The sequence below is a fragment of the Caldisphaera lagunensis DSM 15908 genome, assembly GCF_000317795.1.
GTDB classification, from domain to species: domain Archaea; phylum Thermoproteota; class Thermoprotei_A; order Sulfolobales; family Acidilobaceae; genus Caldisphaera; species Caldisphaera lagunensis.
The window spans coordinates 576,715-807,400 of record NC_019791.1 but is presented as its reverse complement, the minus strand read 5'-3'; the positions used below and the strand labels follow the sequence as shown (position 1 = coordinate 807,400).

The 230,686-nt window shown below is 30.8% G+C and carries 210 protein-coding genes, 7 tRNA genes, 2 rRNA genes and 1 pseudogene (2 of these 220 running past the window's edge); 103 read left to right on the top strand and 117 right to left on the bottom strand.

What is annotated here, in order from left to right:
- A protein-coding gene (locus CALAG_RS03995) for a purine-nucleoside phosphorylase (protein ID WP_015232460.1) crosses the window boundary here: on the bottom strand, window positions 1-47 show its beginning. The gene continues 649 nt to the left of window position 1, outside the view; only the first 47 of its 696 coding nucleotides appear in the window; the start codon lies at window positions 45-47; the stop codon falls past the left edge of the window.
- Window positions 48-67: 20 nt separating this feature from the next.
- Window positions 68-343, bottom strand: coding sequence for a PolB1-binding protein PBP2 family protein (locus CALAG_RS03990; protein ID WP_015232459.1), 276 nt, complete (start codon window positions 341-343; stop codon window positions 68-70).
- A gap of 45 nt (window positions 344-388) precedes the next feature.
- On the opposite strand from CALAG_RS03990, the gene CALAG_RS03985 reads away from it, so the two are divergent.
- From CALAG_RS03985 to CALAG_RS03970, 4 genes are read left to right on the top strand one after another with little or no spacing between them, the layout of a single operon-like run.
- Window positions 389-1,420, top strand: coding sequence for a hypothetical protein (locus tag CALAG_RS03985; protein ID WP_048816730.1), 1,032 nt, complete (start codon window positions 389-391; stop codon window positions 1,418-1,420).
- Between the two features lie 9 nt (window positions 1,421-1,429).
- Window positions 1,430-2,632 (top strand): aconitase X catalytic domain-containing protein, encoded by a 1,203-nt coding sequence (locus CALAG_RS03980; protein ID WP_015232457.1) that lies wholly within the window; start codon window positions 1,430-1,432, stop codon window positions 2,630-2,632.
- Window positions 2,629-3,009, top strand: a complete 381-nt coding sequence (locus tag CALAG_RS03975; protein WP_015232456.1) for an aconitase X swivel domain-containing protein — start codon at window positions 2,629-2,631, stop codon at window positions 3,007-3,009. Before CALAG_RS03980 ends, CALAG_RS03975 begins: the two co-directional genes overlap by 4 nt.
- A 36-nt stretch (window positions 3,010-3,045) precedes the next feature.
- On the top strand, window positions 3,046-5,778 hold the full coding sequence (locus CALAG_RS03970; RefSeq protein ID WP_015232455.1) for an ABC transporter substrate-binding protein: 2,733 nt from the start codon (window positions 3,046-3,048) through the stop codon (window positions 5,776-5,778).
- On the opposite strand, the gene CALAG_RS03965 is transcribed toward CALAG_RS03970, so the two are convergent.
- From CALAG_RS03965 to CALAG_RS03955, 3 genes are all read right to left on the bottom strand, one after another.
- Complete coding sequence (locus CALAG_RS03965) at window positions 5,779-6,507, bottom strand: nucleotidyltransferase family protein (protein ID WP_015232454.1); 729 nt, start codon at window positions 6,505-6,507, stop codon at window positions 5,779-5,781.
- 107 nt (window positions 6,508-6,614) lie between these two features.
- Window positions 6,615-7,514: a DUF2797 domain-containing protein gene (locus CALAG_RS03960; RefSeq protein ID WP_015232453.1), complete on the bottom strand. Its 900-nt coding sequence runs from the start codon at window positions 7,512-7,514 to the stop codon at window positions 6,615-6,617.
- A 46-nt stretch (window positions 7,515-7,560) separates the two neighbouring features.
- Window positions 7,561-10,275, bottom strand: a complete 2,715-nt coding sequence (locus tag CALAG_RS03955) for an ABC transporter substrate-binding protein (RefSeq protein ID WP_015232452.1) — start codon at window positions 10,273-10,275, stop codon at window positions 7,561-7,563.
- Window positions 10,276-10,558: 283 nt separating this feature from the next.
- Between CALAG_RS03955 and CALAG_RS07930 the strand changes: the two genes are divergently transcribed.
- Window positions 10,559-10,729 carry a hypothetical protein gene (locus tag CALAG_RS07930; RefSeq protein ID WP_015232451.1) on the top strand — a complete coding sequence of 57 codons (171 nt, stop codon included), beginning with the start codon at window positions 10,559-10,561 and terminating at the stop codon, window positions 10,727-10,729.
- 12 nt (window positions 10,730-10,741) lie between these two features.
- Here CALAG_RS07930 and CALAG_RS03950 read toward each other — a convergent pair whose 3' ends face one another.
- The gene (locus CALAG_RS03950; RefSeq protein WP_015232450.1) at window positions 10,742-11,605 is read right to left on the bottom strand and encodes a hypothetical protein; all 864 of its coding nucleotides are present in this window, start codon (window positions 11,603-11,605) and stop codon (window positions 10,742-10,744) included.
- Entirely contained in the window at window positions 11,550-11,885 is a 336-nt protein-coding gene (locus tag CALAG_RS03945; RefSeq protein WP_015232449.1) for a hypothetical protein, read from the bottom strand. The genes CALAG_RS03950 and CALAG_RS03945 overlap by 56 nt, the downstream gene beginning before the upstream one ends.
- A 198-nt stretch (window positions 11,886-12,083) precedes the next feature.
- Here CALAG_RS03945 and CALAG_RS03940 point away from each other — a divergent pair, with 198 nt between their 5' ends.
- The 6 genes from CALAG_RS03940 (at window position 12,084) to CALAG_RS03915 (ending at window position 18,236) form a co-directional block, all read left to right on the top strand.
- The gene (locus CALAG_RS03940) at window positions 12,084-13,064 is read left to right on the top strand and encodes an amidohydrolase family protein (protein WP_157463187.1); all 981 of its coding nucleotides are present in this window, start codon (window positions 12,084-12,086) and stop codon (window positions 13,062-13,064) included.
- 262 nt (window positions 13,065-13,326) lie between these two features.
- A complete protein-coding gene (gene acs / locus CALAG_RS03935; RefSeq protein WP_048816728.1) occupies window positions 13,327-15,300 on the top strand; it encodes an acetate--CoA ligase in 1,974 nt (657 codons plus the stop codon).
- Between the two features lie 51 nt (window positions 15,301-15,351).
- On the top strand, window positions 15,352-15,897 hold the full coding sequence (locus tag CALAG_RS03930) for an acetate uptake transporter (protein WP_015232446.1): 546 nt from the start codon (window positions 15,352-15,354) through the stop codon (window positions 15,895-15,897).
- A 109-nt stretch (window positions 15,898-16,006) separates the two neighbouring features.
- Complete coding sequence (locus CALAG_RS03925) at window positions 16,007-17,359, top strand: NAD(P)-dependent malic enzyme (protein ID WP_015232445.1); 1,353 nt, start codon at window positions 16,007-16,009, stop codon at window positions 17,357-17,359.
- Between the two features lie 42 nt (window positions 17,360-17,401).
- Entirely contained in the window at window positions 17,402-17,806 is a 405-nt protein-coding gene (locus CALAG_RS03920) for a metal-dependent transcriptional regulator (RefSeq protein ID WP_015232444.1), read from the top strand.
- A gap of 34 nt (window positions 17,807-17,840) precedes the next feature.
- Window positions 17,841-18,236, top strand: a complete 396-nt coding sequence (locus CALAG_RS03915) for a CopG family ribbon-helix-helix protein (RefSeq protein ID WP_048816726.1) — start codon at window positions 17,841-17,843, stop codon at window positions 18,234-18,236.
- Window positions 18,237-18,480: 244 nt separating this feature from the next.
- Here CALAG_RS03915 and CALAG_RS03910 read toward each other — a convergent pair whose 3' ends face one another.
- Window positions 18,481-19,611, bottom strand: a complete 1,131-nt coding sequence (locus CALAG_RS03910) for a tryptophan--tRNA ligase (RefSeq protein ID WP_015232442.1) — start codon at window positions 19,609-19,611, stop codon at window positions 18,481-18,483.
- Between the two features lie 98 nt (window positions 19,612-19,709).
- Here CALAG_RS03910 and CALAG_RS03905 point away from each other — a divergent pair, with 98 nt between their 5' ends.
- The gene (locus CALAG_RS03905) at window positions 19,710-20,660 is read left to right on the top strand and encodes a winged helix-turn-helix transcriptional regulator (protein ID WP_015232441.1); all 951 of its coding nucleotides are present in this window, start codon (window positions 19,710-19,712) and stop codon (window positions 20,658-20,660) included.
- On the opposite strand, the gene CALAG_RS03900 is transcribed toward CALAG_RS03905, so the two are convergent.
- Together CALAG_RS03900 and CALAG_RS03895 are read right to left on the bottom strand one after the other, a co-directional pair.
- On the bottom strand, window positions 20,646-22,004 hold the full coding sequence (locus tag CALAG_RS03900) for a BUD32 family EKC/KEOPS complex subunit (RefSeq protein ID WP_015232440.1): 1,359 nt from the start codon (window positions 22,002-22,004) through the stop codon (window positions 20,646-20,648). The genes CALAG_RS03905 and CALAG_RS03900 overlap by 15 nt on opposite strands.
- The gene (locus tag CALAG_RS03895) at window positions 22,004-22,264 is read right to left on the bottom strand and encodes a DUF504 domain-containing protein (RefSeq protein ID WP_015232439.1); all 261 of its coding nucleotides are present in this window, start codon (window positions 22,262-22,264) and stop codon (window positions 22,004-22,006) included. The genes CALAG_RS03900 and CALAG_RS03895 overlap by 1 nt, the downstream gene beginning before the upstream one ends.
- 69 nt (window positions 22,265-22,333) lie before the next feature.
- Between CALAG_RS03895 and CALAG_RS03890 the strand changes: the two genes are divergently transcribed.
- Window positions 22,334-22,768, top strand: a complete 435-nt coding sequence (locus CALAG_RS03890) for an HIT family protein (RefSeq protein ID WP_015232438.1) — start codon at window positions 22,334-22,336, stop codon at window positions 22,766-22,768.
- On the opposite strand, the gene CALAG_RS03885 is transcribed toward CALAG_RS03890, so the two are convergent.
- The 4 genes from CALAG_RS03885 to CALAG_RS03870 form a co-directional block, all read right to left on the bottom strand.
- Window positions 22,763-23,008, bottom strand: coding sequence for a sulfurtransferase TusA family protein (locus CALAG_RS03885; RefSeq protein WP_015232437.1), 246 nt, complete (start codon window positions 23,006-23,008; stop codon window positions 22,763-22,765). The genes CALAG_RS03890 and CALAG_RS03885 overlap by 6 nt on opposite strands.
- 10 nt (window positions 23,009-23,018) lie before the next feature.
- Complete coding sequence (locus CALAG_RS03880) at window positions 23,019-23,282, bottom strand: acylphosphatase (RefSeq protein WP_015232436.1); 264 nt, start codon at window positions 23,280-23,282, stop codon at window positions 23,019-23,021.
- Window positions 23,283-23,291: 9 nt separating this feature from the next.
- The gene (locus CALAG_RS03875; RefSeq protein ID WP_015232435.1) at window positions 23,292-24,719 is read right to left on the bottom strand and encodes a SelD-related putative sulfur metabolism protein; all 1,428 of its coding nucleotides are present in this window, start codon (window positions 24,717-24,719) and stop codon (window positions 23,292-23,294) included.
- Window positions 24,720-24,852: 133 nt separating this feature from the next.
- On the bottom strand, window positions 24,853-26,022 hold the full coding sequence (locus CALAG_RS03870) for a PLP-dependent cysteine synthase family protein (protein WP_015232434.1): 1,170 nt from the start codon (window positions 26,020-26,022) through the stop codon (window positions 24,853-24,855).
- 160 nt (window positions 26,023-26,182) lie between these two features.
- Between CALAG_RS03870 and CALAG_RS03865 the strand changes: the two genes are divergently transcribed.
- Window positions 26,183-27,082, top strand: a complete 900-nt coding sequence (locus CALAG_RS03865; RefSeq protein ID WP_015232433.1) for a metallophosphoesterase — start codon at window positions 26,183-26,185, stop codon at window positions 27,080-27,082.
- Here the strand turns inward: CALAG_RS03865 and CALAG_RS03860 are convergent.
- Window positions 27,077-28,201: a glycosyltransferase family 2 protein gene (locus tag CALAG_RS03860; protein ID WP_015232432.1), complete on the bottom strand. Its 1,125-nt coding sequence runs from the start codon at window positions 28,199-28,201 to the stop codon at window positions 27,077-27,079. The genes CALAG_RS03865 and CALAG_RS03860 overlap by 6 nt on opposite strands.
- 473 nt (window positions 28,202-28,674) lie before the next feature.
- Between CALAG_RS03860 and CALAG_RS03855 the strand changes: the two genes are divergently transcribed.
- Window positions 28,675-29,361, top strand: coding sequence for a PHP-associated domain-containing protein (locus CALAG_RS03855; protein WP_172633882.1), 687 nt, complete (start codon window positions 28,675-28,677; stop codon window positions 29,359-29,361).
- 34 nt (window positions 29,362-29,395) lie between these two features.
- Here the strand turns inward: CALAG_RS03855 and CALAG_RS03850 are convergent.
- Window positions 29,396-30,811: pseudogene (locus CALAG_RS03850) on the bottom strand (aldehyde dehydrogenase family protein); the annotation flags it as partial.
- Window positions 30,812-30,914: 103 nt separating this feature from the next.
- On the opposite strand from CALAG_RS03850, the gene CALAG_RS03845 reads away from it, so the two are divergent.
- Window positions 30,915-31,268 (top strand): hypothetical protein, encoded by a 354-nt coding sequence (locus tag CALAG_RS03845; protein ID WP_015232430.1) that lies wholly within the window; start codon window positions 30,915-30,917, stop codon window positions 31,266-31,268.
- A gap of 254 nt (window positions 31,269-31,522) precedes the next feature.
- Here CALAG_RS03845 and CALAG_RS03840 read toward each other — a convergent pair whose 3' ends face one another.
- Entirely contained in the window at window positions 31,523-32,116 is a 594-nt protein-coding gene (locus CALAG_RS03840) for a hypothetical protein (protein ID WP_015232428.1), read from the bottom strand.
- Window positions 32,117-32,456: 340 nt separating this feature from the next.
- On the opposite strand from CALAG_RS03840, the gene CALAG_RS03835 reads away from it, so the two are divergent.
- Complete coding sequence (locus tag CALAG_RS03835) at window positions 32,457-33,671, top strand: pyridoxal phosphate-dependent aminotransferase (RefSeq protein ID WP_048816724.1); 1,215 nt, start codon at window positions 32,457-32,459, stop codon at window positions 33,669-33,671.
- 83 nt (window positions 33,672-33,754) lie between these two features.
- On the top strand, window positions 33,755-34,558 hold the full coding sequence (locus CALAG_RS03830; RefSeq protein WP_015232426.1) for an SAM hydrolase/SAM-dependent halogenase family protein: 804 nt from the start codon (window positions 33,755-33,757) through the stop codon (window positions 34,556-34,558).
- Here the strand turns inward: CALAG_RS03830 and CALAG_RS03825 are convergent.
- The 4 genes from CALAG_RS03825 to CALAG_RS03810 form a co-directional block, all read right to left on the bottom strand.
- Entirely contained in the window at window positions 34,545-35,567 is a 1,023-nt protein-coding gene (locus CALAG_RS03825; protein WP_015232425.1) for an NAD(P)/FAD-dependent oxidoreductase, read from the bottom strand. The genes CALAG_RS03830 and CALAG_RS03825 overlap by 14 nt on opposite strands.
- Window positions 35,568-35,625: 58 nt before the next feature.
- Window positions 35,626-36,069, bottom strand: coding sequence for a hypothetical protein (locus tag CALAG_RS03820; protein ID WP_015232424.1), 444 nt, complete (start codon window positions 36,067-36,069; stop codon window positions 35,626-35,628).
- Window positions 36,070-36,086: 17 nt separating this feature from the next.
- Window positions 36,087-36,683, bottom strand: coding sequence for a DUF981 family protein (locus CALAG_RS03815; protein ID WP_015232423.1), 597 nt, complete (start codon window positions 36,681-36,683; stop codon window positions 36,087-36,089).
- Between the two features lie 101 nt (window positions 36,684-36,784).
- A complete protein-coding gene (locus tag CALAG_RS03810) occupies window positions 36,785-37,657 on the bottom strand; it encodes a P-loop ATPase/GTPase (protein WP_015232422.1) in 873 nt (290 codons plus the stop codon).
- A 501-nt stretch (window positions 37,658-38,158) separates the two neighbouring features.
- Here CALAG_RS03810 and CALAG_RS03805 point away from each other — a divergent pair.
- Together CALAG_RS03805 and CALAG_RS03800 are read left to right on the top strand one after the other, a co-directional pair.
- Window positions 38,159-38,644 carry a GIY-YIG nuclease family protein gene (locus CALAG_RS03805; RefSeq protein WP_015232421.1) on the top strand — a complete coding sequence of 162 codons (486 nt, stop codon included), beginning with the start codon at window positions 38,159-38,161 and terminating at the stop codon, window positions 38,642-38,644.
- 128 nt (window positions 38,645-38,772) lie between these two features.
- Window positions 38,773-39,429 (top strand): HAD-IB family phosphatase, encoded by a 657-nt coding sequence (locus tag CALAG_RS03800; RefSeq protein WP_015232420.1) that lies wholly within the window; start codon window positions 38,773-38,775, stop codon window positions 39,427-39,429.
- A gap of 1 nt (window position 39,430) precedes the next feature.
- On the opposite strand, the gene CALAG_RS03795 is transcribed toward CALAG_RS03800, so the two are convergent.
- Complete coding sequence (locus tag CALAG_RS03795) at window positions 39,431-40,696, bottom strand: NADP-dependent isocitrate dehydrogenase (protein ID WP_015232419.1); 1,266 nt, start codon at window positions 40,694-40,696, stop codon at window positions 39,431-39,433.
- A gap of 156 nt (window positions 40,697-40,852) precedes the next feature.
- On the bottom strand, window positions 40,853-41,950 hold the full coding sequence (mtnA, locus tag CALAG_RS03790; protein WP_015232418.1) for an S-methyl-5-thioribose-1-phosphate isomerase: 1,098 nt from the start codon (window positions 41,948-41,950) through the stop codon (window positions 40,853-40,855).
- Window positions 41,951-42,097: 147 nt separating this feature from the next.
- Between mtnA and CALAG_RS03785 the strand changes: the two genes are divergently transcribed.
- On the top strand, window positions 42,098-42,595 hold the full coding sequence (locus CALAG_RS03785) for a DUF2299 domain-containing protein (RefSeq protein WP_015232417.1): 498 nt from the start codon (window positions 42,098-42,100) through the stop codon (window positions 42,593-42,595).
- Between the two features lie 15 nt (window positions 42,596-42,610).
- A complete protein-coding gene (locus tag CALAG_RS03780; protein WP_015232416.1) occupies window positions 42,611-43,078 on the top strand; it encodes a hypothetical protein in 468 nt (155 codons plus the stop codon).
- 50 nt (window positions 43,079-43,128) lie between these two features.
- Here CALAG_RS03780 and CALAG_RS03775 read toward each other — a convergent pair whose 3' ends face one another.
- Both CALAG_RS03775 and CALAG_RS03770 read right to left on the bottom strand, forming a co-directional pair.
- Window positions 43,129-44,346: a radical SAM protein gene (locus CALAG_RS03775; RefSeq protein ID WP_015232415.1), complete on the bottom strand. Its 1,218-nt coding sequence runs from the start codon at window positions 44,344-44,346 to the stop codon at window positions 43,129-43,131.
- Between the two features lie 476 nt (window positions 44,347-44,822).
- A complete protein-coding gene (locus tag CALAG_RS03770) occupies window positions 44,823-46,055 on the bottom strand; it encodes an MFS transporter (protein WP_015232414.1) in 1,233 nt (410 codons plus the stop codon).
- A 732-nt stretch (window positions 46,056-46,787) separates the two neighbouring features.
- Between CALAG_RS03770 and CALAG_RS03765 the strand changes: the two genes are divergently transcribed.
- Window positions 46,788-47,990: an MFS transporter gene (locus CALAG_RS03765; RefSeq protein ID WP_015232413.1), complete on the top strand. Its 1,203-nt coding sequence runs from the start codon at window positions 46,788-46,790 to the stop codon at window positions 47,988-47,990.
- Window positions 47,991-48,207: 217 nt separating this feature from the next.
- On the opposite strand, the gene CALAG_RS03760 is transcribed toward CALAG_RS03765, so the two are convergent.
- A complete protein-coding gene (locus CALAG_RS03760; protein ID WP_015232412.1) occupies window positions 48,208-48,525 on the bottom strand; it encodes a hypothetical protein in 318 nt (105 codons plus the stop codon).
- Window positions 48,526-48,813: 288 nt separating this feature from the next.
- On the opposite strand from CALAG_RS03760, the gene CALAG_RS03755 reads away from it, so the two are divergent.
- Entirely contained in the window at window positions 48,814-50,052 is a 1,239-nt protein-coding gene (locus CALAG_RS03755; protein WP_015232411.1) for a metal-dependent hydrolase family protein, read from the top strand.
- A gap of 10 nt (window positions 50,053-50,062) precedes the next feature.
- On the opposite strand, the gene CALAG_RS03750 is transcribed toward CALAG_RS03755, so the two are convergent.
- The gene (locus tag CALAG_RS03750) at window positions 50,063-50,386 is read right to left on the bottom strand and encodes a hypothetical protein (RefSeq protein WP_015232410.1); all 324 of its coding nucleotides are present in this window, start codon (window positions 50,384-50,386) and stop codon (window positions 50,063-50,065) included.
- A 126-nt stretch (window positions 50,387-50,512) separates the two neighbouring features.
- On the opposite strand from CALAG_RS03750, the gene CALAG_RS03745 reads away from it, so the two are divergent.
- Complete coding sequence (locus tag CALAG_RS03745; protein WP_172633881.1) at window positions 50,513-50,821, top strand: hypothetical protein; 309 nt, start codon at window positions 50,513-50,515, stop codon at window positions 50,819-50,821.
- A 6-nt stretch (window positions 50,822-50,827) separates the two neighbouring features.
- On the opposite strand, the gene CALAG_RS03740 is transcribed toward CALAG_RS03745, so the two are convergent.
- Complete coding sequence (locus CALAG_RS03740) at window positions 50,828-51,571, bottom strand: TrmB family transcriptional regulator (protein WP_015232408.1); 744 nt, start codon at window positions 51,569-51,571, stop codon at window positions 50,828-50,830.
- A 69-nt stretch (window positions 51,572-51,640) separates the two neighbouring features.
- A complete protein-coding gene (locus CALAG_RS03735) occupies window positions 51,641-52,318 on the bottom strand; it encodes a Snf7 family protein (protein WP_015232407.1) in 678 nt (225 codons plus the stop codon).
- A 105-nt stretch (window positions 52,319-52,423) separates the two neighbouring features.
- Here CALAG_RS03735 and CALAG_RS03730 point away from each other — a divergent pair, with 105 nt between their 5' ends.
- The 3 genes from CALAG_RS03730 (at window position 52,424) to CALAG_RS03720 (ending at window position 54,344) form a co-directional block, all read left to right on the top strand.
- Window positions 52,424-53,146 (top strand): CdvA-like protein, encoded by a 723-nt coding sequence (locus CALAG_RS03730; protein ID WP_015232406.1) that lies wholly within the window; start codon window positions 52,424-52,426, stop codon window positions 53,144-53,146.
- 429 nt (window positions 53,147-53,575) lie between these two features.
- Window positions 53,576-53,661: transfer RNA gene (locus CALAG_RS03725), tRNA-Leu, on the top strand.
- Between the two features lie 155 nt (window positions 53,662-53,816).
- Window positions 53,817-54,344 carry a DUF4382 domain-containing protein gene (locus tag CALAG_RS03720; RefSeq protein WP_015232405.1) on the top strand — a complete coding sequence of 176 codons (528 nt, stop codon included), beginning with the start codon at window positions 53,817-53,819 and terminating at the stop codon, window positions 54,342-54,344.
- Window positions 54,345-54,676: 332 nt separating this feature from the next.
- Here the strand turns inward: CALAG_RS03720 and CALAG_RS03715 are convergent, their stop codons facing one another.
- Both CALAG_RS03715 and CALAG_RS03710 read right to left on the bottom strand, forming a co-directional pair.
- A complete protein-coding gene (locus CALAG_RS03715; protein WP_015232404.1) occupies window positions 54,677-55,618 on the bottom strand; it encodes an SPFH domain-containing protein in 942 nt (313 codons plus the stop codon).
- A gap of 3 nt (window positions 55,619-55,621) precedes the next feature.
- Window positions 55,622-56,905: an NfeD family protein gene (locus CALAG_RS03710; protein ID WP_015232403.1), complete on the bottom strand. Its 1,284-nt coding sequence runs from the start codon at window positions 56,903-56,905 to the stop codon at window positions 55,622-55,624.
- Window positions 56,906-56,976: 71 nt separating this feature from the next.
- On the opposite strand from CALAG_RS03710, the gene CALAG_RS03705 reads away from it, so the two are divergent.
- A complete protein-coding gene (locus CALAG_RS03705) occupies window positions 56,977-57,384 on the top strand; it encodes an NfeD family protein (RefSeq protein WP_015232402.1) in 408 nt (135 codons plus the stop codon).
- Between the two features lie 34 nt (window positions 57,385-57,418).
- Window positions 57,419-58,522, top strand: a complete 1,104-nt coding sequence (locus tag CALAG_RS03700; RefSeq protein WP_015232401.1) for a hypothetical protein — start codon at window positions 57,419-57,421, stop codon at window positions 58,520-58,522.
- A gap of 421 nt (window positions 58,523-58,943) precedes the next feature.
- On the opposite strand, the gene CALAG_RS03695 is transcribed toward CALAG_RS03700, so the two are convergent.
- On the bottom strand, window positions 58,944-59,426 hold the full coding sequence (locus CALAG_RS03695) for a TrmO family methyltransferase domain-containing protein (RefSeq protein WP_015232400.1): 483 nt from the start codon (window positions 59,424-59,426) through the stop codon (window positions 58,944-58,946).
- A 105-nt stretch (window positions 59,427-59,531) separates the two neighbouring features.
- Window positions 59,532-61,502, bottom strand: coding sequence for an acetate--CoA ligase (locus CALAG_RS03690; RefSeq protein WP_015232399.1), 1,971 nt, complete (start codon window positions 61,500-61,502; stop codon window positions 59,532-59,534).
- Between the two features lie 166 nt (window positions 61,503-61,668).
- Here CALAG_RS03690 and CALAG_RS03685 point away from each other — a divergent pair, with 166 nt between their 5' ends.
- The 5 genes from CALAG_RS03685 (at window position 61,669) to dnaG (ending at window position 67,154) form a co-directional block, all read left to right on the top strand.
- The gene (locus tag CALAG_RS03685; protein ID WP_015232398.1) at window positions 61,669-62,622 is read left to right on the top strand and encodes an ROK family protein; all 954 of its coding nucleotides are present in this window, start codon (window positions 61,669-61,671) and stop codon (window positions 62,620-62,622) included.
- A gap of 101 nt (window positions 62,623-62,723) precedes the next feature.
- Window positions 62,724-63,350 (top strand): hypothetical protein, encoded by a 627-nt coding sequence (locus CALAG_RS03680; protein ID WP_015232397.1) that lies wholly within the window; start codon window positions 62,724-62,726, stop codon window positions 63,348-63,350.
- Window positions 63,335-64,591: a UbiD family decarboxylase gene (locus tag CALAG_RS03675; RefSeq protein WP_157463184.1), complete on the top strand. Its 1,257-nt coding sequence runs from the start codon at window positions 63,335-63,337 to the stop codon at window positions 64,589-64,591. Before CALAG_RS03680 ends, CALAG_RS03675 begins: the two co-directional genes overlap by 16 nt.
- A 59-nt stretch (window positions 64,592-64,650) precedes the next feature.
- The gene (locus CALAG_RS03670; protein ID WP_048816722.1) at window positions 64,651-65,727 is read left to right on the top strand and encodes a tyrosine--tRNA ligase; all 1,077 of its coding nucleotides are present in this window, start codon (window positions 64,651-64,653) and stop codon (window positions 65,725-65,727) included.
- 149 nt (window positions 65,728-65,876) lie between these two features.
- Window positions 65,877-67,154, top strand: coding sequence for a DNA primase DnaG (gene dnaG / locus CALAG_RS03665; RefSeq protein WP_015232394.1), 1,278 nt, complete (start codon window positions 65,877-65,879; stop codon window positions 67,152-67,154).
- Here dnaG and CALAG_RS03660 read toward each other — a convergent pair.
- Both CALAG_RS03660 and CALAG_RS03655 read right to left on the bottom strand, forming a co-directional pair.
- Window positions 67,146-69,545, bottom strand: a complete 2,400-nt coding sequence (locus CALAG_RS03660; RefSeq protein WP_015232393.1) for a DNA-directed DNA polymerase — start codon at window positions 69,543-69,545, stop codon at window positions 67,146-67,148. The genes dnaG and CALAG_RS03660 overlap by 9 nt on opposite strands.
- A gap of 406 nt (window positions 69,546-69,951) precedes the next feature.
- The gene (locus CALAG_RS03655; RefSeq protein ID WP_015232392.1) at window positions 69,952-70,698 is read right to left on the bottom strand and encodes a 60S ribosomal export protein NMD3; all 747 of its coding nucleotides are present in this window, start codon (window positions 70,696-70,698) and stop codon (window positions 69,952-69,954) included.
- Between the two features lie 154 nt (window positions 70,699-70,852).
- Here CALAG_RS03655 and CALAG_RS03650 point away from each other — a divergent pair, with 154 nt between their 5' ends.
- Window positions 70,853-71,737: an NAD(P)-dependent oxidoreductase gene (locus CALAG_RS03650; RefSeq protein ID WP_015232391.1), complete on the top strand. Its 885-nt coding sequence runs from the start codon at window positions 70,853-70,855 to the stop codon at window positions 71,735-71,737.
- 210 nt (window positions 71,738-71,947) lie between these two features.
- On the opposite strand, the gene CALAG_RS03645 is transcribed toward CALAG_RS03650, so the two are convergent.
- The 4 genes from CALAG_RS03645 to tmk all read right to left on the bottom strand — a co-directional run bounded on the left by CALAG_RS03645 (window position 71,948) and on the right by tmk (window position 74,398).
- Window positions 71,948-72,400: a hypothetical protein gene (locus CALAG_RS03645; protein ID WP_015232390.1), complete on the bottom strand. Its 453-nt coding sequence runs from the start codon at window positions 72,398-72,400 to the stop codon at window positions 71,948-71,950.
- Window positions 72,397-73,122 (bottom strand): hypothetical protein, encoded by a 726-nt coding sequence (locus tag CALAG_RS03640; RefSeq protein ID WP_015232389.1) that lies wholly within the window; start codon window positions 73,120-73,122, stop codon window positions 72,397-72,399. Before CALAG_RS03640 ends, CALAG_RS03645 begins: the two co-directional genes overlap by 4 nt.
- Before the next feature lie 253 nt (window positions 73,123-73,375).
- Window positions 73,376-73,675, bottom strand: a complete 300-nt coding sequence (locus CALAG_RS03635; protein WP_015232388.1) for a transcriptional regulator — start codon at window positions 73,673-73,675, stop codon at window positions 73,376-73,378.
- A 72-nt stretch (window positions 73,676-73,747) separates the two neighbouring features.
- A complete protein-coding gene (gene tmk, locus CALAG_RS03630) occupies window positions 73,748-74,398 on the bottom strand; it encodes a dTMP kinase (RefSeq protein ID WP_048816721.1) in 651 nt (216 codons plus the stop codon).
- A gap of 183 nt (window positions 74,399-74,581) precedes the next feature.
- Between tmk and CALAG_RS03625 the strand changes: the two genes are divergently transcribed.
- The 4 genes from CALAG_RS03625 to CALAG_RS03610 all read left to right on the top strand — a co-directional run bounded on the left by CALAG_RS03625 (window position 74,582) and on the right by CALAG_RS03610 (window position 78,199).
- Entirely contained in the window at window positions 74,582-75,778 is a 1,197-nt protein-coding gene (locus tag CALAG_RS03625; RefSeq protein ID WP_015232386.1) for an NRAMP family divalent metal transporter, read from the top strand.
- Between the two features lie 728 nt (window positions 75,779-76,506).
- Complete coding sequence (locus tag CALAG_RS03620; RefSeq protein WP_015232385.1) at window positions 76,507-76,848, top strand: translation initiation factor aIF-1A; 342 nt, start codon at window positions 76,507-76,509, stop codon at window positions 76,846-76,848.
- The gene (locus CALAG_RS03615; protein ID WP_015232384.1) at window positions 76,845-77,627 is read left to right on the top strand and encodes a serine protein kinase RIO; all 783 of its coding nucleotides are present in this window, start codon (window positions 76,845-76,847) and stop codon (window positions 77,625-77,627) included. Before CALAG_RS03620 ends, CALAG_RS03615 begins: the two co-directional genes overlap by 4 nt.
- Window positions 77,603-78,199: a KH domain-containing protein gene (locus CALAG_RS03610; RefSeq protein WP_015232383.1), complete on the top strand. Its 597-nt coding sequence runs from the start codon at window positions 77,603-77,605 to the stop codon at window positions 78,197-78,199. The genes CALAG_RS03615 and CALAG_RS03610 overlap by 25 nt, the downstream gene beginning before the upstream one ends.
- A 27-nt stretch (window positions 78,200-78,226) precedes the next feature.
- Here the strand turns inward: CALAG_RS03610 and CALAG_RS03605 are convergent, their stop codons facing one another.
- Window positions 78,227-78,880 carry an MBL fold metallo-hydrolase gene (locus CALAG_RS03605; protein ID WP_015232382.1) on the bottom strand — a complete coding sequence of 218 codons (654 nt, stop codon included), beginning with the start codon at window positions 78,878-78,880 and terminating at the stop codon, window positions 78,227-78,229.
- A gap of 107 nt (window positions 78,881-78,987) precedes the next feature.
- On the opposite strand from CALAG_RS03605, the gene CALAG_RS03600 reads away from it, so the two are divergent.
- Both CALAG_RS03600 and CALAG_RS03595 read left to right on the top strand, forming a co-directional pair.
- Window positions 78,988-80,226 carry a phosphoglycerate kinase gene (locus CALAG_RS03600; protein ID WP_216475987.1) on the top strand — a complete coding sequence of 413 codons (1,239 nt, stop codon included), beginning with the start codon at window positions 78,988-78,990 and terminating at the stop codon, window positions 80,224-80,226.
- Window positions 80,223-81,254 carry a type II glyceraldehyde-3-phosphate dehydrogenase gene (locus tag CALAG_RS03595; RefSeq protein ID WP_015232380.1) on the top strand — a complete coding sequence of 344 codons (1,032 nt, stop codon included), beginning with the start codon at window positions 80,223-80,225 and terminating at the stop codon, window positions 81,252-81,254. The genes CALAG_RS03600 and CALAG_RS03595 overlap by 4 nt, the downstream gene beginning before the upstream one ends.
- Here CALAG_RS03595 and CALAG_RS03590 read toward each other — a convergent pair.
- Together CALAG_RS03590 and CALAG_RS03585 are read right to left on the bottom strand one after the other, a co-directional pair.
- Window positions 81,251-81,622, bottom strand: coding sequence for a transcriptional regulator (locus CALAG_RS03590; protein ID WP_048816720.1), 372 nt, complete (start codon window positions 81,620-81,622; stop codon window positions 81,251-81,253). The two genes, CALAG_RS03595 and CALAG_RS03590, sit on opposite strands and share 4 nt — an antisense overlap.
- Window positions 81,623-81,735: 113 nt before the next feature.
- Window positions 81,736-82,251 (bottom strand): hypothetical protein, encoded by a 516-nt coding sequence (locus tag CALAG_RS03585; protein ID WP_015232378.1) that lies wholly within the window; start codon window positions 82,249-82,251, stop codon window positions 81,736-81,738.
- 60 nt (window positions 82,252-82,311) lie between these two features.
- Between CALAG_RS03585 and CALAG_RS03580 the strand changes: the two genes are divergently transcribed.
- The 4 genes from CALAG_RS03580 (at window position 82,312) to CALAG_RS03565 (ending at window position 85,740) form a co-directional block, all read left to right on the top strand.
- Entirely contained in the window at window positions 82,312-84,231 is a 1,920-nt protein-coding gene (locus CALAG_RS03580) for a serine protease (RefSeq protein ID WP_015232377.1), read from the top strand.
- Window positions 84,232-84,287: 56 nt separating this feature from the next.
- Window positions 84,288-84,680 (top strand): cupin domain-containing protein, encoded by a 393-nt coding sequence (locus CALAG_RS03575; protein WP_015232376.1) that lies wholly within the window; start codon window positions 84,288-84,290, stop codon window positions 84,678-84,680.
- Between the two features lie 8 nt (window positions 84,681-84,688).
- Window positions 84,689-85,303, top strand: coding sequence for a uracil-DNA glycosylase (locus tag CALAG_RS03570; RefSeq protein ID WP_157463182.1), 615 nt, complete (start codon window positions 84,689-84,691; stop codon window positions 85,301-85,303).
- 77 nt (window positions 85,304-85,380) lie between these two features.
- Complete coding sequence (locus CALAG_RS03565) at window positions 85,381-85,740, top strand: hypothetical protein (RefSeq protein ID WP_015232374.1); 360 nt, start codon at window positions 85,381-85,383, stop codon at window positions 85,738-85,740.
- Here the strand turns inward: CALAG_RS03565 and CALAG_RS03560 are convergent.
- Together CALAG_RS03560 and CALAG_RS03555 are read right to left on the bottom strand one after the other, a co-directional pair.
- Complete coding sequence (locus CALAG_RS03560; RefSeq protein WP_015232373.1) at window positions 85,737-86,045, bottom strand: transcriptional regulator; 309 nt, start codon at window positions 86,043-86,045, stop codon at window positions 85,737-85,739. The two genes, CALAG_RS03565 and CALAG_RS03560, sit on opposite strands and share 4 nt — an antisense overlap.
- A 119-nt stretch (window positions 86,046-86,164) precedes the next feature.
- A tRNA-Asp gene (locus tag CALAG_RS03555) sits at window positions 86,165-86,270 on the bottom strand.
- A 269-nt stretch (window positions 86,271-86,539) separates the two neighbouring features.
- Here CALAG_RS03555 and CALAG_RS03550 point away from each other — a divergent pair.
- Together CALAG_RS03550 and CALAG_RS03545 are read left to right on the top strand one after the other, a co-directional pair.
- A complete protein-coding gene (locus CALAG_RS03550) occupies window positions 86,540-87,562 on the top strand; it encodes a Clp1/GlmU family protein (RefSeq protein ID WP_015232372.1) in 1,023 nt (340 codons plus the stop codon).
- Window positions 87,563-87,661: 99 nt separating this feature from the next.
- On the top strand, window positions 87,662-88,117 hold the full coding sequence (locus tag CALAG_RS03545) for a 30S ribosomal protein S15 (RefSeq protein ID WP_015232116.1): 456 nt from the start codon (window positions 87,662-87,664) through the stop codon (window positions 88,115-88,117).
- A gap of 124 nt (window positions 88,118-88,241) precedes the next feature.
- Here CALAG_RS03545 and upp read toward each other — a convergent pair whose 3' ends face one another.
- Window positions 88,242-88,895 (bottom strand): uracil phosphoribosyltransferase, encoded by a 654-nt coding sequence (upp, locus tag CALAG_RS03540; RefSeq protein ID WP_015232371.1) that lies wholly within the window; start codon window positions 88,893-88,895, stop codon window positions 88,242-88,244.
- A gap of 82 nt (window positions 88,896-88,977) precedes the next feature.
- Between upp and CALAG_RS03535 the strand changes: the two genes are divergently transcribed.
- Together CALAG_RS03535 and CALAG_RS03530 are read left to right on the top strand one after the other, a co-directional pair.
- The gene (locus CALAG_RS03535; RefSeq protein ID WP_015232370.1) at window positions 88,978-89,313 is read left to right on the top strand and encodes a hypothetical protein; all 336 of its coding nucleotides are present in this window, start codon (window positions 88,978-88,980) and stop codon (window positions 89,311-89,313) included.
- A gap of 6 nt (window positions 89,314-89,319) precedes the next feature.
- A complete protein-coding gene (locus tag CALAG_RS03530; protein WP_015232369.1) occupies window positions 89,320-90,357 on the top strand; it encodes a V-type ATPase subunit in 1,038 nt (345 codons plus the stop codon).
- Here the strand turns inward: CALAG_RS03530 and CALAG_RS03525 are convergent.
- Both CALAG_RS03525 and CALAG_RS03520 read right to left on the bottom strand, forming a co-directional pair.
- Window positions 90,354-91,877, bottom strand: coding sequence for a radical SAM/SPASM domain-containing protein (locus tag CALAG_RS03525; protein ID WP_015232368.1), 1,524 nt, complete (start codon window positions 91,875-91,877; stop codon window positions 90,354-90,356). The genes CALAG_RS03530 and CALAG_RS03525 overlap by 4 nt on opposite strands.
- A complete protein-coding gene (locus CALAG_RS03520) occupies window positions 91,874-93,307 on the bottom strand; it encodes a B12-binding domain-containing radical SAM protein (protein WP_015232367.1) in 1,434 nt (477 codons plus the stop codon). Before CALAG_RS03520 ends, CALAG_RS03525 begins: the two co-directional genes overlap by 4 nt.
- A 281-nt stretch (window positions 93,308-93,588) precedes the next feature.
- On the opposite strand from CALAG_RS03520, the gene CALAG_RS03515 reads away from it, so the two are divergent.
- The 3 genes from CALAG_RS03515 (at window position 93,589) to gcvPB (ending at window position 98,449) form a co-directional block, all read left to right on the top strand.
- Entirely contained in the window at window positions 93,589-95,352 is a 1,764-nt protein-coding gene (locus CALAG_RS03515) for a glycoside hydrolase family 15 protein (RefSeq protein ID WP_015232366.1), read from the top strand.
- A gap of 143 nt (window positions 95,353-95,495) precedes the next feature.
- Window positions 95,496-96,890 (top strand): aminomethyl-transferring glycine dehydrogenase subunit GcvPA, encoded by a 1,395-nt coding sequence (gcvPA, locus tag CALAG_RS03510; RefSeq protein WP_015232365.1) that lies wholly within the window; start codon window positions 95,496-95,498, stop codon window positions 96,888-96,890.
- Window positions 96,890-98,449, top strand: coding sequence for an aminomethyl-transferring glycine dehydrogenase subunit GcvPB (gene gcvPB, locus CALAG_RS03505; protein WP_015232364.1), 1,560 nt, complete (start codon window positions 96,890-96,892; stop codon window positions 98,447-98,449). Before gcvPA ends, gcvPB begins: the two co-directional genes overlap by 1 nt.
- Before the next feature lie 4 nt (window positions 98,450-98,453).
- Here gcvPB and CALAG_RS03500 read toward each other — a convergent pair whose 3' ends face one another.
- Complete coding sequence (locus tag CALAG_RS03500; RefSeq protein ID WP_015232363.1) at window positions 98,454-99,047, bottom strand: CPBP family intramembrane glutamic endopeptidase; 594 nt, start codon at window positions 99,045-99,047, stop codon at window positions 98,454-98,456.
- A 125-nt stretch (window positions 99,048-99,172) separates the two neighbouring features.
- On the opposite strand from CALAG_RS03500, the gene CALAG_RS03495 reads away from it, so the two are divergent.
- The gene (locus CALAG_RS03495) at window positions 99,173-101,581 is read left to right on the top strand and encodes a DUF3536 domain-containing protein (RefSeq protein WP_015232362.1); all 2,409 of its coding nucleotides are present in this window, start codon (window positions 99,173-99,175) and stop codon (window positions 101,579-101,581) included.
- 39 nt (window positions 101,582-101,620) lie between these two features.
- On the opposite strand, the gene CALAG_RS03490 is transcribed toward CALAG_RS03495, so the two are convergent.
- Complete coding sequence (locus CALAG_RS03490; RefSeq protein WP_015232361.1) at window positions 101,621-102,097, bottom strand: NUDIX hydrolase; 477 nt, start codon at window positions 102,095-102,097, stop codon at window positions 101,621-101,623.
- A 238-nt stretch (window positions 102,098-102,335) separates the two neighbouring features.
- Between CALAG_RS03490 and CALAG_RS03485 the strand changes: the two genes are divergently transcribed.
- Window positions 102,336-103,322, top strand: a complete 987-nt coding sequence (locus tag CALAG_RS03485; protein ID WP_015232360.1) for a TIGR00269 family protein — start codon at window positions 102,336-102,338, stop codon at window positions 103,320-103,322.
- Window positions 103,323-104,378 (top strand): radical SAM protein, encoded by a 1,056-nt coding sequence (locus tag CALAG_RS03480; RefSeq protein WP_015232359.1) that lies wholly within the window; start codon window positions 103,323-103,325, stop codon window positions 104,376-104,378.
- A 74-nt stretch (window positions 104,379-104,452) separates the two neighbouring features.
- Here the strand turns inward: CALAG_RS03480 and CALAG_RS03475 are convergent, their stop codons facing one another.
- From CALAG_RS03475 to CALAG_RS03450, 6 genes are all read right to left on the bottom strand, one after another.
- Window positions 104,453-106,384: a VWA domain-containing protein gene (locus CALAG_RS03475; protein ID WP_048816715.1), complete on the bottom strand. Its 1,932-nt coding sequence runs from the start codon at window positions 106,382-106,384 to the stop codon at window positions 104,453-104,455.
- On the bottom strand, window positions 106,365-107,297 hold the full coding sequence (locus tag CALAG_RS03470) for an AAA family ATPase (RefSeq protein WP_015232357.1): 933 nt from the start codon (window positions 107,295-107,297) through the stop codon (window positions 106,365-106,367). The genes CALAG_RS03475 and CALAG_RS03470 overlap by 20 nt, the downstream gene beginning before the upstream one ends.
- 86 nt (window positions 107,298-107,383) lie before the next feature.
- Window positions 107,384-108,055, bottom strand: a complete 672-nt coding sequence (cas4, locus tag CALAG_RS03465) for a CRISPR-associated protein Cas4 (protein ID WP_015232356.1) — start codon at window positions 108,053-108,055, stop codon at window positions 107,384-107,386.
- Window positions 108,004-111,186 (bottom strand): isoleucine--tRNA ligase, encoded by a 3,183-nt coding sequence (gene ileS, locus CALAG_RS03460; RefSeq protein ID WP_172633879.1) that lies wholly within the window; start codon window positions 111,184-111,186, stop codon window positions 108,004-108,006. The genes cas4 and ileS overlap by 52 nt, the downstream gene beginning before the upstream one ends.
- Window positions 111,187-111,190: 4 nt before the next feature.
- Complete coding sequence (locus tag CALAG_RS03455; RefSeq protein WP_015232354.1) at window positions 111,191-111,439, bottom strand: hypothetical protein; 249 nt, start codon at window positions 111,437-111,439, stop codon at window positions 111,191-111,193.
- Between the two features lie 150 nt (window positions 111,440-111,589).
- A complete protein-coding gene (locus tag CALAG_RS03450) occupies window positions 111,590-112,483 on the bottom strand; it encodes a hypothetical protein (RefSeq protein WP_048816712.1) in 894 nt (297 codons plus the stop codon).
- Window positions 112,484-112,840: 357 nt separating this feature from the next.
- Here CALAG_RS03450 and CALAG_RS03445 point away from each other — a divergent pair, with 357 nt between their 5' ends.
- Both CALAG_RS03445 and CALAG_RS03440 read left to right on the top strand, forming a co-directional pair.
- On the top strand, window positions 112,841-114,754 hold the full coding sequence (locus CALAG_RS03445) for an arginine--tRNA ligase (RefSeq protein ID WP_015232352.1): 1,914 nt from the start codon (window positions 112,841-112,843) through the stop codon (window positions 114,752-114,754).
- A gap of 157 nt (window positions 114,755-114,911) precedes the next feature.
- Window positions 114,912-116,066 carry an aminotransferase-like domain-containing protein gene (locus CALAG_RS03440; RefSeq protein ID WP_015232351.1) on the top strand — a complete coding sequence of 385 codons (1,155 nt, stop codon included), beginning with the start codon at window positions 114,912-114,914 and terminating at the stop codon, window positions 116,064-116,066.
- Here the strand turns inward: CALAG_RS03440 and CALAG_RS03435 are convergent.
- Entirely contained in the window at window positions 116,063-116,413 is a 351-nt protein-coding gene (locus CALAG_RS03435; RefSeq protein WP_015232350.1) for a PadR family transcriptional regulator, read from the bottom strand. The genes CALAG_RS03440 and CALAG_RS03435 overlap by 4 nt on opposite strands.
- Before the next feature lie 113 nt (window positions 116,414-116,526).
- Between CALAG_RS03435 and CALAG_RS03430 the strand changes: the two genes are divergently transcribed.
- Window positions 116,527-117,192 carry an HAD family hydrolase gene (locus CALAG_RS03430; protein WP_015232349.1) on the top strand — a complete coding sequence of 222 codons (666 nt, stop codon included), beginning with the start codon at window positions 116,527-116,529 and terminating at the stop codon, window positions 117,190-117,192.
- A gap of 16 nt (window positions 117,193-117,208) precedes the next feature.
- On the opposite strand, the gene CALAG_RS03425 is transcribed toward CALAG_RS03430, so the two are convergent.
- From CALAG_RS03425 to CALAG_RS03410, 4 genes are all read right to left on the bottom strand, one after another.
- Complete coding sequence (locus CALAG_RS03425) at window positions 117,209-118,342, bottom strand: pyridoxal-phosphate dependent enzyme (protein WP_015232348.1); 1,134 nt, start codon at window positions 118,340-118,342, stop codon at window positions 117,209-117,211.
- A 31-nt stretch (window positions 118,343-118,373) separates the two neighbouring features.
- Entirely contained in the window at window positions 118,374-118,916 is a 543-nt protein-coding gene (locus CALAG_RS03420) for a macro domain-containing protein (protein ID WP_015232347.1), read from the bottom strand.
- A gap of 61 nt (window positions 118,917-118,977) precedes the next feature.
- Window positions 118,978-119,310: a hypothetical protein gene (locus CALAG_RS03415; RefSeq protein WP_015232346.1), complete on the bottom strand. Its 333-nt coding sequence runs from the start codon at window positions 119,308-119,310 to the stop codon at window positions 118,978-118,980.
- A gap of 150 nt (window positions 119,311-119,460) precedes the next feature.
- The gene (locus CALAG_RS03410; protein ID WP_015232345.1) at window positions 119,461-119,757 is read right to left on the bottom strand and encodes a hypothetical protein; all 297 of its coding nucleotides are present in this window, start codon (window positions 119,755-119,757) and stop codon (window positions 119,461-119,463) included.
- Between the two features lie 74 nt (window positions 119,758-119,831).
- Between CALAG_RS03410 and CALAG_RS03405 the strand changes: the two genes are divergently transcribed.
- Complete coding sequence (locus CALAG_RS03405) at window positions 119,832-120,047, top strand: MarR family transcriptional regulator (RefSeq protein ID WP_015232344.1); 216 nt, start codon at window positions 119,832-119,834, stop codon at window positions 120,045-120,047.
- A 151-nt stretch (window positions 120,048-120,198) separates the two neighbouring features.
- Here the strand turns inward: CALAG_RS03405 and CALAG_RS03400 are convergent, their stop codons facing one another.
- Together CALAG_RS03400 and CALAG_RS03395 are read right to left on the bottom strand one after the other, a co-directional pair.
- Window positions 120,199-120,414, bottom strand: coding sequence for a hypothetical protein (locus CALAG_RS03400; RefSeq protein ID WP_015232343.1), 216 nt, complete (start codon window positions 120,412-120,414; stop codon window positions 120,199-120,201).
- 12 nt (window positions 120,415-120,426) lie between these two features.
- On the bottom strand, window positions 120,427-121,773 hold the full coding sequence (locus CALAG_RS03395) for an acetyl ornithine aminotransferase family protein (RefSeq protein WP_015232342.1): 1,347 nt from the start codon (window positions 121,771-121,773) through the stop codon (window positions 120,427-120,429).
- Window positions 121,774-121,842: 69 nt separating this feature from the next.
- Between CALAG_RS03395 and CALAG_RS07800 the strand changes: the two genes are divergently transcribed.
- Window positions 121,843-122,007 (top strand): DUF1508 domain-containing protein, encoded by a 165-nt coding sequence (locus CALAG_RS07800; RefSeq protein ID WP_157463181.1) that lies wholly within the window; start codon window positions 121,843-121,845, stop codon window positions 122,005-122,007.
- A gap of 84 nt (window positions 122,008-122,091) precedes the next feature.
- On the opposite strand, the gene CALAG_RS03390 is transcribed toward CALAG_RS07800, so the two are convergent.
- Complete coding sequence (locus CALAG_RS03390) at window positions 122,092-123,300, bottom strand: sugar phosphate nucleotidyltransferase (protein WP_245529273.1); 1,209 nt, start codon at window positions 123,298-123,300, stop codon at window positions 122,092-122,094.
- A 248-nt stretch (window positions 123,301-123,548) separates the two neighbouring features.
- Window positions 123,549-124,724, bottom strand: a complete 1,176-nt coding sequence (locus tag CALAG_RS03385) for a cation:proton antiporter (RefSeq protein WP_015232339.1) — start codon at window positions 124,722-124,724, stop codon at window positions 123,549-123,551.
- Between the two features lie 212 nt (window positions 124,725-124,936).
- On the opposite strand from CALAG_RS03385, the gene CALAG_RS03380 reads away from it, so the two are divergent.
- From CALAG_RS03380 to CALAG_RS03365, 4 genes are all read left to right on the top strand, one after another.
- Window positions 124,937-125,362 (top strand): NUDIX hydrolase, encoded by a 426-nt coding sequence (locus tag CALAG_RS03380; protein ID WP_015232338.1) that lies wholly within the window; start codon window positions 124,937-124,939, stop codon window positions 125,360-125,362.
- A 150-nt stretch (window positions 125,363-125,512) separates the two neighbouring features.
- Entirely contained in the window at window positions 125,513-126,685 is a 1,173-nt protein-coding gene (locus CALAG_RS03375; RefSeq protein WP_015232337.1) for a cation diffusion facilitator family transporter, read from the top strand.
- 229 nt (window positions 126,686-126,914) lie between these two features.
- Window positions 126,915-127,610: an ATP-binding cassette domain-containing protein gene (locus CALAG_RS03370; RefSeq protein ID WP_172633893.1), complete on the top strand. Its 696-nt coding sequence runs from the start codon at window positions 126,915-126,917 to the stop codon at window positions 127,608-127,610.
- Window positions 127,611-127,615: 5 nt separating this feature from the next.
- On the top strand, window positions 127,616-129,253 hold the full coding sequence (locus CALAG_RS03365) for an ABC transporter permease subunit (RefSeq protein WP_015232335.1): 1,638 nt from the start codon (window positions 127,616-127,618) through the stop codon (window positions 129,251-129,253).
- Here CALAG_RS03365 and CALAG_RS03360 read toward each other — a convergent pair.
- From CALAG_RS03360 to CALAG_RS03330, 7 genes are all read right to left on the bottom strand, one after another.
- Window positions 129,250-129,648, bottom strand: coding sequence for a NifB/NifX family molybdenum-iron cluster-binding protein (locus CALAG_RS03360; protein WP_015232334.1), 399 nt, complete (start codon window positions 129,646-129,648; stop codon window positions 129,250-129,252). The two genes, CALAG_RS03365 and CALAG_RS03360, sit on opposite strands and share 4 nt — an antisense overlap.
- Before the next feature lie 106 nt (window positions 129,649-129,754).
- Window positions 129,755-130,471 (bottom strand): lantibiotic dehydratase C-terminal domain-containing protein, encoded by a 717-nt coding sequence (locus tag CALAG_RS03355; protein ID WP_015232333.1) that lies wholly within the window; start codon window positions 130,469-130,471, stop codon window positions 129,755-129,757.
- Window positions 130,472-130,615: 144 nt separating this feature from the next.
- The gene (locus CALAG_RS03350) at window positions 130,616-132,040 is read right to left on the bottom strand and encodes a glycoside hydrolase family 57 protein (protein ID WP_425393261.1); all 1,425 of its coding nucleotides are present in this window, start codon (window positions 132,038-132,040) and stop codon (window positions 130,616-130,618) included.
- A gap of 42 nt (window positions 132,041-132,082) precedes the next feature.
- Window positions 132,083-133,675, bottom strand: a complete 1,593-nt coding sequence (locus CALAG_RS03345; RefSeq protein ID WP_015232331.1) for a glycogen/starch synthase — start codon at window positions 133,673-133,675, stop codon at window positions 132,083-132,085.
- Window positions 133,676-133,708: 33 nt separating this feature from the next.
- Window positions 133,709-134,494: a hypothetical protein gene (locus CALAG_RS03340; protein WP_015232330.1), complete on the bottom strand. Its 786-nt coding sequence runs from the start codon at window positions 134,492-134,494 to the stop codon at window positions 133,709-133,711.
- A gap of 6 nt (window positions 134,495-134,500) precedes the next feature.
- The gene (locus CALAG_RS03335) at window positions 134,501-135,223 is read right to left on the bottom strand and encodes an alanyl-tRNA editing protein (RefSeq protein WP_015232329.1); all 723 of its coding nucleotides are present in this window, start codon (window positions 135,221-135,223) and stop codon (window positions 134,501-134,503) included.
- Between the two features lie 50 nt (window positions 135,224-135,273).
- Window positions 135,274-135,373: transfer RNA gene (locus CALAG_RS03330), tRNA-Thr, on the bottom strand.
- A 190-nt stretch (window positions 135,374-135,563) separates the two neighbouring features.
- On the opposite strand from CALAG_RS03330, the gene CALAG_RS03325 reads away from it, so the two are divergent.
- From CALAG_RS03325 to CALAG_RS03290, 8 genes are all read left to right on the top strand, one after another.
- A complete protein-coding gene (locus CALAG_RS03325; RefSeq protein ID WP_015232328.1) occupies window positions 135,564-136,775 on the top strand; it encodes an aminotransferase-like domain-containing protein in 1,212 nt (403 codons plus the stop codon).
- Between the two features lie 241 nt (window positions 136,776-137,016).
- On the top strand, window positions 137,017-137,271 hold the full coding sequence (locus CALAG_RS03320; RefSeq protein ID WP_048816710.1) for a chorismate mutase: 255 nt from the start codon (window positions 137,017-137,019) through the stop codon (window positions 137,269-137,271).
- Window positions 137,264-138,322 carry a pyridoxal phosphate-dependent aminotransferase gene (locus CALAG_RS03315; RefSeq protein WP_015232327.1) on the top strand — a complete coding sequence of 353 codons (1,059 nt, stop codon included), beginning with the start codon at window positions 137,264-137,266 and terminating at the stop codon, window positions 138,320-138,322. Before CALAG_RS03320 ends, CALAG_RS03315 begins: the two co-directional genes overlap by 8 nt.
- A 5-nt stretch (window positions 138,323-138,327) precedes the next feature.
- A complete protein-coding gene (locus CALAG_RS03310; protein WP_015232326.1) occupies window positions 138,328-139,128 on the top strand; it encodes an NAD(P)-binding domain-containing protein in 801 nt (266 codons plus the stop codon).
- A gap of 129 nt (window positions 139,129-139,257) precedes the next feature.
- A complete protein-coding gene (locus tag CALAG_RS03305) occupies window positions 139,258-140,637 on the top strand; it encodes an RAD55 family ATPase (protein WP_015232325.1) in 1,380 nt (459 codons plus the stop codon).
- A 370-nt stretch (window positions 140,638-141,007) separates the two neighbouring features.
- Window positions 141,008-142,508, top strand: a 16S ribosomal RNA gene (locus CALAG_RS03300).
- A 204-nt stretch (window positions 142,509-142,712) separates the two neighbouring features.
- Window positions 142,713-145,783: ribosomal RNA gene (locus CALAG_RS03295) — 23S ribosomal RNA — on the top strand.
- The 16S and 23S rRNA genes sit together here, the layout of an rRNA operon.
- 185 nt (window positions 145,784-145,968) lie before the next feature.
- The gene (locus tag CALAG_RS03290; protein WP_015232324.1) at window positions 145,969-146,178 is read left to right on the top strand and encodes a hypothetical protein; all 210 of its coding nucleotides are present in this window, start codon (window positions 145,969-145,971) and stop codon (window positions 146,176-146,178) included.
- A gap of 161 nt (window positions 146,179-146,339) precedes the next feature.
- Here the strand turns inward: CALAG_RS03290 and CALAG_RS03285 are convergent, their stop codons facing one another.
- Window positions 146,340-147,629: a TrpB-like pyridoxal phosphate-dependent enzyme gene (locus CALAG_RS03285; protein WP_048816882.1), complete on the bottom strand. Its 1,290-nt coding sequence runs from the start codon at window positions 147,627-147,629 to the stop codon at window positions 146,340-146,342.
- A gap of 121 nt (window positions 147,630-147,750) precedes the next feature.
- Between CALAG_RS03285 and CALAG_RS03280 the strand changes: the two genes are divergently transcribed.
- The 3 genes from CALAG_RS03280 to CALAG_RS03270 all read left to right on the top strand — a co-directional run bounded on the left by CALAG_RS03280 (window position 147,751) and on the right by CALAG_RS03270 (window position 150,635).
- Window positions 147,751-148,986 carry a M20 family metallopeptidase gene (locus tag CALAG_RS03280; protein ID WP_015232322.1) on the top strand — a complete coding sequence of 412 codons (1,236 nt, stop codon included), beginning with the start codon at window positions 147,751-147,753 and terminating at the stop codon, window positions 148,984-148,986.
- Window positions 148,987-149,049: 63 nt separating this feature from the next.
- Window positions 149,050-149,637 (top strand): peroxiredoxin, encoded by a 588-nt coding sequence (locus CALAG_RS03275; protein WP_015232321.1) that lies wholly within the window; start codon window positions 149,050-149,052, stop codon window positions 149,635-149,637.
- 59 nt (window positions 149,638-149,696) lie between these two features.
- Window positions 149,697-150,635, top strand: a complete 939-nt coding sequence (locus tag CALAG_RS03270; RefSeq protein WP_015232320.1) for an Mrp/NBP35 family ATP-binding protein — start codon at window positions 149,697-149,699, stop codon at window positions 150,633-150,635.
- An 8-nt stretch (window positions 150,636-150,643) separates the two neighbouring features.
- Here CALAG_RS03270 and CALAG_RS03265 read toward each other — a convergent pair whose 3' ends face one another.
- The 4 genes from CALAG_RS03265 to CALAG_RS03250 form a co-directional block, all read right to left on the bottom strand.
- Window positions 150,644-150,895, bottom strand: a complete 252-nt coding sequence (locus CALAG_RS03265; RefSeq protein WP_048816707.1) for a 50S ribosomal protein L23 — start codon at window positions 150,893-150,895, stop codon at window positions 150,644-150,646.
- A 1-nt stretch (window position 150,896) separates the two neighbouring features.
- Window positions 150,897-151,718 (bottom strand): 50S ribosomal protein L4, encoded by an 822-nt coding sequence (gene rpl4p, locus CALAG_RS03260; protein WP_015232318.1) that lies wholly within the window; start codon window positions 151,716-151,718, stop codon window positions 150,897-150,899.
- A gap of 2 nt (window positions 151,719-151,720) precedes the next feature.
- On the bottom strand, window positions 151,721-152,758 hold the full coding sequence (locus CALAG_RS03255) for a 50S ribosomal protein L3 (protein ID WP_015232317.1): 1,038 nt from the start codon (window positions 152,756-152,758) through the stop codon (window positions 151,721-151,723).
- Window positions 152,759-152,866: 108 nt separating this feature from the next.
- The gene (locus CALAG_RS03250; RefSeq protein WP_048816881.1) at window positions 152,867-154,267 is read right to left on the bottom strand and encodes an RtcB family protein; all 1,401 of its coding nucleotides are present in this window, start codon (window positions 154,265-154,267) and stop codon (window positions 152,867-152,869) included.
- 181 nt (window positions 154,268-154,448) lie between these two features.
- Between CALAG_RS03250 and CALAG_RS03245 the strand changes: the two genes are divergently transcribed.
- From CALAG_RS03245 to CALAG_RS03240, 3 genes are all read left to right on the top strand, one after another.
- Window positions 154,449-154,522, top strand: a tRNA-His gene (locus CALAG_RS03245).
- Between the two features lie 94 nt (window positions 154,523-154,616).
- The gene (locus tag CALAG_RS07795; protein WP_172633878.1) at window positions 154,617-154,997 is read left to right on the top strand and encodes a hypothetical protein; all 381 of its coding nucleotides are present in this window, start codon (window positions 154,617-154,619) and stop codon (window positions 154,995-154,997) included.
- A 101-nt stretch (window positions 154,998-155,098) separates the two neighbouring features.
- Complete coding sequence (locus tag CALAG_RS03240) at window positions 155,099-156,214, top strand: saccharopine dehydrogenase family protein (protein ID WP_425393260.1); 1,116 nt, start codon at window positions 155,099-155,101, stop codon at window positions 156,212-156,214.
- Window position 156,215: 1 nt separating this feature from the next.
- On the opposite strand, the gene CALAG_RS03235 is transcribed toward CALAG_RS03240, so the two are convergent.
- The 8 genes from CALAG_RS03235 to CALAG_RS03200 all read right to left on the bottom strand — a co-directional run bounded on the left by CALAG_RS03235 (window position 156,216) and on the right by CALAG_RS03200 (window position 164,515).
- On the bottom strand, window positions 156,216-158,336 hold the full coding sequence (locus CALAG_RS03235) for a DEAD/DEAH box helicase (RefSeq protein ID WP_015232314.1): 2,121 nt from the start codon (window positions 158,334-158,336) through the stop codon (window positions 156,216-156,218).
- Window positions 158,337-158,560: 224 nt separating this feature from the next.
- Window positions 158,561-160,654 carry a minichromosome maintenance protein MCM gene (mcm, locus tag CALAG_RS03230; protein WP_015232313.1) on the bottom strand — a complete coding sequence of 698 codons (2,094 nt, stop codon included), beginning with the start codon at window positions 160,652-160,654 and terminating at the stop codon, window positions 158,561-158,563.
- Window positions 160,644-161,213: a DNA replication protein Gins23 gene (gene gins23 / locus CALAG_RS03225; RefSeq protein WP_157463178.1), complete on the bottom strand. Its 570-nt coding sequence runs from the start codon at window positions 161,211-161,213 to the stop codon at window positions 160,644-160,646. Before gins23 ends, mcm begins: the two co-directional genes overlap by 11 nt.
- Before the next feature lie 57 nt (window positions 161,214-161,270).
- Window positions 161,271-161,711, bottom strand: a complete 441-nt coding sequence (gene moaC / locus CALAG_RS03220; protein ID WP_015232311.1) for a cyclic pyranopterin monophosphate synthase MoaC — start codon at window positions 161,709-161,711, stop codon at window positions 161,271-161,273.
- A 32-nt stretch (window positions 161,712-161,743) separates the two neighbouring features.
- Window positions 161,744-162,007, bottom strand: a complete 264-nt coding sequence (locus tag CALAG_RS03215; RefSeq protein WP_015232310.1) for an HTH domain-containing protein — start codon at window positions 162,005-162,007, stop codon at window positions 161,744-161,746.
- Between the two features lie 2 nt (window positions 162,008-162,009).
- Window positions 162,010-163,254, bottom strand: coding sequence for a Cdc6/Cdc18 family protein (locus tag CALAG_RS03210; RefSeq protein WP_015232309.1), 1,245 nt, complete (start codon window positions 163,252-163,254; stop codon window positions 162,010-162,012).
- Between the two features lie 119 nt (window positions 163,255-163,373).
- Entirely contained in the window at window positions 163,374-163,883 is a 510-nt protein-coding gene (locus CALAG_RS03205) for a hypothetical protein (protein WP_015232308.1), read from the bottom strand.
- Window positions 163,844-164,515 (bottom strand): endonuclease III domain-containing protein, encoded by a 672-nt coding sequence (locus CALAG_RS03200; RefSeq protein ID WP_048816706.1) that lies wholly within the window; start codon window positions 164,513-164,515, stop codon window positions 163,844-163,846. The genes CALAG_RS03205 and CALAG_RS03200 overlap by 40 nt, the downstream gene beginning before the upstream one ends.
- 186 nt (window positions 164,516-164,701) lie before the next feature.
- Between CALAG_RS03200 and CALAG_RS03195 the strand changes: the two genes are divergently transcribed.
- Complete coding sequence (locus tag CALAG_RS03195; protein WP_015232306.1) at window positions 164,702-165,253, top strand: archaemetzincin family Zn-dependent metalloprotease; 552 nt, start codon at window positions 164,702-164,704, stop codon at window positions 165,251-165,253.
- On the opposite strand, the gene CALAG_RS03190 is transcribed toward CALAG_RS03195, so the two are convergent.
- From CALAG_RS03190 to CALAG_RS03180, 3 genes are all read right to left on the bottom strand, one after another.
- The gene (locus CALAG_RS03190; RefSeq protein ID WP_015232305.1) at window positions 165,236-165,721 is read right to left on the bottom strand and encodes an Lrp/AsnC family transcriptional regulator; all 486 of its coding nucleotides are present in this window, start codon (window positions 165,719-165,721) and stop codon (window positions 165,236-165,238) included. The two genes, CALAG_RS03195 and CALAG_RS03190, sit on opposite strands and share 18 nt — an antisense overlap.
- A 26-nt stretch (window positions 165,722-165,747) precedes the next feature.
- Complete coding sequence (locus tag CALAG_RS03185; protein WP_015232304.1) at window positions 165,748-166,803, bottom strand: NAD(P)-binding protein; 1,056 nt, start codon at window positions 166,801-166,803, stop codon at window positions 165,748-165,750.
- A gap of 220 nt (window positions 166,804-167,023) precedes the next feature.
- Complete coding sequence (locus CALAG_RS03180) at window positions 167,024-167,722, bottom strand: dolichol kinase (RefSeq protein ID WP_048816705.1); 699 nt, start codon at window positions 167,720-167,722, stop codon at window positions 167,024-167,026.
- 221 nt (window positions 167,723-167,943) lie between these two features.
- On the opposite strand from CALAG_RS03180, the gene CALAG_RS08075 reads away from it, so the two are divergent.
- Window positions 167,944-168,069: a hypothetical protein gene (locus tag CALAG_RS08075; protein ID WP_015232302.1), complete on the top strand. Its 126-nt coding sequence runs from the start codon at window positions 167,944-167,946 to the stop codon at window positions 168,067-168,069.
- Between the two features lie 109 nt (window positions 168,070-168,178).
- On the opposite strand, the gene CALAG_RS03175 is transcribed toward CALAG_RS08075, so the two are convergent.
- The 5 genes from CALAG_RS03175 to CALAG_RS03155 all read right to left on the bottom strand — a co-directional run bounded on the left by CALAG_RS03175 (window position 168,179) and on the right by CALAG_RS03155 (window position 174,329).
- Window positions 168,179-168,610, bottom strand: a complete 432-nt coding sequence (locus CALAG_RS03175) for an archease (protein ID WP_015232301.1) — start codon at window positions 168,608-168,610, stop codon at window positions 168,179-168,181.
- Between the two features lie 182 nt (window positions 168,611-168,792).
- Window positions 168,793-168,868, bottom strand: a tRNA-Gly gene (locus tag CALAG_RS03170).
- A gap of 653 nt (window positions 168,869-169,521) precedes the next feature.
- The gene (locus tag CALAG_RS03165; protein ID WP_048816704.1) at window positions 169,522-171,453 is read right to left on the bottom strand and encodes an APC family permease; all 1,932 of its coding nucleotides are present in this window, start codon (window positions 171,451-171,453) and stop codon (window positions 169,522-169,524) included.
- 480 nt (window positions 171,454-171,933) lie between these two features.
- Entirely contained in the window at window positions 171,934-173,355 is a 1,422-nt protein-coding gene (locus CALAG_RS03160; RefSeq protein ID WP_015232298.1) for a replication factor C large subunit, read from the bottom strand.
- Window positions 173,352-174,329, bottom strand: a complete 978-nt coding sequence (locus CALAG_RS03155) for a replication factor C small subunit (RefSeq protein WP_048816703.1) — start codon at window positions 174,327-174,329, stop codon at window positions 173,352-173,354. The genes CALAG_RS03160 and CALAG_RS03155 overlap by 4 nt, the downstream gene beginning before the upstream one ends.
- Before the next feature lie 243 nt (window positions 174,330-174,572).
- Between CALAG_RS03155 and acnA the strand changes: the two genes are divergently transcribed.
- From acnA to CALAG_RS07925, 4 genes are all read left to right on the top strand, one after another.
- Complete coding sequence (gene acnA / locus CALAG_RS03150; protein WP_425393263.1) at window positions 174,573-177,260, top strand: aconitate hydratase AcnA; 2,688 nt, start codon at window positions 174,573-174,575, stop codon at window positions 177,258-177,260.
- Between the two features lie 544 nt (window positions 177,261-177,804).
- Window positions 177,805-179,106, top strand: a complete 1,302-nt coding sequence (locus CALAG_RS03145; protein WP_157463175.1) for an ABC transporter substrate-binding protein — start codon at window positions 177,805-177,807, stop codon at window positions 179,104-179,106.
- 1,364 nt (window positions 179,107-180,470) lie between these two features.
- The gene (locus tag CALAG_RS03140; protein WP_015232294.1) at window positions 180,471-180,707 is read left to right on the top strand and encodes a hypothetical protein; all 237 of its coding nucleotides are present in this window, start codon (window positions 180,471-180,473) and stop codon (window positions 180,705-180,707) included.
- 389 nt (window positions 180,708-181,096) lie between these two features.
- Window positions 181,097-181,234 (top strand): hypothetical protein, encoded by a 138-nt coding sequence (locus CALAG_RS07925; protein ID WP_157463174.1) that lies wholly within the window; start codon window positions 181,097-181,099, stop codon window positions 181,232-181,234.
- A gap of 731 nt (window positions 181,235-181,965) precedes the next feature.
- Here CALAG_RS07925 and CALAG_RS03135 read toward each other — a convergent pair.
- Window positions 181,966-182,039, bottom strand: a tRNA-Pro gene (locus tag CALAG_RS03135).
- Window positions 182,040-182,179: 140 nt separating this feature from the next.
- Window positions 182,180-182,264: transfer RNA gene (locus CALAG_RS03130), tRNA-Ser, on the bottom strand.
- Between the two features lie 396 nt (window positions 182,265-182,660).
- On the opposite strand from CALAG_RS03130, the gene CALAG_RS03125 reads away from it, so the two are divergent.
- Window positions 182,661-183,794 (top strand): NAD(P)/FAD-dependent oxidoreductase, encoded by a 1,134-nt coding sequence (locus CALAG_RS03125; RefSeq protein WP_015232293.1) that lies wholly within the window; start codon window positions 182,661-182,663, stop codon window positions 183,792-183,794.
- On the opposite strand, the gene CALAG_RS03120 is transcribed toward CALAG_RS03125, so the two are convergent.
- A complete protein-coding gene (locus tag CALAG_RS03120) occupies window positions 183,786-184,856 on the bottom strand; it encodes a DHH family phosphoesterase (RefSeq protein WP_015232292.1) in 1,071 nt (356 codons plus the stop codon). The two genes, CALAG_RS03125 and CALAG_RS03120, sit on opposite strands and share 9 nt — an antisense overlap.
- The gene (locus CALAG_RS03115; protein WP_015232291.1) at window positions 184,856-185,113 is read right to left on the bottom strand and encodes a hypothetical protein; all 258 of its coding nucleotides are present in this window, start codon (window positions 185,111-185,113) and stop codon (window positions 184,856-184,858) included. Before CALAG_RS03115 ends, CALAG_RS03120 begins: the two co-directional genes overlap by 1 nt.
- Before the next feature lie 161 nt (window positions 185,114-185,274).
- On the opposite strand from CALAG_RS03115, the gene CALAG_RS03110 reads away from it, so the two are divergent.
- Window positions 185,275-186,159 carry a branched-chain amino acid ABC transporter permease gene (locus CALAG_RS03110; RefSeq protein ID WP_245529272.1) on the top strand — a complete coding sequence of 295 codons (885 nt, stop codon included), beginning with the start codon at window positions 185,275-185,277 and terminating at the stop codon, window positions 186,157-186,159.
- Complete coding sequence (locus tag CALAG_RS03105) at window positions 186,149-187,075, top strand: branched-chain amino acid ABC transporter permease (RefSeq protein ID WP_015232289.1); 927 nt, start codon at window positions 186,149-186,151, stop codon at window positions 187,073-187,075. The genes CALAG_RS03110 and CALAG_RS03105 overlap by 11 nt, the downstream gene beginning before the upstream one ends.
- Before the next feature lie 5 nt (window positions 187,076-187,080).
- Here the strand turns inward: CALAG_RS03105 and CALAG_RS03100 are convergent, their stop codons facing one another.
- Together CALAG_RS03100 and CALAG_RS03095 are read right to left on the bottom strand one after the other, a co-directional pair.
- Window positions 187,081-187,779, bottom strand: a complete 699-nt coding sequence (locus CALAG_RS03100; RefSeq protein WP_015232288.1) for an ABC transporter ATP-binding protein — start codon at window positions 187,777-187,779, stop codon at window positions 187,081-187,083.
- On the bottom strand, window positions 187,766-188,488 hold the full coding sequence (locus tag CALAG_RS03095) for an ABC transporter ATP-binding protein (RefSeq protein ID WP_015232287.1): 723 nt from the start codon (window positions 188,486-188,488) through the stop codon (window positions 187,766-187,768). The genes CALAG_RS03100 and CALAG_RS03095 overlap by 14 nt, the downstream gene beginning before the upstream one ends.
- Before the next feature lie 133 nt (window positions 188,489-188,621).
- Here CALAG_RS03095 and CALAG_RS03090 point away from each other — a divergent pair, with 133 nt between their 5' ends.
- From CALAG_RS03090 to pyk, 3 genes are read left to right on the top strand one after another with little or no spacing between them, the layout of a single operon-like run.
- On the top strand, window positions 188,622-189,914 hold the full coding sequence (locus CALAG_RS03090) for an ABC transporter substrate-binding protein (RefSeq protein WP_015232286.1): 1,293 nt from the start codon (window positions 188,622-188,624) through the stop codon (window positions 189,912-189,914).
- A gap of 57 nt (window positions 189,915-189,971) precedes the next feature.
- Entirely contained in the window at window positions 189,972-190,532 is a 561-nt protein-coding gene (locus tag CALAG_RS03085; protein ID WP_015232285.1) for a nucleotidyltransferase, read from the top strand.
- Window positions 190,533-190,538: 6 nt separating this feature from the next.
- Window positions 190,539-191,915: a pyruvate kinase gene (pyk, locus tag CALAG_RS03080; protein WP_015232284.1), complete on the top strand. Its 1,377-nt coding sequence runs from the start codon at window positions 190,539-190,541 to the stop codon at window positions 191,913-191,915.
- A gap of 32 nt (window positions 191,916-191,947) precedes the next feature.
- Here pyk and CALAG_RS03075 read toward each other — a convergent pair whose 3' ends face one another.
- The 4 genes from CALAG_RS03075 to CALAG_RS03060 form a co-directional block, all read right to left on the bottom strand.
- Window positions 191,948-192,634: a phosphoribosyltransferase gene (locus tag CALAG_RS03075; protein WP_015232283.1), complete on the bottom strand. Its 687-nt coding sequence runs from the start codon at window positions 192,632-192,634 to the stop codon at window positions 191,948-191,950.
- A 79-nt stretch (window positions 192,635-192,713) separates the two neighbouring features.
- The gene (gene pth2, locus CALAG_RS03070) at window positions 192,714-193,079 is read right to left on the bottom strand and encodes a peptidyl-tRNA hydrolase Pth2 (RefSeq protein ID WP_015232282.1); all 366 of its coding nucleotides are present in this window, start codon (window positions 193,077-193,079) and stop codon (window positions 192,714-192,716) included.
- A gap of 9 nt (window positions 193,080-193,088) precedes the next feature.
- Window positions 193,089-193,934, bottom strand: coding sequence for a hypothetical protein (locus CALAG_RS03065; protein ID WP_015232281.1), 846 nt, complete (start codon window positions 193,932-193,934; stop codon window positions 193,089-193,091).
- Window positions 193,921-194,748 carry an S-methyl-5'-thioadenosine phosphorylase gene (locus CALAG_RS03060; protein WP_245529257.1) on the bottom strand — a complete coding sequence of 276 codons (828 nt, stop codon included), beginning with the start codon at window positions 194,746-194,748 and terminating at the stop codon, window positions 193,921-193,923. The genes CALAG_RS03065 and CALAG_RS03060 overlap by 14 nt, the downstream gene beginning before the upstream one ends.
- Window positions 194,749-194,811: 63 nt before the next feature.
- On the opposite strand from CALAG_RS03060, the gene CALAG_RS03055 reads away from it, so the two are divergent.
- The 3 genes from CALAG_RS03055 (at window position 194,812) to CALAG_RS03045 (ending at window position 200,088) form a co-directional block, all read left to right on the top strand.
- Window positions 194,812-195,300 carry a MogA/MoaB family molybdenum cofactor biosynthesis protein gene (locus tag CALAG_RS03055; protein WP_015232279.1) on the top strand — a complete coding sequence of 163 codons (489 nt, stop codon included), beginning with the start codon at window positions 194,812-194,814 and terminating at the stop codon, window positions 195,298-195,300.
- A gap of 443 nt (window positions 195,301-195,743) precedes the next feature.
- On the top strand, window positions 195,744-198,566 hold the full coding sequence (locus CALAG_RS03050; protein WP_015232278.1) for an ABC transporter substrate-binding protein: 2,823 nt from the start codon (window positions 195,744-195,746) through the stop codon (window positions 198,564-198,566).
- Window positions 198,567-198,756: 190 nt separating this feature from the next.
- Window positions 198,757-200,088 carry an FAD-dependent oxidoreductase gene (locus CALAG_RS03045; protein ID WP_015232277.1) on the top strand — a complete coding sequence of 444 codons (1,332 nt, stop codon included), beginning with the start codon at window positions 198,757-198,759 and terminating at the stop codon, window positions 200,086-200,088.
- Here CALAG_RS03045 and CALAG_RS03040 read toward each other — a convergent pair.
- Both CALAG_RS03040 and trxA read right to left on the bottom strand, forming a co-directional pair.
- Window positions 200,085-200,732 carry a hypothetical protein gene (locus CALAG_RS03040; RefSeq protein ID WP_015232276.1) on the bottom strand — a complete coding sequence of 216 codons (648 nt, stop codon included), beginning with the start codon at window positions 200,730-200,732 and terminating at the stop codon, window positions 200,085-200,087. The genes CALAG_RS03045 and CALAG_RS03040 overlap by 4 nt on opposite strands.
- Window positions 200,708-201,151 carry a thioredoxin gene (gene trxA / locus CALAG_RS03035; protein WP_015232275.1) on the bottom strand — a complete coding sequence of 148 codons (444 nt, stop codon included), beginning with the start codon at window positions 201,149-201,151 and terminating at the stop codon, window positions 200,708-200,710. Before trxA ends, CALAG_RS03040 begins: the two co-directional genes overlap by 25 nt.
- Before the next feature lie 239 nt (window positions 201,152-201,390).
- On the opposite strand from trxA, the gene speD reads away from it, so the two are divergent.
- Complete coding sequence (gene speD / locus CALAG_RS03030) at window positions 201,391-201,840, top strand: adenosylmethionine decarboxylase (protein ID WP_015232274.1); 450 nt, start codon at window positions 201,391-201,393, stop codon at window positions 201,838-201,840.
- Window positions 201,841-202,282: 442 nt separating this feature from the next.
- Here speD and CALAG_RS03025 read toward each other — a convergent pair whose 3' ends face one another.
- The 5 genes from CALAG_RS03025 to CALAG_RS03005 all read right to left on the bottom strand — a co-directional run bounded on the left by CALAG_RS03025 (window position 202,283) and on the right by CALAG_RS03005 (window position 210,772).
- Complete coding sequence (locus CALAG_RS03025) at window positions 202,283-205,105, bottom strand: ABC transporter substrate-binding protein (protein WP_015232273.1); 2,823 nt, start codon at window positions 205,103-205,105, stop codon at window positions 202,283-202,285.
- 270 nt (window positions 205,106-205,375) lie between these two features.
- On the bottom strand, window positions 205,376-206,938 hold the full coding sequence (locus tag CALAG_RS03020; protein ID WP_015232272.1) for a hydantoinase B/oxoprolinase family protein: 1,563 nt from the start codon (window positions 206,936-206,938) through the stop codon (window positions 205,376-205,378).
- A gap of 5 nt (window positions 206,939-206,943) precedes the next feature.
- Complete coding sequence (locus CALAG_RS03015) at window positions 206,944-208,923, bottom strand: hydantoinase/oxoprolinase family protein (protein ID WP_015232271.1); 1,980 nt, start codon at window positions 208,921-208,923, stop codon at window positions 206,944-206,946.
- Between the two features lie 321 nt (window positions 208,924-209,244).
- The gene (gene merA / locus CALAG_RS03010) at window positions 209,245-210,597 is read right to left on the bottom strand and encodes a mercury(II) reductase (RefSeq protein ID WP_015232270.1); all 1,353 of its coding nucleotides are present in this window, start codon (window positions 210,595-210,597) and stop codon (window positions 209,245-209,247) included.
- A gap of 13 nt (window positions 210,598-210,610) precedes the next feature.
- Window positions 210,611-210,772 (bottom strand): TRASH domain-containing protein, encoded by a 162-nt coding sequence (locus CALAG_RS03005; protein ID WP_015232269.1) that lies wholly within the window; start codon window positions 210,770-210,772, stop codon window positions 210,611-210,613.
- A gap of 119 nt (window positions 210,773-210,891) precedes the next feature.
- On the opposite strand from CALAG_RS03005, the gene CALAG_RS03000 reads away from it, so the two are divergent.
- From CALAG_RS03000 to CALAG_RS02985, 4 genes are all read left to right on the top strand, one after another.
- The gene (locus tag CALAG_RS03000) at window positions 210,892-211,263 is read left to right on the top strand and encodes an ArsR/SmtB family transcription factor (protein ID WP_015232268.1); all 372 of its coding nucleotides are present in this window, start codon (window positions 210,892-210,894) and stop codon (window positions 211,261-211,263) included.
- A 47-nt stretch (window positions 211,264-211,310) separates the two neighbouring features.
- Entirely contained in the window at window positions 211,311-212,177 is an 867-nt protein-coding gene (locus CALAG_RS02995) for a DMT family transporter (protein WP_015232267.1), read from the top strand.
- 1,291 nt (window positions 212,178-213,468) lie between these two features.
- Complete coding sequence (locus tag CALAG_RS02990) at window positions 213,469-214,347, top strand: mechanosensitive ion channel family protein (protein WP_015232266.1); 879 nt, start codon at window positions 213,469-213,471, stop codon at window positions 214,345-214,347.
- A gap of 182 nt (window positions 214,348-214,529) precedes the next feature.
- Entirely contained in the window at window positions 214,530-214,901 is a 372-nt protein-coding gene (locus CALAG_RS02985) for a hypothetical protein (protein WP_015232265.1), read from the top strand.
- Window positions 214,902-214,908: 7 nt separating this feature from the next.
- On the opposite strand, the gene CALAG_RS07740 is transcribed toward CALAG_RS02985, so the two are convergent.
- The 7 genes from CALAG_RS07740 to CALAG_RS02950 all read right to left on the bottom strand — a co-directional run bounded on the left by CALAG_RS07740 (window position 214,909) and on the right by CALAG_RS02950 (window position 225,713).
- Window positions 214,909-215,769: a class I SAM-dependent methyltransferase gene (locus CALAG_RS07740; protein ID WP_015232264.1), complete on the bottom strand. Its 861-nt coding sequence runs from the start codon at window positions 215,767-215,769 to the stop codon at window positions 214,909-214,911.
- Between the two features lie 51 nt (window positions 215,770-215,820).
- A complete protein-coding gene (locus CALAG_RS02975) occupies window positions 215,821-218,505 on the bottom strand; it encodes an ABC transporter substrate-binding protein (protein WP_015232263.1) in 2,685 nt (894 codons plus the stop codon).
- A gap of 80 nt (window positions 218,506-218,585) precedes the next feature.
- A complete protein-coding gene (locus CALAG_RS02970) occupies window positions 218,586-220,124 on the bottom strand; it encodes an ATP-binding protein (protein WP_015232262.1) in 1,539 nt (512 codons plus the stop codon).
- 12 nt (window positions 220,125-220,136) lie between these two features.
- Window positions 220,137-221,294: a DNA double-strand break repair nuclease NurA gene (locus CALAG_RS02965; protein WP_015232261.1), complete on the bottom strand. Its 1,158-nt coding sequence runs from the start codon at window positions 221,292-221,294 to the stop codon at window positions 220,137-220,139.
- A gap of 2 nt (window positions 221,295-221,296) precedes the next feature.
- Window positions 221,297-224,053, bottom strand: a complete 2,757-nt coding sequence (locus CALAG_RS02960) for an AAA family ATPase (RefSeq protein WP_015232260.1) — start codon at window positions 224,051-224,053, stop codon at window positions 221,297-221,299.
- Between the two features lies 1 nt (window position 224,054).
- The gene (locus tag CALAG_RS02955) at window positions 224,055-225,281 is read right to left on the bottom strand and encodes a metallophosphoesterase family protein (protein ID WP_015232259.1); all 1,227 of its coding nucleotides are present in this window, start codon (window positions 225,279-225,281) and stop codon (window positions 224,055-224,057) included.
- Between the two features lie 90 nt (window positions 225,282-225,371).
- Window positions 225,372-225,713, bottom strand: a complete 342-nt coding sequence (locus CALAG_RS02950; protein WP_015232258.1) for a DUF2258 domain-containing protein — start codon at window positions 225,711-225,713, stop codon at window positions 225,372-225,374.
- Window positions 225,714-226,057: 344 nt separating this feature from the next.
- Here CALAG_RS02950 and CALAG_RS02945 point away from each other — a divergent pair, with 344 nt between their 5' ends.
- From CALAG_RS02945 to CALAG_RS02935, 3 genes are all read left to right on the top strand, one after another.
- Window positions 226,058-227,113: an AAA family ATPase gene (locus tag CALAG_RS02945; protein ID WP_015232257.1), complete on the top strand. Its 1,056-nt coding sequence runs from the start codon at window positions 226,058-226,060 to the stop codon at window positions 227,111-227,113.
- A 198-nt stretch (window positions 227,114-227,311) separates the two neighbouring features.
- Entirely contained in the window at window positions 227,312-228,349 is a 1,038-nt protein-coding gene (locus tag CALAG_RS02940; RefSeq protein WP_015232256.1) for a potassium channel family protein, read from the top strand.
- Window positions 228,350-228,615: 266 nt separating this feature from the next.
- Window positions 228,616-229,506, top strand: coding sequence for an MBL fold metallo-hydrolase (locus CALAG_RS02935; protein ID WP_015232255.1), 891 nt, complete (start codon window positions 228,616-228,618; stop codon window positions 229,504-229,506).
- On the opposite strand, the gene CALAG_RS02930 is transcribed toward CALAG_RS02935, so the two are convergent.
- On the bottom strand, window positions 229,507-229,785 hold the full coding sequence (locus CALAG_RS02930) for a hypothetical protein (RefSeq protein WP_015232254.1): 279 nt from the start codon (window positions 229,783-229,785) through the stop codon (window positions 229,507-229,509).
- 134 nt (window positions 229,786-229,919) lie between these two features.
- Between CALAG_RS02930 and CALAG_RS02925 the strand changes: the two genes are divergently transcribed.
- Window positions 229,920-230,686, top strand: the 5' portion of a protein-coding gene (locus CALAG_RS02925) for a beta/alpha barrel domain-containing protein (RefSeq protein ID WP_015232253.1). The gene runs 145 nt beyond the window's last position; the window shows 767 of its 912 coding nt (coding positions 1-767); it begins with the start codon at window positions 229,920-229,922; its stop codon lies off the right edge, out of view.

Below are 230,686 nucleotides of genomic sequence, written 5' to 3'. Positions count from 1 at the left end.
ACCCTATTTGGGACCTCATCAGCATCTAAATGATATACTTTTTTCATCCTCTTACCCCCTAGAAGAATTATATTTCAGGAATACCTTGCTTAGATATATAAACCCTCAATGGATAAGGCAAGTTATAACAATAATTACCTCTTTCTATTAGGCCCATTAAAATCAAATTCTCAATAACTGAACGAGGATCTTTTATTCCTTTTTTCTCTAATTCCATAATTGCCCTTAAATCACCTACTGAAATGCTTTCTAAAAAGTATTTGAAAACCTTTTTCTCTACTTCAGATAAATTCCTTGCTTTTTCTATTATTTTTGAAGAATCTATTAACCATTGTTCTGCCATTTTCCCTCCTTATATTATTAAGGGCACAGGGATTTAATAATTAATTTGATTATAGATGAAATAGGCGATAAAATGCAAGTCAAAATTAATCAAGAATCCTGCGAAAAATTAGGATCACAATTAAAATCATTAAAAATGAAAAATATTGATATGTATGATGATGAAAATTATTTTCCACCATTAACAGAATCAAAAGAAAATGTTTTCCTATATTTCTTAGTTATGGTATCTATAGATCATAGATTAAGATTCCATGATAAACCTTTTGAGGGATTTATTGAAAATAAGTTTTATCATGGGGCGGATGCATTATATAAGCTAGGTATTTTAAAATATAAAGATGATCCTTCATTTTTCTATCCCGAAAATTTAGCAAATATTAATATAGATACCGTAACCAAATGGCTTACTATTGAAAATAAAGAAGGTAAAAAAATATATCCTAGCGATATTAGAGTAAGACATGAGCTATTAAAGGATATTGGGATAAAGATTAAGAAAAACTTTAGCGATCCCTATGATATAATAACAATATCTAAAGGATATCTAAGAAGGGACTACGGAAATGGGTTTATCGATATTTTAAAAATTTTTAAGGCATATCAAGATCCTGTAGAAAAAAAGGCTTTTTTATTAGCAAAATTTTTGGAAAGAAGATCTATATTAAGCATTAATGATCCATACAATAAAGAGTTACCAATAGATAATCATTTAACGAGAATTGCTTTAAGATTAGGTATTGTAGATGTTGACGATACAACAAGAGAGAAAATTTATGCTAATATTGAATTTTCTGATTGGGAAGATATTTTATTAAGACTATCAGTTAGACAGGCATATAAAATGGTATCCCAATATTCAGGCATTGACCCCTTTATACTAGATGATTTTCTATGGGCATTTGGTAGAAGCTGTTGCAAGACAAAAGATCCCGTTTGTAAAACCTCATGCACAAATGAATGCATAAAAATTACTGGATGCAAAGAAAATTGCATATTTACAAAAGAATGTAAAGCTTTTCAGAATAGAATATATATGATACCTGAGCACAACTTTAAAAATACATGGTGGTATTAGGGCGGTAAAATGTATTTAACAAAAGAAGAAGAAAAGATGCTTAATGGAGATTATGGATGGGCAGTATCTAAGGCATTAAAAGTTATAGTATCTATTGGAGAATCATTAAATGCTGAAAAACTCATTAATATTTCTCATGCTCATATATCAGGAGTTTCTTATGGTAATATAGGAGATCCAGGAAGAAAATTAATAAAGGAATTTGCAGATTCTGGCGTTAAATTCTCAGTAAAGACAACAGTTAACCCAATTGGCTATGATACTATAGACTATGATGCAATACCACTTACAAAAATTGATAGAAATTATCTTAAGGGTCAAGAAGATATATTAATGTCATTGAAGAAAATGGGTGCAAATCTTTCTTTATCCTGCACCCCATATTATTTACCAGAAGTGATTGATATTAAAGAAGGGAGTAGTGTTGCTTGGGGAGAGTCTAATGCTGTTGTTTATGGCAATAGTGTTTTAGGAATTAAAACAAATAGAGAAGGTGGGCCCATTTCTTTAATGGCAGCAATAACTGGGAAAACATATTATTATGGACTCCATATAGATGAAAATAGGATACCTAGCATAAGATATATAATAAGAAGACCAGATGATTATGAATTAAATGAAGTTAGAATAGGTATAATAGGAGAAATAATATCAAAAGCTCACAATGATGAAAGACCACCATACCTAGATGAATATATAAGTAACGAAACAATTATCAAAGAATTATCTGCTTCCTTGGGGGCAGCAGGAAACATAGCTATGATAGTTATTAAAGGTGTAACAAAACAAAAAATTGATGAAAACAAACTAAAAGAAACATTTACCATAGATTATAAAGACATAAAAACTAGAGAAGATGAATTAATGCCTTCCAAAACGCCAGATATCATATATTTTGGATGCCCTCATGCAAACAAAGATGAAATTGAAAAAATTGCAAATCAATTAAAGGAATTTGAAAAAATTAATTCCCAAATAATAATTACTACATCGAGAGAACAAATTTCAAAGGTGAGCAAAGAGACTTTAAGTATACTTAAAGAAAAAAATGTAAAGCTTATTGGAGATACATGTTTAATTGTAAGCCCATTTGGATATAGAGGATTAAACATAGCAACTAATAGCTATAAGGCGTATTTTTATTTATCTAAAAAGGGTATAAATGTTTCATTAATATCAATTAACAACTTGAAAGAGGTATTAAAATTATGAGGGAAATAACTGGAAGGGCTTTAATAAAAGGTGAAGCTGAAGGGGAAGCCTTAGTTATACAAGAGATCAGTTTTTATGGAGATATTAACCCAAACAATGGTAATCTAGTTGATGGAAGAAATGTGAAAGATAAAATATTAGTTGCATATAAGCCAAGGGGAAGCACTGTTGGTTCTTATATTATATATGCTTTAAAGGAAAATGGTTTTGCACCAAAAGCAATTATCATGGCTAAATCTGAACCCATAATAATTGCAGGCTGTGCCTTGTCTAACATACCCTTAATTGATAATATAGATATTAATGTTTTAAAAGATATAAAGGATGGAGATAAAATAATTGTGAAAGGAAATAAAATAATTCTTTTAGATAAATAAATCAAAAAATTTTTAAACCCCTAAGGAAATTTATTCATGGCGATGCCTATTGAAGTAGGTTATTCGTGGAATAGGAAATCAATCTCTAGGTCTCTTATTGTATTATTAATTATATTGGTTGTGGTTGTTATAGGAATACTATTTAGTTTTTACTATTATAGATCAATATCGAGTAAAAGCACATCATCAACATCAACTCAAACTCAATCCACATTAAATTCATTAAAACCAGCATCTCCTGCATCTTTAACAGTTATAGCAGATAATCCAATAAGCGTTTTCTTACCTGGGTATACAAGCTCTAAAGGAAGCTATGCTTTAATATATGTTGGTAATGGGAGCGTTTTGAATTCAACTAGCAATTATGTAAATGTATTATATAAATATCCAGGTATGTATATGCTTTACTATGAAGTATATCAAAACGGTTTAATCTATGGTAGTTCATCAAGCAATCTCATTACATTAGTTGTTACTCCTAATATACCATTAAACTTATCCCAATACCTTACAGTTCCAACAATTACATTTAACATAACAAGAAATCCAACAGCACCAATTTTCTCAACAGGCCAAACAGTTTATTTATCAGGAGGATTTTTGCAACCACCATCTGGTCAAAACATGACTATATATGAATATGTATGGAACTTTGGTAATGGTCAAACTATGACTGTTATGGCAAACCAAACAACATTATTACCTGAAGAAAACCCAGTTAATGTAACTTATTCTTCACCAGGATTATATGCTGTATCATTAACAGTAATAACTAAAAACGTTTCATCTGGGAAAACATATAACTATACAACATATCAAACTATTGCAGTATCTAATAATAGTTTAATGTTTAAAATATTCTCATCTAATCTAAACATACCTAACCCAGGTACAATAATTGTTGCAGAAAATGTTCCAGGAGGTCCATATAGCTTTGATGCAGATATAGATTTAGAGGTTGTTGGTGAAGAAATAATAAGGAATATCTATTCTACTTTGGTTATATATAATGGCTCTAGTACATCAAAATTCTTGCCTATGGCAGCAGAGTATATACCAACTGTTGGTAATTGGTCTCAAAGATATGTTTATGGAGGAATAGCCCCCAACTATTCTATGTACACATTTAAAATAAGACCAAATTTGAGAGCAGCAAATGGAGATAATTTAACTGCATATGATGTCTGGTACTCAATAATAAGATCCCTTCTTTGCTCTGGAGGTGTACCACCTACACCAGGATATGCGTTAGCACAATACTTAATACCAAATTATAGTGAATTCATGCCAATTGTAACCTCTCCTAATGATACCAATGGATTTAATGAGATAATGAATTCTGTGTTTTATAATAATGATACTAATACTGTTACGTTTAATTTAACAGAAAGAGTAAATCCTCAACTTTTCTTTAGTATATTAACAGAATCGGAAGCATCGGTATATGATGCTAAATGGTTAGAACAAGTTGGGGATGGCATTAATTTCACACCAGCTGGATTTTATGCATATGAACAAACATGCAATGGTGGGAATTATAATACACAAGTACAATGGAATCCTATGTCTACCGCACCATACATGATCAAATCTTATACTCCTGGAGAAAGCATTGTTTTATCACCAAATCCATATTGGCCTACAAATATACCCGATATACCTAAACCAAATGATACTGTTATAATATATTGGGTTAAAGATCCAAACACTGCATATGAAATGCTTGCATCTGGCCAAGCTGATATATTGACTAACATACCTTCAAGCTATACACCTTCTATTTTAAACCTTGAATCTGAAGGTTTAGCAACCATTTATGTATATCCCACCTTTAGTGAAAACTTCTTTGCATATACATTAAATGTTAACACTTCTATGCTAAAAAGTATTAATCCTCAATACAATATTCCATCATACTACTTTGCAAACCCATTGGTTAGGAAAGCATTTGCATATGCATTTAACTATACGGAATATCTAAATAGCATCGTAGGAAACGAAAAATACCATATAGACTTTGGTAATGCTTATTGTGGCATATTAATACAAGGTCTTGATTATTACATTCCACCAACAGAGCTAACAGGTTGTCCAACATTTAACTTAACATATGCTAAACAATTAATGGAAGAATCTGGATTTTATAACATAACCGTATACTTCCCAATTTTTGTATCAAGTGGTGATACTGTTGATTTCACGGCAGCATCAATGTGGGCACAAGCATTGCATAATATTGATCCAAACATAAATGCTGTTCCTTTATATATGCCATTTGTTACAATGTATGCATATGATTCTATATACGGCCAAAATCCAATGCCAATTTTCTATATGGGATGGTCGCCAGGCACTCCTACAGCTCTTGAATTCGCCCAAGGAATGATAGAAGAAGGAGGTCCTTATGCTGCCCCAGATGGATTTAATTCAACATATTTGAGTCAATTAAGTAACTATTTCGCTTCTCAAAACAATACGTATTTGGCAAATCTTTTTGCAAATGAAAGTAATGAATATTCTTTATTGAATAATTTAACACTGCAAGCAATGAAAGCTGAGGTTGCTGGTAATACAAGTGAAGCCATGCAGTTATATAAAGAAGTCGATCAATTAACGATCAATTTATATATGTATGTTTACACAATTCAACCTACAAATATGTGGGTTATAAAACCATATATACATGGTTATAACAATCAAATATCATGGGAAGAAAATCCATTAACAAATGCTGCCACCGATTCAGTTTATTGGTGGTGGGAAAAATAGCTATCTAATAACTTTCTTTAAAATTTTTTCATCAATTTTTTTATACCTTTCTAAACTACCTACATCGATCCATTCCTCATTATAGATATAAGCTTTAACTTTCTTCTTATTTTTTATCATGTATGGAATTAAATCTCCCATTATATCGAATTTAGTTCCTAAAGCGTTTTCTATGCTTTTCAATACATCAACATTTAAAGTGAGTATACCAATCGTTACCTTTATTTCGTACCATGGCTTTTCCCTTAAGCGAACAATGTTATTATTCTCATCTATTTCAGCCACTCCAACGGGAATTTGGTATTTATCTGCAACAACAAGAAGTGCGTCTAAATCTTCTTCTTTATGAACCTTTACTATATCGTTAGGATTAAGATTAGCCAGTATGTCCCCATACCATATTAAAACAGGATCTGAATTAATTAAGTTATTTTTGTATGCCTTTAATAATGATCCACCAGTGTTACTATATTTATCATCATCTATACTATAATCTATTTTTAAATTATATCTATTACCATCTTGAAAATAATTCTTTATATATTTCCATTTATAGTTAACCAATAAGATTATATGTTCAAATCCATTTCTTGATAAATGGTGTACAATGTAATCTAGAATTGGTTTTTCTTCTTCACCCAGGGGTATCATTGGCTTAGGAACTATATCTGTATATGGTTTAAATCTAGAACCTTCTCCACCCGCTGGAATAACCGCAGTTAAATCCAAACTTTTTTCACCTTTCAATATTTAAAATATGCATAAACAAATATATAAATGCAAAATAAACAAATGATTTATATTTGTAAAATGTTTCTAATTATTTATAACCTAAATTACAATTTTATTTCATTATTAATTAAAATACTATCTTTATGTAATAGTTGAGATTCTGAATATATATAATTATATTTCATATCTGATAGTATTAAATAACCTCCCCACGCTCCGTTTAATTTTAATTCTTTATTACTTAAATCTCCTTGAATAAAATTAATTTTAGGCTGTCTAATCCTGAATAGCTTTATTTCCTCTTTGATATCAAATTTCTTTAATATTTTATCAGCCATATCCTTAATCTTAATAATAGAATTATACAAGTTTTCTGTAGAAATCCATCTATGTCTCCACAACTCATTTGCTAAACCGCTTTTTGATATATTCATCTCCATTAATCTTGCTTTATATAAACTATCTGTTAAATACAATTGAGTAGCTATTATATGAGGCTGCTCAGCTATTCTTTCCAACAATCTAAATTTTCTTGTTGTTCCTACCTTTGGTAATTGTCCTCCATAATCAATCAAATATACTATATATTCCCCTTTGGTAATTTTTTTATCAATAGTTTTACATGCCTCTAAAGCTTTTTCTCCTCTATAAGATAAGCATAAGCTATAGATTGCCCTATCACTTCTTTTATGCTTGCTGCAGAAACCTTCAGAAGATATTGGGCAATAAAATCTTTTTGTTGGATCATCAACCTCATCTAATGGACCATTATGCCATTCACAAAAGCTATTTATATTTTCAGTTATAAGCTTAATAGTTCCATTGTATTTATAGACTTCAGGATAACCAATTTTTTGAATTAATAAATATTCCAAATCAGAATCATAAGTCTTTATAGTAAATATCTCATTACCAAATAAAACATTTTTACCAGGGTATACTTCTTCATAGACTTCATTATATATTTTTTTCTTAACTAATCTTAAGATAACTCTTTCAAACATTTCTTATCAAAAAATAAGATATAGCAAAAAAATAAAAATTTATTCTTTATCCTTTAACCCACCAGTAATATAAAGAATCGGCCCCTCCTCCTATCATTGGATTTTCTTCATAGCTTATTTGATTATTGAATCCATGCATATATGGCTTAATTATCCAATATTGGTTTGGCTGTTGAGTGTATACATACATATACAGATTTATTCCTAATTGCTCAGCTTCTTTATAAAGTGTTTGTGCCAATGTAGTATTACCACTTTGAGCTGCATTATCAGCCATTATTATTAAATTATTTAATTCAGCATATTCATTAGATTCATTAGCATATAATTGTGCTAAGAATGTATTTCCTTGTGAAGCATAATATTTGCTTAGATTAGCAAAATATTGTGAATTAAAACCATTTACAGATGGATAAGTTGATGTATTTAAGTACATAGCATTAACGAAATCGCTTGCTAATGGATAATCAGCTAGCCAACCTAGATAATATATTGGCATTGGATTTTCTCCTGGAACCTGATATGATATTATAGTTGAAAATGGTTCGTACAGTGGAACAGCATTTATGTTTGGATCAATATTATGCAATGCTTGTGCCCACATTGATGCTGCCGTGAAATCAACAGTATCACCACTTGGTACAATTATTGGGAAGTATACTGATATATTATAATATCCAGATTCTTCCATTAATTGTTTTGCATATGTTAAGTTAAATGTTGGACAACCTGTTAGCTCTGTTGGTGGAATGTAATAGGGTAAACCAGGTATTATAACTCCACAATAGGGACTTGCAAAGTCAAAGTGATATTTAACATTACCTACTATATCATTTAGGTATTGTGTATAGTTGAATGCATATGCAAATGCCTCTCTAACCAATGGGTTTGCGAAGTAATATGATGGAATATGATAAGATGGGTTTAATGAAGATAGCATTGATTGACTAATATTTGAATTAAATTCAAAGAAAAATTCTGATAATGTTGGGAATTCATATAATGATGCCTGTCCTTTGCTTTCCATTTGTTGAATCATAGGTATATAGTTAGATGGTAAACCAGTTACTATATCAGCTTGTCCAGATGCAAACATTTCATATGCAGTGTTGGGATCTTTAACCCAATATATTATAACAGTATCATTTGGTTTTGGTATGTATGAAATATTTGTAGGCCAATATGGATTTGGTGATAAAACAACGCTTTCTCCAGGGGTATAAGATTTGATCATGTATGGTCCAGATGATATTGGGTTCCATTGTACTTGTGTATTATAATTACCTTCATTTGCTTGTTGTTGATATGAATAAAATCCAGCTGGCGTGAAATTAATTCCTGCCCCTATTTGTTCTAACCATTTAGCATCCAATATACCAGCACCTAATGGATCAGCTAATGCAGTAAATAAGAATTGTGGAGCTGTTGGTTTATATAGATGGAAAGTTACTGTATCTGTTTGGTTATTATAAGTTATTGCATTCATTATTTCATCAAATCCTTGTGTATCATTTGGTGCTTTTATTACAAACGTACCAGCAGAATAGTTAGGTATGAGGTATTGTGTTAATATCCAACCTGGTGTTGGAGGTGTTCCTCCTGCAAATAATATATCCCTTATAAATGAATACCATACATCATATGCTGTTAATGGATCTCCATTAGAGAAATACAAACCAGGTCTTATTTTAAATATGTAAACTGTATAATTTGGTGAAATTGCTCCATATAAATATCTAGCAGTTATGTTTGACCAATTACCAACAGTTGGTAAATAAGCTGCTGCCATTGGTAGGAAAGATGTTGTTGATGAACCATTATAAATAACTAATGTAGAATATATGTTTAAAATAACTTCCCCACCAACAGTTTCATAATCTATTTGAGGATCAAAGCTATATGGACCTCCAGCAACATTTTCAGAAACTTCTATTACTCCTGGATTTGGTATCTTTGTTGAAACGGACATCAATGCGTAAGTTTGACCATTACCTGATACTGCAATGCTTTGATATGTTGTATAGTTATATGTTTTCCCAGATGAAACGTTTTTAGTTATTATTGTTAATGATACAGCATATAAACCAGGTTTATTATAAACAACAACTGGATTATATTCAGGTAATAATGTTGTTTGATTTGCTAATATTGTTTTTATTGTTCCATTACCAAAGTTCCATACATATTCATATATTGTCATGTTTTGACCAGATGGTGGTTGCAAAAAGCTTCCTATCAAATAAATTTTTTGAGATACATTAAATAAGGGTGCTGTCGGGTTTTCTGTTGAATTAAATGTAATTGTTGGAACTGTAATTAATGGAGCTATTTTATCGCTTATGTTTGGACTTACTGTTAATTCTATCAAATTTTGATATGAACCACCTATTAAAGAACCTTTGCTTGAATAAACATTGTACATAACTAAATATCTACCAGGATATTTGTATACGTAAGATGCATATTGTGAAGTTACATTTATTTCATTTCCATCTCCCGTGTATAATATGGCATATTTAGTACCTGATGGGAAATTAGGTAAATAAAAGTTAACTTTTGAGCCTGCAATTAATGTGTTTGTTGACACAGACACTGCAGATAATTGTTGGATACTTGAAGTTGATGATGTCTTTGTTGATGTAGAAACGGATGATTTTCTAGTTGCAAAATATACCCCGATCCCTATTATTACTATTACAATTATTACAATACCAGCAATTATACCTTTTGAAATGGAACGCATATTTTCACGGGTACCCATTAGTATTCACCAGACATGTTACCTATAGATAATTAATGCATAAATACTACATGAAAAGTTCATAATGGAAAAACATGAGGATATTTTAAAGCATATGAGGTGTAATTACATTTAATGTTATTTTCAATATTCCTACTTTTAATAAGACTCTAATAATTTTACAAATAAAACAAAAAAGTATTACATTATATAAATCTTTCTCCGTAATACTCTCAAAAATATCCGAAATAAAGAATAATAGTTCATGAAGAACTCGTATATTACTAGGATGTGGTGAGAAAGTATGAGTATAAGAGGATTTAAGAGGTATGGTATGAAAATTTTATCAGTTATGCCTGCTATAATTGCTATAATAAGCCTGGTATTGGGCCTTCATCTAGGGCACCCAGCAACAACACAGGCACATTTACAAGCAATCAATCCAGTAACTGGAGATGACGACATATTCGTATAACATTGAGAAAATTTAGGTCTTTTTTTCATTTAAATAATGTTCATTATACCATTTTTCAAAATCTGATAGTTTGGCTTTCTTTCTAACAATTTCATCTAAATTACTATTAGGTATCCATTGCTTTAATATAGGATCATATTCTCTAAATGGCAATAAATATCTCTCTTTTATATCCCGCCCTAAGAGATTAAATTGTATAATTTCATCCCAATCATATTGTCTATATTCATTAACGATAGTTGTATCAAAATAATTTGTATGAATTACATAGTTAAAATATATTGAATTACTACCTAAAAAAATTTGACCAACAAAAGGAAAAGCCAATAATCTCTTAAAGAGGCTTCTTATATTTTTACTAGAACCCTTTAATAAAACGTATCCTGAAGTGAAAGGCATTGGTTCATCTAATCTTAGATTAAATGAATTTAATCCAATCTTTGGTAAAAATGCACCACCTCTTGAATATAAATTTGCATGCTTTAAATGAAATCTAAACGATGAATACGGTTTAAACTTTTTTATTGGACTAGGCCCCTTAAATGCCTCTATAAGCAATCTATAATTATCTATAGCATTTGCACCTAATGCAGACAATATTAAAACATCTAATGCATCAGGCCTTCTACCTGGATCTGGAATATCGATATTGATTGGTGGGTGACTATCTAACATTTTATATATTGTGTTTATATCATACAATTTATCATTTTGAGAATCATAATAATATAGCCAATTTGGTCTTGAAATATACATATCATCAAATTGGTAAACACTACCATTTGCTATTTCGTTTAATTTTTCAATGGCTTCTTTTTCATTAATTGGAAAATAATAATTTAATATTGTTCCTATAGATGTATGAAATCTTCCCACTAGCCAATAATCTTTGAGCGGCGACGAATCTAACCACTTTCCTTTTACAATAGCAAATGTTAATTTTAATTCTAAAAATTTTTCTTGAAAAATCTAATACTACTGTTGCAAATTTGTTATCCCTTAATAACCTAAAATAAGGTTCTAAAGTTGAATCGGGAACATCCATATAATCAGCTAGCCTAGTTAAACTATAAGGTGGCTTATTTTCTTGAATAGCATTCATTAATTTTAACATTATTTTCCTGTTTAATTGTTTTCCTGGTATTTTTTCTTCCACCTATGCCACCGCTCACTTTTAATGTCTATTGCAATCCCTTTTAACTCGTTTAACTAAATTATTAATACAAATTCAACATTTACATAGTATACATAGTATTGGATTATATAAAATTTTCATAATAAAAACTTCCTATATTTTTTAATTACCACGTTAAACTTAAAATGTTTGGTGAAGAATAAAATTTGGGTAGTATACTTGAAAGCTGACATACCAGTATCCTGCATAATAGATGCCCACGTACACAGCCCTGTAATGAAAAATGCAAAGGATGTAAATGAATACCTTAGAAAATTAATAGATTCTGGAATAGGCGGAGCGGTAATCTTAGGTATTCCCCCCTTTAAAGACTTGTTATTAAAGGTATCTTATGATGACATTTTAACAGAATATGAAAGAACCAAATATCTTATTGAAAAATTTGCTGAAGAAGTTAAGGATTTTTTAACACCAGAAAATCTATTTATAATGGCCCATCAGATTTCTGAAAGTTTTTGCCATTTTATTAAGCATCAAGAAATATCTGCCCTTTCAAATTTTACCGTATTGTTTCCAGCAAATTTATCATTAGAGCCTGACGTACTATCAACAATATTAGAAAGGTCATTAAATGAGGGATTTAAGGGATTTAAAATAATATCTACCCTGTTTTTTAAACATCTAGACGATCCATCTGTAGAAGCAACAATAGAGGTTGCTAATGAAAAAGGTTTACCGGTTACAATACATGGAGGTTGTGACCCAGGCATATGGGAACTACCAAAATTCTGTAAATATGGAGATCCCAGCAAACTTGATCGTATTCTAAATAAATATAAAGATGCTAAAATAATAATTGCTCACGCAGGAGGGTATAGCGCTATAGCTCCTGGAGTATTTATTGATGAAACATTAGAATTGGTTAAAAAATATCCTAACGTCTATATTGATACTTCAGCATTACCAGTGCAACTAATACCTATCGTAATGAAGATGTTTCCAAGAGATAGGATTATGTATGGATCTGATTATCCTGCAGTTAGCAATGCCAATCCTAGAAATTATATGGAAGATGTATTCTTAACTCTCTTAAGTAGTGGTATATCTAAAAGGGATCTTGAAAAGTTTGCGCATGAAAATGCTGAATCTATATTTGATATAGAGTGTCTTTCTCAAAATTATGACCTTATTAATCCATGAATGATTTTATTATAAATATTGATGCAAAAACTTATTTTAGATTATTTCCGCTTCTTTAATTAAATAAAAAATTTTGATGCTTACTTATTTTTGTTTCATATAAAAATAATTCCATTAAATATCCCACTAATTTAAAATCACAAAAATTTTTCTAAGTGTTAATATCTTTATATTTTTAATTTATCTAATAAATATTAGATATTTTGAACACCAATATATATTTTTAACATAGAAAAATTAATATACTATTAAGTGTAAGTTAATGTATACTGAGGCGGGTCTTTTGAGCGAGATTGAGAATCTTCCTTATAAGGATAAGAGATTTCCTTATCATAATGCTTATATAGATTATTGGAGAAAAAGTGTTGATAATATTGAAGAATTTTGGGACCAGAAAGCTAGAGAACTTATATGGTATAAAACATGGGATAAGGTATTAGATTCTTCTAACCCACCATTTTATCGTTGGTTCGTTGGAGGTCAAACTAATATAAATCTTAATGCATTAGATAGATGGCAAAATACTGTAACTTTTAATAAGGTCGCATATTATTGGGAAGGAGAAGATGGAACTGCTAGGGTCATTACTTATAGAGATTTATATAAGGAAGTTAACAAATTTTCCAAGGCACTAATTGATTTAGGAGTAAAGGAAAATGATGTAGTAACAGTTTATTTACCAATGATCCCAGAACTACCGATATCTATGTTATCAATAACAAGGATAGGGGCTATGCATAGCGTAGTATTTTCAGGATTTAGCCCAGAAGCTCTAGCAACAAGAATAGTTGATGCAAAGTCCAAGGTTTTGATAACGGCTGATTCGTATCCAAGAAATGGGAAACCTATAGAATTAAAGAAAAATGTAGAACAAGCAATTATGTTGGCTAAAAATCAAGGAGTTAATGTTGAAAAAGTTATTGTTGTTAAGAGGTTAGGAAGCGAAATACCGTTTACTGAAGGGAGAGATTATTGGTATCACGAATTGGTAAACAAATATCCAGATAATACATATGTTAAACCAGTTGCAAGGAAAAGCGATGATATCCTATTTATTTTGTATACAAGCGGTACAACTGGAAAACCAAAAGGTATAATGCATTCTGTTGGAGGATATATGACTTATGTATATCATGCGTTTAAGTGGAACTGGGATATAAGACCTGAAGATGTTCATTGGACCTTTGCAGATGTGGGATGGATAACAGGACATACATATATTGTATATGGACCTTTAATGCACGGAGCAACTGAAGTCATGTATGAAGGTGCTCCAGTATATCCAGCTCCTGATAGACCATGGAGCATTGTTGAAAAATATAAAGTAACAATTCTTTATACCTCTCCTACATCTTTAAGATTGCTAAGGCAATATGGTGATGATTGGGTTAAAAAGCATGATCTATCATCATTAAGAATACTAGGTACAGTTGGTGAACCTATAAATCCAGATGTTTGGGATTGGTACTTTAATGTTATAGGAAAAGGAAAATGCCCAATTGTAGATACATGGTGGATGACTGAAACTTCAGCATCTATGATAGCCCCTTCGCCACATCTAGGACTTGTTCCATTAAAGCCTGGTTCAGCAACGTATCCATTACCAGGGATTTTGCCAGATGTGCTAGATGACAATGGAAATCCAACTCCTCCTGGAGTTAAAGGATATTTAGTAATTAAGAAACCATGGCCGGGTATGCCTTTAGGAATTTGGGGAGATCCGGAAAGGTATGTTAAAACATATTTCAGCAAATATCAAGGTCTATTTTATGCTGGTGATTATGCAGTAAAAGATGAAGAGGGATATTTCTGGCTATTGGGCAGAGCGGATGAAGTATTAAAAGTAGCAGGCCATAGAATAGGAACCATCGAAATGGAAGATGCATTACTTAAACACCCTGCAGTAGCAGAAGCAGCAGTAATTGGTGTGCCAGATCCAATTAAGGGAGAAGTACCTATAGCAGCTGTTGTATTAAAAACAGGAGTAGATCCAAAAGATGATCTTAAAAATGAATTAATTGATGTGATAAGAAAAACAATAGGCCCTATAGCAACGCCTCAAGCTATAATATTCGTAAAGAAATTGCCAAAGACAAGAAGCGGTAAAATTATGAGAAGAGTTCTTAAGGCAATACTAACTAATGGACCTGTTGGAGATGTTTCAACATTAGAAGATCCCACGTCTGTCGATGAGCTCAAAAGAGCATGGGATGAGTTTAAGCTTAGTATGAAGTAATTTTTTATTTTGAAATTTTTTATTTTGTAAAAATTATGAGGTGGGATGAATATGAGTAAAGAGGAAGTTTGGGGGAATCCGGCGGCTTTAGGTTTAGTAGGTTTTGGTCTTACTACTATTGCATTAAGTTTAGCCAATGCTGGTATAATACCAACAACTGGATTGACAATAGGCTATGCAGTTTCATGGGGAGGACTAGCTCAAGTTTTTGCAGGATGGATATCTTTTAGGAGAAACGATACATTTGGCGGGACAGCTTTTAGCGGATACGGCCTATTTTGGATTGGTTTAGCATTAGCATTAATTCTGGGCTTACATGTCAGTTCTTCTGAATTAGGATTATGGATGCTATTATGGGGTATTTTTACGCTATATATGGATGTTGGAGCTATATTAGCTAAAGCAAGAGTTTTAAGTATTGTATTAACCTTATTATTTATCACATTCTTTATACTATCCGCTGCTGATTTTTCAACTAGTTCAATGATATTGAAAGCAGCCGGTTGGATAGGATTGATAACTGGTATATCAGCAGTATATTTATCTATGGCTATAGTCATTAATACAGTAAAAGGAAAAGTTGTTGTCCCTGAATAATCATTTTTTAATTTTAATTAATCATTTTTTTAATTTTTTATAAAATTAAATGATAAGAAATAAATTTTTTACGTTTAATTTTCATTTAATATATTAGGGTGTTAATCTAGTGTCTGAAGGAGAATCTGCAACTGCAGAATGGTATAAGTTAAGCGTTGAATTACATAGATATTATGGAGGTAAGATAGAAATAATACCTAAGGTTCCTGTTAGAAGGCTTAAAGATTTCGCTATTTGGTACACACCTGGTGTTGCAGAAGCATCACGATTATCTAGTAAAAACCCTGATTTATCATTTGAATTAACATCTAGATGGAATACAATAGCTGTTGTAAGTGATGGGACAAGAGTTTTGGGTTTGGGTAATATTGGGCCTGAAGGAGCTTATCCTGTTATGGAAGGGAAGGCATTAATTTATAAGTATTTAGGTGGAGTTGATGCAGTTCCATTAGTACATAGAGCAAGAGATCCCAATAGATTCTTGCAACTTTTGGAAGATATTGAGCCAAGTTATGGTGGTATAAACCTTGAAGATATTGAGAGTCCTAAGTGTTTTTATATATTAGATGAGGCAAGAAAAAGGCTAAAAATACCTGTATGGCATGATGATCAACAAGGAACAGCAACAATAATCTTAGCAGGTCTCATTAATGCATTAAAAGTCGTTAAGAAATCAATTAAAGATGTTAGAATAGTAATAGTGGGAGCTGGGGCTGCAAATACTGCTTTCTATAGGCTATTAAAGGGCATTAAATCAGATCTAGAAAATATAGTAGTAGTAGAGAAAAATGGTATCTTGCATCCAGAGATGCCCAATATAGATAAATTGATGATAAGTAATAAATGGCAATATGATATAGCAATAGAAACAAAGGGTGGGGGATTACCACCAAATTCAACAATTGATAAAGCATTTGAAAATGCAGATGTTGTTATTGCAGCAAGTACACCTGGGCCAGATACGTTAAAGAAGGAATGGGTTTCTAAAATGAATAAGGATGCAATTGTATTTGCATTAGCAAATCCTGTACCAGAAATATGGCCACAAGATGCAAAAAAGGCTGGGGCAAAGATTGTAGCTACTGGGAGAAGTGATTTTCCAAATCAGATAAATAATTCGTTGGTTTTTCCAGCTATCTTTAGGGGAGTTTTAGATGTGAGGGCAAAAACAATTAGCGATACAATGGCTATAACTGCTGCATATGAAATTGCTAAATTTGCTGAAGAAAAGGGCTTAAGTGAAAATTACATTGTTCCAACAATGGAAGAATGGGAAGTATATCCTAGGGTTGCTGCTGCAGTTGCTGTAAAGGCAGTTGAAGAAGGGGTTGCTAGAAAAACAACAACATATAAGGAAGAATTAGATAATGCTACATATATGATTTCATTATCAAGGAAGAAGCTAGAAACAGTATATCAAAGAGGCTTGATTAAAGATCCATTAATAGACTACACAAAGTAAAAATCATAAGGTTTAACTTCTTTTTTAAAACTGGGGGAAAACGTGTCTGTTCATATAAAAAGAAGGGGGATCTCTATAAGTTTAGAAGAATATTTGACGACAATCCTTAAAGAAGGAGGAAATAATAATTGGATCAGATTTGGAAATATTGCTAAAAGTTTAGGAACTACTCAGGCAAGCGTAACGGAAGCAATGCAAAAATTAGCCAAAGATGGTTACATATATTATTTTCCTTATAAAGGTGTTAGATTAACAAACAAAGGTAATGAATTGGCCTCTTCAATAGTAGAAAAGGAAAATGAGATCAAAAATTTGCTAATTAGGATAGGAGTTGATGAAAAAGAAAGCGAAGATATAGCATGTATATTGGAACATAAAATAAGCGATAATGCAGTAAAGAAACTAAAAGAGTTTGTTAATAAATGTGTATCTGATAAAAATTTTTAATTTTTAATTAACATAGCTTAAAGTGATGAGAATATTGTCCAAGAAGAGATTTGGTATAAGCATACCTGATGATCTATATGATAATTTAAATAAATTATCAAAACAATTGGACACAAACAGAAGCGATCTTGTTGAACAAGCAGTTAAGACATTTATCAATGATTATAAGCATTACTTAACTCCCCATAATTGTATTGGTGTTATGATAATTTCTTGCAAAGATGAAACAGCAGCAAAAGAAGCCATTGATAGATTTCAGGATGTAGCAAAAACCTATATCCACACACATGAAAATAATATTTGTATAGAATTGCTTTTTGTTTCGGGTCCATCAGAAAAAATTGCTGAACTACAAAAGAACTTAGAAAAAGAAGGAAAATGCCAACCCAGATATATACCTTTAGTTAATGTTGATAGTTACAACAAGTAAACTACCCCCACATTTTTTATCTTAGAACCAGAAAAGAAGATACCTTTTAATAGCTTATCTTCAGCTAAAACTGTTGCAGGATTTCTTTCTCAAATACCCTCAATTGGTGTCCCTGTAATTAGAAAAATACTTTTTCAATGATGAGATAAATATACCATTCCTCAACTTTCTTCACTAATTTTACATGTATAATAAGAATCGATGAGATAATGCCCCCCATTAGGGTAGGAAGGATGTCAGAATCTTAAATCTTAGGAATTTCAACGATAGACCATGCGATATCCTTAGCCTTCTCTAGTTTCTTTTGATGTTCTGTTAAAAACTTTTCTAAACGGGCTGAACCAAACAATTTACATTCTCCACATAACATTGATCCTGATTTACACCTTTTATATATATCAGTTAATTCAACATCATCCGGAACTAAATGATATAAATATAGATCATAAACAGGACATTTCTCAGGTTCTCCTCCCAATCTTCTTTGTTCTTCAGCTGTATTCCTACCACCGGTTAATGATGACATAAATTTCTTCTTTGCTTGATCTATTGGATCTGTTAAGAATATCGTTACATCTGGTTTACTACTGCTCATTTTACCTCCATCTAATCCCCTGATAAGTCTATGATATATTGAAGCAGGCGGCTCCAGATCTAAGTCCCCTTTAAATCTATCAGCCAAATCTCTTGTTAACCTTAGATGTGGATCTTGGTCAGCACCAACAGGAACTACTACATGCTTATATTCACCATATTCTGGTAATTGAGGATGCAAAATATCTGCAGCTTGCGTTAAAGCTGAAACAATTTTCCCTGGAGTTATGTCTCCATAAATTGCTTCTAATTCATTAAATGTTATCTTAGAGCTAAATAGTTGAATTAATGAATGATAAGAACCTTTCCTATTAGTTTGGAAATAGAATTCTGTTTCTTTAGGATCTAGGCCCAATGCAATAAGATTTGCAACATATTCTTCTATACCAATTCTAATTAAATCCTTTCTAGGCAAATGCCTAACTGCATAGGCCTCCGCATCTGCTAAACCAACAAATATTTTAAAACCTAGTTTTTGGAAATAAATTAATTCTAACCCAGTCATCATGTGTCCAAAGTGGAATCTACCGCTAGGCATAAAACCGGTCATAGCTGCAACTTTTTCTTTATTTTCAATTGCTTTCAATATTTTACTATCAAAATCTCTATGGCCAAATATTATGCCTCTTTTAATAAATGGGCTCAACTCTATGTTATCTTTTTTCATTCTATCTATTACTTCGTTAAATGGTCTTATACCAAATAAATCATAAAGCCTACTATAATCTTTAATATCAGGCCTTCCCCATGGATCTAATTTTATCTCGTTTTTTTCAGACATTTATTGCACCTCTTTATAACATATCTTCAAGAAATAAATATTTAGATTTCTATATAAAATTTTAGCCTTAGAATACAACTGTTTTTTAAGGTGGAAAAATGGAAGAACTAGACGAATTCGACTTCGAATTATACAACTACATTAAAGAATATATGCCAATTACTTTATCTGAGCTTGCGAGAAATGTAAAGCATAGCAAAAGTATGATATATAAAAGAATTAAAAAACTTGAATATTATGGACTTATAAATATAAAGAATCAAGGAGGGGTTTCAATAATTTTAATCAACGATCAAAAGAACCCTGTTATAAGCATTGGAATTCTTAGAGCCAGTGAATATCCATACATATTAAATTTTGTAAAAGGATTAAGAGATATTTTTGACCATGTTAACATTGTAGTTTATGATAATGCTTTTAAGGAAGCTGTAGACTTATCAACTGGTAAGATACAATTAGCAATGAATCCTGCAATATCATTGCTCGCAATAAATAGGCTTAGCAAAGGTATGGTTCACATAATTGGTGGAGGAAGTGGTGGGGGTAGCGGTATAGCAATGAATCCTAGTGGAAAAGAAGGTCATTCTACATCAATGATGTCATCAATGGAATTATGCGCTGAAATAAACAAATTAGAAACACCAAGAATTTATAGTAATAGTGGAGATGAAATATTAAATAAGGTTGTAAGTGGGCACGTTAGATATGGAGTTCTTTGGGAACCTTATTTATCTATAGCATCTAGAAATAACATAAAGACTATTTCATGTGAATTAGATACTTGTTGTTTATTAGGAGCAAATGCATCCTTAAGTGAAAAATACGAAAAAATAACAAAAATATTTTCAAAAACGATAAGTACATTTAAAATGACAAATCTTGATGGATATGCAAATTTAATTGGGATGCCATTGGATTTAGTTAAACAATCAGTTAAAAACTACACTTTTTTCGAGGAACCTGATAAAAATTATCTTAAGAAAAACCTATCAAATATTAGAAACGTTGTCCTACCATATAATGTAATTGAGCAATCAGTCATTATCTAATTCCCTTAATGTTAGTCTCAATTCTGTTAGAAGATTGGGTAAAGGAGTCATCAACATAGTTAAATGAGGTCCTTTAATATAATTTAATACCTTTTTCCATTCATCTTTTGGTCTAGAGTTTACATAAGATCCTAAAGCTTCCCTAACAAGCCTTGAGTTTGCCTGGAAAGTTCTTGCATATGCATAAAATACAGCAATATCCCAAGCAGCTTTTTTAGGAGTATAATTGCTAACTTGTTCAGCATCAATTAGAGTCATTTTATCTTCATCTGTTACAACAAAATTTCCTGGATTTGAGTCTCCTAGAGTTCTATTATTATTATGTATTAAAGCTAATGTGCTACCTAAATCACTCCATACATATGGATTCTTGCTCTTCAACACTACTTCGCCTTTAATGAATTCCCTCATCATTTTATATTCATATTTATCAATGCATATGGATAATATCTTTGGAGTATTAACAATCTTCCTTAAATCTATAAGAGAATTATATTCATTTCCTAGCCTTGCTAATGGTGTCTCTTTAAATGGAAATATGGAAGCAGAAACTGCTCCAGCCATGAACCATTTTAATGTACCATACATGTATTCCTTAATTACAACCTTATTTTTATCGTTTTCACAAATTTGACTAGAAAACAAAAGACCAGGCCTTTTACAGGAATAATTATACCCTAAAATATTTTTTATATAATTATCTAAATCATTACATGAATTTAATATACTACCTTCAGGGAGAGACAATAAAGAATAAGGATTTTCTATTAATTCGTTTGGTTTGCATGTTTTTCCGATACTAAAATTATTCCCAGAATACATAGTTAAAAATCCTAGTATAACATTTTTTCCTATATTTCCCATAATTTTATTAGTGCTTATATTTAGCAGGTCAAAATTTAAGTTTATATTTCCATTTACATTACTACCTATATTTTTTATATAGTCTTCATATTCCTTCCTTAAACCTTCTACACCTATTTTATCTATTACATCATTAAATATACATGAATAAATATTTCTTAAAGGTTGCATTCTAGATAATGGTATAAACTCTATAGGAATTCTAATTTTATTTGCCAATTCTCCATATCTTTGCGAAATTTCATATGCCTGTTCAATTGTTACCCTTAACTTATAATATTCAACTAGACTTTTTATGGTATCATCATATTCAACAGGTGGTATTAAAAGACCTGAAACAACATCACCCAACGTACTTAACTTTACATCAGCAGAAAATATCAAATCACCAACGACTAGAGTATTATTCTCAAATGTTGGTAATTTAAAACCATTAACAATTTTTATTTTGTAATTAATTCCCTTTATTTCGCCTTCCATTATTTAACACCTTTTTTCCATAAAATTTTACCATCATTATCTTTAATTTCAACTATTCTATGTATTGGAATAACTGTTTCATTATCATTTAATGTTATTGCCCAATTGCTAACAGCAAAGACCTCATCGGTTGTTATTTGCAGCAATCTAATCCCATAATCATTAGTTCTATCTATGTACGTAATAGTATATGTTTCTTTTTTATCAGAATATATTGCTTTGCTTATTATGTCTTTTATTTTACTTCTTTTTTTAGCCATTTTACACCAATATCTAATAAACTAACTAGATTAATATATTTGATCATTATATTTAATCTCGGTGGAAAAATGGGATGCGTATTTTGCGAAATTTCAAAGAAAGAAAAACCCGCTTATATAATTTATGAAGATGATGATATAATGACAATACTCGATATAAACCCCATATCGAAAGGCCATTTATTAGTTATCCCCAAAGAACATCATGAAGGGATCCAAGATACGCCAGTAAAAACGCTGATAAAAGCTTGGGTTACTGCATCTGCATTTGCAAAAATTTATAGAGTAAATCTAAATGCTCCTGGAGTTAATGTAGTTACCAATAGCGGATCTCCAGCTGGTCAAGTTATTTTTCATTTTCATGTTCATGTAATACCAAGATGGGATCAAGACGGATTTAAAAAAAGCGGACGTCATCAATTAAATGAGAAGGAGGCTAATGAAGTAATTAACATGCTATCAAATCACATCGATGTAGTTAAGGATTATCTGAAACAATTATAAAATGCTCGTCCTAAAATCCTTAATTTTAATAACATGCAATTTATATAAACCATTGTAATCAGTCATAATTGTTACCAAAGCATTGCCAGTATTTTTAATTAGTTTATATGAATTATAAGCACATACCTCATTATCCATTATAAATTCTACTTCTTCTCCTTGACCCATTTTTCCAAACTCTCTATATGCAAGAAACATGGGTTCAGGACAATCAAGGTTCCTCAAATCAATACTTCTCATAAATCTCACCCTAAAATTTTCTAAAATCATCAAAAGAGCAGTTATATAATTGCTCTACTTTTATATCTTCTATGTCAAAATAACTATTTTTTATTATATCTATGAGCTTATTTATCGAATCATTTAAGCCGCTTGCTACAACCTCAACTCTACCATCAGGAAGATTTTTTGCATATCCTTTTAAATTCAGTTTTTTAGCATTTGACCATATAAAATGTCTAAATCCAACACCTTGAACATGACCATTTACTAATATCTTTAGGCAAATTTCCATTAAACCACCTCAATATAAATTAAATTTATCTATAATTTCTTGATCTAAGATGTATTTCTTTATTTTCTTCGGCGCATCAACCTGTTGTTTTCCCTTTTCAACAATTTCTCCTATAATGTATGGATCGTAACCTTTATATTTTAAATCTTTAATCAAATCTTCGTGTATCTCCTCTGGGGCTATAATTATGAAACCCCCATTGGTACCGGCTGTTGCATTTGGCATCAAAAAGTTTTCAGTAGCGAATTCTGATATTTCAGGGAAAAGTAATGGAAAATCAAACAATTTTATATGAGTGTTAGTTAATTTTGATTGTTCCCATACAACTAAAATCCCAGGCCCAGTTACATCAGTAGCTGATACTATGTGTTTTTCTTTGGAAAATTCTTCATTTAGATCAGGTAAATACTTTGCTATCACTTCAGCCATGGCTTTATTTGGTGAAGATATTATATTAACTGCCTTCTCCTTAATTTTTTCTAATTGGTCTATATCAATTCCTTTATTCTCTAATTCATCTATTATGCTCTCATCTATAGCTGTTGATAAATAAGTCGTTATAGGTGATAGCTCTCCCAATGGTCTTGTTGTTATAATTTTCATTCCTTTATCAGCCTTATCATGGAATGTTGGGGGTTTTTTATTGCTAGAAGATAAGACAGTTGCTCCAAGCAAAAGCCTTCCCCTTTTAGGTTGCTCTATATCAAGTAATTTTGCCCCAACTTCATTGGCAAATCTCTTAGCATTTTTGTATAATTCCTCTCTAAGCTCATCTGAAGGAGCGTTCAAAACTGGAGCAATCTTTAAATTATTATATGCTCCAACTACAAATAAATCGTTTAAAGAATTAGATAGAGAACCTGATACTTGTCTATAATCTGATGGCAGGCTTGTAGGATCTATTATATGCATCGTATCATTATTAGCTGCTACCAGCTTATCACCTTTATCATATGAAATTAAATCTGCTAACATGAATTCGTCTTCTCTGAAAGGAGTTACAATGGAATGCCCCTTTCCTAGATTTATTAATGGAGCACAATTACAGATGCTTTCATAAGCTGGTAAAACTTTTTTAATGAATTTTTCCGGCTCATTTGCTGATAGCTGATATACTTGTATTAATATAATTGCTCTTATTTCTTTGTCAAATTTGTAATCAATATCTACATTTTCTCCTAATGGCAGAACTTTCCTTTTTATTTCTACAGATTCAGGATCAGCATAAAATATATCAGCATCTTCCCTCTCGGCAATCCTTAAATTTTTTGATAACAAATATGGTCTTATTTTTTCCATAGCTGGATATACTACTTTCAATAAATCAACTTTAACTGCACAACCTGTTGCTAAAGATAATGGATCTGCACCCAAATTTCTATAATAAGATAACCTTTGCCTTATGTTATTTAGCAATACATCTCTCCTGCTATTCATTTTAATCCCTTATTACTAAATCGGTGGAGAGTTTTTAAGTATTTCCTATATAGAGAACAAATCGTTAAAAATAAATTTACTCTACATATAGATCAGGAATGAATTCACAAATCCATCATCTTCTAATCAATTTTTAAGAAAGTTCCTCATAAATATCATCAAGATATTTAATACCATTATCAGGTATAATACATGAATAATCTCCTTCTTCCAAAATCCCTTGCTCATAAGCTTTTTTAAATCCAGCTAAAACTGCCCCTCCACTAATACCTGGAATTATTCCATTATTTCTTGCAGTCTTAACAATCATTTCTACAGCCTCATCAAAGCTAACTGAAAATACTTTATCTGGTAATTCACTTATGCTCCACCATTTATTAAAATCTTGCTTTTTGATGCCCGGAATTGATCCATTTTCCATTGGTTGTACACCAAATACTTTTATTCCATTATATTTATTATGGAAATATAATAATATGCCAGCAATATGACCTCCGGTTCCCATTGATGCGAAAATGCCTTTTAGCCTTAGTTTCCCATAGATGGCTTGATAATCTAATTCTTTAGCAGTATACCTTAAATGAACTAAAACATTAAATATATTTGAAAATTGATCGGGGACAAACGCGTTCTCTTCCTGAGCGATTTTTTTAACTTTTTCTATCAAATCATTTGTACTATTTCCTTCCCTCACTACTTCAGATCCATAAATCTTTAACATCTTATCAGCATATTCAGGAGAACTATTGGGCATTAAAATTTTAGTTTTTTTGCCTAAAATCGATGATATAGCAGATAATGAAATCCCGGTATTTGCTGATGTTGCTTCTATAATCTTTTCTTTATTATTTATTTTATCTAAATTATTAAAAATTATGTACCATGCAGTCCTATCCTTTATGCTGAGACTAAACGGATTATACCATTCTAGTTTTCCCCAAATTTTTATTTTTTCATCATTTATTATTCCATTTAACTTTACTAATGGAGTAGGCTTATCCTTTTCTATCAATTCTATTGCATTATTATATACTCTAATTCCTGGATCGGATATTTCATCATAGAGAGCTAAAAAATCTAATGAAACATTAACATTTTCCTCATTTTCAGAAACTGCTGCATATTTTGTGCCCAAATATTTTAACGCCCAATAAATTTCTTGATTTTTAATAACCTTATTTCCTTTTATTAAAATTGCTTCTTTTTGGGTTCCGCTCCTTAAGAGCTCTTTTATTTTATCAATAATTATGTTAAATTCAACTCTATCGCTAATCAAACTATCCAATTCTTTAATCTTTGCCAAATTTGCCACCAATTTCTATCTAATTCCTTCCCATTTAGAATTAAATACATAGGTCTAAAAATTCTAAATCTCATTATTTTTAGTCTTTAAAATTGAAATATTTGCAACTTATCATTTATATTAAAAACTTTTCGTCTTTAAAATTAAAAAAGGTGTAAATATGAATGTAAATAGAAAAGAATTTTTACAAAATCTCTTTAAAACAATTAATATTTTAGAAAAAAGACCAATTTTCGAGAAAATAGAAAGCAAATATCCTTTAGCAATAATAGGAGACATTCATGGCTTTTTAGATAGCCTTGATAGATTTAAGAAAATTGCTGAAGAGGTATCAGCAAATAAATTAGTGTTCCTAGGAGATTATGTCGATAGAGGTCATATGGGTGTAGAAGTTTTGAATGAAATCTTTAACTTATTGGTAGATTTTAATGATAAAATAGTATTGCTTAGAGGAAATCATGAAAGCCTCGATATGAATATGTATTATGGATTTTATGAAGAATTGCTATCAAAAATTGGCAGAGAAGGTTTAGATATAATTAATCAATTTTATTCTAATTTGCCTATATCAATTATAATTAATGATGTCTTTTTTGTACATGGAGGAGTACCATGCATTGACTGCAAAAATAAGGAAGATCAAATAAATTTAATTAATTACTTCCAACACCTCAATAATATTAAAGGAAAAGAAGAATATTTAGAATTCAAAGATAATGTAATATTACAAATGGCATGGAATGATCCTGACGGTTCTATAGATTGGTTTGAGCCAAATTATATGAGAGGTGATGGAGTTTACTATTATGGTAAAAAAGCGTGGAAGAAATTTATGGAAGAAAATAATGTAAACCTAATAATTAGAGGTCATGAAACAGTTGATGGATTTCATATATGGAAAAACGATGGGGATTTTATTAGCAAAATAAAAAATAATGAAAAATTCTATAAAGATCAATTATATGGTAGTGTTATCACAGTTTTTTCAAGTAGGTATCATCTAGGAAGAGCAGGTTCAATAATTATTTATGAAGATGAAGTGGAATTTGTTGAATTATGAATTTATTTTATAAGTTTCCCCTTTCCAAATAACCCCCTTACGTTTAGCTTCTATAAATCCTGTTATTAATAGGTATGCTGGTATAAAGTATAATAGGCTATAAGGTTTTTTAATTTTATTGGTTAAGCCTCCTAAATAAAAGAATATATTTTCTATCATATAGGTCATAAATGATATAAATGATAATAAATATTGTTTAATAAGTATTAATGGAATCCAAATTAATGGTAGATAAAATAATAATATTAAACCTATGGCAAGCAAATAAATATTAATTGGATTACTAAGATTTTTCTCATAATCAAAAAATATTCTTGATAATAATCCTTTTATATCATCAACGTTATTCCACGATTTAGTCTTTATAAAATCTCTTCCATCTATAGGTATTATATTAACTCCCATAGATTTCGCTCTAGTTGCAAAATTTTTATCTTCCATTAAATCAGATTTAACAGAAGCATGGCCTCCAACTTCATAATAAGTGTATGGCATTATAGACCAACAACAGCCAAACATTAAGCTATAGTTACTATTTTTATTCACGCTCCTATCATAGCCAAAGTATCCATGTAATAATGCAGATAAAAATGATTGTGATGAGTTTGATATGACATTATCCGTTTCAAAATATGGCATAAATGTATATAATTCTCCTTCCTTTATATTTGATGCAACATTTACAATTCTTTGCATATCTCCTTCTATATCTGCATCCAGGAATAGCAAGGCATTATTGTATTTTGCCCTTTTTACACCATTATATAATGCGTAAGATTTAGCCACCCATGATTTTGGGACCTTATCAATATCTAACAGTTCTATTCTTTTATCAATTTCCATGTATTTCTTTATTATTTCTCTAGTATTATCAGTACTTCTATCGTTTACAACTATTATTTTTTCTAGTTTATCATCAACTTTTACTAGACTTTCAAGAGTTTTACCAATTTTGTTTTGTTCATTTCTTGCTGCCATCACAACTGTTACCCCTCTTTTTCCTACACCATTAAATTCTCTGAACGACTTCATACTTCTATTCAATGACCTTATACCTAATAATGTAATTATGATTATTCCTATTAGCAGTATTGATAGTATTCCCTGAAATATTATCATTCTCTCTTCACAATTAATTTATCTCATACTATGATAATAAATTATATTGTATATATTAAAAATTAATAGTGAATATTTATTAATATTATTTATACAATTCACTTATTTAATTTATTTTTTAGAAATTAAATTGTATATAATAATCATAGATTTGGACTATCATGCCACAAAATAATAAATTTTTAGAATTAAATTTTTAGTAGAGATGTTATACTTTCAAATTTTTAACATAATCAAATAAATTGATTTTATTATGATTAATTAAACGTAAAAGTTAATCTATCTGTATTGATTAAGATCTTAAAAAAATCAGTAATCGGTTCCATCTTCATAGCTTTTGCTCAGCTTATACATTACATCATCACATTAAAATTTTGTATAAGGAGATAATAATTTTTTCGAAGAAAATAAAAATAGAAATAAGAATACAAAAATAAACTTTACACGACTAAAATAATACGGTGTTAAAAACTTTGCCATGTCTTGCCGAACTTCATTCGCATAGCTTAGTTAGTGATGGTAAATCAACTCCTGAAGAAATTATATTAAGAGCAGTATATTTAGGACTGTCTGCTATAGCAGTTTCTGATCATAATACATTCAGAGGGTCTGCTATAGCCATTGAATCAGCAAAGAAATTGGACCTGAATATAACAGTAATTCCAGCAAACGAGGTTAGAACTATAAAAGGTGATGTATTGGTTTTATGTGAAAAGATTCCCTACGAAGAGCCCCCAAGAGAACCTCCACTATTACACGATTGGGCAAGCATAAATAATTGTATAACAATAGCTGCACATCCTTTCCATGTAGGAAGAAAAAGCATAGGAGGTTATTTAAAAAAGTATCCTAACTATTTTGATGCAATAGAGGTATGGAATCCAAGAGGTATACCCTTTTTAAATAAACCAGCTATGAAATTAGCAGAAAAATTTTCTAAACCAAAAACAAGCGGAAGCGATGCCCATATAATACAAGAATTGGGCACATCTCCAACTAGATTAGATACTACTGATTGTGATGTATATAATATTATAAACTCAATTAGGAAAGGAAAATGTTCTCCTACAATTAACTATATGAAAATATCAACCATATTTAATGTATTAAAATGGAGCATAAATCGGAGAATAAAGAAAAATAATTCTGCCTTGTATTAATAATTTTTATTTAATTTAAATTTTTATATAAGTTTTACGACAAATTAATTGAGATTAACTTTATTTCACTCATAGTTTCTATAGTAGATCTCACACCTTCTCTTCCTCCAATACCGCTAAATTTAACGCCTCCAAATGGCAATGCATCCCATCTTAATCTTGGGGAATCATTTATCATAACGCCTCCAACTTTTAATTCCTTTGCAATTTTAATAGCTCTTTTAATATCATTTGAAAAAATAGCTGCTTGTAAGCCAAATGGAGAAGAATTTGCAACTTCTATGGCCTCTTCTTCATTATGGAAGCTATAAATTGGAGCTATGGGGCCAAATACTTCTTCTTTAAATAAATACATATCTTTACCAACATCTGTTATTATCGTTGGAGAATAATAGTATCCCTTCATATTTAATTTAAATCCACCTAGCCTCAATTTTCCTCCTTTATTCAACGCATCGTTTACAAAATAATCCATTTTATTAAGGGCGTCAATGGAAATAACTGGTCCTAGATCTGTTTTCTCTTCTAGAGGATCGCCAACATTAAGATTTCTTGCCTTATTAATAAATTCATTTAAGAATTTATCATAAATACTTTCATGCACCAATATTCTTTTGCCAGCATTACAATTTTGTCCTGCATATTCATATCTGGCTCTAATTGCAATGTTAACTGCGTAATCTATATTTGCATCATCTAATACAATTATTGGATCAGAACCCCCCATTTCTATCATAAGTTTTTTAGCTGTCTGAACTGCTTTACTAGCAATAATAATTCCAGTGTTTGTAGATCCAGTAAATGTTATTCCAGAAATTTTTGGATTTGTAACGATTTCGTCACCAACATCAGCATCCCCTGGCAATACACTCAAAGCATCTTTTGGTAATCCTGCTTCATAAAGTATTTTTCCCAATTCCAATGCTGTTAAAGGAGTAAATGGTGATGGCTTCACTATAACAGCATTTCCTACAATTATATTTGGAGCAACTTTATGAGCAAATGAGTTTGCAGGAAAATTAAATGGAAGTATTGCTCCTACTACACCTATAGGCTCTCTTATCTCTAATAACATTCTATTCTCATTACCTGGAGGATATTCATATGAATCTATTCTATGATATTTACCTTCTAAAACAATCCTTGCCTCCTCAGCAGTTATATTAAATAATTGAATTGCCCTAATCAATTCGACCCTTGAATCCTTCAACGGCTTTCCACTTTCTAAGGCTAATAATTTTGCCAGAGATTCTTTCCTTTCTTCAATTAAGCCAGCAGCTTTTTTTATTATCTTTTCTCTTTCCCTTAATGATAACTTAGATAAATTATTAAATCCATCAATAGCATAATCTATAGCTTTCCTTGTTAATTCTTTATCAGCAAAATAGACTTCATCAATTATATTATCAGGATTAGAAGGGGATCTTATTTTTACCTTTTTATCTGTTTCATATTCTTTTCCAGATAAAAGGACCCCTTTCGTAACCTACCACCATTATATATTTTTTCTCAATAATTTAAATACTTGTATCATAAAAAATACATTGATAAAAATGAGAGATATAAAAAATCTTAATACTTTAGAAAAATACATCCTAGTTCACATATATAGATTTGGCCCAGATACACCATGGCTGATGGCACATAGACTACTTGGTAATTATGGATATAGTGCAAAATATGATCCTGATGAAATCGAGAAGAATTGCAAAACATTGGAAGAAGAAGGATTATTAGTTGTTTATAAAGGAGAATTAAAAATGAAAGTGACATCTTCTATAAAACCTTGGCTAAAGGTAAAATCAAAAGAATTCAAACATAAACCCTCTGGAATTTATTATGATTTGAGTAAAGAGGGAAGAAAAGTTGCTTCAAATCTTTATAAAGAAATTTTCAAAAACAAATAGGCCTTATCAAATCAATTTAATAGGTCTTGATTATAATTAAAACAGGGAAGGAATTTTGTCTAGAAAGAGGATTTTCGAATCAATGATAGCAGATAATGTGGCTAAGATTGCAAGCGGGTTAGAAAATCCAGATGATTTTAATACGCCAATCTTAGCATCTCATGTAATCGAAGCAGTCAAAAAAATTGGAATAAATTTACATACAACAAAAGAAGGGTTACTCATATGCTATTTTTGCAATAAGGGACCTTTTACTAAGAAGGGTTATTATCTTCATCTAATTCGTTCTCATTATTATGATCTGATTGATTCTGTTGTTCGGGAGTCGGAGAGGATAGCTTCATCATCGAAAGATGTTGGGTCTTTATAATCCTTTTATCTTTCTCAGTATCTAATACAACAAGTTCTATATCATCGTTTGCCTTTAATGTACCGTAATAAATGTAAATTTCATTGCTTATATCAATCCATTTTATATCATCGTTTTTGAAGATAAAATATCCTTCAGGTGACATTTTTAATTGGTTCTTCTTTATGAGGCCAACCCTTTTCAATTTTATTGGTATATTATATAAAAGTCTTCCCCTATCCTTAACTCCATCGGCAAAAACATATTTGGTTTCCAAAGATTCTACATTTATAACAAAAAAATCTCCTTTTTTCTCTTTTCTCTTCTCTTCTGCTAAATTATATAGAAAATTTAAAGGATCTTCCTTACTCTCGATTTCTTCAACATTAATTAATTTATAGCCATCAAACGATATTTCTTCTAAATCAATTGTTTCTTTTTTAAACCATTGAACTATCGCTTTGAATTTTTGTTCTTTTGATTTTTGACTTTTTGCCATGTTACCTACCAACTTAATTTTGTATTAAAGCTATTAATATTCTTTTTACTGACATTTGCATAAATAGCAAAGTTCTCATAAATTCAATTTCTTATATCCCATTGAGATAAAAGAGTATATAAAACAATATTTAGAACTTCTAATTTTATCCATATTGATATCCTTATATTTGCTAAAATTGATTAATTTCTTATTCTGTAATCAAGTTTACAATAAATAAACCTTCTACTCATCTAATTTCATTTTTATAGATATATTAGGATCCCACTATAATTATATCTAAATTGCAACTATATATTTTATATTTCTTCAAATATATAATTTACAAATGGTGACGAGAATGTCCATAAATCCGCCAGTAATGGATATGCAACCAAATGTATACTTGATAGAAGGAGAAAGTGCATTTTCTTATCTTCCTATTATTAGAAAATTACAAAACCAAGGGAAAAAAGTGATAAGCTTTGGTATAGGCCAACCAGATTTTCCTACACCAGATCATATTAAAAATGCAGCTAAAGCTGCCTTAGATGATAACTTTACTGGTTATACAGAAACTCAAGGGATTCCTGAACTAAGAGAAGCTGTTGCAAATTATTTAAATTCAAGATATGGTTCTGATGTAAAAAGTGAAGAAGTTATAGTTACTCCAGGATCGAAAACAGCAATATTTATGGCTGCTGCAGCATATATAAGGCAAAATGATGAGGCAATAATCATAGAGCCAAGCTATTATGCGTATGCCCAAGTAGTAAAATTATTTGGAGGAATACCAAAATTTGTTTCCTTAGATTTTGACCCAAATAAAGGTTTCAGTTTAAATGTAGAAAAAATAGAAAAACAAATAACAAATCATACAAGAATGATCTTCGTTAATAATCCCCATAATCCAACAGGGGCTGTATTCTCAAGAGATCAATTGGACCAGCTTGTAGAATTGGCAAGAAAAAAGAATATAATATTAGTTGCTGATGAAATATACGATAACTTAATATATAGAGGTTCCTTTAAGAGTCTTATCTCTTACTCAGAATGGAGAGATAATCTATTATATATAAATGGCTTCTCTAAGACGTTCTCTATGACAGGTTGGAGGCTTGCATATTTAGTTGCGAGAAAAGAATTAATGCCCAGGTTTAATGATTTAGCTGTCTCATTGTATAGCTGTGCCACATCTTTTGTTCAAAAAGCAGGTGTTATAGCATTAAATGGTGATTGGACACCAGTTAAAAACATGGCAGAAGAATTTAATAGAAGGGCCCAAGTCCTCTATACAATATTAAAGAATGCTGAAGGTTTTGAACCATATTTACCTCAAGGTGCATTCTATATGTTCCCAAGAATATCATCCATACTAAGAAAGACCAACTTAACAGTGAAAGAGTTCGTCAATTTATTACTTGAAAAAGCTGGTGTATTAGTTTTACCAGGAGACGCTTTTCCAGATAAAGCAGGGAAAGAATTCGTAAGATTTAGTTATGCAACAAGCATGGAGTCCATAAAAGAAGGAGCAGAAAGGATTGTAGAATTTACAAAGGACATATTCAAAAAATAATTTCAAAATAAAACTTTGAAAACAAACTAAAAATTCAATAATTATTTTATTATTTGCCAAAATATTGTTATCTGGGTGGGAAAATGGTCATAGGACTTATAACAGATTTTGGTAACAATTTTTATACTGGAATTATGAAAGGTGTAATAAAGAATATAAATAATAATGTTTCAATAATAGATATAGACAATAATATACCTAAGTTCTCAATCCTATCAGGCTCTTATGTTCTATATACATCATATGAATGGATGCCAAAGAAAGCAATATTATTAGCTGTTGTTGATCCTGGAGTAGGAACTGAAAGAAGAGCATTGATTTTAGAAACAAAAAATTATTACTTCGTTGGACCAGATAATGGATTATTATATGAAAGCGCTATTAATGATGGAATCGTATCTATGCATGAAATAGAAATTGAAAAATTAAACAATCTTTTAAGAAATAAATATGATTTAAATATAAATATTTCACGAACTTTTCATGGTAGAGATGTTTTTGCCCCTAGCGCGGCTCTCTTATCATTGAATGAAAATATTAGCCTTTTTACTAAAAATATAGATAAAATTGTTGAGCTTAAGATACTAGACTATATTAAAGAAGATAATAAAATATACCTTAAGGTTATATATATTGATGATTTTGGAAATGTGGTTTTGAGTTCAAAATTTAATAATTTAAACATTAAGGATAGTAAAGTAGTCAAAATTATAAGGAATGGTTCTGAAATTGGAATTAAAGTAGGAGAAAAATTTGCAGATGTAAATGAAGGAGAATTATTAATTTATGAAAATAGTTTTGGTTTTGCAGAAATAGCAATGAATAAGGGAAACGCCTCAAAATTTTTAGGTTTAAAGATTGGCGATGAAGTTATTATTTCTCATTAACACAGATATTATCAAATATTTCCAGAATTTTGCTGCAGTTGCCCTTAAACCTTAAAGGATCTAGATACTTAGGTTGTTTTACTTTTCCCTCAATAATATTTATCAATAAATCTGATAATCCTGCAGATAGTGTTAATCCAGCACCATTTAGCCCGCTTAAAACATATTGGTTTTTACCTATTTCTCCTACAACTGGGTATCCATCACATGTAGTAATACATGGTGCTGACCATGAATTCACTGGATACATATTTAAAGCTTCTTTATATTCATTTGATATTTTCTCTAATATGTTATAAACTTCACTTGAATCAACTATAAAACCATCCTCTGGCTTCGATAACATAATTCTTTTCCCATTACCTATTATTGCTCTTTTACTAGATTCTGGCACATAATAAAATTCATTAATATCATCTTCTATTATTGAATTTATTTGCTTCCCTTCAACACTATGGGCTTGACATTTATATTTAACTAATCCTTTCAAATTTAATGTATCTTGAATCCAGGGGCCGTTTGCATATATGATTATATCATAATATCCCTCATTATCATCATTTATTTTTCCGTTAAAAATTTCAAAATTTTTCATCAAAACGTTTAATGCCTTCCCAATATTAATTGTTGGTTGAGAAATTATCAATCCTTTTTTTATATAAATACCATCAAACATATCATCATAAATAACTTTTGTCTTTATATCATTTTTACTTAAATAGTTTAATATATCTAAAGCGCAATTGAACTCATCATCTTTAGGTAACCAAATAGAATCATGCCAATATAGGATATCATCGCCTAAAGATTTATACAATTCCATAGATTTAAGTGATATATCTATCATGTTTTTTGGGACCTGGAATGATAATATCCCTGCAGCTTTGCTTGATGCACCAAATCCTGGATAATTGGTTTCTTTTAATACTACATCATATCCTTTTTTAGCCATGAGGTAAGCTGTCCACAAACCTGAAAATCCTGCACCTATTATTTTTACCTTTGTCATCGGTTCACCCAAATATATTCACATTAAATCCCATGTATTTTTGGGTTATTATACTTAATTAGTTTTCTAAAAATTTTTTATACAAAGAAATAGATTCATTTACAATTTCATTTAAAATATCAATTCCTACATTCCCTTCTATAACTTTTTTTACTATTTTATCTTTATGCTTAATAATAATTACAACTGTAGGAGAAGCTTTTATTTTAAAATAAATAAATCCCTTCCTTGAACAATCAGAATTACAAAATTCAGTAAACCATTCACAAACAAAAACATAAAAATATGTGTTTTTTGTTTTTGAAAAATTATTAACGAATGGATACCAAATCAAATTAAAAATTTTGCATGCTGGACATAAATTATTGCTGAAGTATATTATATTAACTCCATCATGAAAATAATTTAAATTTGTCTCATCACATGCAATAATAACCCATTTGAATGATTTAGGATCAAAAAAATAAAAACCATTTGAATTGGGTATTGAATTTGAATCCATAATTTTTCACTAGCTAATTAACCATAAAATGGGGCCCAGCTTCTCCATCCTTCTATATGTTCATATGTTGCAGCAATGCCGGTGTAGAGGGCTAATATTGCTGCTAACACTAACAACAAAATTGCTATATAACTCCAATATTTTTTAGCCTTTGTTTGCAATATTGGGCTCAATAATCCATTTATTCCAATTAACAAATATAATGCCCCAGCCCCTGTAGGAGAATTAGTCATGCCAAAATGCAAAATTGCAGCACCATAATTTATAACAGGTATTGAAAGAATAGCGATTCCAGCTAAAACACCTGTAATAGGTACTTTGTATATGTTGGCGAATCCTAAAGCGATTAGTGCTATTCCATATAAGCTAAATGGATCTGACAAAACCAAATTATAAGATGATGGTAAAGGCCAAACAAATGAACTCCATAAGCCCATTGCTAAAGAATAGATACCTAATGTCAAGAAGAAATATCCAAATCCTCTATTAATTTCACTTAATTTCTGTTGATCATAATTTAGTGTGAAATTTAACAATACCCAATAAGCTAATACTAATAGACCTCCACCTAACAACATTAATTCTATGTCTAACACGTCTACAAACAATGCCATTTATCTCACCTGATTATAATTCTATACATACAGAATTTTAAATATTCTCTTATTATAGATAAATACCCTCTTTATATAAAAAATTTATAAACTAATTCTGTTTATTGTTTTATTATATTTTTAATATATTCTATTATATAATTCAATGTATCATTATTATAGCCAGAAAATTGATCCTCAAGTATTGGTAATTCTATCGAAAATAAATAATTAGTTAATTGAAATACTTCTTGCGTTTTTATAACCCAGGGTTTACCATTAAGATTTAAAAGTTCTATAGCTTTTTTATATCTATTCCCATCAACTACCATCGCTTCTCCCGGGGTTACTATAACTACTACATCTGCATTTGTTGATAACGGAGTTGGTGATGCTATATTTGAATTAGATTCTATAACGACAATCTCATGTCTATTTTCTAGGTAATTTAAACATTTATCAATATCTCTTAAAGCTCCACCTGAAATTAAATTTAAAATATATTCATCGTCAACTTTAACTATATTTTCAATAACAGAAACTAGATCTAGGAGTTCATATTCAACACTTTTAGAACTCCTCTCTATAGCATTTACGTTTATCAAATGGGTGTTATATAATGAATTGCTAGGACATAAAGTTAATCTTGATATACCAAGTCTCATATTTGGCATATAAAGAGCATTACTAAAACTGTTAAGATTCCTTAATTTTTCAGGCAAAACTGGTATTAATAATCCGCCAAAAGGATTTATTATATTTATAGGTTCTTTTTCTCTAGAAAATTTATGCAGCATTATTGAATCGCTTGTAACAACCATCTTATTCTTTTTTGATTCTATCAGAGCTTCAGGATGACTCCATAATTCGGTCGCACCTAATGGCTTAAATCCAACTGAATCGTATCCTTGACTTATTAATGCATTAATTATGCTTGATGCGAATATTGTTTTACCAGAATTTTCTTCAAGCAACCCTATTACAAGTACTTTCATGATATTTCACTTATCTATTTATATTCTAGGAATTAATTTAAATGCAAAGAAATATTATAAATGTTTCTTTTTAATTGTCTCATATGTTAAAAAGATTAAATCCTCTTATATAAAATATAAATGGGAGATGAAGATAGTTGTGCCCGAATGAAGCGTAAAGCGATGATAATCTCTGGGGTATCGGATCCTTTATTTGATTCTCTCCCTTCCATAAATAAGTGTTTCATGTTTTTGCAAATTGCTCATAAAAAACTTAATTTTTAATTATTAATGTTTTCTCATAAATACAAATATAATGGTTTTTATGTTTAATCGTTCAATATAAACATATTTAATAAAACAGTATTTATACTATATAACATTTCTTATTTAAATTAAGATAACAATGATATGTTTTATATTTATATCTTTTTTTATTAAGTTTATATTAAATTTATATTAAATTAAAAAACATTTATATACCCAATTTAAAGATTTTAATTGCAACAAAAGATGATAAGAGTGAACAAACAAATACATGGGAATCAAATTTATAATATATGGAGTCAAATTTTATCAAAAGAAGGAATTTATATCATTGTTTTCAGAGTAAATGATTACATAAATTTAATAATTAATAAGAATGAATTCATTATAGATAAAGGATATATAATTTACATTGGTTCTGCGGGAAATGGGTTAAACAATAGACTAAGGAGGCATTTAACAAAAAACAAGAAATTGAGATGGCATATAGACTATGTAACAAATAATAAATCAGTAGAACCATCAATAATTTATTATAAAGAGGGTTTGTATGGTGTTAAGATAGAAGACGAATTAAGTAGCCTATTTTATTCAAAATTTTTAAAAATAGATAATTTGGGGGCAACAGATTCAAAAATGCCTCACATGTATTACAGCAATAATATAAAAGAAATTTTGAAAATCATTTATAAATTAGATGGATCTATTATAATTTTCCCAAGTATATTTGATTATTTTTAATTAAATACAAAATTAAAATAACGCAATATTTTAGATTAATTACTCCTTCACCACAAAGAGGGAAAGAAATTAAAGCTAATATACATATATATTATTCCTAGAAATTTATTTCAAAAATGGGGAATAAAATGGGTAAAATAAAGCTAGTTGTCTTCGATGTTGACGGCGTTTTAACAAAAGAGAAAAGCAGTTGGGGTTTTGTTCATAAACATTTTAATGTAGAGGATAAAGCAAAGATATATTTTGAAAAATTTGAAAAGGGTGAAATAAACTATGTCGATTGGATGAAGTTAGATACAAGCTTATGGATTGAAAAAAATAATGGTAAATTAAAAAGAGAAACACTAATAGAAATTTTAAATAAAATTGAAGTTAGACCCGAGGCTCAAGAAGTATCTATGTGTTTGCATAAAAAAAGAAAGTTGATAGCTCTTATAAGTGGAGGTATTGATCTTTTAGTCTCAAGAATAAGTAAAGTTATTGGCGCTGATTTTTGGTTTGCAAATGAACTAGAATTCGACAAGTTTGGCTATTTAATCCCGGGCGGTTACCCATTAGTTGGAGTTAATAAAGAAAAACCGCTTAAAATGTTACTTCTTTCCGAAAATATTAAGCCAGACGAAGCAGCATATGTAGGAGACTCTACATGGGATGCATCTGCTATGAAGCTTGTTAAGTATCCAATACAATTCGGTGATGATGAATCATTATCAAATATAGCTAAATTTAAAATTAATAATCTAAAAGAGATTTGTAATATAATAAATGAAATAGAAAAAATATAGTTTAAGATTGTTTTATATAACCTATTAATACATCAGTATATTCTGATGTTGATATTGGTTGAACTCCTGGCATTTCTCTAGCTAGATCATATGTAACTTGTTTGTTATTTATAGCGTTCTTTATTGCATTTTCTATTAGAACTTTAACTTCTCTCCAACCCATATAATCTCCTATTAAGACTGCTGCACTTAATATTTCAGCCGTTGGATTAATTACATTTTTGCCAGCATATTTAGGTGCTGTACCATGAACTGGCTCTGCAACTGCTATACCATCTCCCATATCCATACCAGCTGCCATTCCTATACCTCCTACCAATGCGTTTGCTTCGTCGCTAATGTAGTCCCCATTAAGATTTGGAGCAACTATTATATTATATTCTCCTGGTCTTGTAATAATTTGCTGTAACATATTATCAGCTATTCTATCATTTACTAATATCTTATCTTGTGGGGTTTTCCCTCCGAATTTTGTATTTACTTCATCCTCTGTAACAACATAGTCTCTAAACTCATTTACAGCTACTTCATAAGCCCATTCTCTAAAAGCACCCTCAGTATACTTTTGTATATTACCTTTATGCTGTATCGTAACACGTTTAATATTATTTCTTAATGCCCATTCTAAGGCCCTTCTCATCAATCTTTGAGTTCCAAATTTCGATATAGGCTTTATACCAATTCCTGCATCAGGTCTTAATTCTATTTTTAATTCTTTCTTGAAGAAATCCCTTATTTTATTTGCTTCTGGAGAGTTCCATGGAAATTCAATACCCATATATACATCTTCTGTGTTTTCTCTAAATATTACCCAATCAATCTTTTCTGGGTGACAGTGCGGAGCAGGTTGACCATACCATTTAACAGGCCTTATATTAGCATATAAATCGAGAGCTATTCTTATAGCAACATTTAAGCTTCTAAATCCACTTCCAACAGGTGTTGTTAAGGGTCCTTTAAGATTGATTCTTGCCCTCTTAAAGGCTTCCAAAGTTGCATCAGGTAATAGCGTACCACATTCTTTTTCAGCTTCTTCACCAGCTGCTACTTGCCACCAAGTAATCTTTCTTTTACCTCCATAAGCCTTGCTTACAGCAGCATCTACAATTTTTATTGCACTATCAACAATTTCAGGCCCAATACCATCTCCTTTGAAAAATGCTACAATTGGATCGTCTGGAACAATTAGCTTACCGTTTTCATATTTTGCAAAATGACCTTCACTTGGCGGTTTCAACTCATTAACATTGCACGGAATTTTACCCAACTCACCTCACCTTTTAAATATGCATATATATAGAGTATAAATTTATTAAATTTGACCTGGTTAGAAACAAAATTAATTTAAATATTTTCTTTCCTAAAAGTTCTCTTATAAAGAAACATGGAAACTTATTAGCTTAATTTAATTAAAATTGAAAATTTATTGCCTTCCATATAGCAATGCTTTGAAATTGTTTAAATATGGCTTTTTGACTATTCCTTTTTCAGTTATTATTCCTTCAACTATCTCAGGTGGAGTTATATCAAAAGCAGGATTGAATGCCTCAGTTCCATCAACTGTAATGTTTAATTTTCCCATGATATTAGTAACCTCATCTTGTGATCTTTCTTCAATGACTATATCATTAGGATTTTCTGTAGGGTGAACTGTACTTGTCGGAGCAGCGACATAAAATGGTTTTTTATGATAATTTGCTGCAAGCGCTAAATTAAATGTTCCTATTTTGTTTGCTACATGACCTGTAAGGGTTATTCTATCGGCACCTACAATTGCTAAATCTGCCATATTCTTACTAAATAATAAACCAGATGCACCATCAACAACAAGTGTAGATGGTATTCCCTCTTTCTTTAACTCCCATATTGTTAATCTAGCTCCTTGTAATAGAGGCCTGGTTTCATCTGCATAAACATGTATGCTTTTGCCTTCATAGAAAGCATACCTTATAACTCCTAGAGCTGTTCCAAATCCAGCTGTTGCCAATGCGCCAGTATTACAATGAGTTATTATTCTTGAATTGTTTTCAATTATTTTAGAACCATATTTCCCCATATTAACGTTATTCTTAATATCCTCGATGTAAACTCTGTGAGCTTCATTTAGTACATTTTGTTTTATATCTTCAAGGTCATTTTTTTCGTAATTACTCAAGATTACATTCCACAACCTATTTAAGGCCCAAAATAGATTATAGGCCGTTGGCCTTGTTGATGCCAATACGTTATAAGCCTCTTTTACATCTTTTAATAGGTCATCAACTTTACTTGCATTACTATATATTGTTGCTAACGCTAATCCATATGCAGCTGAAACTCCTATAGCTGGTGCACCCCTTATCTCCATTTCTTTTATTGCTTGTGCAACTCTATGATAATCTTTAGTACTTCTGTACAACTCTTTCCAAGGTATTAATCTGGTATCGATCCAAACAAATTCTCCTTTATCAAAATCCCAATATAATGGCTTTATTTTTAGATACTCTTCTAACTTATCCAATTCATTTCTTATATCTTCCATGGTTTCACCTTATTTTTATTATTTATTAAACAAGACTATATATTATATAATGAAATTAATAAGCATTGTAGCTATTTTTAATATATATAGAAAATTAAAAGGAAAAGTATTTTATAAGAATTTTCATAATATTAATAGGCGAATAAAATGGGGTTAAAAGAAGAAATAATAAAATGGTTAAAAGAAGAAAACTTAGAAGTATCAGAAATACCAATACCTAAAGATGCGCCAATAGAGTGGGCTATTAATACCATGGTAAATGCCCCCTTCAGAGTAGCTATCTCGATACAAAGACCAAAAGGAAAAACCGAAAAATTTGCATTTACAATGGCAGTCAAAGTAGCTGAACAGCATAAAGAGAAAATTATTAAAATGCCTGAGCAGGAAAGAGCAAACATGATAGGAGAATTATTAAAAAATTTGTATATGATGTGTCCTTCATGTATAACTATATTTCAGCCTGATATAAACAATCCAGATAACATTATAGTGACAAAGATAATATATCAAGATAAAATAACTCCAAGTGAAGTTACAGATTCTGTAAGAATTCTTTCAAATGCATACGGTTTAATTGTAACTCATTTTACTATTAAGCTAGGGGGTTCATTTAAGCAAGGAGAACAAACTGTAATGCACATATAGTAAAAGGTGAAAGTATTGGTTGAATTACACCCTGTAGGAATATTAGCAGAATCAAATTGTTTTTATATCGCTGCACCTATAATAAACGCCCCTTGGAAGCCAAATGAAAATATCGAGAAAATAATTTCAAACATAATAAATGAGTTAAAAGCATGGGATATAAGTAATTATAATTTAACAAAAATTGAAAAAGCAATATATTTTTCAACAATTTATGGAGGATTAACCTTAATTTATACTTGCGATCCTATAGTTGCGATAAGCAGAATACATACCAATATAAGCTTATCTTTAAAAAATAGTGAAAATAATGAAACTAAGATTATGAAAGATGAAGACCTATTAAAAGCATGGGCAATAATTTTTAATGGAAATGAAACAGAGGGACTTAAAATACTATCAGGTAACTTAGTGTTTCCAAAGGATTATAAATGGGATATTGGTGGAGAATATAAAATAGCAGCTAGAGGAATTAAATATTAATTATCTTACTTATTTTCAGATCTAAAGGGGAGGCTTTATATGGTGTAAAATCATAGGTTATTTTCTATGCAATATTTCCTGATCTTAGATACGTTTATATAGAAATATTTCATTAATAAATTAGCGATGTATTTTCCATAGTCTGTAATCACTATTTTATTGCTATCTTTTTTTATTGCATTTATTAAATATAATAAATATAGCTCTTCTTTCATATAATTCTCAATATTTGCTCCAAAGAGCTTTTCAAATGTATCATTATCAATATTAAATGAATAAAACTTATAAATAAATTCAAGATATACTTGTTCCTTTAATGAAAGATCCTTACTGAGTATTGTTGGCATAGAATTTTTTGATATTAATTTTTCATATTTGTTTATATTAAAAGAATTAACAAGATATTTACCATTTATATAACTCATAGCCCCTGTCCCAATACCTGCAAAATATGGATAGTCAACAATATATTCATCTGTTATGAAATCACTACCCTTAGAATAAGTCCATGCATTAGATTGATAAAAATATGAATTAACAAAATTTTTCATTATATAAAAATAAAATTGTTTTTCCTTACTCTCATCTATTTCTTTGTTCAAATTATTATTTCTTATAGAAGGCATTATTGGATAAAAAGTTAATTGGTTTGCCTTTGAATCCTTTATTTTTTCAATCTCATATCCTAAATCATTTATAGTTTGATTTGGCAAATTAAATAAAATATCAACATTTAATGTCTTTATTTTAGATGCCATATCTATTTTACTTAATATTTCTTCTTCATCGATATTAGCTCTACCTATCGATTTTTGTATAGATGGCTGAATTGCTTCAACTCCTAAGGATAACCTAGTTGTTCCACATTCTTTCAGAGTATTTACTTTTTCATCAGAAATATCTTGTATTGAACCTTCTATCGAAATTTCCTTTATTTTATAATAATTCTTCACATAATCAATTAAATCACAAACTTCACTTGTTGTTAATGTGGGAGTTCCACCACCTATATATATTGATTCAAAATTATAATTCTTATCAATATATTTATCTATCTCTTTTTTCATTGAATCAAAATAGTCCTTCACCAAATTCTTATTATATAACACACTATGAAAAATACAAAAAGGGCATAAAGAAGAACAGAAAGGAACATGAATGTACAATGCCTTGCAATCAATGCATTCTTCAGGTTCTTTAGCTGAATAATTTTCTAAATGCCAATTGTAATTATGAAAAATATATTTAATTACATTTTCAATAATCAAATTTATCCCAAATCTATATGTAAAAATTAAAACCTATAAGGATTTGTAAAAAACTAATATATATTTTATTGATATTAAAAATATTTTTGATATTACTAAAATTTGTTCTTATAGCATTTAATGTACCTTAAATTGTAGTTTTATTATTAACTTCCTATCCAGCATAAAGATAGAGTATTCCCATCATTGGTTCGTGCACACATATTTATCATATAAGCAGTCAAGAGGCTCGAGAATTCCTCTCATAAAAATTCTATTTGCTATTGATTCCTTTATCTAACTATATGAGGAGTGCGAGACGACATCTATTTCTAAAACTACTAAGCGTTAAATAATAATACAATAAAGGTTATTCCTTAGCACTCAAATCATTTAAGGCAAGGGATTAATGACAAATTCTTAGTTATAAAGATCTTTATGAAAATCCGTAAGAAACTTCTTAGTATTAAAATAACTCTTAATTTTCAGCCAATCTTTCATATATTTTTTATTATATCAGAGATGTCCTCTAAAGACTTCTTTTTAGTTTCTATACCATACTTTAGCCATAGAGTTGCACCAGAGAGACCAAATAGCCATAATCCTAAATTGTAAAATATATAAGTGAATTCACTAAATCCTGATGTGAGAAATATTGAGCCTACATATAGAGAATAAGCTATAGCCCTTACCAAACCAATTCCAGTTGCTCTTATGTTTGTTGGAAAAAGCTCTGGCTCAAATATTACTCTAAAGGCCCAGCCAAGTTCTCCAAATAACCCATTTAAAAACAGCAATGCCATAAATATTGCAATTATTGATCTGGCAAAAAGAAACTGAGGTATAAACAATGCCATAGTGAACGATCCTCCAAGATATGCTATAAAGGCAATTATTTTTCTACTAAATGAATCTACAAAAGGTATTAATATTATTCCTCCTATAGTTTCTCCCAAATTATAAATAAATATTATCCATGATGTAAGCCTTGGAAAAAGATAAGGTCCGATAATTAATGCCATTAATGCATATGTTAAAACAATAGTTATAGCCATAGATACTAAAAAGTATAGTCTAATAGTATAATCCCTTTTACTTATCTCTACCTTCGTTTCTTTCACAACATTTTTATAGTATTCCCATCTAAAAGATTCTGGTATCAATGCTCTTGTGATAACAATTACTGGTATTGATAAAGCTAAGAGTATACCAAAGGAAAGCCTTTGTATGTATATTGAAAAGCTTGTCACTATAGAAAGCAAAGCTGCTATTAATGCTCCAAAGTTGGCTATATTTGTAACACCAACAATGATTTTTCCTCTATGATTCTTTGGGGATATTTCAGATAGATATGTTAAAACAGTTGTTTCATCACCTCCTAAGGAAAATTCTGCCATTCCTATTCCTAATCCTAATTCAACAACATTATTAGATAACAAAATTAAAGGTATTGATATTGCAAATAATATCATGTCTATTATAAAAAGTTTTTTCCTCCCAAACTTATCTGTATATCTGCCTAAAACTAGGTTACCAATTAGTAATGAAGTAGGAGCTGCTACCAGCAAATAGGTATAATCACTTGGAGGTACAAAAGGCCACTGAGTTGCTATAGGGGCTAAAGCTAATAGAAATCCCCATATAAACATTGTTATTGATGCGCTGATTATGGCTATCCATTGATATTTATTTATTTTACTTTTTTTATCAATTTCTGTGAAGTTTTCCAATGTCTCACCAAATTACTATTTATAGTAGTAATATTAAAATATTAATATATGTTGGTATCAAAGAGACATATCATTTGATCAGCTATTTGCTATCTAAAATTCTTAACATGCTATCAAAATTATTTATCTAATTAAGACTTCACATTCGTAAACCATTGATATTTTTAATCCTTCAAGAATTTTGTTATAATAGACTTCACATTCGCTAAGTTGTATTTTTCTCTCCCTTTTAATAGTAAACTTAATATTTTTAGCTTTAACTTGTATTAATTATTCTAATGCAGGATTGAACTATACTAAGTAGAGATAATCAGAGAAGTATCTTAAGTACAGTGAACTACCCGCACTTTCAGATGGGCATCCCCACCTCGCGATGGGGATTTCCTGGTTCATAGAGCAACCTCGATCTCCCTACATCCACAGCGGAGGTTCCATCAAACAGAACCGTTTCGTTATATCCCGTGTGGAAGAGGAGTTACGGAGGGTCTGCCTTCCACATGCTTAATCCCCAGTCCCTAGGGTATGACCCAGCACTTTCAGCCGAAGCCTTATATTTATTGTTTTAGTATAACCATAAAAACATTTCTATAAGGGGGCTATTCATCCCTCATGGAAGGGGACTTTCGCCCCTAAACCCCCATCAAGTTAAAGTGAAGAATACCATGATAAATAAAAATCTACTTAAAAGATATATTTAAAATCTAACCTTTAAAATGTACTATTTGACGCAAAATGGGTTCGGAATATAAAAAAGATATTTATTTACTAGGATCCATAAGGGCAATGAGAAGCTTTAGTTTCGGATATATAGCATTTATTTTACCACTTTATTTAAGATACATAGGTTTTAGTGTTGAGCTTGTCGGCCTTTATTCATTAATTTCAACAATAAGCAGTAGCATTTTAGTCTTAATAAGTGGTTATTTAGGGGATGTATTTAGTAGAAAAAAGACTTTAATTATAATTTCAATGTTACCCATAATTGCGTATATAATACTTATTTCAACTCATAACATAATAATAGCCCTTATTTCATCGTTATTTGGATTATCATTAAGTCCTATGGGAGGCGGTGCAGGTGGAGGACCTGTAGCACCTCTACAAACAGCTATGGTAGCAAGCAGAACAAATAGAAAAGAAAGGACTTACATTTATTCTTATTTAACAATAACAGCAATAATCATGGCTCTACTTGGAGGAATATTTTCATCATTAATTATAAATACCTTTCCTAAAAGTTATTATATGATCTTATTTGAAACTGCCATAGTTTTATCTACAATATCAATTTTCTTAATTATACCAATAAAAGAAACTCCAGATAAAATTCAGAAAAGCGGAAACAAAGGTTTTATCCCAAGAAAATCAGCTAAAAATATTAGTAAGATTGCCATAACCGGCCTTTTTGGAAGTCTAGGATTAGGAATGATATTACCTTTACTGCCAATATATTTTAAAGATATAGGGGCTACAGATTATATAATTTCTATAATATATGATTTTTCATATTTAGCAACGGTTTTTGTAATGATATTTTCAGGTAAAATAGAAAGAAACCTTGGATCAATAAAAGGGATATTTATATTAAGGACTTTAGGTTCTTTACCTTTAGCTATTATCCCACTAATTCATTCACTTTTTATAGCAAGTTTAATATACATTTTAAGGACAGCATCATATCAAGCAGCATTGCCAATTAGGCAAAACATAAGCATGGAATTATATTCCCCAGATGAAAGGTCAAGAGGTAGTAGCATAACTGGTGTAGCAAGGAGATTACCTTATGGGGTTTCTTCTTTATTAGGATCAATCTTGCTACAAATTGGAGCCTATATATTTGTATTTTCTTCTGCAGCATTAATTTCATTTTTAGATCCATTGTTTTATTATATTTTCTTCAAAGAAATAGACAAAAATGATAAAGTAAATGAATAAAACCAATTAACCTCTTATATAGTAAAGGATTCTCTTAATTAGGCATAAGAGTAGGTAAGGACTAGGAAAAAACTTTCATTGCTGATGTAGACATGATTTAAATTACTCATATTACTCAATCCATAAATATGAAATAAAGAAGACCAAAATACTTAACTTTTTGCATCCACATGCTAAAGGTGAGATTTTCATTTAGTATTACAAATATAAGAAAACATTAGCAATAAGCAATTGCCTTAATTAGATTTTCCTTAGCTAGTTCGGCATATTGCATCACTTGAGGAATTGGGGGCAGTTGATCTATTAATTTTTGTACCCTATTTATAATTTTTTGAATTTCTATCATGTCACACCCGTTTTTACTTAATCTAGTAACCTGCATAGAAAGGCCTTTTAATGAGGCTCTTGTTACAATTAAGTTCCCCGTATCATCTTTGCTTATAATTGTGTTTAAATAAGTGGCTGCTTGATTTAGATATCTACTTGCATCGAGTATTAGCAATGCATAAGATTTATCATCTCTTCCTATATTCAATATCTCACCTTTTCAGGCATTTACTATATGTATAGTAATAAGCAAGAGTTAAAAACATAAAATTAATTAATTATTTAAAAATACAAAAATATTCTATAAAAATTTAAATTAAAATATTCATTGAATAATTAAAATATTAAATTAAATTTATAAATTTCTAACATTAATGTTTTAATTATTAAAATTAATAATGATTCAATACATTAATTAGTGTCCTAAACCATAAAGATTTAAAAGTGGGAATTATAACATTTCTATTTGTGAAAAAATATGGAGAATAAAACCTCAGTGTTAGAAAATTTGAGGATTTTAGATCCGGAATCTGGTTATTTTAATAACGGTGTAATTGTAATAGATAACGGCTTAATAAAAGATTTCGGATCAAAGGGAAGTATAGAAATACCCAAAAATGCAAATATAATAGATTGTGAAGGAAATACCGTTATGCCCGGACTAATTGATGCACATCTTCATGTTACTGGGCAAAGATCAGGAAAAATAGAAGAAAGATTAACAACACCAATAGGAGTATTTTTTGCAAGAGCTGTTAAAGATTTAGAAAATTTAGTAAATGCTGGTTTTACAACAGTTGTTGATGCAGGAAGCCTTATTGCCCTTCATTTAAGAGATGCTGTCAATGAAAATACAATAACTGGACCTAGAATAATCGCATCAGGACTGCCTCTTAGCATGACCTTTGGACATGCTGATGAACATTATATGCCAATTGAATATGTTGACTACAGGACAAGCAAAAAATTAACGCCATTTATGTCATTAATTTGTGATGGAGAAGATGAGTGCAGAAAAGCGACTAGATATGCAATGAGAGAAGGAGCTGATTTTATAAAAGTTATGGCTACAGGTGGGGTTTTATCTCAAAGGGATAGACCAGAACATAGACAATTCACACTAAACGAATTAAAGGCTATAGTTGATGAGGCACAAGCAGCAAATAGATGGGTACACGCACATGCCCAAGGAACTGAAGGTATTTTAAACTCATTAAGGGCCGGAGTTAAAGTAATAGCACATGCAATTTATATTGATGAATTAGCGTCAGAAGAAGCTAAGACAAGAAATGCGGTAGTTGTTCCAACGTTATCTATTGTACAGAGATTATTAGACGAAGGGGAGAAATTAGGTGTACCAGAATGGGGGTTGAGGAAATCTGCGGAGGTTTATGAACAACATATTAATGCAATTAAATTAGCCTATAAGCATGGAGTTAAGTTAGCAACTGGAACAGACTTTGATGGCGGAATAGGAAGAATGGGAACAAACGCTATGGAATTAAAACTTTTTGTTGAAAAAATAGGAATGCAACCTTTGGAAGCTATAAGGGCTGCAACAATGAATGCTGCATCTGCAGCAGGTCTTGAAGGAAAGGTTGGGGTGATTAAGAAGGGAGCCATCGCTGATTTAATAGTTGTTAAAGGTGATCCACTTAATGATATAAATACACTGTTAAATCCCAATAACATAAAGCTTGTGTTTAAAGAAGGTAATTTGATTAAGAAAAGTTAATATGATTGACTCATTTGGTTATTAATCTTATTTTATCAATATCGTAATCTTTTATCTTATTATCAAATGGATCTATCTCTACTAAAAATATGACTTCTCCTCCAATTAGATCACTTTGGAATTTATATTTACATTCCATATTACCCTCTTTTGCTTCATTACATGATAGTACTATGCCTTCTGAATTAAGTGCTTCATTCAACTTTTCAATAAAATCTCCCATATGTTCATCTAAATAATCTTGTATTGTACTTATATCTTCAGCAAAATCATTTAATTCGTCAGAAATTTCATCAAGATCATTTACATTATCTAAATCTATATAACAAGTCACCTTAATTCACCATATAAATAATTTCATATTAAGGTTAAATATATAACTTCAATTTTATAAGATACTCTCAAAACAGTATTACTTAGCATTACCTACTTAAAAAATTGGAGATATATTTATTATGAATTGGGAGATATAATGGAAGTTGTTAGTCAAAAATATGTTGGTTCATTATTTAATGGTAATGTAGATTTATTAAACTTTTTAAATCAAAATGTAGATTTAGATGTATATGTTGATAGACATGCATGGAGTTTGCTAAGAGGCCAATTATCTAAGATAGGTTTTTCTGTAGAAATGACTAGAAAGCCCAAAAAAATGTATATTTACATATCTATAGAAAAAGGAAACGTTTCTTTAGAACTAAGAGATCACGATAAGCCTATATATAAAGAGACAATTTCAATGGAGAAATTTAAGGAAATTTTTAAATAGATTATTTTAAGGCGTTAATTTCCAAATTAAATTTAATCTATCAAAAACTTCCCTTGCTTCCAACTGTCCTTGATTGACTACGCTTATTAATCCCTCAGGACCTTTTAATATAATTATATATGATTTCTTTGATGATATCAAATCATATAGTATTGGTTTATATATCTTGGTTAAAATTCTCATTTCCTTTCCCTCCTCGTTCAAACCTTTATTGAACTCGTTAAATTCTTCTACAAATATTCTGATTTCATTTACTAACATAATTATTGATTTTACTAATGGTTTAAGACTTTCTTCCCAATTGTTTAAAACCCTACTTGTTGTTATATAAGCAATATCTGTATCTTTCATATTCTCAGCTAATAATGATAATAGATTATAATAACCCTTAACTATAATAATAGATTCATTATTTTCAGAAATAGCAAAGCTCTCCAAACTATCTGCTATATTTAAAATTTCTTTGATTTTTTTCTTGGAGTCTTCTTCTAATCTTGCTATTGCAGATACAGCAACAGCTCTTGGATGTACCGCTCTATACCATCCTTTAGGATCTGAAACTGCCATCCCTTTAGCTTCCAAAACTTTTATTACATCATAAATTCTAGGCAATGGTACACCGCTTTTTGCACTTGCATCTTTAGGATCCTTAGCGCCTTCCAATAAGGCTAGATATAATTTTGCCTCATATAAAGTTAAATCAAGACTTTTTCTTAACCTTTCTATTACTTCTTCTCTATTTTCAGACAAACTTTACCCTATTAAAATAATTTTGCATGAAAATAATAAACTTTTTAAAAAAAGTAAATTGAAAATTGTTTATTTACCAGCTCCAGCTGTTGCGCTGTTTAAATTATTAGCTGAAGATGGTACTCCCTCGACTGAGGGAATTTCTGGGAACTCTTGTTTCATCTTTTGTTCTGCTACCAAGCTGGCATCTTTCAATATCTTTTGTGCTTCCTCTGTTACAAACTCGTTCTCTAACATTGGTACACTACCAGAGCTGTACTGCATCATAGCCATCTGTAATTCTTCATCTACTCCCATCAATTCAGTAAATACGTCTGGCATCATTCCTTTCAAATACCCTGCAACGCTCTTTAATGCAATTATTGCTGGAGCTAAATCTGCGTTTACATCACCAAATATTAATGTTGTATCTAATCTTAGCTTTACTCTTTCTAATGCAAACCTAACTGTCATTAATACCTTTGCCATCTTCCTTACTTCTGCTACTTCATTTGCATACATTCCAGCTTTGCTTTTATCTCCTTCGACTAATGCATTTACTGTTTTTTCGAATAGCTGTTTATCGTATGCTTCTAATTTACTTAAATTGTAGTCTAATTTATTAATTTGAGTTGCAATCTTATATGATGCACTTATTATTTGCCCTTTTAATGGGGGCGGGGGTCTTACGAACTCCTTTACTTTTTGACCAATTGTCTCCTTCTTTTGCTCATACCATCTCTTGTTCCAATCTTCTAAACTACTCATTGATTGCTCACCGATAGTATATAGTTCTATAAGTAAGTTAATAAGGCAAAAAACTTAGTAAATAGGGGTTTCACATTATATAGGTTACCTGTTAATTAAAAACTGGTGTCTACATTGGCGATCCTAAAAATAGACGAGATCTCAAGATATACTGGGGACGACATAAATGATGAATACGGTAGAATTTTAGGTACTATAATAAGTGTGCAGAGTTCTGTTGATGGAAGAGTTGAAAGTGTTACCATTAAAGTTGCTGATAGATACTTGGAGACAATTGAAGGAGAAAGGATAAAAATCCATGACGGCAAATTAGTCGTTATACCAAATTGGAAATTCGAGGCAAGCAGAATAATAGAAAACTTAGATAGAGCATATAAAAGAAGAAAGGCATTGGACACAATAAGTGGACAGAATGATCTACCAAGCAGTGTTGTAGAACCAATGAAAAGAAGACTTGAAGAAGAAATAAAAGCATTAAGAATTAAGGCTGATGAAGTTAAGAAAATAATAAATGGAAGGGTTGGAGAAATTGAGGATGAAGAGCTTAAAGTAGCTAAAGCAATAGCAACAATCGAGATATCATATTTTAGCGGAGAAGTTGGAGAAAAAGGTTATACACAGAGCATGAATCACTTGAGGAAACTAAAAGAATCAATAAGCGAGGAAAAAAGAAATGCTAAGGAGTATTTGGAGAAATTAGATAAAACAATACAGCTTACATTTACTGAAAACAAAGAAGTTGTAAAACCAAAAGAAAGTGAAGAAAACAAGATATCTCAAGTTCCACAATCAAATCAAGGATCTCTCATAGTGAAGATACAAGGTTAATTTTAAAATAATAATTTTTAGATAAAATTTAAAATTTATTTCATTATCAGAATTTAATTTATTTGATACTGTAAACTTCTTCTAGTAAACCAAAACATCTTTTGGATGAAAGTTGTAGTTTATAATACCCTTCACGATACACATTCATTTCCTCTTTGGGATGTTTACAACTCAGACATATTTCTCATTAAGACATGAGCTAGTTTAGCTTTCTATGATTTCAAGAAGACATCCTTTTGGGAAAAATTCCATGATTTATATTCTTTTACCAACTATTATTTTATGATTTACTAACTCCTCAGAGAAGGGATTTCTATGTGATATCATAAATGAAAAATCTTCATATAAAATAAGAGTTAATCTTTATTAATATAGTTAACAAAAAGCAGAAGATTTATTCCCTAGTTATATAATATAGTTTAAATGTGCGCGGGGGTGCCCGAGCCTGGCCTAAAGGGGACGGGCTCAAGACCCGTTGGCGTAGGCCTGCGTGGGTTCAAATCCCACCCCCCGCATTGTTTTTACAATAAACTAAGCATAGAAAACAATACATATGATAAAAATAATAAAAAGATATTTCCAATAATATTTAATTAATATAAAAATTTCTTATTATTTTATATAAGTATATTAGCTTTATTAATTATATCATTATTTAGTAGGTGATAAATTGCAGAGAGGAATAGGTAAAGGTGCTATATTAGGAATAGTTATTATTATAATAGTTATAGGGCTTGTAGCTGGATTATATTACTATTACTATGGGCCTAGCGGAAAGGTTTATGTTTATTTAAGTGACCCAGGAAACACAAGCTTTGTAAATATTTACTTTACAATTACATCTATTCAAGCCCACTCAACAAAGGGATGGATCACAATATCAAACAAGACGGAAACTGTATCCTTATCATCTACTCCACAATTAATTACATCAGCAAACATGCCTCCAGGAAATTATACTGAAGTAAGGTTTGTTGTTCAATCGGTAACAATTACATTAGCAAACAATTTTAATGTATCTGCAACATTACCGAGTAACGTATTTAAGGTACCAATTATTGGTGGACTAGATATAAAACCAGGTGGGACTGAATACTTAACAATAAGTATAGGACCGCATGTAACATTAACAGGAAATGGCAGTTATATATTAAGACCTTTGATTATTGCATCGGCATCAAATACCCCTCCAAGCTAATCTAAATATTTTTTCTTTGTGTTTCTTTATACCATAAAAATTCCTTTAGTGGTTCCCCATTACTCTCATGATGCATGTTGTACTCCTCTTATGAGAGCGTAAGATGTAGAGAACTCTCCCATATCCTATATTCCTTTGGCAGAGTACGGCCTGGCTATATCAGTTGATCTATCTTATCAATCGAGTATAGAATTAATATTAGTAAAACGTTTTCCCACATACACATATAGAAGGATCTAGGCTTTCTACTAACTTGCAAAAAACTGACATGATTAAATTAAACAAAGTTATTAATTAATATAAATTTTTAATATAAAGCTAATTTAAATTAATTAGCCCTTTTGCTCTCCCTGTTGCTTGGTTTGCTGGGATTGTTGAGTTTGCTGAGTTTGCATCAATTCTTGCATTTTCTGTATTCCAAATACACCTAATGGAGAACCAGAAGTTGGTCCTGCTGCAGGTAAGTTAACTGGTATTAGCATTAATGTGTTTTTACCTTCCATCCCTAATTCATATATCATATTCATCCACCTTAACATAAATGCCTCATCATGATCTTTGTATAGGTTTGCTGCCTCTACCATTTTTTGGGCTGCTTCATACTCAGCCTCCGCAAGAGTAACTCTAGCCCTCCTCTCTCTTTCAGCTTGTGCTTGCCTTGACATTGCTTCTACTAAATCATGAGGTATTTCTACATTTCTAATTTCTACAGCGGTTACCTTTACACCCCATGCTTCTGTTTTGCTATCAATTATATTTCTTGCTAATGCTGCAACCTTATCTCTTTCAGCTAATAATTCATCTAAAACAGTTTGCCCTATAACTTCCCTTAGGGTTGTTTCAGCAGCTAGTTGTGTTGCTACATTATAATTCTCAACAGATAAAACAACTTTTTGTAAATCTACTGGTTGATAATACATTACTGCATCAACAATAACGGGTACATTATCTTTAGTTAAAGACTGTTCTGTTCTAAACGCTAAGGCCTGTAATCTAGTTGATATTCTAAAAGGTATTTGAGAAATTAAAGGTATAACATAAACTATACCTGGTCCTTTTAACCCTCTAAATCTACCTAAAACCAATACAGGAATCCTTTCCCATTCTTTTACTACTTTAATACCACTTAATAGTATTATTATAACTATTAAAGCTATAAAAATCTCAATTGCTAATAAAGCCAAATTTACCAAATTTTTCGCCTCGATAATAATTAAGTTTTGAAAGTTTAAAAATGTATATTTTATTAATAATATATAAAATAAATTTCCCATTAATCAACGATTTTCTACTTTCCTGACAATTAATTTCAAACCCTCTATTTTAACTATTTCAACTGTATCTCCAACGTTGGCATTACATGAATCACAATGCGCCCTCCATATAATTCCCTCTACTCTTACCTCTCCTTCTGGATTTAATGGAGAAATAACAACTGCTTTTTTACCTATTAAAGATTCAGGCCCTGCTAATTTTTCTTTTCTCCTTAATGGGCCTAAAACCCATCTTATATATAGACCTGCTATAATTCCAACAGCTCCAGTTCCAGTTATTTCAAGTTGAGACAAATAACCATTTGGTACTCCGGCACCTATATATGGTATACCTTCAGCCATAAAGTAAATCCCAATTGCCGAAACAATCATGCCCCCCATTAGGGCAAATCCATGACCTGATTTAAGCTCCAATATCATTATAGCTGCTCCTATTATGATTAGAGTTATCCCTAATATTGAGGCATTTATTATTTCTGCTCCTATTAAACCTAGTATAATAGCTATTATTCCTATAATAGTTAAAATTATCGTAGGATGATATAAATCCAATAAAATTGCTAGCACTCCTAAAGTCATTAAAATTCCATCAACAGTTGAATTACTTATTGCGCTTAAAAATTGCTCATAAAAATTTTCGCTTATAGTAATTTGAGGATTGCTGCTCAAATTCCATGTTTCTAATGCTGAATTAAAAGAATCAGAAATGCCGTTTATTAAATGATATTGATATGCTTGTTGTGATGTATAAGCTATATCATATAATACCATATTTGTCGCTGCAGTAACATTCCTACCCCATTTTTCTGCAAGACTTTGCATGAAGCTAATCATTGCATCCTCTGTATGATTTTGTTCTAAAGGTGTACCACCAACAACTATAGGAGTTGAAGGGCCTATTTCGGAACCTGTTCCCATAATAATTTGATTTGTTGCCATAGCAATATAACTACCAGCTGAAGCAGCTAAACTATTGGGTGGAACATAAGTATATGTTGGAATTCCAGACTTATTTGCTTCTTCTATTGTATTAACAATATTAATCATATCATTTAAATAACCTCCAGGAGTATTCATAACTATTACAATAGCAGATGCATTATATGATTCTGCTATTGTTAAGGCTCTTTGCATCATATCACTTGAACCTATATCAACTGGGACATTAAAATTGACTATTACAATTGGTTTTTTATTGGTAGCACTTTTTGATATAACCATATGAATCGATAAAATCAATCCTATAATCATTATCAAAACTAATATATATTTTATGTTTTTTTCCATCTTAATACCCTATTTATAAAATAAAATTTAAAAGCTATAAAAATATATTTTGAAAATATGGATGGAACGAAATGAATTCAAATGAAAATAATGTAGGTTTTTTCTCTAAAATAAGATGGGGAGTCGGAAGCATTTCAATTATAATTTTATTGATAATCTTATCAATATTGTTTGCAGTTGTATATAAATATAATCATAATGGATTTTATTTGTTCTTATCAATATTGTTTGCAGTTGTAGCTATAATTATTATAATAGTTAAATCTTCAGAAATCATAATGCCAATTAATCCAACAGTGACTACTCTAATTGGTAAAACAGGTGTAGTAATAAAGAGAATATTACCAAATAATCCAGGTGTAATTAAAATATCAGATCAACTTTGGTCTGCTAAGAGTGATGAGGAAATAGATGAAAACAGTGAAGTTGAGGTAATAAGTGTTGAAGGAATTTATCTAAAGGTCAAGAGAAAGCCTTAAAATCCTATAGAATTATAAACATAATGGGATTATTATGAAACCAAATTATAGTAAAATTATGAAAATTGTTCATGAAATAAGCATGATAATGGTTTACATTTCATTAATAGCATTGATAATTGCTTTATACATAATAACTAGAGGATTTAATTTATGGCATGCTAAAATTATGCTACTAATATTTTTACCTATTTTTATTACAGGTGTTTCAATTTCCTATTCTTCGTCATCATTAAAGCCAAATGATAATTTAGCTCCTATCATATTATTTTTACAAATATCATCAGCTCTTCTTGTTTTAGTCTTAAGCATTGTAACAATTATTACAAATAAAATATACTTTTTAGTAATCTCATTATTGTATTTTGGGATAGTAAATCTGATTAATGCAACAAGACCAAAAGGTGATATAAGATTATCTGTTGCATTAATCGGTTATACTGGTATATTATCAGCAATATTTTTAATCTTGAATAATACAAAAAATGTTTTTGAAATAGCTATAGGATTTATATTTGTTTATGCAATATCGTTAATTTATTCAGTAACAATACACTCATTTCCCAATACTTTTAAAGATAAGCCTAATGAACTATTAGTTTATCTTCTTTTTATTTTGCAAACAATTTCAACCCTGATTTATCAATATTATTTTAAAATATCCGTCATTTTATTTTCAATTTCAATAATAGTATTTTATTTATCGATAAATATTTTCAGATATAAAAAATATAGTGATTTTGCACTAAATACAACAAATGTATATGCTAAAGCAGGTACATTATATCTCCTCTATGGACAAGCTATATCAGCTCTATATTCAATAGTATTATTAATTTCATCTATATTGTTTTATTTTAATATAATTACGCTTTTAGATTTCATCCATTTATTAATAATAGGATTTGTAGGAATTCATATATTTATTCATGCGCCATTAATGCTACCTGTGATCTTAAGATGGACTTCTGCCAGAAGATATTCTTTGTTACCTTACATTCTAATAGTTGTTGCAGCATTAATTTGGCCATTTGACATGCATGTAGCATTTTTATTTTTAGTATTGGCTATAGTATTTTTAGTATTAATTGTAAAGCCATCAAAAGAACCTATACCTCTATCTTTAATCAATAGTTAAGAATGTGAAAATTCTCATAGCTATGTACCTTTTTAGGATATAAAAGACAAAATTAAAGAAAAATATTACCATAATTACAAATTCATTTACTTTAAATCTATCTTATTCCAGTAAACTACCCCGCTCTCATGGACGGGGCTTTAGTGTTTCTATTACCCTTCACGGTATACCTTCATTCCTCCTTTAGGGTGTTTACGTATCCCCGACCCATAACTTAATAAGGCATGGACTATTTATGATTTCTATTATTGTATTAGTGATGCATCCCTCCATGAGGAAACATTCCTCAACTTTATATGTGCGTAGACATTATATTTATTTGTGGTGCACTCCTTGCCCTAACGGACGGGGTCTCTTGCGAAGAGGATGAAATATTATATCCTAAACAGACTGGTTTAATTAAACAACAAATGTTCACCTATTACTTGTTTTTATTAAATATTTTTTCATACCATTCTGGTACCTTAATTTCTTCCTGTGGAATTCTTTCAATGGTAAATGGTCTTATATCTAGTATGGGAGTCTTATCATACATATCTAAATTATCAACTTCCAACACATTATTGTTTATATTTATTAATTTCAAAATACTTACTATAAGTAAATTAGGTCTTGCAGGAGATCCAGAGGAAAATACTCCTACTTCAGGTGTTTGTATATTATATAATCTCTCAATTTTCCTTAATCTTACTTTTAACACTTTCTTATCTTCTTCTTTCAATTTGTGGGCATAACCAATAACAATTATATGAGAAAAACCTTCAAGGCAGCATATTCCATCTTTATAATCATCATAAATCAAAATTTTGCCATGAACTCCAAATAATGAATTTCTAACTTCTTCGTCACTATGATCATTTATTACTTCTCCTATTGGTTTTAAAACAATTTGTGAATTTCTCATACTAAATTCCTATAATATTACAAAATACTAAACTATAAATGTTTTTATAGATTTTGAAAAAAATATAACTATATTATCAATTAACAAATTAAAAAAATAATTAATTTACAAAATCTCTTTCTTAAATTGTTCTATAGCCTTCTTAATTTCTTCTACTGATGCCTCATCTTCTAATGTGGAAACATCACCTAGGGGTTGATTTAAATAAACTGCTCTAATAACCCTTCTCATAATTTTTCCGCTTCTTGTTTTCGGCAAAGATTTTACAATTTCTATAGTCTGAAAAACTGCAATTGGTCCAAATGTTTTTCTGGTATGTTCAATTAATTCCTTCTTTAATTCTTCTGTAGGCTTATAACCTTCCTTCAATACAACAAATCCGATAGCAACCTCTCCTCTAAGAGGATCGGGAACCCCTACTACCGCTGCTTCAGCAACTGATGGATGAGAAACTAACGCGCTCTCGAGCTCAAATGTACCTATTCTGTGAGCTGAAATTTTTATTACATCATCCGCTCTTCCCATAAACCAAATATAGCCATCCTCATCTACCATTGCTGCATCTCCAGTATATATCATACCCTTAAGATTTGGATTTGCTTCCCAATATGATTTCCAATATCTTTCTTGATCTTTCCATAGTTCAGATGTAAAGCCTGGGAAGGGTTGCTTAATAACTAATACACCTTTCTCCCCGGGTTTTACTGGTTTACCAGTATTTTCATCTACTACTTCTCCTAATATTCCTGGCAATGGTATTCCTGCGCTTCCTATTTTTATAGGCATCATTTTAATCCCATACGTATTTCCTACTATAGGGCCAGCAGTTTCTGTTTGCCAATAATGATCTATTACAGGCACCCTACCTTCTAATACATCATACATCAACCATTTTAGAGGGGTTGGATTTAGTGGTTCACCCGCACTAAATATTACTTCTAAACTTGATAAATCGTGTTTTTTAGCATAGTCTGTACCATATTTCATTAAAAGTCTTATCGCAGTTGGTGAAAACCAAACTTTTGTAACCTTGTTTTTCTCAATTACCTCCCACCACATATCAGGTTTAGGATAATCAGGTACACCATCATATAAAATGCTGGGAACCCCAAATATTGGCACTCCCCAAACCATATAGCTAATTCCTGCCTGCCATCCTACATCACTTGTTATAAACCAAGTATCGCTGGGCTTTAAATCATAAATCCACCTTGCCATAGTCACAACATGATTCTGAAATGGACCATGTTTATGAACGACAGGCTTAGGTTTTGCTGTAGTTCCCGATGTCGGAGTTATAAATATGGGCTCATTAGATTCCATCCATTCCACATCACTTGATCCATTTTTATAATAGTCTAAAAATTCATCAAAATATATATCTCTTCCCTTTTCCATGCCAACATCTTGATTTGAATAACCAGTTTTTAAAACAATTACCTTCTTTACCTTTGTCTTTACCATTTTTAAAGCATCATCTACTATCTGCTTTAAATTTGAAAGCTTTCCTCTCCTCATGTTATAATCCTGAACGAATACCCATTCGGACTCAACACCATCAATCCTATCAGCTAAAGCCTTAGCAGAAAAGCCAGCATAGACGCTTGAGTGTATGGCTCCAATTCTTGCAGCAGCATGAAGTACGGCTACAGATTCAGGCCTTGTTGACATGTAAGTTAATACTCTATCGCCTTTTTTAATGCCAATACCTCTCATGGCTGCTGCATATTTGTCTACAATATTTTTGTATTGTGAAAAAGTGTAAGTCTTTGTTACACCAATTTCTGGATTTTCATAGATATAAACAGCCTTATTGCCATAACCCTTTTCTATCTGAAAATCGATGTGGCTATATTCCGTGTTTGTTATTCCTCCAATAAACCATTTATATGGCTCACCATTTTTACCCCACTCAAATGTTTTCTCCCACATCTTTTTCCAATATATATACTTTGTATTTTCTAATGCAATTTTTTCCCAAAATGCTATAGGATCTTTTTCTGCCAATTGGGATAAATATTTTACCAAAGGTGGAATCAATATCAATTCCTTTTCTTTTTGGGATTCTTCCGACATTTAGATCACCAACTCCACTTTTTTACCACTAAATTGTATTCTTAGATGAATACTTAAACTTTTATTGTCGAATATATATATTAAAAACTAATTTTAATAAAAATAAAAAATTATATCACAATTGTTTTTAAAATCTAATCTAAACCAATTTTTCTAGGAGAAAAATATGAAGGTAATAGCAATTGATATAGGAGCAACAAATTTGAGGGTGGCATTATTCGAAAATAATTCTAAAATTAACGAAATAAAAGTAAAAACTCCTAGAGATGATCCAAACTCAATTTCAAAATCAATAATAAAGATGATAAATGAGTTATCCCCAAATAGGGACTTTCAATCTATTGGTATTGGAACAATAGGACCATTGAATTTAAAGAAAGGAATTATAGAGCTTGCACCAAATTTAGGCCTTAAAAATATTCCTTTAAGAGACCCTCTAGTTAATGAATTCCATAAAGATGTATATATAGCAAATGATGCCATGGCTGCAGTATGGGCTGAAAAAATCCTTGGAGATGCAAAGAATAAAAATGATTTAGTATATATTACTATGAGCTCAGGCATTGGAGTTGGGGCAATAATTGATGGAAATTTAATCGTAGGTAGAAGAGGTAATTCACATGAAATGGGTCATAGCCTAGTTAAATTTGATTCAAATTTAGTTTGTGGTTGTGGTAAGATAGGTCATTGGGAAGCATATGCAGGAGGCAAAAATATACCTAAGGTTGCTAAAGAGTTTGCAAATGAATGGAAAGGTAAAGAATCTGAAGGATATTTTTTAGCCAAAGAAAACAATTTGACTCCAGAAAAACTCTATGATTTAGCGAGAAAAAATGATGAATTTTCCAAGTCTTTAGTAGATTTCTTAAACATAATACATGCTGCTGGTATATCAAATATAATAGCCGCATATGATCCTGAAGTTATATACATAGGAGGTAGTATTTACCTTTATAATGAGGATCTTATAAAGCCATATTTAATTAAATACATACCCATGTTTAGTGCGTTGGGAGTTCCAGAAATAAAGATGTGCACATTTGGTGATGACCAGGTATTATATGGGGCTGCGAGTATTGCAATAAATCCTCCATCTCAAATAAAGAAGTTTAATTTATAATTAAAATTTTAATTATAAATATCTTATTTCGAGGAATTTTTAAGTATAAAAATTAATTAACTTCTTATTTGTTATTAAATAAATGAAGATGATAGAGGTGTATGAATTCGACAAATAGAATAATAATGTGCCTAAGGGGAGATTATAAGGCTATAAAGATTATAAAAAGTAAAAAAGAACTTCTTGAAAAACAAGGAATAATAATAATTAATGACTACATAAATTCTGAAACTAGTGTAATAATATCTCCATTAAAAAATACGCCAGAATATGATGTGTATTATAAAAACATAGAACACCTTAAAAATGTAATATACGAAGAAGATCCAGAAGTCGCATTATTCAAAGCAATAGTTTATCCAAAAAGTAAATTTGATCATGTAATAGTTGGGATAGACCCAGGCATTTCATGTGGTTATGTAATTTTAGGGGATGGATTAATTATAGGTGAAGGTAAAGTCTCCTGCAATACCATAGGTAATACAATTAAGAAGGAATTAGAAAAAATTCCTCATATTAATAAGGAAGTAATACTTGGTTCTGGTGAAGGCTGGATAACCGCAGGAAATTCTCTCATAAAAAATGGTCTTTCATATAAAATAGTAAGGGAAGATGATGTGGCAAAAAACATGCCAAAAACTCCTATATTCAAGATATTTAAGGATAAAGATGTAAGATCCGCTATGGTTATAGCTTTGAGAGGGAGTAGAAATTGGATGGATCATTAATGAGATTTATTGATGAAGTTGGTAGCGAATATTGCGGAAAATTATCTAGAGACTTTGAGGTATCTAAAATTTTAAAATCAAAACAGGGATCAAAAACCGCACAAACTTTTCATGTAGAAAATGTAATGCAAATAAGTTCAGGTAATGTCGTTGATTCTAAAGAAAAGGTATTAAAGGCTTTGCATGTTAATAATGTTGAAGAAGCATATAACAAATTATTGGATTCTTTTTCAAAAAAGGGTGAATTAAAATTTGTTGGAGAACCAAAATTAAAAGAAGGTAGCCTAAAAGATCTACCTTTCGTTAAATTTTACGAAAAAGATGGAGGATATTATTTAACCAGTTCTATAATAATATCTTGCTATGAAGGTATATGTAATGCAAGCATACATAGAATAATGCTATTAAATGAAAAAGAGGCAGCTGTTAGAATAGTTCCAAGACATCTATATTATTTATACAATGAAGCTTTAAAGCATGGAGAAATGCTTCCAGTTACCGTTATTATTGGTGTTCATCCAGCTATAGTTTTAGCATCCTCTCATTCTCCACCTTTAGGATACTTTGAATTAGAAGCTGCTTCAAACATTTTGGGAAGTCTTGAGGTTTATAATTCTCCAATTCATAAAAATCCTATACCCTATGGAACTGGGGCTATAATTGAAGGCTTCATATCTGAAAAAATGGCTGACGAAGGACCATTTGTTGAAGCTATGGGGGGATATGATAAAGTAAGAAAGCAACCAATACTAATTGCAAATAAGGTTTATGTAAATCCTGATGAAACCAGTCATATTATTTTACCAGGTGGATATGAGCATGCTGTATTAATGGGATTTCCAAGAGAAGCTAGTATATATAATGCAGTATCTAAAGTAGTTCCGAAGGTCCATGGCGTTAACCTCACCTATAATAGTGGAGGGTGGTTACATGCAATAATTTCTATAGAAAAAAATCATGATGGAGATGCAAAAAATGCCATATTAGCAGCATTTTCTGCTCATCCAAGCTTAAAACATGTAGTTGTTGTAGACCCTGATATCAATATATATGATATCAATGATGTTGAGTGGGCCATAGCAACAAGATTTCAAGCAGATAAAAACTTGGTAATTGTAAATAATGCAAGAGGTTCAACCCTTGATCCTAGCGCTAAAGATGGTTTAACATCAAAAATGGGTATTGATGCAACAAAACCAATAAATGGGGGTATTGAGTTCGAGAGAGCCAAAATACCTTAAAAATTTTTATTTAACTTCTAATAATAACAAATATGAAAATAAGAGAGGTGCAAAAATTTTTGGATGCCTATGAGAAATTTGAATTAATAAAGAAAAATTTAGCAGAAGTGTTAACTGAAAATGAATTAAAAGAGAAAATAGAAAATGGAATCAAAATGAAAGGATACTTGGGTTTCGAGCCGAGCGGTTTACCCCATCTAGGATGGATCGTATGGATGAATAAGGTAAAGGATTTAATTGATGCAGGTGTCGAATTTAATTTGCTTGAGGCTACATGGCATGCAATGATAAACGATAAACTAGGAGGTAACATGGAGCTCATTAGAAAAGCTGCAAGATTAACTAGAGATGTTATGAAGGCATTAAACGTACAGGTTGATAAGATAAATTTTGTTGATGCAGAAAAAATGGCTAGAGATAAAGATTATTGGGCACTGGTAATAAAAGTAATGAAAATGACAAGCCTAGCTAGAATGAAGAGGGCTTTAACAATAATGGGTAGAAATATGGATGAAGCGGATTTAGATACATCAAAATTAATTTACCCAGCTATGCAGGTTAGCGATATAATATACATGGATTTAGATATAGCATTAGGTGGCTTAGATCAAAGGAAAGCACATGTTTTGGCAAGGGAAATTGCAGAAAAAATTAATGCAAAGAAACCAATTGGATTGCATACGCCAATATTGACAGGCTTAGATGGAGGCAAAAGAATGGAGACTGGAGAAATAGATGAACAAGCTGCAAGCTATAAAATGAGCAAGTCAAAACCAAATACTGCAATATTTGTTAATGACAGTGAAGAAGATATAAAGAATAAAATAATGAATGCATATTGTCCTCCAAGACAAACGGAATTTAATCCCATATTAGATATAAACAAATATCTTCTATTTCCCCAAAACGGTTTTAAGCTTGTTATAGAAAGACCTGAAAAATATGGTGGAACAATTATATTTGAAAAATACAATGAATTAGAAAATGAGTATGCTAATGGAAAGGTTCATCCTCTTGATTTAAAAACAGCAACAGCTAACTCATTAATAGAAATGTTAAAGCCTGTTAGAAAATTATTTGAAAAAGATGATATAAAAGAATTAGCTCAAGAGATCTTAAAAGGAATAACAAGATAATTTTTAATTAAAAATTTTTATAAATTTATATGCTCTGAGAGAAATAGCAATATTGGTGAATGGGGCGAGATAGCCCTACTGAGGTATACCAGCAAATCATATTTCTGGTATACCTCCAATCTGGTATACCTCCAAAAAGGGTGCAAAAAGTGAAGTATTTAATTAAAGCTTCGTTCGAGGTTGACGGTAGAGTTGACAAACACGATGTAATTGGAGCAGTATTTGGGCAAACTGAAGGATTGCTAGGAAGTGAGTTTAACTTAGAACAATTACAAAATAAAGATAAAATAGGCAGAGTACATATTGATATGAAATACCAAGGAACGAAATCAGTAGGTATATTGCAAATTCCGAGCAATTTAGATAGAGTAGAAACCGTTTTATTAGCGGCCATGATTGAAAGCGTTGATAGAGTAGGCCCATACACTAGTAGGATAACAATAGATGATATACAAGATCTGAGGATAGAAAAACTACAAAAAATAGTTGAAAGAGCTAGACAATTATTACAAAGAGTAAAAGAACAAGAACCTGATATAAAAGAGATTTTGAGAGAAATATCACAAAAACCCGAAGTCCAAGCTAAAGTGATAGAAATTGGAGAAGAAAGACTGCCAGCTGGTCCTGATGTAGAGAAAGCAGATACAATAATTATCGTAGAAGGGAGGGCTGATGTAATTAATTTAATGAAATATGGCTATACAAATACTGTTGCGCTAGAAGGTGCTAGAGAGAAAGTACCTCAGACAATAGTTGAACTGGCAAAAAACAAAAAAGTAATAGCATTTGTAGATGGAGATAGAGGTGGAGACCTCATATTAAAAAATCTACTAGACCAGGTTCATGTAGACTACGTTGCTAGAGCACCAAAAGATATGGAAGTTGAGCAATTAACTGGCAAAGAAATTGCGAGGGCATTATCACAAATGATGCCAGCTGAAGCAGTTAAACAACAACTCCTAAGTATAAAAGAAACTAAGGAAGAAGCAGAGGCAGCACATGAACAAACACTTCCTGAAACTCAAAAAATTGAAAAGAAGGAAGAAATTGTACAGCCAGAAACACCAAGTCAACAAGTAGTGCAAGAAGAAAAAGTAGAGCAAAAACATGAATTAGTTTCACAATTAGTAGTTCCAAAACAGGTTATAGATAATATAAAAAACATTAAGGGTACTTTAGAAGCAATAATCTATGATAGGGACTGGAAAGAAATAACTAGAATAAAAGTAAGAGATCTATTTACATGGCTAGACACGGCTCAGCAAAATTCTGCGTATGCAATAATATTTGATGGTATTATAACTCAAAGAATTCTAGATTTAGCAGGAGAAAAAGGAATTGTATTGCTTATCGGTGCTAGAATAGGAAGCAAAATATCATCTAAAAGAGGAGATGTAAAATTCGCAACTTTTAGCGATTTAACGTGAGTCACCTAAAAAATCAAATAATGAAGGTTGTTTTGTCCCAACCTTCAAATCTTTTTCTGTTATTCCAAAATAACTAAGTATTCTTAGAGCAGAGGGGATAATTTGTTTGTCAATATAATAATTTGTATCTATGTCTGATTCTTTAATCATAAAATATGGTCTTGCCTTTTTAGATATAGAACCAGGGCCTTTTATTATTACAAATCCAACTTTACTTCCTGGTGTTATTTTATAACCCATTTTCTCCATTAGCTTTGCTGCATAAGCATGAGGGGTTTCTGCCTCATATTCGTTAATTTCTTTTGTCAAAGTTTTCCAAATAATTAATTTATCAAGAGGTATTTCACCTTTCTTAAGACTTTCAATGATGCTTTTTATATATTCTATTGCTTTCTTAGGATCACCTGTTTTTAATATGAGCTCTGCAATATTTGATTGTACTTCTTTAGCCAAATCGCTCCAGTCTCCTCTAACGGCTTCAAATCCTACAATATCTATTTTTCCATTATCCAATAATCCCGCATACCTTTTCTTTGCTTCTGTAAAGAATATTCTCTTATATACTTTATCAACCTTAATATCAAACTCTAGTTCATTAGTTATCCAATTAATTAATTTATTTATTTTATCTTCATCATTATCAACAAAAACGCTATCAGTATCTCCATAATAAACCTTTAATCCTATAGATTTTGCAAAGTTTATTGTATTTGATATTAAATCTCTACCCCATGCTGTTATTGCTTCTGCGCAATCCCTACAATACCACCTTGCGGCCCCCCATCCAAGATAGCCATAACTAGCATTTGCTAAAACCTTTATTGCTTTCTGTCTTTCATTCAATAAATTATATTCTGGAGATCCTTCTTTATATAATTTCATTGCCTTCTTAGTTTCGCTTCTCCATTTTAAAAATCTTTCTAATACCATCTTCATAAATGCAGGCCTATCAAAACAAAACTCATGATTTACTTCTGGCGCTCTATTTCTTATTTTACAATTTTCTCCATCTTTTAATAAAGTATCAGGTCCAATATTATATTTAACCATAATACTTGGATACATACTTGCAAAGTCAAGAACTGCTACATTTTCATGTATTCCAGGTTCTGGCTTTAAAACAACTGCTCCTATATATGTTTCTATATTTCTTTCAATCCTGTTGGGCATTAACTCATTTTTCTTCTTTGCTTCCCTCATAAGTCTTGCTTCTAATCTAAATGCAACACTTGCTGCAACTACTTGATCCATTGGTAGTCCGCTTATTATGCTTAATTGAGCCCCAAAAGGCAAGAATTTATAGGCAAGGCCTAAAGTTGATTCTACATCGTCTATAGCATATTGCTTTAATGTGCTTCTTTTATCCATATTATCCCAATATTGTGCTATAAGCCACCAGTCTATGTTAACTCTTTTATCTTTAGGCATAACCCCCAAATAATCAGCTACCTCATCCAATGATTTAAATTTGATTTCTTGTAGCTCTTCAGCAAAATCATATAGATCAACATTTAGCCTTCCATGAATCGAATAGTGGCCAAAAACACTTGGATTGGGTGCTGAATCGGCTTTTCTCCCTATATCTAATTTTATTTTATAGACTTTACTGCGTTCAATTATATATGGCCAATCGAATCTATTTTGATTATATCCTACAATTATATCTGGATCTTCTTTTCTAATCAGTTCAATAAAATCATGCAATAGTTGGCTATCATCGTGACCTTTTGCTTCAAGTATTATTGGATCCTTGCTATAATTAAATTTTATAGCAATAAGTATTATTGGATCCTTGCTTGGATCAGGAGTTCTTTGAGGATTATAAACTTCTATATCAAATGCCATAATTTTTAAATTTTCTAATGGATCAACATTAATTCTTGTTTCATCCTCTAATATATCACTATCTATCTCATAAATTTCATCAACTCTATAATTAAATTTGTTATCTATTGCTTTAACTTTTACCTTATACCATCTCATTGGATATAGGTTTTTGTCTAGTGTATATCTAAATGAAAACCTTATATCAGCTTCCAAAACTTCTTTTACCCCATCTATGTTAGCTATTGTTTCTCTATATTCCCTGACACTTTCGGGAATTACTGTGGTTATTTTTAATACCTTAGCAGGCCTACCTATATAATTCATATTAACTTCTTCAATACCTACTATGGGACTTCTAGTCTTTGAAAGTTTTTGAATATCTTCCTTAACACTATCTATATTTACTTTATCATCTAATAGAACATAAAAATAAGGCCTAAATGATTTATCTATTAATAACACTTTTTTATTATTAGAATCTCTTCCCCATATTGTTATAATTGGTGTATTATTGACTATATCATAGCTTATGTCAAGAAGCTGAAAAGCAAGCAAATTTTCCATCTTAGTGCCCCACTATTAAATAGTAAACTAAAATCCTTAAACTATACTGTTTCAAGCAAAATACATAAATAATTTTAGATTTGTTTATTATTTACAAATTGATAATTTTATATATTTAATAGATCTATAATCAATTATTATTATAATAATTTATTAAACGAATAAATTTATTTGAATTATAAGTTAAAAACTTATTCTCATCTTTTAACTCATCAACTAAACACAATACTAAAATATACCTTGATTGAAAAGCTAGGTCATCTACTTGGAATCATAAATCTTAGGTGAAAAACAAACTCTTCTTATTACTAATACAATGTTTTCATGATATAAACTCTGCTATGCTTTGAAGGTCTACGGAATAAGAAGTATAAAAGAGTGTGAGTTGACAAATCTTTACCCTTACTTAATGATATAGTTCACCTATTCTTACTGAAATGTATAGTCTACTTTTCCTTGAACCATCTTTGTTAACTCCGATCAATTTGTAAGTCTCGATAGTTTTTGCCATATATTCCTGTTTAAATTTTAAAGCTAAAGATCTTGCATAACTATGATCCCTTATGTATAGATCTATTCCATTGTTTTTCATTTCTTCAACTTTTATTATTTCTCCCCTTGATCTATTCATGATATCTGTAATTTCTCTCTTAACTTCAGCATAAAGATCTGGAGGAATTTTGCCAAGATATCCTCTGATTTGAATTATAGCATTATAACCCCTTTGGGTTTTAATGGAAGAACATATTGGGCATATTGTTTTATTAAGTTGAATACTTAGTAATTTATCTTCTTTTAATACCAAGTTATTATAAATTCCTTCTATTGTTATTCTTGCATTCACAAAATTTTGATTTGATTCCATAAACTCTATATTTTTTATATAAATCTCTTTTATTGGATTTACAGGCCTCATCTTTTCAGTAACATAAATTCTCAAAAAGCTATCCAAAGTTTCTTCTAACGAATTTAATCCTGATACCCATTGACCCAAATATTTATATGATCCACAAATATTACAATATGTGAATTCAACCTTATCAGGTATCTTAGCAATACCTTTATATTTAATAAAACAATCTCTACAGAATCTATCAACAAATTCTACTTCATTACTAGACCTTCCACAAACTGGGCATACTTTTTCCGGCATTTTTTATTTCCTATCTATATATACTAATTAGAATTTAATTAATTTTATTAAATAACTCATTATAAAACATTTAAAAAGAAAAATTTTAATGAAAAACATTTCTAGAAACATTAATTATTTCAGATTGTTATAAGTAATATCATGGGTAGCCCTTATGACAGTAAGAATAGCAGTTTTAGGAACAGGGAATATGGGCAGTGCGATAGCAGAAAGGCTTGCAAATACAGGATTTACAATATTTTTATGGAATAGGACTATTGATAAAGCAAAAAGTCTTGCATCTAAAATAAATGCAACTGTTTATGAAACACCATGGAGAGCTATTGAAAATGCCGATGTAGCAATTACATTGGTTTCTGATGATAATGCATTATATGATATCATTTCGCAAATGAGGAGATCTGATGGATTATTATTTATAAATTCATCTACAATTACTCCGAAGGCAAGCATGGTTGCCTCAAAACAATTAAAAGAACTTGGTGCATGTTATGTTGAAGCTCCAATAATAGGAAATCCACATGATTTGATTCAAGGAAATGTAATTTTTCTAGTTGCAGGAGAAAGGAATTGTGTAAGATACTCTATGGGCATATTGATGTCGGCTGGAAAAATTATTGAAATAGAAGGAGAAAGTTACAAAGCTTCTATTGCAAAGTTAATATATAACTCTATGCTCATATCATCTATACAATTACTAAGTGAATCTCTAACTTTAGCTGATGCCTATGGAATAAGCCAAGAAAAAGTAAAAGAAATAATGGAAAATACAATATTTAAGCAATTTGTTGGTAAATATTTAGATAGAATTATCAATGAGAATCATCCAACATCATTTAAAATTTCTTTAGCAGCAAAAGACTTGGAATATGCGAACTCAGCAGCCTTTGATGCTAATTTAGTTTTACCCTTAATCAGAACTTCGGCACAGACATTTAAACAAGCAGATATTTTTGGCTTAAATGAATCAGATTATACAAAAATTTTTAATTTTATAAATCCAAAAAAATTTAAAAAAATAAGCAATTCTAATAAATAATATTTGCAAATGCCTCATCGCTTTGGCCCCTCCTCATTATTTATCAGAAGCGGCCAGCTTCTAATCACAGGCACTTATTATTATATTACTTTTTATTATTTATGTTTATCTAATCCAATCCACTAAATTGTATTTAAACTAATTCTAATTAGAATTTTCAATTAAATACCAAATTAATTATAAAAAATGAAAAATAAAAATTCTCATAATTTACAAATTAAGCTCATTTAATCTATATGCAGTTATATCAGTTAATCCATCCAAATTTTTACAATTATATGTTTCCTCTTCAATATTATCAATCTCATAACCTATTTCTTTTAATGCATCAATTATACCCTGTTTATTAATGGATACGATTGCAAGACCATTAAAATTCCGCGAACTCTCAATAGCATCAGATATTTGTTTAGATTTAGTTAAATAAAGTAATGCTTTTAACGAAATATTTGAAATCTTACTATCATATTTAATATCCTCTAATACATATGTATAAACTAATGCTATAACGCATGGTTCTATATCATGAGGAGTGGAAAAAATTAATGTATAGGGCTGAAATTTTTTAGTTAAATTCGCTAACAGCTTTTTATCAATAGATACATCATCTATTTTTATTAAAAATATTTCATCAAATGGATAGGTTAGCTTTATTACTTTCACTGCCTGACCCCTAGGGTTTTATTTAAATAACTTTCTATTTCTATTGGTGAATATAAACCTATAAATTGATTAATAGTATTACCTGTATTTGTATTATAAATAATTAGCATAGGGGTTGCATCTATACCTTGAGTATATGCCAAGTCAGCAATATTATAAGCATCTTTCATTGTAGAATTTATATCATTGTAATTTATTGATAAATTACTTTGATTAAGTAACATATAGATTGTATATGGAGTTGGAACTTGCAATTGAGAAGTTTTATTGTTTTCATATAATAGTATATTATAATAATATATTGCATAATCTTTGTCTAATATTTTGTAAAATTGAGTAAAACCATATTTTTGATAAATTAAATCCAACATAGCAATCATTTCTAATGAATATTGATGAATGGGCATTCCTACAAAAACAAGCATTGTATAATTATTTTTTGCTAGATAATATAAATATGGTAATGTATTATTAAATTCTATTGCACAATAAGGACATTCTGGATCATAAATTATAAATAAATAATATTTTGATGAAGGATTTCCATATGTTGGAACTAGAGGACTATTAATATATGGTAATAAAGGTGTAACGCTTATTAAATTACTACTTGTTGTTGATGTTGTTATAGAGCTTGTTGATGTTGGTGTAACATTTTTGTTGCTCTTATTAAATGCTAAAAAACCTCCTATAATAACTATGGCTATTACAACAACGATCAATATAGTTTGAATTTTGTTCGTTTTAGCCTACACCTCACCCTAACCGTATTAAATTTAGTTAATAACTAATCCTATAGACTTTATGCATACTACCTCTAATTTTAATTCATGATGCCAAATTATAAAAGTTGTCATCAATAGATAAATTTTTCATAATTTAATAAATATTAATACCAAATTCCAAATTACTTTAAAAATATTTAATCAAAATTTTTCAACTTATCAATAGAAATATTTATTTTTATAATCTTTTTTAAGGATTGGCTTGTTTTTGACTTTCCTCTTTAGTTTCCTTCTCTATTTCCTTTAATTCTTTTTCAAGCTCTTTCTCTATTTCTTCAATTGGCTTTGGCGGAGGGGTTGTTACCAATGTATAGCCTATCCATCCTATTATAGCGAATATAGCTAATACCGCAATACTGCCAGTTAGTTTGAGTAATGTTAATGCAGCCTTGGCTGCTATTGGTGGATACCACAATATTATTAAATATGCTAATATAACGACAACAGATATGACCATTAATAATGCTCCAGTTGCCTTATCTTTATTCAATCTTTATCCCCGAAAATTTAACGCGTTAAGATAAATATAAGCTTTACTATTCCTTAAAAATTTTATTTATAATTATTTTTTAAAATTTCTTAAAATATTAATTATATTTTTTAAAATTTCTTCACTTACCTCATCTATGCTTTTCTCCCTATTATTATCAGCTATCTCATTAATAACTACTACTTTTACTCCATTCTTATTAGCCAACCTTAAAATGTCGTTATACCTGTTCTTTACTTTTTCTAAAAATATCTTATTTTCAAATATAGATACCGAAGACCTCATAGATATCCTTTTTAATGCCACATCTAACGGAACATCTAAGTATATTATTATATCTGCCTCAATTGCAAACTTGTTTAATTGACTTATCCAATTAATATCATCTCCTTGATACGCCATATTAGAATATTTATACCTATCTGATATTACAATATAATTTTTACTGATATAGCTTAAAATTCCTTCATTTGCACCATCACCATACATCAAATGATAAAGCCTATCCGCTGCAAATAATAGAGCAATTATATTGTTATCCAATTTCTTATTTTTATCTAAAATAATTTTTTGTATTAATATACCAATCTCATTGTTAGTAGGTTCCTTTGTATAAATCGATTTATATCCTAATTTGTTTAACTTCTCGTTTAATAATTTTGAATGTGTAGTTAATCCACTACCATCAATACCTTCAAATGCTATTAGCAAACCTTTTTCCAATATTTGCACCGGGCATAAAATAATAGTTCTCCTATTAAATTCTTTTTATGATTATCAGTGTTTTTATAAAAGATATAAAAGGTATAACTACATATACAGAATTTAGGGAGATCTAAATTCCCTTAAAGTTTAGGCTTGCCTAAAAATACTTTAAAATTGTGAATTATACATGAGAGGATAAGAATGGAATACAAAGAACTATTAAAAACATTTGGACCTGCATGGATAGTAATGATAGCTGATGTAGATGTAGCATCGATAATAGAAGGTCTGCAGTCCGGTATTGCTTGGGGATACAGAATGATATTTATAATGTTAATACTAACAATTCCTCTATTCTTTATACAGGATGCAGCAGGAACATTAGGAACAATATCTGGCATGGGATTAGGAGAGGCTATTAGAAAAAAATTTGGGAAAAAACAAGCAATAATTGCATCAATACCAATGACAATAACTGATTTTTTGGAATATGTTGTAGAATATGCAGGTATAGGGATCGGCCTTCAATTATTGGGAATTCCATTAATAATTGGACTAATAATTATATTTATATTTCATATAGCCGTTGCAACTAGCAAAAGGTATAGACATGCTGAAATGTTTCTAATACCAATAAGCTTTATTTTAGTCGTAGCAACTATTTGGATTGCAACAATGTTCCCTATTAATTCAAAAGAATTATTATTTTATGGATTAAATCCAATACAACCTTATAATAACAAAAATTACAATTTCTTATTAGCTGCAAGTATTGGAGCTGTTATTATGCCTTGGATGCTATTTTTCCATTCTGGAGCAGACTCAAGAAAAAAAATAAAAACAGAAAATCTAAAATACGAAAGATTGGAAACATTTATTGGAGCACTTGTATCTGAGATCTTAATGGTTATAACAGTTATTGTTGGCTATAATCTTGCAAAAATTGATCCAAATATCAATTCAGATGGTATCATAAATCCTTATACATTTGAAAAAATTTTGACTAGCTTTAATACAAATCTATTGTATTTATTAGGGATTGGTTTCATAGCATCTGGTTTTTTGGCATTAGTTGTTATATCCATGGCTTCTGCATGGGGGGCCTTAGAAGCTTTAAATATAAATAAACATAAATGGTACATTATTATTTACTCTTTAGAGTCATTACCTGCTATATTGATTGTATTAATATCTAAAAATTTAATATATTTAATGTTAGAATTAATGGTAATTTATACAATAATAGTAGCGCCTCCTTTATATTATTTAGGTAGATTAATTTCTGATGAAAAAATTATGAAAGGAAAGCCAATAAAAGGTGTTAGACTAAAAGTTTATTGGGTGCTTTCAGCAATGGTTGTTATAGGAGGGTTTATCGGATTTATATCTTTGCTATAATCATTATTAATATTAAATGAATTAATTCGTAAGCTGAACCCTATTCTTAATTATATTTAATTATGCATTAATAATAGAATATAAACCATTCATTTCCAATGAATATCTTTTGCCAAATTAATAGTTTTTATCCTTTAAACATATTTTTCTAGATTTTGATTTTAGTAGATTTTTCCAATATTCTAGGCTTTAATTCTAACGAAAAATCATTTTGTAATGTTTTGTAAACTACTTCACCATTTCGGGGATTGGATTTTCTAATATCCTTCATGGTATACCTTCATTTCCTCTTTAGGGTGTTTGTATATCCAACTCATACCTTTCATTAAGGCATAAGCTAGTTCAGCCTTCTATCTATACTTTCAGGAAAACAACATTTCATGGGAAACATTACCCAGGATTTAATTTTATTGCTAATTATCATTTTATGATTCGCTCTCCTAACGGAATGGGTTTCTAAGTGATATCATAAATGAAGTAAATATAGGAAGATTATCCTTTGAATACATAAATTATTCAATTACTTAAAACCATGGCGTGATTTTTATATCTTGGTTTAAAATTCGAATCATATATAATAAAAATATCTCTATAATGGCATTTATTCTGCTACATTATAACTACCTCCGCCCTCACGGGGGTCTTTTGTGAGGAGGATGAAAAAAGGTTTTGTTATCATATACTACATAAAATTAAAATAACCTATTTCATACTAAATATATAGGGAGATGAAAATAAATTTGGTTAAGCAAAAGAATAGCAATAACTCTAAAGGGGAAATGCCTTTACCGAATGATGAAGAAGGCACCATGATTTGTGTAGTCCAAAAAGTGATAGGAGCAGGATTTTTAGAAGTCGTTTGTACAGACGGAAACAAATACAAAGCATGGATACCCGGGAAAATGAGAAGAAGAATTTGGTTACATGAAGGGGATACTATATTGTTCCTTCCATGGGGAACTTCAGATATGAAAGGAGAGGTTGTCCATAAATATCAACAAAATGAAGTAAGAGAATTGATTCAAAAAGGACTTCTTTCTAAGGATCTCTTGGGAGAGGAAAGTGGTTGAAAAGATATTTTGATGAAAAAGGAAAAGTTGAGAAAAGAATAAAAGATGAAGATATTGTAAAAACGGTTGATGAGGTTTTAGATTCTTTTACAAATTATCATATAGACAAGCTAATAAACAAAAGAATTATAAAAGAAATAAAAGGGTCTTTTAGCTCAGGAAAAGAATCTAAGCTTTATTGGGGAAAGAGTTATAATAATGAGGAAATAGCAATAAAAATATTTTTAACATCGGCTGCAGAGTTTAGGAAAAGCATAAAGGAATACATATCAGGCGATCCAAGATTCCAATCAATACCTAACAAGTTTAGATCATTAATCTATTTATGGGCAAAAAAAGAATATACCAATCTAGATAAATTGAAGAAAAATGGAATAAATGTGCCTCAACCTTTGGGATTATCAGGTAATGTTTTGGTCATGGAATTTATAGGCGAAAATGGTTATAGAGCGCCATTAATTAATGAAATTTATAAAGAATTAGAAGATGAAGAAATTGAAAAAATTTATCATGACACTAAAGAAAATATAATGAAAATGGTTTGTAATGCCAAAATAGTTCATGCCGATTTAAGTGAATATAATATCATGTATTGGAAATCAAAACCATATATAATAGATGTATCGCAATCCGTTGATATAAACCACCCAAATGCTATGTCATATCTTAAAAGAGACTTGAAAAACGTATATTCCTTTTTTTCAAAACTAATAGAAATCGAAGAATATGAAGAATACGAAAAGGGGATTTTAAAATGTCTGGAAGAGAAGGAAGAATAGAAAAATGGGTTAAAATCTATTCCCAGATACCATCAGAAAACAAAGAAATCTTCCTAAAGCATTTCAATGAAATAAAAAATTACATAGAAGAGAGATTAAAAGTAAAGGTAGAAATTGATAATAATAGCTCATTAATAACTATTGAACCGTTAGATAACAACACATCGCCTGCAGACATGATGAAAGCAAAAGATATAATACAAGCATTATCGATAGGATTTGTTAAAGAAGAAGCATTAAAGCTACTCGATGAGGAAAATGTTTTAATCGTAATAGATATAAAATCTAAAGTGGGAGATTCTAATAATCATATAAAAAGAGTTATGGGAAGAATTATAGGAGAAGATGGTAGAGCCAAAAGAACAATAGAAGAAATAACTGGTACTTCCATCCATATAGGAAATAATCTTATAGGTGTTATAGGGGATTATGATAGGGCAACCATTGCACAATACGGAATTGAACTTTTAATAGATGGAAGAATGCATAGCACAGTATATAAAAGGCTAGAATCGATGATGAGAGAAATAAAAAGACATGATTTAACAAATTTATGGGAAAAAAGATTATAAATAAGTATTTTTAATAGTTAATAATTTTTAATAATTATAATTTAGTACAAATATTTCTGTTTCTTTTGGTAAGTCCTCATTTCTTATTTCAATGTTATTTTCATTAATTTCAACAACCTTATATTTAACATTATTTAAAAAATTATTAATAGAATCATAAGGTATTGCAGACCCTTTAATCCAATAATGCATTGGAATAACAATTTTAGGCTTCAAATTATCAATATATTCTATTGCTTCATCATAATTTATTGTAGTTACACCTCCTATTGGAATCATTAAAACATCTGTTGGATATAATTTTTCCTTTATTGAATTATTATACTTCTCTCCTATATCTGATAAATATCCTAAATTGATGTTTTCAATATCTAATCTAAATATTATAACTTTCCCATAAAGTTTACCATTAGCATTATCATGGAATGCTTCAAAGAAATTAAAACTAATACCATTAACTTTCTTTTTTCCTAAATAGTTTCTAATAACTTCTTTCGTTTTATCCCCATAAGCCATTTCTACCGCATTATGATCAAAATGATTATGAGTTACTATTATATAATCAGCGTTTATTTTACAAGGCTTTAAATTAAGACTATAACCATCGTGAGGGTCTATAGCTATCTCTATATCATTATGCCTTATGACAAAATACGAATTTCCACACCATTGTATATTCAATTAAATCCCTATTTATTTTAAAATTATGCTCCAAAATATATATTATATGGAAAAAGTTTTATATTTCAGTTTTTTAATATTTCACAGGGTTAATATGGGTGAGTGGAGTGGTTATTTCTTATAATGAGAGAAACATAGCAACTATAGAAGATGTTGATCTCACAAATAAAAAAGTATTGCTAAGAGTAGACATGAATTCGCCTATAAAAGATAATGTTATTATGGATACGAGCAGAATTAGATCCCATATAAAAACTATTAAAGAATTAGTAGAACTGGGATCAAAAGTAGTTATAATGAGCCATCAAGGAAGACCTGGTGAGAGCGATTTTATTTCATTAAAAAGCCATACTGAAATCCTATCAAAGCTATTAGGATTTAATGTAGAATTTGTTGGAGATATTATAGGTCCAGAAGCTAGAAAAAGGATTGCAACATTAGAGGTTGGAGAAGTTCTTGTTTTAGAAAATACTAGATTTTTATCAGAAGAAAACATTGAGATGCCTTTTGAACAACTTATGAACACAAATTTCGTTAAAAAACTCTCTCATCTGTTTAATTATTATGTAGGAGACGCGTTTGCCAGCGCTCATAGAAGTCAAGCCAGTATTGCCGGATTCCCCTTGGTTATGCCAGCAGTTGCAGGAAGAGTTATGGAAGATGAGATCAAAGGATTAAGTAAGGCAATTAATGGGGAAAGACCGTCTACTTTGTTTATAGGCGGAGCAAAACTAAAAGATGCAATAAAAATAATGAATCATTTAATAAAAACCAAAAAAATAGATAACATATTAACCGGGGGTCTTGTTGCTCTTTTATTATTAAAAGCCAAAGGTTATAATATAGGCAAAGCTGAAAAAATAATAGAAGAAAAATTTGCTAGCTTAATTCCTGAAGCAAAAGAGCTTTTAAAATATGATAATATTTTCTTACCTGAAGATTTTGTATCAGATGTTGATGGTAATGTAGAAGTAGTTTCCTCAAAAGAAATAAAGGGCTCTCCTAAAGATATTGGACCACAAACTATAGATTATTATAATGAATTATTGAAGAATTCTAAGACTATTATATTAAGGGGCCCAGCTGGAGTAATAGAAGATGAAAGGTTTAGAAATGGTACAATAAAATTAGCAACCGAATCTCTTAATAGCAATGCGTATGTTATATTTGGTGGAGGCCATTTCATTTCAATACTAAATGATTTGCCACCTATGCTAAGAAAAAGGATAGGTTATATAAGCACAGGAGGAGGAGCAGTCGTTTATTTCTTATCAGGAGAGCCTATGCCGGGAATAGAAGCTCTAGCATTATCATATGAAAAATTTTTTAAAGGGTTGAAACAATGAAAAGCAAAGTTAAAGTTGCAATAAATGGATTTGGCACAATAGGCAAAAGGGTTGCCATAGCGATAAACAAACAAGATGACATGGTGGTTTCAGGCATTGTTAAGATAAAGCCTGATTACAATGCTTTATTTGCCAAAAGGATGGGAATGAATATCTATACCATAGATAAAGAAGACGCTAATGAATTTAAGAAAAAAGGTATAGAGGTATATGGAACAATAGAAGATCTAATAAAAGAATCAGATATAATAGTTGACGCAACCCCTGATGGTGTTGGAGAAAACTACAAAAAGTTATACAATAAATACGGTATTAATTCTATATTTCAAGGAGGTGAAGAAGCTAATATAGCGGATATATCATTTAATGCATTATGCAATTATGATGAGGCTTATGGTAAGAAGAGCATTAGAGTTGTATCTTGTAATACAACAGGTTTATTAAGAAGCATATGTGCTTTAAGTAATTTATCAAAGATAGAAAAAGTAAATGCAGTATTAATAAGAAGGGGAGCAGATCCACAGGAAATAAAAAAAGGACCAATAAATTCAATTGTTTTAAATCCTGTTGGATTGCCAAGTCATCATGCATTAGATGTTAAAACAGTCATTCCTTGGATAAACATTTCAACTGCTGCTGTTGTAGTACCTACTACATTAATGCATGTACATCATGTTACCATAAGATTTTCTAATAAGGTTGAAAAAAATGATATATTAGAGGCATTAATGAACTCTCCAAGAATAATTCTAGTAGATAGCGCAATCTCTGGAATACAAAGTACATCCCAAATTATAGATTCCGCAAGACTAAGTAAGGAAAGAGGTGATATTAACGAGCTAGTAGTATTTAAAGATTCAATAACTGTTGATGATAACGAAGTTCAGTTCTTCCAGGCTGTTCACCAAGAATCAATAGTTGTACCAGAAAACATAGATGCAATTAGAGCTTCATTAGAGCTGTCTTCAAAAATGGAATCAATTAATAAGACCGATAAGAAGCTTGGTATAAACAAGATACTTTATTAAGAAGCATTCAAATCTCTTTGACTTAAGGTTACTAAACCAACTTTTGCCGTTATATCATTTAATCTTCTATAAAACCTAGTATCTAAAACACCTTTATCAACACTCCATTCAACAAAGCTTGTTAAACCTTCAATAAACTCTTCCTCAACTATTTTTGCTATCTTCCTTATTTCATCTTCATTAGCTATTTTTATAGCTCTTTCAATAACTAAATCTGATGGATGAGTTAAACCAGATAAATATTTGCTAACTGCAGCTGGAGTTATATCAAGTTCGTTAGCAAGTTCTCTTACTCCTCTTTCATCTGCCAATATTTCTATTATTTTTTGTCTTGATTCTTTTCCAAGAAGATGTACATATTTTGTCATTAAACGTTGCACCATTCTTTTTATAATTAATTAAAATGTAATAAGAGGTTAAGATTACATACTAAGTTTATATCCTTAAAAACCTCAAATATTTAAAAATAAACAAAAATAAATTATTTTCTTATTTTTTTGGCTGAAAGTTTATTTACTTTTCTGATTTCAAAATCTATTTCAGCATCAACCATTGAAGCCTTGTTTTTTATTTCATTTAAAATCTTGTTTAAAGAATCTTGGAATGGTTTTATTGAATCTGCCTTTTCTAAAACCTCTTTTCCATCTCCTGTTACTCTTATTTTTCTGTATCTAGGCTCAGCTTCAGCAAGGCCTGTGTATAACAATGCAACTATATCATTTTTAAGAGCTGCACTGTAAGGATCGTTACCAAGTTGGCTGAATTGATAACCGAGATCAACTCCCTTATTTTTAAGTTCAGCAACAACAATTTGTAGTGTCCTTTCATGAACCATTCCCAATTGGGAAATTAGATAAAGCAAAGACAAAAGCTTTGGATTTTGAATTACTCTATCCTTTGTTATCACTTGAGTTGCAACTACCTTTATATCTTTTGTAGTAGATGCCTTTTGATCCACTTGTTCCTCCTTAAGCTTATTTTGCTTCCTACCACCCAAATCCTCTCACCACAAAGTTAAAACTCTCTCCAAATATATAGTGTTCGGAGGGGGTTAAAATTGAAAAGGAAAAATTTGATGATTATATCTTCATTAATTATTAGTTTTGTAATACTATTTACAATTTCTCCAATATATGCACAGCAAATAACCAGTTTTCAACAATCACAATGGTCAAGATCAACTTGGCTTTACTTACCGGCAGTTGAAGGTAATAATAGTGGACTAGTTATAAATACAACAATTACTTTATCATATCCAGGTAATGGCCAAGTCACAGTAGATAACAATGGCCAAGTACAAAGTTCTACTTTGTATAGCATGCAAATGGCATATATGGTAGCAATGCTTTATGCAGGACTTGATTATAAAGATTATAATCTAAAGGTTTTCATAAATACTTCTGGATCAGTTTCAGGACCTAGTGGAAGTTTTGGAGTAATGCTTGCAACCTATGGCTTAGCAACCGGATTAAATACTTCAATACTTCATAATTATGCAATAACAGGAGCAGTAAGTCCTTCAGGTTTATCTGGACCTATTGGAGGGCTATCATATAAATGCTCAGCAGCAACTTCACATAATTTGACTTTAGCCTTTCCTATGGGAAATTTAATATCTGGAGGAGTATCTTATTGTGAAAAGTTTATTCCTGTATCAGGCATATTAATGGCTTCTAATGCAATATTTAAAACTGCTCCATATAATATAAGCATAAATATTACTAAAGATGTTGAATTTGAGCTGGCTATGAAAAATGCATCTAAGGAATTCATAAATCAATCAGAAATTATATTAAAGCAAATAAATTCTACAATAAATACAATTAGCAATCAGACAATATTGATTTTAAATTTGGTACAAATAATAAACTATACCGAAACTAACCTTAAATTAGCTCAAGACCTTGTAAATGTAGATCCGTATGCATCTGCAAGCTATGCCTTTACAGCTTATTACAATGCTTTAACAGTAAATTATACTATATGGCTGTATAAAATTTCTTTAAAATCAGGTAATTACATTTCAAGCTTTATAAATAATGTATCGCAGAATATAATAAACCAGGCTAATACCCTTGAATCAAAGCTTATTAGTATTTCCGGGTTAAACACACTATATTCACAAGAACTTATGGCAACAGCATTTAGTAGAATAGCTGATGCAATTTACAACGCTGAGTATATGAAAAGTGTATCATCTACCATAATAAATACTTCTTTAATAACCATAGCTCAAAATTTAGCTTATTCTGAGGCAAGAATAGAAAGTGCTATTTCATGGGCAGATGCTGCAGTTTTATCAAATAGCACACCACCATTTATTACTCCAGAACTTATAATATCAACAGCAAATTCTGCTTCATCTTATACAAGTACAGCAATCAATTATGCAGATTCCTTGATTGATTATTATATAAGTCAATATACTTCAATAGGTGATATTGCAGATGCACAACTATTAAGTGCTATAGAAAACAATCTGAATTATCTTATATCTGATGCAAATAATCTTTTGAGCAAAGGATACTATACTGCAGCGATTGGAGTTTATGAAGACGCGTTACAAAACTCTTTAAACATTATATTTATAATAACAGGAACAAATTATTCCTTAATAACAATCAAATATGCAAATGAATTGCAAAATGAATTTAGCCTTATATCTTCAGAACTGGCATCAAGAGGATTACAAAGCTCAATTGATAGCTCTTATATGAGATATGCAAATCAAATCATTAATTCAAGTCCTGCAAGTGCGTTAAATATAATGGAAACAGCTGTTATAGATTCATTAATTTGGTATCTAGGAGAAATTTCACTAAATCAAGGCAATTCTTCTAATTTAATATTAATAAATGCTTCAAATAATACAATAAACTATGGTTTTTACGCAATATATTTAATTTTAGGATTAGCCATAGGTTTTCTCATTGCTATGACTTATATAACAAGAATTTATAAAAAAATATATTATTAATTTTATAATTAAAATATTTGTTAAGACTTTTATTCTTTTAGTAATATTAAAAAATGGTGAAAATTTTGAACAACATAAAGCCAGTAATCAAAAAATTTTATGAAATAGAAGAAGAAAAATTGCCAGAGGATCAAGCTCAAAAATCATATATAAGATGGTTATTAACAGATGATGATGGTGCAAATAATTTCTTCATGAGATTGTTTAGGATGGAACCAGGAGGTCATATAAATTCGCATTTTCATCCATGGGAACATGAAATATTTATTGTAGAAGGGAAAGGTAGGGTTAGGATCGGCTCAAAAATATACAATGTTGAGGAAGGGAACTTTTTATTTATTCCTCCAAATGCAGAGCATGAATATTGGGCTGATTCAGAACTTAGATTTATATGTATAATACCGTCAAAGCCTACAGCTAATGAAGTAGACAAGCCTGTAGAATATTAGTGATAATAATGCAAGATGATAAAAGAATCAAAATTAGTAATTTAAATGAACTAATAAAATCATGCAAAAAATGTCCTTTACATTTAAGTAGAACAAATGTTGTGTTGGGAAATGGAAATATCAATACAAAAATTATGCTAATAGGAGAAGCTCCTGGTAGAAATGAAGACCTTGAAGGAATACCATTCGTTGGTCTTGCAGGAAAACTCTTAGATTCATTATTAAATGAGAATAATATAAAAAGAGATGAGGTATACATTACTAACGTAGTTAAATGTAGACCTCCTAATAATAGAACCCCTAATAAGGAAGAAGTTAGTTCATGTTTACCCTATCTTATTGAGGAAATAAATATTGTTAAACCTGAATTAATTTTAACTTTAGGAAGGACGGCTGGAGAGGCAATTTCAATAATATTTAATTATGAGTGGGAAGGGTTAGAAAAGGAAAGGAAAAAAATTAGAGAAGTTATGTTTAATGGTACAAAAATTAAGATTCTTTCAACATATCATCCAGCAGCTGCTCTCTATAAGCCAGAACTAAAAGAATTATTAAGAGATGATATAAAAACAGCAAGTAAAATTATAGGGAATAAACATAAAAACTTAATAGATTTTATGTAACAAATACATCGATAAATTGTTTATATACAAAATTAGACTTTTAATTTATTAGTCTTTTTATATATTTAGGTGGAAAAATGGAAGAGAAAATTGATGAAGTATTTTTAATAAAGGTCAGTTCAATTAATGACTTGGCTAGATTAGCATCATCGATGGCAGCCCACATGATACTAATGCCAATTTATAGGCTTATGAAAAATGGCAAGTCAACATATTTTGTTCAAGCAACATATAAAGATTATTATAAATATTATGGAGTACCCCTTGTATATTACTGTGAAATTGCTGAAGATCTAAATCCTGAAAAAGCAAAATATGTATTAATAAGGACAGATGAAACTGGTGAAAAAGTCGAAGTATCAGACAAAATAAAGCCAGGTTGGATAGCAATTCCAATTATAAACATTGAAGAGATTCCAAAGTTCTTACCAAGTTAAGCTTCAGCTTTTCCTTTTTCATTATTTTTTAAAAGATTCTCATTCATAAGACTTTCCTCTAATATATCTCTTAATGACTCTTCAGACTTTAGTCTTTCCAACGCATTTTTTCCTAAAAGACTTATTTGATATATTTTATAGCTACCCCTAGAATATAATGATTCAAGAAAGCCTAATTCAGATAGACATTGTATAGTTGCTAACACCTTGTATCTTGGTACATTTAATTTTTGTGCTACATCTCCTGGAGACATGGGGCCTTGTTCTTCGAAATATACTAAAATATCTTTTATTATTGTTGACAAGCATTTTCACCATTAATCTTAATAACTAATATAACACTTATAAAGGGTTAAGGCTGTTATTACTTTCAAATTTCTTAACGTTTTGAAATAATGAATAAACATGAATTAAACAATAGTTATGGCGCCGCGGCCGGGATTTGAACCCGGGTCACGGGCTATCTGTGAGATTTTTCTCACATTACTCTTGACAGGCCCGCATACTAGGCCAGACTATACGACCGCGGCTCGCCTTCTATAAAAGATAAAGGAATCGTTATTTAAATTTTCTTCTCGAACCTTAAAACCAAATTTTTCTTAATCTTAGTAAATTAAAAGTTTATAAAATCTTAATTGTAAAAAAGAGTAGTTTATTGAAAGCCTCGAGTTAACGAATAGTTGAACAAATCTCCTAGATAATTATTAGAGGTGAAACCCTCAACCTCTAGGACGAAAAGAAACCGGTTTATTTGATCTTTAAAAAGGGCCTAATTAAATTATTAATGGGAAAAATAAAAATGAATTGTGAAAAATTTGATGGATCCTATATTTTGTTAGGACCATCAAGCGTTGTGATAATTAATGGTGAAGTAGAAATATTGGGATTTGATATAAATAAGAAAATTAATAAGAAAATAATAGTTCCAATAGGTAGATCAATACCAATTAAAGCAAACAACGCATGCCTTAATATAAATCCCTCATCTAAAAATATTGTAAAAGTTGAAAGTAAAACTAATGAAATTTTTGAGAAAATTTATAATGAAATTTTTGAGAAGAGAAAAATTTTAATAATAGGTCCCACTGATTCAGGTAAAAGTACCCTAGCTGCATTCTTAATAAATAGGTTTTATTCTAAAGGAATAAGAGCAAAAATCATGAGTGCTGACCTGGGCCAAAATGAGGTTTATTGTCCTACATTTGTTAGCACTGCTGAAATTGATCCACCATATATACCAGGTTGGAAAGGATCTATAGCAAATGTTAAATCATGTTTCGTGGGCGATATAAGTTCATTTCATAACAAACAAAAATATATTGAATGTATAGAAAAATTGGGGAAAGATGATAACTTAATTATAGACACTGATGGTTTGGTAAATGAAGAAGCTATTAAACTAAAACTATCCTTAATACAAAATATTGATATAGATGCAGTAATTTCTATAGACCTGAATTATGAAATAACCAATTTAAACAACATAAAAATAATCCAGGTTAATAAACTATTTAACAAAGAAAAGAGCAGATATGAAAGAAAAGAAAATAGAGATAGATTAATATCACAATGCATTTTATCATCAAGGAAAAGAATTATAAACTTAAATGAAATAAATATAACCAACAAAGAAAATCTCTTTCCTGGATCTATTGCTGGAATCGAATCTCCCGATGGTAATCAATACTTTGGTTTGATATACAAAATCATTAATGATAATGCTGTTTTGATAACAGAATATGATAGTAAAATAAATAGAATTGAAGTTGGAAAACTAACATTAAACATAAATAATTATAAAAATCTTATTGAATCCCTCTAATCTTATAAAAGGTTTATTATCTTATAAAGTATAAAAATCCCTCTCACTATTATAATTATAGCTAAGTGGAAAGTTTGAATGAGGGAAGAGTGATTTAATATGCATAAGAATAGCAGGAGAGGTAAGTCACATTCCATAAGGCCTTCAACGTTTACAGCAAATTGGATTACTTATTCACAGCAAGAAGTAGAAATGATAATAGAAGAGCTTGCTAAGAAGGGATACACACCTTCTCAAATAGGATTGGTTTTAAGGGATCAATTTGGAATACCCCTTGTTAAACCAATTATAGGAAAAAAGGTAGGTAAGGTTTTAGAAGAAAAGAATTTATCACCAAAAATACCTGAAGATCTGTTTAATTTAATAAGGAAAGCAGTTAATTTGAGGAGGCATTTGAATGAACATCCTAAAGATAAGACAAGCATGAGAGGTTTAATATTTACTGAAAGCAAGATTAGAAGGCTTTCAAATTATTATAAAAAAGTTGGTAAATTGAATAAAGATTGGGTATATGATCCAAATGCTGCAAAGCTTTTGGTTGCTGGGAGTAGCTAAGTAATTTTTCTGTGAATATTCTATTTTGCCAATATCCTATTAGCAATATCTAATAATAAAAACAAAATATCACACATCTAATATTATATATTATCTCCTATAATTAGATAACATTTGATTAAAATTAATGAGGTTCAATACCTAAACCTCTATCCCCTGCATCACCTAATCCTGGAATAATAAAGAAATTATCATCCAAATTATTATCAATTGAAAGAGAATATATGACTAAGTTATCATATAAGGACAATAAATAGTTGATTCCTGGTTTTGATGAAATAACTGATGCAATTATAATTTTCTTAATTCCACGTTTATATAATTCATCGATTACTTTATCCATAGTCTTCCCTGTTGCAAGCATAGGATCAATAAGATAAGCAATTTCATCATATCTTTCAGGTAACCTTTTATAATATATATCTATATTTATTGATCCATAAATTTCATTTCTTTTTGCAGCAACTAAGCCTATTGGCGCATCAGGATATATATCAATAAATCCCTCCATTAATGGTAAGGCTGCACCTAGAATCCCTACAAGCAATGGCTGATTTATTAACTCAAGTTCTACTGCTTCCTGATTTAAAGGAGTAATAACCTTTTCTTGTCTCCACATTAATTCTCTAGAACTTTCTATAGCTAATATTTTGCCTGCATTACTCATAGCTTTCCTAAATTCTGATAATGAAGTATTTTTATCTCTTAATTTTTTTAATAAATATCTTGCTATAGGTAATTCTTCACCTAAAACCTTTATTTTAGCCAAATTATACACACCTATATATTGATCCCTATAAGATTTTTTAACCTCTACTCTCATTCATTATCATGATTAATATTAGATAAGGGTGCCTTATGTGTCGAAGTCTGAAATATCTAAATTAGCAGAAACAGTTACATGGTTTGAAGAATCATTAAAGAAATTGAATAATGAATCTAAAGAATTATCAAGCTCTATAGTTCAATTAGCTGATAGTTTAGGAAAACAGATAAGGCAAGAAAGTAAAAACCTTTTAGATGAAAGCGTAAAGAAATTGGAAGAAGCTTATAAGGAAAGCGTAAAGAAATTGGAAGAAGCTTATAAGGAAAAGGAAAGAGAAGAGATAGAAAAATCTGAAAAATTAGGCAAAGAGAACTATGATCAAGCGGTAAAAGAAGTTTTTGAGGAAATAAAGAAAATCGTATCACGGTGAAATTTAATGGGTTCTCCTTCAACATATGCAAAAATTGTACCTAGGTTAAGATATTTGAAGTCTACATTAATTCCATCAGACAAATTAAGAGAGTTGTCCCCTCCAATATCTGATATATATGCGTTTCTTAGGGAATCAAAATATAGAAGTGTTTCAGATACAAAAAGTCCTGAAGATGCTGAAAAAGAAATCATGAAGAGATTTTATTCGGCCATTGATGAAATTGCAGCTCTTACACCAAGCGAAGCAATGGATCTAACTTTATCTTTTGCAAAAGAAGATGAAATAAATGATTCACTTTTAGTTTTAAGGAGTATTATTGAAAATAAAGAAGTAAACAAAAGTACTTTAATTTCTTTGTTATGGAGTCAAAGCTCTCTTAATAAAATTCTTGCTGAGCCTGATTCCTTAGCTGGAGTACAAAGGTACTTAGAGATTTCATCTAAATTTAAACACATTTATAATTCGTTAAAAGATGCATATACTTTTTATAATGAATTAAAAGATGCAAGTGTAATAACTTGGTATTCCTTAGCCGCAACCTCTAATTTATATTCAGAATCAATATCAAAACTAAATAGTATTGATAAGGATGCTGTATCAAAAACTCTTTGCCCAATAATTGAAGGCAAAATTGCCTTAGGTTTAATACAATCTTCCTTATTAAAAATACCAATTAGGGTTGTAGAAGCAAGTTTCATGAAAATAAAGGCGTGTAATATATCTTGGAATAAGATAGGTAACATTTATGAAAGAGAATCAGGAGACCCAATGGCGTTAGCTACTTCTTTAAGAGATCAATTCAAATATTTAAAAATCGAAGGGAGAAAAGAAAATGAAATAATGGATTCTATAAGAAAAAGCTCATATATATCAGCAAAAAGGAAAGCCGAAGCAACGTTCCAATCATATCCATTTTCTCCATCATTAATATCGGCAGCACTTATACTACTTAAACTAGAAGTAAATAACTTAAAAACAATAGTAATTTCATCATATTTAAAATTAAGCAAAGAAGAATATGAAAATCTTCTCATAATTTAAGTCTTAGCGATTTCTTCTTTTAGTTTAACATGAGTTTCTTGCTTTAATTTATTCCAATCTTTAACATTATAAATGCATCCAGGATCAGGAGCTAAGTAATCATTATAGTATCCATAAGCCCTAGCTCTACACCCCCCACATATATTTTTATAGGGGCATACATTACAAAAACCTTTAAGTTTACTTCTATCTCTCAAATCATTAAATACCTTGCTGGTAGTCCATATTTTCCAAAAACTCTCTTGCCTTATGTTCCCAACAGTTAAAGGTAAAAATACGCATGGAGCTACATCCCCATTTGGTTGTATTGCAGCATAAATTCTTCCTGCCCCGCATCCGCCAACAAATTCAGCAACTGCCTTAACTATTGGATCTCCAGATACAGCAAAATGAGTCGGAGCAATTTCTTTCCCTTGGCTCATAATCAATGCAATCCTTCCATATTGTGGTGCAGTACTAACTATTTGAATTCCTTCCCTCTTTTTCATTTCTGAATAAATATATCTCATAAATTTCTCTCTTTCAACTGGGTCTAAATCAAGCCATAAGTTTTCTTTCCCTCTTCCTGTTGGGACAAAGTTAAAGAATATGACTCTCTTTACACCAATTTCTTCTGCTAAGTCTAAAAGATCTTTAACTTCATTATAATTTAGTTTTGTAATAGTAACTGCCATACCATGATCCATACCTAGCTTTACAGCATTCTCTAATGCTTTAACAGCTCTTTCCCATGATCCATCGACTCCCCTAAATTTATCATGTTTTTTAGGGTCTGCACTATCTAAAGAAACTTCAACATATCTTAAACCACTTTCCTTAGCTTTGACTAAATAATTAATATTGGAAAATAGCCAACCGTTCGTTGCTGTTCCTGTATGAATACCTCTTCTCGATATTTCCTTAACTATAGTATAATAATCTGGGTGAATTGTTGGTTCTCCACCGCTTAATGCTATAGACGCAACGCCTGCCTTATCTAATTGATCTATTAAGTTTAATTTTTCTTCTAATGTAAGCTCATCTGGCGTTGGTTTCCCAGCTCTTTGATAACAATGCATACATTTCAGATTACACATATTTGTCATATTCCATACAATTAGAAATGGTGCAGGCATTTTTTGAGGAACTGTAACTCCATATAAACCTATTCCCTTCATAACTAATGCTACTCCTCTCCTTATTGCTGGATCTGATATTCCTTTTTTTGTTGCTTCTATATCTCCATTAAGCATCTCAATGCCAAACTTTATTATATTATCAATAATAGGAATTAAAAACCTTGCAGATAATGGACATTCTGATATGTTTTCCCCAACAAATTTTGACAAAGCATGATAAATTAATGGTGCTTCTTTTACTTCACCATTTTCATATTTAACTTTGACATCCCTTGTTGCTATTCTTAACATTGATTTTGTTGCAGGATTATTAAAAAGCAACCTAATTCCTGCTAAAAGATGGCCTATATCTCCTTTTTTATTATCAACCTTATCCAAATAGTAATCTGCATCCATGCTCATTGACCCCACCTCAAAGGCTCAAAAACTTTCTTAATTTTGTTTTCAACTGGAGAAAATATCAAATTTTTAGTAATTATTTTGAATAAATCAAAAAATCTACCTGCTTTTGCCTCCCTTGCCATAAAACCAAACCTCACATAAAACTTACGATAAGCATAAACAATCATCTTCCCGAGATCCGATGTGGTGAAATTAAACCCTCTCATAACAGGTCTAACTGTTGTATAATGCTCCCAATTATGATCTACAATTAAATTATTATTGACTGCAAAATCGTATAATGGGGTTCCAGGATATGGGGTTAATGCAGTAAATTGTGCATAATTGGGATCAAGCTTTATAGCTAAATCGATAGTATTTTTCATATCATCTATTGTTTCCCATGGAAAACCCAATATAAATGAACCAGTCGTAAATCCCTTTAATTCTTTTGCCCATGAAAACACCTTTTTTGCCTGCTCTATCGTTATTCTTTTTCCTATTTTATTTAATGTATCTTGACTACCGGATTCAACCCCAAAATATAATGCATTACATCCATTATCATAGAGCAATTTCATCAAATCCTTATTTATTAAATCTACCCTAGTACCACAAGAAAAACTAATGTCAAGATTATTCTTTTTTATTAGATCAATGAAATCTCTTACAAACTTCCAATTTGCTGTAAATTCATCATCTGTGAAAACAATTGTTTTTGTATGGTATTTCTCATATAAGTATTTTATTTCATCAACTACATTTTGTGCAGATCTATATCTATACCTTCTTCCCCAGTAATAACTTGTTATGCAATAAATACAACCATAAGGGCATCCTCTACTTGCCATTATATGGGCTATATTTATATCTTTATTAAACAATGTGTATTTGTTTATATCAACTAAATGTCTTGCTGGCCAAGGTAGCTCATCTAAATTTTGAATTAAAGGCCTATCTTTTGTTTTAACTACTTTGCCATAGTTATTAAATGCTATTCCTGCTATATCACTTAAACCAGATTTTTCAAAACCTTTGTTTTCTAAATAATTAACTAACTCTAATGTTGTATATTCCCCTTCCCCCCTAACAACTATATCAAAGCCTTCTCTTAGTGCTTCTTCTACCATTACTGATGGATGGGTACCTCCGGCTATTATTGGTATACCAGGAAATTCCTCTTTTAATATTTTAACTGCTTTATATGCTTTTGGAGCCATAGGGGTTTGAATAGAAATACCTATTAAATCTGGTTTTATAGCTTTAATATTTGATAACCATGAATTAAAATCAAGCTGAAGAGTTGGGCTATCGATAACCTCAACTTTATGGCCATACCTTTCCAATACTGCTGCTATACTTAGTAACCCTAAAGGAGGAGCTTTCATTCCTGTTACTCTATAAATTTCCAAATTATGGATTTCTGGGGGAAGAGTTAATAATACTTTCAATTTTCTCCCCCATAAATATAATATATATCTAAAGTATATAATTCTACATGTACATAAATTATTTAAGATATTCATTTAAACACGAAGATAAAATTTATAGAATAAAATTAAATATTTTAAATTGTATTGTTTAACAAAGTGAAAAGAGGTGGAAGGAAATAAATAAAAAAGTTATATTAACACTGCTATTATTAATTATAATAGTAAGTCCAATAATATATGTTTCCAGAGCAGATCAATATACTTATAATAGAGAACTTAGCTATTATCCATCATACTTGTTGTTAAGTAATTGGAAAACTATTAATGTATTAATAACAACTGGAATACCAATACCAAACAGTACATTAAACGGTTTTCAGAATTCAAATGCATCAATAAAAAATATTTATTTTGGAAATAGCGGAATATTACCATATAACATTTCTTTTAATGTATATCCATCATACTATGCGAGCTTAAATTTAAACAACACTATAACAATTAAAGGAAATAATGGAATTATAAATATTATGACCCCACCATACTTAAACTTAATTTTTGTTTTAATATATCCTAAAAATATTTTAAAATCTTCTATTTATATTCCTCTTAATTATACAATATCAATTTATAAAGATGAAGCAATTATTAATGGTACACCATCTATTTATATATATTTTAATGGAACAGCTAATATTATTATAGAAAACAATACTAAAATTTTGGAATTATCGTATAATACCAATGGATATTTAGAATTTTCTATAAATGGTTCAAAATATTATCAGCCTAAATATTTGATAAATTATAATAATAATGAGGTTAATAATTGGCTATATAAATCAAAAAACATTAAAAATTTCGAAATTAGCAATAATTTAATTTCAGATTATTATTTGTCATTGCTTTTTATCAAAGATAGTCAAAATCCCATAACTGGCGAATTTGCAGCATCCCCTTCACCCATTTATTTATACAATTGGCTTAGAGATTCTTCCTTTGCAGCCATGGCACTTCAAGATGGCAATCATTTGAACTCCTCATATAAATATTGGATTTGGGAATCTAACATTTTTAGCGGTAATAATTGGTATACTAGATATAATTTTTATAATGGAGAACCTGATATAAGTTTTGGTATTCCTGAACTAGATAGTATTGGTCTATTTCAAATAGGGGTATATAATTACTTTCAAATAACTCATAACTATAGTTTCCTTACATCAGTTCTTCCTGCATTAAATAAAACAATACAATATGAAATAAACCAAATAAATAATAGTAAGTTTCATCTAATGCCTGAAGATTTAAGCGTTTGGGAAAGTAATATGGGATATAATTTTTGGACCCAATCAATTGATGACATAGGTTTATATTATTCTTCTCTCATCTATCAATATCTAGGAATAAATAATAGCTTGATAAAGTACTATGAAAATTTACTTAATGAGAGCATAATAAAATATTTTTGGAATGGTAAATATTTCTATCCAACATTAAATAAAGCTGTTTTATATATAAATAACACACAAGAAATAATCTTATCCCCTGCTTATTCAAGATTTGATTCATCAACAATACTTCCTTTAAGCCTTGGTTTCATATCACCTGAATCTAACACGGCATATAGCGATGTTAATCAAGAAATAGCCCATTTGACTGTTTTAGGAGGATTGTCACGTTTTATAGGGGATGATTATCATTATTCTCAATCATTATATGATAGCTCTGCTCCTAATCCCCCATGGATAATAACTACTTTATTTTTAGCATATTATTATGAACAAATTAATAATATCACTGGAGCAATAAACTTGCTTAACTGGGCTTATAATCATTCCCAGAATGGATTGCTACCAGAAGCTATAGATCCTAATTACGGAAATCCTTTACCAACAACTTCGCCTTTAACCTGGTCAGCTTCTATGTATATTATTGATATTCTCAACTTACCTCAAAATACATCAAACAAGTTAGATGAGATTATTTCATGGATAATAATAATAGTTTTATTAATAGCAATTTGGTATGTTATGAGAAATAGATCTATTTTAAACAAATAATCTTAAATTTCTGATATTTATTAAAATATATTAAGATATTATGCTGTATAACTTAAAAATAATAAAATAAAAGTAATGGAGCCAATATTTGCAACAAAGCATTTTTATTATTTTGAATAAAAACTAATACAATGGGGATTAGTGTGGAGCATGAATGGATTCCTAATAGTAACGAACAAATTAAAAAAGCGATGTTGGATTATATTGGAGTTAAAGATGTATTGGAATTATATCATGATATCCCTAAGCAGGTATTAATAAATGAAGAAAAATGGGATAGCCTTGAAATAGGGAAAAAGAGACCCTTAGATCAAATCGAAGTTGAAAAAATAATGGATGATGTTTTAAATAACAATAAAATATTTGATAAATCAAAACTTTTTATTGGAGGTGGGGCTTGGCCCCATTATATTCCAGCAGCTGTGCAATACTTAGCTGAAAGAGGAGAGATCTTAACAGCATATACACCTTATCAGCCTGAAATAAGCCAGGGATTATTACAAATGTTATTTGAATATCAGAGCTTAATATCAGATATATTGGAAATGGAAGTAGTCAATGCAAGTATGTACGACATGGCAAGCGCATTAGGGGAAGCATTTTTAATGTCAAAGAGAATTAATGATAAATCAAAGATATTAATACCAGAAACAATAAATCCATTTCACTTATCAGTTGCAAAATCCTATACAACCCCTCATGAAATATCTCTAATAACTTATAAAGTTGATCCAAATACTGGGTATTCTGATATTGAAGATATAAAAAATAAATTAGATGACGTATCTGCAATTTACCTGGAATATCCATATCAATATACTGGAATTGTTGATATAAATGCTAAGGCAATTAGCGAAATAGCTCATGAAAAAAATGCATTATTTATTATGGGAGTTAATCCACTTAGCCTTATGCTATACAAAACGCCGGGAGAGCTTAATGCAGATATAGCTGTTGGAGAAGGGCAACCATTAGGATTAGGGCTTAATTTTGGAGGACCATATTTGGGAATATTTGCAACAAAATGGAATGCAGAATATGTAAAACAAATGCCGGGAAGATTAATAGGCATGACTACTTCCATTGATGGCTCTTCTAAAGCATTTGCAATGATAATGCAAACTAGAGAGCAACATATAAGAAGATCTAAGGCAACAAGCAACATAACGACAAACTCTTCTCTAAGCGCTATCACAGCTGCGATCTATATTTCATTATTAGGTAAAAAAGGTTTGAAAGATGTTGCAGAATCCATTTGGTATAGAAGCCATTACGCTGCAAAGAAAATAAATAGCCTTGGATTTAAATCTCCTTTGTTTGAAGGGGAATTCTTTGGAGATTTCATTGTAGATTTTAATACAGACTTTGAAAAAATAAGAAGTAAACTAATTGATTATGGAATCTTGCTAGGAATACCATTAAATCAGTATGTTACATGGGCAAAAAGTTCATGGGGCTTATTGAGTTTCACTGAAGTTCATTCCAAATCTGATATTGATTTTCTTTTAGATAAACTAGAAAGCTTAGGGGGATTATAATGTTTAAGCAAGCTAACTGGAATGAACCACTTATATATGAATTGGGAAATACTAGAAAAGGCATTGGATTTAAGGAAAATAATGAAGAATTCAAGCAAATTTTAGGAGAAATATCAATACCCCAAAATCTAAAACGTGAAAAAGATCCTGATTTACCAGAAGTTAGCGAAATAGAAGTTGTAAGACATTTCACTAGATTATCTGAGATGGCATATGGAGTTGATTCTGGTCCAGTTCCATTAGGTAGTTGCACAATGAAATACAATCCTAAACTATCATTAAAAATATCATCTGACAAGAGGCTCACTTTTATCCATCCTTTACAACCAGAATCAACAATTCAAGGATTGTTAAAGGCATTGTATGAACTACAAAATTGGTTATCATTAATAACAGGCATGGATTATTGTACTTTGCATCCAGCTGCAGGAGCTCAAGGGGAACTTAGCGGGGTTTTGATGATAAGGAAATATCATGAAATAAAAGGAAATATTAATTTAAAGGATGAAATAATTGTTCCAGATTCTGCTCATGGAACAAATCCAGCTAGTGCTGCAATGGGAGGATTTAAAACAATAGAAATACCTACAGATGAATCAGGAAATATGGATTATAATGCATTTCTATCTTCATTAAATGAAAGAACAGCAGGCTTAATGCTAACAAATCCAAGCACATTAGGATTATTTGAAGAAAAAATTCTAGATGTAGCTAAAATGGTTCATGAAAAAGATGGTTTACTATACTACGATGGCGCTAATTTAAATGGCATTTTAGGAAAAGCAAGACCAGGAGACATGGGCTTTGATATGGCTCATCTAAACTTACATAAAACTTTCTCAACGCCTCATGGTGGGGGAGGTCCTGGTTCAGGTCCATTATGTATAAAAGATCGCATAGTAAAAGATGACATTATGCTACATGATTTATTACCAGGTCCTATAGTTATATATGATAAAAAAGATAAAATGTATAAAATAAAATGGCCTGGAAAAAATAGTCCAGGTCTTATGAAATCATTTTTCGGTAATGTACAACAATTAATTTGGGCCTATACATATATATTGACTTTAGGCCCTCAAGGTTTAAGAGAAGCTGGAGAAGTAGCAGTAATAAATACTAATTATTTCATAAAGCTAATGGAAAATTCTAAAGGATACTCATTGCCTTATGGAAATAATAGGTTTAGAAAACATGAAGTTGTATTAAGTGCAGAACCATTACATGAAGAAACAGGAGTAACTGCTGAAGATATAAGCAAAGGATTGCTAGATTCAGGATTTTATGCGCCAACAATTTATTTCCCATTAATAGTAAAAGAAGCTTTGATGATAGAATTTACAGAAAGCGAGACTAAGGAAAATATAGAAAAGTTTGCAAATAGACTTAAAGAAATTGAAGATATTGCAAGAAGAAATCCAAATGAACCAAAACAATGGCCGCTCAACACTTCTGTTAGGAGAATTGACATGGTTAAAGCTAATCATCCAAAAACTATTACTCCAACCTATAGAGCAAATATTTTAAGGCAAAAAGGTATATTAGGACCCCTACGTTAGAAAATTATAATAAAATTTTTAAAAACATGAAGTAAATCCACACAACATGAACAATCGATGATGCTATCAATCCAAATTTTTCAGCGGTAAATGATAAGAACAATCCAACTATTAACGCTGCAACAACTAAAATTAAATTTAATGATACAGAATGTACGAAGCCATAAAACAATGGTGCAAATAACCAGCTAACATTTAATTTCTTCTCAAGTATAACTTGTTGTAATAACCCTCTCCAATATGCTTCTTCCATAACTCCTATTAAAGCTAAAAGAAAGATACTTAACAATCCTTTTGGAACCAATCCATATACATACAGAACTTCACCTTCTAAACCCAATTTAGCTGATACTATATTCCCACCATAGAAAACAAAATAAAGTATTATTGCAATTAATAAAGCTAATAGAATGCAAAGAGCGTTGCAGCTTTTGTATTTTTCTCTAACTTCTTTTCTAGTTAACGAAATAATTCCAAGAACACTAACGGATAATGCCATTGCGTATATAAAATGAGAATAAAATACATCAAAGGTAAAGTACCATAAAATCCAAGGAAGTATTATCATAAACACATCAAATATAGTTATTTTTCTCAATCGATTCACCTCAAGCGATACTTTCTATACATTATTCTTAATCATATATGGCATTAAAAAATTAAATGTTAGATTAAGCACTACTGTTTTTAACCATTTTTAGATTAATATTATTAGGGGAAAAATTGACCAATAATGAAAAGTATATATCAATATTTGGCCATTTTTATCAACCACCTCGTTTCAACCCTTGGACTTTAGAAATTGATTTAGATATATCATCTAGGCCTTACCATGATTGGAATGATAAAATAACCATAGAATCATATCTTTCTAATGCATATGCAAGACTTAAAAATGATGATCTAATCGAAGATATAGTTAACAACTATGAAAAAATTACTTTTTCATTTGGCCCGTTGCTTCTTTCATATTTAAAGAATAAATATAATAAGTTGTACAATTTAATTATTGAAGCTGATAAGGAATCAGCATCTAAATTTTCTGGTCATGGAAACGCGATAGCTCAACCTTATGCTCATATAATACTTCCTTTATCAACGAAACAAAATAAGGAAAGAGCCATATACTGGGGCATAAAATACTTTGAAAAAACCTACGATAGATATCCAGAAGGTTTTTGGTTACCAGAAGCTGCTGTAGACAACCAAACATTAGAAATTCTTTCTAATTATGGAATAAAATTTGTTATTTTAAGTCCTCATCAGGCTAAATCTATAAAATCCGGATCTGAGTTCATAGAAGTTAATGAGAAAAAGCTTAATACTAAAATAACTTATAGAGCTATATTACCTTCAGGAAATAATATAGGGGTAATATTTTATAATAGATGGCTATCCGGTTTGGTAGCTTTTGGTGAAATCCTAAAAAGCGGAGAACTTTTTGCGAGAAAGCTCATTGAGTCTTTTGATAATTCTGATTCACCACAACTAGTAAGCATTGCAACAGATGGAGAAACTTATGGACATCATAAGCCAAAGGGAGAAGAAGAACTTGCAAAAGCTTTATCAATTATAGAATCAAATGGTATTAACATAACTAACTATAGCTATTATTTTTCAACATATGGGCCCCGATTAGATGTAATTATAAATGAAAATACTTCGTGGAGTTGTCCACATGGCATAGAAAGGTGGAGATCAAATTGTGGATGCGCATCAGAAATAAGGCCTGGATGGAATCAAGAATGGAGAGTTCCATTAAGAAAATCTATAGATTGGTTAAGTGATATTGTTGAGGATGTAATTCAAAAATTAGGCCAACAAGTTTCTACTGATATAAATAATGCTATACTTGATTATATTGATGTTATGTATAACTACGATGCCGAAAAAGTTTCTACCTTTATAGATAAATATGTTATAAAAGAGAATGAAAACAATACAATTAATTTTTTGAAACTTATGGAACTGGTAAAAAATTCTATATTAATGCAATCAAGCGATGCATGGTTCTTTGAAGATATATATAGGCCAGAACCCATACAGTCACTAAAATTCGCAAAAAGAGTAATACAATTAATTGAAGATCTATCAAACACAAAAATAGAAGACAAATTCTTGGAAATTTTAAAGGATGCAAAATCAAATGATCAAAGATATGGAAATGGTAAAGATATATATGAAAGAGAAGTTATACCATCGTTTATGCCTCCTGAAAAAATTGGAGCAAGCTTTGCAATGAGACTACTTTTTAAGAATTATCCAAATGAAAACGATTATTATTCATATAAAATAATTATTGGTCCATACAAAAGATATGAACTTGGAAGAGCAAGGGCTATTAATGGAATAGCAACATTAATATCTAAAATAACGTGGAGAAGCACCCCAATAGTGTTTTCTTCAATATATTATGGTTGGTATAATTTACATTCTGGTGCAAAAATTCTTATGGATCAAAAATCTTATTTTGAATTAGACAAAAACATGGAAGAATTATTCAGCAAAGGTCTGCTTCCCGATATAATTGATTTAATACAAAAAACCTTTTATCCTAATTATTATAATTTAAATAACTTATTAAAGGATGATCAGAAATTTGTTATGGATCACGTATTAGAATCTGCAATTGAAGAGCTTTCAAAACACTATGAAATTTTATATAATAATTATCTCCCCGTTATGGAATATGTTAAAAGCCTTAATCTAAACTATCCTAAAGTATTTGAAATCTTATTACAATACGAATTAGAAAAATCTTTTTTAGAGATGCTGGAATCCGAATTTATAGATTTTAATAAATTGGGACAAGTAATTCAATGGTCTAAAAATTTAGAAGTTAAAATAGATGATTTAGTTCATAGTATTCTTAGAAATAGGATAGAAAAAGAAATTGATAACCTAATTGACAATCCTAAAGACATAAACTCTATAAGCACTTTACAACAGTTATTAGAGATTTCAATGGAATTAAATGTCCCAATTGAATACCTTTGGGAAGCGCAAAACAAATTTATTTATTTAAGAAACAGAATATTGAGACCTATAATTTCATCAAAGGAAGATATGGATAAGACCTTTATTAATTCATATAAGCTTATTTCTAATAATTTAAAAGTTAAATTCCCATAATTAATTATCTGCTCATTTTAATTGATTTTATAATCTAATTTAACTTTTACAAAATTTACTTTTCAAATCATTTATTATCCTATAAGATAGACCCCATATGACCAGATTACCTGGTAATGTATATCCATATACATATCCTCTTATAGGATGAAAAACTAATCTTGGTTCTCCAATAGAATCTAAAGGTATCCATATAACATAATCAACTTCAGTATCTTTAGGTTTAGCATCTATAGGCCCATTTAAAGCTCCTATAACAGGCAAAACTTTAACTACTGGTTTTGAAGCTGTTTCATGAACATCCATAACACCTAAAATTTTAACAAATTTTGGAAATACATTAGCCTCTTCCCAAGCTTCTCTTAACGCTGCATCAATATAGGTTTCACCTTTTTTTATATGTCCTCCAGGAAAAGCTAGATCACATGAGAATCTACCAGAGACAAGACAATTCTTTCTAACCATTAACACTCTAGGAGGTGTACCAAACAATAATACTAAGACTGCTGCATCTATTTTATATGACGTGTTATCGCACCTTCTTTTTTACTTTCCATTGTTTTATTTTAAAGTTAAGATAATATATTTTAAAGCTCTATTCGTATAAACGAATTTAAAATATATTTTTCAACTTAAAATCATATTAGAATGCTATATCATTATTTCACTAGAATTGTAATCTAAAGAAAAGTTAATACTCTTTTGCTATAATTTATTCTAATGATCAAGGAAAATAAGGAAATCGGTGAACTAAATGAAACTATGCAGCAAATGTGGTATAAGACCAGCAGAAATATATCAAGCTCACTCAAACAAAATGCTATGCAAAGAATGTTTTTTAGAGGATGTAAGGAATAGGGCAATAGAAGAAATAAAAAGATGGAACATGATAAAAAGTGATGATATCGTAATGATGGCCCTAAGTGGGGGAAAAGATGGCTATGTGTTGCTTGATGTTCTAGGAAATTATTTTTCAAAATCTAATAAACTAATAGGATTAAATATAATTGAAGGAATCCATGGATATAACAAAGAAGAAGATGCAAAATATCTAGTCAAAACAGCAAAAGAATATGGAGTAGATGTAATAGTTACAAGCATAAAAGATTATATAGGATATAGCATGGATGAAATATATGAAAAAACTAGAAATTCAAAAAACTCATTTACCCCTTGTACATATTGTGGTGCATCAAGAAGAAGGATCATGAACTATTATGCAAGAGAAATGGGTGCAACCAAGCTAGCAACTGCCCATAATCTAGATGATGAAGCGCAAACAGCAGTGATCAATTTGATGAAAGGTGACATAAATAGTTTACTAAAACAACACCCAAATATCAATATAACAGAAGATGATATGTTGGTAAAAAGAATTAAACCATTAAGAAAAATATATGAATGGGAAAATGCGTCTTTTACATTTATTAAAAACTTTCATATACAACAAACCGAGTGCCCATATATAGAACTAGCACCAACTCTTCGAGCAAAGGTTAGAAGAGAACTATATAAATATGAAAGAGAAAATCCTGGGGTTCTGATTAGATTCATGGAAACTTTAGATATATTATTAGAATATATTCATCAAGATAAAGTTGCAACGAAACTAAACAGATGCATAAAATGTGGAGAACCAACTACTAAAGGAAGAAATATATGCAAACTATGCGAACTGCTATCTAGCATTGGCATTTCTAACCCTTCTTATTTGATTAAGGTTCCTAAAAAAGTGATGTGAATGAAATGCAATGCAAAAATAGAAAAAATTTCAAACTTTTATGGAAGACCAATATATTATATTAATAAACCAATACCATTAATTGGGCATATTGCTTTTGGAATAATTGATAGAGGTACCAATGTATTACAAGTAAGACCTTCAACCCTATGTTTTCATAATTGCATATTTTGCAGTGTTGATGCAGGACCAAATTCTAAATTTAGAGAATCAGAATATATTGTTAATGAAGAATGGCTTGCAGAATGGGTTAATGATGTAGCCAATGTAAAAAATGAAGATATAGAAGTATTAATAGATGGTGTTGGAGAACCCATTTCACATCCAAAGATATTAAAATTAATCTCTTTAATTAAAAAAATAAAAAATGTTAAAACTATTTCTATAGAAACTCATGGAGGATCTTTATCACTTCAATTGGCAAAAAAACTTGAAGAAGCAGGGTTAAATAGAATTAACTTGAGTATTGATTCAATTAATTCCGAAAATGCAAAAAAGCTATCAGGAACAGAATGGTATGATGTAAATAAAATTTTAAAAAATGCATCAGAAATACTAAAGGAAACAAACATAGACATAGTTTTAACTCCAGTAGTAATTCCTGAAATCAATGAAAAGGATATGGATCTAATTATAGAATGGGCAAAAGAGAATCATGCTGGTGAAAAAAGTAATTATCCTAGCGGAATATTAATTCAAAAATTTGAAATACACCATTTCGGAAGGAAACCCGAGAAAATAAAAGTATGGTCATGGGGAAAGTTTTATTCATGGCTTAAGATTCTTCAAGAAAAACATAATTATAGACTTATAGTAAAACCTGAAGAGTTAGGATTTAAAGATTCAGCCAAACTGGAAAAACCATTCCATGTAAATGATATAGTTAAGTCAACCATAATTGGAAATGGATGGCTTAAAAATGAATACCTAGCAACTGATGAAAATTGTATTAGAATAATTTCTATTATCTCAAAAGAAGACTTGATGATTGGTTCTAAAGTAAAAACTAAGATAATCAGAGATAAGGATAACATATTTTTAGGAAAGCTATATTAACTATAATAATCACATCTTATATTATGATAAATGATTTTAATGGAATTCTTATTATTTGATAAAAATCATATGCTTTATCTTAATAGTTTAATTAGTTCTTTTGCTAATTGTTCTGGATTATTAACTAACTTTACATTTCCTCCATTATTGCGTATGTTATTAACTTGATCTCTATCAACGTCGTTAGGAACTAAGAATAATAATTTCATTCCTTTTCTTATCAATTCATTAGTTTTAACACCTGGATCTTCATTTTTTACAGTTTGTTTTAAATCTGTTATTATAACTATTTTATTAAACTTCTTGTCATTGAATTGCTCTAAGGCATTTGTAATATCAGTATAACCTTTAAACTCTGTCGTTAGCAATATTTTTATTACATCATTTTTGCTAATTTTATCATAAGAAATGGCTTTAGTTGAAAACAAAACTAACCTAGATATATTATGTATAAAAATTGATGCTACACTTAACGCCCAAGAAGAATATTTATACATGGAACCGCTTATATCTAAAGCAAGACCTATTTGTTTTGTTTTTACATTTCTTTTATAAATTAAAAAATCTTCTTTATTTCTAATCATATTAATTACGGATTCTTTAACCATTAATCTTCCTGGTTTTATGCTATATTTCTTTTTAATTGGTATAGGTTTAAAGCCGTTAATATAAATAAGATGAGCTAAAAATTTATTAGCATAAATTATTATTTTTCTCCTTACTATATCATTAGATCTACGATAAATACTTCTAAGAATATCAACGTACATAATCAAATCAATATCTTTAATTTGTTGAATTTCCCCCATTTCTAATGAATCCAAAATTTTTGAAATATTATTGTTAAATATTTCTGTTTCCTCTTTATTAATTTTCCCTAAAGATATATTATCTAATCCTTGCAGCAATTCATTAGATTTTTGAAGATAATATTTAGCCATATTTTTTCTTCCTTCATTACCACTCTCAGCATATTCCATCGCTTCTCTATATGCTTTTGAAGAATAAATTGCTGCACTAATAAGCTTACCTTTATCACCTCTTATTGGTGATTTATTTAAAGACCAAAGATTCTTTAATTCTACTTTGCTCAGGAAATCATTAATCGTGTCTTCATTTTCTGAAGTTTTAACATAATTTAATAAAACTTTTTGTTTTTCATTATAAAAATCTTTTTCATCTAAATCATTAAACTCGTTTATATCAAGCTTTGATTTTTTAGATAATGATGGATCTTTTATAACTAAGGCTTTTTGTAGATCTTTATCAAGAATTCCAATTGAGCTAAGCGTTTTCCATAATCTTTCATTTTCCCCTTTATAATCTATTATCTTTTCTTTTATAACTTCCTTAACTTTATTTAAAGGCTTATTATGGTGCCTCCTGTTTAAAAAGTCTGCAATTTTTATTAATTTATTTAAGCTCAAATTTTTTAAATTATCATAAAATAGATCACTATTTAATAATTTTATGTATTCTTCTGGATCTAAATTTTTTAATATATTATTTAATTTTTCTTTAAATAATGTTTTGTTATCTAAATTCATACTTTCTATAATTTGATCAATTTTTTCTTTATTAATTGTTCTATAATATTTACCTCTTTTAATTAAACCTCCTATTGCCATTAATTTATAGAAATCACCTAATTGTTGACCCACTAATTTATTTTTATCTATTAATTTATTTTTAAATTTTTCATATGCTAAATATATCTCATCCCTATAATCTTCCTTTCCGAAAAACAATTCTTCTAAAGTCATTTTAATTAATTTTTCCTCATAATCATTTTTTGCTATAACGCTTTCCATTATTTTTTCAAATTGGTCTATGGTTGCAGATTTTTTACTATCCAATAACAAATATGACTCAAAAATTTTTGATACTAATATTGATTCTCTAACACTTACTTTTATTCCTTTATTTCTTAAATTACTTACAATTATTGGAATATATTTCTGAGCGGTCTCTAAATTAATACTTTGATTAATATTCTGAAAAGACATCATTTATCACTGAAGTAATTAATTCCTCATCCTCCTGTCTTTTTGATAAAAGAGATGTAGCAGCCTCCTTAATATGCTTTATTTTAACAACATCTTCATTCTCAAGCTTAGCAATAGATTGAGCAAGCTTCACCCAAGAAACTGATTCATCTGTTCCTGGTTTATGTAATAAGTTACTTTTCCTTAACTTGTTAATTGTCTTTAATACTAAATTAATTAATTCTTCCGAAACTAATGGCTTATCAAATGAACGTATTTTAATAATCTTCCTTTCTGTCTCTATATCAGGATAATCAAATTTTATTCTAATAACCCTTCTCAAAAATGCATCGCTTAGTTCATTTTGGGCTACATCTTCAGGATTACTTGTTAATATAACTTGAAAACCTGATCCTTTTGATTTGAATACCCTTTTTAATTCTGGAACCACAATTCTTCTTTTATCAATTATATCTAAAAGCAAGTTTTGGAATTCATCACTACTTCTCCTTATCTCATCTACCAATACTCCTACATCTAATATCATTGCAGCAAGCAATATTCTAGGAACAAAAGATTCTTCTGTGAAGCCTATTTTCATTGCCATCAATGGATGAAAATCTCCTATAACTTTATATTCATCATAATTTTCACTGCAAGGTAACAGAAATCCTTTTTTCCCACTCCATAGTTCTAACAATGCTTCTCCTATCTCCGTTTTCCCAGTACCGGGTGGACCTTCAAATAAAACTGGTCTACCATTAAGAAATGATGCATATACAAGCCTAACTATGTCTTCATTTATGATTAATTTATAATTCTTTTCCAGTATTTTAACAGCTTCTTTAACATTTCTAACCATTGTTGATTCGGTTGCTATTTGCGCATAAGTTTCATATACTTTTTTCTCAATTATATCATTATCCAATGACATATTTATTCATCCATTCCCTATACATAAGATAAAATTCAGATCTTAATAGCTTAAATGAGACTCCATAATATTAATGAGTTAAGTTTTCATGAAATAAGGTTTAAATTCTCAATCCATTTCCCTGGCTCTATTAAATCATCAATATAGCTTTCTAATTCCTCATCTAATGAAAAGCACTCATTCCTATATGGACATTTATTGCATCTATTTCCTCTTTTAGCGTATGGCAATATGTTATTATATTTGATCAAAACCATTTCATCCAATGCTTTAAATAGCATAGAAGTTAATTCAGAGTTTAGATCAAATACTCTTGACTTATTTGGATATTTAATCTCAATTTTAACATTTTTTAAATCTTTTTCTCTAATAAGTATCACACTATAAGCAACTGCTTGCATAATATCGTTTATCCATGCCCCTTTGTATGGAGGTTTAGAGCTTTTCCTTTCAATAACATAAGCAGAATTTTCCTTTATCTTAAATGCATCTGGTCTACCCCTAATTATTACACTCCCTAAATCTGTTTCCATTGGAATTTCATAAGAATAGTGTTTTATTATATCTCTTAATCTAAAAGTATAATGAAAAAGACTACCTAAAAACAATCTTACCCTTTTAAAAAAACCTCTTTTTTTCTTCATATGGGTTTCAAAGAAATATACTCTTGGGCAATAAAAATAAGAATGCAGTTCGCTTGGATATATTATTGCCTTATTTTTATTCCTATTGTTATCCGTTTCTCTTCTACCTCCCAATCCTTAGAGTATGAATCTTTTGGAGGCTCGCTATAATTAATTGATTTACTTCTTGTTTCATTTTTAATATATTCTTCCAAGGATTTAATAGTTGATAAATATTCATTATCATCACTATATATCCATGTTTCAATATAAGCATCTACAGGCAATCCCATTTCTTTTCTCATATATTGAACTCTTCTTATTATTTCCCTTGCTGTTCCTTCTTTGTATTCTTCCTCGCTTACTCTTTTATCAATTGCTATTATTCCTATATTAGACTCTGTTACTTCTAACCATTCTGGATATGTTGCCTGAATCTTGAAATACTTAGCCTCTAGTTTAATAGTTTCTCCATTAACATTTAAGTTATAATAGCCATCTCTAACTAAACCCAGGCCTATTTCTTCTTCTTTGTTCTTTACTTCTTTTACAATAATAGGTAAGAATTTCTTAAATGAAGGACCTAATTCTTTATAATTTGGTTCTAGCTTGTAAATTTTTGCCTGCTCAAAGAATTCTTTTCCAACGACTTGAATTTCTTTTACATTTGCGAGTTCTTTTATATATGGCAATACATCTTTTATTACTTCCCTTAGATTATTATCATGAGATGATATAATCACACTTTTTATTGGTAGTCTTATTTTAATACCTGCTTGCATTCTTGCAGATAAAACGTTTTCAACAACTATTTTAGCTAAATTCATTTTATACTCAATATTTTCATCTATTAAACTTAAATCTGGATCAGGGATATCAAGTAATGAGATGCTTTCAGGTAATTCCGGCTCAGCTATTTTTATGAAGTTTTGATATAGATATTCACTTATATATGGTATTATAGGTGTTGATAATATAAGCCAATTCTTTAAAACATAATATAATGTTGCATATGCAGCTCTTTTGCTTGGTGTATCTTCATCTTCCCAAACTCTTTTTCTTATAATCTTTAGATACCAATGGCTTACATCTTCTACAATAAAGTTCATTAAAATCCTAGCAGCGTTATGTACTTCTAATGATGAATAATATTTATTAAAATCTCTTATTAGATTATTTAGTTTTGATAGTAGCCATTTATCTTCATTTTCTAATGGTAATTCACTTAATTTATTTTTTGTTGGATCAAATTTATCTAGGCTCATATACATAGATGCAAAAGAAAAGACATTCCATAATATTGTAAAGTTCCTTGAAGCTTGCTCCATTCCCTTCCATGAGAATTTCAAATCTTCCCATGTTGTGTTTTGTAAGACGTAATATCTTACTACATCTCTAGGTTGTTTAGACATTAATTCTTCAAAAGAAACATAATTTCCAAGTGATTTGTGCATTTCCCTGCCTTGCTCATCTAAGACAAAACCATGTAACAGAACTCTCTTATAAGGAGAGCTTTCAAAACCTATAACCCCACTTCTTAATAAACTAAAGAACCAACCTCTTGTCTGATCATGACCTTCTAAAATGAGGTCTGCTGGACTTAATTTCTCATATAATTCCTTGTTTTTTGGATATCCTAAACTTGCATAAAATGCTATACCGCTATCGAACCATACATCTAATACATCGCTTACCCTCTTCATTGATCCTCCACATTTAGGACATTTTAATGTAACTTCATCAATCCATGGTCTATGTAAATTTTTGGGAACCTTACCGCCTAATTTTATTATATCATTAACATCTCCAATAACCTCTAAATGATGACAATTTTCACATTCCCAAACTGGTAGGGGAACTCCCCAAAATCTTTGTCTGCTTATAACCCAATCTCTTACATTACCTACTATGTTCATAAATCTATCTTTTGCCCATTGGGGTACCCACTCTACTTTATTTGCTTCATCAATAAGTTTGTCTCTGATTTTTGATACTGCTATGAACCATTGATCTGTTGCCTTTAACAATAATGGTGTTTTACATCTCCAACATACAGGATATCTGTGCTTTATTTTGCCTGCATGCAATAATGCATTTCTTTCTTTTAAATCCTTTAAAATTTCATTGTTCGCATCTGTCCTAAAATATAAACCTGCATATTTTCCTGCTTCCTCAACCATGAATCCTTGATCATTAACTAGACCCATTAATGGAGCTCCTATTTTACTACCTATTATAGAATCAATTTCTCCATGACCAGGAGCTGAATGAACTAATCCAGTACCTTCACCACTCACAACGGCTTCAGGAGCCATAACAACTTTATGGTATTTTTTAAGTTCAGCTTGAGCTTTAACGAGATCCTCAAGAGGATGTTCATACTCAAGCCCTTCTAATTCCTTTCCTTTAAATGTTTTTACGACCTCATATTCTTTAATTTTTGCTTCTTCAATAACTTTTTCTAATCTTTCCTTAGATAATATAAGTTTTTCATTGTCTGTTTGTATCATAACATAGTCTATATCTGGGTGGGCCATAACGAAAGCATTAGCTGGTAATGTCCAAGGAGTTGTAGTCCAAATTAATAAATATGTATCTTTCTCGTTTTTAACTTTAAACTTAACATAGATTGATGGATCCTCCAACTCCCTATATTCAGAAACTTCATAATCAGCTAAAGTTGTTTCACATCTAGGACACCAATGCAATACATTTCTTCCTTTATAAAGTAAACCTTTTTCGTAGGCTTTTCTTATTAGATACCAACCCGATTCTATATATGAGTCGTCATATGTAACATATGGATTTTTCCAATCCATAAATACTCCTATTTCTTCAAAATCCTTTGTCATCGCATTTATATTATCTTTTACAAATGCTAAACACTTATTTATAAAATTATCAACACCTATTTTATTTACTATATCTTTTTTATTATTAGAACCTAGTTGCTTTTCTATCATAACTTCTATAGGTAATCCATGGGTATCAAATCCTGGCTTATCCCATACATTAAATCCTCTCATTCTATAATATCTTAATAATGTATCTTTCAATACTTTATTCCATAATGTACCTAAATGTATTGTATTTGCATTTGCGTAAGGCGGACCATCTAAGAAATAGAATTTCTTTTCTGATTTATTGCTTTTCTCCTTTACTTTATTATATATATCATTCTTTTCCCAATAACCCTTTACCCATTCTTCTATATTTTTTTGGTTATATTTCTCTTTAGTTAATCTATCATCTATTATCAATTTCATTACCTCATTTTGTAGTATCTATATAATCTACCCTAACATATTGAGTACCTGTTAGAGAAGATATTAAGTTCTTTATTTCATCAGAATATCCTTCTTTTTCAAAGTATAACTCTAAAGCTCTGAATTCATCAATTACATTTGATTTTATTACATTTATTTGAGATGAGTATTTTTCCTCTAAAGCATTAATGATCTTCCTAAAGTTTTCTTCATCAAATTCTGTGAAATATATTCTATATAATTTTTTGTGCATCAAATTTGTTCACGCTCCAATCCTCACACTCTAAATAAAAACAGTAGAAAATTAATTTTTACTTTCAAGGCTTTAATAATTAATTTTTAGTGAAAATAACCTAAAGATTATTAAATTCTAAGTATTTAGAAACTATTAATATCCATAATATTATTTCCTATTAATAACATTGAGTTTTCCTTTTCTCAGCTCATAGACTGTTTTAACAAGACTACCAATACCTATTGCTCCTACAACGAAGATTACTAATATAAATCCTATATCTATAGCATTTAAGTTAGGAATTTGAATACCCGTAGAGATTGCAAAATTATCAATAGAAGGCATCATTACAACTAACAAACCAATTAACGCAAAAGCAATACCTCCATAATACAAGGTATTTCCTGCTGTTTTAGTGCCTACAAATTTTATATCGTTTTCATTATATCCCATTTTCCTCATAATGCCTCCAAAAAATGCTCCTAAGATAATTTGCATTGTCATAGTTCCTAAACCAAAAAATAGTCCAGGTAATGGTGAATATATTAATGATGGAACCTTAGGGGCTAATACAAAAGTTATTATTGAAGCATACGCTCCAAACCCAAAACCTGCTATTAAACCATGTATTATAGTCATTTTTAATGGTACATCTTTTGGCATCTCAACTCTTTCAGCCTTTTCTGTATGTCTATGAGATGGTATTAGATGTATATGCACGTATTTCCCATGCAATACATATGAACCTGCAATTGCCATTACAATTCCAACTGCTATATAAACCGGTCCGTCCAAATTATAAACTTGATAAATTCTAGCTAATCCAAGGTAACCAATAGTTGTTAATAAGGCTCTCTGTATTGTAAATCCTAATGAAAATAATAATCCTGCTAGCAACCCTCCTTTAGTGCTGTATTTTCCTATTGCATAGCTAAAAGTTATAGGCCATGTATGCTCATCAGGCGTAATTCCATGCAATATCCCCAATATAAAAGAAATTGCTATAATTGATACTAGTGTTAATTCTCCAGATGGATTTAATATGAATTCGATGAAGTTCATTTTATCACCGTGCACATTTTTCCAAAAAATTATGTATTTTGTGCACATTTATAAATCTTACCATATACTAGGCTGAGAGTAGTATAAATATAATATATAAGGTATATTATAATAAAATCATAATACATTAATTTTAAACAGGATTATTATTTTTTGTCCTTTTTATGTAAAAAGCAACATTAGTAAGGAACATGGTAGAAGAAAAATTAAGAAGAAAATTGTCACAATTTATTCTAATAGAAATGAAAAGCTTTTCCTTCATAGAAGAAGGATAACATAAATAAAAATTATATTAAATTTATTATACATAACGTTTATATTTACTATATAATAATTTTTAAAAATGAGGAATAAAATATGGATAATCCACTTGTTAAAACGATAGATACAATAACTACAACTCTGTCAAACGATCTAAAAATCAGCCATGAAGAGGCTTTTAGATTTTTAATGGAACCTGTAAAGGAAGAATACGCAGATTTCTCTTTTCCAATCAAAAGATTCTTGAATAACGCAGATAACTTAATATCTGATATTGTTGAAGTATTAAGAGATAATAATCTAGATATAGTTAATATCCAGCTTCAATCAGGGTTCCTTAATTTAAAATTTGATGAGATAAACCTGTTCAAAAAAACAGCTGATTACATAAAAAATGGAGGGACTTTTAAAACTAAAATAACTGATAAACCATTAAGTATAGTTGTTGAACATACAAGTGCTAATCCAATTCATCCTTTACATATGGGCCATGCAAGGAATGCATGCATAGGAGATACACTTTCCAGAATTTTAAAATCAAGAGGACATAAAGTTAATAGAAGGTTTTATATAGATGATATGGGTAGACAAGTCATAATAGCAGCCCTTGGTTTTAAAATATTAAATGAAACCCCATCAGAATTGTCAAAAAGGCTAAACATAAAATCAGACAAACTTGTTGGTTGGGTATATGCTGTTTCCAGCACAACATTAGATGCGATGGAGGCAAAAAAGAAAAATGACATAGAAGAAGCAGAAAAATTATCTTCTGTTCTAGCTAGATTGAAATCTCAAGATCAAGGAAATTTATTCGATAAGTTATTTGAAGGTTTAACTTCGCTTTCGGATCCAGAAAAAGAAATATCTAACATGATGTTAAATTATGAAAAAGGTGTTGAGCCAGACAAGAGTTTGATTAGAAATATGACCAAAAGTGTAATAGATGGTTTCATAGAGACATTAAGTAGATTATCTATAGAATTCGATAATATGGATTGGGAAAGCGATTTAGTATGGAATGGTTTAGTTGATCAAATCGTAAATATCGCTAAAAATAATAAGTATTTTACGAAATTCAAAGATGCAGATGCAATCAACATCCCTTTAATAATAAATGAAATTGTAAAAAATGATGAAAACATATCAAAAATACTAAAATTGCCTAAGGGATTTGAATTACCGCCTTTAATAATAAGAAGAAGCGATGGATCTACATTATATACAACAAGAGATATTGCATATTCTATTTTTAAATTTAAAGAAACGAGTGCAGATAAAGTAATTAACGTAATTGGAGCAGATCAGAAATTACCCCAATTACAAATTAGACTTGCTTTACTTGGTTTAGGTTTTAAAAAAGAAGCTCTTAATATGATTCATTATAATTATGAAATAGTAAGGTTGCCTGGAAAATCAATGCATGGAAGAAGGGGAGAGTATGTAACATTAGATGAAGTACTAGATGAAATAAAAAATAAGGCAATTGAGGAATTAAAAATTAGAAATCAAAATATAGATGATGAAACGGCTAAAGAAATAGCAGAAAAAATATCTGTTGGCACATTAAGGTTTTCTATGGTTCAACTTAACTCTTCAAAACCATTAACATTTGATGTTAAAAAAGCTATAGATCTAAAAGAGAATAGCGGACCATATTTACAATATACTTATGTTAGAGCGCTTAATATATTAGAAAAACATGGAAAAATAAATTATAACGATATCGATTATGGAAGCATAAGCAATAAATTAAGGAGATCAATTTTAATTAAATCGTTAAAATATCCATTAATAGCTGCAAAAGCTGCAGATGATTTATCTCCTGAAGATCTTCTAAGTTTCTTAATATCATTATCAGATTTATTTAACCAATGGTATGAAAACGATAGTGTTATATATGAAAGCAATTATGGAATTAAAGAAGGAAAAGCCTTATTGGTTGAAATTGTCAAAAATGTATTAGATGAAGGTCTTAATTTGTTAGGTATACCAACTCTAAACAGAATTTAATAAATATATTTTATTAATAGTTTAAGTTAATTATTTATATAAATTATTTTTTTATTTTGAATAAAGATCTTTTAAAAACTTTTAAGTATTTATTGTATAAAAATTATAAAATTATATACTCTTCTAACGATTAGAAATAAAGACAGGCGATCTAAGAATGGACATATACGAAACCCTTACATCAGATATTAAAATAAATATGGCTTTTGGTTATCCTGGTCCGGAACCTTTTCAGCATAAAAAAATTTCGGAGCTATCCCATAAATTTATAAATCAGGAAGGTGAAGCTGTTTTACAATATTCTCCAGCAACAGGGTTGAGCTATGTTAAAGAAACAGTTAAAAATTTTTTAATAAATAAAGGCATAAAAATAAATGATGAAGAAGAATTAATATTAACTCCAGGAGGTACCTCTAGTATTTATTATACATTTTTTTCATTGTTAAACAATAAAGATTTCATAATTACAGAATCGCCTACTTTTGTAGGTGCTCTTAATACAATAAGATTTATCAAGGCTAATATCTTACCAATTGATATAGACATTGATGGAATCAATGTCTATGCTTTAGAGGAAAAATTAAAGCAAGCAATTGAAAATAGAAAGAAGGTTAAGGCCATATATTTAAATCCAACAGCACATAATCCCACAGGAGTTATAATGAGTGATGAAAGGAGGAAACATTTAATAGAAATAGCAAATAAATATGATTTGCTAATAATTGAAGATGATCCATATGGTTTCTTTGTGTTTGATACAGATAAGAGATTTACTAGCCTTAAGACGTTAGATACTGAAGGTAGAGTAATCTACATGGGTACATTTAGTAAAATACTTGCACCAGGATTAAGGCTAGGATATATAGTAGCAAATAAAGCAATTACAGATGCTATAGAATCATTAATTACCATGACAGCTATCAATCCTTCAACTCTTTCTCAATTTATTGCAATGTATGCAATAAAGGAAGGGGTTGTTGATGAAACAATAGAGAATGCAAGAAAAGTTTATAGAAAGAAAAGAGATGTATTAATAGAGGCATTAGAAGAATACATGCCAAAAGGTTCTGAATGGTATAAACCTAAGGGAGGTTTGTTTGCATTTGTTTATTTACCAAAAGGTGTTGATACAACAGAAATGCTACCAACTGCTATAAACAAAGGTGTTGCATATGTTCCAGGTAGAAACTTCTTTGCAGATGGTAGTGGTGGAAATGCTATGAGGATTAACTTTAGTTATCCAAGCATTGACAAACTAAGGGAAGGAATTAAAATAATTGGGGAAACTGCTAAAGAAATGATGAAACACTAGCTTGATTTTTGTTCAATCTTATTTATAGTATCTAATATTTCATCTATCATTGACTTACCTTTTTCTAATACATTTTTATGTTTTTTAAGAAACTCTATTCCCTTTTCAGTTATACGATACTCTGTTAATCTTTGGCCTCTTACATTGCTGTCTTGTTTAGCTACAATTAATCCCTTCTTCAGCATAATCTTCAATAAAACATAAATATATCCAGGAGATAGCTCTTCACCTATTTTTAATGATATTTCCTTATTCATTTCATATCCATGAACAGGTTTTTCATATAATATCTTAAGTATCATTAATGATATTATACCCTTTAGCATCTTTTTTCTTTCTTTGGGCATCTTTAACACTCACTTACATCTGAATTTATTAACCCTTAAATAATTTTAACATAAATAAAAAATAAAATCCAAGCTTATAATATTATTTATACAATAATATTATGGGGGTAAAATTGAAAGGGGCTATATTTGATTTAGATGGTACGCTAGCAAGCACTGCCAAAGCACATAAAATAGCATGGGAACTTTCATTAAAACAACTCGGATTTAATTCAAATATTGATATGGAATATTTATTAGGTAAAAGGGCAATGGACATAGCATTATTATTGATAGAGCAAGCAGGGATAAATGATCCCGATTTAAAAAATAAGATGGCAAAGAAATTATTAGAAGTAAAGAACTCTATTTTTGCCCCCTATATAATGAAATATGCTGAACCTATGCCATGCGCTATTGAACTTATCAATAAACTAAAACAAAACAACGTTAAGATATTAGTTGTAACGTCTTCTTTAAGGATTACTGCCATCAAAGTATTAGAAAAAATAAAAATTAATCCAGATGTTTTAATTTCAAGCGATGATGTTATTAAGGGTAAACCTGATCCAGAACCTACACTTGCCGCTTTAAAAAAATCCTCTCTAGATGCTAATGATATTTTATTTGCAGTTGGAGATACAATATATGATATTATCTCTTTTAGTAAAGCTGGAATAAAAACCATTTATTTAACTAAAGGAGACATAATAGTTCCAATAGATGAAAACTTATTAAAAGAATATCATGCAATTAAAATCGATTCATTATGTGATATAATAAAAATTTCTAATATCTAATCTAATCTCTAAAAATCTAAAGTAAAGAATCTTCACATTTCCAATATACCTTTATCTTCCTTTCTCCTCTTAATATAGGTTCTTCACATAATTCTCCATTGTTTACCATCATATTTAATGATTTATAAATACCTTTAAGTGAATATTTATTAAGCTCCAACCAAATTTCATATGCAGTTCTTTTCTTATTATCAGAAAATATATTCATTATGTCTTTTTTTAATTCAGAATATTTTTTACTCTCATGCATGGATATTTTTCTATTTCCTGTTATAATGGAGATTCCATTACCTTCAATTTTAGCCAACGCATATGCTGAAGATGCCAATGGCTTTAAATTAAACCCTTTTTTAGACAAATGTATCATAGACTCTAAAGCTTCTTTAGATGATACTTCAGAAATTTTTATTTTGTATTTGGAATAATTTAATATTTCTGGTATATTACTATGACGGAGTTTAACTGCTATTAATTCGTATTCATTAAAATCCTTTTTTATTTGTTTTATTTCATAAAATCCTTTACTTAATGCATATACCAATGTTCCAGATTGCGCTGGGACATAAATTTTTTCTACTTTAGGATTTTTTTCATAAATTTCATATGATATTGTTTTTAATCCTTCTATTGTATAGGGGTTTTCATATTCCAATTCCATTTTTTCCATTTCATTTATAAACGATATATCAGAGCCTAGTTTTGCTATTATTATCAAATCTTGGGGGTCTACATTATCAGGTATAACGTTTACTTTTAATTTAATCCCAGCTTTCTTTGAATAATAGGCCAATGATAAAGTAAAATCTTCTTCATATCTAGTTTCTATTATTTTATTTTTAAAAGAAGAAACTATGATTGATGAAGCCCTATCTGCATATAATCCTGTTGGATTATTAGTTTCTAATTTGCACAAAACACCAAAAATTTTTCTTATAGGAGTAAGTCCCTCGTTAAAACTAATTATTTTATCAGATTTAGGAAGTAAGCTTTTATATCTCCACATAGATGGAATTTTTGAATCAATTACCCATTCTAGATTATCATAAACAATTTGGATCGGCCCTCCGCATCTTGGGCATTTTAATACTTCTTCATATGATTCGAAACCGCATTTTATACATTTAAACTTGTAATTCTTATCTGTCTCCATGTTATAGTCCACCAATTAAATTTGAAATTTATTATATCCTATTACTTAGCAATGAAACCGCATATTTTTCTAATTCATCATAAAATTCTTTTTCATATGCAACAATTTCTATTATTTCAAAATGATCATTTTTTTCAACAAATTCTTTTATCTCCTCTATAAGAATTTTTGCACCCAAATTATATGAAATACCTCCAACACCAGTACCCATTCCAGGAAATGCTATAGATTTTATTCCCTTTTCTAATGCAATTTTTAAAGCTGCTTTTATTGAAGACCTAACATTATTTTCATTGGTTAATTCACCAGGATATTTCATTGTAGGGGAATGTATAACAAATCTTGCTTTCAACTTTCCTGCATTGGTTAATACTGCTTTCCCTATGTCTATTGGAGAGTATTTTAATGCTTCCTCTTCTATAATTTTTCCTCCTTTCTTTTTTATAGCACCAGCAACTCCTCCACCCATAATTAGATATGAATTAGCTGGATTCACAATAGCCTCAACTTCTTCTTGAGTTATATCACCCAATTTTATTAATATGACTGTGTTGTTTAACTTAAACATGTGCATAATTTTACCCTAATATATTTATAAAACAGGACAAAATAAAATTATCTATAAAAATAAATGCTTAGAATTGAGTTAATTCATCAATAGCTTTCGACTTTACATCATCTAAATTTTCAATAATATCAGTTAAAGTATCATATTTGTTAATTAACATATATGATAAGTGTCCTTTAGATAAATCATAAGACTTCTGATCTAAATAGCCTTGCTTAACAATAACTGCCTGAGCGCCTAGCTGCAATATAGCATCCATTGTAACATCTTTTCCTATCTTAAATCCTGGATTCTCGTATTGCTCAACTACCTCTTGTTCCTCATCAATTATTGCTAGAATTTCTCCTTCATCGAGTGGCTTTAGGTTTTGCTCCTCATCATATACTAAAGCAATCCTCATGTTTAATACCCATTAAACTAAGAAATTTTAAAGTATATATATCTAAATGCTAGTTAAAAAATTCTAAAAATTTATGGAATTATTTTATCATTGTTAACTCCCCGGTTAACAATGGTATAAAATTCTACTAGATAAATCAAAAATTAATATTTATTTGCCTGCCTTCTCTATTAATTTTAACGTACTATTCCATACTCTATCATTTATATTTATCCCTTCTTTTGTAACTCCTTCTTTTATTTTATTTAAAAATTCCAAGTAATTTAATGATTCTCTAACTGTACCTAGATCAACTTGTACAACCTTTTTAGTTACAGGATCCATTATTCTTGCTATTTCCTTTATTTTACCATCTTTACTTACAATTCTATATACATCTAATTGTCTTAAATTTAACAGCTCAATTAATTTTTTATATTTTGTATATATTTTATTATTTTGTGTCACTTTCACTTCACCTCTTTTACATTTGTTATTCTGGGGCTCGCAAATTTAAAAGGTTACTTTATTTTGGTGATATAATGAGAAAAAGCTATTTAAAGGTCACAGTAAACTTAGATTTGATAGCTGAAGAATTAAAGAGACTTAATAAAAGGTATATTACTATAAAAGACTTTTCAAGATATTTTGGGATATCAAATAAAACATCAGGAAAAATATTGAAACATCTAGAAAAAATGGGTTATGTAAAAAGGTATTCAACATCAGCTTACTCTATTATTGGAGACTCTGCTTAATAGCAGTGAGATCAATGAAATAAAAATCCAAAAGAATGAGATACCTAAATAATCATAAGATTTAAATTTAAAAAATGCTATAATTGATAATATAAATGATAACAATGATAATGTAAAGGCTATAATACCAATTATTTTTAATCCTTGAATTTTATGCATTATTATTTCCCTTTTTAAACACCATTCTTCTTCTTTCATAATTTGGGACTCTTTGCACCTTTGATTCCCTTACTAATTCTGATAAAGCTTTCCTCAAAGGCCTAGAATCTCCGCTCCAATTTAACATTTTTTTAATTTCGTCAAAAGTTAACTCATCGTTCTTTTCCAACAAAAATAAAATATTATTTTTTAATTCATTTATATCCAAATTCTTCCCTCTTTAAAGATTTTTATTTTCTTCCTTTAATATATCTCCCAATATTTGAATAGCTCTTGCCAATACATCTTCATCAATTACCAAGGGAGGTGCAATTCTTATTGATGATACCCCTGAGCCTATTACTAAAACCCCTTTCTTGAAAGATTTATCTAATATTCTACCTAATTCTTTGGATGCTGGCTCCTTAGTCTTTTTATTCTTAACTAATTCTACACCTATCATTAAACCTTTTCCTCTTACATCTCCAATTATTTCTAATTCTTCCTTAAGATCATTAAAGTACCTTAAAACCATATCACCAAGCTTTGCTGCTCTTTCAGTTAATTTCTCTTCTTTGATTGTATCTATAACAGCTTCCATTGCTGCTAAGGCTATAGGGTTACCTCCAAATGTATTAGCATGACTTCCCTTTTTCATCGCATCCATAACATTATCCTTTGCTACAATAGCCCCTAAAGGCAAACCTCCACCTATAGCCTTTGCCATAGCAATTATATCAGGTACAACATTCCAATTTTCAATAGCAAACCATTTACCTGTTCTAGCAATTCCTGATTGGACCTCATCATCAACTAAAAGTATGTTATACTTATCAGCTAATTTTCTTAAGCCTGGTAGGAAATTATCTGGAGGCACAATATATCCTCCTTCCCCTTGAATTGGTTCAACAAATATAGCTGCAACTTCGCTGGGCTCTACAAGCTTAGTAAATATCCAATCCTCTATATACCCCAAAACAGCTTCTCCACAAGCCTTTGGATCATCTGTATTAAATGGACATCTATAAGTATATGGATAAGGTACATGGATTACACCAGGGACTAAAGGAGCAAAATGCTCTCTATAGTGAGCCTTACTTGCTGTTAATGATAATGAACCCATAGTCCTTCCGTGAAATGCTCCCAAAAATGCTATAATATATTGTCTTTTACCTTCATGATAATATCTTGCTATTTTTAACGCTCCCTCAATGCTCTCTGTTCCACTATTTGTGTAGAAAACTTTTCCATTTTTTATTGGTACAACTGAAAGCAACTTTTCAGCACTTGTAACTGCTTCCTCATAATAGAAGTCCGTTAAAGAATAATGTTGTAACTTTTCCGCCTCACGCTTTATTGCTTCAACTACCTTGGGATGATTATGTCCTAAAGCCATAACAGCAATGCCGGCATTCATATCAATATATTTATTTCCATCAACATCCTCTACTACAGCTCCATGCCCAGTCTTTATTACTAAAGGATACCATCTAACATAGGATTGCATCAATAATTTTTGGTCTTTTTCAATTACATTTCTTGCCTCTGGACCTGGAGGTTCAACTTTAATATCTGGTACTCTTTCCATATTTAACCACCCTACATTCCTGTTAATCTTATATAATTGAAGAATATTATATATATTTGGGTAATGGTAATGCAAAAGTATGAGTTCGAAGTAATTGAAGAATATTTTTTAAACGGAGAACATAGATTCAGATTAAAAGAAAAGAATAGCAACATTATAGTTAATGTTTCTGCAGAAAATGTTGACGAAGCTGCAGAAAAGGCAAGTAAAATGTTATCAAATTTATTAAAATAAATCAAAAACACTATAATTATTTCAAACTCTTATTTGTATATAAATTATTTATTCCTATATTTCATATAAATAATTATTTAAAATTTAGATTATTTTTCTATCAACAATTGAAGATTTTGACTCTATAGATCTATGAGGCCAAATGCTTGAATTTATTAATTCGGCATTATCGCCTATTATTACATTATTTCCTAAATGACTATTAATTATCTTTACATTTTCTCCTATTTTAACATGCCTACCTAATATGCTGTTCTTTATTATTGAGCCTGTTTTCAATAAGCTCCTATCCATAACTATAGAATTAGAAATTTCCATATCATTTTCAACCACAGTATAGTTATCTATGATAGACGATGATAATTTTACATTTTCTCCTATTTTAACATGCCTACCTATTAAATTCTTTCCACTAACAATAATTTTGTTCGTTGCAATTTTTTCTATGATTTCTATATGATCATTCTTTGATCTCTTACTCATGCCCTGCATATAAACATTTCTATACTCAGTTTCCACATGAAGCCTCTCTTTATCTAAATTATTCAAAAGGTAATATGATGCTTCCATAAAACTTTCTAATGTGCCTACGTCAAACCAATAACTATTGCTTACATAACCCATAACTTTATAATTCTTTGAGATTATATAAGGTATAATATCTTTTCCAAAATCTCCTTTACCTAGCTTAAGGATTTCATTAAACTCTGATGATCTTAGAAATTTTACAAAATCGCTTGATAACAAATATATACCAGTATTGACTAGTCTTGATGGTAATTCATTAGGATTGCTAGGCTTTTCAACAAAGCTTTCGATCCTCATGTTTTCATCAATCTTTGCAACTCCGAATTGTCTTAACTTTTCTGGCTCTACTATTTCCTTAAGGACTATTGTCATAAATGCATCATTAGATTGATGAAATTTATATATATTATTAACGTTAATACTAGCAACAGTATCTCCTTGAAAAACAAGCACATCATCATATATATCGTAATAATCTGCCATTATTTTAACAGAATGAGCATTTCCTATACTATCTTCATTTGGTTGATATCTCAATTTAATTGATTTGATTTCCCCATCTATTTTAACCTTAAACCTTTCTCCCAAATGATCATAAACATCTCTATAATTATAATAACCGCTAACTCCCAAGAAAACTTCATTAATACCTCTATATGCAAGCTCAGACAAGGTATAATCTATTAGAAAATTATTTAAAAATCTAACCATAGGCTTTGAAGTATCAACAGTTAATGGGTAAAGTCTTGTACCTAATCCTCCTATAGGAATCAGCGTCTTTTTTATTGGTATAATTATTGATCCCCAACAATATTTATATCTATAAAACCTTATATTATTTTCATATTTAAGCTTTTATACGTTTTACATTTTCAGAAATAATAGAAAGAATACTTGATATTTCAAAATCTTACAGAATTTAATATAACAATTCCATTTATTTTATAATGATATATTTTACAAATAATTAATAATAACCAAAACTTGAACTCTTATTTTAATATGTCTAATTCTTATTTAATATAATGATATATTTTCCCAAAAATTAGGGCTCCTAAAATAGTTGTCAAAAGGGACATAATTACTATAGATGAAAATTCTACATCATTAATAATGGAATATGTTAAACCTATGTTTGCAACAGCTAGCCCTATTTCGCCTCTTGGGATCATACCTATAGATATAGCTAAGCTTGATTTATGACTTCTCGTTGCTAAATAAGAGAAAGGATATATTCCTAATATTTTAAAAATTATTGCTATTGCTGTTATAAATAAGCTAAAAATTAATCCGAAATAAGATAATTTTATTAAATTAACTTGGGCCCCCATCGTAACAAAAAATATAGATCCAAAAAGAGCTAGCAAAGCGTTTGTATTTTCTCTTAATTTAGCGGCCTTATTACTTTCAGCCATAGCTACACCAGCTATATATGCCGCTATAATTGGGGAAAAACCAAGAGTTGTCATAATAGCTGTCAGTGCAAAAATTATTACTAATGATCCTTCAAACACATATTTTTCTTTTATAATATTATTAAAAATTTTTGGAATTATAAAAACTGATGTTGCAAATATAATAAACCATGCTATGCCATAGAAAAATATAGTTCTTAATATATCAGCATAACTTATAGTTTTCAAAGTGCTCATGGCTATAGCTACAGATAAAATTATTAAAGAAACGACATCATCAAAAGATCCTGCAGTTAAAATAAAATTAACTCCATTACCCTTTAAATTTGTCTCCTTAATTAAAGAAGAAGCTACAGCTAAACTAGTTGCGCCCAAGGCCGATCCAATGATTAAAGCAGCACTAAAAGAAACAAAAAATCTAATTAATATTGCTCCAAATATGAAAGGAATCGTTGCACCAAAAATTGCTCCCATTATTCCTGAAATTCCTGATGATCTTAAAGCTGATACACCTGACTCCAACCCAATAGAATAGATAAGCAGAATTACTGAAAATTCTGAAAACAAAAGCAAATAATTGTTTATGCTGAACAAATTTACATCTATAATTTTGTTTATAAAACCTCCAATTAAAAATGGAGATAATATTATTCCTATCAATAAATCCCCGACTACCTTAGGGAATTTAAATCTAATAGCGACGCTTCCCATTAATGCAGCAAACAATACTAATAATGATATTTCTAATAGTGCTAAAATAACCTCGCTTAACATCTTTACTCCAAAAAACACTTAAAAGTAAGGATTAAAATCTTTTATTTATAGGACTCGTAATAAGATCTTTTATTAAATATGATTTTCAATTTAACCTTTTTGTTAAGAATTTTTTAGTTGAAAATTATTCTAATTAAATAAGATATAATTTCCATAAAGCATAAAAATTTATTTTCATTAAAAACATTTGGCGATAAGAAACGAAGAAGTGTATTGTTGCAGGAGGAATATTAATAGTTAACGAAGAGGTACTTCTTGTGTATCATGAAAAATTAAAAAAGTGGTTATATCCAGGTGGCCATGTAGAAATTAATGAAACACCAAGGGAAGCTGCCATTAGAGAATTTAAAGAAGAAACGGGTCTTGACGTAGAAGTTTATGGGGAGAAAAACAATTTATCGACAGACGAAGCAACAGAAGAACCAAAACCATTAGCAATTATGAATGAAATCGTCAAATATCCCAATGAAACTCACATACATTATGATTTAATATTCCTAGTTAAGCTTAAAGGGGGAACATTAATTAATGGCAAATGGTTTAAAAGAGAAGAAATAGATAAAATAGATACATATAGCAACGTTAAAAAAATTTTAAAACATGCTTTTTCATTTAATAACAACTTCATTCTATCATAATAAGGACACAATATTTTACTATAATTGTATTCTTCTTGGGTTTTGATTTTTTATAAATTTTAAGTGATACTAAAAATATTATAATTTAAAAGTCTATTTTTATATTTAATCTTAAATGCTTGATAAGAATTAGATTAAGAGGGCCGACCATTGGTAAATTTTAGTGAAGGAAAGAAAAGATCTCTAATTGCTTCATTTATGTACATGATATTGTCTCTATTTAAAATAAGTTTAGGCTATAAGTTCTCAAGTTTAGTAATCGTAGCCGATGGTATACATAACATTGCTGATATCTTAACAGGTTTTGCTGTATATATTGGATTGTTTTTTGCTGAAAAATACCCCTCTGAGAAGTTCCCTTTTGGATTATACAAAGCCGAAAATCTAGCCTCCCTTTTTATCGCCTTTGCAATAGCATATGCTGGATACGAGATTATCATGGAATTTCTATTTTCAAAACAAGGAAAGATATTTATGCCTTTTCTCTTAATAACTATAGAATTAATATCAGCAATAGTAACTTATTGGCTAACTAGGTATCTTATATCAACTCCAGGAATTAAATTAGATGCAATAAATGCTGAAGGAGTACATGCATTTCAAGATGCATTAACAAGTATAGCCGTTATAATTGGTGTATTAGGAGAATGGTTTAGTATTAAATATCTCCCATTAATAATTGGTATTGGTATTGGTGTTTATATATTATATCAATCTTATCAAATTGGAAGAGATTCGATATTAACACTTTTAGATATGGGCGATGAGAAAATGATGGAAAACATAAAAAACATTGTCTCAAATATAGAAGGTGTTATAGGGGTTCATGAAATTAAAGTAAGGAAAGCTGGACCATTTTATTTTGCATCTATGCACTTAGAAGCACCCCCTGCTTTAAGTGTTAAAGATGCTGATAAATTGGCTGATATAGTAGAAGAAAAGTTAAGACGTGCACTTCCATCTTTATTATATGTTTCAATCCATGTTGAGCCCGGATCTTATACTGGTAAATGGAAGCTGGCCCTGCTTGAGGATGAAAATGATTCGCTTGCTGACGAGATAAGTAAAGTTAAAAAAATTAAAATATTAGACACACAAAATAAAAATATAGAATCTATAATTAATGATATAAATTTGAAACAAGGAAATATGAGTATCATTTCCAGTATGCTTAAAGAAAAAGGTGTAAATGCCATAATTTATGCTGGAAAAGAGAAATTATTATCATTAAAAGCATATGGTATAGAAGTATATCATACTTCTGAAAAAGATGAAAAGAAGGTAATTGATTTATTTAAAGAAGGAAAATTAAATGCTGATTAATCTCTTTATATCTTTATAATCTTTTTGAAAAACCCTTTAAAAATTATTTATGTGATAACAATTATCTACATAAGGAAACTTTAATGTGGAAATTACCATCAATATCTCTTTAAGAAAGAAATTTAAACTCAAATATTTTCGTTATTTAAAAAGCAAGCAAATAAGGGGCGGATGAGTTGGAACAGTTTTAGAGGCCATCGATATAGCATTTGCATACAATAATAGAAGCATATTTGAGCATATAAACTTGGAAGTAAGAGAAAATCAAATAGTTTCAATAATTGGACCTTCTGGTGTAGGAAAATCTACACTACTAAGAGTTTTAGGGGGTTTTTTAAAGCCAACCCAAGGTAGTGTTTATTTATTAGGACAAAAAATAACAAGACCTACCCCAAAAATAATGCTTGTCCATCAATCAATAGTTACTTTTCCTTGGATGACAGCTCTTGAAAATGTTATGCTTGGATTAAAGCATAGAAATCTACCAAAAAATACTATGAAAGAAATAGCAAAGCAAATGCTTGAGACTGTTGGTCTTGAAGGATTCGAAAACTTCTATCCAAAAGAGTTAAGCGGAGGTATGAGACAAAGAGTTGCTATTGCAAGAGCTTTGGCTGCAGACCCATTATTATTATTAATGGATGAACCATTTGCGCATCTAGATGAATTAACAGCAGAATCATTAAGAAAAGAGCTTTATGATATCTTATTTAATGTAAATACAACCCTTAAGGGTGTTGTTTTGGTTTCCCATAACTTAAATGAGGTTGTTGAATTGTCTGATTTCGTTTACATTATTAACGGTCATCCTGCAACAGTTGTTGGAAAAGTTAAAATAGATTTAGAAAGACCTAGAAATCCAAGAGATCCCAAATTTTTCGAATATACTGATATACTCTATGATTATACGATACCAGCAAGGTAGGGATCATGAATTTTTATGCTTTAGTTGTATTGGCAACCTTAGCATCAACAGCAAGAGTATTTGGATTGATATTGCTATCCATTATAACAGGGTGGTTATTTGGATATATTTCAATAAATAGCAAGATATTTGAAAATATTTATATAAGTCTTAATGAGGTATTAGAATCTGTTCCTGTTATTACATTTTTTCCCATTGTTTTAATCTTTTTCGTATACCATATAGGAGGTTATTTAGGTGCAGAACTAGCAGCTGATTTCTTAATACTTACAGCAGTTGTATGGAACATATGGATGGGCATTTATCAAGCCTTTAAAACTATTCCATTACCTATGGTAGAAGCAATGGAAAATCTTAGAATGAAAACATTTGATAAGCTTAGATATCTATATATTCCTTTTTCTATGCCCAGAATTGCTGCAAATCTTATACCATCATTTACAGATGCATTCTTCTACATAACAGTTAGTGAAGTTTTTACTGTAGGACTAACATCTTTTCATGTATTTGGAATAGGGTACTTAATTGTTAATTTAATAAATAATAATTTATGGAATTTAGTTTACTTTTCTCTATTAGTCTTAGGAATTATAATTGCTATAAGCATTCTAGGATTGAGAGAATTTGCAAATTACTCTATAGCTAAATATGCCTTAGAAAGTGAAATTCCATTGCAAAGATATAATAGATTAAGATATGTTGCAAGACTTTATTCTCCTTTAACAACACCTAGAAGAATAATTAACACCTTTACGAAAAAATATCTATCAAATCCTATGAGAAAAACAGTAAGATTAAGAAAATTAGAAGAAAAAGAGAAAGAAAAAGAAGTATCAGGATTAATATATAGAATAATTGGGAGTATAATTGGAATTTCAATTCTGGCATTATTAATTTATGGAATTTACAATATTTTATCATCAACTACCTATAAATTATGGATTTATTTATTAAACAATACTTGGTATATTTTAATTAATTTAGCCTATGATTACATAAGAGTTGCAATTATAGCATTAATATCATTTTCAATTGCTATGACTTTATCATATTATTTAGCGACACATAAGAAGATTGAATCTATATTTATACCTATTATACAAATAATAGCAGCTTATCCTCCACCTATATATTTTCCGTTAATCTTTGCAGCAACGTTTGCAATAATAGAAAGATTTTTCGGAGGCCTATCAATAGAATTTTATGTGTTATTGCTAGGATTCCTTAGTACATTTTATTACATATTTTATGCCGTTTGGCTTGGAATTAAAGCAATTCCTCAAGAATATTGGGAGGTTATGAACAACTTTAATATGAATTATTGGCAAAAAATGAGATATATAATACTACCATCAACTTTCCCATATACAATAAGTGGATTGACTTCAACAATAAATAGCGCTTGGGGGGGATTAATGATTGGTGAATATTGGATAAATTTAGATGGCCATAATATTGAGGTAAGGCATGGATTAATGAAATTGCTTGATATTTCTACTGCAGAAGGAAATATAGCATTAGCAGGTTGGGCATCATTTATTTTTGGAATTATTGTTGTTATATTTGCGATCCTATTTACCAGAAAAATGATGGAACTTGCAAAAGAAAAATATGTTATGGAAGAAGGCATATTCGCTGCTTAACTTAAATTTTGATCCATAAATTCTTTTACCAAATTATCTGGATTAATATCGTATCCTATAATAACTTGTTTATTTAAAGATCTAAATGCTGACAACATCCTAGGACCAATTCCAGCAGTTATTATTATGTCAACATCTTTGATTGTATTTAAAATATCAAGGTGTCTTCTTGCCTCTTCAACGCTCGTTTCGTTATCTTCATGATGGTGATGTTCATGATGATGTTCTTCATTATTTTCTACTATACTTCTTTTTCTAAATTCTTTGTTTAAAACTTTTTTATCAGTTAAGTCAACATAGTATACTATAAATCCTAGACTTCTCCCAAAATGATCTGACATAGATTCTCCATCATCAGATGGTATGGCTATCTTTATTATTTTATTTTCACTCAATCCTTTCACCTATATAAATTATTTATCTAAAGGGTATTAAAAATTAGTATTTACACCAATATTATTTTTATGCAAAAATTTGATAAATATTTACTTTAAAAATATATTAAGCATCTTGACCATTAAAGTTTTTCAAACGTAATCCCTTATTTTGATTTTTACCTTGAGAATACTTACTACTAATTTTTTCTAGATAAGTTTTAAGCATTATATCAGTTTCTATTAAATATGCTTCTTGTGGTGCATTCCCATATTTTTCAACATAATACCTGAAAGGAAGTTGTTTCATTAAAAATTCACTTTCTTTTATAAAATAAGAAAGTTGATTTAAAAATAAATGAACATATCTATCAGCATATAAGTCTATACTTCCAGGATATTGAGCTGAATATTCATCGCTTTCCAATAGATCCTTATTACGTATTAGCTCTAACGCGATCTCTGAACCAAATTCTAGCATCTTCATAACCAATTTCCAACCTTTTACGCCATAATAAATAATTTCTCCTTCATATTCTTCACCATTAACTCCATTATTTCCATAAATGAATTCTCCTAGGATTTCTTTATTATCTTCCTTAAAATTGTTATACTCCTCTTCAAATTTCTTTTTGATTTGATCTATGGCATTTTCACTGCCATAAAATCTTATTTTTAATGTATTCGGCCATGGAGTTGATTCCCAAAGGAAATGCCAAGACCCTCTCTTATTTGTCATTTCTTTAAATTCTTTAACCAAGTAGTAAATTAATTTTGAGAAAATCTTTTTTATTTCTTCTTGATCTGTATTTTTTACTTCAACATTAATTTCTGTCCATTTCATTCTAAAACCCTTGCTTACCTTTATTATTTTGTTATATTATAATTTAATATATATCTATTAATAAATCATTAATATAAATAATAAAACAATATTAATAAAAATGTTAAATTAAATGATTTTTACATCATAAGTTTAATCTGGCTTTTATATATAAAGATCCGGACACCTTTTTGATATTTCATTAATATCTTTTATCATAAATAACTGAGATAGCCATTGATTTACATACTCATTAATGCTATCCAAATAATCTTTTGGAAATTCCTTAATTTTTCTCAAAAGCTGTTCAATAGAGCACGCTTTGCTTATATTTCCTCTATAATTAAAATAGAAGCATAAATCATCAGGCAATTCAAAATTTCTTAAGAATTCACACATGTTCTCATTTATCTTTTGTCTTAATTTTTGAGATAAAATAGTTGTAGCAATAATAAATGAATGGAAGGCTTTTTCATAACCTCCCATTGGGTTAAAATAAGTGTGTACTTCATTCATGGAGCCATATTTTGTTGCCATATAATATAAATGATCACTAATTGTTAATTTTCTATAAGATTCCAAAATATCCTTTCCTAAATATCTTGCATAATAATATAACTTCCTTAATGTATTAAAGGCATCTTTTTGCAAGGGATTACCAAGCCATGCACTTAAATCCCTTTCATCAGCCCAGCTAATCGTTTTAAAAGGTGGTACATCATAGTAATCTCCTGGAGGCCCTGCTTCATTTATATTTGAAAATCTCAAATTCTTGAATTTTAAAATTTCCTTTGGCAGATAGTCTAAAAACTCATAAATTCCCGTTGATGGATTGTGATGTTCTCCAAATGTTTCATAATCAATAGCAATTAGCAAGAAATCTCCAGGGGTTACATTAATCCAATATGCATATTTATCAGCTGTTAATGGATATTCTTCCCAATTCCTATTGCTGAATCTAAATCCGATATCATCACTTAATCTGTAATTTCTTAAAACTACCTTATTATTACATAAAGGATTCTTGTAGATTTTGTTTGGAGACCTTCCATTTAATATATAGTCAACGCCCTCTGTTACAACAACGTCAAACCCCATTTCTTTTAAAAAACAACCTATATCATTATTATAAATAAATTCAGTATTTTCAGCAGATTTTGGTTTATAACCTATAATATCTTCAACTAATTCAGATTGCATCTTAATTTGATCATAGAACTCTCTCTTATCAATAAACCAAGCTAATGAATGATAATATGTTTGAGACAAAAACTCAACCCTTTCAGTATTTGCTAAATCTTGGAAAAGCTTTATGACATCCTTATAATTCTTATTTAATTGCTCTAATAAAATACCAGAAATGCTAAAGTTTATTTTAAAATCCTTGTATTTTTCTATGTTATTTTTTAAAATTTTTGTAGCATGTCTATAAGTCCTTTCTGTAACCCTATCTAATATAATCTTATCAGTATAATTATCAAATATTTCATCTAAATTCTCCGGAATCGATGTTGGTGGGAATTCACTTAATTTCTTTAATCTAGCTGGCTGATGCATTTCAAAAAGTAATGCTATTTCCAATTTTTTCACCTTATATTATTTTAGGCATAAAAATTAAAATTCTATAACATTTTACAATGACCTATAATATGCCATAATTCTAGCTTTTTCATAACATGATTTTAGCTGATTTATTTGATTTTCACTTCTGAAATTATTATTAACCTTATTAATTGCATTTAACCTAATTTCTTGAGGTAGGAGGTTATTTTTCGATGCCATATCCCTAATTTGATCTATTGGAATTTTTTCAAAATTCTCAAACCACATTAATTCTGACATGCTTTCCATTGAAATTCCTAGCTCATAAACATCTTCTGGTCTTACAAATAATCCGTTTCCTTTTCCTGTTCTAATATCATCGATTATCTCTTTTAATCCACCTATATAATTTGCAATAACTGGTGTGCCTTGAGATAAAGATTCAATAGCAACTAATCCAAAGGGTTCCCATCTAGATGGCATCACTAAAGATGATGATAACCTAAACAAAGCCTTATATGGGTCTTCTGGAATCTTTGCCGTTGTAATTATAACTCTCCCCTTTCTTTCATCTAATAAATGCCTAATATATTGTTCATAACCATAATCACCTACAGAAACCCCTAATATTAATAGATTAACTGAAGGTGCATAGTCTATTGCTCTAATAGCTAAATCTATACCTTTTTGAGATGTAAGCCTTCCAACAACAAGCATAATGCTTTTTGATGAATCATTAATATTATACTCAGACCAGCTGTTGTTCTTTACATAATCCTTAATTATATCCCAAATAATTTCTTTTGAAACTATACCATATCTTTCTTGAATCCATTTTTCTACTTTCTTAACATCCCAATCTGTTGTGTTATATATAACACAAGATTTCCCTTCAATCCAATTACCATATTTTGAAAATAACTCTTCATTTAAATATGATTTGCTAACTGTAGATATGTAGTCAGAAACATATACGCCAAATGATTCTATATTACCATTTAATTGATTCCATAGATTTTCATAATAAATTGGCTCATGCCTTATTACCTTCCAAATTTTATGAATATCATTATCTAGCCCAGCCCATTTTTCTGATGCATAATGCCAAGGGAAATTAGGGGAACCTGAAAGATGAATTGTATAAACTAAAGGAATAGAAAGGCCTCTTTTTTCAAATTCATCCCTTAAAGCAATACCTGGTAAAACTGTATGCCAATCATTTATGTGAATCAAATCAGGAGGGTTTTCATGCCATGCTAAAATTCTCATTGCCCTAGTCAACAAAGCAGATTTTTCTTCAATATTAGAGTATATATTCCATGAATCAAAAATTATTCCCGTAGAGTAATCCAAGCCCTTGAACATTATTATTTTGATCCCATCAATAATAGCTTCTTCTGCTCCTATGCAATAGCTGTATTTTTTTCCATCTAACCCAGTTCTTTCACCACATGATGTAATATTTAGGGGTGTTAAATTATACCTAGATCTAATTGACAAGTCTAAGTGCCTTCCATGAGATGGCATTATAACTGTTACATCTATTCCATCTTTATAAAGTGATTTTGCAAACTGGTAAACAGCTTCTCCTAATCCACCAACCTTTGCAATTGGTGAATATTCAAACGTTATAAACCAAACTCTTCTGATCTTTGAAGGTGTAATCAATTTATAATTTTGCAATTTTTACCCCTGTATTTAAGATAAATAAGGTGTTTAAAAGAATTGCAATGGATATATAGGACTCTTAAATGGATTATTGTTAGTTTTAGGTAGACAACCTAATATATATACCTTGATATTATTCTTAAATTTAAATTGAACTTTTCTAATACCTGTAATCCTAGTAAATATATTTCCAGCAGCAAGCCACATTCTATCCCAATATTTTCTTCCTGTTCTAGAATTACTATGCTTTACTTTTGGACATTTAACCCTAACATAATTTTCTCCCAAAATATATGGTGTATGCCCATACCTAGCAAATATTACCTTAATTCCTTTTATTTTTTCTATATTGTATTCACAAAGATCATAATGGACCCTTGCATATGCCATAATTAACTTATATGTATCTTTTTCTTTATTAAATAAAAATGTTATAGGTTCAAGTTCACTTTTTCCATCTCCTTTCTTAAATGAAAATGAAAACCAATTATATAATGTTAATGAATATAAATTAAGGCTGTTTCCATCTGATAATAAAGAAGGCCATACGTAAACTGCTACATCCTTAGGATCAACATTTGATGGTAATTGATATTCCAAATTGTAATCGCTAACTAATTTTCCAAATAAATCATCTGCTATTTTCTTAAAATTTAATATATAATTTATTAAATTTTCTTTTTTAGTACCTTTATTCAACTGCTCTTTTAAATTACTTAAACATGATGGTAAATATCCATTCATCCCATTACCATTTTTATAATTCATTATACACTCGTCAATTAACTTTGATGCCCACTCTACATCATTTTGCTCTTTCCTTAATGATAGCATAATCCTTCATCCTATTGTATAGTATATCCTCTTCTTGGTTTTACCCCTGTTTTCTACATTAATAACTTTTATCTCCCCTATTTCACAAGTGTTCTTAACATGGGGACCTCCGTCTGCTTGTATATCTATTCCTTCTATTTCAACTATTCTAAGTTTTTCAACATTTGGAGGAAACTTTTCAGCAAGCTTTACAATTCCTTGTATTTTTAATGCCTCTTCTTTAGAAAGCCAATAAACTTTTACATTAGCGCACCTTTTTAATAATTTATTTGTATCATCAACAGCATCTAATAATGCCTTCCTCCAATCGCTTACATTTGTTAAATCAAAATCATCCTTTGCAGAGTTATGATCTATATGCCCTCCAGTTATTTTTGCTCCATATTTATTATACATAACTGAAGAGAGAGCATGGCTTGCAGTATGAAGTTTCATCATAGCATATCTTTTTTCCCAATCTATGTATCCTTTAACTATATCTCCTATAGAGAATAAATTAGGTTTTTCAACATAATGAGCAACTTCATCATTTTCTTCCATTTTAACATCAATCACATTAACTTTGCTACCATTTACTTCTATGTATCCGCTATCCGCTGCTAAACCACCAAATGGGCCTGGATGAAATGCCGTCTGATCCAAATAAATTTTATTTCCATCAATTTTTATAACTTTCCCTTCGAATTCTTTCAAATATGAATCCAATTGAAATAACAGTTTAGTTGCCATTTTCTTACCTCTATTCTTTAGCTAAAAATAAAAAATAAAAATCTTTATAAAGCCGCCGGCGGGACTTGAACCCGCGACCGCTGGCTTTCTCAGCGATTTCGGTTTATTTTACATACGAGGCCAGCGCTCTACCTACTGAGCTACGGCGGCCCGTTATGATTTGATTTATTGATCCCTTTAATTTTTTACTATGCCTCTTTCTTAATTAGAAAAATAATTACAATGTAGAACAAAGTTTTGTATCCCACCAGGTGTTCATTAATATTAATGTTTATAAAAAGTTTGACTAATCATTAATAGATTTAAATCTTTTCTTATCTATTAAGTTTGGTGCAGAAGTATGATTGATTATTCAAGTAGGATATCTTATAGATCACAATCATTAAGGCCTTCAGAAATCAGAGAAATTCTTTCTTTAACAGAAGGGAAAAACATAATAAGCCTAGCTGGTGGTTTACCAGGCCCTGAAGTTTTTCCAAAACAGCAACTAGCAGATATTGCAAAAAGAGTATTAGAAGATTTAGGAGAAGAGGCGTTACAATACTCCCCCACTCTTGGAGTTACTCCTTTTAGAAATGCTATAATGTCTTTTGCATCATCAAAAGGAATTAAAGTAAATGAAGACGATAGAGTTGCAGTTACAACAGGAAGCCAAGAGGCGATATATTTAATAGGGCTTTCATTAATAGACCCCGGGGATAATATAATAGTAGAAGCACCAACTTATCTTGCAGCATTAAATGCATTTAGGTTTTTTGGTGCAAACTTCATTTCAATACCTTTAGATGAAGATGGTATGAAAGTAGAAATGATAGAAAATGAAATTAAAAAAGGTATAGAATCAGGTAAAAAAATTAAAGCAATCTATACAGTTGCAACAAGTCATAATCCCACAGGAGTTATAATGAATGATGAAAGGAGGAAACATTTAATAGAAATAGCAAATAAATATGATTTGCTAATAATTGAAGATGATCCATATGGTTTCTTTGTGTTTGATACAGATAAGAGATTTACTAGCCTTAAGACGTTAGATACTGAAGGTAGAGTAATCTACATGGGTACATTTAGTAAAATACTTGCACCAGGATTAAGGCTAGGATATATGATAGCTCCTAGACAGTTCACAAGAACTGTAGAGCTAGGAAAACAAATAGTTGATCTACATTCTTCAACTCTTTCTCAATTTATTGCAATGTATGCAATAAAGGAAGGGGTTGTTGATGAAACAATAGAGAATGCAAGAAAAGTTTATAGAAAGAAAAGAGATGTATTAATAGAGGCATTAGAAGAATACATGCCAAAAGGTTCTGAATGGTATAAACCTAAGGGAGGTTTGTTTGCATTTGTTTATTTACCAAAAGGTGTTGATACAACAGAAATGCTACCAACTGCTATAAACAAAGGTGTTGCATATGTTCCAGGTAGAAACTTCTTTGCAGATGGTAGTGGTGGAAATGCTATGAGGATTAACTTTAGTTATCCAAGCATTGACAAACTAAGGGAAGGAATTAAAATAATTGGGGAAACTGCTAAAGAAATGATGAAATAATGGTTCCCTGCTCCAGACTATCATCATTTTTCAGATAGCTTAGACGGACATCCCTGATTTTCTTTTATTCCCTAGCTTTTATATTTGATTCTCGTGGGAAATTGATAGGAAAATTTAAATATGGGACTATAAAAGATAAATCTGGGGAGATGTGATGGAATACCAATACTAATTAAGGAAAGAAGTGTTATTCTAGTCTTCTTCTCAGAAATTATGTTATCTTTTATATTGGGTGATTCTAATGGAAGATGAAACAATAAAAGAAATTAAAATTTTAAGAGAAAAAATAAATGAATTAGACGATCAAATAATAAACCTATTAAATGTAAGAATTTCAATTTGCAAAGAAATAGGGAAAATTAAGAGAAAAAACAGAATTAATATAGAAGATAAAGAAAGAGAAAATGAAATATTACAAAAAGCAGGCAATTTTAAAGACATTTACATTGAAATAATAGAGACTTGCAAGAAAACACAAGGGGATATTTATGTTTGATATTTATGAATTTTTCAGCGAACTTAGCAAAAATAACGTAAAAATAAGGATGGATGCAGGAGATCCAGATATAAAGCCAAATGAAATTATAATCAAGGAATTAATTAACAATATAAGAGACCTTGGTTATGCCCCATATAAAGGTTTAGACGAATTAAGGGAAATTATAGCTGATTATCACAAGGTTGATATAAACAATGTAATAATAACCCCCGGATCTAAGGCTGCCATCTCTTCACTTATTTTGTTTTCAGATAAAGTTAATTTGATATCACCCTATTGGTCTGGTTATGAATTCTCAGCAAATCTATTTAACAAAAAAATTTTTGTTATAAAAACAAATCTAGAAGAAAATTGGGCCCCAAACTTTGATAACATAGAAAGGGATTCAACTCTAATAATAAATTATCCCAATAATCCTACGGGAAAAATTATAAATAATAATGAAATAAAAAAATTAATAGATATATCTATGGATAGGAATGTAAAAATAATTTCCGATGAAGCTTATAGAGATATATTATTTGAAGGACCAAAGTTCAAAATTACTGATTATATTATAGAAAATTCTGTCTCAATATTTAGCTTTTCAAAAACTTTTTCCCTACCAGGATTAAGGCTCGGATATGCTGTTGGAGACAAAAATCTAATAAATAAAATGGGAGAGTTTATTAAGGCCAATATAACTTCCGTTCCAAAATTTTCACAAAAGGCCGCAATAAAAGCAATTGAGAATTGGGATAATATAGCAAGCTATGTAAAAAATATTTATTATAACAGACTAGAAATTTTTTTAAATAACATAGATAAGAAAAAGTTCGATTATATGAAACCTTCTGGAACATTTTATGTATTCTTAAGGCTTAGAGAAAATGTTTCAGGAACAAAATTAGCATATGCTTTAGCGAGGAAAGGACTAGGCATTTTCCCTGGAGAAGCTTTTGGAGAAGATTACACAAATTTCATTAGGGTTTCATTAACAACGAATGAGAAAAACATAAAGGAAGCAACAAAATTAATTAATGAAACAGTTGATGAAATTATGAGATGAAAGCAATGAGAGTTGGAATAATAGGATATGGTAAAATGGGCCAAGTTTTTTCAAATTTATTTCAAAAACATGGTTACAATGTTATAATATATGATACGAAATTAAAACATGAAAAATTTAAAAATTTTATTAAAAAAAGCGATTACATAATGATATCAGTTTCTCCTAATAATTTGAAAAGGGTAATTAATAGACTTATAAACATTTCTAAGCTGGGATATTTGGATGGAAAACTTATATTTGATATATCTACATTTAAAGATGATATAATTCATTATTATAGCAAGTTTTCAGATAAAGTTATGATAGGTAGCATACATCCTTTATTTGGGCCAGGAATTAAAGATCCAAGCAAGCATTATATTGCAATAATTCCTTTAAAAGAAAATGATGGTTCAAAGATTTTGGAAGATATTTTTTCAAATATGGGCTTTAAAGTATTTTATGTAAACTATAAAACTCATGATGAATTAATTAGCATAACTATTGGTCTATCTTATATTATAGGTATATCAATAAATAAAATGTTAAACAGTTATGATAAAAAAATGATAGAAAACTTATCAGGAACCACATTTAAATATTTAAAGAATCATTACTTATCCATATATAATGATATACCAGATTTTGCAAATTACATATTAAGCAATAAAAGGGTTAAAAATACTTTAAAAAATTATATAAATGTTTTAAAAGAATTGGAGAAAAATAAAGAAGATGTTTTAAAAGAATTGGAGAAAAATAAAAATGATATTGAGATAAGAAATGCTTATAATTCTCTTTATGATTGCATTGAAAAATATTAATTATATTTATTATATAAGAATTGAGGCAGTGAAGAAGCTTGAAAGGATTGATAAAAGATGAAATACCCACGCAGGTCTGAGCCCAAAATTTTTTTAACTTCCAAATTTCATAAAAAATAGGGATAATAATTGTCTTTAACAAAGATTGGTATCAAAGGACTCGATGAAATTTTCAGCAAAATATACAGAGGCTCAATAATATTAATAGCAGGAAATCCAGGAACAGGTAAAACAACTCTTGGATCTAAATTTCTTTATGAAGGTTTAAAAAATGATGAAAATTCAATTTATTTAAATTTTACAGAAACAAAAAAGGATTTTTATAGGAACATGTTAAATTTAGGAATAGATTTTGAATATTATGAAAAACAAGGTAAATTTAAATATATTGAAGCAATAACAATTACAGATATTAATGCATTATCTGACTTATTGCAAGAATTGCTAGATTTAATTGATAAAATGAATGCAAAAAGGTTGGTTATAGATTCAATTAGCGCTATAATGCAATTGGGTGAACAAAATTTAGGTAAAATAAGGGAATTATTACATAACTTCTTTTATTTAGGCCCTAAATTAAAAGAAGTTACAACATTTTTGATTGCTGAATTACCATATGGTAAGAAAAGCGTTGGATATGGTGTTGAGGAATTCATTGTTGATGGTGTTATTATTTTAAAAATTAAAATTGTTAAGAGAAAAATCATTAGATTAATGGAAATAAGGAAGATGAGGGGGAATGAAATAAGCATTGGAGAAGTACCATTTGTAATAGCTCCTGATGAAGGAATCGCAATTATTAAGCCAGAAAGTCCATTTGGAATGCCTTCAGCAGTTAATCCTGAAGGCATAATAGAATTGAAATTTAAGGATAGCAATTATAAATTAGAATTTCAAAAAGGATCTCAAACCCTATTTGTTATACATCCTAGCATAGATCCTTTAATATTATTAACAGCTTTAGGGGTTGATATAATAATTTCAGAAAAGCGTAAAGTATTTTATAGATCATATTTGCATGGAGAGAACACAATAAGGGATAGGTTTAAAATATGTGTAAATAATTTATTTTCTCAAGAAAAAGCAAATGAAATTTTTGATTTAGTTAAAACTTTTTCAATTAACCCAACTCGTTATTCAATAGATGAACTATATTATATGATCAGCAAAATGGAATCTGAGATAAAAGCAGATACTGTAGTTGTTGAAGGGCTTGAGACATTATATGATTTATCAGATAAAAGGGGATTCATTAATGCGCAATATAATAGTTTGATAAAAATGGCAGTTAATGGAATAACAGGCTTTTACTCTACTAAAGGTGTTAAAGAGGAAATAAACCAATTACCATTAATTAACTTCTATGATAACATAATATATGCAGAGCCTATATCTACACCTAATGGAAGATTTGTTAAAATAACACCTATAAGATTAATTTTAAAGGTAAACCCATATTTTGAGATTTTGTTAAATGCTGATAATATAGAAAAATGTACAAATTTATAAAAATTGTTATTGATTTAATAGTTTTCCCTTATATAATATAATTAGCCCGCAGCCTTTTGCCCGGCGGCGCTGTACCAACAGGGAAGTATTTCCCGGGATGAAGATACAGCCTCAGGCTGCGGGTGCAATTTATTTAGAAAGTCATATAGGATTATTTAGTAACACCGTAGCGTAAGTGTTAAATACCCTGCTATAGCTATAAGAATAAATGCGACTCAGCGAAAACTGAGTCGGTGAGCAATTAAGGATGGAGATCTAAGCAAACCCTAAGAAAGGTATCTTAGGGAAGCTTTGATCTGACAAGGGTTTTGGTCAGCAGGGACCACGAAGAGCTAAGGTGCTCCATCGCCTACGGTCCCTTGCGACCGTAACTCCGGTTGATCCTGCCGGACCTGACTGCTATTGGGGTAAGGCTAAGCCATGGGAGCCGGACGCCCTATCGCTATAGGGCGTGACGCACGGCTGAGTAACACGTGGCTAACCTACCCTCGGGACTGGGATAACTCCGGGAAACTGGAGCTAAACCCGGATAGGTGAGGAGTCCTGGAATGGTTCTTCACCGAAATAGACCTTAGGGGGTTACCGTCTAAGGTCTGCCCGAGGATGGGGCCACGGCCCATCATGGTAGTTGGTGGGGTAATGGCCCACCAAGCCTACGACGGGTAGGGGCCCTGGGAGGGGGAGCCCCCAGATGGACCCTGAGACAAGGGTCCAGGCCCTACGGGGCGCACCAGGCGCGAAACCTCTGCAATGCGGGCAACCGTGACAGGGTTACCCCAAGTGCTCCCGTTAAGGGAGCTTTTCCTCGCTGTAAGGAGGCGAGGGAATAAGCGGGGGGCAAGACTGGTGTCAGCCGCCGCGGTAATACCAGCCCCGCGAGTGGTCAGGACGATTACTGGGCCTAAAGCGCCCGTAGCCGGTCTAGCAAGTCCTCTCTGAAAGCTCCGGGCCTAACCCGGAGAGTGGAGAGGATACTGCTAGGCTAGGGGGCGGGAAAGGCCGGGGGTACTCCTAGGGTAGGGGCGAAATCCGATAATCCTAGGAGGACCACCAGTGGCGAAGGCGCCCGGCTGGAACGCGCCCGACGGTGAGGGGCGAAAGCTGGGGGAGCGAACCGGATTAGATACCCGGGTAGTCCCAGCTGTAAACGATGCAGGCTAGGTGTTAGATGGGCGTTAGGGTCCATCTAGTGCCGCAGGGAAGCCGTTAAGCCTGCCGCCTGGGGAGTACGGCCGCAAGGCTGAAACTTAAAGGAATTGGCGGGGGGGCACACAAGGGGTGGAGCCTGCGGCTCAATTGGAGTCAACGCCGGGAACCTCCACCGGGAGCGACAGCAGAATGAAGGCCAGGCTAATGACCTTGCCAGACGCGCTGAGGGGAGGTGCACGGCCGTCGCCAGCTCGTGCTGTGAAGTGTCCTGTTAAGTCAGGCAACGAGCGAGACCCTCGCCCTTAGTTGCCATCACATAGGAGACTATGGGGGCACACTAAGGGGACTGCCGCCGCTAAGGCGGAGGAAGGGGAGGGCCACGGCAGGTCAGCATGCCCCTAAACTCCCGGGCTGCACGCGGGCTACAATGGTGGGGACAGCGGGTTCCGACCCACGAAAGGGGAAGGCAATCCCTGAAACCCCACCGTAGTTGGGATTGAGGGCTGCAACTCGCCCTCATGAACCTGGAATCCCTAGTAACCGCGCGTCATCATCGCGCGGTGAATACGTCCCTGCCCCTTGTACACACTGCCCGTCGCTCCATCCGAGAGAGGGGAAGGTGAGGCCCCTTCCCATAGGGAAGAGGTCGAACCTTCCCCTCTCGAGGAGGGAGAAGTCGTAACAAGGTAGCCGTAGGGGAACCTGCGGCTGGATCACCTCCTTTGCGGCGATAAGCACCTTAGCACGTGAAAGTCTCTGCTGATCAAAACCCTTTGCCATATGCAACTCACAAGATAATCTTGTGAGTGAAGGGCGTTAGGAGGTTCATTGAACTTCCAATGAGCGCCACCCTGTAAAACCTGGCTGGTTGGATGTCCAAATCCACATCCAGCCTGCCCAGGGGTACCAACTAGTTACCAACCCTAGGCCCTGCGGCGACTACGCCGCCTGGCGGATGGCTTGGCTCGGGTGCCGAAGAAGGGCGCGGCAAGCGGCGATATTCCTGGGGGAGGCGCAAGCAGCCTTAGAACCCAGGGATCCCGAATGGGACTTCCTACATGGAGTTAACAGCTCCATGTGTCCCGTAAGGGACGGGAACTCCCCGAACGGAAACATCTTAGTAGGGGAAGGAAGAGAAATCAATCGAGATCCCCTTAGTAGGGGCGACCGAAAGGGGGAGAGCCCAAACCAATTCCCTACAGGACAACTGTGGGGAGATGAGGGGTCACCGCCTCCATAGCTGGGTTCAAAGCCCAGCAGGCCTAGGCATGATAGCCGAATGACCTGGAAAGGTCAGCCGTAGAGGGTGATAGCCCCGTAGGTGAAATCATGCAGGCCTGCGCTATGGAGGAGAGTACTACGGCTCGGTTTTGCCGTAGGAAGGTGGGGGGCACCAACCTCCAAGGCTAAACACAACCCGAGACCGATAGCGTACTTAGTACCGTGAGGGAAAGCTGAAAAGAACCCCTTGTCGGGGGGTTAAAAGAGCCTGAAACCAGGCGGTTACAAAGGGTATGGCTCTAAAGGGATGAAGGGTCCGAAGGAAACCTGGGCGACCAGGAAGTACGAGGATTCCCAACCGGAGTCATACCTTCCGTCTTGAAACACGGGCCGGGGAGTTTACGGTCGTGGCAAGCCTAAAGGGATTAACCCTGAAGGCGGAGGGAAACCGATATGCCCGCAGCCAGCTTTGCTGGTAAGGGGCAAGGTCTTAACGGGCCTGTAGTCACGGCCGTAAAACCCGAAACCGAGCGATCTAGGCGGGGGCAGGGCGAAGCCGGGGGAAACCCCGGTGGAGGCCCGAAAGGGTTCTGACGTGCAAATCGTTCCCATGACCTCTGCCTAGGGGTAAAAGGCCAATCTAGCTCGGTGATAGCTGGTTCCTGCCGAAGTGTGTCGCAGCACAGCCCCGCTGGAGGCAAGCTGTGGGGTAGAGCTACGGATTGGGTGAGCAGAGGGCGAAAGCCCTCGCAGCCCAGTCAAACTCCGAACCTGCAGCTACCGAAGAAGGCGGGAGTGGGGTTCCTCGGCATAAGGCTGAGGGCCGAGAGGGGCTCAACCCGGACCAAGGTTAAGGCCCCTAAGTGCCGGCTAAGTGCTAAGGGAAAAGGCGTCCCTTGCCTAAGACAGCGGGGAGGTGGGCCCAACAGCAGCCATCCTCTAAGGAGTGCGTAACAGCTCACCCGCCGAGGCAAGGGGCCCTGAAGATTAGTCGGGGCTTAAGCCGGCCGCCGAGACCTTGGATTACCCTCATTATGAGGGTATATAGTAGGCAGGCGTCGGGATGGCGCAGAAGTAGGGCCGTGAGGTCCTATGGAGCCGTTCCGAGTGCTGATCCCGGCGGTAGTAGCAGCGAAGCGGGGTGGGAATCCCCGCCGCCGTAAGGGCCAGGGTTCCCCGGCAACGATCGTCGGCCGGGGGTTAGCCGGTCCTAACCGGATGCGTAACTCGACATCCGGGAAAGGGAAACGGGTTAATATTCCCGTGCCGTGGGGGTACGTTTCGGGGCAACCCAAGGCCTAGCTTCCGACGTCTTAGGGTAGGCGGACTGGAGGCCTCCTTAAGGGGGCGATCCAGCTAACTTCTTAAGGCCGGGAAGTGCTGTAATAGCGAGAACCGGCTGAAGGAAGGAATGGCCTGCGTTAGCGGGTTCCGCTGAGCCCCAGGACCCATGAAAAGGAAGCTAGGAAGGATCCTCCACGACCGTACCGAGAACCGACACAGGTGCCCCTGGGTGAGGAGCCCAAGGCGTAGGGGGGTTAACCTAGGCTAGGGAACTCGGCAAACTAGCCCCATAACTTCGGGATAAGGGGTGCCTGCGATTCTTAGCTGAAACTAGGAATCGCAGGTCGCAGTAACAAGGGGGACCTGACTGTTTAACAAAAACATAGCTCCCCGCTAGCCCGAAAGGGTTTGTACGGGGGGTGAATCCTGGCCACTGGTGGTAGGTGAAACCCGGGTTCAACCGGGCGAAGCCCCACTGAAGGCCGGGGGTAACCCTGACCCTCTTAAGGTAGCCAAATGCCTTGTCGGGTAAGTTCCGACGCGCATGAACGGATCAACGAGGTCCCCGCTGTCCCGGCCTGGGGCCCCGCGAACACGCTGAGCGGGTGCATAGTCCCGCAACCTCCTGCAGGGCGAGAAGACCCCGTGGAGCTTCACCGCAGCCTGACGCTGACTCTCGAGCGGAGCCGCGTAGTGTAGGTGGGAGCCATTGAGTTACCTCCTTCGGGAGGTAATGAGGCGACAATGAAACACCACCCGTCTCTGCTTGAGGGCCTAACCCGAAAGGGGACAACGTTAGGTGGGCGGTTCGGCTGGGGCGGCACGCCTGCGAAAAAGTAACACAGGCGCCCAAAGGTCGGCTCAGGTGGGTCAGAAACCCGCCGTAGAGCGTAAGGGCAAAAGCCGGCCTGACCGGATCCTTGATGGCAAGGGATCCGGACGGGAAACCGCGGCCTAGCGCACGCTCGTGCCCCTCTTGGTGGGGGCCGGGCACGACGGAAAAGTTACCCCGGGGATAACAGAGTCGTCGCGGGCGAGAGCTCCTATCGACCCCGCGGTTTGCTTCATCGATGTCGGCTTTTCCCATCCTGGGAGTGCAGCAGCTTCCAAGGGTGGGGCTGCCCGCCCATTAAAGGGGAACGTGAGCTGGGTTCAGACCGTCGTGAGACAGGTCGGTCTCTACCCGCAGGAGGTGCAGGCCGTCTGAGGGGGAGGTACCCCTAGTACGAGAGGAACGGGGTGCCGTGGCCTCTAGTGTACCGGTTGTCCTGAGGGGCAATGCCGGGCAGCCACGCCATAAGGGGTTATCGCTGAAGGCATCTAAGCGAGAACCCTTCCCCGAAAAGAGACGGCCATCTGCCTTCCAGTGAAAACTGGAGGACAGCGAGGGCTCCCGTAAAATACGGGTTTGATGGGGTGGGGGTGTAAGTCGCGAGGGCGAAAGCTCGAGCGATTCAGCCCGCCACTCCCAACAGCCCGAGGCTGCAGGTCAACCTTGGGCTGGTGCTAGTTGGCTCCTGGATGGGCTGGGTGTGGAGGATAAATCTGATCAGCAGGTAAAGGGTGGCGCTATTTATTATATTATCGAATTAAGGTAAGATTCCTTAGGTCTATTCATCGCTTCTTCATTAACTTTATAATCTCTTATCGCTGCTTTAATCATTATCCACGAAGAGAATGAAAATAGTTATTAAAATTATTATAATATTATCGATTACAATAGTAGCAATTTCTTCATTGTATCTAACTTATAATATAAGCAAACCAATAATAAGAGAAGTCAATGTTTCAGGTGAAGTTCATATCTGTAAAGATCCAACATTTATAACATTTTATAATAATAAGAGTATTTATACAGCAAGAGTTGTAAATACACGTTTAAGATAATGTTACAAAATAATCAATATTATAATATATCTATACAATGTAAAGAGGAAACATTATATATGTTTTTCAATATGTTTAATAATCCTGTTCATATAAAATCTAATAGAAAAACATATTTCCTAAATATAACAATACCCTAGATATAAAGCTTTTATAAAAAATTAAGTTATTCTTTCAAATCCTAATACATCCGCATAGTTACCTAAATCTAGAAGACCATGGCCAGAGAAGCTCATTAATACTGTTTTCACTTCTTTGTCTTTTTTCGCCTTCTCTGCAATCTCTTCTAAGATTGGCAACGCATGAGCTGTTTCCGGTGCAGGTATATAACCTTCTGTCTCTGCAAAAAGCTTTGCCCATTTAAATGTCTCTTCTTGGGTATAATCCCTTGCCTCCACAATACCCTTGTTCATCAATAAGCTCAGTGTTGGTGCAACGGCATGATATCTTAGTCCTCCTGCATATATTGGGGGTGGTACAAAATCGCTTCCTATACTATACATCTTTAGTTGAGGTAAAATCATTGCGGTATCTGGAAAATCATATTTATATACTCCTTTAGTCATCTTAGGTACCTCTGATGATCCTGATGCAATATATTTTCTTCTTATTTCTCCTTTTCTAAGCTCATCTCCTAAAAATGGATATGCCAATGCAGCATAGTTAGAACCTCCTCCAACAACCCCAATAATATAATCAGGATCTTCTCCTATTTCTTCCATCTGAACCTTAGCTTCCATACCTGCTATAGTTTTAAACATTATATCTGAATTTACAACACTTCCCACAACATACTTACCTCCATTATCCATAGCATATTTAACTGCTTCACTTATTGCAATTCCTAATGATCCAGGATGATTAGGATCTTTTGTTAAAAGCTGCCTTCCAAAGTCTGTGAGATTTGATGGACTTGGATTTACATTTGCTCCATACATCATCATCAAATATTTCCTATAAGGCTTAGCATAATAGCTTGTTCTAACCATAAATACATATGCCTTAATTTTAAATAATGCAGCCGCTAAAGAAACAGCAGAACCCCATTGGCCCGCACCAGTTTCTGTTGAAACGAATTTAGCATTATCCATCTTAGCATAATAAACGTGAGCTATAGCGCTATTTATCTTATGAGATCCAGTATATGTATAGCTTTCCATTTTCATATATATCTTTATCATGTTATTAAATTTCTCTTCTAATCTCCTAGCCCTAATAATAGGTGTTGGCCTTCCTACCTGCAAATACCTTTCTAATACCTCATCAGGTATTCTTATTAACCTTTCTTGAGAAAATTCATAATTTAATACATTTGATGGTAAAACAGTTTTTAATGTTTCAAAAGATTTTCCTGTTGCATCTATTGGTTCAGGAAGCTTTTCAGGAAGATCAGGCAATATATTATACCAATATTCAGGAATTCTATCTTGAGGAAGATCGAACCTCACCAAATCCTTTACCACAAAGGTTGATCACCAATCCTTTCTTATCTAATCAAGTTTAAAAATTTTAATCCAAAATAAGGCATATATTTATAAATTTAAGATAAATATTTTTTTATAGGTGAGTAATATGAACGAAGATTTTGTTGTAAAAGTTACATCTGATTTAATAAAAATTAATTCTCAAAACCCTCCAGGCCATACAAATGAAGTTGTAAATTACATTAAAGATCTCTTATCAATTCATGGAATAAAATATGAAATCCATGAATTTGAAGCGAATAAACCAAATCTAATCGCAAAGATAGGTAATGGCTCACCAACGCTTATATTAAATGGCCATATGGATGTAGTTCCCCCAGGGGATGAAAGTAAATGGATTTACCCACCTTTTTCAGGAAAAATTGTTGATGATAAAATATTTGGAAGAGGAGCAACAGATATGAAAGGAGGCCTAGCAACAATATTAGTTTCTACATTAGAATTGTCAGATCTTATAGAAAAGAATAATGGCTCATTAGTTTTCATCGCCTCTGCAGATGAAGAAGTTGGAGGGCATGCTGGCATGCAAGGTTTAGTTGAAAACAACTTAATAAAAGGTGATGCAGCCCTTATAGCAGAGCCTTCAGGTTATAATAGGGTTTCAATTGGAGAAAAAGGCCTTTGCCAAACAAAGATTGTAACAAGAGGATTACCATCTCATGGGAGTATGCCTATACTTGGGGATAATGCAATATTAAAGATGTATAAGGCCATAAATTTAGTTAAAGAAGGAGTTGAGGAGCTTAATTCTAAAATTGTAATTCCTGAAGATGTTAGCATAGCAATAAAAGAAACTGCTAATACTTATGAAACAATTATAAAAGAAAAGAAATTAAATTTATCTGTTGCTGATATAGAAAATCAAATAAAAACAATATCATTCAATCCTGGAGTAATAAGGGGAGGAACTAAAATTAATGTTGTACCAGATTATTGTGAGTTGGAATTAGATATGAGAATTCCTCCTGGTTGTTTATGTGAAAATGTTAGGAATTACATAAAAAATAAACTAAACAATGTTGCGGAAATATATCCTATAGATACTAGCAATGCAAATTTCACTTCTCTAAATGAAAAAATAGTGAAAACAGCTTTAAATTCAATTGAAAAAATTTTGGGGAAAAATGCTGATCTACATATAGAAACTGGTGCAACCGATGGAAGATATTTAAGAAACATAGGGATACCAACAATAATTTATGGGCCAGGAGAGCTATTTTTAGCCCATGCATATAATGAATATGTTAAAATAAATGATTTAAAGATGGCTTTAAGAATAACTGAAGATATAATTAAAGAATATCTTAACTTAAAAACTAGATAAAAACAATTTTTATGTAGAAAGGTTTTTATACTAATAAATAACTTATAATATTGGTGAATAAATATGATAGATGTTGGAGTACAAGCACCTGAATTTAAATCGAGAGCTTATTTCCCTGCAGAGAATAAGGTTAAAGAAATCAAACTAAGCGATTATAAAGGCAAATGGGTTATATTAACATTCCACCCAGGAGACTTTACATTTGTATGCGCTACTGATTTAGAGGCATTTCAAGCATATTATGAGAAGTTCAAAGAAAACAATGCAGAAGTTTTAGGAATAAGCACCGATTCAGTATATTCACATAAAGTTTGGGTAGAAACAAGCCCAAGGGTTAAAAATGTAAAATTCCCATTAGTTGATGATATTAAAAAAGAAATATCAACCGCTTATGGATTCCTTAACCCTAACAGCGGTATGACGAGAAGAGGAACTGTAATAATAAATCCAGAAGGCATAGTTGAATATGTTTCAGTATTTAATGATAGACTTGGAAAAGATGTTCCCCATATCTACAACGCATTCATTAATCTGAAATACTTATACGAACACCCAGCGAAACCAGAAGAGTTTGACATAATTGCTGCTAACAAGGGAGAAGGATTCCAGACAATAAGGATAAGGATACCCGATAGTATAGGCAAATTGTAACCCATTTTTATATTTTATATATAAGGATATAATTCCTTTTCTTTTTAACTTACTTATTGGTGTCAGAATTGAGCTTTAGAATTAAAAATGAGGAATTTAAAGAAAAATCATCAAAAAACGCAGCATATGACTATAAAGAACAAGCACAGAGAATGAGGGCCTTGCAAGATGAACAAAGAAAAGTAGTAGAAAAAATGAAAAAAATACCTTATAAAATAGCTATATTAAGCAGCAAAGGAGGAGTAGGTAAATCTTTTGTTACCTCTAATCTCGCAATAGCATTAAGCTCTTTGGGAAAAAATGTTGCAGTATTAGATGCAGATTTTCATGGACCTAGTATACCTAAAATGCTTGGGATAGAATTATCAAAAGGCTTATTAGCTAGAGATGATGGATCAATAATACCAGCAGTTAGCAGGCATGGAGTTAAAGTAGTTTCTGTAGGATTAATGCTACCAACAGAGGATACCCCAGTTATTTGGAGAGGATCAATAAAAACAACTGCAATTAGGCAATTATTAGCATATACTGATTGGGAAGGTATTGAATACCTATTAATAGACCTACCCCCAGGAACTGGAGATGAGCAATTAACTATTGCACAAATAATTCCAAATCTAACAGGTTTCCTTATGGTAACAATACCTAGCGAAATATCAAAATATGTTGTTAAGAAAGCTGCTAACTTTGCTCAAAAAATAAATGTACCAATTCTAGGAATAATAGAAAATATGAGCTACTTCAAATGCGACGATGGAAAAATATATTATATATTTGGTAAAGGTGCAGCAGAAGAAATATCTAAAGAATATAACATAACATTTTTAGGAAAAATACCTATTGATCCAAAAATAAGGGAAAGCAACGATAACGGTATTGCATTCTTCATAGATTATCCAGAACTTGAAGCATCTAAGATTTTTATGGATATATCTAAAAAATTCTTAGAAGTCTTAGAGAAGGCAAACAAGAAAGAAGAAAACAATTTGCAAAAATAATGCAAAATTTACAATAGACCGAATTTTGTTGCAATATCTGCTGCTTTATATTCTTTTGATAATTTTACATATGCCTTCTTTTCCCCTTTTGGCGTAATTAGCGTATTAACTGATTCAACTTTAACGTTATATAAAGATTCTATTGCTTCCTTTATTTTTTGCTTATTTGCATCCCTTGATACAATAAATGTTAAAGTATTGCTTTCTTCCATTAATCTAGATGCCTTTTCACTCATAACTATTCTTAAAATAACTTCCATTTCACTCACCCAAACTAAACCTCTTACTTAATGCATTTAATGCTTCAGTAGTTATAACAGTTAATCTTCCAGGTACTCCTCCTGGAGATAAATGTGTTACACTAACTAGGTTTGGTTCTATTACATCTACCCCTGGCATATTCGTTACTGATCTAGCAAAAGGTGAATTATGATTTTCTACAATAAATAATATGCTATTAACATTTTTATATGTCCTTCCCCTCATCTTCCCCTTTCCTGATCTTACCCTTATCCTTTCTGCTGCTCTTTCTATATCTTTATAAATACCTATTTTGCCCAATATTTCTCTAGCCTCTTTTGCCTTCTTAATTTCATTTAATATATCAGAATTTATAATAATTGGAACGGTCTTTGAATCAAATTCATGACCTCTTTCCTTAACCAAATCAGGTATTGCAGTTGCAGCCAAAGAACTCATTATAGCTAAAGTCCTTTCTTTTTTGTTTATTTCTTCATGTATTTTTTCATCTAATCTTGGCGGAAATGCTGCCCTTCCCTTTCTAACCATAGGAACAAATGCTGCCCTCATCCCTCCTTTTATTCTAGGTACCCTTGCAACTCCATGGCCAATTCCAAGGCTTTTAGCCGTAGTTCTCTTCCCTGCCATAGGGTCTCTAGCCTTTGGTTGGATTGATGCAGTAAATTCACTTAAAAATGCCCTTAATATTAAATCCCTTCTTATTGGGATCCTGAATACATCTGGTAGCTCTATTTCTCCTTCTTCTTCTCCCTTTGAATTATATTTAATTACTGAAACCTTAGGAGATAAATAAAATAACATTGATGAACTTATGCTTACCATGTTTACACACCCTGTTTACTAGATAAACTAATATAAGTGATTTGAGGCTTCTTTATGCCCATTGATAAATACCATACAGGAGGCCTTATTGGGTACCTTAATACTATTGGTCTTTTGACTACACCCGGTATTGAACCTTCAAGCATTATATATGAACTTTTAACTATTCCATAGTTGATAAATCCTCCAGCAGGTGTTACCTTATATCCTTCATCGCCTATATCTAATATCCTCTTATTATAATCTGTTCTTCTGTGAAAACCTAATTGACCTGGTGATGGGTTTTCCCACCAAGTTCCTAAGCCATGACTCCTTGCTCCAATCTTTCTACTTCCTTTTCTATGCTTTGTCCATCTTGGCAATTGCTTTGCTCCAGCTCTTTTTATAACACCTTGCCAACCCTTACCCTTTGATACTGCTAATACATCTATTACTTGGCCTGGTTGAAAAACGTCTTTTACAGTTACTTGTTGACCCAATTTATTTATTGCGAAATCTAATGCTTTCTTTACATCATTTGATGGTGCATTAACCTTAACTTCAATTACATCAGGTTTTTTCTTGCTTAATCCTCCAGTTAACTTTGGTTGTGAAGCTATCAAAACCCTTATTTCCTTTAATTCATTTGCACTCTTTTGTAATTCTTTTATTGAACCCTCTGTATCAAATTCTCCTAAAGTGCTTATCCTTCTCTCTAATTCCAAGTCGTTAGGTATTTTACTCCAAGCTTCTGTTAGGGGATACAAACCTTTGTTTAGATCGAATGCATATCCTCTAACTGCTAATACATAAACAGGAGGCGTTTCAACTATTGTTACTGGTCTCATAACTTCTTTTCCATACGTTGGTAATCCTTGTCTATTCTCTATAATAAATACATGAGTCATTCCAACCTTATATCCTATAAATCCTAATAATTTAGGTTCTTGAATTGATAGTGTTGGCCATGATTTTATTCTGGGTACAAATTCCACTGCCCTTTGTCTTGGATAAAATCCTAAGCTACCTCGACGTGCTGCTGACTTTTTACGATGCCCCATCTCTAGCACCTTTTCAATCTTGCAGGGATCTGGTTAGTTTATAAAGCTTTACTTAAAATTAGAAATAAATTTCAATTAACTATAGCAATAAAATACCATGAGACTCTCTCAGCCCTTTGTAACGCCTATGGGTCTCATTCTAGCAACAAGTTTTGCTATCCCTACAGCTGCAGCCGTTTCTGCTACATTATCAACATTTTTATATGCTTCTGGCATCTCTTCAATTACTGTCGCTACATTACTTGCCTTTAGATAAATTCCTTTTTTGTTTAATTCATCAACAACTTCTTTATAAGATCTTTCCCTCTTAGCAGATGATCTACTCATCCATCTACCTGCACCATGAGGTGCTGTAAACCAAGATTTAACCCCGGTTTCAACTCCAGCCAAAATATAACTTGCTGTTCCCATGCTACCAGGAATTAAAACTGGTTGACCATAATCTCTGTATTTTGACGGTATTTCTTTATTCCCTGGAGGAAATGCTCTTGTTGCACCTTTTCTATGAACAACAACTTTTTTCCTTTTACCATCTATATCATATTCCTCAATCTTAGCTATATTATGAGCAACGTCATATACTAAATCCATACCTAGATTTTCTGGATCAGTCTTAAATACTTGAGCAAAACTTTCTCTTGTCCAATGCATTATAATTTGCCTATTTGCCCATGCATAATTAGCTGCGGACGCCATAGCTCTTACATAATCTTGAGCCTCTGGAGAATTGTAAGGTATACTTGCAAGTTCTCTATCAGGAGGAATTGTATTATATCTTCTCATAGCCCTTTCCATTATTTGCAAATAATCGCTTGCTACCTGATGCCCTAAACCTCTACTACCTGTATGGATCATTATTGTAACTTGATTTTCAAAAATACCAAATGCCTTTGCAAGCTTTTCATCAAATACCTTATCAACATATTGTACTTCCAGAAAATGATTACCGCTTCCTAAAGTACCTAATTCATTAGATCCTCTTTTTCTTGCTGCATTGCTTACTTTAGATGCATCTGCTAATTTCCATGCTCCATTTTCTTCTATAAAATCTATATCCTTTTCCCAACCATACCCTTTTTCAACAGCCCATTTTGCTCCATAATTTAATATGTTATCTAATTCAGCATTTGTCAACTTTAATTTACCAGTACTTCCCAAACCGCTTGGAACATTATCATAAATTATGTTTATGAGATCTTTTATCTTAGGCAAAACATCTTTTAAACTTAAACTTGTTCTTATTAGTCTAACACCACAATTTATATCATAACCTACCCCTCCCGGACTTATAACACCATTTTCATCTATAGCCATAGCGGCAACTCCTCCTATTGGAAATCCGTAACCTTGATGGCCATCAGGCATAACTAAACTATACTTTTGTATTCCTTGCAAGCATGCTACATTAATTGATTGATTTAATGTCATATCCTGCTTCATTTTTTCTATCAAAACATCGTCTGCATAAATTATAGAAGGAACCTTCATGCATCCTGTTTTCTCTATCATCCATGTATGATCTCCAATTTTTTTGGGCTCTATTCCTGGCAATTTTATTCACCAATTTCAAAGTATTATATAAAGGTTTAGAATATTATTTCTGTTTTATATATTATAAAAATTATATTAAAAGAAAACAATTTAATAAACCTAGTTCTCACTAAATTTTATGGGCCCGGTTAAATTCATGGCCCGGATAGCTCAGCTGGTTAGAGCGCTCGGCTGTGGACCGAGAAGTCCCGGGTTCGAATCCCGGTCCGGGCCCTCTAATGGAACACTTCATAATAAACTTATCTTATTTATCTGCTGGACGGTAAGCTTAAAGGGTTTGATTGCAATTTATAGTATGATTAAAATGATGGGAGAAATAATAAATAATGCGATTGTTAAAGTTGTGATAGAAATAGAAGATCTTTATTTTAAAATACCGTATTCCATAGAAGATAAATCTATGGAAGATGCATTATATGAGCTTTCTTCTCTTTTAGAATATAATAAACAAAAAGAATTCATAAAAAGACCTTATAGTGGTATAAATTATGAAGCCAAATTGCTATCAGATTTAAGCAGAGCATTAAGGATTAGAATGGAGATGATGAAAACAGTTAACGTTTCTGGTATTGAATACTTCAGCAAAAGATTGGAAGAGTTTTTAGAAAAAATGAGGTTATCATTAGGCTATAACCCTCATATACCTTTAATATATAACGATAAAACTAGGTCAAATATTAAGATATAATCAAGATATAAATTTTATTTTTATAATATAATAAACGCCAACCAATGAAGCAAATAAGAGGGTCGACTGATATATGATGATAGTTGGAACTGCAGAGGTTGGTGTTTAATTTGAATATTGGTATTATAGGAGTTGGAAATGTTGGAAAAAGAGCTGCTTATTTATTAAAAAATGAAGGATTCAATGTAACGCTATTTGATTATAATGAAAATTCTTTAAAAAAGGTATCAAATGAGTTAAATTTGAGTTACAAAAAAGTGAATGTATTAGATATGCAATCTTGTCTTTCTTTAAAAGACATTGATTTAGCAATAACTTCATTACCAGGAAGCATTGCTTTTAATGCACTAAAAAACATTGTTTCATTAGGAATTAATGTTGTAGATGTTTCTTTTTTCCCTGAAGATCCAAAAGATATAGGAGAAATTGCAGAAAAAAATGGGGTTTCTGTGTTATTAGATGCGGGCGTTGCTCCTGGATTATCTAATATGCTAATTTCATATGGTATGAACAAGTTGGGCAAAATTAATGGAGGAAGAATTTATGTTGGCGGAATTACGCAAATGCCAGACCCTCCATTTGGAATAATAGCAAGTTGGAATACAATGGATTTAATAGATGAATACAGAAGAAAAGCGAGATTAATATCTAATGGTAAAGTAATTGAAATGGATCCATTAAGCAGCGAAATTGGCAAAATATATGTGAAGGGAGTTGGAGAACTAGAATATTTTCCCACAGATGGATTAAGATCTTTGCTTTATACATTTAACAAATTAGATTATCTTGCTGAATACACATTAAGATGGCCTGGTCACATAGAATTTATGAGAGGCCTTAAAAAACTTGGCTTGTTAGACCATAAAAAGATTAAAATTAATGATGCGGAAATATATGCCGATGAATTCCTAAGTAATGTTATTGCATCTTATAAATCGAATCTAAATGATATTGTTGTTTTGGTCGTAGAAACTTTAAATAAAGATAAGGGAATTAGATTTACTCAGATAACGACACCTGAAAATGATTTCACAGCAATGTCAAGGGTTACTGGTAGCTTTTTATCGTATGCTGGAATAGAATTTATAAAAGGAAAAATAAAGAAGAAAGCAGGTCTTTTATATCCTGAATATCTTGGAGAATTAGATACCGGTGAAGATATAATTAACATGATGAAGAAAGATGGTATGCCAATAATAGAAGAAATTATAAAATAATTTATTCTTCATCCTTTTTCAAATCCTTAACTTCGCTTTCTCTATTAAAATATTCCATTATCTTTAAAACTGTAGATGATCCAATGCCGCTAATTTTTAATAAATCTTTTGGATTAGCCGTAGCAAGACTTGCTAAGTTTTTATACCCAGCATTGTAAAGCTTTCTTGCCCTAACACGACCTACTTCAGGTATGTTAACTAATTCTAATAGTTCTGTCTTTACCCCATTTTCTATTCTTTTCTCTAATAGCTTAAATTGACCAACTACATCACTTGGTAGACCCAATACTTCACAGATTTCTCCTAATGATCTTGTTACCCACTTAGCATTATCTGTTAACGATGCTAGGTCTCCAGGCCCTATATTATAATTTTCTGAAATCTTATCTTCTGAAACTTCATTTATCCAATCCTTTAATACAAACATTGTTTTTATGATTTCAACTTCATCCGGCCCCATCCAATCTATTATATCAATTAATTCTGGTGCATCCTCTATAACCCTATCCATAATTTTGTCTTCTTCAGACTTATTTACAATAAAGGGGTTTATATCTGGCATTGAGGATATTATATATAAAATTAATGTCTCATTAATTTTCTTTATTTTATTTAATATATTCTTTAAAATTGGTATGCTTTCAGGGTCTAGATAAGTTTTTGATGTGACATATCCAAGATTTGTTGGAATTAATTTTTTGTTCTCCTCATTAATTAGTTCCCAATCAATTAATTGTTTAATAGCTGTTTTTAGTAATTGCGTAATAGTCTTTTCACCCCTTTGTATATAATATAAAGTTTTCTTATGTAATTCATATATGCTTTCATAATCATTTGCTATACCAGATGCAACGGCCCCTAATACTGAATGCCTTAACCCTTTAAGACCGGATAATTTGCTTTCAAGCCTTTCTAAATTCCCTTTTATATATATTTGAAACAAATCTTCAAATTCATCAGATTTTTTAGCGGCAATAATTGCTTCCCCATATGGATCTAGACCAGGCCTACCAGCCCTACCTGCTAATTGCTTATATTCTGATACTTTTATTGGTGATCTATAACCCCTTTCAAATCTATAATACTCCTCAACTATAACCCTCCTTGCTGGCAAGTTAACTCCTGCAGCCAAGGTTGGTGTTGCGAAAATGGCTGTTATCGCATTTCTTTCAAACGCTTCTTCAACAATGCTTCTTTGCTCATTTGATAATCCTGCATGATGATAAGCAACCCCTTTTAAAATCAATTGAGATAATTCTTCTCTTAAACTCCTAGGTCCATTTGTTGATAAAATCTTTTTGGAGAAATTTTTTGCTAAATTTTTATCATATTTATAATATTGGTAAAAACTTGATGATTTCTTTGCTAATTGAACTACCCTCTTTCTAGATTGGGAAAAAACTAATGATTGTCCTCCTTGATTTGACTCATCTATTATTAAATCAATGCTTGGTTCCTTGGCTATAGTTTCTATTTCTTTTGTTTTACCATCAATGAATTTTATTAGTCCATCTTTGTAAACTCCTTCATATAGAGGAACTGGTCTCCATGTAGAATATACAAGGTCAGAATTTATCCATTTAGATATTTCCTCTGCATTTGGAACGGTTGCACTTAATGCTACTATTTGCAATTCTGGGTTTTTATAAAGTATTTTTGATATCAAAGTTTCTAATACAGGACCTCTTTTTTCATCATCTACATAATGTACTTCATCTATTACAACACTCCCTATTTCATTTAAAATGTTTGGAGAGTTCCTAATTATAGAATCAAGCCTTTCATATGTAGTTATTAAAATATCCGACTTTGGAGGGCCTTCCTCATAATCGCCAATGCTTAACCTAACTTTATAGCCCATTTCTTCAACTCTTTTAAATTCTCTATATTTTTGAGATGCTATGCTTCTAAGGGGGGCAGTATATATGGCCCTTTTCTTCTTTTTGTTTAATGAATTTAAGATTGCATCAAGTGCAATAAATGTTTTACCAGAGGCTGTGGGGGATGCAATTAATAAACTTTTTCCATTTTCCAAGTCTTTCTCTAATGCCATTTGTTGAGGTGGATATAATGACTCATAGCCCATCAATTCCATTAGTTTTTTTGTTATATCATTTGGCAATTCTAATCCCTTCTTATTACATTATTAAGAGGCTTTATATACTAAGTTTTAACTTTCCTTAAAAGATATTCCTTAGGTTGCTCACAGTTGCTTTACCATTTTTTATTAAATTGTCTCATGAGGAAGTTAAATATATAATCAACAAGCTACCACAAAATTAGGAATAGAAAATCAAATTAAATTGATTTCATAAAGTGGTATTGAAAAAACTACAAAAACTACATCTAGGCTGGCTTATAGCAACCATTTCTAATTTCTATAATCATGCCTTCTCTATGTGCTCTTTGAAGGGCCTCAATTACCTTATCTTTTGCAACCTTATGATTATTAACTATATCATTAACTAAATCTTCAGATCTAACGCACTGCTTAGTTTCTGTTAAACGCTTAAGCGAATCAACTAGGATTGACATCAATTTTCTTGATTGTAAACTTGCCCCTGTTGTTATTATATTTGCATCTATTGTGTTAGTTTCTATATCAAGACCAACGCTTGTTAAGAAAGACACAGTAAGCCTTATAGCCTCTTCTGCGTCTTCCTCTGTTATTTCATTTTTCAATGACATCTTAGCATGAGCTTCTGCTAACCTTACTATAGCTTCTAATTGTCTTGCTGTTATTGGTACTGGAGTTTGGCCTCCTTCTTGGTTTGAACTGCTTAATGCGCTACCCCTCAATGCCACGAAAAATGTTTCTATTAAATTCTTTGCCTCTTCTGTAAGCTTTGGTTTTACATACCTTTTTGCATATATAATATATTTCTTTAATAGCTGTGGATCTATTTCAGGTGCAAACTTATCATAATCGCTATGGACATCTAATATATGCCTTGCTAATCTTCTATCTTTTTCCATCTGAATAAAGTCTCTTACTACAAAAATTAAATCAAACCTTGATAATATTGTTGGCGGTAAAATTACATTATCCGGAAAAGGCTTATTTATATCGTACATACCCCATTTTGGATTTCCTGCTGCCAAAACGCTTGCTCTAGCGTTAAGTCTTGCAACAATACCTGCTTTAGAAATACTTATTGTTTGCTGTTCCATAGCTTCATGTATAGAAATTCTATCTTCAGGTCTCATCTTATCAAATTCATCTATAATTGCTAAACCTCCATCTGCTAATACAAGAGCTCCTGCTTCTAAATAAAATTCCCCAGTCCTAGAATCTTTAACAACCGTAGCAGTTAATCCTGCCGCGGTAGAACCTTTACCGCTTGTAAAAACTGCCCTAGGCGCAACTCTTGATGCTGATTGCAATAATTGACTTTTTGCAACACCTGGGTCTCCAACAAATAAAACATGTATATCACCTCTTATCCTTGTTCCATCTGCAGCCTGCTTTGGAATACCTCCAAATAATTGTAAAGCTATTGCTTCTTTGAGATCCCAATGACCAAAAATTGTTGTTCCAATGCTAGAAATTATTTTTTCCCTAATCCATGGATCCTTACTTAAATCTAAAATTTTTTCCTCATCTTCTCTTGTTATACTTATCTCTTCCAATACCTTTTCTGAAACTTTAACACTATTTGCTTCTAAATACAATTCAAACAATGGACTTAATGATGTGCTTCCAGTTTGCTGTAGTTTAACGCTTCCTACAATTGTTACCCTATCTCCAGGTCTTGCAATATCTACTAAATCATCCATTAGCTGTACTGGTATACTTCTAGGCATTTGACCTCCTGGAACGTCTTCAGGCTTTTCTTGGATTGTTAGCTCTTGCCAATCAATATAAAGCGATTTATTTTTTACTAATGTAAATTTACCCCCTGCTTCTCCGCATATAGGACAAATAGTAGGCTTTTCTATCTTATCTTCTAGATATTCATTTTCTTCAGCTGGCCAATAAAATTCCGCATTGCATCCTTCTTTTTCATGTTTAAATGTAGCCTTAATCATCTTACTTCTAATTGGATGCATCCTAGTAATTATACCCTCTATTTGTATGAGTTTACCAGCATGATTAGTTCTAATATCTCTAATCTTTATTGTATTGAACAAACCATAGATCCTTATATGGAATTTGTTTTTCTTCTCAGCATAGCTTGGATCTTCACTGGAAACTATATCTTTTAATGCTTCCCCAAATTGATTTAAGATTTCCTCTGGATTATCTATTAATATTTCTGCTAAATTTGTATTATACCTATATAAATCAGGATAATCAACGTTTAGACTTGACATATCCATATTCATCATTCTATGTATCCTTTCAACATATTTGAATGCCCCAGTAGAATCTCTAAAATTCCTTAGAAAGTCCTTAAATTTCTCTCCATAACTTATTTCTTGAGAAACTTCATTGCTCATTGTTAACCCCTCCCTTTGATAAATTTAATATGTAACTTCTCCATGAAAATATGATATTTTTTATTGTAGAATAAATTAAGAATTCTTCTGGAGTCATACGATCCCTTAAATCATCTCCATTTGTTTGAGATAGCCTAATTAATTTAAGCAATCTGCTTTCTGAAAGCTCAATAAAATTTTTCTCTGCCGCCTCCCTATCATTTATTAACATATGAGTAGGATTTTGAGAAATTGCTTTATCTAAGCTCTTTATAAAACTACTTATTTTGATATAAAAATCTTGGGGTAGGGGAGATAGTTGATTGGGTGCTTGATTTCTTTTTTCCTTAAAATGATATGAATTCAAATAATTTATATCAACCTCTTCTTCTTTTATGTCTGCAACATCTATGCTCTTAAGATACAGTGCCTGCCATCTTGGTAGATCTATTTCATCGCCTTTTTTTGCGTTTATTGTTCCACCTGAAAGAGATAAAATATAGTCTTTTTTCATTAAAACCTTAGTCCTCCTCACCATTGAATCATAACTTAGCAGCTTTAGTCTTTTTTCAAATTTCAACCTAACTACCCTATTTAATAATTAGAAACGGAAACGTATAAGGAAGATTGAACTCTTTTAATCTTCTTTCTTTATCTTACTCTCAACTTTTACATTTGTTATCATAGTATTGGGATACATTCCTAGGGAATCTTTCTCATATTGCTTAACCATGTCCCATACAGCTAATAAACCTGCAGTAACTCCAGCTAATGCATCCATTTCTACACCAGTTTCAGCCTTAGTTTTCACCTTAACAGTTATTTTAACAGTATTTTTATCATAAGAAAAATTAACACTAACACCTGTTATAGGTAATGGATGAGCTAATGGGATTATTTTTGATGCATCTTTAGCTGCCATAATAGATGCTACAGAAGCCACTGCCTCAACATCACCTTTTTCTATTTCTTTATTTAATATTCTTTTTATAGTTTCTTCCCTTAATTTTATTTCCCCACTTGCTACAGCCTCCCTATAAATAATTGGTTTATTAGTAACATCAACCATCTGAGCCATTTTTACACCCAATAAAATAATACATTCTAACCTTAAAGGTTTTCAATTTCTTTAAAAATCTCATATAATCCGCTTATTTTAGGATCTCTTAAATCTATCATATAAATTCTAAGCCTACCATACCTTTTTTCCTCTACAATTCCCATTTCCTTAAGCTCTTCCATATTTTTTACTATGACATCATGATGCAAGCCTGTTAGCTTTGCAAGCCTAGATATATTAATTTGACCTTCTTTCATTAATACCTTCAATATCCTTACTTTTCCTTTGCTTGCTAAAATCTTCTCAATATCCATTCTTAATTACCTTGTTCTGGTTTAGGCCCTCCAATTCTATCTAATAATATAGATTCTAAAACTTCTTTTAATCTCTCAGCTGGTATATCTAATGGTAATCTTATAATAGTTGTTTTACCTCTAATTCCTTTACCTGATATCTTGCTTTCAATTAGACCCATATTATTTAAATTCTTTATGTATTCATAAAACTGTGTATGTTTCCTAGGCTCTTCCCCATATGCATAAGAAAGGTGAGAATATTCATCCTCAACTTCCCCACTAGTTAGCCATCCCCCCTTAGCTACCAATAAATTAGAAATAGATTGCAATATAAGCAACTCATGTAAGCTTAATGCCCTTATTATATCTAAAGGTATATTTGAAACTGCATTAGTACTCAGAGCTTCTCTTACATGCCTTTCTTCTATTCTACCAGAATTTTCTGCATCAGCTATCTCCGCTGCCATCCTTAAAGTAAGTATAGCCTTTCTGGCACTTCCCTCTCCTCCCTTTATATCATTATATCCATAATAATCTGCAATCATGTTTAAAATATCTTGATTATAAGAATTCTCATAAAGTCCCTCAATTGCCCTTTGCTCAATTATTGTCTTCAATTCATCGCTGCTATATGGTCTTAGATGAACCCTAAAACCTATTTGAGATTCTACTTGAGGTATTCTTTCTTTCATATAACTTAAAATCCTGAAGTCTTGTGAAACTAGCATGAAATTAAGCCTATTAATATTATCCTTTGGAGGAATTTCTTCATAGACCCTAAGAAGAAGATAAAATTCATCATCGCTTAGCTTAGAAGACATAAGCAAGGATTGGAATTCATCTAGTATAATTAATGCATACGCATCTTTTATATAAAGAAAATCCGAAATTGCTTTTAATACTTCTATAGTTGCATTTCCTCTAACAGGTATGTTCATCTCTAATTCAGAAACTATTCTAGAAAGTATTTGATGCAAGCTAGATGCACCATAAACGTTTATATAAACAGGCTTGAAATTTATACCCTTATCTTCCGCCTTCTTAGATAAAACCCTAGAAACATATTTTGCTAAAGTAGTTTTTCCTATACCTACCTTACCTATAGATCCATACAAAACAGTAACATCAGTAGAACCGGAACCTTCACCAAGCCTTGATAAATACCTTGTTATTAACACATTTGCCTCAGAATCTCTAACAAGTAATGTTGATGGAATATATGTTTCATCAAATACTCCTCTATTAGTAAATATTTTTCCAGACATGATTCAGCCCCTTCAGCAATGAATATTTAATCATATTAATCACTTTCAGTAACCTCATTAACTAATCTCACTCTCACTTCTGAAAGTATTCTTTAAACTTGATATAATTTTTGCTATTACTAATAAACAGTTATGCATGAGGGGCCGCATTTTCTAATAATACCGCTTGTTGAAACAAATATTTCATCTATGCTTTCTAAAATGAGAGCATTACTTGATTTCTTTGTTAATTTATATCCATAGCTTATTATTAAATCTGAAATTTCATTTTCTTTTATTACATTTTTTAAAGGTTCCCTAAGATGTACTATTAATTTTATAAAGCCTTTAGGTAAGATTAACAAAGAATTTTCTATAACATATTTTAAATCATTACCACATGATTTTACTGGAACAATTCTGCTTAGAAATGCATGTTGATAGGCTAAGACATTTTTCATAATTGCATCTATATTATTTTCTTTTAAATAAATTAAGAAAACACCATTATATTTTGATTCTAATATATAAGCATTTGGATCTTTTTCGAATATTGTATCGCTTATTTCTTCAAATGCCCATGATTTCTTGTTTGGTAATGAAACGGCAATTAAATTTGGGCAGAGGGACAAATCTCCTTTAGAAAGCATTCTTTACACCTCGGATTTTTTGCTTTACAATAAATTCTCCCAAATGTTATTAATAACTTATGGGCTTTATTCGATAGATCAGGCCCAAAAAATTCAATTAATGCTTGAGATATACTTTTATAAGAATTTTTATCACTTAACCCCCATCTCAATGCAATTCTTCTTATATGTGTATCAACAGGAAATACTGGATAATTCCTTGTGAAAGATAAAAATACATCACTAGTCTTTTCTCCAATTCCAGGAATTCTCATTAATTCATTCTTTAATTGTAAAGGATCCTTTTCTAACAAATATTTTTCTCCTTTTTCTTTTACAAATTTTGCAAGTTCTATTATTGAGTGGGATTTTTGCTTTGGAAGGCCTGCAGTTCTTATTATTTCTGATACATTATCTACACCTAAATCAACTATTTTTTCTGGATCAAGCCCTGTTTTTTCATAAAGATTGTTAAATGCCTTTATCGCATTTTTATCTGTTGTATTTTGGCTTAATATTATAGAAACCAAAATAGAAAATGGATTATTATTTTTGCTCATAGCTACAACTGGAGCAAAATCATTATCATTTATTTCTAAATTCTTAGCAAGCACCTCATAAATTTCTTTCCCATTGCCTTTAATTCTGTTCAACATTTTCACCAATTCGCATAGAGAGCTCTCGTTCATCGGGTATAAACCCTCACTCGGTTTGCTTCAGCACATCAATTAATAATATTAAATAGAAACTTATTAATTATGTTGATAAAACAAAATTAAAAAGCATCAACGTGAAAACGTTAATAATACTTTAAATTGCAATAAAGAATGGGGATAATAATGATAGAAATACTTTTGCAGCCAATTGGAGATATAAACCTAGATGATGTAGATTATATAATTCAAAACATTCCTAATCATTTCCCATTTGAAATTAAAATTTATCCTCATTTATGGTCATTGCAACCTCCATTTAATGCTTATAATATAAATAGAATGCAATATGATGCTGAGATTATAAATAAATTTTTATATGATAAATATAAAGAATTCTTATCGAAAAAAAGTAACTTTGTTTTAGGCGTTTCAATGTTAGACGGATATTATTTCAATTTAAATTTTGTTTTTGGATTAGCAAATATTGAAATGAAAGTTGCTTCCATTTATACAAAGAGATTAAAAAATTTTGATCAATTAAAATATAGAGAGAGAATATTAAAGGAAAGTATACATGAAATTGGTCATTTATTCGGCCTAAAGCATTGTAATACTTATAAATGTGTTATGAATTTCAGCAATAGCGTAGATGATGTAGACAATAAAAATCCAGATTTTTGTGATAGATGCAAACTTGATATAATGCAATTTTATGAATCAACCCTTAGAATTTAGCCAATATCCTAAAGCATCTATCACATTCTCTTCAGATTTAAGAGAACTTAAAGAAATCAATGTATTTACTTCAACTATGCCTTCTATCTTCATTATTTCTTCTATAGCCTTAGATGCTTCTCTTTGAGAAGGTGCATACAATTTAGCTAAAAATTGATAAGAACCTGTTATTTCATGTAATTCCACAATATAATCCAACCTTACTAACTCTTTTTTAACTTGAATTAAATTTTCTGCCCTAACTTTTATTAATAGAAAAACTGTCATCGCAAGTCCTATTTTTAACGGATCCACTTTTACCGTGAAGCCTTTGATTATTTCATTCTCTTCTAATTTCTTTATTCTCAAATATATTGTGGCTTCACTTAAATTTAATTCATTAGCAAGCTGCCTCCAAGGTTTTCTTGAATCTTTTTCTAGATTTTTTATAATTAATATATCCTTATCATCAATTGTCTTTTGCTTCATTATCCTTACCCCCATCTAAGAACTTTCTATTCATTACTCATATAATTAATTAGCTTTATAGCCAAATCTGGTCTAGAAGCTAATGCTTTAATTATCTTAAGTTTATTCATGTTACCTAATGCAACCTCAGCATGAACTTCTGCTGGCATGCTAGATAGTAATTCTCTCCTTCTTTGTCTATCCATTGATTTTACTCTCACTAATATTCTTCTTTGAATCCTGATAGCGTTTGTAATTTTTAAATTATGTAAATGATTTTTAACATTTTTTCCTTCATTAATCGCGTTAGCAGCCTCAATGCCAGAAATTAAAGAAGGTCTAATCCCTTCTCCAGTCAAAGGTAAAACAAAACCTGCTGCTTCTCCTATTTTTATTAAATTATCATTAAAGTTTAAATCAACTCCTCCAACCGCTATTTGTGCACCTTTAATATCATATGTTGTAGAATTAGCTAATAACTCATTACTTTTTATGAATTTATTTAGAAGAGTAGATAACTCTTCAGTACTCCTATAACCTCCAACTCCAACCTCAACACCATCTTCAGTGGGAAATATCCAATAATATCCAATTATTTCTGTATCAAAAAATATAATAAGTTTCCTTAAATCCTCTATGTCTTTTGATTTGGCAATTGTTTGGATTGCATTTATTTTTTCTCCATTATAAAATGAGAAACCTCCTGCGATGATGCCTTCTTTCACTTCCTTTATATTTCCATTTTCTCTTACAGTATTTCTTAGAGGATTATAGCCAGAATTTTTATAAATTTCAGCTCCCGATTCTGCTATTAATGATTCTAAAAAGTTTTCTTTATCTATAATATATCCTTCTAAAAAGTTTTCTTTATCTAGTACCTTTTTTTCATCCACATATAATTCTACTCCATTAACCGTTTTTAATACAAATTGCTTTGATATTTTAAATGGCAAATCCTTAACAGAAGGTATTCCAAGACCGCAAGGTTTCATTGCAAGTCTTTTATTAGCTTCGTAAATTTTGACTTTATATCCATGTTTAGATAAAGCATATGCTGCTGCAGCTCCAGCAGGTCCTGCTCCTATTATATTAATTTCTTTCAATTCTTTCTCCCAAATAGCAAGGTAAAATTAAAAATAAAATTTTTTAATATAAAACAATCCTCTTTTATCCATAATACAAAATCTAATCAAATACAAGTTCATTATTTTAGTTAAGATAAGATCAAAAACAATCTTATAACTGAAAATATAGATATAAAATAATCTTCCTTACCAACATGATCTCCAATAATAAAGACAGAGATTTTTGTAAAGATATCAATTAATATGGTATCATAAATAATTTTGTAACACTAGGGAAAAATTCAACAAAAATTAAAAGAGTAAACAAAGAAACCAAAGGGACTGTAATGTTATCATCTATCTTATTCCATCTTTCAACTAATGTAGCAAATACCGCTGCTATAATTCCAGCTAATCCAAATCTCAAACCTACAATAACGCTAACAACAAGCATACCCAAACTTCCTTCCCAACCTTTTACTCTCCTTTTATATCTAATGTTTCTTATTATTCCAGTTATTCCATCACCCCATGACATCATCAAAGCGGGAATTACACCTAACCAAAAGCTCTTATCAATAAACCACGTAAGAAAGATAACTATTCCCCACATTAAAGCAAAATGTACCTCATATTCATTTTCTGGATCTTGAAACCAATACATAAGCTTTCCTGTTTTATGGAGGTAGTAAGTCAATATAGATATTAGTAATGCCATGATCAATGGATATATCGGCTCTTTAAAAGTAAAAGGTAGTAGAAAAGCTACTAATCCACCAGCTAAAATATGAATTACTTTCCTAGAAAAATATTTTGCTGAGTGATCACTCCAACCCCTTTTTATAGCTATATTATAAGTTAATCTTGCTAAATAGATTGTAACAAATATAACCCAAAGCATCATTATAACAGCTATTAATGTATCATGAATCATTTCCGAATATGTTATTAATAACATATCGTTCACAATAAAAATAAATATACTATCTAGTTTAAAAATTATTACTATATTACTAAATAAATTTAAATATAAAAATTAATTTATTTTTAACATTTGATTATCTTATCAATTATAAACAAAAAATTATAATAAAGAAAATATAAACACATATATTAATAGATTATCCTAAAAAATTTAAAAACTCTATTTATAACTAGATTGGTGGGAGTGAAGTAGGTATGAAAAACGAAAACAATAATAATATTAATAACAAAAAAGAAGCATTCGATTTAGAAGAAAAATTATACATGGAATGGTATATGATATGGATGGAAACACCATTCCATGGGGCTCCAGGCGGTTAATTTAATAGACTTTTCTTTTTCAATAGTTTTATGTAATCTATTTTATCTAATTCAGCTTTGTCTTAATCTAAAAATCCTTCTTTTAGTCCTATTATTTCTCACGTTAATCCTAAATATCTACAACAAAATAAATAACCCAACAATTTTCTTCTTTCTTTATTTCCATTTGGGAATATGTCATAGCCTTAACTATGGTTCTATGCTCATGAATTTCATTATTAAATTTTTCTCCATAAATCTTCGCTTTTAGTCTAGTGTTTTTTTCATCAATATTTACTACAAACTTACTAAAAACTAAACCTTCTGAATCCGTATAATATAAAAGAGATTCAATCCATCGATAAAGTAGATTGTATATATCATATCCATCTACTTCAATTTCTATTTCATTTAATGGCATAACTTTATTGGTATCTGTTATAACTTCATAAACCGCAATCGCTGCCTGTTCAAATGACTCATTTAATGAATTTCCTATAGCCTTTATTAGCACATCACTTGTGTGATCTAAAAATTCGTAACCTGGGCATTTATTTAACATACCTCTCTCCAATAATAATTTAATATAAATAAAATTTAAGAGTTATAATTCTATGTGTATTGAATTTAACTAATGTCTGAAACCTTTAGGTATCTTTACCAAAAAAGGTTAACCTTTACATTATAATAAAAAATGTATTTTGATATTATAGACTAGATATAGTTTCAATTTATATAGTAAAATGCGGCGGCCGGGATTTGAACCCGGGACCTCTGGCTTGGGGGGCCAGCGTCCTAATCCAGGCTAGACTACCGCCGCCCATAATAGTAACTAAGAATGAGACTTAAAAATCACACTAATCTTTTCTCATATTAAAATTAATTATTGCATTGAATTAATTTTTATTAAAAATTTTTAATTATCTAACACAATTAAGACAAATACATACACGCATAAAACATTTTAAAAGTTATGATATACATATTTAAAATTAGTTGTCCAGGCTAAAATTATCTGACTTGTTTTAATCTGTAAAGATAAGATTTTACCTTATCAATTTGAGATTATATTATTATTTTTGCAAATGATAACTTAGAGAACTCATATTTGGAACCTTGATATCAATTTGCAATAATTTGATACTTATTATGAAAATATAAAAATTCTTTTTATAAGAGACATTCTTTATCCTAAAAATTTCCATACTAAATCTTTTTAATAGTACTTTCAATGTAAGAATATTGTCCCAATTACTGGAATCAGAAACACTACTATCAATATTATTGCAAACACTATTAGCAAAGTTTTCCTTCTCGTTTTATTTTTAGGCATTATTTATCTCCAGTTTATTTTCTGAATTTGTAATATTTAAGGTTATATTAAAGTTTCATAACAATTGTCTATCATTATAACCTATAGACTATTTTGTAATTTAAATTAAAAATTAAAAATATGATAAAAAATAAAAATTATTACTTATTGTTGTCTTTAGTAATATCTATTCCCAAACCTTTCATAACAGCTACCAGGTCATCAGTTAATATACCGCTTAATGCTGAATATACAAATAATACTGCAGCAACTACTACTGCTAATACGGTATCCCATGGATAAGGTATAATTGAATAGTTTGGCATATATGGTCCTAATGAACTTAAGTATGAAACTATTAATCCAGCAAATATAGTTGCAATGACCCAAAATCCAGCCTTTATTTGAGATTTTGAATATGCTGTAGGGAGACCCCTATAAAGTATATAGGTAAACAAAACTGTAGTTATTACATTTATTACTACCCACAATACAAAGTTCGGAGCAGTATGAGATAGTATTACACTGAATGAAGGTATAGGTTCCATCGTATAATAACTTGCAACCTTTGCTACTATTCCATAATCTAAGAAGTAGATTGTTGTTACAGCCAATGTTATCCAATATATAACGCCTAATACTATGCCTAATGTTAAATTACTTCCCAATCTCTTTGGCATTGTATAAATATAAAATATTGGTATACCTGCTAATATTAATGCATCAACTCCCCATAAGATAGAAAAGGTACTCCAGTAAACTATTAAAAATGATGCTATAAAGGCAATTCCACCTAAAATCCATGGAACAGGTAATTTTAATGGTCTGTGAGCATTAGGTGCAGTTTTTCTAAGCACAACGAGGGCTGAACCACTTATCATATATGTAAACACCGTAGTTGATGATATAAATCCAGCAATTTTAACCCATGCCGGATATGGCAATAAAAACAAAGCACCTATTAACCATGACGCTATTAATGAAAATATTGGTATTTTATGCTTGTTTAATTTTAGAAATAGGTCTGGTAAATGTCCATCAGCTGCCATTCCATAGAAAACTCTCGTTGTTGTTCCTTCATAAATCCAACCTGTACCTGAAGGTGAAACTATAGCATCTATTAAAAGGAATATTCCCCATCCTACAAGGATTGGTATCGCAGATATTTTTAGAATTTCATAAAATGGTCCGTTGGCAAGCACTGATGAGCTTAATCCTGTCCAATTACCGGGGGCTATTGTAACACCTGAGGCTGTTGATACCTTACCCCAATCTACTCCTCCTATAAATGCTACTTGTAATAGAACATATATAGCGACAACTATGATAAATCCAAGAATTGTTCCTAATGGTACATCTCTTTTTGGATTTTTAGCTTCACCGGCATATTCCAACCCTTGTCTAAAACCTAAATATGCGAATGCTATACCAGTTGTTGGTATTGCAAACAATATGGGTGATGAGCCATATGGTAAAAAGCTAGGTGTAGCAAAATTCTTTGGGTGGAAGAAGAGAGAAATAAGTAATATTATTGTTATAAGAGGGACAAGTAATTTCCACCATCCTACACCTGTATTTGTTTTTCCCATTACATGAACTCCATAGTAGTTTAGCAAGAAGAAGAAGGTAAGAAATATAAAAGCTACTATAATACCCAATCCTGTTAATACTGTTAAACCGCTTACAGTAGTGGTAAGGCCTGGCACATAGGAACTCATATATGTTATAACAGCTTCAGCCTCGGCAGGTGCAACGGTTATAGCGCTTAATAGATATGACCATGCAAGAATAAATGAGGCAAAGCTTCCATGAGAATATTGGGGATATCTAACAATTGAACCAGTTTTTGGTATCATACCGGATATTTCCGCAAAAACTAACGCTATAAAAAACATTAGTACACCAGCTACTATCCATGATAGTATAGATCCTGGCCCGACAACAGAGCTTGCATATAATGCGCCGAATAACCATCCTGAGCCTATCATAGCTCCAACTACTAAATATGTTATATCCCAGAAATTCAATGCTTTTCTAAGCTGTTTATCTGTTTCTTCTGCTCTATTAATATATTTTTCCTCTCCCAAAAACATCACCTAACTGATATCATGATTTTAAAACAATAGTATATAAATTTTTAATATAAATAATATATACGTGGGAATCTTACATGTAAAATGAGATTTAATTTAAGTGGGAAATAGCAAATAATCTAACATCCTACAACCAAATTCTAACACTATAAATAGTGGCTCCTCATGATTCTGATCACATTTCTTGTATGAGAGGGAATCTAGAGGATCAGAGAACTCCTCCTATCTGATTGATCTCTTATCGACTATTGGAGAGAACCTCTTGGCTATATCTACTCATCTATCTTATTTTATCAATCTAGTATGGAATGTATTATTAGCATCATATAACATTATTATTGGAATTAATAAAACTCAAGTCACGTATCCTCAAAGGCTTTTAGTAATTTATAAGATTTTTTCACATCAAGATATCATTTTGAAAATCTAAATCATAGATAATAATATTCCTCTTCCATAATTTTTTAAGATTGATAAATATTATTTATTATCTTTTTTATAATACTTTCTTTTTCCTTTTTCAGTTTTTTTAACTTGCGAAGATTTTACCCCAAAAAATTCTAATGAAGTCTGTTTTTTTACTTCTTTTTCCTTAGCATTAATTTCCTCTTTTTTACCCTCTCTTAATCTATCCATTTCTTTTTCTATGTCTTTATATCTATTACCAGCTAAATATTTCAAATCATCTTCACTAAATCCATAAGCTCTTGCTATCATGGCAACCCTTTCTATATTTCCATTTCTAAATATCGTAATTAAATATTGTATAACATCTGATTTTATTACTCTTTGAGATGAAAGTGTTCTTTCAGATAAAATTTTAGCTATCCTATCTCTTGTTTCTCTTAAACTTTTCATTTGACCCATAATCTTTATTTTTTGAGGATATGAAAACCTATTCTTTAAAATTTCACCATTTTTCCTTGCATATGTAATTCCAGGACCAATTAAATCAAAAACATATGATAACATGTCCCAATCTCCTGATTTAGCTCTTTTTAAGAACAATGAAGCTCTTGATAAAGAATCCATAGCCCTGAATAAATCCTCATAATCTCCATATTTTAAAGGCACATTATCATTAAACCATGCAATCAGTGTTTCATAATCCTCTTCAGAATTCATAACTGATCTTCTTGATTGCCATGCTTCTTTCGCATAAAAAACTCCATTTAGTGTTCTCCATAAATCAACGCTTTTATCTCTTCCCTTTACTATAACTGATACCAAATTAAAAGTAACCTTTCCATAACCTTCTGCTACCGCCTCCAAATCATTAATTGCTCCTCTCAAATCTCCCATGCTTTTTTCAGCTATGAATTTTAAAGCCTCTCTTTCGCACTCTAGATTTTCTTTATTACAAATCCCTTGCAAAACAGATATGACCTGATTTAATGTTAATGGTTTAAATTCAACCATGGAAACATATTCCCTTATTGGTCTTAAATTATCCTTCCATGGATCGTTTGCAGTTAATATAATTGGATTCATAGTATTAGGAATTATTTTTATTAACTCGTCTACACCTCCTATATCGCCTCTTGGACTAAGTCCATCAATTTCATCCATCAAAATCAATATCATCTTTTTAAATAAAGGCCTTTTCTGGGATGCATTAGCAACAGTTTTCTTTATATCTTGAGTCCTCCTATAATCGCTTGCATTTAATTCTAACAATTCCAAATCGTACTCATTTGCTATTGCTTCAACAAGGCTTGTTTTTCCCACTCCAGGAGGACCATATAAAAGTAAGGCTTTCTTTTCAGGTCTTTTACCCTCGAGCCAAGAATGAATCCATGTTAGCATTTGGCTCTTAGCTTCTTCCTGATTTATTATATCATCGACTCTTTTCGGTCTATATTTTATAATCCATGGTATTTTTACTTCATTTGACAAAATCACGCACCCAATTTTTTGCCCATCATTGAAAGCCAAGCTAAAAATGCGCTTAATTGAATATCTTCATCACTTCCTTCTGATATTCTAAAATGTATTTCTCCTAAATAATCTGCTATTAATACCCTTAATTCATCATTTATTTTTATATCTGGTCCCATAATTTCTCTATGTATTTGTTTAACTACATCCTCCCCGCTTAATCCATATTCAATCATAACCTTCCTTAAAATTTCTCTAGCCTCAATGAAGTTTCCTTTTAATGCTGTTTCTATCATATCAGTTATATCTTTTGGTCTTGCCATACCAACTACTTTAAATACTAATTCTGATGTGACTTTCCCTAAATATGCTGATGCTTGTAAAATATTTATTGCTTTTCTCATATCACCTTCAGATATTTCAAATATTATATCTAAGGCATCTTCTTCATAATCAACCCCTTCTTTATCAGCAATATATTTTAACCTATCTATAACATCTTCCTTCTTTAATGATGTGAATCTAAAGAATGCACACCTACTTTGTATGGGATCTATTATTTTTGATGGATAATTTGCTGCTAAGATAAATCTTGTTGATGCACTGTATAATTCCATAAGCCTTCTTAATGCCTGTTGAGCATCACTCGTCATATTATCAGCTTCATCTAATAGAACTATTTTAAATGGAATTTCTGGAGGTGTTTTGCTTCTTGCAAATTCCTTAACCTTTTCTCTTATAGTATCTATACCCCTCTCATCGCTTGCATTTAATTCTAACATAAATTGTTGATATGATTCTCCATATAAATCATGAGCTAATGCATGAGCAGCAGTTGTTTTTCCAGTTCCTGGTGGACCAGCAAATAATAAATGAGGCATATTTTTTTCTTGAACGAATTTCATTAATCTTGTTGTTATATCTTGTTGGTTTATTATATCTTTTAGTGTTCTAGGCCTATATTTTTCTGTCCATAGAAGTTCAGTAACTGAACTCATTTTTTCACCATTTATTAAGTGCACATTCAAAAATATAAATTAAACACCAGTATTAATCTTTATACCTAAATGATTTTATATGATTTTTTACAAAGAAGTTTAACAATTAAAGAAGTTATACCCTTAAATTAATTATTATTGATATAGAAAATTATTATCTAATTATTACTTTGTTTTAATAATTTAATATTAAATCTTTAATAACTTAATATTAAACTATTAATTTGGGTGTACGCATTGGTATTGAAAGAAAACATTGATAAATTATTTGATCAAATAGATACATATCAAGGTAAGGCTTCTATCGTTAATTTAAACAATCTAGATAAATTAGGTTTAGGTAAATTAAAAGAGATTCCTTATTCTATGAGAATACTTATTGAAAACCTAATAAGAAATTATGATGGATATGTGGTAAGGGATGAAGACATAGAAAATATATTAAATTGGAGGATTAATGCTGGAAAGGTAGAAATACCATTGCATCCTGCTAGAGTTGTAATGCAGGATTTTACAGGAGTACCAGCAGTTGTAGATTTAGCTACAATGAGGGATGCATTCAAAGAAATGGGGAAGGATCCAAAATCAGTAAATCCACAAATACCTGTTGATTTAATAATAGATCATAGTGTTCAAGTAGATTATTATGGAACATCTTTGGCATTACAGAAAAATATGGAAAGGGAGTTTGAAAGGAATTCTGAAAGATATATGTTATTAAAATGGGCTCAAAAATCGTTTCAGAACTTTAGAGTTGTTCCCCCTGGAAAGGGTATAATACATCAAGTAAATTTGGAATATTTAGCAAAAGTTATATGGATAGGACAAAATAAAAAGGGTCTAATGGCATATCCTGATAGTGTTTTAGGAACTGATAGCCATACAACAATGATTAATGGTTTAGGAGTTCTTGGTTGGGGGGTTGGAGGAATTGAAGCTGAGGCAGTAATATTAGGACAACCATATTACATGCTCATACCTGAAGTTATTGGAGTAAAACTTGTTGGAGAATTAAAGGAAGGCGTTACAACTACAGACCTTGTTTTGTATATAACAGAAAAGCTTAGAAAGAAGGGTGTTGTCGGAAAATTCGTAGAATTTTATGGTGAAGGAATTAAAAAATTAAGTGTTCCAGATAGAGCAACGCTAGCAAATATGGCACCAGAATATGGAGCTACTATGGGATTCTTCCCAATTGATGATGCAACAATTCAATATCTATTAGGTTCCGGAAGAGATCCAAAGCATGTTCAATTAGTTGCAGAAGCTGCAAAGATCTTAGGATTATGGTATGATGAAACTTCTGAGCCTAAATATAGTGATACGATGGTAATAGATTTGGGAGAAGTAGAACCCGCAATAGCAGGCCCAGCTAATCCAGAAGATAGGATTCCTTTAAAGGATGCTAAAAATACCTTAAACAATTTAATAGATAAATATTTGAGTGAAAAGAAAAGAGAGAGAAAATCTGTTACAATAAAACTAGGAAATGATCTAGTTGAACTAAAAGATGGAAGTTTAATTATTGCAGCAATAACAAGCTGTACAAATACAAGCAATCCAAATGTAATGATAGCTGCCGGATTATTAGCCAAAAAAGCTGTTGAAAGGGGACTTAAGGTAAAACCATGGGTAAAGACAAGCAATGCTCCAGGAAGCAGGGTTGTTACAGAATATTTAACTAAATTAAACCTTTTACCTTACTTAGAGGCATTAGGCTTCCACATAACAGGTTATGGATGTACCGTATGTATAGGTAATACAGGTCCCTTAAGAAAAGAAATTGAGGATGTATTAAAGAAAGAGGGACTTTATGCAGCGGCAGTCCTAAGTGGTAATAGGAATTTCTCAGGTAGAGTTCATCCATTAGCAGCTGGAGCATTCTTAGCAAGCCCACCATTAGTTGTTGCATACGCATTAGCTGGTAGAATTGATATAGATTTTAATAGCGAACCTATTGGATATGATCCCAATGGAGAACCTGTATATCTAAAGGATATATGGCCTAGCAGTGAAGAATTAAGAAAAGCTGTAGAAGTTGCCTTAGATCCAAAGGTATATCAAGAAAAGTATAAGGACATATTTGAAGGAACAGATGCATGGAATAAGCTCGAGGTAAAAGAAAGTGATACATTTGAGTGGGATGAAAAAAGCACTTACATAAAGAAACCACCATTCTTTGAAGGATTGAAAGAATTGCCAGAAAAAATAAATGATATTAAAAATGCAAGAGTTTTGGTATATGCACCAGATAGGACTACAACAGATCATATAAGTCCAGCGGGAAACATTAATCCAAACTCAAAAGCTGGCCAATATTTAATATCATTAGGGGTTAAACAAAGCGAGTTAAACTCATGTGGAAGTAGAAGAGGTAATCATGAAGTTATGATGAGGTGTACTTTTGATAATCCAAAATTCAGAAACCTTTTGGTAAAAGATAAAGAAGGTGGATACACAATTTATTGGCCAACAAAGGAAGTAATGCACATATTTGATGCATCAACAAAATATAAACAAGAAAAAATACCTGTAATAGTTCTAGGAAGAAATCAATATGGTATGGGTAGCAGTAGAGATTGGGCAGCAAAGGGACCGTATTTATTGGGTATTAAAGCAGTTATAGCTAAAAACTATGAAAGAATTCATAGAAGCAATTTAGTTGGCATGGGCATATTACCATTAGAATTTATGCCAAATGAAGGTCCTGACGAATTAGGTTTAGATGGTAGTGAAATTTATGATATAATTGGAATAGATGAAAACCTAACACCTCATAAGATATTAAATGTTAAAGCTAGAAAAGAAAATGGCAAAGTAATAGAATTCAAAGTCAAGGCTAGACTAGATACCCCAATTGAGGTAGAATACTATAAACATGGAGGAATATTACATTATGTATTAAGAAAATTGTACAAAGAAACCAAATAATTTTTTATTCCATTTGTATGTTCTCTTAGTTGTGGTACCAATATCTTCACTAAAGGTTCTAATACCTTATTATCCCAGGTTCCTTCAATTGTTTAATATTACAAAATATTGTTATATATTCAAATACTATTAATTTAGAATAAGACTCGTTAAGTGCATCATCAATATTCTAAGCTTATGAAGATGGAATCTTAGCTTCTTCGAATAACGATAACCTATATTTCTTATAGAATTATTATCTAAGATTCATATCCTCAGTATAGGAGATACTATAAGAGTAAAAATTACAATTGTAAATAAGAAGAAAAAAGCAAAGGTGGATCACTTGATTTAAAAAATATAGTATATAATCAAGAATTAGTTTATAACTATTTTTAATCTACTACTTCTGGTTCTATTAAAGGAATTAGATGTACTTTAATATTGTTGATACTAACATTCCTATAAAAATCTACCATTTATATAAGGAAATTTGAATATTAAACTAGTTAAACTATATAAACTTGTGTGCTTATAGTAAAACCAGAGAGAGGTGTATATAATATTGAATAAAACCCTGAATAGATCGGTCTCGGGCACAACTATTGCAATAATAATCGTAGTTATCGTAATAATAATCGTAGGGGCAGTTGTTGGAGGATATTATGCAACTAGAAAACCAACTACTACATCTACTGTTTCAGCACCACCATATATTTTAATTGGTACATTGTATGCATCAACTGGTAGCTTTGCTACTTCATCTATGTCACAATATGAAGGTTTACAAACATGGGCTAAGTGGGTTAATGAAAGCGGAGGTATTTATGTAAAAGAATATGGTAAAAAGATTCCTGTTAAAATTGTAGCATATGATGATTTAAGTTCAACATCAACCGCGCAAAGTGATTACCAACAATTGTTAAATGTTAACCATGTTAACATATTGGTTGCTGATTTTGGTTCAGTATTAACAGCTCCAGCAGTATCATTAACTAATGCAAGCCATATTTTATTATGGGACGTTACAGGAAGTTCTTATGCATTTTTTGTTAATAATCCCTACATTATAGATACCTCAATACCAGTTTCTGGTGCATGGGTTTCTGTAATAGCAGAATTTTTGCACAGCCTGAATATATCAAAAGTAGCTGTATTATATGCTTCAAATGATTTTAACGCATATCAAGATTATTTATTAGGTACATATTTTAAGCAATATGGAATAACACCTATATTAAATGAAAGCTATCCAACGTCTACATCAGATTTCTCATCCTATATTGCTACCCTAGAATCCCTTAAGCCACAGGCAGTTATAGAATTCGGTTATCCAACAGATGATATACCATTTTTGAACCAGCTAGCATCATCAAAAGCAAGCTTTCCATTAATATATACAAACTATCCAGGACTTCAGCTACCAAATTTGGTTTCTGGGGTTGGAGGTAATATGAATGGAACATTTACAGGTGCTTTTCCGCCAATAGTTGAATATAAGGTTAATTATGGACCTAATCTAACGCAATTTGCGAGTCTCTTTGAATCAACTTACCCCGGGGTTCCAATAAATTATAACGTATTAGCTGGATTCAATGCAGGATTAATTATACAAGCTGCAATACAAGATGCTGGCACTTTTACTAATCAGACTGCATTAAAACAGGCAGTCCTAAATGATATAAGTGGTAAGATAGTAACGTTAACGGGTCCCTTTGAAATAACCCAAAATGGGGAACAATTGGGTGAAACACCTGCTATAGCCCAGATTTGGATATATCCAAATATGACAACAAAACTAACTATAGTCTGGCCATCAAATTTAGCAAATGGAACTGCTGTTTATCCAGAACCACCTTTACCTTAATCTATATTTAAACCATTGTTTTTTTTTTAAGTGTTTGTATGATTACTGATAATTTTTTTTCTTATTCTATCAGCCCTTGCAAGCCTATCATGACTAAGATTTTTAATTTTATATATGGAAATAGCATTTCTATAGCAATCTTTCGCTTAGATGCAAACCTATTTCCTTTAGTTTTTCATCTATGATATTATATTGCCCCAAAAATACCGGCAATTTTTTGATGTATTTTTGGCTTATGGCATTTTACCATATAAATGAATTTTAGTATTATATATAAGCATATTGTTAAAAACTCTTCATTGTTAAATATCCCTTCAATAGTCATTCCATAAACATTATTTAAACACTTACGTATTAAGCAAAGCGGCATCGTAAGGTCAAGCATCTCCTAAGCTCCTTTCCTTGTATTGTGTAATGTGCCCAAAGTGAGTTGGAAATCTTGCATAGCAAGATCGAGTGGTATAAACGAAGCGTTGGGTAGTGTGTAACACTACATATACATCACGAGCGGCTAGTAGATGACACTACCCGAAATGAGCTTGCGAATGAAGGGATCCTCGAAGAAGAGTGAAAGCTGTAAGCCAAAAGGGAGGTTGATTGAGCCAAGTAGCCGAGGCTCAAGAGAAGCTAATAAGAATTAAGCAACTAACTTAACAACAAGTATAGTGGTAGAAGGCTTGGCGTATATGGTTAAGGATTTCCACGAAAATTCGTCTCATGAAGAAAGTAAGGATGACCAGAGCATAACATTTGATGAGAGTCGTAGGACAATCCATCTCTATAAGAGTAGTTGGCACCGGAAGATCTTGTGGCACTAGCATTTGATAATGTGCTTGAAGATCTTAATATAAAGTATTCGATAGTTGCTGATTACGTGGCAATACTCTTCGGGAGAGCTAGAGAAGTGATGATATAGATTTCATAGCTGAGGGGGTTGATGAAAAGTTATTTCTAGAGTTGTGTAGAAAAGCATCACGCAACGGATTCACAGTTATGCAAGGTGATATTTATTCAGAAGAATCTTTGAAGCACCTATACAGGAATTATTTATCAAAAAGCCATGCGGTCAGGTTTATCTACAAAGACATAATTCTGCCTAACATAGAATTTAAGCTGGCATCAACCAACCTACACAAGTATGCTATTGAGAACAGCATAAGTGTTTTTGTGAACAGAGAATACACACTTAAGATATCCCCCTAGAATTACAGATATCATATAAGCTGCGTTTAGGATCCGATAAGGATATAGGTGATGCAATATTTCTGTACACGCTTTTCAAAGAACAATTAGACCAGAAGGAGTTGGAGCTCTGGTGCGAGAGGCTAAGAGTTGATTGAGATGTGCTTAATAGGTGATTTGGTATGGTAGAGAACTACATAGAAGAGCTTGAGGATGAGAAGAGCAGGAATTTGGAGGAGATTATACACCATGCAAGATGGGAGGCTGAAATGGTAAGGAGGCTCGGTGTGAAGTGGTTTGAGATAAGGGACAAGTGGTTGTGGGAGTCCCTAGAGGCTGACTTAGAGTTTTGGAGAAAAAATCCAAGAGTTAGAAAGGCATTGCTAGAGACTTTGAAGCTTAATTATGAGCAATTCTGACAAAAAAAGAAGGCAAGTCTTGCCCTTTCTATGGTAGATCCAAAATTTTTTATACAAAATAATTCTTAAAAAAACATTTAAGATATGAAAAAGGTATTAACAATGTGATAAAACAATGATAATAAATATTTTTATTCATAAAAATAAAATTCGGGAAAAGATAGCATATAAATTACTTCTGTTATTTGTTATATAATTATGTTGCATTTATCAATACTAATTCCCTAGGTAATGTATAGTTATCAACTCCATAAGATATGTATAGTGGTGTCATGTTAGAAATATATACTGATGTACTAACAGGTAAGTTATTGTTTACATCTATATGAGCAATTGTAATAGCTACTGAATAACTGCTAAATTGAACTGAGTTTAAAATTGATGAAACTGTGAAGGCAACAACACTTAATGGAGCTCCAATACTTGATGCTAGAGATGCTACTCCTGTTGTATACGCTAATGCTGAGCCAACATCTAATACTGAGCCAATTTCTGGCTGTATATTGCCTTCCTCAAAATTAACATAAGAGCCTACTACCTCCTCAATTCCTGGACCTACTGTTTTGTTTAAAGTAATGTTATATTCATAATCCTGCCAATCAATAGGTGCATGTGTATTTGGTATTGGACATGTCTGATTAAAAAGAGATATTGGTATTGGCTGGCCTGCTTGGTTATCCCATTAAATTAGATAAAATTAAATTAATTGTTAACTCCCCGGTTAACAATTGCAATTAAAAATCTTAACCTTATTGATGCAAATTTTCATTATCTTTTTTTCTCATATTTTTCTCATTTGTAACTTTTACCTTGTTTCAATATTTTTTTAATTTCTTTAAATAGCCATGCAAATTTAAATGCTATTAATATAACTAAATAATATAGCTAAATACTAAACTTTTTAGTAAATATATCTATGATAAATTTACCTTTTAATTAAAAATAAAAGTAAACTACTTTTTTATTATAATTACATTAATAAGGGAAAAAATAAAAATTCTTAAAATTATCCTTCTTCATTTTTATTAAACTTTCTCTATTACAGATGTATTTATGTTTCCTATAATATGGTATCCTTCATCCCTAGCTTATTGTTACTAGATCCATACCTTCATTTATATATGAGCTATGTTTTGGTATATAAATTTCCAACTAATATAAATAACATACTCTGCAAGAAGTAAACTACCCGCCTTCACAGACGGGGTCTTTTGCGAGAAGGATAAACAGAATTTTCAAAAGCCATTTAGAAAAACGGTGGGGCCGCGGGGATTTGAACCCCGGACCACGAGGGCCCAAGCCTCGCATCCTACCAGGCTAGACGACGGCCCCTCGCATTAATCCTGTTCCAAAGCGTAAATAAGTTTTATGCCACATTTATTTTTATATATAGTTAAATTATTGCTCATTTTTAAAATATTTAAATATAAAAATATATTTAATTTTAAATTATTTTTAAAATAATAAAAAGACGCCGGGGGTGGGATTTGAACCCACGCGTCCTTATTGGACAACGGGTCTCGAGCCCGCCGCCTTAGACCGCTCGGCCACCCCGGCACCTGTTTAATCTATATTTCTGGGGCTCTTAATATAAACTACCCGCCTTCACAGACGGGGTCTTTTGCGAGAAGGATGAATTACTTTGATCATTTCAACCTTAAAATATCTATGTTAATAAAAAACGAGATCCTAAGAAGCAAGAGATTATAGCAATGTAAAGATATCAGTTTGAAAAGTCGAGGCAATTTACACAAATCATTTTAATTTAAAATAAACAAATATAATGAACATATTAATGTTATTTCCACATACTATAAAAACTTCTAATTAGATTTATTACTAAAATGATTTTATTACTATCTAACATAAATAAATATAAAGAAGAAATGATTAACTACTTTGAACATCCAGTTAAGAAAGTGGAGAAAACACTAAAATCAAAGGATGAACAATTTGAAGATTGCAGTAATTGGAGCAGGATTTGCAGGATTAATAATTTCTAATTACATGCTTAAGGCAAATATAGATGTAGATCTATATGAAGAACATAGCAAAACAGGAATACCTGAGCATTGCACTGGAATTGTTTCAAGTCTAACATCAAAATTAATTGGTAATGTATCAAAGAAAAACATCTTAAAAGAATTTAAAGGTGTAAATATAAAAAGTTATGGCAATTCTGCTAAATTATACACAAAGGAACCTATAATTAAACTAGATAGAGTAAAGCTTGAAAATGATTTATTAAATAATTTTATTGATAAAGGAGGAAAGGTCTTTTTGAAATCAAGAATTTATAATTTAGATGATATCAATGAAAAAAATTATGATGCCATAATTATTTCTGATGGAGTTAATGGCTTCCTTCATAAAAAATATGGTCTTGGGTTTTCTGGTAGGTTAATATATGGTATTAACCAAGAATTTTGTTTAGATGATTATAAAAGCAATTTTGATGTTGTATTTGATAACATAACATCCCATAATTTCTTTTCATGGTATGTACCTTTAGGGAATAAGGTAATTGTTGGTACTGGTGCTGAAGATCCCAAGAGACTTGTTATTGCTCAACAAAATGCTATAAAGTATTTTAATATCAAATCTAAACCATGTAATACTTATGGTGGATTAATTATATCAGGCATTAATAAGGTAGAGTTCAGAAAAAATAAATTGATTGCAATGGGGGATAACATAGGCTTAACAAAACCTTTAACTGGAGGAGGGCTATTTCCAAATTCATTAACTGCATATCTTGCATACTCATTAATAAATAAAGGATTTAATATACTTGATTCTCTAGAATTTTCTATAAGCTACGTTTTAAGGATTCTTAAGAAAACAAACAATTTATCCATATATCTTCATAAAAATCCTGAAATTGTTAGAGAGCTCATAGAAATCTCTAAAAGAACTGATATCTTAAAAAATTTAAATGGAGAGATAGATTATGATTTACACAATGATATTATATCGAAAACTTTTAAAAATAAGGATTCATATAAATTCCTTCTATATTTTATGGCAAACAATCCAAAAGCATTTTTTACATTAGGGAACAACTTATTAAAAGACTTCTTAACTTAGTTCTTTCTTAATAACTTCAACAATATTATTATATGCTTCATTAAGAGATTCAGGTTTAATTTCAACTCCTATTACGTTATTATTTGCTTGATTTTTACCTCCAACTTGATAACCTAACTTTTTTATTTTTTCTGAAATTGCTGAAAAATTAATATCATTCCTTTTAGTTCTTATATATATCGATGCATCGTTTGTACTTTTTGCCAAATATCCAATCATAATCAATTTATCAGGATATTTAGAAGCAAGAGTTCGTGAGATTTTGCTAATTAATCTTCCATTACCATTAATCAAAACAGCATAAAAATAATCAAATACCTTTTCTAATTGTGCATCGGCTTTGCTAATTAAATTACTTAGTTCTTCTTCTGCCTCATTTTTTAGCATTGTTAATACGGGATCTCTCATTAATGCTGCGCAAGGATCTATGCCTCCATATGCTAATACTGTAGGCAAATTTTTTATGATATCTATTTTTCCTAATGCTTCTGCTCCCCAAACTTGCATTGCACATTCTTTAGGTATATTAAAATCATTTTCAGGATCCAATCCTATTTCATCCATGTACTTTTTAAAAATCCTATTGTTTTTTGCCTCATTATCAAGATCCCCTATTATACTAGTTGAAATAAGTAGCGGATCATATGTTCCAGTTAAAAGAGCAATTACATGTGCAGCGCTTGGCCATAATCCTTCAGGATCACCGTTCTTAGCTGGATTATAGTAAACTATAGATAAAGATTTTGGAATATCATTAGTAGTATGATGATCTATAGAAATAACTGGTTTATTTGTTGATACACTAATTTCCATTAATGCCTTTGATGGCAAATTAAGATCAACTATAATGACTACATCATGATTTTCTGATCTTAAAGATAGTAATTCGAGATAATTTTTATCTAGGCTATACCTAAAAGGAGGAGACTCAAAATCTATTCCTTGACCTATGTAGCTTGCTAAAGTAGTTGCTGAAATTACCCCATCAGCGTCCCAATGATGAATTATTAATGGATTACTATTTGATATAAGTCTCATTAATTGTTTATTTTCAAGCTGCATTATTCGCACCCATCTTTACATAAATCTAAGATAAAATCAGCCATCTTTTTTGAAATATCTTTAGCATTATCTATTTCCTGTCTAGTTAAAACTAATTCCAAATTAGATACTAGACTTTGATAATTTTTGTTATTTTTATCTTTATTTCTGCTTATTATTACAAAACTTTCAAGTTCCATTAATGTATATGGATCTGCCTGAACATTAAACTTAAGAAAAGTTTTCCTTAATGCGTCATGAGCCCTCATTTTTTTCACTTCAGTGTTCCCACATATCATTTAAACTAAAGTCAAAAAAAGTCTAAATATATAATTTTATTTGACGACTAAAATTTCTATGCATAAATATTCAATTAAAAAGGTTTTTAATCCTAACACAATATGTAAACTTTGATACACAAAGGTGTGTGCATTTGGCTGTGCCAAGTCTATTGCCATATACAATAGCTATAGGCTTATTGTTAGGAATTTATTATGCATTTATGGCATTGGGACTAAATTTAGTCTTTGGAGTAGTAAGAATGATAAACTTGTCTCATGGAGATATTGTAATGTTAGGTTCATACATGGCATATTATTTTTTAATTTACTATAGCATAAAGGTAGGGTTAAGCTTTGTAATAGCTTTTCCAATATTTTTCTTGTTAGGAATATTAATTTACTTTGCTTTTGTACCAAAATTAGAATCAAGCAATGATCCAGAAATGAATTCCTTTACTGCATTCTTTGGACTTTCTTTGGCAATTGAAGCTATATCCTTTTTAATATTTGGAAATTATTATCATGCTTTACCAAATAGTGCCTTATTAGGAGGATCCTTTACATTATTTGGATTTAGAACCCCTAAAATCTATCTTGCCATATCAGCATTATCTGTTATAATACTAGCTATAACATATTTATACTTAAATAAAACAATGCTAGGTAAGGCAACAAAAGCCCTTATGCAAAATAAAGAGCAAGCAATAAGCTTTGGAATTAATCCAAGATGGGTCACTCTAATTACTTTTGCCTATGGATTTGGAGTAGCTGGAATGGCTGGGGCTATTGGACCTTATATATTAGGTACCATTTATCCGAGCATGGGTGATTTTATTACTATATTAGCATTTACAATAGTTATAATAGGAGCGCTAGGTAACCCATTAAGCACAATAATTGGTGGCTTAGTTTTTGGCGTATTCTACGAGCTTTTACAAGTCTATATCTCTGGACTTAGTCTTGCTATAACATTTTTTGCATTACTTGCAATCGTTGTTATCAGACCTGGAGGGATTTTAGGAGGTGTACAACGTGAAGTTTGAAAAAAATTATATTTCAGCTATATTAATATCAATAATAATGGTTGTATTGGCCTTTGGAGGCCCTGAAATATATTCAAACAAAGCGTTCTTCTTTAATCTAATAATAATAACTACTGTTGCATTAGGCTTAAATTTGATATATGGGCTTACAGGGTATTTACCTTTTGGTTATATGTTATTTTTTGGTACAGGGGCATATGGAGTTTATATTGGTATGAGAATTGGTTTAGTTCCATGGGAAGCTTTTGCGTTTGGTTTTGTCTTAAATTTAATAATTGCATTAATCTTGTTGCCATTATTTAGATTAAAATCTCATTACTTTGCTATAGCTACACTTGCTGGATTTGAAGGCATGTATTATTTAATCCAATCTCCAGATCTATCTAAATATACTAATGGAGCGTTAGGCGCCTCCTTGGTTAATATATACAATCCTAATCTTACTTACATAATATCAGTAATATTTCTGGTTTTTGTTATTTTATTAACAACATTTATTAAGTCAAGTAGGTTTGGTCTTTCTCTAAGGGCAATTAAAGATAGCGTTATATCAGCGTACCTAGATGGCGTTAACGTTCCTGTTACTAGGGGGATTGCATGGATAATAAGTGCATTAATAGCTAGTGTTGCTGGTGCATTATATGGCTGGTACTCTTCATTTTTCTATCCAGAAACTGTTTTTGCATTAACCCTTGGGGTATATATAATTGCATTTGTACTCTTTGGTGGTTTAGGAACAATATTAGGCCCTATAATAGGGACAGTAATTTTATATAGCATATATCAATATTTCAGCATATCTTATACATATTATGTTCAATTATTCTTTGGAATATTATTAATATTTTTGATACTGTTCTTACCAGGTGGATTAGCCCAAGTTGTCAAAAAATACATTAAAAAGAATATACCATAAAAATTTTATGATACCTGGAAAAATGTTTTTCTTACCTCATTATTATTAGCTATTTCTGATGCATTACCCATTAATTTTATTACACCAGATTCTAATACCATTACCTTATCTGCAACATCTATAAAAGATGGATTTTGTTCTGCTATTAATATAGTTATTCCATTCTCCTTTAACAAACTTACATATTTTACAACCCTAGATACCATTAATGGTGATAGGCCTGCTGATGGTTCATCTAATATCAATAATTTTGGTTTAGATAACAAAGCCATAGCCATTGAAAGCATCTTTCTTTGCCCTCCAGATAATGCTTGGGCCTTAATTTTTAGGAAGGTTTTCAATTCAGGAAACGTTTTTAATATATTATTTAATTCATCATTAAACTTAGAGTTTCTTGTTTTTGAGTGAGCTATCTCCATATTTTCTTTTACTGTTAAATCTGGAAAGATTGCTTGTTCCATAATCATAGTTATACCTAGTTTAGCCCTCTTATATGAGTCTAGCTTTGTTATATCATTATTATCAAGAATTATTTTGCCCGAAAAAAGTTTTACAAAACCTGCTATTGATTTTAATAATGTTGTTTTACCTGCACCATTTAAACCCAATATAAGGACTGTTTCATCTTTATTTACATCAAATGTAACATCTTTAATGATTTTGAGGTCTCCATAACCCGAATAAATATGATCAACTTTTAGCATACTTCTCACCTAGATAAATTTTTATAACTTCTTCATTATTTACTGCCTCTTCATATGTACCTTCAAATAATTTTTTACCTTCATTCATTACAATTACTTTATCAGAAACTGCTTTAACCATCTTCATTAAATGACCAATGTATAAAACTCCATATCCTTTTTTACCCAATTCTTTTATTTTTGATGCAATTTCTTCTTGTTCCCCAACACCTAGGCCTGCTCCTATTTCGTCTATCATTATATATTTAGGCCTTGTTGCTAAAGCTCTAGCAAAATCAAGAAGTTTTTGCTGCTCTGAGTTTAATTCTTTGGCATATTTATCAGCCATAGAATATATACCTACAAACTTAAGGCTTTCAACAGCATTTGCCATTGCTTCTTCTCCTTTTAGACCTGCGCCGAAGTATGAACTAACTAACACGTTTTCTAATACAGTTAGATTTGGATAAGGCTTTGGAATTTGGTATGTCCTGGAAATACCCATCTTAGTTCTTTTATGGGGAGGAAGTTTTAGTAAGCAATGATTATCAACTCTTATTCTTCCACTATCTGGTTCTAAGACTCCTGTAACTAAATTTACTACAGTTGTTTTTCCTGCACCATTAGGACCTATAAGAGCTTTGACTTCTCCTTTTTCTATCTCCATACTAAAATTATCAACTGCCTTTAATTTTCCAAAGGTTTTTGTTAAAGACGATATTTGTAACATTTCTCTTCCCTTATCCTTATTTATCTGTATCTGAGAAGGTATTTAATTATTTATAGAAAATGGTATATAAAAAGCTTTTATACTACCAAATAAATTATTAAAAATCAGTAAAAAGAAGAAGGTGTATATAATTTTGGATAAAGTTGGGAATAGAGCTATTTCTAGAGGAGCATTGATAGGAATTATTGTTGTTATTATTGTTGTTATTATTGTGGGAGGAGTCGCGTACTATTATTCTACAAAGAAACCAACTTCAACAACATCTACTGTTTCAGCACCACCATATATTTTAATTGGTACATTGTATGCATCTAGCGGTAGCTACGCTTCATCTTCAATGCCAGAATATGAAGGGCTTCAGTTATGGGCTAAGTGGGTTAATGAAAGTGGAGGTATTTATGTAAAAGAATATGGTAAAAAGATACCTGTTAAAATTGTAGCATATGATGATCAAAGCAATCCAACAACAGCACAATCACTTTATCAGCAATTAGTTACAGTTAACCATGTTAATGTATTAGTAGCAGATTTCGGTTCAGTCTTAACAGCGCCAGCTGTTACATATGCTAACGCAAGCCATATATTACTTTGGGATGTAACCGGTTCTTCGTATGCATTCTTCATTAATAATCCATATATAATCTTAACATCTTTACCTGTTTCACCATATTTCATAACTTATGTTGCACCATTTTTGCATTCATTAAATATAACGAAGGTTGCTGTTATTTATGCAGCAAATGACTTTAATGCATATCAAGACTACTTCTTAGGCACTTATTTCAAACAATATGGAATTACAGCTGTAGTTAATGAAAGCTTCCCCACATCAACAACAGATTTCTCTAGCTATATTGCAACCATAGAAAGCGCGAAGCCACAGGCTGTTTTAGAATTAGGATATCCTACAGATGATATACCATTCTTAAATCAAGTAGCATCATCAGGTTATCATTTCCCCATGGTCTTAACCAATTTCCCTGGACAACTATTACCGGACTTCTTATCAGCAGTTGGAGCTAATATGAATGGAACCTTTACTTTAGCCTATCCTCCATTGGTTAGCTACACACCAAATTATGGTCCTAATTTGACAGAATTCTATAAGCTATGGAACAGTACATATCCAACTATTCCTCCAAACTTCTTATCAATAGCAGGATTTAATGCTGGATTGATAATAGGATTAGCAATACAAGATGCAGGAACATTAAATCAAACTGCTATTAAAGCCGCTGTTTTAAATGATATAAGCGGTAAAATAACAACTATTGATGGGTTATTTAATGTAACTCAATATGGAATGCAAGTAGGAGAAAATCCATTACCAGCTCAAGTTTGGGTATATCCAAACGGTACAGCTAATGTTGTACTATTATGGCCTCCCAATTTAGCAACTGGCAAAGCAGTTTATCCTGCTCCTTAACCATAAATTAATATACCTTTTTTATTATCCTTTATATTTTTTATTTCGGGGTCGGATTTGGTTTCGTTAAAGGCTTTTGTAGAAATATTAAGAAAATTATTAGATGAGGGAGTTAAATTTACAATTATAGGAGACACTGTTATTCTATTAAATATAAAAAGTGAAGATCTAGGAGAAGATATAGATCTTTTTGTTGAATCGCCAAGTATATTAGAAAATGAAAACTTTTATGAAGAGCTTTCAAATAAAAATAAGTGGAGTTATGGAAAAACATGGCTAGGTACTCCAAGAATTACTGCCGTAATTTTTAATGAAGAAATAAATTTAGATCTATATGAAAATCTTTATGATTTTTATATACCAAATTCTTTTATTAATAATGCCCAAAGAATCGATATTAATGGTTTAAGGCTTAAGACAATAAGCATTGAACAATATTTGGTATTAAAATCGTATTCGGGAAAAGAAGAAGATATAGAAAAACTAAAAGATATTTTGAACATAATAAAGAAAAATAAAATTAGAATACATGAAGATAAAATAGTTGAAGCTGCCAAAGAAGTTGGAGAAGAAAATACTATATTGAGAAAGTTAAAAGAATTAGGTTATTTGAGGTGAAATATGATGAGATTACTTAAAATAGTTGCAACAGTAGGACCGGCTAATTATGATTATAATGTTATTAGAAAAATGGTTGCAAGCGGAACAGATGCGTTCAGAATAAATATGAGCCATGGAGATCAAAAACAATGGGAAGATTTTATTGATCTAATTAATAAAGCATCTAATGAACTAGGAATCAAAGTAACAAAAATAGCAGATTTGGAAGGACCTAGAGTCAGATTGGGGAATTTTGAACCAGTTAAAATACAACAAGGCCAAAATCTAGTATTAAGATATGAGAATTCTAAAATAGATGGAATCCCAGTTGATAATAAAGTGTTTTTCTCATCTATTGAGCAAGGAGATAAAATATTAATAGATGACGGAAAGGTTTCTGCCGAAGTAGAAATCGTAGAAAAAGATTCTGCAGAAGTAAGAATAATAGAAGGTGATTTACTTGAACCAAGAAAAGGTGTTGTTTTAGCTGGAAAAGAATTTGATATGCCGCCTATAACAGATAAAGATTTAAATGATATGAAGTTCATAGCAGCAAAAGACTTTGATTATGTTATGGTAAGTTTTGTAAGAAACTCCAAGCATATTGATATTGTAAGAGAAGCTCTTAAAAAGCAAGGAGCAAATAATATTGGACTATTAGCAAAGATTGAGACTCCAAGCGGCGTTAAAAATATTGATGAAATAAGCGAGGCTGCTGATGGAATAGTAGTAGCTAGAGGAGATTTAGGGATGCATTTTCCACTTGAGCAATTACCCATGATACAAAAGAAGATAATAGAAAGTGCTAGAAGAAAATTAAAACCAGTTATTTTGGCAACTGAAATATTTATGAGCATGATAGAAAGACCTGTTCCTTCAAGAGGGGAGATATCAGATGTATACAAGGCTGTTGAAGAAGGAGTTGATGGATTTTTGGTAACATCAGAGACCTCTATAGGAAAATATCCTGTACAAGTTATCATTTGGCTAAGTAGGGTTATACAAGAAGCACAAAAGCATATAACACCAAATAGAATAGAAATAAGCGATATATCCGATGCAAGAATCGCGAAGGGTGTTGTTGATTTAGCTAATGATATAGGTGCTGAGATTGTATCTTATGCTACAACAATAGATATGTCTAGATTTATTGCTGGGTTTAGACCATCAAAACCCATTTATACAGGTGTATCAGAAGAATCCGTAGCAAAGAAACTTAACATATTCTATGGAATTAAACCTTTAATTGTTGGTCAATCTAATAACGAAGAAGAAGGGTTAAAGGTGACGGAAAGCTATTTAAGAAAGGAAGGCGTTTTAGGTGCAGGCGATACAGTAATAGAAACAGCAAGAAGTCTAGAGGAAAATTCATTTATTATAAAAGTTAAACAATTGATGTAAATTTTAAATATTAAGCAATAATTTAAAAATGATCATTTTCTTTTTAATTCATAATAATACTTTTCACCATTTTTATAAATTATTTTTTTTGAAATCAATTTATCAAAGGCTAAATTCCAATACTCTCCTAAATCTTTATCACTAATTCCATACCATTCTATAAAGATACTCTTTAGCTCTTCATAATCTAAACCTTTTTTAGCCCTCTCATCTTCTTTAAATATTCTTTCTATAAATTCCATGATATCCTCCAACCTAGTCCATGGATATTGATACCAAGACCAGTCTTTTACCTCAATTAAATAATAATCTGGTTTATATTTAGCTACAGAACTTATCCATTGCAAAGATGCTGTTCTAATATCCTTAGGGTTCCAACTTTCTGCAATATATTCCTTAGCTAATTTCAATGTTTCTCCAGTATCTACTATATCATCAACCACAAGTATATTTTTATTTTTAGCATCTATTTTATATGGATACCTTAGTATTGCTTTTTGTGTAACCTTTGCAGCTTCTATCCAATGTTGGCTTTGTACACTTAATAAATCGCTTACCCCTAAAAAATCGCATAGGAGTCTAGCAGGAACATAACCGCCTCTTGCAACTGCAACTATAATATCTGGATTAAAATTTGAGCTTTCTATTAATTTACTTAAATTATATGCCCAATCAACTATTTCAGACCAACTTACTAGTTTAACTGACACTTTAGGCAATTATTATCCCCAATAAATCTATACTTTAAACATTAAAAGTTTGTTGTTTTCTAAATTTAATAAATTATAGCAATATTTTTTAATATAATTTAAGCTTACCAGTTATTTTATCTATAATTTCTTCAGGCCCTGGCCCAATTGCTACAGCAGTAATAGTACCAGGAGGTAATTGGGTCCTGCCCGCATCGCTTATAATAGAGCATGGTAATCCTAGTTGCAATGCCTGATTATATATTTCCTCTATTTCATCTCTTGAATTAACTTTTAATACTACCTTCATTTGACCTTGTTTCTTCCATAAATCTAGCCATTCTTTCCAATCCTTCTTATTAGAATCTATAATCTCAAAAATAGCATCACAACTTGCATGGGAAGCTTGAGCGGCTGCCTTACCATGACCCATCTTTAAATCTTTTCTCAATACTATCGATTGTTTCATTACCATTACAGGCACCTATAGAAGTTTATCAGAAATCAAAGATATAAATAACATTGAATATAATCCAACTGTTATTGGGTCTGTATTAAACTCTATTAATTCATTACCAGTATAATCGATTTTAAACATTATAATCAAATCCTTAAAATCTGATGAATCAACACTAGAAGTTAATAAAATTTTTCTATACTTAATTTTGTTCTTTAAAAACTCAATTGGTAAAGCAAAAGCACAGTTCTGCAGAATATTATATGCATAAATACCTCCCGCTTCTGTTGATGGTGTATAAAATATAGCAAATTCTTCATTTATTTTTTTAATTCTTTCAATATTCGATTTGTATTTTTCATTTAGCCAATCTAAGGCTCCTTCTAAATTATCCATTTCTTTTTTAATTCTTTCATATCTTTCTCCTAAATCTTTTGGAATCCATAAAAGTGATGCAATACTAGACGTAATTATTGGCCATTCACTATTAATAAAAATTCTTTTAACTCCCAAATATTTAAGCCTCTCTTCTAATGTGTCATCCAGCTTAGGAGAAATGAATTCAACCTCTAAGTTCATTACTCTCGATACTTCTGCTGCATGCACTGATCTGGAATCTTTTGGATTCATAGAAAATATTATAGTTTTATTAAAGTTCTCATAATATGGTAAGGAATACAAAACAGCCTCTGTTGGCGTTAATAGCGTAGCTTTTTTGCCAGATGATAACAATCCTATATACAAAATCTTTCCTGCAGATCTTGATATATAATCAGATATTATCAATATATTATCTTCTATCTCTGGTTTCTTCATCGATTTTGCTACATCGATAGCTTTTATCAAATTGTTTTTTAACTCATTGTATTGCATGCTCTAACGCCTTACAACAGCTACATTCTTCCTCTATAGGATTTTCTGATAATTTTGGAATGACATCATAAAGTATCTTCCTAGCCCTTTCTATATTTTGATTCATAACTCTTTCAACTTCCACAGCAGTTACAGGCTTTTCTGCCCAGACATCATAATCTGTTACCATAGCCAAAGTAGAATAACATAGTTGTGCTTCACATGCTAAATTTACTTCAGGAACTAAAGTCATCCCTATTATATCTGCCTTAAAAACTTCTTTCCAAACCCTACTTTCTGCTCTTGTTGAAAATCTAGGACCTTCAATACATATGTAAGTTCCTCCGAAATGAGACGTATATCCTAATGACTTAGATGATTCATAAAGCTTTTTGCTTAAATATTTGCAAAATGGATCAGCCATACTAACATGGACTGTTGTTGGACCATCAAAGAAGGTATAGTTTCTTAACTTAGTCATATCTATAAATTGATCTGGTATAACAAAATCTCCAGGTTTCATGTTTTCATTTAAGCTCCCAACTGCAGATACACTAATAACATGTTTAATTCCTAATGATTTTAATGCCCAAATGTTTGCCCTATAATTAACCTTATGTGGAGGGTATCTATGACCTTTTCCATGCCTTGGTAAAAATGCAACTTTAACTCCTTTAATTTCCCCAACTGTTATATAATCACTAGGCTCTCCATATGGGGTAAAAACCTTAACTTCTTTTGGATTTTCGATTATATCAGCTTTATATAATCCAGAACCACCTATAATACCTACATGAGCCTTTACATCTTTTGGAACTGTTAAAGTTATACCCAATCTATTCACCACTTAAAATATAAGGGGATAAGTTTTAATTTTTCTTCAATTCATTAATCTTTGGTGTTAGTATTGGCTAGATTTGCTTTAATTGTTACAAGCGATAGCGTTTATAATGGAATTAAGAAAGATGAGATAACACCCATTGTTGAAAAAATGTTAAAAGAATATAACCAAGAACTTGTCTTTAAGACAATTATAAAAAACAATAAAGAAGACTTAATAAATGCTTTAAATAATTCATTAAACATTTCTGATATTATTTTAGTAACAGGTGGAACTGGTATTTCCCCAAAAGATATTAGCATAGATGTTGTAAAATCAATAGCACAAAAGGAGTTACCTGGATTTGGAGAAATTCATAGAATGAAGAGTTTTAATGATGTTGGTTATAGAGTTGTATTAAGCAGAGCTTCAGCATTTATAATAAACAAAAACTTAGTTGCAGTAAGCCCTGGAAACCCTTCAGCAGTAAAGATATCGCTAGAAATCTTAATCTCTATAGCAAATCATGCAGTAGAGCAACTAAGTGGAAAACCCCATGATAAATGAAAATCTATTTAAAAGATATATTTAAAATCTAAAAAAGACTTTAATTATAATTTCAATGTTACCAATAATTCTAATATAATACTTATTTCAACTCATAACATAATAATAGCCCTTATTTCATCGTTATTTGGACTATCATTAAGCCCTATTAGAGATAGTGCAGTGGAGGATCTGTCACACCTCTACAAACAGATGGTAGCAAGCAGAACAAATAGAATAGAAAGAACTTACATTTATTCTTATTTAACAATAACATAATAGTTATAGATCTACTTGGAAGAATATTATCTAGTTTATTATAAATACATTTAAAAGATTATTTAAAGCTCAATTAACTCCTTCAAACTTTTTAAACCTGTCTTACTAGCATTTTTATATAAATATTAAAACAATAAAAATAAAAAACTTTTTAAACGTTTGTATTAATTGTGTATTTATAGTAGGTGAGAGTTATTGAAGGAAACAAGAGGTCCTCGTCTAGGGTAACTCTTTATGTTATTGTCGTAGTCGTTATAGTATTAATTATTGTAGGGGGAGTTGCAGCATATTATGCAACTAAAAAACCAATAATGACTACTACATCCTCGACTACTACATACATTACAAGTACTACTACAAGTACTACATCCTCGACTACTACAAGTACAATAACTCTTTCAACATTAAAACCAGTTGCAACATCAACATATGCATCAGTAGCAGGAACACCAATTAACTTTGTATTATCATCATTTACCCCATCAAGCAATAGATATGCATTATTCTATGCAGGTAATGGGAAAATAATAAACACAACATCACAATACGTTAATGTAACCTATAATTATCCAGGTCATTATTTAGTTTATTATAATGTATATCAAAGCGGTTCATTAATAGGGTCTTCTCAATCAAACATGATTGAAATAACAGTAGCACCAAATGTACCATCAAGCCTATCAGATTTAGTTACAGTTCCAACAATTACATTTAACATAACAAGAAATCCAACAGCACCAATTTTCTCAACAGGTGAAACAGTTTATTTATCAGGAGGATTTTTGCAACCACCATCTGGTCAAAACATGACTATATATGAATATGTATGGAACTTTGGTAATGGAACAACTTTAACAATACCTGCTTTAAATTCTACAGGCTATGCAGAAGAGGTAGCTTTAACTGGATCTGGAAATATTAGCTATATAGAACCTTCTAAAAATCCCATAACTCTTTCATTTAACGAACCTGGTTTATATGCTATATCATTAACAATAATAACTAAAAACGTTTCATCTGGGAAAACATATAACTATACAACATATCAAAGCGTTGCAGTATCATCATCTACTTCACCATTTGCAATATATTCACCAAACCTGCAAGTACCTAACCCAGGTACAATAATTGTTGCAGAAAATGTTCCAGGAGGTCCATATAGCTTTGACCCTCAAATAGATTATGATGCGATAGGATTTGAAGAGCTTTTAAACATATATTCTACATTAGTTATTTATAATGGTTCATCAACAACATCTTTCTTACCAATGGCAGCAGCTTATTTACCAACTGTTGGTAATTGGTCAAACATAACTGCTAGATATTTATATGGAGCAATTTCACCAAATTATACAATTTACATATTTAAAATAAGACCTGGTTTGTATTTCTCTAATGGAGATCCATTAACAGCATATGATGTATGGTATTCATTGATAAGGGATATATTATGTGCAGGAGGAACACCAGGTACTCCAGGTTGGATATTAACACAATACCTCATACCAAATTATACACCATTTACCTCAGTTATTACTTCACCAAATGATACACAAGGATTTGATGAAATAATGAATGCAATAACTTATAATAACCAAACAGATACAGTAACTTTGCATTTATGGAGGCCTGCAACGCCTCAATTCTTATTTACTGCATTAGCTGACCCTGAAGGAACAGGTATATTGGATGCTAAATGGTTAGAACAAATAGGGGCAGGAATTAATTTCACACCAGCTGGATTTTATGCATATCAACAACAAGCAGATGAAGGTAATTATAATACACAAGTTCAATGGAACCCAATATCATCTGGACCATACATGATCAAATCTTATACCCCTGGAGAAAGCGTTGTTTTATCACCAAATCCATATTGGCCCACAAATATTTCATACATACCTAAACCAAATGATACTGTTATAATATATTGGGTTAAAGATCCAAACACTGCATATGAAATGTTTGCATCTGGACAAGCTGATATAGTAACTTTCTTACCGTCTAATTACATACCATCAATAGAGCAATTAGAATCAGAAGGGGTAGCATCTTTATATGAATACCCCAGCTTAGCTGCGTTTTTCTTCACTTTCAATGCTAACATAAGCGAACCTATTTTGAGTAGTCTGAATCCATCTTATCATATTCCATCATATTATTTTGCAAATCCATTGGTTAGAAAAGCATTTGCTTATGCATTTAATTATTCTGAATACATAAACGACATAGTTGGTAATGCTAAATATCATTTTGATTTCGGTAACCTATATTGCGGAGCTATAGTTTATGGTTTGCCATATTATGTTCCTCCATCAGAATTAAGCAATTGCCCAACATTTAACTTAACATATGCAAAGCAATTAATGGAAGAATCAGGATTTTACAACATATCAGTGTACTTCCCAATAATTGTATCAAGCGGTGATACTGTTGATTTCACAGCAGCAGAGATGTGGGCACAAGCATTACATGAAATGGATCCAAACATAAATGCTGTTCCCTTATATATGCCCAGCTCTACCATAGGAGCATATGGAATTCCAGGCCAAAACCCGATGCCAGTTTACAATGACGCATGGTATGCCGATTATCCCTTAGCAAATGATTTTACAGATGCATTATATTTGGAAACAAGTGGTGTGTATCCTGCCCCTAATGGATGGAATGTTTCCTATTTTGAGAACTTAAGCAAATACTTTGCATCTCAAGGAAATACTTTTCTTGCTAATCTATTTGAAAATGAATCTGAACAATATAATGAAATGGATAATTTAATTTTAATGGCAGATAAATATGCATTTACAGGCAATACAACTGCCGCACAACTATATTATAAACAGGCAGAACAAATTGGAATTGATCTTTATCTTTACGTATATACATATCAACCTACCTTGTCTTGGATTATTAAATCCTATATGCATGGATTTAATAATCAAATATTATATGAAGAGAATCCAATAAATGGAGGAGATTCTGTATTTTATTGGTGGATTAAAGGCTAACTCTTTTTATATTATAAATATTTTGTTTTTTTAATGGCTTAAATTCTTCATGATATGAAAGTTCTTTTTATTGGCTTATTTAAAATCCTAATTAGAGATCTTTGAATCAACATCGTTTTGTTACAAAAAAGAGAAACATAAGTATTACTTTTTATTTTCTCTTAAGTATCAATTTTAACTGGTGTAGTTAATGAACAAAGAAACATTGGCAATAATAGGTGGCGGAGACGCTGGAATGACAACAGCATCATGGGCCAGAAGGAGAAAACCCCATATGAATATAATAGTATTTGAAAAAACGAACTTAATCAGTCATGCACCATGCGGATTACCTTATTTTATAGAAGGATTATTCGATGATGAGAAACTTCTATCAGCATATACACCAGAAGAATTTGAAAAAGAAAGAAATGTTAATATAAGAATTAACCATGAAATAATAGAGCTAGACTTAGACAATAGAGTTATTTATGCAAAAAATAGAAATAATAATGATATTATTAAATTAGAATATGATTATTTAGCTATAGCAACTGGTTCTAAGCCTAAGAAGATTAAATACGATAATGAATCAAGAATTTTCTATGTTCATCACCCCTCTTTGGCAAGAGAAGTAAAAGAGAAAATAATGAACTTAAATAATGTAGCAATAATAGGTGGTGGGATACTAGGCGTTGAATTGGCAGAAGCGCTGGTTAGAAATGGGAAAAATGTTTTATTAATACATAAGAACGCGTATTTGCTAAATAAGATGCTAGACAACGATATGGCTTCATATATCAACAATTATGTCTCTAAAGATATAAAACTAAAATTAAATGAAGAGGTTTTAGAGATAACTGATGGGGGAAGGGTTATAATTACTAATAACGGTAAATACGAAGTTGATGGAACAATAGTTTCTATAGGTGTTGAACCAAATACAGAACTAATCAATGATAAGAATATGATAGGAGAAACTAAAGCAATAAAGACAGATGAATACATGAGAACAAGTTATAAAGATGTTTATGCCGTAGGTGATGTTGCAGAATCAACTAACATTATAACAGGAATGCCTGATTGGCAACCATTTGCACCTGTTGCAGGTAAAATGGGATTCACTGCTGGGAATCATATAGGGGGAGTTAATTATAGATTTCCAGGATTAATAGGTACGGCTATAACAAAATATGGAGAGTATTTTATTGCAAAAACAGGATTAACCGAAAATGAAGCCAAAAAATATGGTTTTAAAACTATTTCTACCATAATTAGATCTAATACAAGGGCTAGATATTATCCTGGAGGAAAAGAGATTATAATTAAGTTGATAGCAGACGAAAATACCCAAAAATTAATTGGAGCCCAAATAATAGGCCAAGAAGAAGTTTTAGGAAGAATAGATTTGCTTGCGTTAGCCATAATGAAATCCAATACGTTGTATGATTTGTTTTATTTAGAACATGCCTATATGCCTGCCATATCAAGAAGTTGGGATCCGGTAATTTTAGCAGCTAGATCTTTATTAACTAAATTTTAAAAATCATCTTGCACATTATCTCCTTTAACTATGTCTACAAATATTTGACCTATCTCCCAAAGTTTGACTGTATCATGTTCATTGGGCCTAGGTCTCGATGATAAATAAACCCCATAGGGTTCATTTATTTTCCCTTTTTTCATCCCATAAGGTGAAAATATTATAAACTCATCTACATTCCTTATAACATTTAATAACATTTTATCTATTGCATTATAAATTTCACATGATTTATCGTCTATCCTTTCCAGAGCAGTAATTCCAGAAATAATTGGCCCATTTTCTTGGTTTTCCATTATCTCATTCATAACAGTATCTATCTCTTCTTGATATGATATACTTTGATCTAATTTTATGTTAACTCTTCCATATGTAGGATTACTTATCGGTATATTAATTAAAATAGGGTTTACTAATTTTATTAAGGGCAGATCATCGAGTTTATTAATTGACTCATTGTTATTAGTTCTATTCAAACTAAATATAGAAAGCCATGATGAAATAGCATCTTTAGGGGGATTATTTTCTACAACTCCCCTAAACGAATTGCCTAAGAGATATAATAGGGTTTTTGGTTTACATATCATAAATTCTCCATAACTTAAAGAGTTAATTCCAATTAATACAACTTTGCTTGTAGCCATCTTATCCTCTCCTCTAAAACTTCGTAAGGAACTACGCCAACAATCCTATCTACAGGCTCTCCATTTAGAAATAGCATTGTGGTTGGTAAGCTCATCACATAAAATTTACTCGCAGTCATTGGAGATTCATCAGCATTAACCTTAACAAATTTTATATCTGTATATTTTGTTGATAGATCCTCTAACATAGGTGATAACATATGACATGGAGCACACCATGGAGCCCAAAAATCAACTACAACCCCTTTATTTTTGGAAATAAATTCATCAAAATTATTATCATTTAATTCTATAGGTCCTTCATTTATATCAATATTTTTATTATTATCTTTTTTGCTTGATTCTTTAATTATTTCCATAGCTTTTCTAGATAATATTTCCTTTAATTCTGGATCATCTAAATCTGATATATCTGGCATACTTTATCGCCTTAAGTTTTATGTTTAACAAAACAAGTTAAAAATGTTACTATAAATTCTGATTAATTTGTATTTTTAGTTTATAATTTAATCATTTTTATCATTAGTTAACTTTAAATTTTTTAGTAATACATAACACTATAACGATTTTGTATTCTCATTATACGTTAAATTAGTATAAGATACAAATAGCTTAATAAGGCTTGCTATAGCATTTATCATTAGAAATCTAGGAGGGCATGAACTTAGAAGTGAATGAAGAATCCCGTAGTGATGTGGATTTTATTGTAGGGAAGCATGTTTACGGTAGTTTATATGGTTTAAAACCAGAAATAGCAGATGATGAAGAATTAATAAGACAAACAGTTCTTGATGCAGTTAAGGCTGCTAATGCCACTTTAATACAACTAATGAGCTGGAAGATACCTGGTATTAAAGGCGGCGTATCAGTAATGGCATTAGTAAATGAAAGTCATATAGTAATACATACTTGGAAGGAGTATAGATATGCAACAGTAGATGTATATACATGTGGAAATCATACAAACCCAGAAAAAGCATATAAATTAATCGTGGAAAGATTAAAGCCTCAATATTATTCATATAATTATGCAGATAGAACACAATTCCCAACATCAAGTCCAGTTAAAAGGGATGAGATGAGAATAGAAACGGCTACCCCTTATTAGCAATAAAGTGATAGGCCTCACCTTTATGGTGATAAAATTATATAATTATTTATAATAAACATGTTTAGATGTTTTTAAAGAGTTATTTATTTTCCCCGTTTGATTTCACATCTGATTTCATACCTGCCATAAAGTATTCCCTCATCGGTTCGTGTTTACATCTCTCGTCTGGGGCAGACAAGAAGCTCAGAGAATCATTCCCATTTATTTTTTACAAAATGTTTGTATTTCTATGATTTAAAAATTTTGTAGGCATTAATCCCCACAGGCGAGGCTTTCTGCCTACATTTTGTAAATCCTGCATAGCTTCAAACCCTAAGGAATAGAATCTAAAATTCTTCAATAAAATTTCATAATTATTGCTTTTAAAAATTTCTTAGATAAATAGAAAATTAATAAGATAATTAAAAACAAGAAATCTAAAAGCTAGAATAATTTTTAATTATTTTGTCCACCACCAGAATTCCTGTTCCAAACCATTAGTATAAGCTGGATTTGATTCCCATCCAATATTATTCTGGTAAGGCTTCATATAAGGAGCTAATATTAAAAACTTGTTTGGTATAACCACATATACCATAGTGTACAAATTTATTGCTTGCTGCTGAGCTTCTTTAATTATAACACTAGCATTACTCCATCCTTCGACATCAGCATTATCAGCCTCATTTATCAAATTAACTAGTTGCTTAAATTGTTGAGCTTCTTGCCATATTAATGCTCCTACATATGTATTATTAGTAGAATTGAATTCTAAAGATAAACTGGTAAGGAATGATATGTTCCAAGCATTAGGTGCTGCATTTATAGAACCTTCTTGATAATTAAATGGTAACCAATCCCATGATATAGGCAATCCGTTCCAATCTATATAATAAATTGGCATAGGATTAACAGCTGGTATATCATAGCTAAGTATTGTTGACCAAGGCATATATAATGGTTGAGCATTTATGTTTGGATCCATTTCATGTAATGCTTGTGCCCACATCTCTGCTGCTGTGAAATCAACAGTATCACCGCTTGATACAATTATTGGGAAGTACACTGATATGTTGTAAAATCCTGATTCTTCCATTAATTGCTTTGCATATGTTAAGTTAAATGTTGGGCAATTGCTTAATTCTGATGGAGGAACTGAATAATCTACCCCAGGTAAAAGGACTCCACACCATGGCTGTCCAAAATTCATATGATATTTTGAGTTCCCTAATATGTCGTTTATGTATTCAGAATAATTAAATGCATAAGCAAATGCTTTTCTAACCAATGGATTTGCAAAATAATATGATGGAATATTATAAGATGGATTTATTTGTTTTAATAATGGCACACTTATATTTAAATTGAAATCATAATACCATATGTTTAATGATGAAAATCCATAGATCTTTGCCTTTCCTTGGGACTGTAACTGCTCTAATTTCGGTAAATATGGAGATATTTCTATTTTTGGAAATGTTACTATATCAGCCTCACCGCTTGCTAGCATATTTAATGCAGTTGTCGGATCCTGAACCCAATCTATAATAATTGTATTGTTTGGTTTTGGAAAATAAGTTATGTTATTAAGCCAGTATGGGTTTGGTTTTAATACAACGCTTTCTCCGGGCGTAAATGATGCAATATAATATAAACCTGTAAAACCTGCATTTGATGATGGCCATTGAACTTGTGTATTATAGTTTCCAGCATTGCATGTTTGTTGATATTGATAAAATGCTTCAGCTAATTGAGTGAAGTTATTATTATAAAGCCCCGTTAAATTTAATCCATCCCCTACGCTCTCTAGCCATTTTGCATCCATAACATAATCAAAAGATGTCATAATATTAAAGAAAAACGTCGGATTTACAGGTTGAACTAAATGAAATGTTACAGTATTAGTTTGATTGTCATAAGATACTGAGTTTATTATTTCTTTTGCACCTAATGAATCTGTTGGTGAAGCTATTATAAATGTGGAAAAATTATAATTAGGTATAGTAAATGGGGCTAAATATGTACCTTCAGCGCCAGGGAATCCCCCTGCGCAAACCAGGGCTCTTATCATAGTATACCATACATCATATGCTGTTATAGGATCTCCATTAGATGCCTTTAAACCAGGTCTTATTTTAAATATGTAAATTGTATAATTTGGTGAAATTGCTCCATATAAATATCTAGCAGTTGTGTTTGACCAATTACCAACAGTTGGTATGTATTCTGCAAGCATAGGTATAAATTTAGTTGTACTTGATTGATAATACCAAATCAAAGATCCATATATATTGTTAATAACTTCTTGGCTTATGGTATCAATCCATAATAAAGGATCAAATGTAAAGGGTCCTCCCGGAACAACTTCAGCATCTACTATTATACCTGGATTCGAAATGGTTGATTGTGAAGAATATAGGCTGAATTTCATGTTTTCTGATGATACTGCAACGCTTTGATATGTTGTATAGTTATATGTTTTTCCAGATGAAACGTTTTTAGTTATTATTGTTAATGATATAGCATATAAACCAGGTTCGTTAAATGAAAGAGTTATGGGATTTTTAGAAGGTTCTATATAGCTAATATTTCCAGATCCAGTTAAAGCTACCTGTTCTGCATAGCCTGTAGAATTTAAAGCAGGTATTGTTAAAGTTGTTCCATTACCAAGAGATAAAACATATTCATAAATTGTCATGTTTTGACCAGATGGTGGTTGCAAAAATCCAATAGATATATTAAATTGTTCGCCCAAACTTATTATTGAGCCTTTATTCAATGACATAACAGGAATAGTTAGCAATGATGACTGACTAAAGTTAAAATATGGGAACACGATTATTTGAATTAAATTCTCTGATGAACTTCCTATTAATGAATTGTTATTGTATAAATTATAATATAGGAGGTATTGACCAGGGTATTCATATGAGACATTGAATGTATTATTATTAATTTTAATAATTTTCCCGTTTCCTTCATAAACACTTGCAATATCACCTTGGCTAAAAATTGGTATATTTACTTGCAACGGTTCATTTACCTGTATAGAATAGCTTTGAGGCAACAAAGGCTGTAGATTATTTAATATAGTTGCATTTTTAATTTGGCTTGTAGTTTCTGTTGTAATGTTAGATATAATTTGCTTAGGAGCTTTACCTTCACTTATTTTATAATTATAATATGCATATAATCCAACAACAATTACTACCACAAGAACAATTCCGACTAAAACCTTTAAAGAAATCCCATTTTTATTATAAATTCCAGCGAACCATCTCACACTCACCTGTCACAAAAAATTTAATAAGCTGGAATATAAAAGCTTTTCCAAAGATTTATATATTTTTTATTATTAAAATATTATTTTATAAAATTATATTATTAAAATATTTAAATCAATTCTTAATCTTTATGAAAAATCAATTTAAAAGGTTAACAATTGTTCTATTTCTTAATTGATCCTCTCATATTAGTTTCCTTATCCTTAAGAAAAGATTTGCTAAAACTAAAAATGTTAAAATCATTTAAAATAGGATTTTAAACTATAAAACTACTTTCCGTATCCTCCGCCGCCCGGTGTTTCTATTATTACTTCATCATCAGCAAATAGCTCTACGACAGACATTGGCTTTAAATCTTCTATCCTTCCATCTTTTCTAATTATAGTAAGCTTCGAAGGTTTTCCAGGCTTTCCACCATATAAGCCATAAGGGTTAGTGAAAAATCTACTTGCCATTACAGCTAACCTAGCTGGATATAATACCTTAAATGATCGTATTATCCCATCTCCGCCTTTATATTTACCATCTCCTCCACTACCATCTCTTATTTTATAAGAAGTAAATAACATCGGATATGTGGACTCCGTTATTTCTATGGGAGTATTCATAGTATTAGTCATATTAGTATGAACTCCAGATATGCCATCACCATTTGGCCTACCCCCACTACCTCCTCCAATTGTCTCATAATAAGCCCATGGTCTACCGTCTTTATCGTAACCACCAAGCATTATATTCATCATAGTACCAGATGAGGCTGCTGGAATTCTGTTAGGCATAGCCTTAGATAAAGCCAATAAAATTACATCAACTATTCTTTGGCTTGTCTCTAGATTCCCTCCAGATACAGGTGCTGGCGGCTTTGCATTAAGTATTGTTCCTTCTTCTGCAGTAACATTTATTGTAGAATACAGACCTTCATTTGTTGGTACATCTTCTTTCATTAAAGATCTAATAGCAAATGATGATGCTGCAAATGTTACCCCAAATACTGCATTCAGAGGTTTTCTAAGTTGTTTTATCAATCTAGGATATGATATATAAACACCATCTTCAGATATCTTTACATTAACATAAATGCTTATCAAATCAGAAACTTCTTGACTAGTTTCTAGGTAATCTTCAGCATCAAATTCTCCTTTAGGCCATGAAGATATTTCTTTTAAAGCCATTTCCCTACCATATTTTATTGAATTGTCCCATCCATCAATAGTTTGCTCAAGACCATATTTATCTATTAACTCCTTTACTCTTTTAACCCCTGTTAGATTTGCAGATATTTGTGCTTTTAGATCACCTTCGTTAGTTAATGGTGATTTTACATTTGATAAAAACATCTTCAATATATCATCTCTTATTTTACCCTTTTCTACTAACTTTACTGGAGGTACTATTTCTCCTTCTTCATATATTGTTGTCGCTTGAGGATTAATGCTACCAAAAACAGGTCCTCCGATATCTACATGATGAGCTTTGTTTGCTGCATATCCTATTAATCTTCCATTATAATAAATCCCTGATATAACTGTTACATCATTTAGATGTGTCCCAGTTAAATAAGGATCATTTGCAAATATCATATCTCCTTCATTTAATTCTACATTTTCTTTTTCTAAATAATTTAATAAATTTCTTATCCCAACTCTTAATGATCCCAAATGAACTGGTATGTGTTCTGCTTGAGCAACAATTCTCTGATTGGAATCAATTATTGCACAGCTATGATCAGCTCTTTCTCTTATATTTGGAGATAAAGCAGACCTTCTTAATGCAACACCCATCTCTTCTGATATAAAAGATGTCGCCCTATGAATTATTTCCCATGAAACCATGATCTTCACCTCCTTAAAATAACTGTTCTATAAGAACCAACTTCCCCTCTCCAACCCTTTGGAATCACTATTGTTGAGCTATATTCATCTATAATTGCTGGGCCATCAATTTTAAAGCCCTTTGGTAATGAATCCCTATCATAAACAGGAATTTCATCCCACGATTTGCTTATATATGCCTTTCTAAACGTTTTCTCTTTTGGTTCAATATTCTCTTTTGCTTCTCCTAATTTAGGTTTTGGTCTAACCTTTATTCCAAAAATTCTAGCCATGACTATCTCTATTGGCCTATCTAAAACAAATCCATACGTATTATAATGAATAGAAGAAAAGATTTTTTCTATGGATTCTTTATCTAAATTTTCTGGTGCATTAATAGTTAACTCATATCCTTGACCCTTATATCTAACATCTAATAATCTAATAAAATAATCTATTTTTCCAACCTTTTTTATCAAATCTTTTTCTAATTTTTCAAAAGATTCTTGTAAATCTTTGGGAAACGCAACCCTTGCCTCAAACCTTGAATCTGCCATTAATAAACCTAAAGCACTAAATAATCCTGGTTCTGGGGGGACAATAACTTCTTGAGAACCTAATTCTTCAGCTAACATAGCAGCGTGCTGTGGTCCTGCTCCACCAAATGCTATGATTGAAAATGATGAGGGATCCAAGCCCCTTTCTACTGTTACTAATCTAACAGCTCTAGCCATTTCCAAGTTTATTAATTCTAATGCTGAAATAGATACTTCTTCAGGATCACCAATTTTTGATAACGCCTTTTTAGCTAAATCCAAGTTTAAATTAACTTCTCCACCAGCTAACTTATTTCCTATCCTACCTAAAAAGAAATTGGCATCTGTGATTGATGGCTTATCCCCCCCTTTACCGTAGGATGCTGGTCCAGGATCGGCTCCAACGCTTATTGGGCCTACTCTTAATGCGTTTGCTTCATCCCTCCAAATAACTGTACCTCCTCCTGCAGATACCTCTGCTAAATCAATAAATGGAAACCTAACTGGATAGCCTGAGCCTTTAACTGTTCTTCCATGATGTGCTTCTCCTCCAACTTCATATTCTGTTGTTATTTCAAGCTTACCATTAATTATGGCGCTGGCCTTCGCTGTTGTCCCTCCCATGTCAAATCCTATTGAATTTTTTATTGAGAGCATTTTTGATAACTCTGCAGCCGCAATAGCTCCAGCAGCTGGACCTGATTCTATCATTTGTACTGGCCTTTGAGAGGCATCACCTGTATCAACCAGACCCCCAGAACTTGACATTATATAAATTTTTTCTGGGCTAAATTCTTCTAAAGATGATGATAACATCTCTATATACCTAGAAACTATAGGTCTTAATGCTGCATTAACAACAGTTGTTGAGGTCCTCTCATATTCTCTGGGTTCAGGAGCAATATCATGAGAAATAGTTATGTATTTAAAATATTTGCTTAATATTTCTTTACTTTTGATTTCATTTTCTGGATTTATATACGAGTGGAGATATGAAATTGCCACACTTTCTATTTTGTTTTTCAGCATTTCATTAGCTATTTCAATTATTTCTCTTTCATCGATACCTTTAATTATTTTTCCATCAACGTTAGTCCTTTCTTTAATCTCATATCTGTACTTTCTAGAAACTAATGGTTTTGGTTTAGTAAAAAACAAATCATACAACTTTGGCCTATTTTGTCTTCCAATCTCTATTATATCTCTAAATCCATATGTTACTAGCAACGCAATATTAGGCAATTCTAAACCTACTTGACCCAATATTGCATTTGTAGCAATTGTGGTAGCATGGAGCAATTCTTGTATTTTGTTACCTTTTACTAATTGCCTTAATGCATTAGCAATTCCTATCTCTGGCTTTGTCGGGGTTGTAGAAACCTTAGAAACACTTATGTATCCATTCGAATCAATATATATCGCATCTGTAAAAGTCCCACCAACATCTACTCCTACCAGTATATCCTCCATTTCCAAATCCCACAAATTACTATAAAAAATAAAGTTAAAAAATATGTGGATTTATATCAAGATTTTTAGAAATGCTAAGCTTCAATATTATAACAGTATTTCTATTCATTTTAGGTAAGCGCTTTAATCTTGGGGAAATATTATCAAATACAACCATGTGTGTATAAAGCGTAATTCTGATAAACAAATGTAAATTCATCCCAAGAGGCCATCCATAATATTAAAAACACTGCTATAATTCCTGGTAAAGTTAGCGGGAAGCTTATCATAAAATGAAATTCGAAAAATCAGATGAAAATGGATTAACGTTTCTTTATCAAGTTAAACACAACAGCTCATCTTTTTTATATCTGATATAAAGCTTAATGCAGCTAATCTAATAGCTTCCCCCATTGTTGGAAATACATGAATAGTATCTATTAAATCATTTATATTTGCTCTCATTTTAATTGCTAAAGAAGCTTCATTAATTATTTCAGCCCCATTTTCGCTAACCAAATGAACTCCCAAGATCTTTTTTGTTTCTTCTTCAATTATCATTTTTATAAAACCTTCATTTTCTCCCAATATATTTGCTTTTGGTAAATCCTCCATCATGATTTTACTAGTCTCAATCCTATAGATCTTTTCTGCTTCAGCCTCAGTTAAGCCAACACTTGCAATGTTAGGTTGCAAAAAGACTACTTGAGGAACGCTTAACATATCTATTTTTTTATGCGAATCTAATAAGGCATTTTCAGCAGCAACTGTTCCTTGTTTTCCAGCTAATGCCTCAAGCATCTTACTCCCTATTACATCACCAGCTGCATAAATATCTTTATTGCTCGTCCTCAATTCCTCATCAACCTTAATTCCTTTATTTTCGTTTAAATCAACATTAGCTTTTTCTAAGTCTAAATCTGTGTTTGGTTTTCTTCCGGTAGCAACAAGTATTTCATCGACCTCTACTTCTCCTTTATTTGTAACTATTACCTTTCCACTACCTTTTTTAATCTCTTTTATATTCACATTAGTCACAACTGAAATCCCTTCATTTTCTAAAATTTTTTCTGCTTCTAATGATATTTCAGGCTCCCAGCCATATAACAAAACTGGTAATGCTTCTAAAACAATAACATCAACTCCTAACCTTTTATACATTTGAGCAAACTCTAAACCCAAAGGACCTCCTCCTATTATAGCTAAAGAATCGATTTTCCTATCAGGAGATAGTGCTTCATTATTTGTCCAATACCCTATTTTATCTAAGCCAGGTATTCTTGGAATTTTCGGAGATGATCCAGTTGCAATTATAAACTTTTTACCTTCAATTATTTTATTCCCAACTTTAACTTCATGAGGAGAAATAAATTTTGCTTTACCTTCAATTAATTCTACATCTGACGATGAGATTACATCTTCATATTTCATTTTTCTTAGATTTGAGACCAAATTATCTTTTTCTTTAAATGTTTCAAAAAATGGGGGATAAATATTAAGTTTTAGATGTTTTCTTGATTTATAATAAATTTCTCCAATGCTTAATAATTTCTTGCTTGGTACACAACCAACGTTTACGCAAGTTCCTCCTATAGGACCTTCCCCAATCAATACTGGCTTTACATTTAGTTCGTTTGCCTTTATTAATGCAGCAAATCCTGCTGCACCATAACCTATTATTACCAAATCTTTCATATTAAAATCCTCATCATCCTTGTTTCATTTTTCTTTCAAAGGCATCTGCACAATGGGAACAACAGAAATAATGAATTTCATTTCCTATTTTTCTCGCATAAACATCTTCAACAGTTAATGGTTTACCACAGCTTTCACAAACCTTACCTTCTATATCATTTATCCTTAAATTCATTCTCAACTTTCTCGCCATTATTTTTATAAATTGGTTTATCTTTATAAATTTACATATGAATAACTGTTCATATATGTGTTTATAAACTCTGCATATAAACTATTATATCGATGATAAAGATGAGTAACTTAAGTATAAATAAAAATGATCCCATATTAATAGAGCTCGAATCATTCTTTTCTGCATTATCAGACAAAACAAGGCTAGAAATAGTTTTTTATCTTCTTGAAAAAAATGTAGGAACCGTGCAAGAAATAGCAAATGGAATAAACAAAAATCAATCCTTAGTCTCACATCATTTATCTTGTTTAAAGAATTGCGGAGTTGTTAAATTAGAAAAGAAAGGTAAGTTCTCTTTATATGAAATTAATGGGGATAATGTTAAAAAAATAATTAAATTTGCGATAAATCATGTAGAATCTTATAGCAAATCAATCCTTTCTTGTGATATAATAAAAGAAGAGAAGAAGGAAGAAGAGAAAATATTATAGATAAATAAACTTAATAACCACTATTATAAAAATAAAATTGATTAGAATTGGCATTAATAAGTTATGGGCTAGCTGTTGCATTAGCATTAGGATCAGGTATAGGATTTGCAATTAATGATGCAATTGCAAAATTAAAGGTAAAGGGAAATAATTCTATGTCATTAACGTTTATATCATTATTATTTGGTTTACCTATTATAATGATTTCTTTATTATTTCCTGTTGGAAGATTTACTATGACATTAAAGGCATTTATAGTATACATATTTGCTGGTTTAGTTAACTTTACTATTGGAAGAACTTCTCTTTATGCATCAATATCCAGATTAAGTTCTAGTGGAGGAAGTATATTATCTAGTACAAGTGCTTTGTTTGGTTTTATAATGGGTTGGCTTATATTAAATGAACATGTTACTTATATTATGGCAATAGGAGTTATCTTAATAATGATAAGTGTTTATATTGCTTCTGGTGGATTTAAATCAGAAATATCATTATCTGGTATATTATTTGGGCTTATAACTGGTTTATCAATAGCCATAGCTGTCATTCTTATTAAGATAGGAGATCAAAGCGGAGGACAACCTGTTTTAGGCACGCTTATAGCCTATCTATCTGGTTTATCATTTAGTTTTATAGGTTTTAAAAGAAATCCTATAAGTAAAAAAGAAATAAAGGATCTGCTAATACCTCTCCTTTTAATGAGCAATTCAGCTGCAGCAGGACAAGTTATGAGATATATTGCATTGCTAACTGCAGAGGCAAGTGTTGTTGCTCCATTACAAAACATAAGACCTGTTGTTGCAACCTTCATTTTATTAGCATTTGGTGTTGGAGAAAAAAGGCCTAAAAAATATCATTGGATAGCTGCTATATTAGCAAGCATAGGAGCTGCGTTAGTTAGCATAAAATAACTTTAATAAAAAGTTTTTAGAAATAAGAAGAAATATGTCTCCTTCATTATATAAACATTTCCAAGCTTTAAGAAACATTCAAAATCTTAATAAAACATATAAAAAAGACTGATTTTTTCTAGCTAGACTTTCATTTGTTGTAATGTTTTTGTCTTTGATAGAAATCTCATCCTTTATTGTAGAAAAAATTTTCATTGTTTACAAAAAATGAGGAATATTAAAGAAATGTAAAAAAGATCAAAAGTCTCATTCACTATTATTTGATTAATATTTTCAAATTAATTAACAAATAAAAATTCATGAATTGTTTCTAACATATTTTAATATAATCAATAAAAATTAAGATTAAATATTGTTTTATAAAAATTCATGAATTATGCTTCAGTAGCAATTAATGAATTTTAATTTGATAGCTAAACAATAAATTGATAAATTTACTAGTGTATTTACTAGTAAACTATATTTTTTTATTTATTTAATAAACTATTATTTAATTGTATATGCTATATCTAAAAAATAAAAGTTTATGGATCGCTTCCTTGGCGGTATTACTTGATCTTAGGTAATACCGCTTCCTTAAATTCATATTAGCACCTATTTGTTTTAGCTATATCTTCTACTCTTTTTTTATGTTAAACCTCTAATCAAGGTATTACCAAAATTTTATATAAGAGGAACGATATGAGTAAATTATATTATAAAACAACTTTTAAATTATAAAAAATTTAAAAATAAGTAGAGTTAACAGGAAGTTATCTCTACTTTTTCCATAAGAATGGTAGAGTTAACCGAAATTTAACCTCTTTTGGTTGAAAAAAGGTTAACCTTATGATCCTAAATGTTTATTCTACTTCTAGTATAGTTATGTGGACTATCCCGCCCTTTCTGATGGGGCATCCCCACCTCGCGGTGAGAATTTCCTGCTTCTTAGAGTAACCTCGATCTCCCTACACCCACAGTATTCCATCAAACAGAACCGTTCCGTTATATCCCGTGTGGAAGGAGGAGTTACGGAGGGTTTGCTCTCCACAGGCTTAATCCCCAGTCCCTAGGGTATGACCTAGAGCTTTCAGCCAATGCCTAATATTTTTCCCAGAATTGATGAATTATAATAAATCCTTCTATAAGGGGGCTATCCATCCCTCATGGAAGGGGACTTTCGCCCCCTTAACCCCCATCTAGTTAAAAATAATGGGTGAGATGCTACATAGCTTTATAATTCAACACAAATAATATTGTTATTGGGGAGGACAAAATTTCAAGAAGGGCCATTTCAACATTTAACAGAACCTTGGCAGAAATTATTTCAATAGTCGCTATAGTTGTAACAATATACCTGTTTGTTAACTTTTTAGCAATTTTTATCCATAGATTACAAGAGTACATGTATGTTGTAAGAGATGTTCTTTATTTAGCAGCGGGTTTGTTAATAGTTAGAAGTATAGGTAATGGTATTATAAGAAGCTTATTTCCTAAATATAGGGAAAGATCTTTATCAGTTGGTAATCTTGTAAAAATAGTAGGTTATATTATAGTTATCATAGCAGTAATAGCTTTTACAAAAATTAGCACTACGGTAGCATTATTTGGAGGTACTGTAACAGGTTTGGTTTTAGGTTATGCTCTGCAACCTACTTTAGATAACTTATTTTCTGGAATACTAATATTAACAACAGGATTTATTAAGCCTGGAGAAAGAGTAAGGGTAATAAATTGGCGTTTACCATATCAATGGGCTTCAAATCCAGGATACAAATATTTCTCGCCAGATTATATAATACCTGGATATGATGGAAAGGTAGTAGAAGTTGGCTTATTTGCATCTTCAATTATAACAGATCAAGGCTATGAATTAAAGATAACAAATAGCCATATTTTGGGTGGGGGTATTATCAAATATCAAACGATATGGGAAGATAACTTTACTGGCTCTATTAGAGTAGAAATACCAATAAGCGATATGGAAGCATTTGAATTACATGCAAAAAAAGTATTAAGTAAATTTGATGATAAGGCAAGCTTTTATTTAACGGAACAAAGCGATAAAAATTATTTAATATATTTAGTTAAAATATCTGTACCTAAAGATCAAAACTGGTTGCAATTAAAAGATAGCATATTAAGGGAGCTTTTGTCATACAAAAATTCAGATAAACAAAAAACTCAATAAGTTTCTTAATTTAATTTAAGCTTAGAAATTTATAATATTTTTTAATAAATTAATAAGTTTAAGATTAAGGTTTTGTTTAATGCACCAGTAAACCAAGCAGTTAACTGCATAGTTCACTATTAGCACTTCATTTTTAGAAAAGCTTAAAACTATCTAATTAATAATAAAAACAGAGGATAATATTGGAAAAGATTTGTATTCCGCTAAGCGATGATAACAAAATAACAATAACTTCTAGGGCAAAATATTTAGCTATATTTGAAAAATTAAATGATAAACCCGTAGTAATTGAAGAAAATCCTGCATTAAATGCTAAAATAAAAAGACCAGAATTTATAAAAGGATGTATAAAACATAAAGCAAATGTAATAATTGCAGCCCATGGATCCTATTGCAGTCCTTCATATAATTTAATTAAAGAAAATAATATAAAAGCATATGTTAGCGAAAACTATTCATCAATACCGCCAAAATTTTTGAAAGATTTAACAATGGGAGAAGTTCTTTATTCTAATATGCTTGCAGTTTATGAAAGGTTATTTTCAAAACATTGATTTTGAATTATTTCTTTATAGCTTTAATACCCATTGCTATGCTATCATATCTCAATACCTCAAATCCTACATCTTTTAATTTGCCCGATATTTTTAATGGAAAACCTTTACCTTTAACTCTACCCGGTTCTCCAGTATAATGGAATAATACACCATTTCTTTTTAATGCGGAATAAAGATATTTATAAAATTCTATTGAATATAATTCACTACTATTTGATGTAAACCGAGGTGGATCATGTATAATTATGTCAAATTCATTATTAAAATCTTTTATTATATCAAATGCATTCCCCAAAATAATTTTAATTTTTTCAGAATTTAATTCATAACTCCATGGATTTCTTTCTGCCAACCATAAAACATTTTGATCTTTTTCTATTGTAATAACCTCTCTGGCCCCAAATTTTAGGGAATTTATTGCTGTATATCCAAGACCAGTTCCTATTTCTAATACTCTGACCCCCTTTCTTACAGCTGCTACCTCAACTTTTCTTTTCGCGTCTTCCATCGGGGTAATACCTTTTATTCTATGCATATGTATTCCATTAATCTCAAGAGTGGTATAATATGTATCATTAACGGGAACCAATTTATAATAATTGTTTGTACTTCTTACCTCTGCCTCATAATAATCTTTATCGATTAAAAGCACAGATCTTCTATTAACATGTTTTTCTAATACATCATAATCTATCTCAAATATTTTTTCATTGAATTTAATTATAATTTTATCATTTTCTTTATTTATATAATCTGCTCTATCCCTTCCACAATTAATTGTAGCTTGTTCATTTTTTATTATACTTTTAGATTCTTTTGGTAATAGCGCGATTCCTTTAAATGGTTCAAATTCAAATATTTCCAAACTTATCCCTTATCTGTAATTAAAAATCAAATATAAAAGAATTTAATAAACCTATTTAAACCACCAATAAAATACTGAATCCTCTGCATTTATGGGATTTTCTTGATAGCTTATTTGGTTATTAAAAGCATACATATATGGCTTTATTACCCATTGCAAGTTTGGTTGATATTCATATACATATAGATACTGATCTATAGCAAGTTGTTCTGCTTCTTTGTAATATAATGAAGCTAAAGAGGTATTACCTTGCAAAGCTGCATTATTTGCCATAATTATTAAATTATTTAATTCTTCATATTGTTCAGATTCATTTTCAAATAGATTAGCAAGAAAAGTATTTCCTTGAGATGCAAAGTATTTGCTTAAGTTCTCAAAATAGGAAACATTCCATCCATTAGGAGCAGCATAATCCCCAGATAAAAGATATAATGCATTAACAAAATCACTTGCTAAAGGATAATCCGGTACCCACTCAAGATTATAAATTGGCATTGGATTTTGTCCAGGTATTTGATATGACATTATCGTTGTTTGCGGCATATATAAGGGAACAGCATTTATGTTTGGATCCATTTCATGTAATGCTTGTGCCCACATCTCTGCTGCTGTGAAATCAACTGTATCACCACTTGATACAATAATTGGGAAGTTTACTGAGATATTATAAAATCCTGATTCTTCCATTAATTGCTTTGCATATGTTAAGTTAAATGTTGGGCAATTACTTAATTCTGATGGAGGAACATAATATGGAAGTCCTTGAATTATCACACCACAAATTTGTTCCCCAAAGTTAAAGTGATATTTAGCATTACCCAATATATTATTAATGAACTGTGTGTAATTAAATGCATAAGCAAATGCTTTTCTAACCAATGGATTTGCAAAATAATAACTAGGTATATGATATGAGGGATTTAATGAAGATAATATTGTATTATTTATGTTAGAAGTAAATGCAAAAATATATTCATTTAAGCTAGGAAATTCATATAAAGATGCTTGTCCTTCAGATTCTAATTGCTCTAGCGGAACTATGTAATTAGACGGTAAGAAAGTTACTATATCAGCTTGTCCAGATGCAAACATTTCATATGCAGTATTTGGATCTTTAACCCAATATATTATAACAGTATCATTTGGTTTAGGTATGTATGAAATATTTGTGGGCCAATATGGATTTGGTGATAAAACAACGCTTTCTCCAGGGGTATAAGATTTGATCATGTATGGTCCAGATGATATTGGGTTCCATTGTACTTGTGTATTATAATTACCTTCATTTGCTTGTTGTTGATATGCATAAAATCCAGCTGGTGTGAAATTAATTCCTGCCCCTATTTGTTCTAACCATTTAGCATCCAATATACCTGTTCCTTCAGGGTCAGCTAATGCAGTAAATAAGAATTGAGGAGCTGTTGGTTTATATAGATGGAAAGTTACTGTATCTGTTTGATTATTATAAGTTATTGCATTCATTATTTCATCAAATCCTTGTGTATCATTTGGTGAAGTAATAACTGAGGTAAATGGTGTATAATTTGGTATAAGGTATTGTGTTAATATCCAACCTGGAGTACCTGGTGTTCCTCCTGCAAATAACATATCTCTTATAAATGAATACCATACATCATATGCTGTTAATGGATCTCCATTAGAGAAATACAAACCAGGTCTTATTTTAAATATGTAAACTGTATAATTTGGTGAAATTGCTCCATATAAATATCTAGCAGTTATGTTTGACCAATTACCAACAGTTGGTAAATAAGCTGCTGCCATTGGTAGGAAAGACGTTGTTGATGAACCATTATAAATAACTAATGTAGAATATATGTTTAAAAGCTCTTCAAATCCTATCGCATCATAATCTATTTGAGGGTCAAAGCTATATGGACCTCCTGGAACATTTTCTGCAGAAATAATTAGCTTTGAATTTGGTGTATCAAAATAAGTTGTAAATATATTAAAGGATAATGATCTTGATGATACTGCAATGCTTTGATATGTTGTATAGTTATATGTTTTCCCAGATGAAACGTTTTTAGTTATTATTGTTAATGATACAGCATATAAACCAGGTTTATTATAAACAACAACTGGATTTTCTTCAGGTAATAATGTTGTTTGATTTGCTAATATTGTTTTTATTGTTCCATTACCAAAGTTCCATACATATTCATATATTGTCATGTTTTGACCAGATGGTGGTTGCAAAAAGCTTCCTATCAAATAAATTTTTTGAGATACATTAAATAAGGGTGCTGTCGGGTTTTCTGTTGAATTAAATGTAATTGTTGGAACTGTAAGGTATTGGGATAAGTTTAATGGTATATTAGGAGTAACAACAATTTTCATCAAATTATTTTCAGATTCTCCTATAAGAAAACCATTTTGATATAATTCGTAATAAATTAAATAATTTCCAGGATATACATAATTTAATATTGCATAATTATTTGTAGCATTCACTATAGAACCATTACCTACAAATATTAGAGCATATTCATTTTCATTATTTTTAAAATTCGGCAAATATACTGTTAAATTCTGTCCTGCAACAACCATCAGAGAAGCGGGAGAAATAGGTCTAAGGGATTCTAGCTCTACTGATTTATTTTTAATATGGTATGAAGAAATATAATAACCTAGTGAAAAAATAATAAGAACAACTAAGGTAATTATAAGAATTTTGTGCGCCTTTGTTCCCCGAATTCTATTATATGCGTTCATCTTATTTATGCATCGCCACGTTTTTTATAATACTAAAAGAAATTTAAGCTTTTATCAACCTTTGGAATACTTTTCTATAATCAAAAGACGGATTTAAGATCTTCATCAATAGATTCGTTGCTTTTATTAATATTGCTCCACTCTGATACTATATCAATGTCTCCTCCTGACTTTTTGCTGTTGCAAAGTTCTATCTTAACTAAAGCTGGCAATTTGGCCATGCTACCAATTATTATAGCCTCTCCTGGATTTAACCCAGGCAATAAATCTGCTAAGTCTTGGCTTAATTCTTCGCTAGCATCTTGAACGTATTCTATGTCTTGAGGCTCAACTATTTTTAAAATTATTTTATTATTTGTTTGGCTTAATACATCAGGATTTACATTCTTTGGTCTCTGACTTACTAAAATTAGCCCAACTCCAAATTTCCTACCTTCTCTAGCAATCCTAGAGGCCCAGTAAGATGTTAGAGTATTTCTTTTATTGGGTATAAGTATGTGGGCTTCCTCTATAACAGTAAATGCTGGTACAGGATATCCGGTAGCATTTCCAGATTTTGTTCTCTTCCATAACTTCCTTTCTTGCAATAATCTTCTTAGAAAATGACTAACGATAGCATCTGCACCTATTTCATCTAATTCGCTCAAATCAAATATTGTAAGCTTTCCAGGCTCAATGATCTCTTTTAACTCTAAAGGTGCGTTTGGATCTATTACTTCATCATACATAGATTTTATGTCTTCAAGTTTATTAAGCGCTCCATCAACTTCTCTTTTATTAGCGTCACCTTTTTCTTCTTTAGCATTTTCATATAATTTTTCCATAAAATCTGCAGCTGATATCTGCCCCTTTTTATATTCATCCATTGTTTTTAACCAAGCACGTCTTAATATTCTTTCTTGGTTTATTGCATTTTCTGGTAACCTAGATAGATCCTTAATTTCTTCAAATGATAGCTTCGCCGGATTAATAATAGGTTTCCTAATATTTGCCTTATCACCTAATCCAAGATCTCCATATTCTCCATGCATATCGAACAAAACAACTGTTCCATCTAATTCCTTTATTATATTTCTTGACAATATACATACTGTATTGCTTTTTCCTCCACCGGTCACAGCTAGAATTGCCAAATGTCTTTGCAATTTATTTATATTAATTTTATAATCAACATCTATAGTTGAAAGTTTTCCTATTTTAATCCATCCCTTCTCATTTGGTGAAAATATGTTTTCCAAATCTTCTTTTTTTGCAGAATAAACTATTGTCCCTGGAAATGGTGGAACCTTAGGAGAATCTATAGATCCATTTTTTAATGCGTCCAAATAACTTAACCACATAACGTTTCCTTTTAAATAAGTTTCTCCGAGCATTTCATTTTGATTTATAGCACTTATTACGGAATTCACAGAATTGGGATCTGTAACGCTATTAGGCAATAATCTGCTTCCTGATACTAGGCTTTCTAATATACCTAAAACACAACCTTTAGGTGTTTCTGTAACCAAATACATGCCTGCTGATAAATTAGACTTGCTATCATGAGAAAATATTACAAGACTTCTTGCAGGACTACTTTCACCGACAATCCATCCTACCAGATTTTCTCCACAACTCATTTTATTTCCCCCCTAATACAATAACATGCTCCTTTCCTTTAACTCCCCCTCAATACCTGCTACTTTTATTAAGGCTTCCATATCATCATGAGTAATTTCTGCATTCTTATGGGCAAAAACTAGAGATGTAGGATAGCCCTGTTGTAATGGTATCAAAATTATTTTTGAAATGACTTGATTAATAAAATCTTCAGTATCAGGAATTCCCTTATTTTGATCAAATAAAGCTTCTACTTGTAAAATTGGTGCTCCATGCTGGAACCTTGCATAGAATCTTACCATACCCAATCTATTTTCATAAAAATCTTCTATTCCTCCTAGTTTAGGGAACATTTTTTTCATATTTTTTTCTCCAATTATATTTGATGCCCCCATGTTTAAGCTTCCATCCCAATAGACATAACCTGGCTCTGATCTTACCATTTTTTTAATTATATGCACATCTGGTAAATTTGAATTACATAATCTAGTTGATCTGCTAGTCTTTGATATAAAAATTGGTAATGAATTGTTTTCAAATATTTTTTCTAATAATATTTTATACAAATATAATTTTTCTAATATCTCCATGGCTAAAAAAGCATCTATCATGGGTTTTAATTGATCTTTTTGCTCCTTATCCATAAGCATTAACGGTATTAATGGATGATATAATGACTCATTTAATAAATCATCTATTTTATTAATAAAATAACCCCCGTTTTTTAACTCATTATCAGCCTCTTCTAATAATATATCAAGTTCTTCTCCATTTTTTATTGAAGCGCTAGGTCTCCACCATGCTATTAAAGGAGTAAGGCTTCCATCAAAAAAAGCGATACCATTTTTAGGTATGGCATTTAATGATGATTTTGCCTCAATTATTTCCCTATACAATGAAACTCTTAACATTGTATATTTAGGAGGTAATAAAAGACCTATCAAAGCATTTTCTATTGGTTTAAGATTGTTATTAAACGTTTTAGCCCATGATTTTACTACATATAATGTAAATGTATCAAACTCCGAAATCATATCTCCTCCATCTTCTGCGGAAACTTCGATATCATAATCAACTTTTTCAGGCAAAGGATTCCATTTTATATTACATTGACTCTTTGGGTTTTTCTTAATAATATCTAATATAATATCTTTATTTTTTAATGTTGAATTTATTAAAGTAGAATCCATTCCTAATCACCTTCACATATAACTTTAGAGATACCATCTTCTTTTGCTACATTGCATACTTGATCAATGCTTTCCATTATATCATTATGATGTGTTATTACTAATAATTGATAAATTGGTGGAGGTAAGTTATCATTGCTTTCTGTTAATTTACTTAAGATTTCTATCAATATCTTTCTTCTCTGCTCATCTAAACTCTCTGTTGGTTCATCTAAGGCTAAAAAACCTATTTTGGCTTGAATTATCTTATTTAACGCTATAACAAATGCCAATGCTATAACACTTTGTTCTCCTCCGCTTAATACGGATATTGGCCTTTCATTACCATTCCTATCTATTACATATACACCTATATTTCCATCTTGGTTTTCCCTGATCTCAATCCTAGAATAATCTAGTCCAAACTTTGAAAATACATTATTCATTTCATTTTCAAGCGCTATTAAGGCATTATTATAAAGAGATCTTTGAACCTTATTAAATACGTTAATAGATGCCAATCCAACAATTATTTTATTCTTTATCTCTTCTAACGCCTTAATTTCATTTTCTAATTTGTTTGCATTATCCTCATTATTTTTCTTTTCACCTTCAAGTCTACTAATATCCTTCAGAATATTTTGATATGAAATCATCTTGCCATCTATTTCATTCTTTAATTCATTTATTTTTTCTTCAATATTTTTAAATTGATTTATTTTTTCTTCAATATTTTTATATTCAACCATGTTATCATTTAAATCATTTTTCATAGATATTAATTCCTCATTATTTTTCATTAGACTATTTTTAATATTTTCTAATCCCATATATTTTGCTCTTGCATTATTTATTATTTCTCTTGCCTTTCTTACATTATTAACTTTAGTTGTATCTAAAATGAGTTTAAGTAAATTTTTCAAACTATTATCTAAATCTGAATACCTTTTTTTCATTTCTTCATATTCATTTATCTTCTCATTAATTTTACTTAAATCAATTTTACTCTTTTCAAGGTTAACCTTTGCAGCTAAATATTGTTCATGAAAGGCTTTAATATCATCAAGATTATCAGATATCTCATTTAACTTTTGTTCTAGTTCTTTCTTATTCAAGCTTAGTTCATTTGCTTTTTTACCAGACTCTTTCATTTCTTCGGTTATTTGTTCTTTAAAAATTGTAATCTCTTGCATAAGATTCTTTATTTTATTTTGTTTATCATCAATTTCTCTTTGACTTTTATCTAATAATTCTCTTTCTTTTTTTAATTTGTCAAGCTCGTTTGTATGAATATTTATTTCATTAAGATAGTTATTTCTAAGATCTTCAATTGTTTTTCCAGATAACTTGGTATGACAAACTGGGCATTCAACACTTTTTTCATCTTCATTGTTTAATACATTTAAATACTCCTTCATTCTTTTAATTTCAGTTTCCCTTTTTATAATCTCTTCTTTTATATTATTAATCTTTTTATCTAATTCTTCTTTCTCATTATTTATTTGTTTAATTTCTTCATTAATTTGATTTATAAATTGATCTAAATCTTTTTCAACATCAATATTTGCAAATTCCCTAAAATTATTTTTCAAATTTTTAATTTTATTTATTCTGTTTTTATATTCCTTGTATAAATTATTATAGTAATTTAAACTAATCTCGACTTTTTTTAATTTATCATTTATTTCATCCCTTTCCCTATTCAATCCGTTGTATTTTTCTTCATATTCTTGATATTTTATCATTTGTTCATAGTTATTTTTTATAAATTCCAATTCCTTTATTTTGCTTTCCAGATCTTTAAATTCCATTGATAGACTATCATATTCATTTAGCTTATCATATAAATCTGCTACACTTTTTTGACTTTCAATATTTTCTATTTCTTTTTGCAATTCTTCTATTTCTTTTTGCAATTCTTCTATTTCTTTTTGCCTTTTATTCAAATACTTCAAAAGCTCTTCTTTTCTTGTTCTCAAAGAATTCAATTCTAAAACTTTATCTTGTTCTTCATCCAACTGCTTTTTAAGGCTATTTATTAAATTTTCTAATTCTTGTTTTTCCCTATCTTTCTTTTGTATCTCAATTTTTATCTCATTTATTTTATTTATAATCATATCATATTCCTGTTTTTTGCTTACAATATTTTTATTCACTTCGTCAAGATGCCTTTGTTTAATGTTATAAATTAAACCAATACTTTGGTTTTCAGATCTAATATCAACTTTCTTTAGGCCCTCTTCGGCATCTTTATAAGATTCTATACCTAAAGCTCTTTCTATTAATTCTTTGAAATCTTTTTTGTTATCTGTCATTTTGCTTGCTATTTCATTTAATGTATTTTGCTTAACTATTATTGAACTTTGCAAAAAATCAGTAATATCTGGAACTGATTGCATGTTAAGGTATTGTTTTACTAATCTCTTATAATCTTCTTGTCTTGTTGCTTCAACTTTATTATTTCTCTTTAAAATAACTTCCGTTGTAAAGCTATCATTTCCTTTTTTTGCAAGATCTACTCTTAATTCCAGCATATCATTTCCTTCAAGCTCTTTTAATCTAATCTTTACTACAGCCTTTTTTGAATTTGCATTTATTAAATATGCCCTATCCCTCCAAGGCTTTAAAGTTAACGCAAAATATAATGCCTCTAAAATACTACTTTTTCCAGCACCATTTTCGCCAACAAATGCTAAACTGCCTGATGAAAAATTAATTTTGGTATTTTTATGGCTTAAAAAGTTTTCAATTTCTAATGAATCCAAAATGTAATAACCCATATTAAATCAACCTCTTCAATTCATCTAAACTTTCTTTAGATAACTTATCTAATACTTCAACGATTTTTGATTCGTCTCCTTCAAGTGTTGCATCTCTTAAATCAAGCAATAGTTTAGCAGTATTATCGCCTAATTTTAGTTCATTGACTAGTATGTTAAAAGGATCTAAACCACTTCTGCTTAATGCCTTTACGCTATATGAACTTTCCTTCTTTTCTTTATTTTTCATTTCTGGAATTATATGTACATTAAATTCGTTTTCAATTTTTGTAATAGCTTGTATTATAGATCTTGCATAAATATCCTTAGATTTTTCTATATCTAAATATACTATGGGTTGTTTATTTTTATTTAATGTCTCTCTAATTTTTACTTCAATTCCAGCTCTCAATTTATTTATGATATCCTTTTCATCTTCAATTGAAATCCTAGCAAACAAATTATCTCTTAGATTTATTTTTAATTCTTGAATGTCTGGCTCATCTTTTGATAAATCAACAAGAATTGGACCTCTATTTTTATGCTTAATTTCACTTATACTTAATGGATATAACGAACCTGGATAAACAAAAAACTTATCTTTTTTATTTATTATTCTTTCATGTATATGGCCTAACGCTATATAGTTAGCATTAGGTAATTTTTGAACATCAGCTACTGCATCAAATAACAAATATGGATCTATCGAAAAATGAGCTACAAAAACACTTTTATTACCATTTGACCTTATTTCTTTATCATATATTTTTAACAGCTTATCTGCTAAATTTTTTCTCATGTCCAAATTTATTTTTTTATATGGATATACATATATATCAATATTTTTTGTACTTATTTTACTTTCTTTTACTATATTCAAAAACATTGTATTTTCATCTTCATTACCTTTAGATTCATATAAGGGAGCATAAACATTAGATATGGCAGATGATAAAACTTGCAATATCGTGGATTCCTTTCTTCCTGGAGTGTCGTGCTCTCCATGAGCTAAAATTATTGGTATATCATGATTTGTTACTTCCTTAAACCTATTAATTACTATTTTTAAAGAATCATTATCTGGTTTTGGCGTATCGAACAAATCGCCAGCTATTATTAACAAATTAGGCTTTTCCCTTATTATCAAATCCATAGATTCATTGAATGCATCAATAATATCATTATATATTATTTTTTCATTGCGGGGTTTTGCCCCTACATGTAAATCAGACATGTGGACTATTTGCAATTTAATCTCCTTATTATTATTTGTTAGTATTACCTAATAATGTTTATTATTTCTCTCATATATTATAAATAAGAAATTCACTTAGCAATATTAAGCATTTATTTTTAATAGTTTCTTAAATTCCTTTGTTAATTCTTTACTTAAAATCTCATTTTTATCATAAATTGTTAAATCCATATCCTTTATTGATATACTATTATCATTCAAATCAAATACTATTTGTATATTAACTATTATATCTTTTGGAATATTATAATTTTCTACTAAAACTCCATATAAATTTTTGTTTAGATCAGTTAATAGTTGATTTACAACTTTAGGATCTACTTTCTTTTCAGCATATAATTTGCGAAAAGCTGCATTTGCTGCTCTACGCAGCTTTAATGCATATCCACTCATTCTAACGGGACCTGTCTTTAATAAGATCTCCATAAATATCACCTTATTATTTTTTATTACTCTATATATATTAATAGTACTAAAAAATTAAATATTTTTCACAACATTTTTATAAGTCTATTTAAAGAATTCCGTTAAGATATAAAGCGTACCTACTTTTACTGAGGCTACTCTACTATAGCTACCAATTGATATCAATTCATAATTATGTTCTTTAATTAGTGTTTTTATAAGGCTTTGCCTCTTATTAATAATAAGTAACCAACCTCAAAGGGGGAGGCTTTCATTAAGTTGTAAAAATATTGAGTATCTTATATAAACTTTTTTCTTTTATAAGTTTTAACTTCTGGGGGAGAAGTTAACTTCTGGGGGAGAAGTTGTTATTTGATGAAAGACCTAAAGAGAATAAAGGAGATTTGTTTGATAGAGAAAAAGAGATTGAAGAAATAATGAATAATATCAATAGACCTTTAATTTTAATAACTGGGGTTAGAAGAATAGGTAAAACATCGATACTAAAAGTTGTACTTAATGAGTTAAAAATACCACATTTTATAATAGATTGTAGAAATTTGCCCCCTAATTATAGTAAGGGGAATTTGTACTCACTATTCTCCAACGCAATATCATCTAAACTTTCAACATTTCTTGAAATATTAAGTAAAATAAGAGGGATTAGTATTCTTGGTAATAGTATAGAATTAAAATGGAAAGGAAAAGAATATGTAACTCTATCAGATCTTTTTGATCATTTAAACGAGAAAAGAATAATAATAGGAATAGATGAGGCTCAAAAATTAAGAGGGCCTTTATCAAAGGAAATAAAGGATAGCATCGCTCATGCTTATGATTATGATAGAAACTTAACCTTTATTTTAACTGGCTCTGAAGTAGGACTACTTCATGAATTTTTAGGTATAGAGAATTCTGAATCACCACTCTATGGGAGATACTATCATGAAATAACGTTAGAGAGGTTTGATAAAGACAAAAGCGAGCTGTTTTTAAGAAAAGGTTTCGAAGAGTTAAGATTAAATGTTGATGAGAACGTAATACATGGTATTATTGAAATGTTTGATGGTATTCCAGGGTGGCTAGCTTTGGCCGGAAATCAATTTTCCAACAATAGAGATTTGAAAAGAGTAAAGAATATAGCAATAAATGTTGCTTTAAATGAGATTAATAACTTGATCGAGATGAAAAATAACGTCTCCCCTGTTGTAGCAAGACGTTATAGAACAGTTATGAGATGCATAGCTAGAGGAACGAATAGCTGGAGTAAGATAGTTAATTGTATCCAAAAAGAGGAAGGTAGTACAATTTCTACTAGTGTTCTCGATAATATTTTGAATAATTTGAAGAAATTAAGTATTATTGATGAAAATTATGAATTTTTAGACCCAATCTATAAAGAAGCATCAATATTGCTTTAACACCAATTATAATTTTAAATATTTTGATTTAAAAATTAAATAATTTTATTATTACATTATACCTTAATTTTGTTTTAAGTCTTAAATGCCATTCTAACACAATTGAATATAAAAGATTTCTATCAAAAGATAATTCCTTCAAGATAAAAGATATTTTTAACTTGCTTTATATTTTAAAAAACGAATAGCGGTGAAAAAATGAGAACAAAGCAAAAATGGCTATTAGATATACTAGAAATTATATTTGCACCCTATAGCATCATATCTAGAATCGTTCCCCAACTCATTGCAATAGCATTAGTTATAATAATAACGTCTGAAGTTTTCATATATTATCAACACCTTGATATAATTTCAGCAATTTATGCATCGGTAGGCCTTATAACAACTATTGGTTTATACGCACCAGCTATAAACCAAATGCCATCATTAGAGAAAATATTTTTAACTATATTAGTTGGTTCATCTGTTGCTATTTATACAACTTTAATAACCGGTATAATTATGACGTTATCTAGAAGAAGTGTATGGATAGATGCAAGAGCTAGATGGAGAGCTGCCCATATGAAAAATCATATAGTTATATTAGGTGAAATGATAGAAGTTGCAGAAGAACTTGATAGAATTAAAGCAGATTATGTAATGATTGTAAAAAATGAAGAAATAGCAAAGAAAATAAATTCTCCACGTGTAATAATTGGTAATCCTTCAAGCGAAATAGAATTAAAAAATTCTGGCGTACAGGAGGCCTCTGTGGTTCTAATAGCATTAGATAACGATTTGGAAAATATGACAGCACTTATAAGAACGAAAAGCCTAAATCCAAATGCTAGAATCATTACTGTAATTCATGATGAAAGTCTAACTGATGTCTTTAAGCAGGCCGGTGCATATCAAGTTATAAGAATAAGGAGGTTCATTGGCAGAGCCTTGGCTAGCCTGGCATTGTCAAATAATATTGGAGGAATACTTTTAGAATCTACCGAAGATAGTTCAAGAGCAGTTAAAAAACATGGCTATGCAGTAGGATTCTTTTATGTAGAAAAAGGATCTAAATGCGATGGAATAAAAATATCTGAAATTCCTACTAAACTTTTGCCAATTTTAATTCAAAAACAAAATAATTTCACACCATATTTTACTAGAGATACTAAACTTGATGCAGGAGATGGGTTAGTAATTTTAGGAGATCCTTCAGAATTTCATATTTTAAAAGAAATGTGTACCTCAAGCTAGCATTATCTGAACCCTAAAGAGTGAAGTTTGTTGTTTGTTCTATTATAATATTCTCCTAATAGAGAAAATTATCTTAATTAATAAACTAATTAAATTGCAATGAAAATTCTAAAAAGGAGTTCTTTAAATCTCGTTTCCTTCAAAATATAATCCCAAACTAATGAGAAAACCATTTTGTAAAGGAATCTATTATTGCTATATAAGTTGAATATTTCTAAAAACATGTTTATTAATTTTATTGTATATACGCTAAAAAGGGTGTTAATGTGGGATTAGAAAATATAAAGGGAAATACCTTTTTATATAAAGGAAGTCCAGCAACATTGTTTTATAAGGATGAAGAAAATAATGTTTATATAATAGATCCTGGACAAGGATCGAAAAGACCTAAAGAATTAAAATCTATGTTAAATAAATTAAATCCAAAAAAATCCATAGCCTTCATTACGCATTATCATAGTGACCATATAGCAGTTCTTGGAGAAGGATTTTCTGTAAATGAAATAGTTGTTTCTGAAATAGATGCACCAGCCGTTAGGGATCCTAGTCTTAGAGCATTACTTACATTTGGTTACATGCTAAATCATGAAGATAACATATTACCATTTAAGGCTAAGGCTATAAATCCTACGAAATTAATAGGCAAAGATCAAAATACTTATGGACCTTTACAGTTAATTCCTTTACCAGGCCATACACAGGGACAATTAGGAGTAATAACTCCAGATGGTGTATTATATGCAGCAGATTCATTATTTGGAGATAAAGTTTTGACAAAATATGGAATACCCTATCATCAATATCCATGCAAGTCCGTAGAAAGCCTTAATTTGATTTTAAATATGCTATCAAAAGTAGATATTATTGTTCCTTCACACGGTCCAATTGTTAATAGCTCTGAAGCATCTCAACTAATTGAGAGCAATATTAAGAAAATAACTGAAATTGAAGAAGAAATTAAAAAGCTATTAGTAGAGCCTATGTGCTTATCATCAATAACACAGAAATTAACCTCAATATATAAAAGTGAAGAACCAAGCATTGGGGCTTATCTGCTTGCAGAAAATACAATAAGAGGATATATTTCATGCTTAAGACAACAAGGTTTAATAGAGGCAATTAATGATAATAATATAAAATGGAAAATTACAAAATAATTATTGATTTTTAATTTTAAAAACTGCAATTCTATAATCAAAAGATGGTTCATCGTTTTTTATATCAATAATATCTGAAATTAAGCCGTATTCTTCAAATACATATTTTAAATCTTCAATCCAATCATATAATCCGCATGTCTCGCAATAAGTACCTTCAATCTTAACATAAACTAAATTTCCCTCCCTTTTTATAACTCTGGCCACAGCTTCAGGTGATCTATATCTATTGTATTTAACTATAGCCTTCCTTATTTTATCTGAATAATCCTTGTCCATAGTATCTCATATAAATGGATTTCAATAAAAATTTTTAAATTTAAATATGATCAATTCAACCTATTATGCCAAAAAGCATTAGGGGTCATCTTTAATTTTAATTTCTATAATCAATAAAATAATAGAGTGGAAAAATGAGCATAGCAGAGTCCATGATTAATTTGATTTCAAAAAGTGTTAAGTATGTACATCCAGAAATAACTATGAGAATAGGCCATCTAATTTTTTCTATACCCTTGCCAGAAGGTAAATGCAAACATCAATACGAAATAGGTTCAGCTAAGGTTTGTGGAAAAGTTGGTATTGCAGCTGGATTAGATAAAAATGGAAAATACGCCAAATTTCTATCCCATTTTAATCCTGGATTTATTGTAATTGGTTCAACTACACCTAAGAAAAGGATTGGAAATAAACCTCCTAGAGTTGCTAGAATTTTGCCTTATTCCATGGTTAATGCCATGGGATTAAACAATGATGGATTACCCATGGTTTTATCTAGGGTTTCAAAGATAAATTATCCGATCTTTATAAGCGTTGCTGGATTTAACCTCTTTGAAATAGAAGAACAAATAATTTATTTAAATAAATATATGAGCGAAAACATACAAGGGATAGAAATTAATTTATCAAGCCCTACATATAAAGGCAAATGGAAGGATATTATACCAACATTAACAGCTTCTAAAAAACAGATTTTTATCAAAATAGGTCCAGGATTTAGTATAAGAGAATATGCAAAAATTGCTAATAAAGAAGGATTTGGCTTAGTCTTATCAAACACATTACCAATACAAGATAACAGAATAAGTGTAAAAAGAGGAGGGTTAAGCGGAATATTGTTATATAAACTTTCAAAAGCTATGATCAAAAAAGCTAGAGAAGTTGGTGGAAATGAAATACC

What these genes read in the sequence shown, in the direction of transcription:
- CALAG_RS03990 (WP_015232459.1), bottom strand. Translation starts at nt 343, where the DNA reads ATGGCAGAACAATGGTTAATAGATTCTTCAAAAATAATAGAAAAAGCA.
- CALAG_RS03980 (WP_015232457.1), top strand. Translation starts at nt 1,430, where the DNA reads ATGTATTTAACAAAAGAAGAAGAAAAGATGCTTAATGGAGATTATGGA.
- CALAG_RS03975 (WP_015232456.1), top strand. Translation starts at nt 2,629, where the DNA reads ATGAGGGAAATAACTGGAAGGGCTTTAATAAAAGGTGAAGCTGAAGGG.
- CALAG_RS03970 (WP_015232455.1), top strand. Translation starts at nt 3,046, where the DNA reads ATGGCGATGCCTATTGAAGTAGGTTATTCGTGGAATAGGAAATCAATC.
- CALAG_RS03960 (WP_015232453.1), bottom strand. Translation starts at nt 7,514, where the DNA reads ATGTTTGAAAGAGTTATCTTAAGATTAGTTAAGAAAAAAATATATAAT.
- CALAG_RS03955 (WP_015232452.1), bottom strand. Translation starts at nt 10,275, where the DNA reads ATGGGTACCCGTGAAAATATGCGTTCCATTTCAAAAGGTATAATTGCT.
- CALAG_RS07930 (WP_015232451.1), top strand. Translation starts at nt 10,559, where the DNA reads ATGAGTATAAGAGGATTTAAGAGGTATGGTATGAAAATTTTATCAGTT.
- acs (WP_048816728.1), top strand. Translation starts at nt 13,327, where the DNA reads ATGTATACTGAGGCGGGTCTTTTGAGCGAGATTGAGAATCTTCCTTAT.
- CALAG_RS03930 (WP_015232446.1), top strand. Translation starts at nt 15,352, where the DNA reads ATGAGTAAAGAGGAAGTTTGGGGGAATCCGGCGGCTTTAGGTTTAGTA.
- CALAG_RS03910 (WP_015232442.1), bottom strand. Translation starts at nt 19,611, where the DNA reads ATGTCTGAAAAAAACGAGATAAAATTAGATCCATGGGGAAGGCCTGAT.
- CALAG_RS03905 (WP_015232441.1), top strand. Translation starts at nt 19,710, where the DNA reads ATGGAAGAACTAGACGAATTCGACTTCGAATTATACAACTACATTAAA.
- CALAG_RS03900 (WP_015232440.1), bottom strand. Translation starts at nt 22,004, where the DNA reads ATGGAAGGCGAAATAAAGGGAATTAATTACAAAATAAAAATTGTTAAT.
- CALAG_RS03895 (WP_015232439.1), bottom strand. Translation starts at nt 22,264, where the DNA reads ATGGCTAAAAAAAGAAGTAAAATAAAAGACATAATAAGCAAAGCAATA.
- CALAG_RS03890 (WP_015232438.1), top strand. Translation starts at nt 22,334, where the DNA reads ATGGGATGCGTATTTTGCGAAATTTCAAAGAAAGAAAAACCCGCTTAT.
- CALAG_RS03885 (WP_015232437.1), bottom strand. Translation starts at nt 23,008, where the DNA reads ATGAGAAGTATTGATTTGAGGAACCTTGATTGTCCTGAACCCATGTTT.
- CALAG_RS03880 (WP_015232436.1), bottom strand. Translation starts at nt 23,282, where the DNA reads ATGGAAATTTGCCTAAAGATATTAGTAAATGGTCATGTTCAAGGTGTT.
- CALAG_RS03875 (WP_015232435.1), bottom strand. Translation starts at nt 24,719, where the DNA reads ATGAATAGCAGGAGAGATGTATTGCTAAATAACATAAGGCAAAGGTTA.
- CALAG_RS03865 (WP_015232433.1), top strand. Translation starts at nt 26,183, where the DNA reads ATGAATGTAAATAGAAAAGAATTTTTACAAAATCTCTTTAAAACAATT.
- CALAG_RS03860 (WP_015232432.1), bottom strand. Translation starts at nt 28,201, where the DNA reads ATGATAATATTTCAGGGAATACTATCAATACTGCTAATAGGAATAATC.
- CALAG_RS03845 (WP_015232430.1), top strand. Translation starts at nt 30,915, where the DNA reads ATGAGAGATATAAAAAATCTTAATACTTTAGAAAAATACATCCTAGTT.
- CALAG_RS03840 (WP_015232428.1), bottom strand. Translation starts at nt 32,116, where the DNA reads ATGGCAAAAAGTCAAAAATCAAAAGAACAAAAATTCAAAGCGATAGTT.
- CALAG_RS03835 (WP_048816724.1), top strand. Translation starts at nt 32,457, where the DNA reads ATGTCCATAAATCCGCCAGTAATGGATATGCAACCAAATGTATACTTG.
- CALAG_RS03830 (WP_015232426.1), top strand. Translation starts at nt 33,755, where the DNA reads ATGGTCATAGGACTTATAACAGATTTTGGTAACAATTTTTATACTGGA.
- CALAG_RS03825 (WP_015232425.1), bottom strand. Translation starts at nt 35,567, where the DNA reads ATGACAAAGGTAAAAATAATAGGTGCAGGATTTTCAGGTTTGTGGACA.
- CALAG_RS03820 (WP_015232424.1), bottom strand. Translation starts at nt 36,069, where the DNA reads ATGGATTCAAATTCAATACCCAATTCAAATGGTTTTTATTTTTTTGAT.
- CALAG_RS03815 (WP_015232423.1), bottom strand. Translation starts at nt 36,683, where the DNA reads ATGGCATTGTTTGTAGACGTGTTAGACATAGAATTAATGTTGTTAGGT.
- CALAG_RS03810 (WP_015232422.1), bottom strand. Translation starts at nt 37,657, where the DNA reads ATGAAAGTACTTGTAATAGGGTTGCTTGAAGAAAATTCTGGTAAAACA.
- CALAG_RS03800 (WP_015232420.1), top strand. Translation starts at nt 38,773, where the DNA reads ATGGGTAAAATAAAGCTAGTTGTCTTCGATGTTGACGGCGTTTTAACA.
- mtnA (WP_015232418.1), bottom strand. Translation starts at nt 41,950, where the DNA reads ATGGAAGATATAAGAAATGAATTGGATAAGTTAGAAGAGTATCTAAAA.
- CALAG_RS03785 (WP_015232417.1), top strand. Translation starts at nt 42,098, where the DNA reads ATGGGGTTAAAAGAAGAAATAATAAAATGGTTAAAAGAAGAAAACTTA.
- CALAG_RS03765 (WP_015232413.1), top strand. Translation starts at nt 46,788, where the DNA reads ATGGGTTCGGAATATAAAAAAGATATTTATTTACTAGGATCCATAAGG.
- CALAG_RS03735 (WP_015232407.1), bottom strand. Translation starts at nt 52,318, where the DNA reads ATGAGTAGTTTAGAAGATTGGAACAAGAGATGGTATGAGCAAAAGAAG.
- CALAG_RS03715 (WP_015232404.1), bottom strand. Translation starts at nt 55,618, where the DNA reads ATGGGAAATTTATTTTATATATTATTAATAAAATATACATTTTTAAAC.
- CALAG_RS03710 (WP_015232403.1), bottom strand. Translation starts at nt 56,905, where the DNA reads ATGGAAAAAAACATAAAATATATATTAGTTTTGATAATGATTATAGGA.
- CALAG_RS03705 (WP_015232402.1), top strand. Translation starts at nt 56,977, where the DNA reads ATGAATTCAAATGAAAATAATGTAGGTTTTTTCTCTAAAATAAGATGG.
- CALAG_RS03700 (WP_015232401.1), top strand. Translation starts at nt 57,419, where the DNA reads ATGAAACCAAATTATAGTAAAATTATGAAAATTGTTCATGAAATAAGC.
- CALAG_RS03695 (WP_015232400.1), bottom strand. Translation starts at nt 59,426, where the DNA reads ATGAGAAATTCACAAATTGTTTTAAAACCAATAGGAGAAGTAATAAAT.
- CALAG_RS03690 (WP_015232399.1), bottom strand. Translation starts at nt 61,502, where the DNA reads ATGTCGGAAGAATCCCAAAAAGAAAAGGAATTGATATTGATTCCACCT.
- CALAG_RS03685 (WP_015232398.1), top strand. Translation starts at nt 61,669, where the DNA reads ATGAAGGTAATAGCAATTGATATAGGAGCAACAAATTTGAGGGTGGCA.
- CALAG_RS03680 (WP_015232397.1), top strand. Translation starts at nt 62,724, where the DNA reads ATGAATTCGACAAATAGAATAATAATGTGCCTAAGGGGAGATTATAAG.
- CALAG_RS03660 (WP_015232393.1), bottom strand. Translation starts at nt 69,545, where the DNA reads ATGGAAAATTTGCTTGCTTTTCAGCTTCTTGACATAAGCTATGATATA.
- CALAG_RS03655 (WP_015232392.1), bottom strand. Translation starts at nt 70,698, where the DNA reads ATGCCGGAAAAAGTATGCCCAGTTTGTGGAAGGTCTAGTAATGAAGTA.
- CALAG_RS03650 (WP_015232391.1), top strand. Translation starts at nt 70,853, where the DNA reads ATGACAGTAAGAATAGCAGTTTTAGGAACAGGGAATATGGGCAGTGCG.
- CALAG_RS03625 (WP_015232386.1), top strand. Translation starts at nt 74,582, where the DNA reads ATGGAATACAAAGAACTATTAAAAACATTTGGACCTGCATGGATAGTA.
- CALAG_RS03620 (WP_015232385.1), top strand. Translation starts at nt 76,507, where the DNA reads ATGAAAATAAATTTGGTTAAGCAAAAGAATAGCAATAACTCTAAAGGG.
- CALAG_RS03610 (WP_015232383.1), top strand. Translation starts at nt 77,603, where the DNA reads ATGTCTGGAAGAGAAGGAAGAATAGAAAAATGGGTTAAAATCTATTCC.
- CALAG_RS03595 (WP_015232380.1), top strand. Translation starts at nt 80,223, where the DNA reads ATGAAAAGCAAAGTTAAAGTTGCAATAAATGGATTTGGCACAATAGGC.
- CALAG_RS03590 (WP_048816720.1), bottom strand. Translation starts at nt 81,622, where the DNA reads ATGACAAAATATGTACATCTTCTTGGAAAAGAATCAAGACAAAAAATA.
- CALAG_RS03570 (WP_157463182.1), top strand. Translation starts at nt 84,689, where the DNA reads ATGCAAGATGATAAAAGAATCAAAATTAGTAATTTAAATGAACTAATA.
- CALAG_RS03565 (WP_015232374.1), top strand. Translation starts at nt 85,381, where the DNA reads ATGGAAGAGAAAATTGATGAAGTATTTTTAATAAAGGTCAGTTCAATT.
- CALAG_RS03550 (WP_015232372.1), top strand. Translation starts at nt 86,540, where the DNA reads ATGAATTGTGAAAAATTTGATGGATCCTATATTTTGTTAGGACCATCA.
- CALAG_RS03545 (WP_015232116.1), top strand. Translation starts at nt 87,662, where the DNA reads ATGCATAAGAATAGCAGGAGAGGTAAGTCACATTCCATAAGGCCTTCA.
- CALAG_RS03530 (WP_015232369.1), top strand. Translation starts at nt 89,320, where the DNA reads ATGGGTTCTCCTTCAACATATGCAAAAATTGTACCTAGGTTAAGATAT.
- CALAG_RS03525 (WP_015232368.1), bottom strand. Translation starts at nt 91,877, where the DNA reads ATGAGCATGGATGCAGATTACTATTTGGATAAGGTTGATAATAAAAAA.
- gcvPB (WP_015232364.1), top strand. Translation starts at nt 96,890, where the DNA reads ATGTTTAAGCAAGCTAACTGGAATGAACCACTTATATATGAATTGGGA.
- CALAG_RS03485 (WP_015232360.1), top strand. Translation starts at nt 102,336, where the DNA reads ATGAAACTATGCAGCAAATGTGGTATAAGACCAGCAGAAATATATCAA.
- CALAG_RS03480 (WP_015232359.1), top strand. Translation starts at nt 103,323, where the DNA reads ATGAAATGCAATGCAAAAATAGAAAAAATTTCAAACTTTTATGGAAGA.
- CALAG_RS03475 (WP_048816715.1), bottom strand. Translation starts at nt 106,384, where the DNA reads ATGTCTTTTCAGAATATTAATCAAAGTATTAATTTAGAGACCGCTCAG.
- CALAG_RS03470 (WP_015232357.1), bottom strand. Translation starts at nt 107,297, where the DNA reads ATGTCATTGGATAATGATATAATTGAGAAAAAAGTATATGAAACTTAT.
- ileS (WP_172633879.1), bottom strand. Translation starts at nt 111,186, where the DNA reads ATGAAATTGATAATAGATGATAGATTAACTAAAGAGAAATATAACCAA.
- CALAG_RS03455 (WP_015232354.1), bottom strand. Translation starts at nt 111,439, where the DNA reads ATGCACAAAAAATTATATAGAATATATTTCACAGAATTTGATGAAGAA.
- CALAG_RS03450 (WP_048816712.1), bottom strand. Translation starts at nt 112,483, where the DNA reads ATGAACTTCATCGAATTCATATTAAATCCATCTGGAGAATTAACACTA.
- CALAG_RS03445 (WP_015232352.1), top strand. Translation starts at nt 112,841, where the DNA reads ATGGATAATCCACTTGTTAAAACGATAGATACAATAACTACAACTCTG.
- CALAG_RS03440 (WP_015232351.1), top strand. Translation starts at nt 114,912, where the DNA reads ATGGACATATACGAAACCCTTACATCAGATATTAAAATAAATATGGCT.
- CALAG_RS03435 (WP_015232350.1), bottom strand. Translation starts at nt 116,413, where the DNA reads ATGCCCAAAGAAAGAAAAAAGATGCTAAAGGGTATAATATCATTAATG.
- CALAG_RS03425 (WP_015232348.1), bottom strand. Translation starts at nt 118,342, where the DNA reads ATGGAGACAGATAAGAATTACAAGTTTAAATGTATAAAATGCGGTTTC.
- CALAG_RS03420 (WP_015232347.1), bottom strand. Translation starts at nt 118,916, where the DNA reads ATGCACATGTTTAAGTTAAACAACACAGTCATATTAATAAAATTGGGT.
- CALAG_RS03415 (WP_015232346.1), bottom strand. Translation starts at nt 119,310, where the DNA reads ATGAGGATTGCTTTAGTATATGATGAGGAGCAAAACCTAAAGCCACTC.
- CALAG_RS03405 (WP_015232344.1), top strand. Translation starts at nt 119,832, where the DNA reads ATGAGAAAAAGCTATTTAAAGGTCACAGTAAACTTAGATTTGATAGCT.
- CALAG_RS03395 (WP_015232342.1), bottom strand. Translation starts at nt 121,773, where the DNA reads ATGGAAAGAGTACCAGATATTAAAGTTGAACCTCCAGGTCCAGAGGCA.
- CALAG_RS07800 (WP_157463181.1), top strand. Translation starts at nt 121,843, where the DNA reads ATGCAAAAGTATGAGTTCGAAGTAATTGAAGAATATTTTTTAAACGGA.
- CALAG_RS03385 (WP_015232339.1), bottom strand. Translation starts at nt 124,724, where the DNA reads ATGTTAAGCGAGGTTATTTTAGCACTATTAGAAATATCATTATTAGTA.
- CALAG_RS03365 (WP_015232335.1), top strand. Translation starts at nt 127,616, where the DNA reads ATGAATTTTTATGCTTTAGTTGTATTGGCAACCTTAGCATCAACAGCA.
- CALAG_RS03355 (WP_015232333.1), bottom strand. Translation starts at nt 130,471, where the DNA reads ATGAAATGGACAGAAATTAATGTTGAAGTAAAAAATACAGATCAAGAA.
- CALAG_RS03340 (WP_015232330.1), bottom strand. Translation starts at nt 134,494, where the DNA reads ATGCTATCATTAAGGAAAGAGCAAAATGATGTAGAGTGGGCATCAAAG.
- CALAG_RS03335 (WP_015232329.1), bottom strand. Translation starts at nt 135,223, where the DNA reads ATGGCAACTAAACTGTTATTTCAATTGGATTCATATTTGAAAGAATTC.
- CALAG_RS03325 (WP_015232328.1), top strand. Translation starts at nt 135,564, where the DNA reads ATGATTGATTATTCAAGTAGGATATCTTATAGATCACAATCATTAAGG.
- CALAG_RS03320 (WP_048816710.1), top strand. Translation starts at nt 137,017, where the DNA reads ATGGAAGATGAAACAATAAAAGAAATTAAAATTTTAAGAGAAAAAATA.
- CALAG_RS03315 (WP_015232327.1), top strand. Translation starts at nt 137,264, where the DNA reads ATGTTTGATATTTATGAATTTTTCAGCGAACTTAGCAAAAATAACGTA.
- CALAG_RS03310 (WP_015232326.1), top strand. Translation starts at nt 138,328, where the DNA reads ATGAGAGTTGGAATAATAGGATATGGTAAAATGGGCCAAGTTTTTTCA.
- CALAG_RS03290 (WP_015232324.1), top strand. Translation starts at nt 145,969, where the DNA reads ATGAAAATAGTTATTAAAATTATTATAATATTATCGATTACAATAGTA.
- CALAG_RS03280 (WP_015232322.1), top strand. Translation starts at nt 147,751, where the DNA reads ATGAACGAAGATTTTGTTGTAAAAGTTACATCTGATTTAATAAAAATT.
- CALAG_RS03275 (WP_015232321.1), top strand. Translation starts at nt 149,050, where the DNA reads ATGATAGATGTTGGAGTACAAGCACCTGAATTTAAATCGAGAGCTTAT.
- CALAG_RS03265 (WP_048816707.1), bottom strand. Translation starts at nt 150,895, where the DNA reads ATGGAAGTTATTTTAAGAATAGTTATGAGTGAAAAGGCATCTAGATTA.
- rpl4p (WP_015232318.1), bottom strand. Translation starts at nt 151,718, where the DNA reads ATGGTAAGCATAAGTTCATCAATGTTATTTTATTTATCTCCTAAGGTT.
- CALAG_RS03255 (WP_015232317.1), bottom strand. Translation starts at nt 152,758, where the DNA reads ATGGGGCATCGTAAAAAGTCAGCAGCACGTCGAGGTAGCTTAGGATTT.
- CALAG_RS03250 (WP_048816881.1), bottom strand. Translation starts at nt 154,267, where the DNA reads ATGATAGAGAAAACAGGATGCATGAAGGTTCCTTCTATAATTTATGCA.
- CALAG_RS07795 (WP_172633878.1), top strand. Translation starts at nt 154,617, where the DNA reads ATGGGAGAAATAATAAATAATGCGATTGTTAAAGTTGTGATAGAAATA.
- mcm (WP_015232313.1), bottom strand. Translation starts at nt 160,654, where the DNA reads ATGAGCAATGAAGTTTCTCAAGAAATAAGTTATGGAGAGAAATTTAAG.
- moaC (WP_015232311.1), bottom strand. Translation starts at nt 161,711, where the DNA reads ATGGCTCAGATGGTTGATGTTACTAATAAACCAATTATTTATAGGGAG.
- CALAG_RS03215 (WP_015232310.1), bottom strand. Translation starts at nt 162,007, where the DNA reads ATGGATATTGAGAAGATTTTAGCAAGCAAAGGAAAAGTAAGGATATTG.
- CALAG_RS03210 (WP_015232309.1), bottom strand. Translation starts at nt 163,254, where the DNA reads ATGTCTGGAAAAATATTTACTAATAGAGGAGTATTTGATGAAACATAT.
- CALAG_RS03205 (WP_015232308.1), bottom strand. Translation starts at nt 163,883, where the DNA reads ATGCTTTCTAAAGGAGATTTGTCCCTCTGCCCAAATTTAATTGCCGTT.
- CALAG_RS03195 (WP_015232306.1), top strand. Translation starts at nt 164,702, where the DNA reads ATGATAGAAATACTTTTGCAGCCAATTGGAGATATAAACCTAGATGAT.
- CALAG_RS03190 (WP_015232305.1), bottom strand. Translation starts at nt 165,721, where the DNA reads ATGAAGCAAAAGACAATTGATGATAAGGATATATTAATTATAAAAAAT.
- CALAG_RS03180 (WP_048816705.1), bottom strand. Translation starts at nt 167,722, where the DNA reads ATGTTATTAATAACATATTCGGAAATGATTCATGATACATTAATAGCT.
- CALAG_RS08075 (WP_015232302.1), top strand. Translation starts at nt 167,944, where the DNA reads ATGAAAAACGAAAACAATAATAATATTAATAACAAAAAAGAAGCATTC.
- CALAG_RS03175 (WP_015232301.1), bottom strand. Translation starts at nt 168,610, where the DNA reads ATGTTAAATAAATGCCCAGGTTACGAATTTTTAGATCACACAAGTGAT.
- CALAG_RS03165 (WP_048816704.1), bottom strand. Translation starts at nt 171,453, where the DNA reads ATGTTTTTGGGAGAGGAAAAATATATTAATAGAGCAGAAGAAACAGAT.
- CALAG_RS03155 (WP_048816703.1), bottom strand. Translation starts at nt 174,329, where the DNA reads ATGAGTTCAGTTACTGAACTTCTATGGACAGAAAAATATAGGCCTAGA.
- CALAG_RS03140 (WP_015232294.1), top strand. Translation starts at nt 180,471, where the DNA reads ATGGTAGAGAACTACATAGAAGAGCTTGAGGATGAGAAGAGCAGGAAT.
- CALAG_RS03120 (WP_015232292.1), bottom strand. Translation starts at nt 184,856, where the DNA reads ATGCAGCTTGAAAATAAACAATTAATGAGACTTATATCAAATAGTAAT.
- CALAG_RS03100 (WP_015232288.1), bottom strand. Translation starts at nt 187,779, where the DNA reads ATGCTAAAAGTTGATCATATTTATTCGGGTTATGGAGACCTCAAAATC.
- CALAG_RS03095 (WP_015232287.1), bottom strand. Translation starts at nt 188,488, where the DNA reads ATGTTACAAATATCGTCTTTAACAAAAACCTTTGGAAAATTAAAGGCA.
- pyk (WP_015232284.1), top strand. Translation starts at nt 190,539, where the DNA reads ATGAGATTACTTAAAATAGTTGCAACAGTAGGACCGGCTAATTATGAT.
- pth2 (WP_015232282.1), bottom strand. Translation starts at nt 193,079, where the DNA reads ATGGTAATGAAACAATCGATAGTATTGAGAAAAGATTTAAAGATGGGT.
- CALAG_RS03065 (WP_015232281.1), bottom strand. Translation starts at nt 193,934, where the DNA reads ATGCAATACAATGAGTTAAAAAACAATTTGATAAAAGCTATCGATGTA.
- CALAG_RS03045 (WP_015232277.1), top strand. Translation starts at nt 198,757, where the DNA reads ATGAACAAAGAAACATTGGCAATAATAGGTGGCGGAGACGCTGGAATG.
- CALAG_RS03040 (WP_015232276.1), bottom strand. Translation starts at nt 200,732, where the DNA reads ATGGCTACAAGCAAAGTTGTATTAATTGGAATTAACTCTTTAAGTTAT.
- trxA (WP_015232275.1), bottom strand. Translation starts at nt 201,151, where the DNA reads ATGCCAGATATATCAGATTTAGATGATCCAGAATTAAAGGAAATATTA.
- speD (WP_015232274.1), top strand. Translation starts at nt 201,391, where the DNA reads ATGAACTTAGAAGTGAATGAAGAATCCCGTAGTGATGTGGATTTTATT.
- CALAG_RS03020 (WP_015232272.1), bottom strand. Translation starts at nt 206,938, where the DNA reads ATGGTTTCATGGGAAATAATTCATAGGGCGACATCTTTTATATCAGAA.
- CALAG_RS03015 (WP_015232271.1), bottom strand. Translation starts at nt 208,923, where the DNA reads ATGGAGGATATACTGGTAGGAGTAGATGTTGGTGGGACTTTTACAGAT.
- merA (WP_015232270.1), bottom strand. Translation starts at nt 210,597, where the DNA reads ATGAAAGATTTGGTAATAATAGGTTATGGTGCAGCAGGATTTGCTGCA.
- CALAG_RS03005 (WP_015232269.1), bottom strand. Translation starts at nt 210,772, where the DNA reads ATGAATTTAAGGATAAATGATATAGAAGGTAAGGTTTGTGAAAGCTGT.
- CALAG_RS03000 (WP_015232268.1), top strand. Translation starts at nt 210,892, where the DNA reads ATGAGTAACTTAAGTATAAATAAAAATGATCCCATATTAATAGAGCTC.
- CALAG_RS02975 (WP_015232263.1), bottom strand. Translation starts at nt 218,505, where the DNA reads ATGAACGCATATAATAGAATTCGGGGAACAAAGGCGCACAAAATTCTT.
- CALAG_RS02970 (WP_015232262.1), bottom strand. Translation starts at nt 220,124, where the DNA reads ATGAGTTGTGGAGAAAATCTGGTAGGATGGATTGTCGGTGAAAGTAGT.
- CALAG_RS02965 (WP_015232261.1), bottom strand. Translation starts at nt 221,294, where the DNA reads ATGGATTCTACTTTAATAAATTCAACATTAAAAAATAAAGATATTATA.
- CALAG_RS02960 (WP_015232260.1), bottom strand. Translation starts at nt 224,053, where the DNA reads ATGGGTTATTACATTTTGGATTCATTAGAAATTGAAAACTTTTTAAGC.
- CALAG_RS02950 (WP_015232258.1), bottom strand. Translation starts at nt 225,713, where the DNA reads ATGGAGATCTTATTAAAGACAGGTCCCGTTAGAATGAGTGGATATGCA.
- CALAG_RS02940 (WP_015232256.1), top strand. Translation starts at nt 227,312, where the DNA reads ATGAGAACAAAGCAAAAATGGCTATTAGATATACTAGAAATTATATTT.
- CALAG_RS02930 (WP_015232254.1), bottom strand. Translation starts at nt 229,785, where the DNA reads ATGGACAAGGATTATTCAGATAAAATAAGGAAGGCTATAGTTAAATAC.